Below are 226,769 nucleotides of genomic sequence, written 5' to 3'. Positions count from 1 at the left end.
ATGGTGCGGAATCCTTCGATCCAGGACGGTCACCTGCGCGCAACGAGTTATTCATCACATTACGCTTTGACGTTGACGAATGACGAGCCTGGCGGCGGCACCCGGTGGAGGCCGTACGGTCGGAAACCCGATTCCGCTCGCCCCGGCCGGAAAATTGTGTCGACGCGACTTTCCCCTGTGGGATATGCAGTCTTGGGTAGGCGCTGTCGCATGGGGACCTGAAAATTCGGGCGGGAACATGGTTCGATGTCCCGGAAGCAGGGGATCAGGACGACACACGGAGGTGGCTCGCACAGCACGGCGACGGGGGAGCTGATGGAATCGACGAGCGCGGTGACCGCCGGACCTGACGGCCCGGTCGCACCACGTTCCGGCCGTGTCTTCGGTGGCAACTATCTCGCCTTCGTCACCGGGACCGGCCTGTCCTCGCTGGGCAACGCCGCCTGGTACATCGCGCTGTCCTGGACGTTGGCCACCACCGTCAGTCCGGGGCTGGCCGGGCTGCTGTTGGCACTGGCCACCATGCCCCGGCTGGCCGTGCTGCTCTACGGAGGCGCCGTCGCCGACCGGCACAGCCGCCGAAAAGTGATCATCCTCAGCGACGGGGTCGCCGCCCTGGTCATGATCGCTGCCGCCGTCACCCTGCTCGTCGGGGGGCCCTGGTGGGTGCTGCTGCTGGCGGCCGGGGCGATGTCGGTCACCGGCGCGTTCTTCGTCCCCGCCTCGGCCGCACTGCGACCCCAACTCCTGGCCAGGGACGACCTCGTCCGCGGCAACGCCCTCTACTCCCTGGCGCTGCGCGGCGGGCAGGCAGCAGGAGGGCCGCTTGGCGCGTACGCACTCGCGCTCGGCGGAGGACTACTGGTCGCGCTCCTCAACGCCGTGTCGTACGGGTGCTCGATGATCGCCGTCGCCCTCACCCGCCCGTACGCGACGCCTCAGGAGCAGCCCGCCACCACCGGCGGCCGCCCGGGCGGTCCGGGCACGGTCGGCGTCCGGGCGGGCCTACGGTATGCCTGGCGGCACGCCCAGCTGCGCTGGCTGCTGCTGGTGCTGTTTCTCAACGAACTGAGCTGCGCCGGGGTGCTCAACGTCGGACTGGCCCTGTTCGCCCGTGCGCGCGGCCTCGACGAGAGCGGTGCCGGACTGCTCCTCACCGGATTCGCCATCGGATCGGCAGCCGGAGCACTCACCCTGATCGCGGTGCCCGCCCGCCGCAGCGCCGGGACGGTGTTCGGGATGGCACTCGTGGCCCAGGCCGCGCTGCTCGCGGCACTGGCGGCGGCGGCCTCCCTCGGCCCGGTGGTGGCGATCTTCGTCGCGCTCGGCGCCCTGCTCGGCGTGACCGCGAGCCTGGGGACGTCGCTGCTGCAGACCTGGTGTGAACCGGAGTACCGGGGCAGGGTGCTGGCGGTGCTGGCGCTGGTGGCGTTCGCCGCGATTCCCCTGGGCAACCTGCTGATCGGCGTCCTGTTCGCGCATCTCGGCCCCGCCACGGCCCTGCTGGTCCACGCGGCGATCGCGGTCACCGCCACCGCCGCGTTCCTGTCCCGCCCCACCCTACGTCGCGCCGGTCTGTAGCCGGGGTGGACGCGGCACCTCCCGGCCGGCCCCGGGCGGTGACCGCGAATCCCGGTGGCCATGTCGACCCGGCTCATGGATGATCGACATCTGGGTCGCTAGCTCAACTGGCAGAGCATCCGACTGAGTAGCGCGTCCGCCCTCCGCTGCGGCGGCCATGGGTGCGCTTCCTTCTCCTTGTTGGATCGGAAGGTTCGGGGTTCGAATCCCCGGCGACCCACTGTGCCACGGCTGCGCGCCGCCACCTACCGGAACCGAGGGAAACGGAGGAGCACGTGATCGAAAAGCTGATCATCCAGAAGACCCTGCGCGTACCGGCGGGCCCGGCTGCGGCCGGTGACGGCACGCCGGTGGCCCGGCAGCTGGACGCGGCGCTGCTCGATGTCGGGTTCGCGGCGTCGCGGGCCCTGCTGGAGCACATCGGCGCGCTGGCCCCCGCGCCCGCGATGGACCTCGCCGCCACGGTCGTCTCGGCGGTACGTGAGCTGGTCGGCGACCACGTCCAGCACAACGCCTACTTCATCGGTTTCCCGCACGACGTGCCGGACACCGTCGAGTTCTGGGTGGACCGGCTGCGCGCCGCCGTGCTCACCGGCGGGGGCACGGCGACCGACGCGCAGCTGCGCGACGCCGTCGTCTCGGGTGGGGTGAACCTGCTCGACCTGCCGGCTTACGGCATCTACCAGCACACCTACGCGCAGTTGCTCGCCGCACACGACACGCTGGTCACCGCCGCCGGTGACCGGCTGACCGTGCTGCATCTCGGTGACGCCCCCGAGGTGGAGGCGGCACGGCTGTACCTGGCCCTGGCCGGCAGCCCGACGCCGCACGGCGAGGCCGACCTCGCGATCCTCGGTGAGCTGGCGGTGGCCTGCGCCGACGGCGTGCAGCCGGCCGAGATCCCGGTACGGGAGAACCGTGCCGTGCTCAACGGGATCCGGCTCGTCCTCGGCCGGCCGCTGGTCGGCGTGGAAACGACCACCGACGTGCTGCGCCTCGCCTGCCAGGTGTCCGGCGGGGACGTCTCGCTGGCGGCACCCACCCGGTTCCGTGCCTTCCGACGCCCGGAGCGGCGGATGCTGTTGGCCGCGCTGAACGAGGTCGTCGCCGCGCACCCGGACCGGCTCGGTGACGTCGCCCGGTACGCGGAGCGCTGGAAGCGGCTCGGGGAACGGCTGCACCCCCACGAGTACGGCCAGTGGCCGCACGCGCAGGAGGTGTTCACGGTCGCCCGTGGCCAGCGGCGGGTGCACAACCTCGCCGGCCGCGCCGAGGCGGCGATCCGTGCCGGTGCCGTCGGCCCGGCCGCATCGGTGCTGTCGGCCGCACCGGGCCTGCTCCTGCGGTCTGCCGACCGGCTGCTGCGGTTGGCGTCGGCGGCGGAGCGGGCCACGGTCGTCGACGCGGTCACCGGCGCGCTCGGCTCGGCCTCGGGCCGGGTGCTGCTCTCGCTGCGGGAGCACGTCGACAACCGGCTGACCCCCGCTTCGGCCCGGATGTACGCGAGTCGTTCCCGCACCGCGTGGGTGGGCCCCGACGAGCGGCCAGCGCTGCCGGCCGCGCTGGTGGCCGAACTGTCGTCGCTGCTCGACGCCGAGATCAGCGCCCGGCTGCCGCAGTGGCACCGACCGCTGCTGGTGGATCCGCAGGTGCTCGACGTCGCCCTGCCGCTGTCCGGCAAGGCCACCGAGGGTGGTTTCGCGGTCATGCCGAGGGGCTCGCGGGCGTCGGTGTCCGGTGAGGTGCTGCGGTTCTTCACCTACTGGCGGCAGGCCAGCCGCCGCACCGACCACGACCTGTCGGTGCTGCTGCTCGACGACGACTTCCACAGCTCCGGTCAGGTGTCCTGGACGAACTACCGGCATGACGGCGTGGTGCACTCCGGCGACGTCACCGACGCGCGTAACGGGGCGACCGAGTTCATCGACGTGCCGCTGACCGCCGGCGGACGCTACGTGGTTCCGCAGGTCAACATCTACGCGGGCGAGTCGTTCGACGAGGTCGCCGAGTCGATGTTCGGATACCAGACCCGGGCGCGGGACCAGGGCGGGGCGCCGTTCGACGCCCGGACCGTGCGGGCGCGGTCGCACCTACGCGGCCACGGCCGGGTCGCGCTGCCGATGGTGTTCGCCAGGAACGAGCGTGGCTGGCAGGCGGTCTGGCTGCACCTCTACCTGCCGGGACGGCCGTCGTTCAACCGGGTGGAGGAGAACACGTTCACCACGGCCGACCGGGTGCGGGCGCTGATGGAACGGCGGTACCTCACCGTGTCGTACCTGGTCGACAGGTGGCGCGGTCGGGCCGAGGTGACGGTGTGGGACGGCCGGCTGCCGGACGGGCCGGTCACCTTCGTCGGCATCGAGGCGCCGGAGAACCTGCCGGACGGATCGGAGGCGATCACCCTGGGGCGACTCAACGAGGTGATCCCCCGGTAGGCGGCGACGGTCGTCACTGCCCGGATGGCCCGTACGGCCGTATCCCGGACGGACCCCGCGGCGCGATCGCGCCGCGGGGTCCGTGGTCGGGAGGTGACTCCGTGCCGGCGACCAGGGTCACCGAACCCAGACCAGGCTGTAGAAGGTCAACTTCGGCTTTCCGGTGAACCACTCGCTGCCGGGCCAGATGACGACGTAGCCGAGATCGGCCTCGGCGGTCTTGACGCAGGCCACGAGCGGTACGGCCACCGGATTGTCCACCCCCCGGCCCAGCCGTATCGCGCGCTGCGCGACGGTGAGCGGCGGGAACTCGTCACTCCACTCCCGCTGGGCGAGGCAGTCCGCCTCGCTCGGCAGATCGGCGGTGGTCACCCCGTCGAAGATCTGCGGCCGGAGCACCCGGGAGACCTGTGCCCCGTTCACCAGCTTCAGTCTGCGGGTGACGTGGTCGAAGGCGACGTCCGCGGTCGTGCCGGACTGACTGCGCTCCAGATCCAGGTAGGTGTGTTCACCGTTGACGGTGAAGGTCACCTTCTCGACGTCGATGCGGGCCGGGCCGTACACCTCGGTGTTCCTGGTCGGCGCACCCGCGTCCGCGACGTCGATCTTCGCCCCTGCCGCGACGTAGATGACGATGCGGTTGCGCTCCACCTCCTGCACGAAGCGGCCGTCCATGGTGATGCGCAGCTTGCGGCCGCTGTTGATCCGGAAGGTCTCGCAGGCGGCGTCGGGCTTCTCCCGGGCCGCGATCGGACACACCAGCAGCTGGGTGACGTCGGCGGGCTCCGCCCGCAGGATACGCACCGGCGTCCCGGCGTCCTGGACAGCGCCGCCGACGCCGACCCCGAAGACCCCCAACGGGGTCACGATGGACACGTCGTCGGTCTGCACCTCCACGCTGCCGTCCGAGTTGAGCACGAACTTCACCGGCAGCAACGGAGGCTGGTAGGCGACGTGCCCCATGATGCCGAGCTTCTTGTCCCGGGCCGGCTTGTCGCCGTCGGGCAGTTGCCACTCGTGGGGCATCGAACTGCCGACGACGACGCCTCCGCTGAGGCAGCAGCCGCCCAGGCAGATCAGCACGACGGCGACCACGGCCGCGATCGCGGTGCGGTTCACCACACACTCCCCGGGCGGGTGTCCTGCCCCAGGCCGTCCGGCTCGGTGACCGGCTCCGGGCCGGCTCCGATGCGCCCCGGTTCCCGGCCCCACAGCCCGCCGCCGCGGCGGCGGTGCAACTCCCTGGTCAGCCAGGCGGTGCCGTCCACGACCACCGTTTCGAGGACGTCGAGTGCGTCGTTGACGCCGGTGCTGTCGAGGGCCAACTGGGTGACCAGCCCTTCCGGTTCCCCGTCGTTGCGCATCTGCCCGAAGTCGCCCAGTTCGAGCTCGATTTTGCCGAGAGTGTCGGTGCGGACGACGAAGGTCCGCCGTTGGATGTATACCTCCGTGGCCGGCGCGGTGGACCCGGAGACACCCCCGGAGGTGAGCTGCGGCGGGGCGGTCGTGAGGGCCGCGCTTCGAATACTCTGTTCCGTGACCTCCACCTCGCGTAGACCGCCGTAGGGGATGGAACGGCGGCTCGACCCGTGAAAATCGCCGTAGGTGAGGTCGAGCTTCGAGTGGAAGTAGCGGATACCCGTCGCGGTCAGCAGGAACAGCGTCAGCAGGTAGTGCGAGTAGCGGATCGGCCCGTAGGAGATCCGGGCGCTGCTCGCCCTCGGTAGGCCGGTGGTCAGCTCCAGTGCGTGAGCCACCTCCGAGGCGGGAATCCCTCGTTCCCGGAGCATGTCCGCCTTGAAGATCAGGACGTCCTGGGCCAGCCACGTCGCCATCTCCTGGTCGGTGGGGCGGTCACGCAGGACGGCACACCACCTGTCCCACTCGGCCCGCTCGGCCTGATACCGCTCGGCCCGTTCCCGGGACACGATCCGGTAGGTCGACTCCCGCACCCGCAACAGCGGCTGGGAGTACCAGAGCAGGGCGATGCCCACGGCGGCGGCGAGGAGCGGAAGCCCCGACTCGATGCCGCCGTCGGGCAACAACCGGGCGAGCACCAGCAGCGCTGCGACGGCCAGCAGGGCCACGGCGAAACGTTCGGCCCGGCGCAGCAGCGGCCGCTCGCGGTACGTGTCCGCGTACGCGAGCAGTAGACGGCCGCTCCAGAGGTCACGGGTCTGCCGGGCATGCCAGCGGGCGAGCCACCGCAGGTGCCCGTTGCGCAGCTCCCTTTCGTCGTAGAGGAAGGCGAACTCCCGGGCGAGGGATTGCCGCAGCCCGGCGGTCATCGGACCCCAGCTCTGCTGTCCCGGTGTCTCGCTGGCGAATGCCTCCTCGACCGTGCGGGCCGCAGCGGCCATCGCTGCCGGATCGACGGTCACCCCCAGACCGAGAACACCGCGGAACCGGTCGTGGTTGAACGCGAGCAGGGTGCGGCGGTGCTGCCGCTGCCACCGCGCATAGCCGGCGAGGGGCACCCCGATCCCGGTGAGGACGAGCATGATCGCCAGCGTGGTGAACGCGCCGACCAGACCGAGTTGCACCACGACGCCGACCGTCCCGACCACTCCCAGCGCCAGCCCGGCCCACCGGAGCAGGGTCAGGCTCCGCGATGGCGGCACCTGTGCCCCGCCGAGCTCCCGGGGCTCGGCGGGGTCGGGCTCGAAGAACTTCCAGACGCGGTCCTTGCGGCCGGGGAGGTCGCTGGAGCGTATCCTCCTGACCTGGTCGGTGACCTGACGGAACACCTCGTCCTTGAGGGGGCCGGCGAGCAGGCCGTCGAGGTGCGGCTGGTGCCTCTCGGGGAGGCTCCCGTACGCCGCCGCCAGATCCTCCAGGCTGGTCCCCGGGGTCCCGGCCTCCGTCGCGCGGTCGCTGATGCCCATCGCGACGTCGATGACGGTCACCAGGCTGCCCAGCCACTTACGGCCGAGGGCGTCCTCGGCGCTCTCCTGGCTCGGGTCGCCGCCCTTGGCGACCAGCCGTCGGGCGTTGCCCAGCGCCTGCAGGTGCCGATCGTCGAGAGCGCTCAGTGTCCGGTCGCTGAGCGTGGCGACGAGGTAGTGGTAGTACACCCCGGGTCGTTGACCGTACGGGGTGCCGAGCACGTCGGCCAGCATCTGCTCGGCGGCGCGGGACATGCCACCGTCGAGCAGGCGGACCGCCACCTCGTACTTCCTCTCGGGCGGGTCGTTCGGCCCGACCTGGTACGTGTGCACGCCACCGTGGATGGTGCCGCCGGTCCCGATGATCGGCGAGTTGGCCCCGGAGCTGTGTACGTGTTGACGGGGAACCTCATTCATCTCCCTGCTCCCCCCGGTAGTCGAGGCGTACGCCGCCGTGGATGGTGCCGCCGGTGCCGATCACCGGGGACTGCGCCCCCGAGGTGTGCACCGTCCAGCGGCTCTCGTGCGGGGCGGTCGGGGTGCCGGCGTCGCCGCTGTCGAGCCGGGCGGCCAGTGCCAGCGCGAACGTCGCCGCGTGGGCCGCCGCCCTGGGCTGCCAACCCTCGGCGTCGGTCTGGTCCTTGCGACCGCCGGCCCGGTCACTGATGCCACGGATGGCGGCCGTCGGCACCGCATGGTTGACGTGGCCGGCGTGGGCCGCGCCGGCGCTCTCCATCTCCACCGCCACGGCGTCGGCGTAGTGCTCGTGCAGGCGCTGCGCCTCCGGCGTCGTGCGCCCGTTCAACACCACCTCGCCGGCGGCGACGGGTTCGAAGTGGACCCTCGGCACCGGGTCCAGCCCGCCCGCCCAGCCTCCGTCGAGGGCGAGGTGGCGGGCGACCTGCTCCAGTTCGTATGCGATCGGCCAGGCCTGCGGGTACGCCCGGAATCCGCTGTCCTCGCTGCGTCCGCCCTGGTAGGCGTACACCTTCGTGGCGACCACGACGTCGCCGAGGGTGAGCCAGTCGCGCAGTCCACCGGCCACCCCGACGAACAGCATCGCGCTCGGCCGGTAGTGGCTGATGGCACGTTCGGCGATGACCCCGGCGGCGGGGTTTCCCCGCCCGACGAGCGCCAGCGCGACCTGGCGGGACGGCCCGTCGCCGGTCCCGGCGAGGGTTCCCACGTCGAAGTGGGTGCCGGCGGGGTGCCGCTCGACACGGATGTCCCGAAGGCGTTTCCTGATCTCACTGCGCTCGACTTCGAGCGCCACCAGTACGACGATCACCAGACACTCCTCGTACGTCTCAGAACTATTCGTCCTCTGTGGACGGTGGATGGGTGCGACCCGGTACGGGCGCTGCGGTTGCGGAGGGTTCGCGAGGTGCGGGCCGAGGGGGGCGGCCACGGGAATGCTCGATCGAACTGCCGTGGCAGTGACGATTCCCCTGCTGAGCGTAAGTGTGCTCCGATGCTATAGTCAAGTTGACCAAAAGAGGGGGAGCGTCGTGCCGAACGACAAGCAGTGGACCGCCCCGTTGATCGCGATCGCCGTCGACCTGGCGGTCTTCACCGTCCTGGCGGGCCGGTTCGTTGTCCTGTTGGTCGAGCGCGGTATCGAACCGGACCTCGGCGCCCTCGCCCTACCAGGCGGTTTTCTGTCGACAGTGGACGAAGACCTGACCCGCGCCGCGATGCGGGAGTTGACCGAGGAGACCGGTCTCGACCCTGGTCAGGTCCATCTCGAACAGCTCGCCACGTACGGCACGCCGGACCGGGACCCCCGACAGCGGGTCGTCACTGTCTGCTATCTGGCATTGACGCCGACGCCCGGCGCGCCCGCTGCGGGCGGCGACGCGCGCCACGCCGACTGGTACCCGGTGGAGGAGATCCTCGCGGAGCCGGGCCAGCTCGCGTTCGACCACGCCCAGATCCTCACCGACGCCGTGGAACGCGCCCGCAGCAAGCTCGAATACACCACCGTCGCCACGTCCTTCTGCGGGGCGGAGTTCACCATGTCCGAACTCCGCCGGGTCTACGAGATCGTCTGGGGGCGCTCCCTGGACGCCCGCAACTTCCACCGCAAGGTCCTCGCCGTGCCGGACTTCGTCCGGCCGACCGGAGCACAGACCACCCGCAACGGTGGACGGCCCGCCGCGCTCTACCGCCCCGGCGAGGCATGGCTGGTGCAGATCCCCATCCTGCGCGCCCGTCACGAGGGGGCCCGTGATGTCCACTGACCCGTTGCGCGAGCTGCTCCTGGCCGAGTACGGGCAGCTCAAGGAGGAACAGCGGGCCCGCATCGGCCTGCGGGACAACCTCATCTACGTCACCCTGGCCGCGTACGCCGCCATCGTGGTGGGGGTGACCACGCTGGGCAGTCAGGGGGCGCTGCTGCTCATCCTGTCGGGAGCGGCGACGGTCCTGGGCTGGACGCACCTCGCCAACGACGAGAAGATCTCGGCGATCGGTCGCTACGTCCGCACGGCGCTCGCCCCACGCGTGGAAGACCTGCACCCCCGGGCCGCGCCCGTGTTCGGCTGGGAGGAGACGCACCGCCGCGACCACCGCCGCCGACTACGCAAGATCCTCCAGGCCTCGACCGACCTGCTGACCTTCAACGTCCCGGCGCTCGGCGGGCTCGTCTACTACTGGGTCAACGGGCCCTGGCACTGGTCACTGATCACCGGGTCCCTGCTGCTGCTCGTCGCGAGCTTCGTGCTGGGCTGGCAGCGCCTCCTGCACGTCGACCTGGCCTGAACCACACCGGACCGGCCGGCGGGCGAGGCCGGTCGTCGACCGGGACCGGTCAGGTCCGGTCCCCGGTCCAGGCCGCTTCGAGGATCGCGGTCAGGCTGGCGGTGTCGGTCGGCCCCGGATGGTTCTGGATCAGGCGGGTGACGCCGGAGGCCAGCTCCGCGAACCGGGGAAGGTCGGCGCGGGCCACCCCGATGTCCGCCAGGGTGCGCGGGATGCCGATGTCGGCGAGGAGCCGGTCGAGCCAGGTGAGGAACGTGTCGGTGGCCTCGGCCGGCGAGGCGTCGGCGACGTCGAGCCCGCACACCCCGGCGAGGGTCGCCAGCCGGTCACCGACGGCGTCCCGGGCCGCGTGCAGCGCGTACGGCAGCAGCAGTCCGACGCCCAGGCCGTGCGGCGTGTGCGTGGCCGCGCCGATGGGGTACTGCAGCGCGTGCGGGGCCGCGTTGCCCGCGTGGGAGAAGGCGAGCCCGGCGAGCACCGACCCGTAGGACATGTCGGCGCGCGCGTCGGTGTCGCCGCCGTCTGCGACGGCCCGGCGCAGGCTGCGGGCGATCCGCTCCGCAGCCAGGAGCGCGTAGTGGTCGGTGACCTGGTTACGGCCGAGGAACACCTGCTCCACCGGGTCGCGCGGCCCGTGGGGCCGGGCCCGCGCGGTGTAGCTCTCCACCGCGTGACAGAACGCGTCGATGCCGGAGTGGGCGGTGACGCTCGCCGGGCAGGTGTAGGTCAGCTCGGGGTCGACGATCGCGAAGTCCGGCACGATGTGGACGCTGGACACCCCCACCTTCAGCGCACGGTCCGGGTCGGTCAGCACCGAGACGGGGGTCAGTTCGGAGCCGGTGCCCGACGTCGTCGGGACCGCGACGAGCGGAATCGTCGGCCCCGGCACCCGCGACTCCCCGTAGAAGTCGCGCGGTGTCCCGCCGTGGCACCGGATGACGCCGACGATCTTGGCGAGGTCGATCACCGTGCCACCCCCGACGGCGAGGATCACGTCGGCGTCCACCGCGGCGGCGGCCGAGACGGCCAGGTCGACGTCGGTGAGCGGCACGTCGGGCGTCGCGTCGGGGAACACCTCGACGGCCTCGACCCTCTCCCGTACGGCGGCCACGATCCCCGCCACGCCCGGCTGCCCCAGCAGGATCCGGTCGGTCACCACGAGGACCCGTGAGCCGTTCTCGGCCACCACCCGGGGGATGTTCTGCGCGACCCCTTCGCCGACGATCAGCTGGCGTGGTCCACGGACGGTCTCAAGCATGGCGGTGCCTCTCCGGAACGGCGGCGACGGTGAGCGGGACGGTCACGGCAGGTCGATCGCCGCGTAGGTGAGGTCGAGGTACTCGCCGATGCCCTCGTGCGACCCCTCCTTGCCGATGCCTGACTGCTTCACGCCCCCGAACGGGGCCGACGGGTCCGAGATCAGGCCACGGTTGACGCCGATCATCCCGGTTTCGAGCCCCTCGGTGAACCGCAACGCCCGCTGCAGGTCACGGGTGAAGACGTAGCCGACCAGGCCGTGCTCGGTGTCGTTGGCCTTCGCGATCACCTCGTCGTCGGAGGTGAACGAGATGATCGGCGCCACCGGGCCGAAGATCTCCTCCCGCAGCATCCGCGCGTCGTCGGGCACGTCGACCAGGACCGTCGGCGGGTAGAAGTGCCCCGGCCCGTCCGGGCGCACGCCGCCCACCAGGATCCGGGCGCCCCGACCGACCGCGTCGGCGACGAGGTCGTCGAGCTTGGCCACCGAGGGTTCGTCGATCAACGCGCCGACGTCCACGCCGTCGTCGAGGCCGTTGCCCACCACCAGCGCGCCCATCCGCTCGGTGAACCGCTTCGTGAACTCCTCCCGCACCGGCTCCTCGACGTAGATCCGGTTGGCCGCGATGCAGGACTCCCCGATGTTGCGCATCTTGGCCACCATCGCGCCGTGCAGCGCGACGTCCAGGTCGGCGTCGGCGCACACGATCAGGGCCGCGTTGCCGCCCAGCTCCATCGAGGTACGTAGCACGTTGTCCGCCGCCTGGCGCAGCAGAACCCGCCCCACCTCGGTCGACCCGGTGAACGACACCTTGCGGGTCCGGGTGTCGGCCAGCAGCGCCGAGACCACCTCACCGGCACGCTTGGTGGTCACCACGTTGACCACACCGGCGGGGACGCCGACCTCCTCCATGATGCGGGCCAGCAGCAGCATGGTCAGCGGCGTCTGGGCGGCCGGTTTGGTGACCGTCGTGCAGCCCGCCGCCAACGCGGGGGCGATCTTGCGGGCGCCCATCGCCAACGGGAAGTTCCACGGCGTCACGAACACGCACGGCCCGACCGGCTTCGGCACGGTGAGGATGCGGTACCCGCCTGCGGGAGCGGTGCTGTAGCGGCCCTCGACGCGTACCGCCTCCTCGGCGAACCATCTGAAGAACTCGGCGCCGTAGGCCACCTCCGCCCGCGCCTCGGCGAGCGGCTTGCCCATTTCGAGGGTGATCAGCCGGGCGACCTCCTCGGCCCGGTCGGTCAGCGCCCGGTAGGTCGCGGTCAACAGCTCCGACCGTCTCCGGGGCGGGGTGGCCGCCCACTGCGCCGCAGCCCGGCTCGCCGCGTCCAGCGCGGCCAGCCCGTCGACGACGCCCGCGTCGGCCACCTCGGCGACGGTCGTACCGGTGGCGGGGTCCTCGACGGCGAAGGTGACGCCGCTCGCGGCGTCCCGCCAGGCGTCGCCGATCCGCAGCCGTCGGTGCTCGGGGGCCAGGACGTCCATCGGGTCACTCATTGGGTCGCCTCCTGTGATCTTCGTGGTGATGTCCGGTGTGCCGCGACGGGTCACCTGCGGGTAGCGGTGCGGGCCGGCGCCGCCCCGGCTACCGTCCGGCCGCCGAGAGCGACAGCCCGGTGCCCGCGTCGAACAGGTGCGCCCGGTCCAGGTCGACCGTCACCCGCACCTGCTCGCCAGGCGTGCCGGTGACGGTGGGCCGCGCCTTGACCTTGAGGATCTCCGCGCCCACCCGCACGTCGACCACCGTCCGGTCACCGAGCGGTTCGAGCCCGTAGAGCTCACCGGGCAACGACGCGTCCCCGCGCCGCTCCACCGACAGGTCCTCCGCGCGTAGGCCCAACAGCAGCGCCTGGCCGTCCTTCGCCGTGGCCCAGCGGGGCCGGGGCAGCGTCCAGCCGGCTGCGCCGACCAGGTGGTCCCCCTCGGCGTGGCAGGCGAGCAGGCTGATCGGCGGGCTGCCGACGAAGCCGGCGACCCACTGGTTGGCCGGCCGCTCGTACACCTCGGTCGGGGTGCCGACCTGCTGCACCGTCCCCTCTCTGAGCACCGCCACCTGGTCGGCCATGGACAGCGCCTCGACCTGGTCGTTGGTCACGTAGACGAAGGTCGCGCCGAGGCTGCGGTGGATGCGGGTGAGCTCGGTGCGCATCTCGACGCGGAGCTTGAGATCGAGGTTCGTCAACGGCTCGTCCATCAGGAACGCGCGCGGGCTGCGAACCAGCGCCCGGGCCAGGGCGACCCGCTGCATCTCACCGCCGGACAACTGCGCGGGACGACGGTGCAGCAGCCGTTCGATGTGCAGCAGGCCCGACATCCGCTCGACGGCGGCGGCGATCTCGCCCGCCGGGCGGCGACGTGCCCGCAGCGGCGAGGCGATGTTCTCGTACGCCGTGTGCCGGGGATAGAGGGCGTAGTTCTGGAACACCATGGCCAGGTCACGGACGGCCGGGGCGTCGGCGGTCGCGTCCCGGCCGTCCAGGTGCACCGACCCGGCGTCGAGCTTGTCCAGGCCGGCGATCGCCCGCAGGGTCGTCGTCTTGCCCGCCCCGGACGGCCCGAGGACGACGAAGAACGCCCCGTCCGGCACGTCCAGCGTCACCCCGTCCAACGCCCGGACCCTGCCGAAGGACTTGCGCAGTCCCTGTACCGCAACGGTTCCCATCAGGCCACCAGCTCTTCCGTGCGTACGTCGTAGACCGCCGGGGTGCCGCCGGTGTGCCGCAGCCCGACCTTCGCGTCGGCGGCGAACCGTACGGTCGGTGGCATCCGGACCCGCACGTCGCGTCCGCCGCTGTGGTCGACCACGTAGATGATCTCGTCGCCCAGCCACTCGGCCGAGACGACGCGGGCCGGCACCGACCCGTCCGTCCCCGGCGCGGTGACCTCCAGCGCCTCCGGCCGTACGCCGGCCACCAGGGGACGGTCGCGGGGCAGGCCGGGCGGTGGGGTGAGGACCAACCCGCCCGGACCGCGCAGTTCCCCGTCGGCCACCTCCACGTCGATGAGGTTCATCGGCGGGGAGCCGATGAACGCGGCGCAGAACAGGCTCGCCGGACGCTCGTACACCTCGAGCGGGGTGCCGATCTGCTCGACACGGCCCTTGTTGAGGATGGCGATGCGGTGACCGAGCGACATCGCCTCGACCTGGTCGTGGGTGACGTAGACCATGGTCGCCCCCAGCTCGCCCTGCAGGTGCTTGATCTCGGTGCGCATGTCCGCCCGCAACTCCGCGTCCAGGTTGGTGAGGGGTTCGTCCATCAGGAAGGCACGCGGCCGGCGCACCAGGGCGCGGGCGAGCGCGACCCGCTGCTGCTCCCCGCCGGAGAGCTGACGTGGCCGCCGGTCCAGCAGCGGACCGAGCCGCATCAGCCGGGCTGCCTCCTCGACCCGCTCGCGCACCTCGTGCTTGGGCAGGCCCTCGGCCCGCAGCGGGAACGCCAGGTTGTCGCGGGTGCGTAGGTGTGGGTAGAGCGCATAGAACTGGAACACCATGGCGATGTCACGTTCGGCCGGCGGCAGATCGTTGACCAGCGTGTCGCCGATGTGGATGTCGCCGCTGGTCTGCCGTTCCAGGCCGGCGATCGCCCGTAGTGTGGTCGTCTTGCCGCAGCCCGACGGGCCGAGCATCACGAACAGCTCGCCGTCGCCGATGGACAGGTCGACGTGCTCGACGGCGACCGTGCCGTCCGGGTAGCGCTTGTGCAGGGCGCTCACCTCGATGCCCGCCATCAGCGTCGCACCGCCCCGAGGGTCACCCCGGCGACGAGGTGCCGGCGTACCAGGTAGGCGAAGACGAGCACGGGCAGGGCGAACACCACCGAGGCGGCGGCCACCAGACCCCAGTCGACGGTGGTGCCGCCGATCAGGCCGGCGATGGCCGGTGGGGCGGTGCGCACCTCGTCGCTGGAGGTGAGGAAGATGGCGAACACGAACTCGTTCCACGAGAAGATGAGCGCGAACACCGCCGTCGCGGCGATGCCGGGCACCAGCAGGGGGAGGGTGAACTTCCCGAACGCCTGTAGGCGGCTGTAGCCGTCGAGCATGGCGGCGTCCTCGTACTCGGCGGGCACCTCGTCGACGAAGCCCTTCATCATCCAGATCGTGAACGGGACGTTGAACGCGGCGTAGATGAGGATCAGCCCGAGCTTGGTGTCGATGAGTCCGACCTGGCGGTACATGAGGAAGATCGGCACCACGACCACCACGGGCGGCATGAACCGGGTGGACAGGACGAAGAACAACTGGTCCTTCTTGGCCTTCAGGGTGAAGCGCGAGTACGCCCACGCCGCCGGCACCCCCAGCACGGTGGCCAGCACCGTGGACACGCCGGCGACGACAACGGAGTTGAGGAACGCCACGGACAGGGCCGAGCGGCCGCCGTCCGCGCCGACGAAGACGTCCCGGAAGTGGTCGAGGGTGACCGTGAAGCCGAAGAACTCGGCCGGCACGGCGTAGACGTCCCGGTTCTCCTTGATGGAGGTCTCGATCATCCAGAGCACCGGGAAGAGCATCACGACGGCCAGCGCGGTCAGCAGCACGACCTCCAGCACCGACCGGCCGCGGCCCCGCCGGCGCACGCGGCGTGCGGGGGACGGGCGGTCCGGAGCCGGGCCTGCGGACACGGCCTCGTCGACGGAGACGGCCATCAGCCCTCCTTGAGTTTGTTCAGGTAGCGCAGGTAGAGCTGCGTGAGGACGATGACGACGAGGACCATGAGGATCCCGTACGCCGAGGCGGTGCCGGTGTTGAAGCCCAGGAACGCCACCTTGTAGACGTGGAACGACAACGTCTCGGTGGAGACCCCGGGCCCTCCGCTGGTGAGGATGTAGACCAGGTCGAACAGCCGGAACGCCTCGATGGCCCGGAACAGCACGGCGATCAGCAGCAGCGGCCACACCAGCGGCAGCGTGATGGTGCGGAACCGGAACCACTCGGAGGCCCGGTCGATCGAGGCGGCCTCGTACAGGTACTTCGGGACGGCGGTGAGGCCGGCGAGGGCGATGAGCATGATGAACGGCGTCCACTGCCAGGTGTCGACGACGATCAGGGACACCAGCGCGGTCCGCTGCCGGGTGAGCCACTCCACCTGCCCCAGGCCGACCGAGCCGAGCATGCTGTTGACCACGCCGAACTGTGCGTCGAGCATGAACCGCCAGAACAGCCCCACCACGACCGGCGACAGCATCATCGGCACCAGGAACAGGGTGGTCAGCACGCCCCGCCCGTGGGTCCGCCGGGAGATCAGGTACGCGATGGAGAAGCCGAGCACGGTCTGCAGGGTGACCGCGCCGACCACGTAGATCAGCGTGGTCAGCGCCCGTTGGTGCACCTGCGCCGAGGTCAGGATGGCGGTGTAGTTGCCGAACCCGACGAACCGGGCGGGCCCCCCTCGGGTGGCCGAGTAGTCGGTGAACGACAGGTACAACGCCCACAGCAGCGGGAACACCGACATGCCGAGCAACAGCAGCAGCGCGGGGGAGATGAAGGCCACGGCGAGGCCGCGGTCGCCCAGCCGGCGGCGGGGCCGCCCCGGTGCAGGTGGCGTCGCGGACGCCACCTGCCCGGGACGGTCGGTCGTCAGCTCACTCACAGCCCGCCGCCGCCCTTGCGGTTGCTGGAGTCGAGCACGCCCTGCTGCTCCCGGGCGATGTCGTCGAGCGCGGCCTTCGGGCTCTTGGCGCCGTTGAGCGCCGCGTTGACGTTCGTGTTCTCGATGTCGACCAGACGCGCGTACTCGGGCACGTTCCACATGTCCCGCATCCGGGGCACCGAGTCGGCGTACACCTGGTTGAACGGCCCGGCGTTGAGGAACTCGGGCGACTGCAGGGCGTCGGTACGCGACGGCACACCACCGGCCGCGGCCCACTTCTTCTGCACGTCGGCCTGCTCGAACCACCGCATGAAGTTCAGCGCCTCGGCCTGCTGCGCCGAGGGGGAGTAGGCCGACACGTGCATCCCCATCCCGCCGAGCGGGACCAGGTTCGTCTTCTGGGTCGGCAGGGTGGCGAACCCCAGCTTGCCGAGGATCTGCTCCCGGCTGGTGCCGAGCGTCGACTGCTTCGGGTCGAGCAGGCCGCCGCTGGCGGCGATCCAGTTGAATGCGATGCACGCCTTGCCCTGGGCGACCGCCGCGTTCACCTCGTCGATGAACCAGTTGCCGGAGCCCTTGGCGGTCAGCGGCTTCATCTTGTTGACCAGGACGTCCATCGCCTCGTGACCGGCGGTGTCGTTGAGGACGCCGTCGATCTTGCGGCTCTTGGCGTCCCAGAGGTTGCCGCCGTAGACGCCGTTGACCGTGTTGTAGGTGACGGCGGCGGCGTCGGAGCCGTTGGCCTGGTGGAAGGCGAGACCGCTGACGCCCGGGTTGTCCGCCTGGCACTTCGCGGCGACGGAGATCATCTCGTCCCAGGTCTGCGGGGGCTTGTCGCCGATCAGGTCCTTGCGGTAGATCATCGTCCAGGTGTCGCCGAGCAGCGGCAGCCCGTACAGGCTGGCGTTCTCGTCGCGCTTGCCGGTCTCGGCCTGCGGGAACTGGCCGTACGCCGCCAGCAGGTACGGGTTGTAGGCGTCGACCTCGATGTTCTTCTTGACGAAGTCGGTCAGGTCGAGGATGTTGCCGTTCGTCACGGCCTCACCGATGTGCTGCGAATCCAGGATCGCGATGTCGAAGTCGGTCTTGCGCGCGGCGAACTGGGTGAACATCGCGTCGTGCCAGTTCGCGTTCGGCACGGTGTTGACCTTGATGGTCACGTTCGGCCGTTCCTTCTTGTACTCCGCATTCGCGAAGTCCTCCAGCGCCTTGGCCGGGGGCCATTCGAACCAGATGAAGCTGAGGGTCAGCGGGTCCTTGGTGAGCTCGGGGACCGTCGCCGGCGCCTTCGGGGCGCCGGCCTTCGTGCCGTCGTCCCCGTCGCCGCACGCCGCCAGGGTCGTGGCGAGCAGCAGCATGGCGGCCGTCGCCAGCCGTATCTTCCGCCGGGAGACCGATGTTCGGGCGATTCGCTTCGGGTGCCGCATCGTGGTACCTGCTTTCTGGGGTGGTGGGGACGTCGAGAGCCTCGCTATGTGCCTCGCCGAGCAGGTGCTTGGTTGTTTCCGGCGTGGTGCCGGGCCGGCGCGGGGGCCGCCCCGTGGACCGGTGTCACGGACGCGCCATGACCTGCCGGTTCGTCGTCGTTCCGGTGCGTCGTCGTGCCGTGGGCAGGCAGGACGACCCGTCGGGACCCGGTGCCGGGCCGGGCGGGACGTCGAGCATGCTCATGGGGGCTCCAGTTGATCGAGTGGAGCGATGGCAGGCGTTACGGCGACGGTGCGCAATGACGGTCGCCCGTCACGTTTCCTATACGATCGGGTGGGGGGCGTCAGCATGTCGCAGCGTCGTAACTGATGTCAACAGGTTCCCGAAGGTGCAAGAAAGGACCTCACGTCACGATGGACGACGAAGCGATGGGCGCGCGGGGCCGCACGGCCGCGCCGGGCAAGACGTCACCCGCGCGATCGCGCGGCCGGCTCGCCGACGAGGTGTACGACACGCTGCTCGGACAGCTGATGTCGCTGCGGATCGAGCCCGGCTCCCGCGTCACGATCGACGTCCTGGCGCGCGAGCTGGGGGTCTCGCAGACGCCGATCCGGGACGCGCTCAACCGGATGGAGGCCGAGGGGCTGGTCGTCCGGGTGCCGCACGCCGGTTACCGCATCCCACCCCAGATCACCCGCCAGCGGTTCGAGGACATGCTGGAGGTCCGCCTGCTGCTGGAACCGGCGGCGGCGCGCAGGTCGGCCGAGCGGGCGTCGCTTCCGCAGGTGGCCGGGCTGCGCCGGATGCTGGCGGAGATGGCGGAGCTGGAGGGGGGCGTCGGGCCGACCGCCTACGGCGCCTTCGGGCTGCGTGACGCCGCCTTCCACGACCTGGTCGCCCACAGCGCGGAGAACCAGGTCATCCGGGAGACGCTCGCCCGCCTGCACAGTCACGTGCACCTGTTCCGGCTGCACCACGACACCCAGGTCACGCACCTGGCGATGGCCGAGCACGAGGCGGTGGTGGCCGCCATCGCCGCGCGGGACCCCGACGCCGCCGCCTACGCGATGCGCCGGCACATCCTGCGCTCCGGCGAGCGCTTCCGCCGGCTGTTCGACGAGATCAGGGACGCGGACGCGATGACCGTGCGGTCTTGACGGGCGGGCGGGGCGGAGGAATGCTAGCTCAATCGGATCGGATTGGATCGCGTCCACCTCACCGCCACCACATTGCGAGGAGAAGCAGATGCCCCGAGCGCTGCTCCTGACCGGCGACGCCGCCGAGGAACTCGACACCATGTACCCCTACTACCGCGTCCAGGAGGGCGGCTGGGAGGTCGACGTCGCGTCACGCACGTTGCGTGACGTGCAACTGGTCATCCACGAGTTCGACCCGAACTCCGACGCGTACGTGGAGAAGAACGGCCGCAAGCTGCCTGTCGACGTGCCCTGGGCCGAGGTCGACGTCGAACGCTACGACGCCCTGATCATCCCCGGCGGGCGGGCCCCCGAGTGGATCCGGGTCGACGCCGACGTCAGGCGGATCACCGAACACTTCTTCGCGCGCAACCTCCCCGTCGCCCTGGTCTGCCACGGCGCGCAGGTCCCGGCGGTGTACGGCCTGCTCAAGGGCCGCAAGACGGCGTGTTTCCCGCCCATCACCGGCGACATGGAGAACGCCGGCGCGACGGTCATCGACGCGCCCGACGTGGTCGACGGCAACCTCGTCTCCTGCCGGGGCTGGCCCGACATGCCGCAGTTCGGCCGGGCCATGATGGAACTCTTCGCGAAGTCCGTCGACGCTCCCTCGGCCTGAGCGCACCCGGCCGGTGCCGATGACGACCACGCGGACGGTCACCGTCGACGGCTCGCCCGTCCACGTCCTCGACAGCGGCACCGGGCCGGCGGTGCTGATGCTGCACGGCTCCGGACCCGGCACCACCGGGTCCGGAGCCTGGGCGGCGACGGCGCAGGCGCTGGGCCCGTCGTGGCGGGTGCTGGCCCCCGACCACGCGGGGTTCGGCCGTACCCCCGTCCCGGTGGGCTCCCGGGGTGGTCTGCGCCTGTGGACCCGGCAGGCGGCGGGCCTGATGGACGCGCTCGGCGTCGGGGACTACGCCGTGGTGGGCCACTCCATGGGCGGGGCGGTGGCGTTGGCCCTGGCGGCCGAGCACCCCGGGCGGGTCACCCGGGTCGTGGCGGTCTCGACGATGGGTGCCCCCGGGGCGTCGCTGTCGGCCGACCTCGACGCGCTCTGGGCCGCCCCGGCCGGCCCGACCGGGGCGCGGGACATGTTGAGCCGGCTCTTTCTCGACCAGGCGCTGGTGACCGACGCGGCGGTCGCCGCCCGCGCGGACGCGATGCTGGCCGGGGTCGCCGCGTACGCGGGGTTGTTCCCGCCACCCCGGCAGCGGTGGGTCGACGACCTCACCCTCCCGGCGCGGACACTGGCCGCGATCCGCGCGCCCGTGCTGCTCGTGCACGGTGCCGACGACCGGGTCACCCCGCTCGGCCCGGCCACCCTGCCCCTGCTCGACCATCTGGCCGACGTCCGGCTGCACGTGTTCGGCAGGTGCGGGCACGTGCCGGCGGTCGAGCACCCGCGCGAGTTCCGGCACCTGCTGGCGGATTTCCTCCGCACCGGGCACCGTCGCTGACCGTCAGGTGCCGCGCTCGGGTCGGCACCGATTCCGCGCCCGGATCGCCCGGTGGGGTCGGCCGGTGCGCCGCGCGCTGTCCTGACCTGGCACGATCGCTCAGTGCCGTGATTGACAGTTGATCGACGTACTGCTATCAGTAAACAGAGCTTCCTATTTCTTGCGGTGCCCACCCGGGCGTACGTGGTGCCCGGGCACCGACCGGCCGGCGGCCCGCCGCCCCTTCCCCGAGGATCGCCATGGTGCGCACAAGAACAGTCGCCTACGCCGTGGGCGCCCTGCTGACCGGCATCGCGGCGGTCGGCTACGGCCTGCCGTCGGCCAGCGCCGCGACCGCCGGCCCGATCACCGGCCTGGCCGGCAAGTGCGTCGACGTGGCCGGCGCCAACCCGGCCAACGGCACCGCCGTGCAGCTCTACGACTGCAACGGCACCACCGCCCAGACCTGGACGGTGGGCAACAGCGACAACTCGATCCGCGCGCTCGGCAAGTGCCTCGACGTCACCGCCGCGTCGACCACCAACGGCGCCAAGATCCAGCTGTACGACTGCAACGGCACCGGCGCCCAGAAGTGGACCACCGCCAGCGGCGGCGCCCTGGTCAACCCCACCTCGGGCAAGTGCCTCGACGTGACCGACCGGAGCACCGCCAACGGCGCCCGCCTGCAGATCTGGACCTGCGGCGGCACCACCAACCAGCAGTGGACCCTGCCCGGCGGCGGCACCCCCACCCCGACCGCCACCACCCCGGCCGGCGTCAACCTCGACGACCCGGCGAAGAAGGACGTCGCCATGCAGCTCGTCTCGGCGGCCGAGAACTCCTCGCTCGACTGGCGCGCCCAGTTCTCCTACATCGAGGACATCGGCGACGGCCGGGGCTACACCGCCGGCATCATCGGTTTCTGCTCCGGCACCGGCGACATGCTCGAACTGGTCCAGGCGTACACGAACACCAAGCCCGGCAACGTGCTGGCCGGCTACCTGCCGGCGCTGCGCGCCGTCAACGGCACCGCCTCGCACGCCGGCCTCGACCCCAACTACCCCCGCGACTGGCGCACCGCCGCCAACGACTCCGTGTTCCGGGCCGCACAGGAATCCGAACGGGACCGGGTCTACTTCACCCCCTCGGTGCGGGACGGGAAGAACGACGGGGTCCGGGCGCTCGGCCAGTTCGCCTACTACGACGCGGCGGTCATGCACGGGTACGAGGGCATGCGCCAGATCCGCAGCCGGGCCCTGCTCCGGGCGAAACCCCCGGCGCAGGGCGGCAACGAGCGGACCTGGCTCAACGCGTTCCTCGACGAGCGGATCGTCGAGATGAAGAAGGAGGAGGCCCACTCCGACACCTCCCGCGTCGACACCGCCCAGCGGGTGTTCCTCGACAACGGCAACTTCGACCTGAACACGCCACTGGTGTTCGCCGTCTACGGCGACCAGTTCCGCATCGGCTGACCCCCACCGCCGGGGCAGCATGGCTGCCCCGGCGGGACCGCCCCGCTCAGGGTGCCCAGGGGGTCGTGACGTTCCAGGTGCTGTCCGCGGCCCACAGGGTGGGTGAGTTCCACGCCTCGCCGCCCGTGCCGTTGCTCAGCCACACCTGGGAGGCGTAGTGCCGCAGGTACCTGCCGCGGAAGTTGTACGACTCCAACGAGACCCCGCTCCCGCTCACCCCGACCCGGGCACACCAGGTGGCGTCCGCGCGCAGCAGCGCCGAACCGTCGTTCGGGGAGTTGCGTACCCGCGACTCCTGGTGGCGGAGGAACTGCCCGGGGAAGTTGACCGACTCGAACGAGTAGCACGCGGGGTCGGCCAGCCCGGCCCGGACCGTGTACGTCGCGTCGTTCCTGAGCAGCGCCGAGCTGTCCGCGTTCACGACCTCGGTGTAGGCGAGGCTGTCCCGGTGCCGCAGGAACCGGTCGGTGTACCCGGGGGTCGTCACCTGCAACGACCGGCGGCTGTTCAGCGGCAACGCCACCGGCGTCGAGCTGCCGACGGACCGTGACGCGGCGATCAGGGCCAGGTTGGCGGCCCGGACCCGGGCCTGGTCCAGCTTGACCACCTGCCGGTCGTAGGTGAGGAACCCGTTCAGCTCACCCTCCTGGTCGGTGATCTCGGTGTAGACGGACGCGCTCAGCCCCTTGCCGAGCATGAGGTTCTGGGTGCCCTGCACGAGGCCGACGTAGCGGTCGGTCAGCGCGGTGGAGTTCGGTTGCCACTCGTAGGCGAAGAAACTGCCGTTCGGGCTCCACTCGTGCCCGGGTACGCGCAGGCCGAGGCCGCCGAACTCGCCGAGCACGGCGATCCGGCTGCCCGACGGCACCGGCGAGTCCGGCCCCAGGTAGACGTGCCAGTCGTCGATGTCCCCGGTGCCCGGGTCGCCCAACGACTGGCAGCAGTTGTGGCCGCTGTGCGCGTTGACCAGCCGGGTCGGGTCCTGGGTCTTGACGGCCTGGGCGACCCGGCGGGTGTCGGCCAGCGCCCGTTCCCCCCACCCCTCGTTGTAGACGGTCCAGGTGACGAGGGCCGGCGAGCTGCGGTGCTCGTCGACGATCTCGCGGGCCTCGGCTTCGAGCTGCGCCTGCTGCGCGTCGGTGGCGTCGATGTCCTGCGCGGTCAGCGACGGGACGTCCTGCCACACCAGCAGCCCGAGCCGGTCGGCGTGGTAGAACCAGCGCTGCGGTTCGACCTTGATGTGCTTGCGCACCATGGTGAAGCCCAGGTCCTTCTGCTTCTGCAGGTCGAACGCGAGCGCGGCGTCGGTGGGCGCGGTGTAGAGCCCGTCCGGCCAGAACCCCTGGTCGAGCGTGCCGATCTGGAAGACGAACTGGCCGTTGAGCTTGGGCCGCAGGACGCCGCCGACCATGCCGGTGCTGATCTCGCGCATGCCGAAGTAGTGGGTGGTCCGGTCCACCTGGACGCCCGCGGCATTACGCAGGGTGACCCGCAGTTGGTAGAGGAACGGGGTGTCGGGCGACCAGCGACGGGCGTTCGGCACGGGCACCGTGAATTCGGTGAAACCGCCGATGGCGGAGCCGACCACGGTGGTGCCGTCGAGCGCCTCGGCCAGGACGCTGTGCCCGCTGACGTCGCCCCGGGTGAGCACCCGCACGCGCAGGGTGTTGTCGGCCAGGCGCGGTGTGAGGTCGGCCCTGCTGATCGAGGCGGCCGGCACCGGTTCCAGCCACACCGTCTGCCAGATGCCCGAGCTGGGGGTGTAGAAGATCCCGCCGGGCTGCTTGGTCTGCTTGCCGATCGGCGGCAGGCTGCCGTTCTGCCGGCTGTCCGTCGGGTCCCACACCTTCACCACGATCTCGTTCGCGCCGCCCCGCAACTGGGCGGTGACGTCGAAACTGAAGGCGTCGTAGCCGCCGGTGTGCCCACCGACCGCCACGCCGTTGACCCAGACGGTGCTCTGCCAGTCGACGGCGCCGAAGTGCAGCAGCACCCGGCGTCCGTTCCAGCTCCCGGGCACTGTCACCGTGCGGCGGTAGAACAGGTAGTTGCGGGTGTCGGCGGCGGCGCGCTGCACCCCGGACAGGGCGCTCTCCACCGGGAACGGCACGTTGATCCGCTCGGGCAGGTCGGTGCCGAACGCCGGGGCGTCGTCCGTGGCGGACTGGCGCAACTGCCACTCGCCGTTGAGGGTGAGCCAGTCCGGCCGGGTCATCTGGGGTCGCGGGTACTCCGGCAGTGGTGTGCCGTCGAGCGCCTGCGCGGTCCAGGGGGTGGTCAGCGGCGGGTTCTTGGCCGGTGCGGCGTGCGCCGGGCCGGCCGGCGCGATGAGCAGTCCGGCGACCAGGGTGAGGACGAGCAGGAGGGGTGCGGCGAGGCGGACGGGATCGGGACGTGTCATGCCGTCTCACGGTATCGGACCCTCAGGGACAAAGGGACCGCATACGGACCGGGCGCAGCCCGGCGGGCGGCCCTCCCGCCGGTACGATGCCAGGCATGGGGTGGGGGACCGCGACGAGCGTGGCGACGGTGTCGCCGGCCGCCGCTTGCCGGGTACCGACCGCATCCCGCCTGGCCCGGGTACCGCTCCGCGCCGTCGCCGACCGGCACCGGCCCGGCCGGGGCCGTCCGACCCGGTGAGCCCCGGCGGCACCGACGCGAGCCTGCTGGAACTGGCGGTGGGTCTCGTCGTCGCGGTCTCGCTCATCGCGGTGACCACGGTGGTCCTGCGTCGCCGAGGTGACCGCCGGGACCTGCCGGGCACCCAGGTCCGCGAACTGGAGGCGCGGGTCGCCGCCGCCGCGTCCCCGGGCGCGGCCACCCGCGCGTGGGACGCGGCCACCCGGATCGCCGCTGCCCGTAGTCGCGAAGCCGCCTGTCCTGACCGCGCCCCCGTCGCTCCCGACCCGCCGGGCGCCGGCACGCCTGCTGCGGACACCGCGCCACCAGCGGCGCAAGCCCCGGCCGGTACGGCGGGGGACCGGCCGGTCCCAGACCCCACCGCCCCGCCGTCCGGCTGGCCGTCGACGCCTGGCGGGACCGCCGGGCATCGGGAAGTCCACCCTCTCGGCGCGCTACGGCGACCGCCACCCCGGCACCCTGAATCTCGACGTCGACGCGCTACACCGCCTCGTCGGCGGATGGCGCGACGAGGAGTTCGACACCTGGCCCGTCGTGTGGTCCCTGGTGCGGGCGATGGTGACGGTCCGGCTGGCCGGCGGAGGTGACGTCGTCCTGCCGCAGTACCTCGCGACGGTCGACGAGATCGACGGTCTCGCGGCGCTCGCACGCGAGCAGGGGGCGAGTTTCCACGAGGTTGTCCTGGTCGACGGGCGGGAGACCGCGATCGAGCGGTTCCACCGCCGCGCGCGCGACGCCGACGACGAGTGGATCCGCCTCCATCAGCAGCTCATCGCGCGCTCCGGCGGATCGGCCGTGCTCGGCACCATGTACGACGACCTGATGCGGGTGGTCCGCCTACGCCCCGGGGCGGTGCTGGTGCCCAGCGCGGCGGGGGCGGTGCAGGCCACCTACGACCTGCTGCTGGGCGCGCTGGGCCGGCCCGGCTCCGCGCGGGTCGGGGGTCCGTGACCCCCGGCCCGCGTCGGTCGCCGCCCGCTCAGCTCGCCACGCAGGACACCGCCGGTACGCCGTTGGTGCCGCCCGACGAGCCCAGGAAACCGAAGGTCGTGTTGCCGCCGGCAGCGAGGGCGCCGTTGTAGCTGACGTTGCGGGCGGTCACCGTCGCGCCGCTGGTGGTCAGCGTCGCGTTCCACCCCTGCGACACCTGCTGCCCGTTGCCGAACGTCCAGGTCACGGTCCAGCCGCTGATCGCCGAGCCGCCGGCGGTGACCCGCACCTCGGCCTGGAAGCCGCCCTGCCACTGACCGGTCACCGTGTACGTCGCCGAGCAGGAGCGCCCGCCGGGCGGCGGGGTCGTCGGCGGGGCGGTCGTCGGCGGTGGCGTGGTGGTCGGGGGAGCGGTGGTCGGGGGCGGCGTGGTGGTCGGCGGCGTGGTGGGGGTGGTGCCGCCGACGGCGCTCATGATGGCGTCGATGATGCCCTGTTGGGTGACCGCGCCGCTGCTGCGGTTGAACAGCCCGAAACCGTACGCGCCGTTGTAGCCGTTGTCCCAGTAGGCGGTGGCCGCACCGTACTTCTTGGCGGTGGCTACCAGGGTGCGCGCGTAGTCCGCCCGGTACCGGTTGTTCGTCGAGTCGGCCGAGGTCTTGTCGACCGAGCCGTATTCACCGACGAACACCGGGTAGCCGCGCGCGACGAAGGTGTCCCGCACCTTCTTCAGTTGCCCGTCCATGTGGTCCTGTTGTCCCCAGGTCGACTTGCGTGCCGGGTTGGTGGCGGCCGGCCCCCACTGGGTGATGGTGCCGTTCTCCTCACCGGCGAAGTCCCAGGGGTCGTAGTAGTGCACGGAGATCATGATCCGCTGCTCGTTGGCCGGAACGGACGACGACCGGTACTGGTCGGTCGGCAGCACGAAGCCGTAGTTGCCGACGGTGTAGTCGATGTTGGTGTTCCAGCCGGGGATGAGCAGCCAGCGCGAGGCGTTGTTCCCGCCGGTCCGCCGGACCGTGTCCACGAAGATCTGGTTGTAGGCGTTGATGTTGGAGTAGCACGGCTGGGTGGGGTTGCCGTACTGCCCGTCGAACTCCTCGTTCATGGATTCGAGGACGAGGCGTTCGCCGTAGCTCTGGAATTTGGTCGCTACCTGCTGCCAGACCTTCTGGTACTTGTCTTTGATCGTCGTCTGGTTCGACGAGTCGCAGATGAGCCACGAACCGTTGATGGTCTTGTAGCCGTCGCCGTGCATGTTGATCAGCACGTACAGGCCGCGACCGTAGGCGTAGTCGACGATTTCCTGGATCCGGTTCAGCCAGGTGGAGCTGATCGTGTAGTTCGGGGCGGCCCCGATGTTTCCCAGATAGGAGACCGGAATGCGGATCGTCTTGAATCCCGCCGCCCGTACCCGGTCGATGAATGCCTGCGTCACGACCGGGTTACCCCAGGCCGTCTCGCTGGGGATTCCGTTGGCGTTGGCCTCCAGGGCGTTGCCCAGGTTCCAGCCCGCCCCCATGTTGGCGACGAGCTGGGTGGCGTTCAGTTGGGTCATGCTGTCGGCCGATGCGGAACTCGTCATGACGGCTGTCGATCCAGCCAGCGCCAGTACGCCGGAAAGCACGGCGAACTGAACCCTCCTCAGTGTGGATTTCATCAGCATCTCCCGTCTTCGGGTCAACCGTCGTGCGACGATCGTCGAAGCGTTTCGACATTATTTCGACTACCTGTCCGGCAGTCGATGGGCCGCCAAAGAATAGATGCACACCCATCGATCGGCAAACGGTGCGGGTGGCTGGTTGTGGGTGCGGCCGTCGGGTGGTGTCGGGTCGGGGGTGGTCGTCGGGCGACCCACGCGGCAGCGCCCCGCCGTGGGACGCCGGATCGTGGGCGACGGGCGGGTGCGCCCCCGTGCCGCCCGGTCGGTGCGCGCGTGCCTGTGGCCACCTCGACGCCCCGCCCGTGACCGATGCCGGCCGTGCGGCGGGCGTCCCGTCCGGCGGTGGCGTCACCGACACCCCTATTGATCATAGTGAATTGTTGAAAGTGTCTTCCGGTGGGAAGGAAAGTCTGGTCGCGACTTTCCGAAATGTGTAGAGTGAGCGCAGCGCCGCCCCGGCCGACATCCGGCCGCCCGGGGCACGAGCATCTCGGACAGGCTGGGGAGGGCCCGCCACCGGCGGAGCCGCTTCCCGATTGCCGCGCGCCAGCAGCGGGCTGCGGTCATCCATCAGGGCGGGCGATCGTCCCCGGTTACGGACGGCACCAGCGTCCACAAGGGAGGGTCACCCTTCCCCGGCCATCGGTGAGTCGCGTTGAGGCGAAAGGGAGGAGACAGATGTCCACGGAGGACGGCTCGTTACGGACCCGACGCGGCTTCCTGGGAATGGGGGTGGGGCTGCTCGGAGCTGCCGGCCTCGCCGCCTGCGGAGGAAGTGGACCGTCGACGCCCAAGGCACAGGCCGAGGTCCCGCAGGAACTCGTCGACGCCGCGGCGGCGTTGAAGGGCTCCTCGATGGGGATGCTGTCGCAGAAGCTGTACTCGGAGGCGGCGAACGCGGCCCTGGACAGCTCGATCCGGAAGTTCGCCGACACCACCGGCACGAAGATCGGAAACAGTCTGGTGCAGGCCGACGCCGGTGACGTCGTCGCCAAGATCGACGCCGAGGTCAAGGGTGGCGTCGCGCGTGACCTCGCGTTCATGACCGACTCGCGGTTCGTCGCCCAGTTCCAGGCGCTCGGCGACCTGGAGGACGTGACGGACGTCGTGCAGGCGCTGACCGCGAAGTACGGCGAACCCACCGCCGAGTCCAAGAACTTCTGCGTCTTCGACGGCAGGTGGTACGCCATCCCGTACCACTTCATCGGGATCGGGTCGTTCCTGCGCAAGGACTGGATGCAGGACAAGGGCATCACCCCGAAGGACAGCTACACCTGGGAGGAACTGCGGGACCTCTGCCTGGCCATCTCCGACCCCGGCAAGCGGCGGTTCGGCTGGGGCATGACCGTGAACCGCTCCGGTGACGCCAACGGCATGATCGAGGCCCTGATCAACTCCTACGGCGGGGCGATCGCCTCCAACGACGGCCGGAAGGTCACCTTCGACTCTCCCGAGACCGTCCAGGCGGTCACCTTCCTCGGCGACATCTACACCAACCCGAAGTACAAGCCGATGCTGCCGCCGGGGGTCGCCGCCTGGACCGACTCCAGCAACAACGAGAACTGGCTCGCCGGCATCCTCGGCTACACCCGCAACCAGTTCAGCGTCTACGCCGACTCCAAGACCAAAAAGAACCCGGTCTACGAACGCACCCACGTCTTCCCCGACTGCACCGGCCCGGCCACCGACACCTCCCTGCTGCTGGGACAGTCCCAGTGCTTCGTCATCTTCAAGGGTGCCAAGAACGCCGACCTCGCCAAGCTGCTGACGCAGTACCTGGTCAGCGCGCCCGCCCTCGTCGGCGTGGCGAAGGAGGCACCGGGGCTGGCCCTGCCGGCCTGGGACCGGGTCTGGGACGCCGACCCGTTCTTCACCAGCGGCGACCCGGCGTTCCCCATCATGCGCAGGATCACCCAGCAGAAACTGCCGCTGTCGACGAAGAACGGCCTGGACTTCCCGCAGCAGGCCAGCGCCGGGCAGCAGGCCGCCGTGGGCGCCTACGTGCTGACCGACATGATGCAGCAGGTCATCCAGGGCACCCCGCCCGCGCAGGCCGTGCAGGCCGCCCACGCCAAGATGGTGCAGATCTTCACCCAGCAGGGTCTGCCGCAGTGACGTCGGTCCGCCCGGCGTCGGCCCCGGCGTCAGGAGGATCCCGACGGCGCAAGCCCGCCGCCCGCCCCGCGACCCGACGACGGCTCGGCCGCGACTGGCGGCTGGCGGCGCTGTTCCTGGCCCCCACGGCCGTGCTCGTCGGCGCCCTCGTGCTCGTCCCGATCGGTTGGGCGGTCGTCACCAGCACCACCGAACGGCACGGCCAGCACAGCGTGTTCGTCGGTCTGGCCAACTACCTCGCTCTGACCGACGACGAGCAGTTCCACACCGGCGTGGTGAACTCGTTCGTCTTCACCGCGTACGCCGAGGTGTTCAAGGTGGTGCTGGGCCTGTCCGCGGCCCTGCTGCTGCACCACCGACGCCGGGGGCGGGCCGTGCTGGCCGGCCTGCTCCTGCTGCCGTGGGTGGTGCCGACGGTCGTCACCGCGTTCAGTTGGCGCTCGCTGCTCGACCCGATCTTCGGCAGCGTCAACCTGCTCCTCACCGAGTCGGGGATCGGGCCGCTGCTGGTCGACGCGCACCTGGTCGACAGTTGGCCGGCGGGCTGGCTGTCCGAGCCGTCCCTGGCCATGCCATCGGTGATCATGGTCAACGTGTGGAAGGGGGTGCCGTTCTTCACCGTCGCCTTCCTCGCCGGGTTGAAGGCCATCCCCGCCGACCTCTACGAGGCGGCGACCGTCGACGGGGCGTCGGCATGGCGGCGGTTCGTCCACGTGACGCTGCCCGGACTGCGTCACGTCATCACCGTGACGGTCACCCTGTCGTCGATCTGGACGTTCAACAACTTCGACCTCATCTGGTTGCTGACCCAGGGTGGCCCCGGCGACGCGACCGCGCCGTACGTGCTGGTCGCGTACTCCAAGGCGATCCTCCAACTCCAGTACGGCGCGGGAGCGGCAGTCACGCTCGTCATGCTGCCGGTCATCGGCGTGCTGGTGTACGTGCTGGTCCGGCTGCTGCGGCGGGACGCCGACAGCACGCCCACCCGACCCGCCGGGCCGGTACGCCGGGCGCTGCCGTGGGCCGCCGCCGTGGTGGTCACCGGTGCGCTGGCCTGGGCGTCACCCCACATCATGTGGAAGGCGGCGCTGATCCTCGGAGTGGTCCTGCTGGTCGTGGCGGCGGTCGGCCGGGTCCTCTCGGCGTTGCAGTCGTGGGGACGACGCAGGACGTCCGCCCTGGTGTCGGGCCTGGCCTCCGGCCTCGCCCTGGCCGCGCTGCTCTTCTTCGTCCTGGCCCCGCTGTACTGGATCGTCGTCACGGCCTTCAAGTCCGACGGCCAGATCGTCCTACACGAGCACGACCTGTGGCCCACACCATGGACCATGCAACAGTTCACCGACCTGTTCACCACCAAACCGTTCGGCCGCTGGTACCTCAACACGGTGCTGGTGTCCGTGGCGTCCACCGTGGTGGCGCTGGTCTGCGCCGCCCTGGCCGGCTACGCGCTGGCCCGGCTGCGGTTCCGCGGGGCACAGGGCTTCACCGTCACGGTCCTGGTCACCTACGTGATGCCCGGCGCGCTGCTGTTCATCCCGCTGTACCAACTGCTCATCGGGGCCCGGCTCACCGACTCGCTGTGGTCGCTGGTGGTGACGTACCCAACCTTCACGCTGCCGTTCGCCACCTGGCTGCTGGCGGGATACTTCGCGTCGATCCCGATCGAGTTGGAGGAGGCCGCGCTGGTCGACGGCTGCACCCGGCTCCAGGCGTTCGGGCGGGTGGTGCTGCCCCTGGCCAAGCCGGGACTGCTGGCGGTCGCCCTGTTCACCCTGACCAACGCCTGGAACGAGTTCCTCTTCGCCTTCGTGTTCATCACCAAGGACGAGTACAAGACCCTCCCCGTGGGCATGCAGTCGATGATCACCGGTGACGTCGTGCCGCAGGGGCAACTCGCCGCCGCGTCACTGCTGGTCAGCATCCCCGTGGTGATCATGTACGCCTTCGGGCAGCGGTTCCTCACCGAGGGTCTCACCGCCGGAGCGGTGAAGGGCTGACCCCGCCACCGGGGCGGTCACCGTCGACCTGGCGGACCGGTGCGGCGTCGACCGGGTCTGTCGGCATGTTGACACCGGCGTCACCCTGCCGGCCGGCACCCGCCGTGACCTCGGCCGACGCCCTGCGGGCCCGGTGCCGCGACCGCGCGGCTGCGGGCGTGGGCGTGGGACAGTTCTGGTCGTTCGGCCGGACCACCCGGCGACGACCGCTGACCGCAACGTTCATCAGAAGCTGGGGAATCAGAGCATGAGTGCCGACTCAGACTGGGGCGACTTCCTGACCGCCGACACGCCGATCGGGGACACCACCCTGACCGAGGCGGTGGCGGCGCTTCCGGAACCGTCGGCATCCATAGTGGAGAGCGAGATCAGCGGCGCGGTCGCCGACCAGGACTGGTCGAGCTGGCACGCGGACAGCGGTGACGACTGGGCCGACTCCGCGCAGGACTGGGCCGACTACGCCGTGGAGAACGCGGCGGCCGGCAACGTCGAGGTCGCCGAGAACGCCATGGCACGGGCGGCCGACCACGCGAGCATCGCCGAGGGCAACTACACGGTCTCCGACGAGTACTCCGACGCCGTCGCCGACCACATGGAGACCGCCGCCGCCGAGGTCGACTGGGCCACCAGCGGCACCGACGCCGCCACCTCCGGCTACGACGCCAGCGGCTACGACGCCAGCACGACGTATGACGCCAGCACGACGTATGACGCCAGCACGTCGTACGACACCTCGTACGACGCCGGGGGCTACGACGCGGCGTCCAGCTTCGACGCCGGCACCTCCTACGACGCAGCGGAATGAAGTGGGCTGACGCCGGTGGACCCGGCGCCGTGCCGCCGGCCGTCGCGGCCGGGCTGGAGCCCGGCCGGCTGGCGGCCGGCGTCCACCGTCGGCTCGGCGCCCCGCCCAGCGTGGCCCGCCAGCACCTGCTGCGCAGCATCCGCGACCTCGCCTTCGACCTGAAGACCGAGCAGCTCAGCCTCCTGGAGGCGGTACGCGGCTCCCGCCTGGGCGGGGTCACCCTCTCGCCGACGCAGGTGCCGGTGCTGCTGCGGGTCACCCTGGAGGCCGACGGCCCCGGCGTCCGGGTGGGCGTGCTGCTGGTCGACCGTTGGCCGGGCAGGCTGGGGCGGAACTGGGGTGTCACCTCGGTGTACGTCGGTCTCTTCGAGTCGGTGCTGAGCGCGTTCGATGCCGTGCTCGGCCGGCTCGACCCGACGGCTGCGGCCTCGTTCACCCCGTGGTGGCGGCAGACGGGCCCGGGTGACGTGGCGATGATGCAGCACGCCGCCGGCCTTGCCAACCGGGCGCAGGCGGCGCTCTCCCGGCACGCTGGCCGGCTGCTCGACGGCGAGTCGGCGCAGCGGCAGGCGGTGGTCGCCCGTACCGGCGGTGCGACCTTCACCTTCGAGACGGCCGACACCGTCGCCGAGGTCCCCGCCGAGTTGGCCGACGGCATGCTGATGGTCGGCACGCTGATCGTCAGCCGACCGGGCGGCATGCCGCCGAAGCTGGTCGGGCAGGTGCAGTCACTGGTGTTCCGGGTCGAGGAACGCCTCGCGGCGGGCGACACGGACCGGATCACCGTCGAGCCGGCGGACGTGCCGGCGGTGACCTTCCTGCACCAGCAGGCACGGCTGCGTGGCCTGCTGCCGGTACGGACCCTGCGCACCTGCACCACCTGCCGGTTGGAGAAGGTCGCCAACCCGGAGATGGAACGCATGCAGGAGCGCACCCGGCGCACCCGGGACCTGGCCAGCAGCATCAGCGGCCTCGTCACGCCCTACGTGCTCGCCGGCCGCCTGGTGCAGCTCAACAACAAGGGCCCCACGTTCGCCTGCCCCCGCTGCCAGGGGATGGACGCCGACGAGACGGTGGTGACCTACTGCCAGAAATGCGGTGACCGCCGCGCCGAGACCGCACTGCGTACCTGCCCGAAGTGCCAGTTCGACTTCCGCAGCCTGATCGGTGCGGAACCGGTCTGGCGGCCCCGGGCTGCCGCCGTACGGGCGCTCCCGGGACCGCAGCCCGACGGCCACCCGGCACCGGCGGCACGGCCCGTCACCCCCTCCGCGCCTGGTGTGCCGGGCGGGTCCGGCGCGGCCCGGCCCGTGGTCGGCGTGGCGGCTGCGCCACCGCCCGGCGGCGGTCCTTCCGTGGCCGGCGCCCCGGTTCCACCCGCCGCGGGAGCGCAGCGGCCGGGTGTGCCCCCAGCGTCACCGGCCCCGGAACGCCAGGCGGCCGGGCAACCCCGACCGGGCTACCGACCCGACCCGGAGGCGGAGCAGTGGCCCCGGCCACCGGGCTTCCCGCCCTGAGCCGGAACGTGACCCTGGCGTCCACCGTGCGCCCCGGACCCGGGGCGCACGGTGCGGCGGCGGCCGAACCCGCCGCAGCGCCGGTGACCCGGCGCGGTCAGGGTGGCGGCGGATGCGCTGTCACGGCCGGTGCCGCCGATCGGGATTCTCGGCGGGGCTGGCCGCGAGACCCACGGCGATCGCGTCCGGAAGTGGGTAGACGTGTTCGACGGGCAGGCGCGCCACCGCCGCCTGCTCGTCACCCCGGCGCAGCAGGTCCCGGATCTGCCCGACGGTGGCGGTGACGTCCTCGACCGCGACGATCCAGTCGTCGACGTACCGGTCGACCGCCTCGCCGGACAGCCCGACCTGCAACGACCGGTACGGCAACGCGGCCAGCCGCAGCGAACGCTCCGGATCCCACTGCACCCGGACCGGACTGGTCCGCAACTGCCGTGACCAGTTCTCCCGGTCGCCGTGCAGGTCACGGTCGTAGTGACTCAGGCAGGCCCGGCCCAGCGCCCACTCGAATCCCGCCCGCGTGATCTCGATGGACAGCACGCGCTCCTGGCCGGGCTTCGTGGCCCAGCCGCAGCGGTACATCATCCACAGGAACGACGGCTTGATCCACGTCATCCGCTCCCGTTTGAACGGGGCCACGAAACGACCGGCGGCCACCGCCGGCACCGCGATGTCCGGGGGGTACGCCTGGTACACGGTGACGGTCGTGGCCGAGTGGCGGGCACGGATCTGGCGTTCGGGAACGGACACCCGCCGATCCTCGACGATCAGGACCCGACCGGTCCACCCGGATTCCGCGCCGTCGACCCCATCGGGACGAGGGCCCGGGTTGCCCGCGCGGTGTTCACTGCAAGCAGGTGTCTGTCGACCCGGGAGGGTGCGTATGCGGCGATGGTGGCGGACGCTGAAACCCGCCGAGCAGGTGGTGGCGCTCGGCGCGCTGGTCACACTGGTCGTGGGTGTCATCGCGGCGGTGCCGGCGTACCTCACCGCCACCAAGGAGACACCGGCGGGGTCCGATTCTGCGGCCAACTCCACCCCACCGTCGGAACCGACGACGGGTCCACCCGGGACGCCGGAGCCGACCGACCCACCGACCCCACCGCCCACCCCCACGGCATCGACGACACCGAGCCCACCTCCCACCCGGACACCGCGTCCCACGGTCGCTCCGACCGTGACCAGGACGCCGACGGTGCGGTTCGCGATCACCAGCGCGACGGTGGTGCCGAACTGCTCGGACGTGTTCGGCACGGGGAACGAGCCGCCGGCCGGCCGCACCGCCGTGCTCTTCGTCCGCCCGGCCGGCGGGAGCTACTTCTACGAGCAGCCGCTGCACTTCCCCACCCCGCACAACTGGCGGGCCAAACGGGTCGTCGTCGGCGACGAGAGGTCGCCGGGACAGCGCTTCGAACTGCACGTCTTCCTCGTCAGCGACGCGTACGCCAGGGAACTCACGACGCACGACGGAACGCCCTACGCGGTGCCCGACGTGCCGGGCGAGCCGCTCACCTCGGCGGCGGTGACGCGCACCGACGAGATCGGCAACTGCTGACCCGGCCCGGGAGCGGACAGCGGCGACGCGGCCCCGCCGTCCGGGACGACGTCACCGTCCCCGGCTGCCGTCGTCCGGCCGGCGGCTGCGCGTCAGGAGGTAGCCGGCGTAGGCGGCCAGCGCCACGGCCGCCACCGTCGCCGACGGGCCGGCCAGCGCGCGGGCGCTCGCGCGGGAACCCATCGCGACCCCCGAGGAACGGTCGGCCAGCAACGACCAGCGGGACCGCCACGCCAGGGCCGACCCGACCGAGAGCGCCGACCCGATGGACAGCACCGATCCGGCGGAGCCGACGCTGCCGACGGAGGCGATCGACCCGACGCTGCCGATGGACAGCACCGAGCCCCGCGACCCGATCGACAGCACCGAGTCGGTGGACCACAACGACAGCCGTGACGATCCGGTAGAGGCCATGGGCGCATTGTGCCGTACCCCGGTCGCTCCCGATGGCCGATCGGACCCGTCCCGGCCGGAAGGCGGGGGACGGCGTGCCGCTAGGCGTCAGGTCGCGGCACCCACCAGTCACCCAGTGCTCCGTGGAGGACCAACAGGACGGCACCGAGCAGAACCGACGCGAGTATGCCGAGGCCGAAGCCGAGAACGCCCCGGTCCCGCGGGGCCGTCGGGTTCCGCGCGGCCACCGCCGCCGCGGACCGTGACCACGGCCGCTCCCGCGCCGTCCAGAGCAGCAGCCCGAGACCGTACGGGCAGAGGAAGATCAACCAGAACCAGTACCACCTGGTGCCCCGGACCGGCGTCGGGCCGGTGACCACGACGACGAGGGCGACGACGGCGAGCAGGACGCCGACTCCGCCGACGACGGATGCCGATGCGTCGAGGTCACCGGTGCGGTGTTCACCCCCGGCGGCCCGCAGTTCCTGCGCGATGCCGACGGCGCCGGGTCCGGAGTAGCGTTCCTGCTCGACGGCACCGGTGGTGGTCACCTGTCCGAACCGGTCGGTGTCCGTCCAGTGCACCCGGCCGTCGGACGTTCGCCACGCGAACAGCGGCCCGTGGCGGCCCGAGGCCCACAGGGTGGCAGAACCGAACCAGAGCGGGGAACGATCCACCTCCCACCGGTCACCCCACTGGTAGGCGACCACCCGGCCCGCGGCCACGTCCGCCCCGGCCCGGTCGTAGTCCTGCTGGCGCGGGGCGGTCCACCACGTCGTCGCTGCCCCGAGCAGCCACAGCAGGACCAGAGTGATCCGCACCGCACCCCACCACCGGCCGGACGCCACGTCGGGCACACCCTGACTCATGAGCGCAGTGTCCCAGCAGTGCGCCGGTCGCCGGTGTCGGGCGCGGTGCGGCCAGCGGAGTGACGACGAAGGTGGCGGTCAGGTTCTCGCGCGGCTCGAACCCGACAGGTCGTCCGGCGCGCACGAGCGCGAACGCCACCGGTGGTGCCCGGCCGGCCGGGCCGGGCACCACCGGCACCGGCTAGCCGACCGGGCGGACACCGGCGCTGCCCGGGAACGGCCCGGCCGTCGGGGTAGCCCCACTCCGGCGCCGGCCGGTCGCCGACCGGACCGCCGCCGTCGGGGTCACGGGGCGAACTCGCCGACGACGGTGTAGAGACCGGGGCTGGCCTGGGCGAGCGCGGCGGTCCGCCGGGCGTACTCGGCGGCCTCCGGGTCGGCCTGGGTGGCCCTGACGTCGTCGGCGTTGCGCCACCGGGCGACGTTGACGACACGGGTCCGGTCGAGGCTGGCGAGCAGGGTGACCGAGACGAAGCCGGGTCGCCGGGACACCACCTTCTCGGTGCCCTCGACCAGCAGGTCGATCACCTCCTGCTGTCGGGACGGGTCGACGTCGATGACGTTGACGAACGTGACGTGGTCGGACATCGTCTTCTCCTTCGTTCGCGCTCCCTACGGGCGGTGCCGCCTCGGCGGGCCGCACCCGACGCCGCACGGAGCTGCCGGGGGAGCGGACGGGACCGCCCGCTCGGTGAGGTAGACGACGTGGGTCGGTGAACTGTCAGGTGGTGCCCGGCGCGCCGGACGTGATCCGATAGTGGTGGGCGGCGCGCGGCGGTCGTTGTGCCGGCCCGGGGGAGGGAGCGGAGGTGCCGCAGGACGCCGGGCCGGGCCACCCGGGTTCGCCGGACCCGGTGACCCGCGAGCGTGCGGTGCTCCTGGGGCTCAGTTACCGCCTGCTCGGTTCGCTCGCCGACGCCGAGGATGCCGTGCAGGAGACCTACATCCGCTGGCACCGGCTCAGCGACGGGGAACGCCACGCCGTCGCCAACCCCCGAGCCTGGCTGATCAGGACCGCCGGCCGTATCGGGCTCGACATGCTCACCACGGCGCGGGCCCGCAGGGAGCAGTACGTCGGCGAGTGGCTTCCCGAACCCCTCCCGGCGACCGGGTGGAGCAGCCAGGAACCCTCGACGGTGGTCGACCCCGCCGACCGGGTGATCCTGGACGACTCGGTGTCGATGGCCCTGCTGGTGGTGTTGGAGGCGATGACCCCGGCCGAGCGGGTCGCGTTCGTGCTGCACGACGTGTTCCGGTTCACCTACCCGGAGATCGCCGGGATCGTCGGCCGTACCCCGGCCGCGTGCCGGCAACTCGCCTCGTCGGCGCGGCGTCGGGTCCGTGAGCAACGCCGTACTCCGGTGCGGCCGGCCGAGCACGCCGCGGTCGTGCGGGCGTTCCGGTCCGCCTGGCAGAGCGGCGACCTCGCCGCTCTGGTCGACGTGCTCGATCCGGCCGTCACCGCGACCACCGATGGTGGCGGCCTGGTCTCGGCTTCCGCCGTGCCGCTGCACGGGCCGCAGGCCGTCGCCGGTTTCCTGCTGGGCGTGTGGGACCGGCAGCCCGACCTGGTCGTCGACGAGGCGTCCGTCAACGGGGAGCCGGGGCTGGTCGCCACCGACCGGCTGGGCCGTGTCCTCGCCGTGCTCGCGCTCGCCGCGACCGGCGCCGGCCGGGTCGGGCACCTGTGGGTGGTCCGCAACCCCCGCAAGCTCGCCGGGTGGCGGCACGTTCCGGCCGGTCGGGGCCGCTGAGCGACGGCCCGGGCCGGCGGGGGACGGTGGCGTCGCCGGTGCAGCGCCCCGACCGTCACCCGCGCCGCGCCGACCGGGGCGTGATGGGACGGTGCCCGGTGGTGCGGCCGGCCCGGATGGGCCCGCCGTCAGGCCGGCTCGGGCACACCGCCCGGATCGCCGTCGTCGGGCATCGGCTCGACCGGGGCCTCCGGCAGCTCGCCGGGCGTGTCGGGAAGAAGCTCGCCGACGTCGTCCGGCACCGGCTCACGGGGGTCGAGGGGCGGGTACACGTCCGGGTCGAGGTCAGGATTTGTCATCGGACAATTATCCGGCACGACGGTCGGATGCGCCTGTCGGCGGCGACCGTGAGCCGGTGCCGTCGGGGTCCGGCCGGCGGTGCGGGCGGGGGCGGGGGCCCGGTGGCCCGGGGGAGCCCGGGCCACCGGGTCGGATCAGCTGGCGCCGGTGAGGGCGACCAGGGCGTTGGCGGTCTGGAAGTACGGGTTGCGGCCGAGGTCGCCCACGGTGGTGATGCCGAAGGCCTCCTTGAGCAGCTTGGCGTCGCCGTCGCTGACCCCGGCGAGGGCAGACACCGGGGCGTCGACGATCTCGGTGAGGGTCTTGTCCTGGTATGCCTTGTCGACCAGCTTGGTGAGGTCGGCGCTAGCGGGCATGCACACTCCTTGACTCTTGATCGGAAATTCCGACCATATACGTACTAACTACACGAATTAGATCATGGTTGCGCTACCCGATCCACGGTGGACCGGCGGGGGATCAGGCGTCCTCGTCGCCGCCCTCGTCCTCGTCGTCGAAGATCTCGTCGGCGATCATGCCGCCGGCGAAGCCGAGAGCCGCGCCACCGACCACACCGGCGGCGACCGCGCCCATGCCGGGCCCGTCGTGGTCGTGGTGCCCCTCCTTGTGGTGGCCGCCGGGATGCCCGTACCCCGCGTGCCCGTACGCGGGCTGCCCGTAAACAGGCTGCCCGTAGGCGGGTGCGCCGTAAGCCGGCGCGCCGTAGCCGGGCGGCGGGGGCGGCGGCGGCGGGTAGCCGGGCGTCCCGTAGGCAGGCGCGGGCGGGGCGTAGCCGTAACCGGCGTGCGGATCCTGCCGGCCGTCGACGGCCTGCCGGAGCCAGCCGTCGACCTGCGCGGTCCAGTCACCGTGCGCGTCACCGTGCGCGACGTGGTGCCGGCCGTACGAGTCGTGTCCACCGGTGAACAGCCCGCCGTGCTTGTCCAGCTCCAGCACGACGTCCACGCCGTGTTCGTCGGCGACGAAGGTCAGCTCGACCTCGGTGACGGCGTGGGCGTACTGCGGTGCCGCGTAGTACTCGATCTCCTGGTAGAACGGCAGCGTCTGGTGCAGCCCCGCGATGTGGCCCCGTTCGAGGTCGGCCGCCTTCACCGTGAAGCCGAGCCGGCCGAACGCCTCCAGGACGCGCTCCTGGGCGGGCAGCGGGTGCACGTACACCGGATCGAGGTCGCCCTTGTCGACCGCGCCCCGCACGGCCACCTCGGTACGCAGACCCATCGTCATGCCGGGCAGGTGCTGACCGTTCAGCTCGGTCACCGGCGTCTCCCACGGCACCGCCACCTGGAACGGCAGGCTGAGCTGCTGCCCCTCGCGCAGGAACAGGCCACCGGCGACCGGCACCCGGTGGAACTCCACGAACGCGTCGTACTCCTCCTCCGCGCCCTCCAGCTCCATCCGGGTGACCAGGCCGACGGTGATCTGGTCGATCTCCACGTCGTGGCTGCCGCCGGTCAGGTTCACCTGCCCGGTGAGCATCAGCCCCGGTCGGGTGCTCGGATTGGCCAGGACCGTATCGACGCTGGGGCCGCCCACGCCGAACGCGCCCAGCATCTTCGTGAACACCACGAACCTCTCCCTCGACGGCCGCCCGGCCCAGGATGTCCCGGGACCCGACGGAACTGCGCGAAACCGTTGTCCGACAACGACTCCAGCGGCATCCACAGTGGAATACCGCTGTGCCGGCACGCTAGCAACGAAACCTGGACGGTGGCTGAGTGAACCGGGACCCGTGGTCGTAGCCGTGAGTCACCGTCCGTGCGCCCGACGTCAACGTCCGACCCGATCCGGGCGCGCGACGGTCGATGTATGTACCGTGTGGACATACCGGCCGCCGGCCGACGCCGCAATCCCGCAGCATGATCGCGGTGCGGGGTGGTAGTGGAAAATATCCGACTATAGTGGCGGCGGTCACGTCACTGTGGCGGCGGGAAGGGTGGCGATGGAACGGCCGGAGTGGGCGCCAGCGGATGTCGATCTCAGCCGGCCGAGCGTGGCCCGAGCCTACGACTACTGGCTCGGTGGCTCGCACAACTTCGAGGTCGACCGGGAATTCGCCCGCCAGGCGCTGGCCGCGGTGCCCGACCTCCGCCTGGTCGCGCGGGCGAACCGGGAGTTCCTGCACCGCGCGGTGCGGTACATGCTCGACCAGGGCGTGCGGCAGTTCCTCGACATCGGGTCCGGCATTCCGACCGTCGGCAACGTGCACGAGATCGCCCAGCAGGTCGACCCGGACGCCCGGGTGGTCTATGTGGACATCGACCCGGTGGCCGTGACGCACAGCACGCACATCCTCGCCGGTCAGCCCAACGCGGTCGCCCTGCTCGAAGACCTCCGCCACCCGGAGGCCATCCTGGAGCACCCGGAGACCCGCCGGCTGCTGGATCTCGACCGGCCCGTCGGCCTGCTGCTCGTCTCGGTGGTGCACGCCGTCCCCGACGACGACGACCCGTACGGCCTGGTCAGGCGACTGTGGACGGCGCTGGCCCCCGGCAGTTGCGTGGCGATCAGCCACGTCACCACCGACAGCCGCCCGGACGAGATGGGCGAGGGCGCCCGGCTCAGCGGCCGGACCAACACGCCTGTCACCGCCCGCACCCGGGCCCAGGTGGAGGAGTTCTTCGACGGCCTCGACCTGGTGGAGCCCGGCGTGGTGTGGTCACCGCTGTGGCGTCCCGAGTCACCGGCCGAGGTCGGCGAGCACCCGGAGCGGATGAGCTTCTACGTCGGAGTCGGACGCCGCAGGTGAGCGATCGGCCCGACGCCGACGGCATCGACGACCGGCACCGGCCGGGCGTCGAGGAGTTCGTCACGGCGTGGGCCGCCGCCCTGCACCGGGCCCACTACGTGCCGATCAGCGCCGGGCAGCGGCACCGGATCGTCAGCGCGCTGGCCGACCGGCTGGTCACCGCGGTCCTCGCCGATCCGGTGCGGCCGGGCGAGGGCCAGCGGATCGGCGTCGATCTGGTGGCGGCCGGCTTCGGCTCGCCGGAGGCGCTCGGCGGGACGATCGCGGTCGTCGGCGCGCGACTGCTCACCGGGCTGGGCGTCGCCGCCGACCCGACCCGCGCCGCCCGGCTCAACGACCTGCTGGCGGATCTCGCGGCCGGCTTCGCGTCCGCCGCGCACGACCGCAGCCTGCGGGAGCAGGACGCGGTCCGGCTGGCCGCGTTGGCCGCCCGCACCCAGGCCGAGGAGGCGTTGCGGGTCAGCGAGGCCCGGTTCCGCCGCTTCGCCACCCACGACCAGCTGACCGGCCTGCCCAACCTGACCCGGTTCACCGAGGAACTGGGACGCCTCTGCTCCGTCGCCGTGCCGGTCGACCGGATCGGGGTCTGCTGCCTCGACGTCGACGACTTCGCCGCGGTCAACGACGTCCTCGGACACCAGGTGGGTGACCTCCTGCTCCGCGAGATCGCCCAGCGGCTGGCCACCCTCACCGACCCGCGGATCGAGCTGGTGGCACGGCTGGACAGCGACCGGTTCGCGATCCTGGTCCGCGACACCACCTGCGCCGAGGACGCCATCAAGATCGCCGACCGGGCCCTGGCCACGCTCGTCGCCCCGTTCCGCGTCAACGGCACCGAAGTGCCCCTGACGGCGAGCGCGGGAGTGGCCGAGGGCACCGTCGCCGATGACGGCGCCACCCTGCTGCGCGACAGTGAGATCGCGCTGCACTGGGCCAAGGCCGACGGGAAGGCCATCCTGCGCCGCTTCGACCAGGACCGTAGCGCCGCCGACGCGGCACGCTACCGGCTGTCGGCGGCCATGCCGGCGGCGCTGCACCGTGGCGAGTTCACCGCCGCCTACCAGCCCATCGCCGCGCTGCGCTCCGGGCGGCTGGCCGGCGTGGAGGCGCTGGCCCGTTGGCGGCACCCCCGGCTCGGTCTGCTGACCGCCGCCCGGTTCATCGACCTCGCCGAACACACCGGCCTCGTGGTGGCGCTCGGCCGCCACCTGCTGGAGCAGGCGTGCCGGCAGGCCAGCGAGTGGCAGCGGGTCCAACCCGGGCTGTACGTGAGCGTGAACGTGTCGGTACGCCAACTCCGCCGCAACGGCCTGGCCGGGGAGGTGGCGCAGATCCTGGACCGGACGGGCCTGCCGCCCCACCTGCTCCAACTGGAGGTCACCGAACAGGCCGTGATCGACCTGACCGGCGTGGTGGCGGAATCCCTGGCGGCGCTGATGGCCCTCGGCGTCCGGATCGTCATCGACGACTTCGGCATCGGCTATGCGAACCTGGCCAACCTCCGCTCCCTGCCGCTGCACGGTCTCAAGCTCGATGCCAGCCTGACCCGTCCGTCGGCGCAGCCGGTCCGTCGGCCGGGGGCCCGCCGTCCCGGCACGGACGACGACTTCCTGCGTACCGTCGTGTCCCTCGGGCACCGGCTGGGCCTGGTCGTGACCGCCGAGGGCATCGAGACCGCCCAGCAGGCCCACCGGCTGGCCGCGACCGGCTGCGACAACGGACAGGGTTGGCACTTCGGTCGTCCGGTGCCGCCCGACGAGATCACCGCCGGGATCGTCGCTCAGCGCGACGGTGACGCGGTGTCCCGGGACACCGCCCTGCCGGCGTTCCCGGCGGCCCAGTAGCACTGACCTGCACCGGCACGGCAGGCGGCCCGTCGACCCGCTTCGGGCGGGTGCGTCAGGATGGGGGCAGCCCGACCCGGCGATGATGTGACGCCGGTCATACCAATCGGGGACCCGATCCGGTGCGGCCGTCGTCTTACCAGGTGTGAGGACAGACATGGAAGCGGACGACGAGGGTGAACTCGTACGCCGCGTCGCCCGTGGCGACCGACAGGCGTTCGACGAGCTCTACCGCCGTACCGCCCCGTGGTTGGAGGTGCGCCTACGGCGCCGCTGCGCCGACCCGGACGTGGTGGCCGAGGTGCTCCAGGACACCTACCTGGCGGTCTGGCGGGCGGCGGGCAGCTTCGCCGGCACCCGGGCGCGCACCGGCGGCGAGGCGCAGGGCAGCGCCGTGGGCTGGCTGTGGACCATCGCCGCGCACCGGCTGGTCGACGCGTTCCGCCGCCGCGCCCGCCGGGGTCAGGTGCCGCAGGTGGAGCTGATGCCGAGCACCGCCCCCGCCGCCGAGGACGAGGTGATGGCCGCCCGGATCGGCCAGGAACTGGAGCAGGCCCTGCTCACCCTGCCGCCCGCCGTCCGGGCCGCCCTGCGGGCCACGGTCCTCGACGGGCTCTCGGCGCGCGAGGCGTCGGTGCTGCTCGGCGTACCGGAAAACACGGTGAAGTCCCGCGTCCGCCGGGCCCGGGTCGCCCTACGGGAGGCGCTGTCATGACCACCCACCCCAGTCTGACCCAGATCGACCGGTACGCCACCGGCGATCCCGGCCTCGACGAGGCAAGCGTCTGGGCGATCGAGGTGCACCTCGAAGACTGCGCCGACTGCCGGGCCCGCCTGGCGGGCAGCACCACGGCGCAGAGTCGGGCCGTGATCGACCTGGTCGCCACGGCCCTCGACCGGGAGATCGCGGCCACGCCGGCTCCCGCCGGCCGCAGCCGGTCCTGGTCGGTGGCCCGGCACCGCTGGTTCGTCGGCACCCTGTTGCCCTGGCTGGTCATGACGGTGACGGTGCTCGGCTGTGCCGCGCTGCTCGGCGCGCTGTGGGTCGGCCTGCCCTCGGTGGTGCTGCTGATCGCGCCCCTGGCGCCGCTGCCCGGCGTGGCGGCTGCCTGGCACCGCCGGGCCGATCCGGCCTGGGAACTGATCGCGGCCACGCCCGCCGCCGGCCTGACGATGCTGCTGCGGCGCACCGCTGCGGTGCTGGCGTTCGTCATCCCCGCGCTCGCGGTGGTCGGCGCCGGCACCGGGACGTCGTTGGCGCTGCTGCTGCTGCCCTGCCTGGCGTTCACCGCAGCCACCCTGCTGCTGGGTACCCTGGTCGGCGTACGCCGCGCCGCGCTCGGTCTCATCACGGCCTGGACGCTCGCGGTGATCGCCCCCAGCCTCGTCGCCGCCCGGATGCCGGTGGTGCTGTCGGCCGACAGCGCCCGCACCTGGGCCCTGGTCACGGCCGCCCTGACCGTCATGGCCCTGCTCCGGGCCGACGGGTTCCGGCGGCTCTCCCACCGCGACTGACCCCACCTGTGACCCCGCGGTACGGCCACCCGGCCGGACCGCCACCCTGCCCTGGCAATTATCGAAGGAGACAGCGACGATGCGTGCGGTGAGCGCGGTCGAAACGACCACCACCACCCATCCCTGGGCGATCCACACCGAAGGCCTCCAGGTCCGGGCCGGCCGGTACCTCGCCGTCAACGGCCTCGACCTGGCCCTGCCCACCGGCGTGCACGGGCTGCTCGGCCCCAACGGCGCGGGCAAGACCACGCTGATGCGCGCCCTGGCGACCGTCGTGCCCCCGGCCGGTGGCCGGTTGACGCTGCTGGGGCACCCCGTCGACGGCCGCTCCGAGCTGCGGGCGGTCCGCCGTGCCCTGGGCTACCTGCCGCAGCACTTCGGCTACTACCCCCGGTTCACCGTGCGGGAGTTCGTCGCCTACCTGGCCTGGCTCAAGGAGATGCCCAAGGCGGGCGTCGCCGCAGCGGTGCAGCGGGCCATCGACCGGGTCGGGCTCACCGCCAAGGCCGACGCCCGGATGAAGACCCTCTCCGGCGGCATGCTGCGCCGGGCCGGCATCGCCCAGGCCATCGTCAACGACCCACGGCTCCTGCTGCTCGACGAGCCGACCGTCGGTCTCGACCCGGAACAACGGCTCGACTTCCGGGAACTGCTGCGCGACCTCGGCACCGACACCTGCGTGCTGGTCTCCACCCACCTGGTCGAGGACGTGGTGGCGGCCTGCACCGACGTCGTCCTGGTCAACGAGGGCCGCCTGGTGTGGCAGGGCACCCCCGAGGTACTGGCCGCGCAGGGCGACGCCGGCCACGCCGGTGACAGCCCGGCCGAGCGGGGCTACTCCGCGCTGCTGCGTCAGCACCGTGCGGAGGCCACCCGATGAGCGGGCGAACCGTCGATGTGCACACCGCCGCCGCCCGGCGGCCCGAGGGGAAGCGGGGTGCCCGCGTGGGCGTCACGGGGATCGAACTGCGCCGCTCCGCCGCGCTCGGCGCCGCGCTGATCACGGTGGTGGTCGGGGTCGGGGCGCTGTACGTGGCGACCGGACGCTGGTCGACCGGCTGGATGGCCCTCGCCCTGGCCATCCGGGAGTACCTGCTCCTGCTCTGGCCGCTCGCCCTCGCGGCCGGAGCCTGGCAGGGCCGCCGGGAACACCGGGCGAAGGTCGGCGAACTGTTCGCCACCACCGCCCGGCCCCACCCCGCCCGGATGCTGCCGGTGCTCGGCACGATGGCCCTCACCCTCGCGGTCGCCTACCTGGTGGTGACCGCGGCGGGCATCGCCTGGATCGTCACCACCGCCTCGTACCTGCCGCTGCTGAACTTCGTCGTTGTCACCGCCGTCGGCGCGCTGTCACTGGTCGCCGCGGCGTGGCTCGGACTGGGCATCGGGCGGCTGCTGCCCGCCCTGGTGACCGCCCCGGCGCTGGCGGTGGGCGGCGTGCTGCTGGTCTTCTTCGCCACCATCTCGCCCCCGGAGCGGCTGGCTGCGGCGATTTCCCCGGCGCACGGCTCCGGCGGCTTCCACGACTACCAGACGATCGACAACCGGGTCAGCGGCGCACTGGCGATCTCGATGATCACGCTCGCCTTCACCGGGCTGCTGTTGTTCGTCGCCGACGGTTGGCGGGCCCGGGTGATGGCGGTGCTCCCGGTGCTGCTCGGGGTCGCGGTAGCGACGGCGCTCCTCCCCACCGACCGGGACGTGCTCACCTGGCCGGTCGACCCGGTCGCCAGGGAACTGGTGTGCACCAAGGACACCCCGACGGTGTGCGTCAGCCGGGTCCACGCCACCGTGCTCGACACGATCACCCCGCCGGCCCGGGAGGGCCTCGCGGCACTGGCGAAACTGCCGGGCGCGCCGACCGTCGTGCACGAGGACACCCACACGATCGGGTACCGCCGGGAGCAGCCGACCGTCCCGGACGGGGTCGTCACGGTCGAGGTCCGGATCGACAAGCGGGGCCGGCTCGCCCACCCCGACGTCGTGTTCCTGGAGGTCGTCAGAGGGTTGGGCGTCCCGTACGACGGCGACTGCCGCAACCGCAACGAGACCGTCGAACGGGCGGCGGCGTACTGGCTCATGGGCCGTGAGCCGCGCTCGGACGTCGGGCTGGTCCCCGGCATGATCGAGGAGGACCCGGCGATCACCACCGGGGCGAGGACCCTGTGGCAGGGCCTGCGGGCACTGCCCGAGGCGGAGGCGGTGGCCCGGGTCACGGCCGTCCGCGACGCCCTGCTGGCCTGCCGGGACCCCGAGGGGCTGCTGTCCGGGAGCACCAGGTGACCGGGATGCTGCTCTACCTGCGCTCCCGGCGCGTACCCCTGGCCCTGGCCGCGGCGGTCGGCGGCGCGGCGGTGATCTGGGCGCTGCACCTGACCTTCGCCGAGGACCGGGACGCCACCCCGCTGGTGGTCGTGCTGACCGTCCTGCTGATGGTCGCGGCGCTCGCCCCCACCCTCGCCGGCCCGGACGCGAACCTGGACCGGACGGCGTCACTGCGCTGGCCCTGGCGGCGCGGCGGGCACGTGCTCGCCGGCCTGGTGATCGTCGTCGCGGTGCTGCTGGCCACGCTGCACACCGCAGCCCGGTTCGGGCCGGCCGCGCTGGTGGCCCGCGACGCCGCCGGGCTGCTCGGCCTGACCGCGCTGTGCACGAGCGTGGTCGGCGCCGCGCGGTCATGGTTCCTGCCGGTGGGCTGGACCACCATCGCGGCCCTCTACCCGCAGGGCGGCGTCTGGGGAGCGGTCGCCACCTGGCAGGGCCAGCCGGCCGACAGCCGGGCCGCCACGGTGACGGCGGTGACGTTCGCCCTCGCCGGGCTGGTCGCCTACGCCTTCGGCGGCCCGGCCCGCACGGAGCCGTCGGAGTAGCGGCCCCGGCGGCGGGCGGGAACCGCTCCCGGGACCGACCGGGGGACGGCCGGCCGGGTGGTCGGGCGTCGCCCGGGTCAGCGCGACGACGCGGTGGCGGTGCAGGCCGGCGGGAGGTGGAACCAGCGCAGCGCCTCCACGCCGGCCGGTAGGCCGGTGGGCCCCTCGTCGACCTGGTCCCGGCGATCGGCCAGGATCGACCGCGCCTCGTGCAGGTAGCCGGTCAGGGCGTCCTCCCCGGCCTGCCGCCGGGGCGTCGGCTGTTCCCCGCCGGCCACCAGGCGGGCCAGGTCGGCCAGGCGCAACGACCGCCCCGGGCCCCGGTGGTGCTGCCACAGGCCGGTACGGGCGTCGAAGCGGTAGTCGGCCAGCAGCCGGTGCCCCTGCCGGGCGACCAGGTCGACGGCGTCGATCAGATAGTCGGCGACCCGCTCGGAGAGGAAGTAGCCGAAGGTGATCCGGGTCCAGCCGGGCTTGATCCCCTCCCACCCCCGGGCGATCTCCACCCGGAACGCGCGGGAACGTTCCTCGTCGATACCGAGCAGCCGGTGCCCGTACGGGCCCGCGCAGGAGCACCCGCCGCGCGCCTGGATGCCGAACAGGTCGTTGAGTAGCGCCACGACGAAGTTGTGGTGCAGCTGGCGGGCACCGTGGCGGATCTGCACCGACACGATGGGCAGCCGCCGCGCCCGGGTGTTGCCCAGCACCACGATCCCCGGGTTCGTCGACCAGCGGCGCAGCGCCCGCGACCACAGCCGTTCCTCCCGGTCGGCGATGACGTCGGTGCCGACGGACTGCTTGAGGGCGAACACCAGGCCCGCCCGGATCGACTCGACGATCGCCGGCGTGCCACCCTCCTCGCGGGCCACCGGATCGTCGAGGTACCGGTGCCCGAGCGGGTCGACGAACGCCACGGTGCCGCCCCCGGGGACCACCGGCACCCGGTTGCGCAGCACGTCCCGCCGCACCACCAGCACGCCCGGGGTCTGCGGGCCGCCGACGAACTTGTGCGGGGACAGGAAGACCGCGTCCTTGCCGTCCCCGACGCCCGGCGACGACTCGCCCATCCGGATCGGCACGTACGGGCCGGCGGCGGCGTAGTCCCAGCACGACAGCGCCCCGTGGGCGTGCAGCAACGCCGCGATCGCGTCGGTGTCGGACAGGATGCCGGTGACGTTGGAGGCGGCGGAGAAACTGCCGATCCGCAGCGGGCGGTCCGCGTACCGGGCCAGCCGCTCGGCCAGCTCGGCCCGGTCGATGTGCCCGTCGGCGTCCGCGCCGATGACGACCACGTCGGCGTACGTCTCCCGCCACGGCAGCTCGTTGGAGTGGTGCTCGTAGGGGCCAACGAAGACCACCGGGCGCTGCTGCGGTGCGATGCCGTCCAGCAGGCCGTGGCGGCGCGCCGGCCCGGCGGGCAGCCGCAGTTCGAGGACGCCCACCAGCTTGTCGACCGCCGCCGTGGCCCCCGCCCCACAGAAGATCACCGCGTGCTCGTCGCTGCCCCCGACGGCGTCGAGGATCGTCCGTCGGGCGTCCTCCCGCAGCCGCCCCGTCACCCGGCCGGTGGCGGAACTCTCGGTGTGGGTGTTGGCGTAGCGGGGGAGGACCCAGTCCCGGACGGTGTCCTCCACGAAGTCCAGCGCCCGACCGGAGGCGGTGTAGTCGGCGTAGGTGATCCGGCGTGGCCCGTACGGGCCTTCCAGCACCTCTCCCTCGCCGATCAGCCCGTCGCGGATCCGCGCCAGCAGCCGCTCTGTGTCCACCGTACCCATGTCGCGCTGCCTCCCCACCGCGGTGGCGACGGGGCGGGTCGACGGGTGTCGGCGAGCGTCGGTTCCCCGGTCGCCGTCCACAGTGTGCCCGACCGGGCGGCCCCACCGCTGCCCGCGTCCGCCTGGTGTCCGCGCCCGCGCGGGTGCGACGATCTCCACCGGCCCTGCCGACGATCCCGAGGAGAGCACGATGGCGACCGGTGCCGAGCTGGACGACTGCCGGCGGGTCGCCGAGGAGGCCGCCCGCCTCGGCGGCCGGGAACTGCTGCGACGCTTCGGCGACCACGGCCGCGTCGACTACAAGACCGCCCCCACCGACCTGGTCAGCGAGGCGGACCGGGCCAGCGAGACGCGCATCGTCGAGCTGCTGCGCGCCCGCCGCCCCGGCGACGGCATTCTCGCCGAGGAGGGCAGCGACCACGTCGGCGACTCCGGACTGCGCTGGGTGCTCGACCCCCTCGACGGCACCGTCAACTACGTCTCCGGGATACCGTTCTGGTGCGTCAGCGTCGCCTGCGAGCAGCAGACCCGACACGGGTGGCGGCCCGTCGTCGGGGTGGTCCACGACCCGGTCCACGACGAGACGTTCTGCGGCGTCCGGGGCGGCGGTGCGGTCCTCAACGGCACCCCGCTGACCCGGCGTGCCGGCATCCCGCTCGGCGAGGTCGTCCTCGCCGCCGGCTACGCCTACGACGTCGACCACCGCCGGGTGCAGGCGGCCGTGGTCACCGACCTGGCCGCCGACGTGCGCGGGGTACGGATGCTGGGCTCGACGGCGCTGGCGCTGGCCTGGATCGCGGCGGGCCGGTGCGACGCCTACGTCGAGGACCGCACGTTCCGTTGGGACTGGGCGGCCGGTCAGGTGATCGCCGTCGAGGCCGGCGTCGCGGTCGAGGTGAGCGGCAGCCGGGTGCTGGCCGCCCCGCCGGAGCTGATCGACGGTCTGCGTCCCCGGGTCGCGGCGCTGGGCTGACCCGCACCGGCGGCGGTGCCGGGGCGGGACGTCAACCAGCGCGTCAACCGGCGCCGAGGCAGACGAACGCCGCCGCCGTGGCTGCGGCGGTGCTGTCGCCGGAGGCGACGAAGTCCCGCTGGGCGTCGGCGAGGGCCTGCGCCGGGCGCAGCCCCGCCCGCATCCGTCGGTGCAGGTCCAGCATCAGCGCCGTGGTGGGGTCGGCGGGCACCGGCAGCACGGTGGCGACCAGGCAGCGGGTGCCCAGGCCGAGCAGCACGGCGGTGAAGCCCATCACCTCGTCGCCGGGGCGGACCCCGGTCAGCCCCGAGTCGCAGGCGGACAGCACCACACAGCCGGGCGGCCGGGCGACCCGCTCCCACTCGTAGGCGAACAGCGGGCCGTCGGCCAGCTCCAGGGTGGAGAACTGCGGATTGTCGGCGCGGAAGGTGCCGTGGGCGGCGATGTGGACCAGGCCGGCCCCGTCCAATGCCGCGGTCAACGCGTCGGCGGTGGCGTCCGCGCCGGTGAGCAGGGTCGCCCCCGGCAGCACCTGCGCGAGCCGGGCCACCTCCGCCTGACCCGCCGGCAGGCGCGGCCCGCAGGCCAGCACCGACGGCCCGGTCGGGTCTTCCCCGCCGTCCGCCCGCAGCCAGGCCGTGGCCGACGGGGCGATGGTCACGGCACGCCCGGCGCAGGTCGGCAGACCCGACCACGGCACCGCGTGCAGGGCCCCGACCGGCACGATCACCAGGGGGCGGTCGCCGAGGTGCCGGCGCAGCGGATCGAAGAGCTGCCGGTCCAGCGCGGCGGCGGCGTGCCCGGCCCCGGCCCGTGCGGTCGCCGTGTCGCCGGTGGTGACCAGCCGGCGCAGGGCGAACCGGTGCCACCGGGTCAGGTGCACCGCCTCGGCGAGCGGCCCGAGGTCGTGCAGGCTGGCCCGGCCGTCGCGGACCAGCACCGCGCGCAGCCGGTCGCCGTGGGCGACCAGCTCGACCAGCACCCGGGAGCCGAGCCGCCCGGCGAGCACGCCCACACCGGGCGGGTCCACCACACCGGTCCCCCCGGGCACCCGGCGGGCCAGGTCCCGGATGCGCTGTTCCAGCCGCGCCTGCCGACCACGCAGGGCGTGGGCCGGCCGACCCGCCAGCACCTCGTCCTCCAGCAGACTGCTGACCAGCCTGAGCTCGGTGAGCGCCGCGAACAGGTCCGGATCGTCAGGGGGCAGCGCCGGACGCATCCGCAGGGTGTTGGCCCGCCAGCGTTCGGCCCAGGCCAGGGTCCGGGCCGGGGCGCCGGCCCGCACCGCGATGTCGAGCCCCTCGGCGGCCAGTTCCCGACCGTACGTGCCGCTGTGCGCGCGTAGCTCCGTGGCGCCGAGCGACGTGCGGTGCCGGTCCAGCACCGCCAGCCCCCGTCGCAGCGCCCGGGCCGCCCCGGCGTCGTCACCGGTGAGCCGACGCGAGCGGGCCAGCGCGTACCAGCCCTGGGCGCGGCGGGAGGCGGTGCCCCGACGGCGGGCCTGCGCGGCCATGTCGAGCAGGGTCACGGCGCGGTCGACGCGACCCGAGGCGGCGGCCAGCAGGCCGGCCTCGAGGCGGGTGGTCAGCGCCGGCCCCGGCCAGCCGGTGGCGTCGAGTTCGTCGGCCGTCCGCACCATCGCGGTGAGCAGGGCCGCCGTCCGGGTGCCCCGGCGGAACTCCGCGCGCAGCTCGACGTGCCGGGCGAAGGCGGCCCAGGTGCGCCGGCCCTGACGCCGGAACCTGACCCGGGCCTGCGCGGCGGCGGCGGTCGCGGTGTCCAGGTCGTCGGCGAGCAGCGCGGCCCGGGCCTGGGCGAGCAGCGCCTCGGCGAGGTCCGAGGCCATGCCCCGGCGGTGCAGCTCCCGGACCGCTGCGGCGGCCACCTCGACCGCCTCGTCGAGCAGCGGCACCGACAGCAGCAGCTCGAACCGGTCCAGCAGCAGCGCCGGACGCGGGACGGCGAGCCGCCGGTACTCCTCGTCGACGTCGGCGAAACAGCGCAGCGCCACGGCGATCTCGCCGCGTTGCCCGGCGGCGATGCCGCTGTTCCACCTGGCGTCGGCCGCGGCGAGATCGAGCCCGAGCCGGTGGAAGACCGCCGCCGCCCGGGACAGGTCGTCGCCGGTGCCACCGGAGGAGCCCCGGTGTGCGTTGAGCAGGCCACGGTTGTTGCGGGCGCGGGCCTCCAACAGCGGATCGTTCTCGCGTTGGGCGATGTCGATGGCGATGCCGTAGTCGCGTACCGCCTCGGCGTAGCGCCCGCGGTAGTGCAGCACCACCCCCCGCTGCATCCGGGCCCGGCCGGCGTCGGCACCGGCGAGCTGGGGCAGCGCGGCGGTCACCGCCCGCAGCGCAGCCGCCGTACGGCCGGCGTTGGCCAGCACGTACCCGAGGCTCATCCGGGCCAGCGCCCGGGTCCGGGGGGTGCCGGACACCCGTACCGCCCGGCGCAGGTGGCGCAGCGCACCGGGCAGGTCGTTGAGCTCGCGCAGGGCCAGCCCGATGGCCCGCTCGGCGGTGGAGCGCTCGTCGTCGTCGGCGGTCTGGCTCGCGAGCACCCGCTGGGCGATGCTGATCGCCTCGGGTGGGAATCGCTGGACGGCGTCGAGTGCCGCCTGGGCCGCCGCGGCACCGCAAACGGTGCTGTCGGGCATGCCCTAGAGAGTCCACGACGAACAGCCGTGAGTCAACGCCGGGAATCCATCGCGGGAATGTCGTCAATGGGTGTCCTGCTCGGTTGCCCCTAATTGACAATCGGCGATGGTCCGGAATAATTGGCGGTCGGGGAATTCGCCGAGCTCACCATCGGTGGGCGCGCTTCTTTCACGAGCATGGAGGATCCGTGCCGCCGTCTGACCACCCCACCGTGCCTGGTCCGGGCGGCCAGCTGTCCCGACGGCGGATCCTGGCGCTGTCCGCGCTGGCCGTGGCGACGCCGTTCGGTGTCGTGCCGCGTCCGGCCCCCGCCTCGGCCGGCGACGCCGATGCCACCGCCTACCAGAAGGCGTTCGAGGCCGCGCTGGCCGCCGACCAGAACGTACGCCGGTACACCGTCCCCGGCCGGGAGATCCTCTACCGTCCCCGGCAACTGCTCGCCGCCGCCGCCGACGCCAACCGGGTCGCCACCTGGCTGCGCGCCCACGATTATCCGGTCACCGTAGGCGCCGGATTCGCCGGTGTCACCCGGCTGCTGTTCGACCGGGAGACCGACATCCCCGGTGTCGTGCGAAAACTGCGCGACCCCCAGCAGTGGCCCGGCCAACAGGTGCCTGCGGTGCAGCCCCACCACGTGTTGCTCGGGCTGGGCAACATCATGGGAAACCCGGGCACGCCGCCCAGCGCCGCCGCGGCGCTGCCGCCTCCCGACCCGAGCCGGCTCGGTGAGGGCGCCGGCGTCACCGTCGGCATCTGTGACACCGGGATCTGGCAGCAGGCCGGCGTCTGCCACCCGCAGTGGCTCGGCGGCGCGTACCTGCCGCAACTCGACGACGAGGATCCGCTCTACGTCAGCACCGACGTGCTGGCCACGCAGGGCGGGCACGGCACCTTCGTCGCGGGCGTGGTCCGGCAGGCCGCCCCGGGGGTACGCGTCGACCCGGAACTGGCCCTGGACCCGAACGGGGTGGGTGACGAGTCGACGGTGGTGGCTGCCCTGAGCCGGCTCGCGCCGCAGGTCACCGTGTTCAACCTCTCGCTCGGCGGCTACACCCTGGACGATCAGCCGTCGCTGCCACTGGCCAACGCGCTGGCGGCGTTGCCGGCGACGAGCGCTGTGGTCGCCGCGGCCGGCAACGCCGGGACCAGTCGTCCGCTCTGGCCCGCCGCCCTGGACCGGGTGCTGGCGGTCGCGGCGGTCACCCAGACGTCGGGCGGCCCGGTGCCGGCGGCCGACAGCTGCTACGGGCGCTGGGTGGACGCCTGCGCCGTCGGCGAGCGGCACAGCACCTACGTCGAGGGGAAGCTTCCGCTGCCCGGCAGGCCGGTACGGCAGTTCCACGGGTTCGCCATCTGGGCCGGCACCTCGTTCGCCACCGCACACGTCTCCGGGCGGCTCGCCGCCCTGATGACCGCCGGTGGCCTCAGCGCGGACGCGGCCCGCGCGAGCCTGCTCGCCGCCCCCCGCTGGCACCCCGACTACGGGGTGCTCGTCGGATGAGCCGGGTCGACGCCCCGGGCGGTGACCCGGTGACAGGTGCCAGCGCGACCGGTCTGCTGTCCGCCGCCGCCGGTGGGGACGAGTCGGCCTGGGCCGAGCTGGTCCGCCGGTACACCCCGGTCGTGTACGCGGTCATCCGCGCCTACGACCTCAGCCGCTCCGACGCGGCCGACGTCAACCAGACCGTCTGGCTGCGCCTGGTGGAGCAGCTGGATCGGGTACGCGAACCCGAGGCGCTACCGGGCTGGCTGGCCACCACGACCCGCCGCGAGTGCTACCGGCTATCCCGGCTGAGCCGCCGGTCCCACCCCGTCGACCCGTACGACCAGACCCTGGAGAACCAGCACGGGTTCTCCCGGGAACTGGCCGCGATGACGCCCGCTCCGGACGACGAGTTGCTGCGCGCGGAGCGTCGACAGGCGTTGCGGGAGGGGTTCGTGCAGCTCCCGTCGCGCTGCCAGGCGTTGCTGTCGCTGCTGACGGCCGACCCGCCGGTGAGCTACCGGGAGGTCGCCGAGCGGCTGGGCGTGCCGGTCGGCAGCATCGGGCCCACCCAGGCACGATGCCTGCGTAGGCTGCGGGAGTGCCCGGCGATCGTCGAGTTTCTCGGAGCTTCCACCATCGGCACGAAACGGGGGTGAACCGGATGGAGCCGTGGCCGCCGGCGGATGACGAGGCGCTGACGACGGAGCTGGGCGCGGCCCTGTGGGACACCGGGCCGGTCTCGGAGGCGTACCTCAGCGCGGCTCTGGCCGCGTTCACCTGGCGTACCGCCGACGCGGAGCTGGCCGTCGCCGAGCTGACGTTCGACTCGGCCGTCGACGCCGAGCTGGCCGGCATGACCCGTTCCGCGGCGTCGGCGCGGACGCTGTCCTTCCGTGCCGGGTCGGTGCTGGTGGAGATCGAGGTGAGCGACGCCGGGATCGTCGGGCAGCTCTCCCCGTCCGGTGGCGGCCGGGTCAGTGCCCGCACGGCCGCCGGCACCTACGACGAGGCGTCGGTGGACGCCGTGGGTTTCTTCTCGTTGGGCGTTCCACCGCCGGGCCCGGTGCAGTTGTGCGCGCGTACCGTCGGCTACGCGGTATCCACCGCCTGGGTCTGTCTGCGCTGACCGTCGCATCCGGTGGGTGGTGCGTGACCTGCCCGACCGTCGCATCCGGTGCCCGGTCGCGGCCTGCGACGACGGTGGGGCGCGGGCCGACCGGCCCGCGCCCCCGTCCTCAGGTGGTGGCGGCGTTACTCTCGCTGCTCACCGGCCAGCAGGTACTGCACTCCGCCGAGGTCGGCGCGCGCGGTGCCGTCGGCGTCGGGCCCGAACTGGGTCACGTTGAGCGCGGTCTCCTTGGTCAGCGTGGTGTCGGCCGAGAAGGCCAGCGAGAACTCGATGCGCTCACCGGGCTTCAACAGCAGTCCGCTGATGCTGGCCCGCCCCGGATCGACGATCTCCAACTCGGTCTTGCCGACCTGGCGGACTCCCGTGCCGGCCTTGCCGGTGGCCTGCCAGCGCTCGAACAGGGTCGGGCCGAGGTCGACGAAGACCCGGGCGCCCTGGGCCTGCTCCGCCGGCTGGGTGAAGACCAGGTCGTTCTTGGTCTCCACGGTGGTCACGTTGCCGATGGCGAACGGCCGGACGACCCGGGGCCCGCCCGAGACGACTCGGACCGAGTCGACGTTGCGCCAGGCGATGTTGTTGTTGTACTGGGTGTTGACGCTGGTGCTCGGGCCTTCGAAGGTCATCGGGTCGGTGGGCGAGACCCAGCGCGCCAGCAGGCAGAAGTGGCCCGGTCCGGGCACCCCGGTCCACGGGATCGTCACCGTGGTGACGCCCGCGAAGACGGGCACGCTGACCGCGCCGATCTGGGTCCAGTGTGTCGGCCAGGTGGCGCCGCCGCCCGGGGTCGTCCGGTAGATGCGCAGCACGCCGTTGTCGGTGCCCGAGCCGTACGGCCCGGCGTTGCGCAGCTTCACGAAGAGGTAGTTGGTGACCCCGACCCTCGGGTTCTGGCTGACGGAGCACTCCACGGCCGTCGGACAGACCTTGATGTCGGGGCTGGCCCACAGCGGGCTGTACGAGTGCGGCTGGTAGCCGGTGTCGGCGGTGACGTCCTTCATGTAGACGTCGGTACGGGCCGCGGCGGCGGCCTTGCCCTGCGGTGCCTCGCCGGGTGCCGCGGCTGCGGCGGTGACCGCCAGCAGCCCGGCCAGCGCCGCGCCCGTGAGGACGGCCAGCGTCGAGCGACGGACGCGTTTTCCTACCTTGCCCATGACAGGTTTTCTCCCATCGGCGGGGGACGCCGAGTGCGGCGTGTTGCGGTGCCGTATCGACGCGATGACGTTGTTGAAGAGCCGTAAACGTGCCGGGAAATACCGTGGCGGGGCCGGTCGTCAGATGACGCCAGGACCGGCGAATAAGACAGTCGTCGATGTCTGCCCGGCACATGATCGAAGTAAGTCGATTAGTGTGGTGTTCGCGAGGTGCACCGACACCCGGTGTCGGCGGGCATCCCCGCTCCGCCGCGCAGCCGTGCGCCGTCCCCGGAGGAACCACCGCCACCATGAGACCGAAGAGCAGCCTTTCCGCCGCCGCCGCGGCGGCCGTGACGCTGGCCGTCGCCCTGGGTGGTGTCAGCGCGCCCACCACGGCCGTGGCCGGCACGACCCCACCCGCCAGCAGCGCCGGGTCGGGCGGTGCCGTGCCGGGCAGCCCGCCGCCCAGCGGGGTCGCCTGCACCGTCAGGTACTCGGCCTACACCTGGGACACCTACCTGACGAGCAGCATCACCGTCACCAACACCGGCGTCACCACGATCACCTCCTGGCGGCTGACGTTCCCGCTGCCCACCGGGCAACGCATCACCACCGGCTGGAACGCGGTGTACTCGCCGTCGAGTGGCACCGTCACGGCCCGTGGCCACGACGACCACGTCACCATCGGGCCGGGCGGGGCGATCGCCATCGGGTACGTGGCCGACCACACCGGTGACACCGGCAGCCCGTCCTCGTTCACCCTCAACGGGACGCCCTGCGCGCTCGGCTGAGCCTGCGGTCAGGCGGGCGGGTCGACCCGCAGGTCTCAGTGAGCCGACGGGGGCCAGCGGTACCTGCGCCACGCGTGCCAGGTCGGGAATCCCGCCGGGGGAGCATCGATGGGTTCACTGCCGTCGAGTTCCCCCGGCGTGGGGACGTCGAGGCGGGTGGCCCACTCGGCGAGTTCCTCATCCGCCATGGGCCAGGTGGTGTGCGGTGCGTCGGCCTGACGTCGGTCCCGCCGTCTGCGCTGCTCGGCCGGGGTGAGGGTGAAGTAGTGCAACTCCACCCGCGCGCCGAGGTCCGCTGCGGCCTGGCGCAGGGCGGAACGTTCGTCGCGGCTCCACAGGCCGTAGTCGATTACCACGTTGGTGCCGAGTTCGAGAGCGCGCAGTCCGATCCCGATGAGCCGCCCCTCGATGACGGCCCCCGCCAGGGAAGGGTTCCCGGGCCCGTAGAGCGCCTTTACCCACTCGTCCTTCGTCAGGCGGAGGGCGTTCCGCTCGACCTCGATCCGCCGCGCCGCCGTGGTTTTCCCGGTGCAGGGGAGTCCCACGGTCAGGAACAGTGTCGGTTGCCCCATCGTCACCTCCTGGCTGGCCGCCCTAGCATCGTCCACCTGTGTGCATGCCGCTCGCGATTTCAAGCGAAGGGCCCCGCCGCTGTCAGTCGACGTACTCGTCTTCGAGGGTGGGGATGACCGGCGACAGAAGCTGGTCGGCGTGTGCGGTGACGGCGCCCCGGACCAGCCGGTGTACCCGGAAGGTCAGTTCGTGCCCGGGGTCCTCGTCGTCGTGGACGTACAGCAACCCGTAGGACCCCAGGGCCAGGTGACCGATCCTGGTGAACAGCTCGATGACGTCGGCGTCCCGGCCGCCCCGATGGTTGCGGAACCCGCCGAGATGGACGTGGTGTGCGCCGTTGACCGGGCGGAGATCCACCAGTCCGGGACCGGTGTACCCGTTGATCAGATCCTGGATCTCGTCGAGGCGTAGGGGCGGGTCGTCGTCGACCGCTTCGGCTGTCGAGCGGAGGGTGATCCATCCGTGGTACTCGAACATGGCAGGAGTGTAGGACCGGCTGGTCAGGCCGCCGCGTCATCATCGGAGGCAGCGGTGCGGCGCAGTTCGCGCAGGACGCCGTGGCGGCGCAGGGCCCAGGCGAGGCGGGGAACGCTCGGGTGCCTGACGAACAGCACGGCGGCGCGGCGGACCAGGCCGACCCGGTCGGCGTCCACCTGGTTCTCGACCACCTGCCAGACCAGTTCGCGCACCCGGGCGTCGTCCAGCACCGCGCGTACCTCACGCCGCACCCGGGGGTCCTCGGCCGCCGCGGTGACGGCGGCAGCCAGACCCGGCCGGTCGGCACGCGGGGGCACCACCGCCGCGAGGAGCGGCCGGCGTACCTCGTCGCGTTCCAGCAGCAGCAACACCGCTTCCCGGATCTCGGTGGTGTCCAGGCTGGACCGCAGCAGCCGCAGCAGGCTGCGTTCCACCTCGCGGTCGTGGTCCGGGACGGAGAGCGCGGCCAGCAGCAGCGCCACCTCGTCGAGGTCGATGACGTGGCGCACCCCGTCGCGGAACTCCGGCAGGCCCCAGGCCGCCTGCAAGGCCGTCACGAGATCGCGGTTCACGGCCCTCCGCTACCCGCAACGGGCAACGGGTGAAACCCCGGGGCGGGCCGGTTCGCCTCGTCGAAACTCAGCGCCGTCGCGACGGGCTCAGGCCGCCGCCTGCCGGGGGCAGATCATCGGGTGCAGCAGCCGGGACAGCTCGTCGACGTCGGTGACGGGTCGTGCGAAGCTCACCCTCGCCCGTCGGACCGCGCCGGGCCGACCGTACGCGACCGTCAGGCCGTACCTGTCGATCCGGACCACCCGGGGCGACTCGGTCCCGGGCAGCTGCAACCGCCGGCGCAGGTGGGCCGCGACCTGCTCGCCGTGGTGGTCGGCGAGGTCGGCCAGCAGGTCCGCCTCGGCCGCGTGCAGCGGGTCGGGCTCGGCCTGCGCGTACTCCTGCGGGTCGATCGGGCGCGTCGCGCCGGCACGTTCCCAGCGGGCCTCGGTCACCGCGAACCGGTGCAGCCGGAACCGGCTGCCCACGTCGAGCAGGTCGCCAGTCGGCCGGGTGGCGGCGAAGTCCATCGCGGCCTGTCGTGCCGCGTCGCCGTCGAGGCGTTCGGCCCAGCCGGAGACCCAGGTCCGGCCGAGCGAGGGGGCGTCGGCGGTGGGCGGCAGGTCGAGCACGTCGAGGACGGTGGCGACGTCGGTGTCCCCGGCCGGTGGGGTGAGCGCCGTGGCGAGGTCGCCGGACGTCGGCACCAGCAGCAGCACCCGGCCCTGCGGGTCGGTGGCGTGCCGGACCTGCTGCGGGCCGGTGCTGCCGGCCAGGTGGGCGAGGGCGGGCAGCCGGCCCGCGACGAGGGTACGCACGATCTCCGCCGGGCTGGGTCGCATGATCCCGATCTCCTCAATGTAGGTTAGCCTTACCTAACTAGCAGGCTAGACCATGTGATCGGAGACGTCGAACGTGAACCACCCCCGCCCCAAGGCCCGGCTCTCCCGTGCTCTCGGCATCCCGCTGACCCGCAAGTGCGTGCGCTACTTCGAGCGGCGTCCCTACCCGCCGGGCGTGCACGGCCGCAACCGGCGCAAGACCTCCGACTACCAGGTACGGCTGCTGGAGAAGCAGCGGCTGCGCCACCAGTACAACGTCAGCGAGGCCCAGCTGCGCCGGACGTTCGACGAGGCCGTCCGGGGGGTCGGGAAGACCGGCGAGTCGCTGGTCGCCCTCCTGGAACGGAGACTCGACGCGGTGGTGCTGAGGGCGGGGCTGGCCCGCAGCATCTACCAGGCACGTCAGCTGGTCGGGCACGGCCACTTCACGGTGGACGGACGCAAGGTCGACCGGCCCTCGTACCGGCTGCGGCCCGGCCAGGTGGTCGCGGTACGCGAGCGCAGCCGGGCCCTGCCGCCGTTCCAGCTCGCCGCCGCCGGCGCGCACGCCGACGACCGCCCCCGCCCGTACCTGTCGGTGGAGCTGACCGGGCTGCGCGTCACCCTGGTGCGCGAGCCCGCCCGGCACGAGGTCCCGGTGATCTGCGACGAGCAACTGGTGGTGGAGTTCTACTCCCGCTGAACGGTCAGCGGCGGCCCGGTCCACCGCGCCTGCCCCTGGTGCGGCACCGGCGGGCCGCCGCCGACCACCCCGGACCCCGGCGCGTCACCGCCCCGGGCCGGCGTGTCGTCGGCCCGGGCGGTCCACGCCGCCCACAGCCGGGCATAGCTGCCGTCCGCCCCGACCAGCTCGGCGTGCGGGCCGCGCTCGACGATCTCGCCCTGGTCCATCACGACGATCTGGTCCGCCGTCACGGCCTGGGTGAGGCGGTGGGCGACGACCAGGGCGGTGCGTCCCGCCAACGCCGCGGCGGCGGCCTGTTCGAGATCGCGCGCACCCGCGCTGCCGGCCTCGGCGGTCGCCTCGTCGAGTACCACGACCGCCGGGTCGAGCAGCACCACCCGGGCGAGCGCCAACTGCTGCGCCTGCGCCGGGGTCAGCGGATGGCCGCCCTCGCCGACCACGGTGTCCAGCCCGTCGGGAAGGGCGAGCACCCAGGACAGGGCGTCGACGCGGGCCAGGGCGGCGGTGAGCTCGTCCGGTGACGCCTGCGGCCGGGCCAGCAGCAGGTCCGCACCGAGCGGGCCGGCGAACACGTGGGTCTCCTGACTGACCAGGGCGATCGTCCGGGCGGGCAGCTCGGCGACGGGAACGCCGCCCAGGCTGGCCACACCGTGCCCGGGTCGCAGGACCCCGGCGGCGATCGACGCGACGGTGGTCTTCCCGGCACCGGTGGAGCCGACCAGCGCCACCACCCGCCCCGCCCCGACCCGCAGGGACACGTCACGCAGCACCGGCGTGGCCCCGTCGTAGCTGAAGCCGACGTCGGTCAGGACGAGGTCGTGCGTCGACGGCGCGGTGCCGCCCGCCCGACGGTCCGGGTCGGTGCCGAGCACCCCGACGAGGCGGGCCAGGCTGGCCCCCGCGTCCTGGGCCTTGTCGAAGGTGACCATCAGTTGCAGGACCGGGCCGAACAGCCGGTGTAGCAGCAACGCTGCCGCCGACACCTCGCCGAGGGTGACGGCCTCCCGGCGGACGAGCAGGAACCCCACCACCAGCACCGCGCCCAGCCCGGCCAGCTCCGCCCCGTTGATCCGGCCCACGAACCGGGTGTAGAGGGCGAACACGCTCGTCGAGATGTCCCGGGCGCGGGCCGAGACCTCCGTGATGTCGGCGAGGTGCCGGTCCTCCAACCGGTAGGCGTGCACCGTACGGATGCCCTGCACGCTCTCGACGAAGCGTTGCGAGCGCTGCGCGATGGCGACCCGCTCGGCCGCGTAGGCCGGCGCGGCCCGGGGGAGGTACCACCGCGCACCGAGCACGTAGAGCGGGACGGCGACCGCGCCGGCCAGCCCGAGCCGCCAGTCGATGCCGATCATCGTGGCGAGGCTGATCGCCGCCAGCAACAGGGCCGAGACCAGGGTGGGCAGGACCTCGGTGACGGCCCGGTCGATGGCGCCGACGTCCGCGCCGACCCGCGAGACCAGGTCGCCCCGGCCCGCCCGGTCGAGCACCGTCACGGGCAGCCGCAGCGCGACGTCCAGGGTGCGTTCGCGCAGGTCGGCGAGGATGTGCGCGCCCAACCGGCGGATCAGGTGGGCGCTCACGCCGGTGGCCGCACCACCGACGACCGCGGCGGTCACGATGAGCACGGCGACCGGGACGAGCGCCCCGGTGCCGCCACCGGCGCGGACCCGGTCGACCAGCAGGCCGAAGGCGTAGGCGGGCACGATCGCGGTGGCGGCGGCGAGCAGCCCGACGACCAGCGTGCCGACGGCGGCACCCCGGCGGGCCCGCAGCTGTGCGCCGAGCCACGCCCTGCTCTCGCGCGGGCCGGCCACGGGCAGGATCGGGGACGTCACCGCAGTACCGCCCGGCGGTAGCTGTCGTGGTGGGTGACGAGGTCGGTGTGCGTGCCCTCGGCGGCGACGACGCCGTCGGCGACGAACACGACCCGGTCGGTGGCGGCGAGCAACGTCGGACTGCCGGTGATGACGACGGTGCCGTAACCGCCGTCCGCCCCGTGCCGCAGCGTCCGGATGCCGTCGGCGACGGCCTGCTCGGTGACCGCGTCGACGGCGGTGGTCGGGTCGTGCAGGACCAGCAGCGGCGCTCCGGCGAGCAACGCGCGGGCGAGCGCGACACGTTGCCGCTGGCCGCCGGAGAGGTTCGCGCCGCGTTCGGTGACCGGCATGTGCAGACCCTCCGGGTGCAGGTGTGCCACCTCGTCGGCGGCAGCGGCGCGCAGGGCCTGGTCGAGCCGTCCGGCGTCGTCGTCGTGCTGCCCGGCGTCGTCGCGCAGGGCGATGTTCGTGGCGAGGGTGCCGGTGAACAGGTCGGTGCGGTGCGGTTCGCTGTGCAGCAGGTGGCGCGCCCGGTCCCGGTCCACGGTCTCCAGCCGTTCGCCGCCGAGCAGGACGTCACCCATGTGGCCGGCGGGCACCGCCAGCAGCCGCGCCAGGGCCTCGGCGTCCGCCGGCCGGGGCGCGACCACGCCGACGAACTCCCCGGGGCGGACGTGCAGGTGCAGGCCGGCGAGCGGGCCGTACGTCACGTCGGTCAGGCGTAGTTCGCACCCGGTGGCCGCCGGCGCGGCGGTGCCCGGCGGCAGGACCACGTCGGCCCGTAGGACGGCGGCGACCCGGTCCGCCGCCGCGCGGGCGGCGGCCGTCCAGCTGGGCACGACCGCGAGCACGCCGAACGGTTCGACGAGGAACTGTGCGGAGCCGATCACCGTGATGAACTGGCCGACGGTGATCCGGCCGGTCAGTGCGAACCAGCCCGCCATCAGCGCGACGCCCCCGGTCAGCAGGCTGCTCAGCATGGTGGACGCGCCCAGGTAGGCGTTCTGGGTCCGGGAGGCGCGCAGCGTGGCCGCCAGGCTGTGCCGGCTCACCAGGCGGTACCGCCGCGCCCCGGCGTCCTGCGCGCCGATGCCGTGTAGCGGGCGCAGCCCGGTGACCAGGTCCGTGGCGAGCGCGGTGGCCCGGCCGGCCTGGTCCTGCTGGTCCTTGACGCGTCTGGCGATCAGCGGGGCGGTGCGGGTGAGGATCGCCAGCACGGCCGGGACGGCGATCAGCACGGTCAGCCCGAGCGGCGTCGAGATCAGCAGCAGCGCGACCGCGCTGACCGTGACCGCCACCAGCGCGCTGGTGATCCGGGGGATGTGGTCGAGCAGGTAGGAGGTGTACTCGGCGTCGGTGGTGGTGACCGCGAGCAGGTCGCCGGTGTGCCGTCCGGTCCGCAGCACCCGTGGGTCCAGGATCCGCGCCGCGAGCTCGACCCGCAGCTGGTGACCCTCCGCGGCGATGGCCCGTTGCAAGCGTCGTGCGCCGAAGCGGTAGGTCACCGCCAGGACGAGATAGACCGCCGCCAGGACGGCGATCCAGACGAGCAGCGCGGTCGCCTCTCCGGTGGCGACGCCCCGGTCGACGATGACGCCGATGAGGATCGGCACCAGGGCCGCGCAGAGCTGGTAGACGCCGGCCAGTGCCGTGCCGGTCCAGAGGTGCCACCCGTTGCGGGCGACCGCCCGGCGCAGGACCGCGGCACCGGTACTGACCTTGCTCACTACGTAGAACCCCCTGGTCAACGGCTCAGGAACGTGGAGTACTTTACCGATCAAGTTTTAGGTAAGCCTGTCCTTACTATGTGAGTTGGAGTACTCCGCATGCGCCCCTCCCGGTTGCTCGCCGGAATCGTCGCGGCCACCACCGCGCTCGCCCTCGCCGCCTGCGGCGGGTCCTCCGACGTCGGGGAGACGCCCGCCGCGTCCGGCGCCGCGGCGGCGACCTTCCCGCTGACCGTCACCCACGCGCTGGGCACCACCACGATCGCGAAGAAGCCCGAGCGGGTCGCCACCGTCAACTGGGCCAACCACGAGGTGCCCCTCGCCCTCGGTGTCGTCCCGGTCGGCTACGCCAAGGCCAACTTCGGCGACGAGGACGGCGACGGACTGCTGCCCTGGGACGCCGCGCGGCTCAAGGAACTCGGCGCGTCGACCCCGGTGCTGTTCGACGAGACCGACGGCATCGACTTCGAGGCGGTGGCGAACACCAGGCCGGACGTCATCCTGGCCGCCTACTCCGGCCTGACCAAGCAGGACTACGACACCCTGAGCAAGATCGCGCCGGTGGTGGCGTACCCGCAGGCGCCCTGGGCGACGTCGTGGCGCGACAGCATCACGCTGGAGAGCAGGGCCCTCGGCCTGGCCGCCGAGGGCGACGCCCTGATCGCGAAGATCGAGCAGCAGATGAAGGACGAGGCCGCCCGCTACCCGAAGCTGGCCGGCCGCTCGGCGATGTTCCTGACCCACCTCGACCCGACGGACCTCAGCAAGATCAGCTTCTACACCACGAACGACACCCGGGCCCAGTTCTTCACCGACCTCGGCATGACCCACCCGGAGAGCATCGCGAAGGCCTCCGCGACCACCAAGGAGTTCAGCCTCACCCAGAGCGCCGAGCAGGTGCAGAACCTCAGCGACGTGGACATCATCGTGACCTACGGTGACGCCGACGGCACCACCCTGGCCACCCTCCAGAAGGACCCGCTGCTGTCCAAGATCCCCGCGATCAAGCGCGGCTCCTTCGTCTCGCTGCCCGGCAGCACCCCCGTCGCCACCGCCGCCAACCCGACCCCGCTCGGCGTCTCGTACGTCCTCAAGGACTACGTCGACCTGCTCGGCAAAGCCGCCGACAAGCTCTGATGACCGGTCCGACGACATCCGGGCCGGACGTCTCCCTGCGGCGACGTCCGGCCCGGACCCGCCTGACCTGGCTCCTGGTGGTCCTCGGCGCACTGGTCCTCACCCTGGTCGCGTCGGTGGCCTTCGGCTCCCGGATCGTCGGCTGGGCCGACATCACCGCCGCGCTCGGCGGCACCCAGGACACCCTCGACCAGGCAGCCGTGGTCAAGCGCCTGCCCCGTACGGCGCTCGCCGCCCTCGTCGGTGCGGCGCTGGCCCTGTCCGGCGCGGTGATGCAGGGCGTCACCCGCAATCCGCTCGCCGACCCGGGCATCCTCGGGGTGAACATGGGCGCGATGCTGGCCATCGCCGTCGGCATGGCCACCGTCGGCCTGTACACCGCCACCGCGTACATCTGGGTCGCCATCGCCGGTGCGGCGGTGTCCGCGTTGTTCGTCTACGCGGTCGGCTCGCTCGGCCGCGGCGGCGCCACCCCGCTCAAGATCGCCCTGGCCGGGGCGGCCACCTCCGCCGCCCTCGCGTCGCTGGTGGCCGCAGTCGTGCTGCCCCGTGGCGACATCGCCGAGAACTTCCAGTCCTGGCAGGTCGGCGGCGTCGGCGGGGCCAGCTGGGACAGCATCGGCCAGGTCCTGCCGTTCCTGCTCGCCGGGCTGGCCGTCTGCCTGCTGTGCGCCAGGGCCCTGAACTCCCTCGCGCTCGGCGACGACCTCGCCGCCGGTCTGGGCGAACGCGTCGCCCTGGTGCGCGGGATCGCCGCCGCCGGCGCGGTGGTGCTCTGCGGCGCGGCCACCGCCGTCGCCGGGCCGATCGCCTTCGTCGGCCTGATCGTCCCGCACCTGTGCCGGCTGCTGGTCGGGCTCGACCACCGCTGGCTGCTGCCGTTCGTGACCCTGGTCGGCGCGGCGCTGCTGACCGTCGCGGACGTCACCGGACGGGTGGTGAACCGCCCCGACGAGATCGAGGCCGGCATCATCACCGCCCTGATCGGCGCCCCCTTCTTCATCTACATCGTCCGCCGGCAGAAGGTACGCGAACTGTGAGCACCACGACCCTGCAGGCCGTCACCCACGGCCGGGTCCGGCGCAACCGACGACGCCGCGCGGTGCTCGCCGCCCTCGCCGTGGCGGTGGCCGCCATGGTCGTCGTTTCGCTGATGGTCGGGCGCACCTTCTACCCGGCCGGCGACGTGCTGCGGGTGATCCTCGGCGACACCGTGCCGGGTGCCTCGTTCACCGTCGGTGAACTCCGGCTGCCCCGCACGGTCCTGGCCCTGGCGACCGGGCTCTGCTTCGGCATGGGTGGCGTCACCTTCCAGACCATGTTGCGCAACCCGCTGGCCAGCCCCGACATCATCGGCATCAGCTCGGCGGCGAGCGCCGCGGCGGCCTTCGGCATCATCGTGCTCGGCCTCGGCGAGACCGGCGTCTCGGTCTTCGCCATCGTCGCCGCGCTCGGCGTCGCCGTACTCATCTACCTGCTGTCGTTCACCGACGGGGTGGCCGGCACCCGGCTCGTGCTGATCGGCATCGGCATCGCCGCCATGCTCAACAGCGCCACCGCCTACATCCTCAACCAGGCCGGCCAGTGGGACCTGCAGGCGGCGACCCGCTGGCTCAACGGCAGCCTCAACGGCTCCACCTGGGACGAGGTCGTTCCGGTGCTGGCCGCGCTGGCCCTGTTCGGCCCGGTGCTGCTGAGCCAGGCCCGGAACCTCACCATGCTGCAACTCGGTGACGACACCGCCGCGGCGCTCGGCACCCGGCTGGAACGTACCCGGCTGGTCTCGATCGTCGCGGCCGTCGGCCTGATCGCGTTCGCCACCTCGGCCACCGGGCCGATCGCGTTCGTGGCCTTCCTGGCCGGGCCGATCGCCGCCCGGCTGGTCGGGGCCGGCGGCTCGCCGTTGGTGCCGTCCGCCCTCGTCGGCGCGCTGCTGGTGCTGGTCGCCGACTTCATCGGCCAGTTCGCCTTCGACATCCGCTTCCCGGTGGGGGTGATCACCGGGGTGCTCGGTGCCCCGTACCTCATCTACCTGCTCGTCCGCACGAACCGCGCCGGAGGCTCGCTGTGACCACCGACCACGCCCTGACGACCGAGAAACTGACCGTCGGCTACGGCGACCGGGTCGTCATCGAATCACTCGACCTGCTCGTCCCGCCCGGCCGGATCACCGCGATCGTCGGCGCCAACGCGTGCGGGAAGTCGACGCTGCTGCGGTCGATGTCGCGACTGCTCGCCCCGCGCACCGGTCACGTCATGCTGGACGGCCGGCAGGTGCACCGGATGCCGGCCAAGGAACTGGCCCGCACCCTCGGCCTGCTGCCCCAGTCGCCGATCGCGCCGGAGGGCATCACCGTGGCCGACCTGGTGGGCCGGGGCCGCAACCCGCACCAGCGGCTGCTGTCCCGCTGGAGCGGGGACGACGACCGCGCGGTGGCCGCCGCCCTCGACGCCACCCACACCGCCGACCTGGCCGACCGGTCGGTCGACGAACTCTCCGGCGGCCAACGCCAGCGGGTGTGGATCGCGATGGCGCTCGCCCAGCAGACCGAGTTGCTGCTGCTCGACGAGCCGACCACCTTCCTCGACGTCAGTCACCAGGTCGAGGTGCTGGACCTGCTCACCGACCTCAACGCGACGCGCGGCACCACCATCGTGATGGTGCTGCACGACCTGAACATGGCGGCCCGCTACGCGGGCCACCTCATCGCGCTGGCCGACGGTGGCCTGCACGCGGCGGGGCCGCCCGCCGAGGTGCTGACCGAGGAGTGCGTACGGGCGGTCTTCGGCCTGGACAGCCGGGTCATCGTCGATCCGGTCTCCGGTCGGCCGCTGATGCTGCCGATCGGCCGCCACCACGTCACGGCCGGCCGCGCCTGACCTTCACCGACCCGGACCATCCGGACGCACGGTCGGACGGTTCGCCCGCACGCTCCACCGCCCGTCGGTGCGGGTGAGGCGGATCGGATGGTCGAAGCACTTGCTGACCTGGTCGCCGGTGAGGACCTCGTCGGCGGGGCCGGACGCCAGCGGGCGTCCGTCGCGCAGCAGCATGACGTGGGTCGTCCCGGGAGGAAGCTCCTCCAGATGGTGGGTGACCAGGACGGACGCGAGCTGCGGGTAGGTCTGCTGAAGTGCGTCGAGCCGCTCGATGAGCTGTTCCCGGCCGGCGACGTCGAGGCCGGTCGCGGGCTCGTCGAGCAGCAGCAGGCGGGGCCTGGGCATCAACGCGCGGGCGATGAGCGTGCGGCCCCGTTCCCCCTGCGAGAGGGTGGGCCACCGGGCCCCGTGCCGCTCACCGAGGCCGAGCAGGCCGATCAGCCGGTCGGCCCCGGCGACCTGCTCCGGTGTCGGCGCCCATCGGGGAACGCGGTCGTTGGTGTTGGTCAACCCGGTCAGCACGACGTCGTGCACGGTGAGTGGCGCACCCGGGTCGTGCCGTGGATCGACGTGGCCGACGCAGGAACGCAGCTCCCGCAGGTCGACCCGGCCGAGCCGGTGACCCAGCACCTCGACGGTGCCCCGGGTGGGGTGGGTGATCGCCCCGAGCAGGCTGAGCAGGGTGCTCTTGCCCGCCCCGTTCGCACCGAGCAGCGCCCAGTGCTCGCCGGCCCGTACCGTCAGTGAGACCTCGGCCAGGATCGGCCTGCCGTCGCGGACGACGGCCGCGTCCGTCACCCGCAGCACCGGCGGCGCGGTCACGGGGAAACCGTGGGGCGGCGGTCGGGCAGCATGCGGAAACCGTAACAACAGCTCCGAGGTCAGCCCGGTCGGATCTCCCGGGGTGGGACGGGCCCTGCCCGAACAACCAACATTGCAACAGGTACCTTGCTGTGGCAAGGTAGCGGCATGCAGGTCGACCCGATGCTCGTCGCGTTGCGGCGCGGCCTGCTCGAACCGCTCGTGCTCGCCGCCGTCGAGTCCCGGCAGCGCTACGCGGCGGAGATCCTCGCCGCGTTGCGGGAGGTGAACTTCCCCGCTCAGGAGGGCACGCTGTATCCGCTGCTGAGCAAGCTCCGGCGGGACGGGTTGGTGCACCACGAGTGGCGGGAGTCGCCGTCCGGGCCGCCCCGCAAGTACGTCCTGCTCACCGACGCCGGCAGGCAGCGGCTCGCCGCGTTCCGGGAGCACTGGAACGACCTGACCCGCATGATCGATTCGGTTGGACGATGACCATGGACGAGCCCACCGCCATCCGCCTCACCGGGCACGCCGCGGCCTATCCCGCCACCCGCGAGGCGTACGCCGCCCTGCGCGGGTATCTCGACGACGCCCGACGTGCGCTGCGCGGCGACCCGGACGCCGACGAGATCGTGCGTGACCTGGAGGCCGCCGTCGGCGACCGGCTGGATCCGGACGGCGACCCGGTGACCGGTGCCCGGATGACCGCGATCCTGGCCGAAATCGGGCCGGTGCGGCCGGCGCACCCCGTGCCGGCCGAGGTCGGGGGAGCGGTATGCGGCCGGTTCTGGTGCCGGATCAGCGAAGGCGGGTGGTTCGGCGGCGTCTGTCTCGGCCTCGCGGCGTACGGCGGATTCCATGTCGACTGGGTGCGTACCGTCGTGCTGCTGTTGACCCTGGTCACCGGTGGGCTGCTCGCCGTGGCGTACCTCGTCGGGCTGTTCGTGCTTCCCGTCGTCCCGACGGTCGCCGACTACGAACGCCGCCGGGACGCGCCCCGACCCGGCTGAGCCGGGGGCGGCGGGGCCTGCGGGCCGCGCTGGGCCCGGCCGGCCCGGAAGCGGACCCGGCCCAGGGCGGGCAGCCCTGGGCCGGATGAGTGGCGCGTCGATCAGGCGATCTTGATGTCGCTGCACCACATGTAGGTCTGGTCCGCGTGCGACGCCTTCCAGATGAAGAACAGGACGTGGCTCCCGGAACGCGACGACGGGATCGAGACGTTGAACGAGATGTTCTGTGCCGGCGCGTACCGCCCGGTCGTGGTGATCAGGTCGAGGTTGCCCCACCCGACCGTCTGGGTGGCCGGGTTGAACCCCTGCTTGGTGACGTAGACCCGGAAGAAGTCCGCACCGTGGCTGGCCTGGTCGTACATCTGGACCGTGAGGTTGCGGCTGACGGTGGTCGCCTTCCACGCCCCGGCCTTGTTCAGCGAGTTGTTCCGGGACAGGGCGTTGCTGCACAGCTGCCCGTCCGGGGTGCTGGGCTGGTACTGGCCGGCCAGGCCGTCGCGCAACGCGCTCATCCAGTTCCACATGGTGTCCGGATTGGCCTGCCACGCCTGCCAGCACATCGGGTCCTGCTGCTGCATGGCCGGGTTGGTGTGCTGGCTGCCCCAGGTCTGCCAGCACTGGTACGCCCGGGTCGCCGGGTTGATGATCGTCCCGTGCGCCTGGGCGGGGCTGGTCATGGGCAGCGTACCGACCACCATGGCGAACATCAGGACGAGCGCCTGGAGGGACCGGCGGACGGTGGACCGGGGACGTCCGCCGGATTGGTCGGACTGGTGTGAACGCACTGTTCATCCTCCATTCGTCGGTACGAGACATCGGGAGGCGAATGCTCCCGAATCCACTGTGGCACCAATAGCTACAAATATCAATGTTGATCGATATTTAGTCGGATTGGATCGAGCTGTCGGATCTGGTCGAGCTGTCCGGGATCACCGGATCGGTCGACGGGCACGACGGACCGGGGACACGGCATCACCGCAGATCGGGTGCCGGTCCGGTGGCCGGAGACGACCGCTAGGCCGCCGGGGGCGTCACAGCTTGGCGGCGGCGTCGTAGCGGCGACGCAGGTCGGCCATCTCGGTCGCGCCGAGCGACTCCTGCTGCGCCATCGTGGCGTACGCGGGCGGGAACATCTCCCGCAGCCGGTCGACGAACCTGACCTCCGCGGTCGCCTCGACGACCCGGATGCCCGGGGGATCGGTGGACATGTCCATGATCAGCGGGCCGGCCAGCTTGACCGCCACGTCCCAGGGGCGCTTCTGCTCGGCGATCCCGCACAGGTGGAAGCCGTACACCGTCTTGACGTCGGCGAACGTGGCGGCCCCGGCCGGCTCGTAGCCGTAGACGCGGACCCCGCAGATCACCGGCGGCTTCTCCGCGCCGGCACCCTGCTGGGCGTCGTGCCCGGCATGCTGGTGCTGGGCCGGGTCCGCCCGCTCCAGCGTGGTACGCATCCGGGCCGTGATCTGCGCCGGCAGGTCCGCCGGCTGCGCACTTGTGCCGCCCCGGTTGGCCAGCACGACCGTGCCGACCGACACCACCAGCAGGATCACGGCCACCCACACCAGGCGGTGCCGGTACCACGCGGAACTCTCAGCGGAACTCATCGCTTCTCACCTCGTCGCCGGTTCTGATGCTGGCGGACCGTCCGTGGCCCGGGGCGTCGAACGCGCCGTCGTCGGGGACATGTGCCAGGGGTGCGCATGGCAGGTGCGGATGCCTGCCCGGCGGAATGCCCGTCGTCAGGGCGATGGCCCGGCGCGGTGACGTGCCGGTGCCCGCCAGGATGGCGTGCGACCCGTACCGCGGTGCTCCCGTGCTGTGGCCGTGCTCAGCACGGTTGCCCCCGTGCTGCGGCGATATGGGCCATTCCAACACGTCTGGAGCCGCTCTTGCAACATTGACGGGTGTCAGTGGGGGTTCCGCCCGATCGTCTCCGCAGGTGAGAGCGCCGGAATCGATTCCCCACGCCCCGTCATCCGGTGAACGGCCGCGCCCGTCATCCGGGGCCGGCGTCGCCCGGGCCGTGGTCGCTGCCGGCATGGCGTACGCCCGTCAGTCGGCACAGGGCGGCGAAACCGTCCTCCGTACCCGGCCAGTGTCGGCGCAGCGCCCCGACACCCGCCCTGCGGACCACCGAGCGCAGCACCGCGACGACGAGGATCGCGTCGTCGGCGTACCCGAGGACCGGGACGAAGTCCGGGATCAGGTCGACCGGGACGACCAGGTACGCCAGCAGCAGGCCCAGGCGTACCCGGACGCCGCGCGGCAGGGTCCTGTCCCCGGCCAGCCGCCGCAGCAGCCGCACCAGATCGGGCAGGACCCGCAGCGCCTCGGTCAGCAACGGGCCCTGCGGTCGTACGATCAGCAGACCGACCAGCAACGCCACCCACGAGACCGCAACCGCGACCGCGCCACCGACCAGGATGTCCGCGACCATCCGCGCCGCCCCCCTTCCGCCGCACCCGCCCGCGCGGCCAGGGCATCGTCGCAGAGTCCCGGCGGGCCCACCGGTCGACGTGACGCCGGTGGCCGACCGGCCGACCCCCGGGGAGGACCACCGCGATGGACGAGGTGATCCCGACCGGCAGCGACCGGACGATCCTGATCGCCGTCCGGGGGAACTCCGGGGCGGGCAAGAGCAGCATCGCCCGGCAGATGCGGCTGCGGCACGGTCGCGGCTGCGCCCTGGTCGAGCAGGACTACCTGCGGCGGGTCGTGTTACGGGAACGGGACAGGCCGGGCGGGCTCGCGCCCACCCTGATCGGGCAGACGGTCCGGCTGGCCCTCGACCACGGCTACCACGTGATCCTCGAAGGAATCCTCCACACCGCCCGGTACCGGCGGATGCTCACCGCGCTGCGCGACGGCCACCGGGGCAGGACGGTGTTCGTCTATCTCGACGTGTCGCTGCCCGAGACCCTGCGACGACACGAGACGCGTCCGCAGGCCACCGAGTTCACCGCCGACGACATGCGGGGCTGGTATACCCCGCGTGACCTGCTCGGATACGACGACGAGATGGTCCTGCCCGAGACGACCCCGCTTCAGGAGGCGGTCCGGCGGATCGCCGCCACCGCCGGGCTGCCCCTGACCGGGGGCGACGCCGATTTCCTCCCGGTGCGGCCCTGACCACCCACCGTCCCCGTCCACGCGCTGCTCCTAGGCTGGTCGGGTGCGCGAGGACGAACTACGGGACCTGCTCCGCGGCAGCGGGTGGTTGATGCGGGCGCTGCGGGTGGTCCGAGACACCGGCCTACCCGACGCGTGGATCGGGGCAGGGGTGGTGCGGGACCTCGTCTGGGGCCGCCGCTACGGCGACGGCTTCGAACCGTCGTCGGTACGGGACGTCGACGTGGTCTTCCTCGACCCGACGGACCTAACCCGTGCCAACGACGACCGGGCCACCGCGCGACTGGTGACGGCCTGGCCGCAGCCGCCGTGGGAGGCGAAGAACCAGGCCGCCGTGCACACCTGGTACCCGGCGACGTTCGGCGGCGACCCGGTGGCCCCGCTGCGGACGATCGCCGAGGCGGTCGCCACCTGGCCCGAGTACGCCACCGCCGTCGCGGTACGCCTGCGCGCCGACGACACGATCGCCGTCTGCGCGCCGTACGGCCTGGACGACCTGCTCGACGGGGTGTGGCGGCACAACCCGACCCGGGCCGGCCGCGAGGTGTCCCGACGTCGGCTCGCCCGCCAGCGTCCGGCGGCACGCTGGCCCGGCGTACGGGTGGTCGACCCCGACCGTCGGTGAGCGGGTCGCGGAGGGTGCCTGTCCCCTCCCCGCCGTCGTGGATCCGCACCCGGCGGTGTGCCGAACCGACCCGGGGAAACGTCAGGGTGGCTGGGTACGATGCCCGGCGTGCCTCTCCCCGCGGACCTGCGTGACCTGCTGAAAGACCCGTCGTTCTGGTCGGCCTACGACCGTTGCGACGGCGATGACGGTGATGACGACGACGAGCGCTGGGAGGACCATCCCGGGTGGACGCTGACCGCCGACGTCGGCGACGGTCACACCCTCGTCCTGGAGATCGACATCGATCTCGGCATGGTCAACCTCGGGGTGTGCCCGCCCGGTGTGAACGAGCCGCTGCAGCTCGGCTGGGACGACGACGCGCACCCCTTCCCGCACGCCCTGCGCTGGGACGAACTGGACCTGATCGCCCGGGCCGTCGCCCTGCGGGACCCGGACCTGCCGCATCCCGGCCCGCTGCTGGCGCTGGCCAGCCGGTTCGTGCTGCTCGGCGAGCACGACGACCTCGACGCGGTCACCCCGTTGCTGGCCGCCGCCTTCGGAACCGGCCCCGACGCCGCCGCCTACTGGCCGACGGTCCGTTCCTGGCTGTACCGGTGCGACGGGCGCGGCAGGGGCGTCACCTGGCAGCGCGACGACGCCGGCAACTGGACCGTCGAGCAGGATGAGGAACAGGGCGGCGACTTCACGCTCTACAGCCTGCGTGGACCGGAGTCGGAGTTCCCGTTCGACGCCTGGCGTGACCTGCTCGCCGCCGCCGGGCGTACCGTCGCCGACGCCGTGCCCGCGTCGGCGCCGGACGCCCTCGGTGACCTGCCGGCCCGGGCCGTCGCCGGCCGCGACCTGAGCCTGGCCGCGCAGACCGGCCGGGTGCTCGCCGCCGCCGGCGTCGGGCATCCGGTGCTCCTGCGCGGGCTCGCCGAACCAGCGAACCCCGCCGAGGTCTGCTGGATCCTCGAAACGGTCACCGGCGCGGCGCAGGGCTCCCTCGTCGCCCGGTGGTTCGGCCCGAGTGCGCTGCGTGCGGCCCGCCGCCACCGGCTGAGCCTGCACCTGGAGGTCGGCGGACGGCCCGATCCACGCGGGTACGCCACCACGGTGACCCGCGACCTCGACCGGGCGCTGCGCGACCGGGGACTGGGCCACGCCGGGCAGACCGGCAGCAGCATGCGCCGGGACGCCTCCGGCGGCTACGTCACCCACGCCGTCAGCGTGGACATCGCGGTCTTCGACGATCTCGCCGCCGGCACCGACCTCGTCCGGGACACGCTGCTGCGCCACGATCCGACGCCGGAGACCGTGCTGCGCCACCACGGGGGCACCGATGCCGTGGTGGCGCTGTGGTGACCACGGCGGGTCGACAAACGGCCGACCCGCCGCCCGCCGGACGGCACTATGCTGCGACCAGTCCCCGTCGAGCAGGGAGATGACGTGTCGCGTCGTACCGGTAGGCCCTCGTATCTGCTGGCCGCGTCGCCACCGCCTCGCCGCCGGCTGTCCCGGCTCGCCGTCGTCGCCGCGATCGGGCTCGTCGTCGCCCTCGTCGGTGGCGGCATCGGCTATGCGGTAGGTCGACCGGACGCCACCGAGTCGACGATCGCCGACCTGCGCCGGGCCGAGGCGAAGCGGGACGCCCAGCAGATCACCGAGCTGACGGCCACCGCCCGACGCCTCCGCGACGAGATCACCCCCGTGCTCGACGCCCTGCGGGCCGAGCCGACCGCCGACCCGCAGCAGGCACGCCAGTGGCAGCAGACCCTGCTGCGGGCGGCGGAGCCGTTCGCCAATCCGCCGTCGGGCAGCACGGCGACCAACGTGGCACGCGGTGGCCTGCGCGGCGCGGTGGAACAGACGTCCCTGGCCGTCGAGTCGTACCTGCTCGCGGTCACCGGGCCACCGGCGCAGCGGGCGGCGCTGACGGCACTGGCGAAACGGCAGGCGGAGCAGGCCGCCGCCGCCTGGTCCGTCGCCGCCACCCAACTCGACCAAGTCAACGTCGACGCCGGCCACGGCCACCAGCACGTCTATCTGGACGGCGACCAGCACGACGGCGCGGAGGAGGGCACCGGCGGGTGACCGGGGCGACGCAACTGCTCGCCGAACGGTTGCTGCGGGCCGGGATCGGTGACGTCGTCACCGTCGAGCCGGTGAACGGTGGCCTCGCCGCGCTCGCCGCCGCCGACCGGGCCGCGGTGCAGCGGCTGTGTGCCCGGCTGCCCGAGCTGCTGCCGGACCGGCCGGCCTGCCTGACGCACGGCGACCTGTGGTCGCAGAACGTACTGTCCGACGGGTCGGGGCGGGCGGCGTTGATCGACCCGGCGGTGTCGTACCTGTGGGCCGAGGTGGACCTGGCGCACCTGTGGACCACGGCGGCCCCACCGGAGTCGGATCGGTTCTTCGCCGTCTACGCCGAGCTGACCGGCCTCGACGCCGACTGGCGGGACCGGATGCCGATCATCCAGCTGCGGCAGCACCTGGCGGTGCTGGCCCAGTTCGACGACGACTGGGGTGCCGCCGACACGATCCGGGCCACCCTGGCCCCGTTCCGGTCGCGGGCCTGACCGACCCGGGCCCGGCGCTCCCCGTCACGACTGCGGCACCCCGGGCGGCTGCCGGTCCGGCCAGAACGGCCATTCCTCGAACGACCGGCACCTGCCGTCGTCGGCGAAGCGCATCACCCACAGGTCGCGGTACTCCTGCGTGACCGGGTCGCCGTAGTGCACCTCGTGGCGGGACACGGCGGTGTCGCCGTCGACCGCGACGACCGTGCTGGTCATCCGAAAGACCTCGTCGGGGCCGTCGCGCTGTTCCTCCCACATCCGGGCGATGGCCGGCAGGCCCACCACGGGGGTCAGATAGGGCCCCTGCTGGTAGCTCGCGTCCTCGGTGAAGAGCGTGACCAGGGTGTCCGTACCCGGCGTGCGCCAGGCCCGCTCGTAGCCGACGAGCCAGTCGTCGACCTGCTTCCTGTCCATGTGCCCCACCCTGCCATCCGACCGGTCCCCGTGCCCGGGTTGCCCGCGCTCCGACGGGCCGGCAGCCGGGGGTGCGGCAGGTCACCCTGACGAACTGTACCGGCTGGTCGGTACAGTTCCGGCGTGGTCACGTCCTCGACCCCGGTTTCCGCTCCGGTGCTGTCCACCCGCCGCCGGTGGGCGGCACTGGCCGTGCTGGCCGCGGCGGTGCTGCTGCTCGCCGTCGACGGGACGGTGCTCTCGCTGGCGGTTCCGGCGCTGACCGCGAGCCTGACGCCGACCGCGGAACAGGTCCTCTGGATCGGTGACGTCTACTCGCTGACCCTGGCGGGGCTGCTGGTGCTGATGGGCAACCTGGCCGACCGGTTCGGGCGCAAGCGGGTCCTGCTGGTCGGTTCGGTGGCGTTCGGCGCGGCGTCGCTGCTGGCCGCGTTCGCCCCCAGCGCACCGGCGCTGATCGGGGCCCGGCTGCTGCTCGGCGTGGCCGGCGCGACGCTGATGCCGTCCACCCTGTCGCTGATCCGCAACATCTTCACCGACAGCGGGGAACGGACCCGGGCCATCGCCATCTGGTCCACCGCCTTCGGCGCCGGGTCGGCGGTCGGGCCGCTGGTGGGCGGGTTCCTGCTGGAGCACTTCTGGTGGGGCTCGGTGTTCCTCATCAACGTGCCGGTGATGGTCCTGGTGGTGGTCTCCGGCGTGCTACTGCTCCCGGAGTCCCGCGACCCGCGACCGGGCCGCTTCGACGTGCTCTCCGCGGTGCTGTCCATGGCGGCGGTCGTGCCGCTGGTGTATGCCGTCAAACACGTGGTCGGGGCTGGCGTCGACGGCGTGACGGTGTCCTGCCTGCTGGTCGGCGTGACCGCCGGGGTGTTGTTCGTGCGGCGGCAGCGGCGGCTGGAACAGCCCATGCTCGACGTCGAGCTGTTCGGCAACCCGGCGTTCCTCGGGGCGGTCGTCGCCAACGTCATCGCCATCTTCGCGCTGGTCGGCATGCTGTTCTTCTTCTCGCAGTACCTCCAGTTCGCCAGGGGGTTCGGCCCGTTGCAGGCGGGCTTGGCCGAGTTGCCCGCGACCCTGGCCTCGATCGTCGTCGTCGTGATCATCGCCGCGGTGGTTGCCCGGTTCGGCCGGGGCCGGGCCATCGCGCTCGGCCTGGGCCTGGCCGCCGCAGGGCTGGCCGGGGTGGCGGTCGCCGCGCACGCGCCGTACCTGTGGCTCGGGTTGGCGCTCGTGCCCATCGGCCTCGGCATCGGGCTGGCGATGACCCTGACCGGCGACGCCATCATCTCGGCCGCACCCCCGCGCAAGGCCGGTTCCGTCTCGGCGATCACCGAGACCGCCAACGAACTCGGCGTGGTGCTGGGCATCGCGGTGCTGGGCTCCCTGCTGTCACTGGTCTACCGGCACGCGGTGAACGTTCCGTCCGGTCTGCCGGCCGCCGACGCGGCCCGGGTCCGTGACTCGCTGGGCTCGGCGTTGCAGGTGCTGCCGCCGCAGGCCGCCGCCGGGGCGCGGGACGCGTTCATCACCGGCGTGCAGGTCACCTCGTCGCTCGCCGCGGCGCTGACCCTCGGCGCGGCGGTGCTGGCCTGGGTGCTCATCCCCTCACCGCGTCCCACGCGGCCGTAGGTACGGTGTCGCCGTGGGACGCACAGCCGGCCGGTCGCCGCAGGACACCCGACGTGCCCTGCTGGACGCCGCCGCGGACGTCGTCCGCGCCCGGGGGATCCACGCCTCGCTGGACGACATCGCCCGCTTCGCCGGCGTGTCCAAGGGCGGCCTGATCTACCACTTCGCCAGCAAGGACGACCTGATCCTGGAACTGGCCCGCGACCAGCTCGCCTCCTTCCAGGCCGGCATCGACGCCGCGCTGGACCCCACGGACACCGCACCGGGACGGCTGACCCGGGCCTACCTACGCGCGTCGGTCGCCCCCGCCGACGACGACGCCGCCGTACGCGCCTCGATGGCGCTGGTCACCCAGCTCATGACGCTGCCCGCGGTCGCCGAACTCGCCCGCGCCGACGCGGAACGGCTGGCGGCGGCCCTCGCCGCCGACGGGCTGCCCGCCGACGTGCTGGCGCTCGTGGTCGCGGCGGCGGACGGCATGGGAAGCGCGCCCCTGTGGGGGGCCCCGACGCATACCCCGGCCCACCGACGACTGCTGGAACGGCTGCTGCACCTGACCCGGCACCCGCACCTGTGGGAGACGCTCATGCCCTGAGCCGGGCGACCGGCACGGCCCGTCACGGTCGCGACGTCGGCGGCTGTCGACGTCCCGCCGCAGGCGGTATCCTCATCCACTCTCGTCGATCGGCGAGGTGGTTTCGTTCCGCTCCGCACACCCTTCGGAGGCACGATGAGGTTCCGCATCGCCCGTACGCTCGGCGCACTCGCGCTCGTGCTGGGAGCCGTCGCCGTACCGGCGACCCCGGCCGCCGCGCACGACACCGCCGACGCGATCGGGGTCTACCCGCCGATCCAGGACTCGTCCACCTGGAACAGGTTCGGCGGGTCCGGGCCGGCCAACCACCACATCGTGTTCGGCAACTGGGGCTACACCAACGACTGGGCGGTCGACATCTACCGCAACCCGGGGGCCACCGTCGTCTCCCCGTTCGGCACCAAGACCGCGGCCGGGCACCCGGTCGCGGTCACCGTGGTCACCGTCCGGCCGGGCTGCGCGACCGGCAACCTCGCCGACGGCGGCTACCGGATCGGGCTGGAGGCCCGGGACACCACGACCGGCGGGGTCGTCGGCCGGGCGGACGTGATGCACGTGAACAACAAGCCCGGCGGTGTGGTCGTCGGCGCCTCGGTCGGCCCGTGGACCAAGCTCGGCGAGACCGGCCGGTTCCGGTACTCCAGCTGCTACCAGGTCAACGGGGACAGCGGCGCGCACATCCACCTTGAGGTGATCAACCAGCACCGGTACTCCTGCTACGTCAACCGTGCCGCCGACACCGCCCTGACCGACCTGACCGTGGTCGGCCGGATCGGCGTCCACTACTCCGGCCAGCGCGCCGCCTGCTGACGAGGGTCGGCGGCACGACGACCGGTCCGTCACCGACGGTCGGCGTCGCCACCGCCCGCCGGGCCGGGTCCGTGTCGGACGCTGTCGGTTGGTCGGCAGTGTCCGGGCACGGACAGTAGCCGCCATGTGACGAGGGGTCCCGCCCATGATGGGTCACGTCGACGTGCCGTCGCGACAGGCCGGCGGACGGGACACCCCGGTCAGGAGGATGGGCATGCCGTTCGAGGTCGACTTCAACTGGGCGTCGCAGGCCGTCATCGAGACGGTGGCGGTGCCGTTCCCGTCCCTGGAGACGCCACCCGGCGTGGTCGTCGCCGATCCCGCGGTCCCGCAGTTGGCGTTCCAGCACTCCGGCCCGGTGACGGTCACGATGCTGGGCAGCGGCCGGTGGAACCGCGACAGCAGCTACCGGTTCAACGCCGGCTGCAACCAGGAACCGCACCACGCGGCGGCGATCGGGGAGGTCGGGGTGCTTCCCGTGGCCGAGGCGCAGCGGTTGGAGGACTGGTTCCTCCAGCGGTATCCGACCTCCAACCCGGTGGTGCTGAAGGACGGTGGGAAGTGGAACCTCACCCTCAAGCGCAACGGTGCGGTCTTCAACTTCCACGTCGGCGTCCACGACTGACACCTCCCGTACGGCCCGGCCGCCCCGCGCCGCCCTCCCGGGGGTTGGCCGAACGGTGGATCAGCGATCGGCCACTGTGGATCTACGATCGGTCGCAGTCCCGTCACCCCTGCGGAAGGACCCCCATGCCCCAGCCGATGCGCCGCCGGTTCACCCGACTCGCGGTGGTCGCCACCGCGGCTGCCGCCGTCAGTTTCACCGTCCAGCCGGCCCCGGCCGCCGCCGTGCCGTGGGACTGGAACGGGGCCTTCGCCACGTACGAGGAGTGCGAGCAGTGGCGCATCGACGCCAGCTACTGGGGCGAGGTCGCCAACAGCTGCGTCTACCGCACCCTGCCCGACAGCCAGTACAACGGCTGGTACTTCCGGGCCTCGATCGCGGGCTGAGAGCCCCGGTTGCCTGTTGCCCGGCCTGACGGCTCTGGTCGGCCGGTCAGGGGACGACCCGCACCTGTCCGGAGTCGGTCGCCCCGGTCGCCCGCAGCGTACAGGCGTCGGCCGGGCGGTCAGCGGCGACGGCGGTGGCGATCCGGACGAACGCCGCCACCGCCAGCGAATGCGAATGCTGCGGCCAGGCCACCGCGAAGGCCGCCTCCGGCGCGTCCTCGACCGGCCGCCAGGTCAACTGCGGCCGGGCGTTGCGCGCGGCCACCGAGGCGGGCAACAGCGCGACCATCCGTCCGAGTTCGATCTGCCGCAGCATCTGCACCATGTCCCCGAACGGCGGCCGCTGCTCCCCGTGCCGTACGTAGACGTGCGCGCCGGGGACCGCCGGCCGGTGGCCCGTCTCGACGTCGGCCAGCCGCAGCCGGGGTGACCCGGCGAGCGGGTGACCGGCCGGCAGCGCCAGCAGTTGCGGCTCCCGCAGCAGTGGCTCGACGTCCAGCCCGTCGGTGTCGAACGGCTCGACGACGATCGCCACGTCGGCCTCGCCCGCACGCAGCAGCCGGGGCTGTTCCCGCCAGCCGGTGAACACGACCTCGACCGGCACCGCCGCCGGCTCGGTGGCGTACGCCGCGAGCACGTCCTCCAGCAGCCCCGCCTCGACGTCGGCCTTCACCGCGAGCACCAGCCTGCCGTCAGTCACCCCGGCCGCCCGGCGGGCCCGCAGGGTGGCGGCGTCGAGCGCGACGAGCGCCGCCCGCGCGTCGGCCAGGAGCAGCGCGCCCACCTCGGTGAGGCGGACGCTGCGGGTGGTGCGCGCGAACAGCCGTACGCCGAGGTCCGTCTCCAGGCCGGCGACCGCCCTGGACAGCGCCGGTGCGGCGATGCCGAGCCGGCGGGCCGCCCGGGTGAAGTTGAGTTCCTCGGCGACGGCCACGAAGTAGCGCAGCGCCCTCGACTCCACGTGATTCATGCCCCCAGGTTAATGATCGCGCCCGAACCGGTCCTTCTCACCATGACGCCCACCGCGTGACGATGGGCGTCATGATCGTCGTCACGACCCCCACGGGCACCATCGGTGCCGCCGTAGCCGCCCGTCTGCACGCCACCGGCGCGCCGCTGCGCCTCGTCGCCCGCGACCCCGCCCGCCTGCCCGAGCACCTGCGCACCGACGCCGAGGTGGTCGCCGGCTCCCACGCCGACCCCGCCGTGCTCGACACCGCGCTGGCCGACGCCGGGGCGCTGTTCGTGCTCGTGCCGCCCGACTACACCGCCCCGGACGTGACCGAGCACTACCTCCGCTTCGCCCGCCCGATCGCGGCCGCCGTCCGGGCCCACGGCGTATCCCGGGTCGTCGCGGTCTCCTCACTCGGCCGCGGTTTCACCGGCCCGTCGGGGCTGCTCGCGGCGGCCTGGGCGATGGACTCGGCGCTGGAGGACAGCGGGGCCGCCTACCGCTCCCTTCAGCCACCGTTCTTCATGGAGAACCTGCTGCACCAGGTCGATCTGATCCGCGACGAGGGCAGGTTCGTGCTCCCCGCCGACCCCGACGCGCCGCTGCCCGCCGTCGCCACCGCCGACATCGCCGCCGCGGCCACGGCACTGCTCACCGACCGCACCTGGACCGGCCGGGCCGGCGTCCCCGTCCGGCAGCCCGTCGACCACACTCCCCGCGAGCTGGCACAGATCATCTCCGAGACGCTCGGCCGCCCGGTCACCTACCACCGGGCCACGTTCGAGGACCACCGTGCCCGGTACACGGCGGCCGGAGCCAGCCCGGCGGTCGTCGACGCCATGGTCGAGATGGCCCGCGCGCAGGCCGCCGGCGTCTACCCGCCCGCGCCCGGCGGGGACGGCGGGACCACCTTCCGGCAGTGGTGCGCGTCGACGCTCGCGCCCGCCGTCGCGCAGCGGCAGGCCCCGCTCACACCGTGAACGCGGGACCGGGGCGGCCGATGCCGATCCGGCCGTTGGTCGGGCGGTGCTCGAACGTCACCCCCAGTTCCTCCTCCCAGCACCGCATGATGTCCTGCTCACCCTGCCGGTCGATGTCGTCGAGCACGACGGCGAAATCCTCGGCGAGCAGCGGCGCGAAGAAGGGACCGGCGGGATACCTGGCGTGCGCGTACCCGCTCTGGTGGGCGGGCGGCCCGTCGACGAGCAGCAGGTCGACGGGGCGGCCCGCGGTCATCTCCCGCAGCCGCTCCGGCGCGTACCAGGTCGACTCCTCGCCCGGCCACGACGCCGGCACCGACGTCAGCGGGGCGTGCACCACGGTCACCACGTCGGCCAGGCCCTCGTCGGCCAGCTCCTGACCGAGCAGTTCCGCCCAGCGCCCGTCGTGCTCCACCGTCCACAGGTGCCCGCCGCGCTGCCGCAGCAGCCGGCCGAGATAGAAGGTGGAGACCCCGCCGCCCAGTTCGACGACGCACCGCCGCCGGTTCACCATGATCTCGTTGAGCACCGCGACGACCCCGCTCGGGCGCATGGCGCTCGCGCTCCACGGCAGGTACGTCAGTGACAGCGGAGCCAGCGCCTGCATGGCCAGCAGGTCGTTGCGCTGGAGTTCGTTGCGTTGCAGCGACGGACGGTGGCGCTGCTCGTACTCCGGTCGCGCGGTCACCGTGCCACCATCCCCACCAGCCAGGAGGGCAGCAGATCCTCGTCGAGCAGGTCGAGGACCACCGTCTTGGCCAGGGCGGAGGCGAAGTGCACCTGGGCCGCCCCGCTGGGCGTGCGCAGCCGCGACAGGAGCCGGGAGCGTTCCCGCCGGTAGCTGGCCGACTGCCTGCCGTGGGTGCGGAAGTCGTCGGTCCAGCGGTTCAGCTCGCAGAAGTTGCTGACCCTGGGCGCGAAGTTCTCGAACAGGACGGCCCCGTGGTCGAGCCCGACGGTGTCCGGTTCGAGGAGCTGCACGAGGGTCCAGTAGTACTGGTCGCTCGTGCCGTGCAGCCGGTCCGTGTCGACCTGGTGCGCCCGCAGCCGGTTCAGCAGCGGGAAACGCCCGCTCGGGGGGTCCGGATACGCCGCGCACAGGGCCAGGAGGTCACCGGCGGGCCCGAGGAAACCGCCGCTGTTGAGATACGGGTACGGGCCGACGGGCGGGTCCTCGTGCAACGCGAGACCGACGGGGCCCATCGGCCAGCTGTTCGGCTCGGCGCTGAACACCACCCGTTGCGGGAAACCCGCGTACGCCGTGCGGATGTACTGCTCCCCGCGCAGCAGGAGCGTGTCGTACGCGTCGGTGAACAGCACCAGCTCGTCTGGTGCCACGTGCCGGGCGAGGTAGTCGGTCAGCAGCGCCCGCTTGTCCCGGGGCCGGAACCCCTTCTGCCGTCCTTCCAGGACGACCAGTTCGAGCCCCACCGCCGCGCAGGACGGCTCCAGCAGCCGCCGCAGGAAGGGGTGGTCGAGGTCGGTGGCGATGGTGATGACCCGCATGGTCGGCGTCCAATCGTGCTGGTGGTTCGTGCCGTTGGACCGCACCGGATGCGCCCTGGTGCCCGACCTGTGGGCCGGGACGGACCGGCTGTCAAACTATCGATCCACGGCCGTCGTTGTCGACAGTCGGCATCCGTCCCCGGCCCGTCGTCGAGCCGTTCTCAAGGACGAGGCCACCGCCGGCCACGGCCGGGCGGGGCCCCGTGCCGGCGGCCCCGACCGGAAGACGAGCGGGTCTGCCCACCGGTGTCCGTGGTTTCTCAAGTCGTTTCCGAGCGGTGGCCGGAAGACTCGGGTCGCAGTCAGCACACGGACGCCGAGAGAGGCGGGGCGGATGACCGGACGGGACGAGTCGGCGCGCACGCGGGCCGGGACACCGGGCGGGACACCGGTCGCCGTGGTGGGCATCGGCTGCCGGTTCCCCGGCGCCGACGGGTTGGCGCAGTTCTGGCGTCTGCTCAGCGACGGCGCAGACGCGATCACCGACGTGCCGGCCAGCCGGTACGACATCGACGCCTACCACGACCCGCGACCGGGCACGCCGAACCGGATCGTCAGCCGCCGGGGCGGCTTCCTCGACCAGATCGACCAGTTCGACGCCGGCTACTTCGGGGTGGCGCCCCGGGAGGCGGAACGGATGGACCCCCAGCAGCGGCTGCTGCTGGAGACCGCGGCCGAGGCGCTGGCCGACGCGGGTCTGACCCGCGACCGGCTGTCCACCACCCGCACCGGCGTCTACGTCGGCGGCATGTCGTCGGCGTACGGGAACCTGCTGAACGACGCGTCGGTGCTGGACCTGCACGCGGCGACCGGCGGCGCGCGCAGCTTCCTGGCCGGCCGGGTGTCCTTCGCCTTCGACCTGCGCGGCCCCAGCATGGCGGTGGACTGCGCCTGCTCCTCCAGCCTGGCGGCGCTGCACCTGGCCTACCAGAGCGTGCGCAACGGGGAGACCCAACTGGCCCTGGCCGGCGGGGTGAACCTGGTCCTCGCCCCCGAGGAGACCATCCCGTTCTCGGCGGCCCGGATGCTCGCCGCCGACGGCCGGTGCAAGTTCGGCAGCGCCCACGGCGACGGGTTCGTCCGCAGCGAGGGGGTGGCGGTGCTGGTGCTCAAACCACTGGACCGCGCCGAGGCCGACGGCGACGCCGTCCACGCGGTGATCTGGGGGTCGGCGGTCGGCAACGACGGCCAGTCCGGCGGCTACCTGCTCACGCCCTCCCAGGCCGGCCAGGAGGAGACGCTGCGCGCGGCGTACGCCGACGCGGGCGTGTCCGCCGCACTGGTGGACTACGTCGAGGCGCACGGCACCGGGACCCCGGCCGGTGACCCGGTGGAGCTGGGTGCCCTCGGCGCGGTGGCCGGCGCGGGCCGGGACGGGCACTGCCTGGTCGGCTCGGTCAAGACGAACATCGGCCACACCGAGGCGGCCGCCGGGCTGGCCGGGGTCGTCAAGGCGGTGCTCGCGCTCCAGCACCGGGAGATCCCGCCGAGCCTGCACGCCGCCGAGCTGACCGGCGCGGTCGACTGGGCGGGGCTGCGGCTACGGCTGGTACGGGAGCGCACCCCCTGGCCGCAGACCGGCCGGCCGGGCCTGGTCGGGGTCAGCTCGTTCGGCATCTCCGGAACCAACGCCCACGTGGTGCTCGGCGAGTACACCGCACCGGCACCCACGCCCGCCGACGGGGATGCGCCCGACGGGGACGCGGCGCAGCTCCTGGTGCTCTCCGCACCCGACCGGGAGGCGCTCACCGCCCTCGCCACCGACTACGCGCGGTTCCTCGGGCCGGGCGGCGGCGGACGGGACCTGCCGTTGCGCGACGTGTGCTTCAGCGCGGCCACCCGCCGCGACCACCACGAGAACCGGCTGACCGCGGTCGGCGCGTCACCCGACGACCTGGTCGAGCGGCTGCTGGCGTACGCCGCCGGTGAGTCCCGCCCCCGGCTCGGCGTCACCGCGTCCGCACCGGTGGACGGCGACCGGCCCACGGTCGTCTTCGTCTTTCCCGGACAGGGCTCGCAGTGGGACGGCATGGGCCGGGAACTGCTGGCCCGCTCGTCGGTCTTCCGCGACACGCTCACCCGCTGCGACGAGGTGATCCGCGCCGAGGTCGGCTGGTCGCTGCTGGCCCGGCTGACCGGGGAGACCGATGCCCCGGCGTCCATCGACACCGTCCAGCCGACCCTGTGGGCGATGCAGACCGCGCTGTGCGCGGTGCTGCGCGACTGGGGCATCGAACCCGACCACGTGGTCGGGCACAGCATGGGCGAGGTGGCGGCGGCGGGCGCGGCGGGCGCGCTCAGCCTCGCCGACGCCGGCGCGGTCATCTGCCGGCGCAGCCGGCTGCTGCGCACCGTCGCCGGGCAGGGCGTCATGTACTCGGTGGAGCTGTCCGCCGCCGAGGCCCAGGCCGCCCTGGCCGGCCACGAGCACCTCGTCTCCGTGGCGGTCAGCAACAGCCCCACCTCGACCGTCCTCTCCGGCGACCCGCAGGCGCTGGCGACCATCGTCGCGGGCCTCGACGAGCGTGGCGTGTTCTGCCGGCAGGTCAGGGTCGACGTCGCCTCGCACAGCCCGCAGATGGACCAGCTCCGCGACGAACTGCTGGCCGACCTCGGTGACATCACCCCCCACGCGGGTCACGTCCCGCTGTACTCCACCGTGGACGACGCCCCCTGCGACGGCTCCGGGTGGGACGCCGCCTACTGGATCCGTAACCTGCGCGAACCGGTGCGGTTCGGGGCCGCGGTGGCACACCTCGCCGGCTCGGGCGACACGGTGTTCGTCGAGATCAGCCCGCACCCCATCCTGCTGCCGGCCATCCAGGAAACCCTGGCGGCGGCCGGGACCGACGGTGCCGCCGTCGGCTGCCTGCGTCGCGACGAGCCGGAACGGGCCAGCCTGCTCGACACCGTCGCCGCCCTGCACCGCGCCGGCTGCCCGGTCGACTGGCACCGGGTGGTCGGCGGGCCCCCGCCCCGCTACGTGCGGCTCCCGTCCTACCCGTGGCAGCGCCAGCGGTACTGGCTCGCCCCGACCCCGGCCGGACAACCGGCCCCGCACCGCGTGGACCGGGTCGTCGACCCGGCCCGCGAGCCGTACCTGCTCGACCACCGGGTGCAGGGCACCGTGGTCCTGCCGGGCACCGCGTACGTCGAGCTGCTGAACACCGCCGCCGCCGGGGTCTGCGGCGGACAGACACCCGTGCTGCGCGACATCCGCTACCTCGACGCGCTGTTCCTGCGTCCGGACCAGCCGCCGCCCGCGCTGTCCACCACGTTCACCCCGCGCGGACCCGACACCTGGGACGTGGCGGTGACCGGGGCGGACACGACGCACGTCACCGCGACGGTGACCCGCACCGCGCCGCCCGGACGGCGTCGGCTGCCGCTGGAGGCGACCCGCGCCGCCTGCCCCGACCACCTGACCGGGGTCGACTTCTACCGCCGGTTCGCCGCCCGGGGCAACGAGTGGCGGGGCGCGTTCCAGGGCATCGCGGAACTCTGGACGGGCGACGGGCAGGCCCTGGGCCGCATCGAGGTGCCCGCCGGGGTCGACCCGACCGGGTACACCTGCCACCCGGCGCTGCTGGACGCCTGCGGGCAGGTCCTCGCGTCGCTGATCCCGGCCGGGGACCTGTCGTCGGCGTTCGTCCTGGGCGGCATCGACGCGGTGACGGTCCACCCCGACCCGGGCGTCCCCGGCTGGGCGCACGCCGTCGCGGTCACCGCCTGGCGGTCCGACTCGGTCTGCGGCGACCTCGTGGTGGCCGACGCCGACGGCCGGGTGATCGTCGAGATCGAGGGACTGCGCCTGCAGTACCTGCAGCCCCCGGACTCGGTGCGCGACCCCGACGGGTGGTTCCACGAGCTGCGCTGGCAGCCGCTGCCGGCGCTGTCCGACCCGCACCGGCCGGCCGACCGCCGGCTGGTCTTCGCCGACCGGTCCGGCGTCGGTGCCGCCCTGCCCGCCGACGTCCGGGTGTTCGCGGGCGACGGGTACCAACGGCTGGCGGCCGACCGGTACGAGATCGACCCGACGGCACCGGCGCAGTACCGGCGGTTGCTCGCCGACGTCCGGGCCGGGTTCGACGGCCTCGCGCCGACCGAGGTGGTGCACCTCTGGACGCTGGACGCGCAGCCCGACGGCTCCGAACCGGCGCAGCAGGCGGCCGGGGAGGCCGAACGCCTCGGCTGCGGCAGCGTCCTGCGGCTGCTGCGGGCGCTCGCCGACGCCGGTCTGCCCGAGCCGCCCCGGCTGTCGCTGGGCACCCGGGGCGCGCACCGGGTGCGCGACGCCGACCGGACCGTGTCGATGTGGCAGGGCGCGCTCTGGGGCCTGGGCCGGGTCGTCGCCCACGAGCACCGGGAACTGCGCTGCGTGCTGGTCGACCTGGACCCGGCGGGTCCACCCGCCGAACTCGCCGCCGCGCTGGACCGGGAACTGGCAGGTGTCGGACCGGAGGACCAGGTGGCGCTGCGTGACGGCCAGCGGTACGCCGCCCGCCTGCTGCCCACGCCCACCGCCCGGCCGGACGACGCCGACGTCACCCACCAGATCCAGGTCACCTCGCCCGGCCTGCTCGACGGGGTGCGCCTGGTGCCGGTGCCGCGCCGGCCGCCGGGGCCGGGCGAGGTGGAGGTCCGCGCCGACCACCTCGCCCTGAACTACCGCGACGTGCTGATCGCCATGGACCTGTATCCGCGCCTGTCCGACCAGCCCGCGAGCGTGATCGGCGAGTGCGCCGGCACGGTCACCCGGGTCGGACCGGGCGTGGCCGGACTGCGGCCCGGCGACGAGGTGGTGGCCATCTCGCTGCGTTCACCCGCCGCCGGCCACCTCTGCGTCGACGCGCACCTGGTGCGCCGGCGGCCGGCCAGGCTCACCGCGCAGGAGGCCGCCACCGTGCCGGTGGCCATGGTCACCGCGTACCACTCGCTGGTGCACCTGGCGCAGGTGCGGCCCGGCGAACGGGTGCTGATCCACCACGCCACCGGCGGGGTGGGCCTGGCCGCGGTGCAGGTGGCCCGCTGGCGCGGCGCCGAGGTGTACGCCACCGCGGGCAGCCCGGACAAGCGCGCGCTGCTGCGGATGATGGGCGTCGCGCACGTGTCCGACTCGCGCAGCACCGGGTTCGCCGACGAGATCCGGGACGCCACCCGGGGCGAGGGCGTCGACGTGGTGCTCAACACGCAGGCGGGGGAGGGCCTGCTGCGCAGCGTGGAGTTGCTGGCCGACCGGGGGCGCTACGTCGAGCTGAGCCGGCGTGACCTGGTCGAGGGCACCCGGCTTGACCTGCGGCTGCTGGCGCGCGGGGCGTCGTTCTTCGTGGTCGACGTGGTGGACCTCGGGCTCAACGAACCGCGTCGGCTCGGCGCGATCCTTCAGGAGACCCTGGCCCTGGTACAGGCCGGTCTGCTCGAACCGCTGCCGCACCGCGTCTTTCCCGCGACCGACGTGGTCGGCGCGTTCCGGTACATGGCCCAGGCCCGGCACGTCGGCAAGGTGCTGGTGTCGGTCGGGGAGCTGACCGCGCCGCAGCCGGCCGCACCACCCGTCCCGCACCGGCCGGTCCGCATCGATCCGACAGCCGGCTACCTGGTGACCGGCGGGCTCGGCGACCTCGGCCTGGTGGTCACCGACTGGCTGGTCCGCGAGGGGGCCCGGCACATCGTGCTCACCGGGCGTACCCCGCTTTCCGGGACCGGCGGCGCGGACCGGCTGGCGGAGCTGCGCCGGCACGGGGTGCGGGTGGCGTACGAGGCGGTCGACGTGGCCGACGAGGAGGCGATGCGGACGGTGGTGGAGCGGCACGGCGAGGACGGGGTGGCGATCCGGGGCGTGGTGCACGCCGCCGGGGTGATCGAGTACCGCGCCCTGTCCGAGCTGGACGACCAGACCATGTCGGCGGTCCTGCGCCCGAAGGTCACCGGCGCGGCCGTGCTGCACCGGCTCTTCGCCGAGCAGCCGCTGGACTTCTTCGTGCTGTTCTCCTCGGGCTCGGCGGTGCTCAGCTCCCCGATGCTCGGCGCGTACGCGGCTGCGAACGCGGCCCTGGACTCGCTGGCCGACCAGCGCCGCCTCGCCGGGCTGACCGCGCTCAGCGTGAACTGGGGCTTCTGGTCGGTAGGCATGCCGGCGCGGGTCGGGCGGGAGCACGGCCGGGCGATCAACCCGGCCGGCATGGACACGTTCAGTCCCCGGGAGGGCATCGAGGCGCTGCGCCTGCTGCTGGCCCGCGACGCCACCCACGGCGTGGTGCTGCCGGCGGACTGGCGGCGGTGGGCGGACGCGCACCCGGACGCGGCGACCTCTCCACTGCTGCGCGACCTGCTCGCCGACCCCACGGCCGTCGCGGCACCCGTACCCGCCGCCGTCGCCGTACCCGCCGCCGCGTCGGCCGTCGTCCCCGGGTCGCCGCCGACCGCCCCGGCCCCGGCGCGACCGGTGGACGTCACCGACGCCACGCCTGCGCATCCCGGGCAGCCGCGTGCCGGCGAGGTGGGGACCGCGCAGGCGGGGCCCGGGGTGGCCGGCACGCTGACCGACCGGGACGCCGTGGAACGCTACCTGGCCCAGGTCCTCGCGGAGGTGCTGGGCATGCCGTCGGCTCAGGTGCACACCCGGCGTCCGCTCAAGCGGCAGGGCCTGGACTCGCTGATGGCCGTGGAGGTCCGGACCCGGGTCCAGCGCGACCTGGGGATGCTGCTGCCGATCGCGAAGATGCTCGGCGGCCACAGTGTCGCCGACCTGGCAGGTGAGGTGTTCAGCCAGTTGGGTGGGGCCGGCCGGCGCTGACCGGGCCGGGCCGGTGGGCGGTACGGCGGGGCCCCCGCTCTCGGCGCACCCGGGTCGGGACACGGGTGGTGGCGGTGACCGCGGGCGTGCCGGTCACCGCCACCGGGTCGTACGTGGGGTGTCGCCCCGTGCGCCGGTCGCCCCGGTGCGCCGTCAGCCGCGTGCCGCGTCGGCCTGCGGGATCAGCTCTGCACGCCGGGCCACCTCGGCGGCGAACTCGCCGAGCGTCATGATGGCGAGCGTCTCGATGTCGTCGTCGTCGAACGTCACGCCGAACTGGTCCTCGACCCGCAGCGCGAGCTCGGACACGGCGAGCGAGTCGAGGTCCACCCCGGACGGTCCCAGCATGGAGTCGGGGCCGGTGTCGTCGGTGTAGAAGTTCATCTCGCGGAGCGCCTGCATGGTGAACGCCAGGACCTCGTCGGCTGACATGGTTGAGCTACCTTCCTCTCGGATGGCGCGGGGCGGCGGGGTCGGCGTCGGTCGACGTCGTCATCGGCTGTCACCGACGACCCGCGGCGTCATCACGTCGGTCGACGACATATTTCCGAAATGAGTGGGCCGAAGCTACCAACGGACACTCGCGCTGGTCAATGCGCCGGACATGGCCTCCACGGGTGCTGAAGTCGTAGCGGCAGCGGAATTCGAGCAGTCCTCAGCCCGGCGTCGAGGTCGGGTACACCGCCTGCCCGCGCGGGGCCACTACAGTCCTTGCCAAAGGCGGACGTGACGCCGTGGCCGGCCGACCCGGGAGACGCGGTTGAAGATCACCAACGTTCACCTGTCCGGGCTGGGTGTCTTCCAGCCGCCCGTGACCGACGCCGGGCAGGCCGCCCGGCGCGGCGACTACAGCCCGGCCGCCTACCTGGAGAACCGGCTGACGGGTGCCTGCATCGCCGGGGACGTCTCGCCGCCGGAGATGGCCGTGCACGCGGCCCGACAGGCGTTGACCCGCGCCGCCGCCGACCCGAGCGGGATCGGCCTGGTGCTGCACGCCTCCATCTACCACCAGGGTCCGGAGATGTGGCTGCCCGCCCCGTACATCCAGCGGGAGGTCGTCGGCACGGCGGCCCCCGCGTTCGAGGTCCGGTTGGGCTGCAACGGCGTGTTCGCGGCGCTGGAGATCGCCGCCGGGCACCTGGCCGGCGCGGCGGCGGACCGGACGGTCCTGGTGACCACGGCCGAGAACCTCGGCTCACCGCTGATCGACAGGTGGAACTCGGCCCCCGGGTTCATCCTGGGCGACGCCGGCAGCGCGCTGCTGCTGGACCGCGACCACGGCTTCGCCCGGCTGTGCGCCGTGGGCAGCGTGGCGGTGCCCGAGGTGGAGCCGCTGTACCGGGGCGGCGAGCCGCTGTACCCCCCGGCGGCGGGCCAGGGCCGCACGATCGACATGCGCGAACGGGCCGAGTACTTCCGCACCAACGTGATGTCGCTGAGCGACGCCAACGAACTGCGCAACCGGGCCCGGCTCGACCTGATCGACCGCACGCTCGACGAGGCGGACCGCAAGCTGGCCGACATGACCCGGGTGATCTGCGGGAACGCGGCGGCGTACATGGTGCAGCACGACCTGGTGGAACCGCTGGGCATCACGATGGAGCGCACCACCTGGCAGTTCGGCCGCGGCGTCGGGCACACCGGCGCGAGCGACCAGCTACTCTCCCTCAACCACCTGCTGGTCACCGGGCAGCTCACCGCCGGCGACCACCTGCTGCTGTACGGCGGCGCGCCGGCCACCATGTCCTGCGCGGTCCTGGAGATCCTGGACGTCCCGGAGTGGGCCGGGGCATGACCGTGTCCCCGCGTACCTGGCTCGTCACCGGCAGCTCGACCGGGCTCGGCCGGGCGCTGGTGACCGAACTGCTCGCCCGGGGCGAGACGGTGGCGGCCACCGCCCGCGACCCGGGCACCCTGGCCGACCTGCGGCCCCCCGCGTCGGGGACCCTGTGGACGGCCCGGCTGGACGTCACCGACCCGGAGCAGGTCCGGCAGGTGGTCGACGCCGCCGCCCAGGCGCTCGGCCGCCTCGACGTGGTGGTCAGCAACGCCGGCTACGCGCTGGTCGGCGCCGCCGAGGAGGCCAGCGGCGAGCAGGTCGACAGGCAGATCCGGACGAACCTGACCGGGCCCATCCACCTGGCCCGGGCGGCGCTGCCGTACCTGCGGGCGCAGGGGGGCGGGCGGATCATCCAGATCTCCAGCATGGCCGGGCAACGGGGCTCGCCCGGCACGGCCGTCTACTGCGCCACCAAGTGGGGCGTGGAGGGCTTCTTCGAGTCGCTGGCCGCCGAGGTGAAGGGCTTCGGGATAGGCGTGACGATCGTCGAGCCCGGCACCGTGCACACCGGGTTCTTCGGGCGCAGCAAGGAGCTGACCACCGCCTCACCCGCCTACGCCGGCACCCCGGCGGCGATCCTGCGTCGCCGGGCGCAGGACGGTCGCCTGCCGTGCCGGGGCGACCTGGCGAAGATGGCCGCCGCCGTGGTCGACGTCGCCACCGGGCCGACCGCCCCGCTGCGGCTCGCGCTGGGCAGCGACGCGTACGCCACGATCCGGCGCGGACTGACCGCGCGCCTGGCCGAGCTGGAGGACCAGCGGCAGGTCGCGTTCTCCACCGACCTGGACGCCGGCGACGGGTCGACGCCGCACCGAGGACCGGAGGGGAACGACGATGCGCATCACCGTCCTGGCGCTCGGCAGTCGCGGTGACGTCTATCCGCTGACCGCGCTCGCCGCCGAGCTGGCCCGCCACGGCCACGAGGTACGCCTCGCGGCCTCACTGAACCTGGTGGACCTGCCCCGACAGTTGGGGCTCGACGTGGTGCCGGTCGGCTGGAACCAGCAGTCGATGATGCAGACCGAGCGGGGCCGGGAGTGGGTCACCAAGAGCACCCTCGACTCCTTCCTGCAGATCACGATCGAGGCGTACCGGGACTACGGCCGTCGGTTCGGCGACGAGGCGATCGAGATCACCGCCGGCAGTGAGGCCATCGTCTGCGCCGTGGTCAGCGAGCAGTGGGCCGCGACGCTGGCCGAGGCGTACGACGTCCCGCTCGTCGCGTACGACCTCACCCCGTCCCGGCCCAACGACGTGGTGCCGCATCCGCTGGTGGCCGTCGACCCGCTGCCGACCGCCGCGGCGAACCGGGCGACGTACCTGCACTACACCCGACGGGCCTGGCGGTACCGGCGCGACCTGATGTTCCAGTTCCGTCGCCAGCTCGGGCTCCCGGAGATGCCGCCGCCGCCGAAGCAGCTCCGGCGGCCGTTGGAGCTGCAGGGTTACAGCCCCACCCTGGTGCCGGGCCTGACCTGGGACGCCTACCGTCCGATCGTCGGTGACCTCCGGCTGACCCCGGCCGACCTGGACCGCGCCGGCATGTCCACACTCGACCCGGAGCTGGCCGCATGGTTGGCGGCTGGTGAACCTCCGGTCCTGGTGACGTTCGGCAGCACGCACGTGTCGGACCCGGCCGCGATGATGGCGTCGATCAGGCGGGTCTGCCGGTCGTTGGGCCTGCGGGGCCTGGTGGCCATGGGTTGGGGCCTCGCCGGGGTCGAGCCGTCCACGTCGCCGGAGCTGCGGGTGGTGCCCTACGTGGACTACGACCTGGTGCTGCCGCACTGCGCGATGGTGGTGCACCACGGCAGCGCCAGCATCACCGCCGCCGGGGTACGCGCCGGCATCCCCACGATGGTCTGCTCCTCGTACGCCGACCAGCCGTTCTGGGGCCGCCAGCTGGAACGGCTCGGCGTCGGTGTGCACGTGCGGTTCACCGACCTGTCCGAGGACGCGTTGCTCGCGGGCATGTCCCGCCTGACCACCGCTGCGCTGCGACGGCGGGCGGCGCAGCTCGGCGAGCGGATGCGCGCGGAACCGCACGGCACGCTCGTCGCCGCCGACGAGGTCGACAGGTACCTCGCCGGATGAGCGGCGCAGCGACCGCCGCCGACCGTGCCCGGGCGGTCGTCGCGGAGGTGGTCGGACTGCTCGACCTGGCACCCGTCGACCCCGCGACGGTCACCACGGACCGCCTGGTCCCCGTCGCGGGGGTGTTCTCCGGTCGCGGTACGACGCGGGGCACCACCCGCCGGTACGGGGGGCTGATCGCCGCGCAGGCGCTGACCGCCGCCGCGCACACCGTGCGCCCCGGTCGACCGGTGCACTCGCTGCACGCGTCCTTCACCCGGCCGGGCGACAGCCGCAGGCCCGTCACCTACCTGGTCGAGACCCTGCGCGACGGCCCGTCCATCTCCTCCCGACGGGTGGTCGCCCTCCAGCGGGACACCCCGATCTTCTTCCTGACCGCCTCGTTCCACGAGCCCGGCGTCGGGCCGGCGCACCTGCGGCCGGCACCCGAGGTTCCGCCGCCGGACGAGGTGCCGACCCTGGCCGAACTGCTCGCCGACGCGCCGGCCCGGTTGGCCGCCGTGCAGGACATGCTGTTCGCGTTCGACACCAGGTATCTCGGCCCGCCGCCCGGGGCGCGGACCGTCGGGGAACGGGCGGGCGAGGCGCACCGCCGGGCCTGGGTGCGGGTCGCCGGGAGGCTGCCCGACGACGGGTCGCTGCACGCCGGTGCGCTCGTGCTCATCTCGGATCTGCCCCTGCTGCTCAGCGCGATGGTGGCCGGGCACGCGACCGAGTGGGGTCCGGGTGACCTCGGCGTCAGCATCGACCACACGGTGTGGTTCCACCGACCCTGCCGGGCCGACGAGTGGCTGCTCTACGACTGCGACAGCCCGTGGGCGGGGGCCGGTCGTGGCCTGGCGACCGGCCGCCTGTACGCACGCGACGGCGACCTGGTGGCCACGGTGGCCCAGGAGGGGCTGCTGTTGACCCGGCCCGCCCGCTGAGCCGGGGAGCGACGCCGGGCCCACCGCCGCGCTCAGCCGGGGACCGCCTCGATCACGCCGTCGGTGACGCCCGTGACGGCGAAGCCGGCGTCGGCGAGGAGTTGGCCGTACTCCGCCGCGGTGCGGTCCCGGCCCTCCATCAGGACCAGCATCAGCAGATCGACGATCCGGTTACGGGGCGCCCCCCAGGTGCCCGCGCCGGCCCCGGCCCGCTGCGGCTGCGCGGGCAACAACTCCTCCAGCACCAGCAGCCGCGCCCCGGCCGGCATCGCCGTGCGCACCCGGGACAGCACCCGGGCGACGTTCCCGTCGTCCCAGTTGTGCAGGACCCGCCGCAGCACGTACCGGTCCCCGTCGGTGGGCACCTGCTCGAAGAAGCTGCCGACGACGATGTCGACCCGGTCCAGCACCCCGGCGGTGGCGAGCCGGACGCGTGCCCGGGCGGCGGCCTCGGGCAGCTCGACGAGGACCCCGCGCAGCCCGGGACGGGCCCGCAGGAGGTCGGCGAGCAGGCCGCCGTCGCCGCCGCCGAGGTCCACCACCGTCCGGGCGTCGTCGAACAGCCGAGCGGGGGGCGGTGGCGGTTCCGGGGCGGTGGACATCGCCCCGTTGAACGTCGCGGCCAGCTCGGGGTGTCCGCCCAGGTACTGGTAGAAGGATTCGCCGAAGCGGTCGGTGAAGGCCGGCCGGCCGGTGCGTACGGTGTCGAGCAGGCCGGCGAACGAGGCGAAGACCTCTTGGCCGTACAGGACTGCCGTGTCGCGTACCGAACCCGGGGCGTCGGTGCGCAGGTATTCCCCCATGCCGGACAGGACGAAGTCGTCGGGGCCGGTCTGGCGCAGGACACCGGCGTCGGCGAGCGCGGCGAGCAGCCGGCGCAATGCCACCGGGTCCACCCCGGCGGCGGTCGCCAGGTCGGCACCGCCGGTGGTGCCCGCGGCGATCCGGTCGGCCAGTCCGAGCAGCGCGAACACCGAACACGCCTGCGCCGTCCAGGTGGCACAGAGCACGTTCAGCAGCCGCTTGCGGAAGTAGTCGTCGTCACGCGCCACGGATGGCCCTCCACTGAGACTCTAGTGAATGTCCAGAGAAGTGCGGGCCAGGCCCGCAGGCGCCTCGGTATGGTCAATTCGGCCCGGTCATCCTCGCATTAACCAGGGTGCGCTGACAATTGTCGTGAATGGGAACCCGTGGGGGATCGAATGGGTGCGGTCGGGTGGTCCGCCGGGCACCCGGGGCGTACGTCCGTCGGGGCGTACCGTGGTGCCTGCTGACCTGGTGGTGCGGCTGCGCCGCACGGTGGGCGACGGGCGGGCGACCGCCCGCGCGCTGCTCGTGGAGACGGCCGCGGCGATGGCCGGCACCCCGCCGGGAGCGGTCGCGGTGGAACACACGGCGGCGGGCGCGCCGGTGCTGGGCGGCGTCGCCACCGGCTGGCACACCAGCGTCAGCCACACCCGTGGCCTGGTCGCGGTGGCGGTGTCCCGACACGGGCCGGTCGGCATCGACGTGGAGGCGCTGCGCCCGGTGCCCGCGTTGCCGCTGAGCCGGCGGTGGTTCGCCCCCGAGGACACCGACTGGCTGCGCGGGCGGCCGGTGGAGCGGCTCGGCGTCGACTTCCTGGCGCTGTGGACCGGCAAGGAGGCGGTGGCCAAGCTGTACGGCACCGGGCTGCGTGGCGGCCGGCTGCTGCGCTGGCGCACCGCGCCACCGGCACCGCCGGCGTGGCGGGCCGCCGTCGATGCCCCCGGCGTCCTGGTGACCCACCGGGAACTGCCCGGTCACGTGTTGGCGGTCGCCCGCGCGTCGGTGCGGCCCGGCCCCCCACCGCCGGCCCTCGGTCGCTGATGCGGACCGCGCTCGTCCTCGGCGGCAGCATCGCCGGACTGGTGGCCGCCCGGGTCCTGGCCGACCACGCCGACCAGGTGTGGATCGTCGAGCCCGACCAGTTGGCGGACGCCCCGGTGATCCGCCGTGGCGCGCCGCACGGCAGCCAGGCGCACACCCTGCTCGGCCGGGGCCGGACGGTCATCGAGCGGCTGCTGCCAGGCGTCGTGCGGCAGATGGTGCGCGAGGGCGGCCAACTGGTCACCAGCGGTCCCGGCGGGGCGCAGTGGTTCCTCGACGGCCGGCCCAAGGTCCCGGTACGCGGCGGCAGCGTGGTCAGCGTGTCCCGGCCGTTCCTGGAGTGGCACCTGCGTCGGCGGGTCCTCGCGTTGCCCAACGTGGCCCTGGTCGCAGGGACCGCCGTCGGGCTCACCGCCACCGCCGGCCGGGTCGACGGCGCGCTGGTCCGCGCCCGGGGCCACACCGACGCCGAGCGGCACGGGGCGGACCTCGTGGTGGACGCCACCGGGCGGTCCAGCCGGCTGGCCGACTGGCTCGGCCGGCTCGACTACCCCGCACCCGACAAGCACCGGATGGCCCTCGACCTCGGCTACGCCACCTGCCTGTTCCACCGGGAGCCCGGCCAGCGGCTGGCCGGGCAGGTGGCGGTGTACTCGGTCCACACGCCGAGCCGGGCGCGCACCGGACCCAGCTCGATGACCCCCGTCGAGGGCAACCGTTGGCTGACGCTGGTCAGCGGCTACGGCGACCGGCGGCCGGGCCGCGACCTGGACGGGTTCCTCCAGCGCTGCCGGTCGAACCCGGCCACCCCGCTGCGGTTGCTGCCCGACGCGTGCGAGCCGGCCAGCGAGGTGTACGTGCACCGCTTCCCGGACAGCGTGCGCCGCGACTTCGACCGGCTGGACCGGTTCCCGGCCGGCCTGGTGGCGATCGGCGACGCGGTCGCCTCGTTCAACCCGACCTACGGCCAGGGCATCTCGGTGGCGGCCGTGCAGGCGCTCGCGCTCGCCGAGTGGCTTGCCGAACCCGGTGCGGTGGACCGACCGGCGTACGGGTACTTCCGGCGGGTCCGGGCGGTGGTGGACGACGCCTGGGACTTCTCCGCCGCGCAGGACTGCTACCTGCCGCACGTGACGGTCGCCCGACCGTTCGGCTGGCGGCTGCGCCGTGGCCTGGCCGAGGCGGTGCAGCACGCGACCGTGACCGACGAGGTGGTGCACCGGGCGTTCCTGGAGGTCGTCAACCTGACCGCCGGCCCCGAACGGCTGCGCCGACCGGACCTCCTGTGGCGGGTCGGGGCGGCCGCGCTGCGCCGGCGGTGAAACCTGCCTGACCGAAGCGCGGCAGTCGGGACCCTTCGGGGCGACAAATCCCATTTTTAATGAAGGCCATCAATGATGTCGATGTGGCCGGATGATCACCGAAGGGGCTCCGGCCGGGGTCCGACCCGGGCCCTGTTTTTTCGCTTCACCGAGGGTTCTGACCTCGGTGTTCCCGCCATCGCTCGAAAATCGCTCGAACAATCGACGACGGTCGTCCAGAAACCGGCTAGCCTCTCAGTCGAACCACGTACCACTGCGACGCAAAAAGACGTGAATGCCGCATGTAACTGTCGCCTGTCTATGGAGACAGGTGCGGTTCCCGTTGTCGTTCGGTCCCCGCAGCGGCACGTCGAGACGCAGGCAGCTCGTTCTCTGGGGGAGAGGCCATGGACATCCGGATCCTGGGACCGCTCGTGCTGGCCCACGCCGGCCACGCCGCCACACCGACCGCCCCGAAGCCCCGCAGCGTACTGGGCCTGCTGCTGCTCAACGCGGACCAGACCGTGCCGGTCTCCGCGCTGATCCAGGATCTGTGGGGCGCGTCCCCACCGGTCAGCGCGCTGACCACCCTCCAGACGTACGTGCTCCAGATCCGCAAGTGCTTCGCCGGCCTGCTCGACGTCCCGGTCGCCGAGGTGGCCAAGCGGGTGCTGGTCACCGTTCCGGGCGGGTACGTGCTCCGGGTCGGCCCCGACGAGTTCGACCTGCGCCTGTTCGAACAGCTCGCCTCGGCCGGCCGGCGCGCCCTGGCGGCTGGCGAGAACGTCGACGCGGCGGCGCTGCTGGTGCGCGCCTGCGCGCTGTGGCGCGGCCCGGCGCTCGCCGACGTGCGCGCCGGCACCGTGGCCGAACCCCGCCTCAAGGCGCTGGAACAGACCCGGCTCACCACCGTCGAACAGTGCATCGAGGCCCGCATGCGACTCGGCCACCACCAGGACGTGCTGGCCGAACTCACCCTGCTCATCGCCGAGCACGGGCTCAACGAGAACCTGTGCGCGCAGCTGATGGTCGCGTTGCACCGCAGCGGCCAGCGACGCGAGGCGCTGGCGGTCTTCCACCGGCTGCGCACCTCCATGGTGGAGGAACTGGGGCTGGAGCCGTCGAAGCGGCTGCACCTGCTCCAACAGGCGGTCCTCGCCGACGATCCGGCGCTGGAGGTGGCGCCCCGGGACGACGGACTGACCCAGCTGCTCGACCACCTCGCCCTCCAGCGGCCCCGGACCCCGTAGCCGCCCCCGCACCTCGGGGCGGACCGCCCGGGTGGACGACCTGATCACCGGAGCCGGCGACCCGCCCGCACCGCGTCGGTGGCGGTGGACGGGGTGCGGGCCGCCAGCGCGTGCCGTCCCGGCGTCGGCACGTCGTCGCTCCGCCGCTCGCGGAGCACGGCGAGAACGCGGGCGTGCAGCCGGGTCCGGCGCAGCAGCGGGAGACCGTGGTAGATCACGTCACGCATCAGGGCGTGGGCGAACCGCACCCGCCCCGGCGCGGGTTCGACGAGCAGGCCAGCCGTCACCCCGACCTCCAGCCCGGCCAGGACCGGCTCCTCCGGGCCACCGTCGACCGCGAGCAGGAGGTCGACGTCGACCTCCACACCGCAGACCGCGGCGTGCCGCAGCACCGTCCGCGCGCCCGCCGGCAGCCGCGCCAGCCGGCGGGCCAGCAGGTGCCCGAGGCCGGCCGGCACACCGTCGGACGCCGCCGCCGGCCCCTCCGCCGCGACCAGCCCGGCCAGCTCGATGGCGAACAGCGGATTGCCCGCCGAGCGGTCCCGGACCGTACGCAGCACCGCAGGGTCGTGCACGCCGTGCCGGCGCAGCACCGCGGTGACGGCCTCCGCGTCGAGGCCGCCGAGGATGATGTCGACAGCCGGCACCCCGGCCAGCGCCGCCCGTGCCGCCAGCACGTCGTCGGGCACCTCGTCCGGCCGGTACGTCACCACGACCAGCACCGGAGCGTGGCCGAGCGCGGCGGCGAGATGCCGCAGCACCCGCAGGGTCGCCCCGTCGGCGTGGTGGACGTCCTCGACCACCAGCAGCAGCGGGCCGTGCCCGGCCACCCGGGACAGGTGGGCGGCCAGGGCCCGACGGAGGTGGAACTCGTCGTACCCGTCCCGGGTGTCCTCCGGCCCGTCGGGGCCCGGCAGCGGGTGCAGGCCCCGGTGCGCCGTCTCCCCGGGCGACTGGAACCGCCCGGTGGCGGCGACCACCTCGCGCCACGCCCACGCCGGGGGAGCACCCGCCACCGGCGGGCAGGTGCCGACCGCCGTCGCCCAGCCGGCGTCGGTGAGGACCCCGGCGAGCTGTCTTACCAGCGTCGACTTGCCCGCCCCGGCCTCCGCGCCGAGCCAGCAGACGCCGAGCCCTGACCGGGCGGCCCGGTCGGCCGCCGCCCGCAGCCGGGCCAGCTCCGCGGTACGCCCCCACACCGGGTGCGGGTCCGGTGCGGTCGCCGCCGGTGGCGGGCCGGGCACGGCGGCCACCGGCAGCGGTCCCGGAGCGCAGCGCATCGGCGGCCCGGGGACGGCCGGCTCCAGCCGGGGGCTCTGCCGTAGCAGGTCCGTCTCCAGCGTCCGCAGGGCCCGGCCGGGGTCGATGCCCAACTGCTCGGCCAGCGTCGTCCGGACGGTACGCAGCACGTCCAACGCGTCGGCCTGCCGGCCGAGGCGGTACAGGGCGACCGCGAGCAGCATCGCGGCCTGTTCCCGCAGCGGGTGCTCGCGGACGTGCGGGTCGAGGTCGCGTACCACCTCGTGCGGCCTGTCGAGTTCGAGCAGCAGCCCGGCGCGCTGCTCGACGGCGGTCGACCGGAGCCGGGCCAGCCGCTCACCCTCCCGGTCCGCCCACGGCTCCCCACCGAATTCGGCGTACGGGGTGCCGGCACCCCAGCAGGCGAGCGCCGCGTCGAGGACGGTGAGCGCCGCGACGGGCCCGAGCGCGGCGTCCGGCGTCGCTGAGCGCAGGGCCGCCTCGAACCGCCAGGCGTCCACGTCTGCGGTCGGCAGCCGCAGGGCGTACCCGGGGGCGACGGTGACCAGGACCCGGGCGGGGGTCCGCGCGCGACGGTCCGGTTCCAGGACGCGGCGCAGGTTCGACACGTACACCTGGAGGGCGGCCTGGGCCCGGGGCGGCGGGTCTCCCGCCCAGAGATCGTCGACGAGCCGGTCCACCGACACGACGTGGCCGCCGCCGGCGACGAGCCGGGCCAGCACCGCGCGTTGCCGGGGTGCGCCGAGGTCGACAGGCGTGCCGTCCCGGGCGGCCCGCACCGGGCCGAGCACGCCGATCGTCGTCACGTCCGGACCCCGCTCAGCGGGTGGAGATGCCTCCGCTGAGCGCGGCGGAGGTCAGCCCCGCCTCGTTCGAGACCACCACAACGTGCACGAAGGCCTGCGGCATGTGGGTGAAGTGCCAGGTACGCCGCCCGGTGTCCGGGGTGCCGTAGATGACCGCCCGCGCGACGCCGACCTCCGTGGTGGGGATCGGCGCACCCCAGGTGGGCTGCGGGATCGGCAACGAGGGCCCGCCCGGCGGGGTGGTCGGCAGCCCCGGACCGGTCGGGGTGTCGTCCGGCGTGGTCTGCAGCCAGCTCAGGTCGATCCGGTAGTTGTCCTCCCGCACCGAGTTGTCGGTGAAGGTGACGTCGAGCGTCCGCCTGCCCTCCTGGTAGCCGGCCGACAGCGTCAGCCCGCTCGGCGTCGCCGGGCTGATCCGGTACTGCGGGCAGGCCAGCGGGACGACCTCCGGCACCGGCTGGCTGCCGTCGGGCACGTTGTTCGCGGTGACGCAGAACGTGTGCACCCCGGCCAGCGCCGAACTCGGCACGGTGAACGAGAAGCCGACGAAACCGCCCCGTTCGACGTGCCACAGGTTCGCCGGACGGGTCACCGCCGGCGGCACGTCGGTCTGCGCCGTCACCTGCACCGGGCCGCCGTTGGGGTCGCTGGCCCAGCCACTGACCCGGACCGCCCCGCCGACGTACTCCCACGACTCCAGCCAGCCCATCGGGTACTTGTCGCTGCCCACCGGCGGGGGAGTCGGCTCGACCGGGCTGTCGTCGCAGGCCGACGGCGGGTCGGGCACGTCGCAGTTGGGGCGGGCGAGCGCGCTGCCGGCGGCGGTCACGGTCAGCCCGGCGCTGAGGGCGAGCGTCAGGCCGATGGCGAGGATTCTCTTCATACCCCCAGCACAGCAACCACCACTTGGCGTCCACCTGGCGTGCCGGGTGGTGGCCCCGTTCAGCCGTCACCAAGTGACGCCGGGTCCCATCGGTCAGGGCAGCGACCTGCCCGGGGTGCGGTCGCGCCAGGACGGAGGAAACGGTATGGGCACCATGGTGGTCACCGGATCGGTGGACGGCATCGGCCGGTGTGCCGCGGCGCGACTCGTCGCCGCCGGGCACCGCGTCGTGCTGCACGCCCGCGACGAGCAACGGGCGGCGGTGGCCAAGGCGGCCGTCCCGGACGCGGCCGGGGTGGTGGTCGGCGACCTGGCCTCGCTGGCGCAGACCACGGCGCTCGCCCGGTCGCTGGCCGCGTTCGGCCGGTTCGACGCGATCGTGCACAACGCCGGGATCGCCCGTCTCGACGCCGTCGAACGGGAGTTGACCGAGGACGGGCTGGAGTCGACGTTCCAGGTCAACGTGCTCGCGCCGTACCTGCTGACGGCGTTGCTGCCGCCGCCCGGCCGGCTGGTGTTCGTGTCGTCGGCGATGGCCGCCGACGGGCTCGCCAACCTGGGCGACCTGCGGTACGACACCCGCCGCTTCGACGGCGTCGAGGCGTACGCCACCTCGAAGCTGCTGGACCTGGCGCTCGCCGTCGCCGTCGCCCGCCGCTGGCCCGCCACCCTGAGCAACGCGCTCGACCCCGGCTGGGTGCGCACCCGGATGGGCGGTGCCGCCGCCCCGACCAGCCCCGAGGACGCCGCCCGCGCCCAGGTGCGCCTCGCCGTGGGCACCGACCCCGACGTCCTGGTCAGCGGCCGGTACGTCAGCGCCCGCGACTGGCGGCCGTCGCCGTCGCGGCTCGCCCCGCTCGGGGAGGACCTGCTGGCCTACTGCGCGCAGCTCACCGGCGTCCCCCTGCCCGACGCCCGACCGAGCTGACCCCGCGACAGCGGCGTCGCACCGGTCGGGTGCCCGCCCGACCCCGGCCCGCCCGGCAGCCGGGGCACCGGCCGGCCCGTGACCGGGGCCGCGGTCGTCCCCGGTCACGCCGACCGGCCCGGGACCGGGGCGGTGGGGGCCTCGGCCGGGCTGGGCGCGCCCAGCCCGTGGTCGCGGGCCAGGGCGATCGCCTCGGCGCGGCTGCCCAGGTGCAGCTTGACCAGGATGACCGAGACGTTGTTGCGGACGGTCTTGGCGCTCAACCCGAGCCGGTGCGCGATCAGCGGATTCGACAACCCCCGGGCGAGCAGTTCGAGGACCTCCCGTTCCCGGTCGGTGAGCTGCGGGAACGGGGCGTCGGCGCGGCCGCCCAGCAGCGCGCCGGCCCGGTCGGCGAGCGGACCCCCGAGGATCAGGTCGCCGCCGGCCACCCCCCGGATACCCCGCTCCACGTCGGCGGCCGAGGCGCCCTTGAGCAGGTAGCCCCGGGCTCCGGCGCGCAGCGCGGCGACCAGGGACGCGTCGTCGTTGAGCATGCTCACCACCAGCACCCGCACCGACGGATGGTCGCGGCGCAGCAGCCGGGTCACCTCGATCCCCGACCCCTGGCCGAGGTGCAGGTCCATCAGCACCACGTCCGGGCGCACCCGGTCGACGAGCGCCAGGGCGGTCGACGCGTCGGCGGCCTCGCCCACGCACTCGATGCCACCCAGGGTGTCGAGCAACGCGCCCATGCCCAGCCGGAAGACCGGATGGTCGTCCACCACGGCGACGCGGATCGGGGTGTCGGTCACGACTGCTCCAGGGGGACGGTCAGGCAGACGGTGGTGCCCCGGGAGCCGGCCGGCCCCACGGTGAGGGTCGCGCCCACCGCCTCGGCCCGCTCCCGCATCGCGTGCAGGCCGACGCCGTGGCCGGTGGGGCCGGCCGGCAGGCCCCGACCCTGGTCGGTGACGGTGACCCGCAGCCGGTCGGGCCGCTGGTCCAGCGAGACGGTGCACCGGTCCACCCCGGCGTGCCGGTGCACGTTGCGGATCGCCTCGGCGGTGACCCCGTAGGCGGCGGTGGCGACCGGCTCCGGCAGCGGCGTCAGGGTGGCCGGCCCGTGCAGCACGATCCGCAGGCCGGTCCGGGCGTACTGGTCCCGCAGCAGGTGCAGGGCGGGACTCAGGCCGCCGTCGGCGAGCACCGGTGGCAGCAGGCCGTGCGCCATGTCCCGGACCTCCGCCGCCCGTGCCGTCAGCTCGTCGGTCAACCGGTCCAGCAGGTCCTCGGCCCGTTCCGGGTCGCGGCGCAGCAGGTTGCGGGTGGCGGCCAACCCCAACCCGATGCCGCTGAGCGCGGGGCCGAGGCCGTCGTGCAGATCGCGGCGCAGGGAGCGGCGCTCCTCGTCGCGTACCTCGGCCAGCCGTTGCCGCGAACGGGCCAGGTCCCGGTTGGTGCCGGCCAGGTCCACGACCGCGGCGACCACCGGGGCCAGGACGGTGAGCTGCTCGCGGGCCCGGCCGTCGAGCAGCTCACCGGGCAGCGGCCAGGCGTGCAACTGGCCGACGAGCCGGTCGCCGCTGGTCAACGGCACGGTCAACGGGCAGCCGTACGGGTGCGGTGGCGGCTGCGGCGCACCCTCGGTGATGCGTACCTCGGCGAGCCGGAGCGCGGCGGCGATCGTCGCACTGATCTCGGTGGTGCTGCCGACGCTGTGCGCCACCCGGTGCAGCAGCGGCCCCGGGGCCTCGCCGTGCACCAGCCGGTCCACCCGCCGCTGCACCGCCTCGCGCATCGGTTGGAACGCCGCCGCGAGCACCCCGGTCACGACGAGTTGCGGCAGCGGCAGCCGTTGCGGCAGCAGCCGGTCGAGCAGCGCCACCGTCGCGCAGTAGGCGGCGATCACCACCGCGGTCATCAGGTACCACACCAGGGTCCGGCGTACGGCCAGCCGCAGCCCCCACAGCTGCTGGCGCAGCACCACCACCGCCACCGCGGCGGGAAAAAACGCCTGCGAGGCGAGCATCAGCAGCGCCGGCAGGGCCGCCGGGACGGCAGGTGGCAGCAGGGTGGCGAGGAAGGCGAGGGTGAGCAGCCCGCTGCCGGCCGTCGCCCAACCGAGGCCGTGACGTTGCGCGGTGGGGCCACGTCGCCACCGCCACCCCAACCCGGCGCAGGCCAGCAGACCGAGCCCGACCAGCGGGTACGGCAGAACGGGCAGCAGCGCGGCCCGGACGCCCCGCAGCCCGTCCGGCAGCGGCAGCACCCCCAGCGGCGTCGGCGCGGTGACGGCGGCAGCCATCGTCACCACCACGTAGCCGACCCCGGCGGTGACCGCGCCCCGGCCGAACCGGTCCAACGGCCGGTCCGGCAGCAGCCAGGGCATCACCACGACCAGCGCGTACAGGCCGGGCACCCAGGCCCACCGGTGCAGCGCGGTCAGCACCGGCGGCCCACCCACGGCGAGCTGCCACTGCCCGGCGCAGGCGGCGACCGCGCTGCCCAGCCCTGCCAGGCAGGTGATGACGGCGGGCATCCGGCTGCCGGTCCGCTGCCGGCTGAGGATCAGCCACGCCAGGGTGCCGTAGACGATGCCGTCCAGCAGGTCGACGAGCGAGTACAGCTGGGTGGCCGACCACGGCGGTGTCGCCACCGACCAGGCGACGACCGCGCCGAGGCTGAGCAGGACGGTGCCGGTGAGCACCGCCCACCCGGTCGATCGCGCGGTCACGGATACGTTCGGCATGGCCGGTCCACTGTCTCAGCATGACCACCACCACCGCCACGGACGGCGTCACCGGCCGCCGTCGGCGACGGGGGCCGCACCAGCACACCCACGGGCTTCCTCCGGGTCACCGCGTGCCGCCGGATCGGCGGACGCGCAGCGCAGCCTGTTCCGCGTCCCGTCCCGCCGGCCAGGGGTGGATGTCCCGCGTCGCCGGGACCGGCACATCGTCCGTCCGGTGGCACGGGATGCGCGCGGGTCCTAGGGTGACGGCTCGACCGTCCACCGAGGGGGAACCCGTGCCGTCGCACCGACCAGCCCGTTGGCGTACCGCCGCCGTCGCCCTGACCCTGGTCGTCGGGCTTCCCGCCTGCGCCGCGCCCCGCCCGCCCCGCTCGCCGACGCCTGTCGAGCAGACCCCCGAGCGGCTGCGCGACGGGCCCGACCCGTCGCCCTCGCCGGGCCCGGCGTCGGCCTGGTCGGTGTCGCTGCGGCGGATCGACCATGAGGTGGGGGAGACCGGTCAGCTCATCGTCATCCCCGACGAGCGGGAGCTGCGGGCGGTGGACCGCGGCACGGGGCAGGAGCGGTGGCGGCACCCGCTCGACGGCGGCTACCGGTACGTGATCGCCGACGGGTCCATCGTGGCCGGCGACAACGACGGCGACGGCGTGGAGGTGCTCGACGCGCTCACGGGGGCCACCCGGTGGCGGGCCGACAGCAGTCAGGACGTCGTCGTGCAGGGCACGGTCGTCCACGCCCGGGAATGCGTCGGTGCCGGCACGAAGGCGACCTGCGTGATCATCGGTCGGGAGCTGGAGAGCGGCCGCCAACTGTGGAAACTGCCCTCCGACCGGTTCGCCCGGGTCAGCGACGTGACCCTCGGCGCGCGACTGCCGTACGCGCCGGCCGCCGGCCGGTACGTCGTGGTGCGGCTGAGTACCTCCGCCCGGGCGGCCACCTACACCCCCGTCGCCCCCACCACCGGGCGGGCCGGCGCCGGGCGCCTGCCGAACCGGGCCTGGTTCGGCTTCGCCGCCGACGACCTGCTGGTCAGCACCGACCACGACCCGCCCGAGGGGGATGGGCGCTGCACGGTCAGCATCGCCAGCGTCGACGCGCGCACCGGGGCGAAGGGCTGGTCCGGCGCGGTCTACAGCGGGCGTCGGGAGGACGGCGAGTGCGCCAAGCGGCTGGCGCACCCCCGCAGCGGCAGGGAGCTGATCGGGGCCGGGACCCGGCTCGTCGCGGTCACCGCCGACGAGCGACCGCAACTGGTCGACCTGCGCACCGGTCGGACGGTCTGGCAGGGTGCCAACGCGGGCGTGCCGATCGACGGCGACGACCGGTCGGTCCTGGTGCGTGACACCGCCGACTCGGGTGCGCTGGCGTTGCTCGACCTGGCCACCGGTGCCTCCCGCTGGACCGCGCCCGACCCGGCGCTGCCCGGCACGTCGGCGAGCTGGCGGTCGGCGGTGACGGCCGGGCTGGTGGCGGTCAGCGGAGCCGAGGACGAGCGCCCAATGGTGCTCGTGTACGAGGTGGACACGGGCCGTCAGCTCGGCCGTTTTCCGGGGTGGCTCGCCGGGGCCGGCACGGACTGGGTGGCGGTCAGCCATGCCGGCACCGGCGGCCTCGCGGTCGACCTGCACACCTTCTGACCGACACCGACGGGTGGGCCGTCCGGGCGATCTCTGCCGGGCAGCCCACCCGTCACCGTGCGGGGCCGGCACCGGCCGGTTGCGCACCGCTGGTCGGCGGTGCGCAACCGCCCGGGCACCCGCACCCGACACATGTCAGTCGTCGTCCCGGTCGTCGGAGTCGTCGTCCCGGTCGTCGTCGGAGTCGTCGTGACCGGACCGGTCGTCGGCGTCCGCCTTCTCCTGCTCGGACTTGACGATGTTGCCGTTCTCCCGGTCGACGTCGATCTCGTGCTCGGTGTCCCCGTTGATGATCTCCACGCTCCAGACCGGGCGGCCCTCCTCCCGCTCCCGCTCGACCTCGGTGATCCGACCGCCACCCGCCTTGGCCAGCGCGATCTCACCGGCCCGCTGCTGGCTCACCGCGTCGTCGGTGGCCGGGGCGGTGCTGCCACCAGGCGTTGCCACGGTCGGGCTGCCACCGGGCGTCTCCGCCGTCGGCGTACCGCCTGGGGTGCCGGCCGTCGGCGTGCCGGTGGGGTCCACCGGGGCCGGAGCGGTGGTGGCGGTGGGGCCGGGGGCCCGTTCCGCGGCGGACACGCCGATCGCCGTGCCGGTGACGGCGAGGACGGCCGCGCCGCCGGCGGCGGCCAGGAGCAGGGATGTGCGCTTCATGCTGCGTACCTCCGGAGTTCTCGGTTGGTGCGCCCAGCGTGCTCCGGTGGTGGATAGCGGCGCGCTGCGCCGACCCTAAGCTCCGGTTAAGGCCGACCTGGGCGGTCCGAGCCGCAGCGTCACCACCGCGCCGCCCTGCGCACCCGACCCCAGGTCGAGCCGACCGCCACTGGCCTGCGCGGCCCGCCGTGCGATGTCCAGGCCGAGCCCGGTCGAGCCGGCCCGGCTGGCCCCCCGTTGCACCAGGGCGGCCGGTATCCCCGGCCCCGCGTCGCAGACGGTCAGCGCGGCACCGGCCTGCTCCCGGGTCAACCGGACGGTGAAGCCGGTGCCCTCCGGGGTGTGCGCGAAGACGTTGCCCAGCAGCGCGTCCACGGCCGCGGCCAACTCGTCGGCGGGCACCCCGACCGGCAGCGGCCCGGCCGCGAGGTCGAGGTCGACCGTGCGGCCGGTGTCCTCGGCCAGCACCGACCAGAAGGCGACCCGTTCCCCCACGATCGCGGCCGCGTCGGCGCTGACCGCGCCGGGATCACCGTCGGCCGGGTCGCTGCGCCAGCGCGCCTGCCGGATCAGGCCGGTCACCGCCCGCTCCAACCCGTCCACGGCCGCCGCCACCCGGGCCGCGTCGTCCGGGTCGCGCAGCGACTCCGCCTCCAGCCGCAACGCCGTCAACGGCGTCCGCAACCGGTGCGACAGGTCCGCCACCTGCTCGCGTTCCTCCCGCAGCAGCACCTGTATCCGGGCGGCCAGGTGGTTGAGCGCACCGGCGACCTCCCGTAGCTCCGGCGGGCCGGCCGGCTCGGCGCGGGCGGTCAGCTCGGCGTTGGCCAGCCGGTGCGAGACCGAGGACAGCTCGGTGATCGGCCGGACCAGGGTACGGGCCAGCCGGTCGGCCACGGCGAGGCCGAGCAGCACGAGCACGACGCCGAGCGCGGCCAGCACCAGCCAGGCACGGGCCACCCCGGCGGTGACGTCGGCGCGGGGCACCACGGTGCGGATCACGCCGGTGCCGTCGGCCCGGCCCTGCACCGCGATCACGATCTCCCGACCGCCGTCCAGCTCCGCGGTGAGGCTCTGGCCCCGGGCGGCGAGCGCCACCGCCGGGGTACGCGGCTCCTGCGCGCCGAGCACCGTGCCATCGGGCAGGTAGACGCTGACCGGCCGCCCCGACTCGGCGGTGAGCTGTTCCACGGTCAACCGGATCGTCGCCGTGTCGGCGGTGCCGACCACCGGCACCAACCCCTGCACGTCGGCAGTCGCCCGGACGGTGGCCCGGTCCTCGGCGACGGTGCGCACCAGCAGGGCCAGCGGCACCAGGAAGGCCACCAGGGTCAGGCAGCTGGTCGCCGCGACCAGCAGCGCCAGCCGCCGTCTCATCCATCGTCCCCGATCAGGAGCAGGGTTGCCACCGCTAGGCAGGCTAGCCGGTGCCACCGGCCACGGGCCGCTCTTAACCTCCGCTTATCCTGCCGCCGGGCCCGGCTTAGCGGCCGGTGGGGCATAGTCGGGGCATGGGTCGCCGTACGCTCCTCGCCACCGCCGGTTGGCTGGCCGCCGCCGTGCTCGCCACCCTGATCGGGGTGGCCGCGATCCGGCTGGTCGGGGAGAGCATCACCGGCACCCCCGGGGGGGTTCGCAGCCAGGCCGAGGTCGAGCGGGCCCTGGCGGCCCCGGAACCGACCCCGGCGACACCGTCGGCCCCGGCGGCGTCCGCGACGTCGTCCCCGTCCGCGACGCCCGGCCTGCGCCGCAGCTTCTCCACCCCCGGCGGTACGGCGGTCGCCGAGTGCGTGGGGTCCGAGGTGCGGCTGGTCTCCTGGGCCCCGGCGCAGGACTACCGGGTGAAGGACGTGGACCGGGGCCCGGACGACGACGCCGAGGTGACCTTCGCCGGCCCGGCGGGGGAGTTCGAGGTGAACGTGGGCTGCATCGGTGGCGAACCGGTGGCCCGCCCGGGCGAGCGCGACTGAGCTGCGGCTTCCGCACCGACGGGAAACCTGTCGGGTGCCCGCGCAGTCGGCCGAATTGATCACACCCTGTTGATTTTCGATTGCCCAGAGTAATCTCTCCACCCTGTACTGCCAGGGGTGGAGAGGGAACATGGTGGAGAACGGTCCCGACCCGGAAGCCATTGACGACCGTTCCAGCTTCGGCCGGCAGCTCACCGCCCTGCGGCTGCTGGCGGGTCTGACGGTTCGCGAGGTGGCGGAGCGCGCCCAGGCGGGTGGCACGCACAGCACGATCGGGGACTGGTTCGCCGGGCGTGGGCTGCCGTCGCTGGCGTCGCAGGAGCTCCTGGTACAGGTTCTGACCGCCTGCGGGGTGGACGACCCGCAGGAGCGCGCCCGCTGGCTCGCCGGGTGGCGTCGGGCCCGGGCGACAGCGGTGCGACGGTCCGGAGCGGAACCGTACCGGGGTCTGAGCCCCTACCAGGCCGAGGACGCCGGCTGGTTCTTCGGGCGTACCGCCCTGACCACCGCCCTGCTCGGGCAGTTGGCCGATCTGCCCCCGGGCCGGGCCGTGCTGCTCGCCGTCGGGGTCTCCGGGGCCGGGAAGTCGTCGCTGCTGCGGGCGGGTCTGATCCCCCGGGTCCGGGCCGCCGGGATCGGTCCCGAGCCGGACTGGGAGATCGTGCTGTGCACGCCGGGCGTCGACCCCCTCGCCGGGCTGCACGGTGTCGGGGAGACCGGCGAGGGTCGTCTCCTGATCGTCGTGGACCAGTTCGAGGAACTGTTCACCGTCTGCGTCGACGAGACCCGACGGCGAGCGTTCGTCGATCGGCTGTTCGGGCTGGCGGCCGGGCCGCGGGGCGCAGTGGTGGTGATCGGGCTACGGGCCGACTTCTACGCCGAGGCGCTGCGGTTCCCCGCCCTGTTGGCCACCGCCCGCCACCGGCAGCTGACGATCGGGCCGATGACCGAGGACGAACTTCGCGACGTGATCGTCGAGCCGGCCCGCCGGGCCCGGGCGCAGGTCGAACCGGGACTGGTCGAGGTGCTGCTGCGGGACATCCCGCCCGGCTCCGGCTCGCTGCCGCTGCTGTCCCACGCCCTGCTCGCCACCTGGTCGCGGGGCGGCGGCCGGATGACCATCGGCGACTACCGCCGGATCGGCGGGATCGCCGGTGCCGTCTCCGAGACCGCCGAGTCGGTCTTCGCCTCGCTGACCGGGCCGCAGCAGGAACTGGCCCGTCGCCTGTTCCTGCGGCTGGTGCACGTCGCCCCGGAGACCGCGGACACCCGGCGGCGGGTCACTCCGGCGGAACTGGCCGACCTCGACCACAGCGACGGCGAACTCGCCCAGGTCCTGGAGAAGTACGTCGCACAGCGGCTCATCACCACGGCCACGGACACGGTGGAGATCAGTCACGAGACCCTCGTCTCGGCGTGGCCACGACTGCGAGGTTGGCTGGACAGCAACCGCTCCGGCCTGCTGATCGCCAGGCAGCTGCACGTCACCGCCCTCGCCTGGCAGGCGGACGGACACGATCCGGGGCAGCTCTACCAGGGCAGCCGGCTCGCCGCTGCGCAGGCCTGGGCGGCGTCCGCCGACGCCGACCTCACCGCCCCCGCCGCGGAGTTCCTGGCGGCCTCCCGGCGACACTCGCGACGCCGTGCCCGGCGGGTGACCCAACTCGTCACGACGCTGACCGTGCTGACCGCGCTGACCGTCGTGTTCGCCGGGGTGGCACTCGATCAACGCGCCCACGCCGAGCGGCAACGACGCGAGGCCGTCGGGCAGCGCAACGAGGCGGTCTCACGGTTCATCGCCGGCCGGGCCGACAAGCTGCGTGACAGCGATGTCTCCCTGGCCATGCAGTTGAGCCTCGCCGCCTACCGGACAGCACCCACTGTCGAGGCCCGGTCCAGCCTCCTCGACGCCTCCACCGTTGCCCGCTCGACCCGGCTGCTCCCGTTCGCCGGGTCCGCCCAGGCGGTCGCGTACAGCCCGGACGGCCGCCTGCTGGCGGCGGGCGGCACCGACCACACCGTTCGGCTGTGGTCCACCCGTCCCGTGGACGCCATGGCGACCACCGGGGGCACCCCGCTGCCCGGGGTCGACGAGGAGATCTTCGGCGTCGCCTTCGATCCTCACGGCAGCACGCTGGCCGCCGGCGGCGCCGGTGGGACCGTGCGGTTGTGGGACGTGCGTGACCCGGGCCGTCCGGTGCTGCTCCAGTCTTTTCCGGACCCGGCCGGTGCCACCGTGTACGCCCTGTCGTTCAGCGCGGACGGCACCGTCCTCGCCGCCGGCACCGCCGACGGACGGGTGCGACGCTGGGCCGTCCCGGCAGCCGCGCAGCCGGTCGAACTGCCGGCCCTGGCCGGGTCCGGCCCCGCCGTGCAGTCCGTCGCGTTCCACCCGACGCGTCCGCTGCTCGCGGCCGCCGGAGCCGACGGGATCGTGCGGCTGTGGGAGACGTCGGCACGGGGCCGCCCGAGGGCGGTGTGCACCGTTTCGGGCGGCGGCGGGAAGATCCTCAGCGTGGCGTTCAGCCCGGACGGCCACACCCTCGCGGCCGGCAGTGCGGAGAAGACGGTCCGGCTGTTCGAGCTGACCGACGCCCGCTGTCCCCGCCCGGTCGGCACGCCACTGACCGGCCCGAACAGCTGGATCAACGCGGTCGCCTTCAGCCCGGACGGCCGCAGCCTCGCCGCCGGCAGCTCCGACAACACCGTCACGGTCTGGGAGGTCGACGGTGGCCGCAGGGTCGGCGTGCTGCCGCAACCCTCCCCGGTGACCGGGGTGAGCTTCACCCCGGACGGCGAGAGCCTCGCCACCAGCAGCACCGACGGCACGGTCCGGCTCTGGCGGACCCCTCCCGGCCCGGTGCTGACCGGGCCGCAGGACGCCGTCTTCAGCATCGCGTACAGCCCCGACGGCACGCGCCTGGCCGTGGCCAGCCGGGACGAGACCGTCTGGTTCTGGGACGTCAGCCGACCGGACGCGCCGAGACCGCTGGGGCCGCCGCTGCGGTCACCCACCACTGACGCGTTCAGCGGGACGATCGCCTTCGGACCGGGTGGCCGGCTACTGGCGGTCGGCACCCGGACCGGCCGGATCCAGGTCTGGGACCTGGCGGGACCCGGACGGCCGGCGCTGGTGCGTACCCTGGTCAGTGGCTCGGCGCTGGTGCAGTCCGTGGCCTTCAGTCCGGACGGCCGGCTCCTCGCCGCAGGTGGTGACGACCACCGGATCACGCTGTGGGACGACGCCGGCCGGCGGGTCGGCGGCACGCAGGTCGGCGCGGCGATCGTGTTGACGGTGGCCTTCAGTCCGGACGGTCGGCTCCTCGCCTCCGCCGGCTCGGACGGTGTCGTCCGGTTGTGGGCGGTGACCGGCGGCGTGGATCCGGTATCGGTCGGCGAGCCACTCACCGGCTTCCACAGCTACGCCTACAGTGTCGCCTTCAGCCCCGACGGCGGCACCCTGGCCGCTGCGAGCGCCGACAGCACCGTGCGGCTCTGGGACGTCACCACGCCGGCCGCCCCGTCGGCGGTCGGCGAACCGCTGACCGGCCCGGCCGGCTACGCGTACATGGTGGCCTTCCGTCCGGACAACCGACAGCTCGCCGTCGCCGCCACCGATGGCACCGTCTGGTTGTGGGACCTCGGCGAGCGGACCAGGCCCACCGCCACGGCCGTGCTGTCCCGCGCCACCGACGCGGTCTACGCGGTGGCGTACAGCCCCGACGGGCGGACGCTCGCCGCCGCCGGCAGCGATCACGTCACCCGGCTCGCCGACACCGACGCCGACCGCGTCTCGGGGTGGGTCTGCGCGACGTCCGGGGCCCCCATCAGCAGGGACGACTGGCGTCGCTACGTGCCAGGCGTCCGATACCAGCCGCCGTGCGTCTGACCAGCCTGTACGGGTCTGTACGGCACCGGTACGGACTTCATCCGGACCGGTCGGCCGCCCTTCCCGACACCCCGGGCGGCGGAGTCAGCTGGTGGGGCGGGACCACCGCACCGACGCCGATCCAAGGAGACCCGATGAACCTCACCTCCGCGACCAGCCGGACCTCGCCCCGGGCGGGAAGCCGGCTGCGGCGGGCCGCCACCGCCGTCGCCCTGGCCACGGGGACGGCCGCCGCGCTGCTCACCGTGACCACGGCACCGGCACAGGCGAGCTGGTACAACGCGAGCATCGGCAACACCGCGGTGACCCTGCGGGACTGCTACCACCCGACCAAGGCGGCGCAGCCGAGCCAGAGCTGCACGGCCATCAAGACCGTGCCGGCCGGCACCGCCGTGCACATCATCTGCCAGCACTCCGGCCAGACCATCTACGGCGATCCGGTCTGGAACTACATCTCCTACAGCGGCGGAGAGGGGTACGTGGCCGACTACTACACCTACACCGGCTACGCGAACTGGATCCCCGGCGTGGACGTCTGCAACTACTGATCCGTCGCTGCGGCGGGCCGGCCCCGATCCCGGCAGGGTCGGGGCCGGCCCGCCGGCTCAGCCGTCGGCCGTGCCGGTGTCCACGGTCGGGAAGGTGACCTGCACCCGTAGCCCGTCGCGACCGGTGGAGGAGGCGGTGATGATGCCCTCGTGCGCCCGGGTGATCGAGCGGGCGATCGCCAGGCCCAGCCCCGCGCCGCCGCTGTGGTCGATGCGCTTGCCGAACCGGCGTCGGAACGGCTCGAACAGGGCGGCGACCTCGTCCGGGGGGACGTCGTCGCCGGTGTTCTCGACCACCAGCGCCGGGTCGGTGCCCACCCGCACCGTGAGGGTGCCGTCGGGCCGGTTGTACTTCAGGCCGTTCTGCACCAGGTTGACGACCAGCCGTTCCAGCAGCACCTGCTCGCCGACGACCAGCCGGGGGCTCAACTGGCTGACGATCGTGACGCCGCCCTCCTCGGCCCGGCCGCGGTGCGCGTCGAGCACCGTCGCGACGATCCGGTCGAGCCGCAGCGGGACGCGGGTCAGCAGGCCACGGTCGCTCTCGCTGAGCACCAGCAGCCCCTCGATCAGGCGTTCGTTGCGTTCGTTGGTCTCCAGCAGTTGCGCGGCGAGCAGGGCGAGCTGGTCGTCGGTGAGGGTGCGGGCCAGGCCGACCTCGATCAGGGTGCGCTGGACGGCCAGCGGGGTGCGCAGCTCGTGGGACGCGTCGGCGGCGAACCGGCGTTGCGCCTCGTAGCCCACCGCGATCCGGTCCATCATCTCGTCGATGGTGCGGCCGAGGACGGCCAGCTCGTCGCGGCCGGGGCCGGGCCTGAGCCGGTGGCCCAGGTTCTGCGGCCCGACGTCGGCGATCACCGGGGCGAGGTCCCGCAGCGGACGCAGGCACCAGCGCACGGCCGGGTAGGCGGCGGCGAACAGGGCCAGCAGCACGATCGTCACGGCGATCGCCAGGGGGATGCTCGGCCGCCGGAACACCTGGACACAGACGAACGGGGCGTCGTCGCCCGGCGCCCGCAACTCGGGGGTGGCGCACCAGGACGGGCCGAACTCCCGCCACAGTGCGAGCAGCAGGTCGGCGGCCGTCGTCACGAACGGGGCGACGAGCAGGAGCGCCCCGACGACCAGGAGCATCCGCCGGGCCGGTGAGGGCAGGTTCATGCCCCGAGCCGGTAGCCGACGCGGGGCACCGTGTGGATCACCGGCGGGTCCCCGAGCTTGCGGCGCAGGGTCACCATGGTGGTCCGTACCGTGTTGGTGAACGGGTCGGTGTGTTCGTCCCACGCCTGTTCCAGCAGGTCCTCGGCGCTGACCACCCGGCCACCGGCGCGCAGCAGCACGTGCAGGACGGCGTACTCCTTGGGGGACAGCGACAGCGGCATCCCGTCGCGGCTGGCCGTGTGCCGGGTGACGTCCAGCACGATGCCGTCCTGTTCCAGCACCGGGGGCAGCGCCGGGGTGGAGCGCCGGGACAGCGCCTGCAACCGGGCGACGAGTTCGGCGAAGGCGAACGGCTTGGTCAGGTAGTCGTCCGCGCCCAGGCCGAGACCCTCGACGCGGTGCCGGATGCCGGCGGCGGCGGTCAGCAGCAGCACCCGGGTGCCGGTGGCCGAGCCGGCGATCCACCGGCACACCTCGTCGCCGCTCTGGCCGGGCATGTCCCGGTCGAGCACGGCCACGTCGTAGCGGTTGACGGCGAGCCGTTCCAGGGCGCTGTCGCCGTCGTAGACCACGTCGACGGCCATGGACAACCGGCGCAGCCCCTCGGCGACCATGTCGGCCAGCACCCGCTCGTCGTCGGCCATCAGCACCCGCACGCCGTCCCCCTCCCGTCGCCTCCCCGGTGCCGGGGACCGCCCGCAAGGCTGGCACCCGGTGCATAAAGAACCGGTAAGGGTGCCGCTGACGCCGCCCGGACGGCCGGGTGCGCAGCATCGCAGCGTTCCTGCTCCCCGTACGTACAGGCTGGTGAAACCCGTGCTCCGACTCGCCACACAGTGTGTCATGGTCGCCGTGGCGGCCACCGCGGTTGCCGTCGCTCCCGTCGCGCCCCGTCCGGCGTCGGCGATCGCCCACGGCGAGGACGCGGCCGACGGCGCGTACCGGTTCACCGCCCGGCTGACCATGACCGGCCTGCCGGTGGACGGCGGCGGCACCCGGGACAGTTGGTGTTCCGGCGCGCTGGTCGCCCCGCGGTGGGTGATCACCGCCGGCCACTGCTTCCGTACCCCGGACGGCCGGCGGGTCAGCCGGACGGTGGCCGAGCGGACGAGTGTCACGGTGGGGCGGACGGACCTCGGCGGCTGGGACGGCTACGAGGCCGACGTGGTCGCGGTCCGGCAGGCGGACGACGCGGACGTGGCCCTGGTCGAACTCGACACCGCGATCACCGGTGTGCCGCCGCTGGGGCTCGCCGACGTGCCGCCGGTGCCGGGTGAGGTGCTGCGGTTGACCGGGTACGGGCTGACCGCCGCCGACGCCGTCGCGCCGACGGACCGGCTCCAGACCGGTGAGTTCACCGTCGGTCGGGTCGGTGCCGCCCTCGTCGAGACCTCCGGCCGGCGGCCCCGGGCGGACACCAGCCCGTGTCCGCACGACTCCGGCGGCCCGTACTTCCGGGAGCGCGCCGACGGTTCGGCCGTCCTGGTGGCCGTGGTCAGCACCGGGCCGGGATGTCCCCACCCGGGCCCCGACTTCAGTGCCCGCACCGACGTGCTCGGGGAGTGGATCGCCGACACGGTCGACCCGTCGCCGGGGCCGGCCCGGTGGCTGTCGGCCGGGGTCGGCGCGGGGGTGGTGCTGCTGTCGGCGGCCCTCGTGGTGGTGCACCGTCGCCGGGCCGGGCGTGGCTGACCGGTCCGTGGCCGAGGGGACCGGCCCCGTGGCCGGTCCCCTCGGAGCTGTCCGGGACGGACGGCGTGCGCCCGTCCCGGACAGACGGCGCTCAGGAGGCGGTGCAGACCGGGGTGAGGCCGGTGGCGGCCCCGGTGCCCTGGAAACCGAACTCGGTGTACTGGCCGGCGGCGACCGAGCCGTTGTAGTTGACGTTGCTGAACTGGATGCTGCCGCTGGTGCCGGTGCGGTTGGCGTTCCACACGCCGGTGACCGCGGCGCCCGACGGCAGGGTGAGCTGGACGTTCCAGCCCTGGATCGGCGCGCTGCCGGCGGTGACCCGGACGGTGGCGACGAAACCGCCGGTCCACGAGTTCAACGACACCGTGGCCGTGCAGCCGCCCGTCGGCGGCGGCGTGGTCGGCGGGGGAGTCGTCGGCGGTGGGGTGGTGGGCGGCGGCGTGGTGGGCGGTGGGGTCGTCGGCGGCGGCGTGGTCGGCGGGGGAGTCGTCGGCGGCGGCGTGGTGGTCGGCGGGGTGGTGGTCCGGCCCTTGTTCAGCTCGTCGAGGACGGCGTAGTACGCGGCCTTCTTCTGGTAGTTGCCGTTGCCGCCGGTGAACAGCAGGCCCCGCTCGGAGGAACGCCACGACTCGCTGTCGGAGATGCCCCAGACGGTGATGCCGGTGCACTTCGCGACGTTCAGGCAGGCCCGGACGACCTTGCGGTAGTTGTCCGCCTGGCCGGTGCCGATGTCGTTGTTGCTCAGGTCGTCGTCGATGTCGACCTCGGACAGGTGCACCTCGACGCCGAGGTCGGCGAAGCGCTGGATGTTGGCCTGGAGGTCGTTGCTGATGATGCTGTTCGGGTTGTCGTTGAAGTGCGACTGGAACCCGACGCAGTCGATGTACTGGCGGTAGGTCCGCACGATGTCGTACAGCGCGTTGGCCTTGCGGTTGGGGCCACCGCCCTGGACGGTCAGCCCCTCGACGTCGTAGTCGTTGATGCAGAGCTTGGTGGAGTAGCCGCCGGCCTGCACGACCTGCTTGGCCCGGATGAACGAGTCCCGGATGACGTCGGTGTCCCCGGCGTCGAAGAAGTCGCCGTCGCCGTTGGCGTCCCGGTTCATGGTGTGCGGCCACTGGTTGCGGCGGCGGCCGGTGTTGTTGTCCTCCAGCGCCTCGTTGACCACGTCCCAGTAGGCGATCTTGCTGCCCCAGCGGTTGATGGCGTTGCCGATGAAGGTGTTCAGCGTGGCCTGGCTGGCGCCCTGGAGCGCGCCGGCCTGCGAGTGCCACACCAGGGTGTGCCCCCGGACCAGCATGCCGTTGCTCTGCGCGTGGTTGACCAGTTGATCCGCGCCGCTGGTGTTCTGCAACCCACCGCTCGACGTGGCGATCCGGTCGGGCTTCATGTCGTTCTCGGGGGTCAGCTGGCCGAATTCCTGGGCAAGGATCGGGTACAGCCGGTTCGGTGAGGACGCGGTGCCGAAGAACAGGCCGGCTTTGGCCGCCGCGGCCCGCAGCGTGGTCTCGGCGGCGGCGGCCGGGGTGCCGGACTGGACCGCCACCGCGCCGCCGACCAGCAGCAACACCGCCGCCGGTAAGGCTGTTCTGCTCACTATCCTGCGTCGCCTCAGGCTGCTGCCCACGGAACCTCCTCGCTACATGACGTCAATAATTGATGAATGTGTATGCCCATCGAAGGGTCAGTATCGATACCGCCCGACCGCACTGTCAACAACTTTCGGAAATGTTCCGGAAACCTCTGTGGGTGTGCTGAGCTGGTGGAAGTCAGATTCTCGCAGGTGGACACGCCGGGACGTGGGGGCGCCCGAAGGGCCACGCGTGGCTGCCTCCACCGTGCGCCGGGCGGACGCCGAAACATTCGAAATCCGGTCCGGCGGTGGCCGGACGGCCGGAAAAACGCTGGACAGGCCGCCGGCCGGTGGATAGGTTGCCGCTGCCCGTGACACCGCCCGAGGAGGTGAGACCCATGAACGCCGTACCCACGTGGGTGCTCCCTCTGAACGTCGCGGTCGGGCGACCGACGTAACCGTCGCCCGGGAGCGCCCGCCCACCAGGCTCTCCCGAAAGGCGCTTCCCGTGCACCAGTCGCAGTTCGTCACCACCCCGCCCACCGCCGTGGCCGGGCCCGCACCAGGGTTCCCGCCCCCTGCCGGCCGGCCACCCCACGACGCCGACGTGGTCATCGTCGGCTGCGGCCCGACCGGGGCGATGCTCGCCGCCGAGCTACGGCTGCACGACGTGCGGGTCCTCGTCCTGGAACGGGAGACCGAGCCCACCTCGATGGTGCGGATCGTCGGCCTGCACGTGCGCACCATCGAACTGATGGCGATGCGCGGACTGCTCGACCGCCTGCACGAACACGGCCGGCGACGACCCGCCGCCGGCTTCTTCGCCGCCATCGCCGCGCCCCCGCCCCCCGGTCTGGACACCGCCCACCCCTACCTGCTGGGCATCCCGCAGCCGGTCGTCGTGCGGCTGCTCGAAGAACACGCGACCGGCCTCGGGGCGCAGGTCCGCCACGGCACGCCGGTGGTGGGCCTCGACCAGGACGACACGGGGGTGGGCGTCACGCTGGCCGACGGGCACCGGCTGCGGGCCCGCCACCTCGTCGGCTGCGACGGCGGCCGCAGCACCGTGCGCAAGCTGCTCGGCGTCGGCTTCCCCGGCGAACCCGCGCGGACCGAGACGCTGATGGGGGAGATGGCGGTCGGCGTGTCGCCCGAGGAGATCGCGGCCACGCTGGCCGGGCTCGGCAAGCTCGACAGACGGTTCAGCCTGACCCCCTTCGGCGACGGCGGCTGCCGCGTCGTCGTCCCCGCCGCCGGGGTCACCGACCGGGCCGTGCCGCCCACCATCGACGAGGTCCGGCAGCGGTTACGCGCCGTCGCCGGCACCGACTTCGGGGTGCACTCCCCACGCTGGCTGTCCCGCTTCGGCGACGCCACCCGGCTCGCCGACGCCTACCGGGTGGGACGGGTGCTGCTGGCCGGCGACGCGGCGCACATCCATCCGCCCATCGGCGGGCAGGGGCTCAACCTCGGTGTGCAGGACGCGGTCAACCTCGGCTGGAAACTGGCCGCCCAGGTCCGGGGCTGGGCGCCGGCCGCCCTGCTGGACACCTACCAGGCCGAACGACGCCCGGTCGCCGCGGACGTGCTGGACAACACCCGCGCCCAGACCGAACTGCTCTCCGAAGGACCGGGCGCGCAGGCCGTACGCCGGCTGCTCACCGAACTGATGGCCATCGACGCGGTGAACCGCCACCTGACCGAGAAGATCACCGCGATCGGCGTCCGCTACGACCTCGGCCCGGGACCCGACCTGCTCGGCCGGCGGCTGCGCGACCTCGACCTGCGCCAGGGTCGCCTCTACGACCGGCTGCGCCACGGCCGGGGTCTGCTGCTGGACCGCACCGGCCGGCTCGGCGTCGCCGGCTGGGCCGACCGGGTCGACCACCTCGCCGACCCCACGGCGGCCCTGGACGCCCCGGGCGTCCTGCTGCGCCCCGACGGCCACGTCGCCTGGCTCGGCGACGACCAGACCGACCTGGACGACCACCTGACCCGCTGGTTCGGCCGACCCAGGGGCTGACCCCGGCCGGCCCGCTCGTGCCAGGAACACCCGGCACGAGCGGGCCGGGGCGGCCGACCGAGTAGGAATACTCAGGTACCCACCGCATCCGGCCTCAGGACCCGGCGCGCCGGCCCGGACAGAGTGGTCGGCATGGCCGAACTACCACACCGACCCGTCGCCCTGCGTACCGTCGAATCGCCGTTGCCGGCCGTGGTGGCGCACGGCCGGCAGGTCGGCCTGGGGGCCCTCGGCCGCGCGGTGGCCGCGCTGGGCCGGCTCGCCGCCCGGCACCCCGCCGGCTGGCGCTGGACGGCCCGACGGCACCACCCGGCCCTGGACGCGCTGGCCGCCGCGCACGCCCGGGCGGTGTGCGCGCGGGCCGCCCGGCAGGTCCCCGCCTACCGTGACTTCCTGCGTGCCCACCCGACGGGCGTGCGCCGCCGGCTCACCGACTTCCCCGAAACCGACAAGCGCAGCTACGTGCTGGCGCACGACGTCGCCGCCCGGTGCCGGCACGGCCGGCTGCCCAGCCGGGGGGTCATCGTCGACGAGTCGGCGGGCTCGGCCGGACAACCGTTCAACTGGCCGCGCGGCGAACGGGAACTGCACGCGGTGCACCGCGACATCGCCGGCTACACCGGACTGGTCTTCCCGATGCGCCGACCGTTCGTCATCAACGCCTACTCGATGGGGGCCTGGGCGACCGGGACGACCACCGGCGCGGCGATGGCCCGCATCGCGGTGGTGAAGAACACCGGCCCCGACCTCGGGAAGATCATCGACACCCTGCGGGAGTTCGGTCCCGACTTCGACTACCTGGTGACCGCCTACCCGCCGTTTCTCAAGCACCTGCGCGACCGGCTCGACGCCGAGGGCTTCCCCTGGACGCGGTACCGCGTCGCGGCCAGTTGCGGCGGGGAGGCGATGACCGAGGCGCTGCGCGACTACCTGGAGCAACGCTTCACCCTCGTCCGGTCGGCGTACGGGGCGTCGGACCTGAGCATCGGCATCGGCGCGGAGACCCGGTTCACGGTGTGGCTGCGCCGGCGGTTGCAGACCGACAGGGGGCTGCGCGACGCCCTGCTCGGCGCGGGCGAGCAACGGCTGCCGATGGTGTTCCAGTACAACCCGTTCGCCACCTACCTGGAGACCAACCAGCGACGGGAACTGCTCTGCACGGTCACCGGCGGGGACGTGCTCCAGCCCCGGCTGCGGTACAACGTCGGGGACGAGGCGCTGCTCGTGTCATACCAGCGGGCCGTCGACCTGGTCTGCGCCGACCCGGTACGCCGGGCCGAACTGCGCACCGCGCTCGCCGCCGAGCGGATGACCCTGCCGCTGCTGCTGCTCTTCGGCCGCAGCGACTCCACCATCTCCTACCTCGGCGCGAACCTCTACCCGCAGGATGTCGAGTACGGCCTCTACGTCGGCAACCCGTACGCCGCCGAGATCAGCCGGTTCTGCCTGGCCCTGGTCGAGGACGCGACGCTGGAGAGCCGACCGGTGATCCACCTCGAACTACGCCGCCCGTTGACCGCCCCGCAACGCGCCGCGCTCGCCGACGCGTGCCGCCTCGGCGTCCGCCGCCACCTGACCTCGGTCTCCCGCGACTTCGCCCAGTCCCTGGTGGAGGACGCCACCGCCGGTGACCTGCGGGTCGAGCTGCACGCTCCCGGCACCGGCCCGTTCGCCGGGCAACAGAAGATCAAGAACAGCTACCTGGTGAGGTGACCATGCGTACCCGTGACTTCTCCCGCGCCCCCGCGCAGGCCCGCGCCGGCGCGATGTTCATCGGCGGCACCCGCTACACCAACCCGCTGGTGCTGCTGCGGCTGGCCCCCTCCTGGTTCCGGATGCTGCGCGACATGCGCCGGATGAACGGCTACTGCTGGCACACCGTCTACTGGCAGTTCCCGCTGACCCTCGGCACCATCGCGTTCTTCACCGACCGCGACGCGATGCTGCGCTTCGCCCGTACCCGGCACCACCGCCGGCTGATGGTCTGGCTGACCGACGGCACCCGCAACGCCACCGCCGGCTTCATCCGGCTCTACACCGCCAGCCCCGACGGCTACTCCAACGGCACCTGGCGGGCCGAGGACCCCGAGATGGGGCACATCGAGACCTTCACCCCGCTGGGCGCGGAGACGACCGGGCCGGCGGTACGCCGATGAGCTCCGCCCGGCACCGGTTCACCCGGGTCACCGACCGGCGTGGCCTGCGGCAGTTCCTCGCCTTCGGCGACCGCCTCTACGCCGGTGAACCCCGGCACGTGCCCATCCCGCGCCAGCAGATCCGCCGCTGGTGGCGCGACGGCGTACCGCTGTACCTGCTGCGCGACGCCACCGGCACGGTCGTCGGCCGGACCACCCTGCACACCGACGCGGACTTCGACGCCAAACTGGGCCGCCGGTGCCAGCTCTTCGGGCTCACCGAGTTCACCGAGCCGGCGGCGCAGCCGCTGTTCGACGCGATCGCCGCGCACGCCGACGCCGACCGGGACCTGCTGTTCGGCCCGGTGGCGCTGCTGCCCAACCAGGCCGGCGGCGTGATCACCTCCGGGCACGCCGAGCGGGGTTTCGTCGACAGCGCCTGGAACCCGCCGTGGTACCCGACCGCCTACGAGGCGTACGGGTTCGTCCGCCGGTTCGAGGCCGACACCTGGATCTGCCCCGTGCCCGCCCCACCGGAGCCGGTCCCGGCAGAGCACGTCGACCCGGACGGCGCCCGGATCGCGCTGCACCGGGGCGACGTACGCCACCTCGACGAGCAGCTCGACCTGCTGCGCGGGATGCTCAACGCCTCCTTCGCCCAGCTCGGCTACTACACCCCGATCTCCGCCGCGCAGCTGCGACTGCAGACCGACGGGCTGGCGTACCTGCTGGACGAGTCGCTGCTGCTCTACCTGACCCGCGACGGCGAGCCGGTCGCGTTCGTGCTCTGCGTGCCCGACATCAGCGAGTTCCTGATCGCCGTCCGGGGTGACCTGCACCCGCTCAACCAGGCCCGGTTGCTGGCCACCCGCCGCCGCTACCGTCGGGAGGCGGTGCTGATCGTCAAGGGGGTGCTCCCGCAGCACCAGGGACGCGGCTACCAGCGGCTGCTCTCCGCCCACCTGCACCGCAACCTGTACACCGGCGGCTACACCACGCTGCGCAGCACCTACGTCGAACGGGACAACGCCGCCTCGGCCGCCCAGTACCGCCGCCTCGGCGGTCGCCCGCTACACGGCTACACCTTCTACGCCAGGGAGCGCTAGTGGACCACGACGCGTTCCGCGCCCTCGAACCGTGGTGCTGGCGGGCCCCGAGCGCGCACAACACCCAACCGTGGCGGCTGCGCTACGAAGCCGACGCGATCCGGATCGGCTGGGAACCCGCCCACACCCTGCCCGTCGGCGACCCCACCGGTCGGGACCTACGGCTGTCCCTCGGCGCGTTCGTGGAGACCTGCCTGATCGTCGCGGCCGACGCCGGCCTGCGGCTGGAGTACGTCGCCGACCACGACGAGCACCACAGCTGGGTGGGGCTGCTGCGCCCCGCGCCCGACCGCTACCCGACCCCGTTCCGCACCACCGACGTGTGGGAACGCCGGACCCACCGGGGCGTCCTCGTCGGGGCGGTGGACGCCGACACCCGTACCGCCCTGGACGCGGTCGCCGGCCCGGCCGGCGGCAGCGTGCGGGCCGTACCGGACGCCGGCCGGCTCGGCGTACTGCTGCGCACCGCCGACCGCCGGCAGTACGCCGACCCGGCGGTCGTCGCGGAACTGCGGCACTGGCTGCGGCTGGACCCGACCCACCCGGGTTACCACGCCGACGGGCTGACCGACAGGTGCCTCGCCCTGTCCCGCCCCGCCGCCGTCGGGCTGCGCGCGGCACTGGCCGGGTACCCGGTGCTGCGCCCGCTGGGCCTGCCGCGCCTGCTCGCCGCCGCCGGCGACCCCCTCGCCCAGGGCGGCACCGTGCTGGTGCTGCTCGCCCCGGACCATCTCGACCACCCAGGGCAGGTCACGTTCGGGCGGGTGCTGCTGCGGGCCTGGTTGACCCTGCACACGGCGGGACTGGCCGCCCACCCGTTGAGCCAGCTCATCGACGTCCCCGCCACCCGGGCGGCGCTCGGTGCGCTGCTCGACGTCGCACCGCATCGGCTGCTGCACGTCACCCGGGTCGGCCGGCCCGTCCGCCCCGCGCCCCGCTCGGCCCGTCGGGTCCGGGCCTGACCGGCGCACCCACGGCCGCCGTCGCCCCGGCCGGTGGCCGGGTGACCCGGGCCGGCTGCGTCAGGCCGGACCGGGGTGGTCCGGGGCGCGACCGCTGACCTGCACGAAGGGGAAGCCGTTGACGACCACCCGGGGATCGTCGAGGGCGGCCATCGTCGCGGTGAGGTCGGCGTCGGTCATCCCGTGGCTCAGCAGGGCGGCCCGCAGCTGCGGAATGCCGGCCCGCAGCAGCCGGCAGCCCGGGCCGCCGCCACGCCAGCGGCCCGCCGTGGTGCCCGACCGCACATCGGTCAGTCCCGCGTCGGCGAAGACGGCGGGGGCCCGTTGCGCCCACCCCGTGTCGAGGCCCCGGGCGGTCAGCGTCGCCACGTGCGCGGCCAGGTAACGGATCAGCAGGTCGGCGGTTGCCGGGTCGGGCGCGTCGACGACGAAGTCGGCGGACGGGTGGGCGAACTCGCCGATGAGCAGCGCGCCACCGGGCCGCAGCGCGGCGACCATCCGCCGCAGGGCCTCCTCCCGCCGGGGCAGGTGGCCGAGGACCAGCCGGGCGTGCACCAGGTCGAAGGTGCCAGCTGGTTGGTCGGTGACGATGTCCTCGCGACGTACGACGAGGCGGGGGTGCGCCGGGATGTGCTGCGGGGCGATGTCCGTGGCGACCACCTCGGCGGCCCGGTCGGCCAGCCAGAGCGCGATGCTGCCGGCCCCGGCGGCCACCTCCAGGCAGCGTCGGCCGGTCAGCCCGCCGAGTTCCGTGAGCGCGTCCCGGGTCGGCCCGTCCAGCAGGTCGGCCAGCGCGTCGTGGTGGGCGGTGGCCTGGTCGCTGGCGTTGTCGAACGCGTACCCCTGGGTGTTCACCTGACCATCGTGCCGCACGATCCGCAGCCGCGGCACCCCGCTCGCGTGGCACCCGGCGCGGTCCCGGCGGCGGTGCCCGGACCCCGGCTTCCACTCGACGGAAGGCATGCTCCCCGGTGGCGGCCCCGGGCGCGATGATTCACCTCTGTCGATGGTGAGCCGGCGAGGAGGTCGTCCGGATGGAGTTCGCCCGAGACCAGTGGTACGTGGCGGCCCACGGCGTCGAGGTCGGCCGGGACCTGCTCGCCCGTACCGTGCTCGGTGAACCGCTGGTGCTGTACCGCACCGGCGCGGGGGAGGCGGTGGCGCTGGCCGACAGGTGCGTGCACCGGCGCTACCCGCTGTCGCAGAGCCGGCTCGACGGCGACACCGTCGTCTGCGGCTACCACGGCTTCACCTACGACCCCACCGGTGCCTGCGTCTTCGTCCCCGGTCAGCGGCGGATTCCGCGCACCGCGCGGGTCGCGGCGTACCCGGTGGTGGAGCAGGACTCCTTCGTCTGGGTGTGGATCGGCGACCGGGAGCGGGCCGATCCGGCCATGATCCCCCGCGCGCCGTGGCTGGCCGACCCCCGGTACGCGGTGGTCCGTGGCATGGCCCCGCTGGACGCCCGCTACGGCCTGCTGGTGGACAACCTGATGGACCTGTCCCACGAGACCTACCTGCACGGCGGCTACATCGGCACCCCCGAGGTGGCGGACACCCCGATCACCACCGAGGTGGACGAGGACCGGGGCGTGGTGCACGTCAGCCGGCACATGGACGACGCCGAGTGCCCGCCGTTCTACGCCCGCTCGACAGGCATCCAGGGCCGGATCACCCGCTGGCAGGATATCGAGTACCACCCGCCGTGCCTCTACCTGCTGCACAGCCGGATCGCCCCGCAGGGCGTCTACCCGCCAGCGCAGGGGGAGGACAGCGACGCCTTCCACGCCGAGATCGTCTACGCCATCACCCCGTCGACCACGCACAGCACGTACGACTTCTGGGCGGTGGCCAGGGACTTCGCGGTCGACGACGAGTCGGTCAGCGCGTACCTGCACCAGAGCAACCACACGGTGGTGATGCAGGACGTCGCGGCGCTGAACGTGCTGGAGCGGGTGATCGCGGCCGAACCGGAGCGGTACCAGGAGCTGAGCATCAACATCGACACCGGCGGGTTGGCCGCCCGGCGGCTGCTGGCCCGGCTGGTCGCCCCGGGGACGGTGGGAGCGCCCCGGTGACGCCCGGGGCCGGCGGGGGCCGGGTCTACCGGGTGCACTGGGTGCCGGGCACCGACACCCTGCGGGGCACCTGCCACTGTGGCGCGCAGCGGCTCGCCGAGGAACCGGCCGAGTTGTGGCAGTGGCTGCTCGGGCACCCGCGGGGCCACCGCACCCCGGCGGCGGGCGTCCCGACCGGTCGGCGGGCGGTGCCGGCGTGACCGGGACGGACCTGGTGGTGGTGGCCCGGCAGCCGGTCGCGGACGGGGTGGTCGAGTTCGGCCTGACCCGCCCGGACGGCGGTGAACTGCCCGGCTGGGCGCCCGGCGCGCACGTCGACCTGGAGCTGGGCCCGGGGCTGGTGCGGCAGTACTCGCTCTGCGGCGACCCGGCCGACCGGAGCGTCCTGCGGATCGCGGTGCAGCGGGAGGCGGCGGGACGCGGCGGCTCCCGGGCGGCGCACGAGCGGCTCGCCGTCGGCGGCACGGTCCGGATGCACGGCCTGCGCAACACGTTCCCGCTGGTCGCGGCCCGCCGGTACCTGTTCGTCGCCGGTGGCGTCGGGATCACCCCGATTCTGACGATGGTCGCCGCCGCCGATGCCGCGGACGCCGACTGGCACCTGGCGTACGGCGGGCGGACCCGCGCCACGATGGCGTACGCCGCCGCGCTGCGCGACAGGTACGGCGACCGGGTCGGCCTGTACCCGCAGGACGAGACCGGGTTGCTCGACCTGGCCGGGCTGCTGGCCGGTGCCGGCGACGGCCTGGTCTACTGCTGCGGCCCGGAGGCGCTGGTGCGGGCGGTGGAGGAGCACTGCCGGGATCTGCCGCCCGGTCGGCTGCACGTGGAGCGGTTCGCCCCCCGGGACGCCACAACCGGCCCGGAGACGGCGATCGAGGTGGAACTCGCGCTGTCCGGGCGGACGGTGACCGTGCCGCCGGGGGTGCCGATCCTGCGGGCGGTGCAGGAGGCCGGGGTGCCGGTCCTGTCGTCCTGCGGGGAGGGGACCTGCGGCACCTGCGAGACGCCGGTGCTGGCCGGGGTGCCCGAGCACCGCGACAGCCTGCTGTCCGCGCAGGACCGCGCCGCCGGGGACACCATGTTGATCTGTGTCTCGCGGGCCCGTACCCCCCGGCTCGTCCTGGAACTGTGACCGGCCGGCGCGGGCGGGGAGGATGGTGGGATGCGTGGGCAACCGGGTCGGACGGTGACCAGTCGGGTGCTGGCGCTGCTCGACGCGTTCACCCCGGACGGGCCGGCCCTGACCTTGAGCGAGCTGGCCCGCCGGGCCGGGCTGCCGCTGTCCACCGTGCACCGTCGGGTGGCGGAACTGCTCGCCTGGGGCGCGTTGGAGCGGGGCGACGACGGTCGGTACCGGATCGGCCTGCGGCTGTGGGAGGTGGGTTCACTCGCGCCGCGGGGCCTGGGGTTGCGTGAGGTGGCCCTGCCGGTGATGGAGGACCTGTACGAGGTGACGCACGAGAACGTGCAGCTCGCCGTCCGGCAGGGGCTCGAACTGGTCTTCATCGAACGGATCGCCGGCCGGCAGGCGGTGCCGGTGCGCACCCGGGTGGGCGGCCGGTTCGCGCTGCACGCCACCGGGGTCGGGCTGGTGCTGCTCGCCCACGCCCCGGCCGAGGTGCAGGAACGGGTGCTGGCCGCGCCGCTGGAGCGCTACACCGCGTTGACGGTCACCGATCCGGGGCGGCTGCGCAGCTGCCTGGCCGAGGTGCGCCGGGTCGGGTACGCGGTCAGCGACCGGCAGGTCACCATGGACGCCCTGTCGGTGGCGGCGCCGGTGCGGGCCCCGGAGGGGGTGGTGGCGGCGCTGTCGCTGGTGGTCGCCCACGACCGGGCGGACCCGGTGGCGTTGGCCCCGCTGGTGCAGGCGGCGGGCCGGGTGCTGTCCCGGGCGTTGGGCAGCACGCCCCGGTGAACCGGGGGTTCAGTCGGGGAAGGCCAGCAGCCGCAGCAACCGGGCCAGCCGCGCCTGGTCCTGCGCCGGCACCACGGACAGCGAGTCGATCCCCACGGCGCGGACGGCGTCACGGGCGCGGGCGAACAGGGCCCGGCCGGCGTCGGTGGCGACGAGGACGTTGGCCCGCCGGTCGGCGGGGTCGGCGTGCCGCTCGACGAGGTGCCGCTGTTCCAGCCCGTCGACGAGGGCGACGACCTGGCTGGGGTCGAGCCGCAGGAACTCGGCGAGTTCCCGCTGGGTCGGGCGGACGTCGTCGGCGGCCAGGGCGAGCACCGAGTAGGAGCGGGCCTTCAGGCCATGGGTGGCCAGGGCGGCGTTCGCCGCGGCGAGGGCGAGCGCGTTGGCGCGGGCGAGCAGGAAGCTCAGGTCACCGGCGAGCGCGCTGTCCCGCAGCCGGTCGCTGCCGGTCGACCGGGTCCGTTCGGCGGGCATGGCGACGATGGTAGCAAGCTTCCTAAATAATTGACATTCTCAATGGTTCGTGCTCAGATCGCATCGACGAAAGGGAGTGCCCATGTCACTGGACGGCAAAGTCGCCATCGTCACCGGCTCCGGGCGCGGCCTCGGCCTGGCCTACGCCCGGGAGTTGGCGCGGCGGGGCGCCCGCGTCGTGGTCAACGACATCGACGCCGACGTCACGGCCGAGGCGGTGGCCACGATCGAGGCGTCCGGCGGCCGGGCCGTCGGGGTGACCGCGCCGGTGGGCCCGACCGAGACCGCCAAGGAACTGGTCGACACCGCCCTCGCCGCGTTCGGCCGGCTCGACGCCCTGGTCACCAACGCCGGTGTCCTGCGCGACACCGTGCTGTGGAAGATGAGCGACGACGACTTCGACACCGTCGTCACCGTGCACCTGCGCGGCACCTTCACCACCGTGCGCGAGGCGGTGCGGCACCTGCGGCAGGCCGGCGAGGGCGGCCGGATCATCTGCATCGGCTCGCCCACCGGGCAGCGGGGCACCTTCGGCCAGACCAACTACGCGGCGGCCAAGGCGGGCATCGTCGGCATGGTCCGCACCTGGGCGCTGGAGCTCAGGCGGGCCGGTATCACCGCCAACACCGTCGTCCCGGTCGCCGCGACCGCGATGACCGCCACCGTCCCCTACTTCGCCGCCGCCGTGCGCGCCGAGGCAGCCGGCGAGCCGATGCCCGCGTTCTTCCGGCACGACCTCGGCTTCGGCACCGTCGCCGACGTGGCCGGCCTGGTCGCCTTCCTCGCCTCCGACGCGGCGGCCCAGGTGACCGGCCAGGTGATCGGGGTGGGCGGTGACCGCCTCCAGATCTGGACCCACCCGGAGGCGGCGCTGACCGCCTACCGCGAGGGCGGCTGGACCTACGACGCGCTGGTGGAGGCCTGGCCGACGACGTTCGACGGGGCCACGCAGAGCGTCGGCGAACGCTTCCCCGAACTGCCCGCCCGGTTCCAGCCGGCCAACCCCTGACCCGGCCCGCGTCAGTCGACCCGCGACACCGCCCGACCCGCCGGACCGGACCCGCCCGACGGAGGCCGCCCCATGTACCAGCCCGCGATCGACCTCGACGCCGTCACCGCGATCGACATGCACGTGCACATCGAGGTCGACGACCACGGCCATGCCTCGCTGCCCGAACCGCTGGTGGCGGCCGTGTCGAAGTACTTCCGCACCGACGGGCCCCGGCCCGCCGTCGACGCGGTGGCCCGGTACTACCGCGAGCGGCGGATGGCCGCCGTCGTCTTCACCGTCGACGCGGGCACCCAACTGCGGCACCCGCCGCTGTCCAGCGCCGACATCGCCCGCGCCGCCGCCGAACACGCCGACGTGCTCATCCCCTTCGGGTCGGTCGACCCGCGCACCGGCGCGGCGGCGCTCGACCTCGCCGCCCGGCTGATCGAGCAGGAGGGGGTACGCGGGTTCAAGTTCCACCCCACCGTGCAGGGCTTCGACCCCGGCGACGCGGCGTACGCCCCGCTGTGGGCCCTGATCGAACGCGCCGGCCTCCCGGCGATCTTCCACACCGGACAGACCGGCATCGGCGCGGGCCTGCCCGGCGGCTACGGCCTGCGGCTCGGACTGTCCAACCCGATGCTGCTCGACCCGGTCGCCGCCGACTTCCCCGACCTGCAGATCGTCATGGCCCACCCGTCGGTGCCCTGGCAGGACGAGGCGCTGTCGGTGGCCACCCACAAACCCAACACCTGGATCGACCTGTCCGGCTGGAGCCCGAAGTACTTCCCGGCCGCGCTGGTGCGCCACGCCAACTCGGTCCTGCGGCACCGGGTGCTGTTCGGCACCGACTATCCGCTGCTGACCCCCGACCGGTGGCTGCGCGACGTGGCGGCCACCGACCTCAAGCCCGACGTGCTCCCGGGCATCCTCAAGGACAACGCGGCCCGGCTGCTGGGCCTCGCCGGGCAACGACGAGAGGAAGCGCCATGACCACCACCGTCACCTACGACCAGCTTGCCGACCTCGCCGGCACGGACCTGGGGCACACCGGCTACCGGACGGTCACCCAGGAGCAGGTGAACCTGTTCGCCGACGCCACCGACGACCACCAGTGGATCCACGTCGACCCGCAGCGGGCGGCGACCGGCCCGTTCGGTGCGCCGATCGCCCACGGCTTCCTCACCCTGTCGCTGGCCGTGCCGCTCTGGACCGAACTGCTGGAGGTCAAGGGCGTGACCACCAAGGTCAACTATGGGCTCGACCGGGTGCGCTTCCCCGCGCCGGTCGTGGTCGGCGCGCGGGTGCGGATGCGGGCCACCATCGTCGAGGTGGCCGAGGTCCGGGGCGGCTACCAGCTCACCGTCGACCAGACCATCGAGATCGAGGGCGGCAGCAAGCCGGCGGTGGTCGCCCGCGGGTTGTACCGCTTCCACGCCTGAGACCCCGGGCGTGCGGCCAGGTCATCACCCCACCTCCACCACCGGGAGACCGCTGATGCACCAGCACGGAATCGACGCCTGGGTCACCCGACGTCGGCTCAGGTCCCCGGACCGGGTCGCCCTGGTGCACGGTGCGGGCGCGACCGTCACCTACGCGCAGTTCGCCGACGCCGTGGACCGGGTCGCGGCGGTGCTGACGGAGCTCGGCGTCGGCACCGGCGACACCGTCGCCTACCTGGGCGAGAACAGTCCGGAGTTCCTCCAGGTGATGTTCGGGACGGTGCGGCTCGGTGCCGTGTTCGTGCCGGTCAACACCCGGCTCGCACCCCCCGAGATCGGCCACGTGCTGACCGACTGCGCGGCCCGGGTGCTGATCCACGACCCGGACTTCGCGGTGCCGGTGGCCGCCGCCCTGCCGGCCGCCCGGGCCCCACTCGTCGTCGTCACCGGCGAGGGCACCCCGGACCGGCCGGGCCTGGCGACGCTCACCCGCGACGCCGATCCGGCGCGGGCCGGGCACGCCGACCCCGGCCCCACCGACCCGGCGGCGATCGTCTACACCTCGGGCACCACCGGCCGGGCCAAGGGCGCGGTGCTCACCCACGGCAACCTGACCTGGGTGGCGCTCAACTGTGTGGTCGACTACGACGTCGTCTCCACCGACGTGGCGCTGATGATCTCGCCGCTGTTCCACGTCGCCTCGCTGGGGATGGGCGCGCTGCCCGTCATCCTCAAGGGGGCCACGATGGTCATCGAGCGGGGTTTCGAACCGGGCCGGGCGCTGGCGCAGATCGCCAGGCACCGGGTCACCATGCTCAGCGGGGTGCCGACCACCTACCAACTGCTGGCCGACCACCCCGACTGGGCCGCGACCGACCTGTCCACGTTGACGAAGCTCACCTGCGGCGGGTCCGCCGTGCCGACCCGCGTCCTCGACGCGTACGAGGCGCGTGGCCTGTCGTTCTCCCAGGGCTACGGGATGACCGAGGCGTCGCCGGGCGCGACCGCGCTGCCGCCGGCGATGACCCGGGCCAAGCAGGGCAGCGTCGGCCTGCCGCACTTCTTCACCGACGTCCGGATCACCGACCCGGGCGGGGCCGTGCTGCCCGCCGGTGCGGTGGGCCAGATCGAGGTGGCCGGGCCCAACGTCTTCCCCGGCTACCACGGCCTGCCGGAGGCGACCGCCGAGGCGTTCACCGCCGACGGCTGGTTCCGCTCCGGCGACCTGGGACGCCTCGACGACGACGGTTACCTCTACGTCTCCGGCCGACTCAAGGACATGATCATCTCGGGCGGCGAGAACATCTACCCGGCCGAGGTCGAACTGCTGCTCGGCGAGATCGACGGGGTGGTCTCGGCGGCCGTCATCGGCGTGCCGGACGACCGCTGGGGGGAGGTGCCGTGGGCGGTGCTGACCGTCCGGGCGGGGGCGTCGGTGGACACCGGCACCGTCCGGGCCCACCTCGACGGCAGGATCGCCCGCTACAAGCTGCCCAGGAACGTGGTCATCGTGGACGAGTTGCCGCGCACCGCCTCGGGGAAGGTCAGGAAGGCCGAGCTGCGGGCGCGGTTCGCCGGCTGACCGTGGGCCGGTGGGTGACCAGGGCGGCGAACTCCGCCGCGGACGCCTCGGCCAGCGCCCGGTGCGCCATGCGGTAGGTCTGCGCCGACCGGGCGGCCGGCCACTGCGCGTCCATGAACTCGGCGGGCAGCCTCGGGTCGGCCCGCAGCAGCGCCAGCCAGTCCGCCACCAGCATCGTGCGCAGGGTCAACGCGCCCGCCGTCGCCGTGGTCGCGGCCGGGTCGGCCCACCTGTCGATGAACGCCAGGTGCTCGCGCCGGATCGCCTCGATGTCCCAGGCGGCGCGGACGCTGTCGCCGATCGGGAAGCCGGCGAGTTCGCGGGCGTGGAAGGCGACCACGGGGTGCGGGGCGAGATCCTGGCGCAGCGGCTCCAGCGACCCGGCGAGGTCGACCTCGCCGGGGGCCAGCCACAGCCCGTCGCGGATCGGCGCGAAGCCCTCCCAGGTGAGCGTGGAGCGCAGCCGGTGCCGCAGCGTCCGCTGCTCCTCCGGGATCGAGAAGGTGACGAGCGTCCAGCCGCTGCCCTGCGGGTCGAACGGTCGGGGCCCACGCACCCGGTACGTCGCCTCCCGCAGCACCGCCGCCCCGTGCTCGGTCAGCGAGAACAACGTCTCCCGACCACTGCGGCCCCGGGCCAGGATGCCGCTGCGCACCAGCCGGTCGAGGGTGGCCCGGGTCGCCGGCGCGGCGACCCCGGCCCCCTCCAGGACGGTGATCAGGACACTGGCCCGGATCGGACCGGTGTCGCCGTCGACGACGTGTTCGCCGAAGAACGCGAGCACCAGTTGCTTCGGCTGCCGCCTACCCACGGTCATCCCCTCCGCCGCCTCCGTCGCCCGGCGCACTCACGGCGCGGGTCGCGGGGCCACATTCTGCCCGCGTCTGGCCCGCTGGATCTCGCCGTAGACGTGCGTGCGGAGCTCGGTGAACCGGGGCAGGGCCCGGGTGGTGATCTGGTCACGCTCGGCCGGCAGGTCGATCACCAGGTCCTCGCGTACCCGGGTCGGCGCGTGGGACAGCACCAGCACCCGCTGCCCCAGGTAGACCGACTCGTCGATGTCGTGGGTGACGAACAGGACCGAGATCCCGCGTCGAGCGTGCAGCTCCCGCACCAGGTCCTCCAGGTCGGCCCGGGTCTGCGCGTCCACCGCCGCGAACGGCTCGTCCATGATCAGGACCTCCGGCTGGTACGCGACGGCCCGCGCGATCGCCACCCGCTGCTGCATCCCGCCGGAGAGCTGCCACGGGTGGCTGCGGGCGGCGTGCGCCAGGCCCACCGCGTCGAGCGCGTCGGTGACCAGGGTGTGCCGCTGGGCGCGGGACAGCCGCTTGTGCCGCAGCGGCAGCTCGACGTTGCCGCGTACGGTCAGCCACGGGTAGAGGCTGCGGCCGTACTCCTGGAACACCACGGCCATGGCGGGGCTGGGGCCGGTCACCGGCGCGCCGTGCATCTCGACGGTGCCGCCGGTCGGGCGCAGCAGCCCGGCGAGGCACTTGAGCAGGGTGGTCTTGCCGCATCCGGACGGTCCGACGATGCAGACGAGTTCGCCGGTGTCCATCGTGAAGCTGAGGTCCCCGATCGCCTCGACGTCGCCGGTGCGGGACTCGTAGACCTTGCGCAGCTGCGCCACCCGCAGCAGGGTGCCCCGGTCAGACACGGTTGACCTCCCTGATTCCGTGGTACCAGCGCAGCACGCGCCGTTCGACGACCCCGAAGACGACGGCGAGCAGCACGCCGACCCCGCCGAGCAGCAGGATGCCGCTCCACATCTCGGCGACGAGGTAGTTGCGTTGGAAGTAGGCGATCCGGTAACCCAGCCCGGCCGACGAGGCGAACATCTCGGAGATCACCATCAGGATGAGCGCGACCGAGAGGGCCTGCCGGACCCCGGCCATGATCCGGGGGCTGGCGGCGGGGAGCACCAGGAACCACAGCCGCTCCCACCGGGTGACCCGGAACGACCGCGCGGTCTGCGTCAGCACGCTGTCGGTGCCCCGCACCCCCTCGACCGTGTTGAGCAGGATCGGCCAGACCGCGCCGGAGACGATCACCACGACCTTCATGGTGTCGGTGATGCCGAGCAGGAGCATCGCCACCGGGATCAGCACCGGCGGCGGGACGGCCCGGAGGAACTCCAGCAGCGGTTCGAGCAGTTCGCGCAGCCACGGGGTCAGGCCGATGACGGTGCCGGCGGCGACGCCGAGCACGACCGACGCGGCGACCCCGAGGCCGAGCCGGTAGAGGCTGGGCAGCACGTCCTGGACGAACGCGGGCCCGATCCAGGTGTCGACGAAGGCGTCGGCGATCGTCACCGGGTCGGGGAAGAACCGGTTCGTCGTCCCGGTCGCCGCCAAGCCCCAGAGCACCAGCAGCAGCATCGGCAGCCCGAGCGCGTGCAGCAGGCCCGCCCCGGCCCGCGCGCCGGCCCGGCGGCGGCGTGGCGCGGCGACGACCCGGCCCGGGTACGCGGTCACCGCGCCCGCTCCCCACGGACGGACTCGTGCCAGGACAGCGTCTGCCGTTCGACGAACCGGAAGACGAGGTTCACCGTCAGTCCGAGCAGGCCGGTGACCACGACGAGGGCGTACAGGCCGACCGCGTCGCCGCCGGAACGGGACAGCTCGATCATGCGGCCGAGGCCGGGGTTGCCGATCACCATCTCGGCGGTGACGGCCAGGATGAGCGCCACCGCCGCCGCCAGCCGCAGACCGGTCATCAGGTACGGCAGGGTGGTCGGCAGGACGAGGTGCGTCCACTGCTCGCGGCGGCGCAGACCGAAGCTGCGCGCGGTGTCCCGGGCGACCGCGTCGACGTCGGCGACCCCGTAGATCACCTGCACGAACACCTGCCAGAACGACGCGTAGACGATGATGACCAGGGCGGCCTGCCGCTGGATGCCGAACATCAGCACGGCGAGCGGGATGAGCGCGACCGACGGGATGGGGCGCAGGAACTCGACCATCGTGTGGGTGCTGCGGCGCAGGAACGGCACCAGGCCGACGAGGGTGCCGAGGGCCACGGCGGCGAGGGTCGCCACGGTCAGCCCGATCGCCCAGGAGGTCATGGTGCTGCCGAGGCGCCGCCAGAACGCCAGGTCGACGAGCTGTTCGGCGAGCCGCGCCAGCACGTCCGTCACGTACGGCAGGTACTGCGGGTCGATCAGGCCCAGCGTCGGGATCGCCTGCCAGCCGACGAGGAAAGCGGCCAGGCCGGTGACGCCCAGCAGCGTCCTGCGCAACGCGGGCGGCCGTCGGGTGGTGGGCACGGGCGGGTCACCTCCGAAGGTGGCGGGGTCGGCCTCGCCCCGGCGGCCCGGCTGCCGGGGCGTCGCCGGGTCGGCTACTGCTGGCGGATGAGCCGGTCGAGGTCGGGTTGCCGGTCGAGCACCCGGTACCTGCCGGCGAGTTCGGCGAGGGTCTGGAGGCTGGCCCGGTCGACGTCCCAGCCGAACGCCGGCAGCCGGACCGATTCCGCCACCGGCGGCGGCAGTTGGAGGTTGTCCTTGATGGCCTGCCGCAGGGCCGGTGCGTTGGCCGGGTCCTGCGCCCACTGGAGGGTCTTCTTCATCGCCGTGGAGAAGTCCTCGACCAGCTTGGCGTCCTTGTCGAGGCGGGCGGTGGTGGTGATGGTGGTCAGGGTGGCCAGGCCCGGCACCACCGCCTGGTAGGGCGCCACGACGACCGTGTCGCCCCGGCCCTTCAGCTGGGTGACGAAGGGTTCCGGCACCCAGGCGGCGTCGATGTTGCCCGCCGCGAGCTGGGCCGGTGCGTCCGGGAAGGCCACCTCGACGAACTTGACCTTCTTGGGGTCGCCGCCGTCCTTCTCCACCGCCGCCATGATCGTGACGTCACCGGCCGCGCCCAGGCTGTTGACCGCGACCCGCTTGCCGGCGAGGTCGGCCGGCCGGGTGACACCGGACTTCGCCGAGGCCACCACCGCGTTGATGTCGTCGCCCTGGGCGTACGAGGAGGCGTAGTTGCCGATGATGACGACGCCGAGGTTCTGCAGGTCGGCGCGGAACGGGCCGAACGGCTGGCCGATGGCGAAGTCGATGTCGCCGTTCATCAGCGCCGGGATGGCCTGCGCGCCACCCTGGGCGGGCAGCACCTCGACCTGGAGCCCGTGCTCGGCGAACAGGCCCGCCTTGATGCCGCCCCACAGCGCGGCGGTCTCGGTGATCGGCAGCGCCGCGACCCGGACCGTGCGCAGGTCGCCGGAGGTCGGCGTGGACGGGGTGGAGGCGTCGGAGTCGGTACATCCGGTGAGGGCGACCGCGGCGACGGCGATCAACCCGAGAGCCATGACCTTCTTCATTGACGAGGCCCTTCCTGGGCGGGGGTGGTGGGGTGCGTCGGAAGTCGGCGGGATGCCTCGGACCTGCGGGGAGAACCAACCGCTGCGTGGGGGCGCACGCCGCTGTGGTGGCCATGGTCAGCCACCTCGACATCGAAAGTCAAGAATTTCTGACGCCCGTCATGAATAAGTTGAACGACGCTGCGTCGCGGTGGCGTCGCTCAGACCTCGGGCAGGCCCACGTAGTTCTCGGCCAGACTCGTCGCGTACGCCCGCGAGGTGGCGGCGTACCGCAGCGTGGCGGTCTGCAACTTCGCCTCGTACGGGTCGTCGTGCGCCAGCCGGTGCAGCATCGAGGTCATCCACCAGGAGAAGTGCTGCGCCCGCCAGACCCGGCGCAACGCGGTGGCCGAGTAGTCGGCCAACAGGTCGGTGCGGCCGTGGGCGTACCAGGCGGCGAACGCCTCGCCGAGCAGCGCCACGTCGGCCAGCGCCAGGTTCATGCCCTTGGCGCCGGTGGGCGGGACGATGTGCACGGCGTCCCCGGCCAGGTACAACCGCTCCCACTGCATCGGCTCCACCACGAAACTGCGCATCGGCGTGATCGACTTCTCCAGCACCGGGCCCTCGGTGAGCGACCAGCCCGGCACCGTCTCCAACCGGACCCGCAGCTCCGCCCAGATCCGCTCGTCCGGCCACGCGGCGAGGTCCTCGTCGGGGGCGACCTGGAGATAGAGCCGGGAGACCTGCGGCGAGCGCATGCTGTAGAGGGCGAAACCCCGCTCGTGGTGGGCGTAGACGAGTTCGTCCACGGCCGGCGCGGCGGCGGCGAGCACCCCCAGCCAGGCGAACGGGTACGCCCGCTCGTAGCTGGTCAGCACCCCGTCGGGCACCGCGCCCCGGCTCACCCCGTGGAACCCGTCGCAGCCGGCCACGAAGTCGCAGCGCAGTTCCTCGTCGCGGCCGTCGCGTCGGTAGTGGACCACCGGGTCGGGGGAGTCGAGTCCGTCCAGCCGGGTCACCTCGGCGTCGAACCGGATCGTGCCGCCGGCCGCGAGGCGCGCGGCGATCAGGTCCTTGACCACCTCCTGCTGCCCGTAGACGGTGATCGCCCGCCCGGTCAGCTCGGTCATCGGCACCCGGTGCGACTCCCCGGCGAAGCGCAGCTCGATGCCCTCGTGCCGCAGCCCCTCGCGGAGCAGCCGCTCGCCGACGCCGGTGCGGCAGAGCAGGTCGACCGAGCCCTGTTCGAGCACCCCGGCGCGCAGCCGGTGCTCGACGTGCGCGCGGCTGCGGCTCTCCAGCACCACCGAGGAGATGCCCTGCCGGTGCAGCAGGTGCGACAGCATGAGGCCGGCCGGTCCGGCGCCGACGATGCCGACCTGGGTACGCATCCCGGTCCGTCCTTCCTGGACGCCGGCCCGACACCGGGGCCCGGCGGGCGGGCCACCGACAGCGTTCGCGCAGCGAACGGGTGTTCTCTTGTTGAACGTTGGCACGTGACCCGGCTCCCGTCAACGTCCCGCCCGGACGCCGCTCACCCCGCCGCCCGGTCCCCTGCGGACATTGACGGATGTCGCCGTCGGTCGTACGTTCGACCTGAGCACGATGGTCCGTATGGCGAACACCGGTCCGAGGCGAGGCGGGAGGCGCATGGCGACGCTCGTCCCGCTCGCGCAGGCCGTGGCGGAACTGGTCCACGACGGCGACGTGGTGGCTCTGGAGGGGTTCACCCACCTCATCCCGTTCGCCGCCGGTCACGAGATCATCCGCCAGCGACGGCAGGAGCTGACCCTGGTCCGGATGACCCCCGACGTCATCTACGACCAGCTCATCGGTGCCGGGTGTGCCCGCCGGCTGGTCTTCTCCTGGGGCGGCAACCCCGGCGTGGGATCGCTGCACCGGTTCCGCGACGCCGTGCAGCACTCCTGGCCGCGCCCGCTGGAGCTGGAGGAACACAGCCACGCCGGGATGGCCAACCGCTACGTGGCCGGCGCGTCCGGCCTGCCGTTCGCCGTGCTGCGCGGCTACACCGGCACCGACCTGCCCCGGCACACCGCCAACGTCAGCTCGGTCGACTGCCCGTTCACCGGCGAGACCCTCACCGCCGTGGCGGCCCTGCGCCCCGACGTGACAGTGGTGCACGCCCAACGCGCCGACCGGGCCGGCAACGTGCAGCTGTGGGGCATCACCGGCGTGCAGAAGGAGGCGGTGCTCGCCGCCCACCGGTCGCTGGTCACCGTCGAGGAGGTCGTGCCCGAGTTGACCCCGGTCCCCGGGCAGGTCGTGCTGCCCGGCTGGGCGGTCACCGCCGTGGCCGAGGTGCCCGGCGGCGCCCACCCCTCCTACGCCCAGGGCTACTCGGTCCGGGACAACGACTTCTACCGGGCCTGGGACGCCGTCAGCCGGGACCGCGACACCTTCCGCGCCTGGCTCGACCGGCACGTGCACCGGGCCGGGGCGACGGCGTGACCGCGCGACCCGCCCCCCGCCCCGGGAGGCCGGGATGAACGGCCCGACGGCCGGCTGGACCGCCGACGAGATGATGACCGTCGCCGCCGCCCGGCAGCTCCGCGACGGCGTCGCCTGCTTCGTCGGGATCGGACTGCCCAGCACCGCGGCGAACCTCGCCCGCGCCACCCACGCCCCGAACCTGGTGCTCGTCTACGAGTCCGGCTGCCTCGGCGCGAAACCGGACCGGCTGCCGCTGTCCATCGGCGACGGCGTCCTCGCCGACACCGCCGACGCGGTCGTGTCGGTGCCCGAGGTGTTCAACTACTGGCTCCAGCCCGGCCGGATCGACGTCGGCTTCCTCGGCGCGGCCCAGCTCGACCGGTACGGCAACCTCAACACCACGGTCGTCGGCGACGACTACGCGACCCCGGCCGTCCGGCTGCCCGGCGCGGGCGGGGCCCCCGAGATCGCCGCCTCCTGCCGCGAGGTCGTGGTGATCGTCAGGCAGAACCCGCGCACCTTCACCAGCCGCGTCGACTTCGTCACCTCGGTCGGCTACGGCACGGGCCCGGGGGACCGGGAACGGCTCGGCCTGCGCGGCGGCGGCCCCCGACTGGTGATCACCGACCTCGGCGTCCTGGCACCCGACCCGGTCAGCTGCGAGCTGACCCTGACCCGGTTGCACCCCGGGGTGACCCGGGAACAGGCGCGGGCCGCCACCGGCTGGGACCTCGCCGTCGCCGAGCCGCTGACCACGAACGACCCGCCCACGGCACACGAGTTGGCGGTGCTGCGCGCGTTGCGCGCGACGGCCGAGGGGAGCCGACCATGACCGAGGACACCGCAGGGCGCGGGCTGCCGCTGCCGGCGTACCGGCGCGACGACGTTGACGCCCACCCGCCGCTGTTCAGCCCCGGCTACCGGTCGACCGTGACGCGGGCCCCCCGGCAACCGCTGGCCCACCTGCCGCAGCGGCTCACCGAGATCACCGGCCCGCTGCTGGGCGAGGGACGCCTCGGCGACCTCGACCACGACCTGACCCGCCAACACGACGGGTCACCGCAGGGGCAGCGGATCATCGTGCACGGCCGGGTCCGTGACGGCGACGGCCGGCCGGTGCCGCGTACGTTGGTCGAGATCTGGCAGGCCAACGCCGCCGGCCGCTACCGCCACGCCCGCGACACCTGGCCGGCCCCGATCGACCCGCACTTCGACGGGGTGGGCCGCACGCTCACCGACGAGCAGGGGCGCTACCGGTTCGTCACCGTGCAACCGGGGGCCTACCCCTGGCGCAACCACGACAACGCCTGGCGGCCGGCGCACATCCACTTCTCCCTGTTCGGCCGGGCGTTCACCCAGCGGCTGGTGACCCAGATGTACTTCCCCGGCGACCCGCTGTTCTTCCAGGACCCGGTGCTGCACTCGGTACGCGACCCGACGGCCCGGCAACGGCTGGTCGCCCGCTACGACCACGCCGCCACCCAGCCCGAGTGGGCGCTGGCCTACGCGTTCGACATCGTGCTGCGGGGCCGGGAGGACACCCCCTTCGAGGACGGGGACGACGATGAGTGACCGGCTGGGCGTCACCCCGGCGCAGACCGTCGGGCCGTACCTGAGCATCGGCCTGCACTGGCCCGACGGCCCGTACGTCGTCCCCGAGGGCACCCCCGGCGCGTTCTGGATCCGGGGCCGGATCGTCGACGGCACCGGGGAACCCGTGGTCGACGCGCTGGTGGAGAGCTGGCAGGCCGACCCGGACGGCCGGTTCGACCACCCCGACGACCCGCGCGGGGCCCGGCCGCCGCGGCTCGCCGGGTTCCGGGGGTTCGGCCGCAGCGAGACCGACGAGCAGGGGTGCTACCGGCTGCTGACGGTCCGGCCCGGGCCGCTGCCCGACCCGGACGGCGGCACCGAGGCCCCGCACCTGACCCTGTCGGTGCTCGGCCGGGGACTGCTGCACCGCCTGGTGACCCGGCTCTACTTCCCCGACGAACCGGCGGCCAACGCCGTCGACCCGGTGCTGGGCAGCGTGCAGGCCGACCGCCGGGACACGCTGCTGGCCAGCGCCGCACCCGACGGGTTCCGCTTCGACATCCACCTCCAGGGCGACCGTGAGACCGTCTTTTTCGCCGTCTGACGGCCCGCTCACCGGCATGTCCGCTGGGCGGATCGACCAGGTGCGCGACCGGGACCACCGGCCCGGGTCGGCCGACCGGTCCGTCGACGCGACGCCGGCCGTCGCCCGGGACGCGGCACCGTGACCTCCCGGCTGCACCTCACCGTCGACGGCCCGCCCAGCGCGCCGGTGCTGCTGCTCGGCAGTTCCCTCGGCACCACCGGCGCGATGTGGGAACCCCAGGTCGCGGCGCTGGCCGAACGGTTCCGGGTGATCCGTTACGACCACCTCGGCCACGGCCGCTCGGCGACGCCGACCGGCCCGTACACCATCGAACTGCTGGGCCGGGAGGTGCTGCGGGCGCTGGACCACCTCGACGTGCCGTGGGTCCACTACGCGGGGCTGTCGCTGGGCGGCATGGTCGGCATGTGGCTCGCCGCCCACGCACCCGGGCGGGTGCGCCGACTCGCCCTGCTCTGCACGGCGGCGTGGCTCGGCCCGCCCGACCCGTGGCGGCAGCGGGCGGCCACGGTCCGCGCCGCCGGCCTGCCGGCGGTCGCCGACGCCGTGGTGGCCCGCTGGTTCACCCCGACCCTCGCCGCCGCCCGCCCGGACCTGGTGGCCGGGTACCGCGCGATGCTGACCGCGACCTCCCCGGCCGGCTACGCGGCCTGCTGCGAGGCGATCGCCGCCCTGGACCTGCGCCCCGACCTGGGCCGGATCGGCGTGCCGACGCTGGTCGTCGCGGGCGCGGACGACCCGGCGATCCCCGTCGGGCACGCCCGGGAGATCGTCGACCTGGTCCCCGGGGCGCGGCTGGTCGTCCTCGACGCGGCGGCCCACCTGGCCAACGTCGAGCGACCCGGACAGGTGGGCCGACTCCTGCGGGAGCATTTCGAACAGGCGGGTGGCTGATGGACGACCGCGAACGGCACGAGGCCGGCATGACCGTACGCCGACAGGTGCTCGGTGACGCGCACGTCGACCGCGCCGTGGCCGGCACCGACGCGTTCACCGCCGACTTCCAGGACTTCATCACCCGCTACGCCTGGGGTGAGGTGTGGACCCGGCCCGGCCTCGACCGGCGTACCCGTAGCTGCGTCACCCTCGCGGTGCTCGCCGCCCTGCGCCACGAGGAGGAGTTGGCGATGCACGTGCGGGCCGCGCTGGGCAACGGGCTGACCGAACTGGAGGTGGCGGAGGTCCTGCTCCAGGTGGGCGTCTACGCTGGCGTACCGGCGGCGAACCGGGCGTTCTCGGTGGCCCGGGAGGCGCTGCGGCGGGAGGCTGGGTGAGGTGGGCGGTCAGGCGGCACGGTCACCGGAGTTCGTGCAGTCGCTGGAGCGTGGGCTCGCGGTGATCCGGGCGTTCGACGCCGAGCATCAGCAGCTCACCCTGAGCGACGTGGCCCGCCGCACCGGGCTGACCCGGGCCGCGGCCCGCCGGTTCCTGCTCACCCTGGTCGAGCTGGGCTACGTGCACAGCGACGGCCGGCTGTTCTCGCTGCGGGCGCGGATCCTCGCCCTCGGCTACGCCTACCTGTCCGGCCTGGGCCTGCCGGAGATCGCCCAACCGCACATGGAGGCGCTGGTCGCGCAGGTGCACGAGTCCTGTTCGGTGTCGGTGCTCGACGGCGACGAGGTGGTCTACGTCGCCCGGGTGCCCACCCGACGGATCATGACGGTGGGGATCAGCGTCGGGACCCGGTTCCCCGCGTACGCCACGTCGATGGGCCGGGTGCTGCTCGCCGCGCAGCCGGCGGACCGGTTGACCGACTACCTCGCCACCGCGCGGTTGCAACCGTTGACCCGGCGTACGGTCACCGACCCGGCGAAGTTGCGTGCCGTCCTGACGAAGATCGCCGCCCAGGGGTACGCGATCGTGGACCAGGAACTGGAGGAGGGGTTGCGGTCGCTGGCCGCGCCGATCCACGGCCCGCGTGGGTCGGTGGTGGCGGCGGTGAACCTGTCCGCGCACGCCTCGCGGGGGTCGTTCGAGCTGATCCGGCGCGAGTTGCTCCCGCCGCTGCTGGCCACCGCCCGGCGGATCGAGGAGGACCTGCGCGGCGGGTGAGGCCCCGACGCCCTCACCGGACCCGGTAGAGCCGGCTCGCCGGGTCCACGACGGCGGTCAGCAGCCGGCCGGGCACGAGTCCCGGGTCGTCGGGCCGGACCGTGTCCGCCTCGAAGGGGGCGAAGCCGGGCCCGCTGATCCGCAGCCGTAGGTCGAGTTCCGGGCTCTCCCCGCCCAGGTGGTGCGCCACGGTGAGGATCTCGGCGGTGGCGTCGACCCCGCTGGCGTCGAGCCGGCGGGCGTCGCTGCGGGACCGGTCGACCACCCGCCAGCCGAAGACACCGAAGCCGACCCCGACGATGGTGGTGAACACCCCGCCGGCGACGAGCCCCCAGCGCTCCCCGGGTGACACCGGCAGGTCGCCGGTCACGTCGGCGGCGAGCAGGACCGGGCCGGGCAGGCAGATGGCCAGGAAGATCAGCCGGCAGAGCAGCGCGCCGACCGGGCCGATGCGCGTCTCCGCCTCCCGGGGTGCGCTGGTCATTCCGGCACCATAGAACACGGTGCGGCGGGCCGGTACCCGGTACCGGCCCGCCGCACCGTGCGACCCGCCCGTGCGACGGTCAGCTTCCGGTGCAGGTGGCGGTGGTTCCGGTGCCGTTTCCGGTGCCCTGGAACCCGAAGCTGGTGCTCTGTCCGGCCCCCAGCCTGCCGTTGTAGCTCTGGTTGGTGACGGTGATGGTGCCGCTGGTGCCGGTGGCGACGCCGTTCCACACCGAACTGACCGCCGCCCCGCCCGGCAGGGTCAGGGTGACCCGCCAGCCGGTGAGCGCGGCGGAGCCGGCGGTGACGCTGACGTTGGCGACGAACCCGCCGTTCCACTGGTCCTGCACGGCGTAGACGGCGGTGCAGCCGGCGCCGCCGGGCGGGGGAGTGGTGGGCGGGGGAGTGGTGGGGGGTGGGGTCGTGGGCGGGGGAGTGGTCGGGGGTGGGGTCGTGGGCGGCGGGGTGGTCGGCGGCGGGCCGTCGAGCGTCAGGTTCTTCTGCTGGACGGTCCACTGGGTACGGCACAGCCCGCAGTTCGCGCCGACGAAGTTGGTGCCGGCGGTGGTGTCGCCCTTGAGCCGCCACTTGAGGTAGAGCACCGCCACCCGGCCGAACTCGCCACCGTTGGGCTGGTCGTAGGTGCCGCCGTGGCCGACGTTGAGGTTGCCCATGAAGGCGGGCAGCCCGGCGGGCAGCTTGCCCCAGTCGTCGATGGCGTTGGGGTAGGCGATGTCGCTGGGCCCGCCGACGAAGTAGGCGATCGGCTTGGTGAGCCGCCGCAGCTGGTAGTCGTCGGCGTCGTTGAGCAGGCCGCTGCTGAAGATGCCGGTGGTGGTCACCCGGGGGTCGTTGGAGACGGCGTACGCCTCCAGGCCACCACAGGAGAAGCCGGCGACGGCGACCTTGCCGGTGTCGATCCGGTTGTAGTACTTGCTGCCCTGGCGGGAGTTCTCCGCCACCGCCCAGTCGATGGACTGGGTGAGCATCTGCGAGTTGGTGGAACCGGAGGCGTTCGGGCCGCCGTTGGCGATGGCCAGGAAGCCGTGCGAGGCGATCTCACGCAGGAAGTTGCCCTGCGAGAGGCCGTTGGCCGAGCAGCCGCCGTTGCCCCAGACGAGGATCGGCAGGCGCTCGGTCGGCAGCGTCTGGGGCCGGAAGATGGTGTGGTTGGGCAGGCTGGTCGAGGTCTCGTAGTCGGCGGGGTAGGGCCCCGAGCCGCCCACTGCGGCGTCGGCCGGCGTCGCGCCGAGGGCCATCAGCACGGCGGCTGCCGGCACGAGCGCGGCGGTCAGACCCGCGTAGAGCTTCGATCTCCTTGGCATGCACCCTCCTGCGGGTGTCGGCGGTGGCACCCCCTGCGGTGGCGGGTCTGCCGCCGGGCCCGACCAGGGTGGTCAGCGCCGGCAACGGGGCGGGTCGACGTGGACGCGTCGACCGGCCGGCCGCAGTCCCACAGGCGGTCGCGGTATGCAGTTACTATCACCGGGGTAACGAAAAGTGTCAATGTGTGGCCCGTCTGTCGGGCCGGTGCGACGCCCGTCTGTCGGGCCCGGTGCGACCGACACGCGGCCCACGGTCAGCGGAGGCGGCGTGCGACGCCGCGCGGGCCACCGGCCGGTTCGGGTCGGGTGGGGTCGTCCGGGGCGTCGAAGTGGGTGATCCACCGGGCGGCGTCCGGCCAGTGCGGCGCGGTCACCTCGATCAGCCGGGACCGGGCCAGCGCACCGAGCCGGGAGTGGACGTCGAGGAAGGTCTCCCGGGCCTGTCGGCGGGGCCAGGGCGTCGGCAGCAGGTGCGCGGGCAGATCCGGGTCGGTGTCGGCGAACCGCCGCCAGGAGTCCATCGCTGAGGTGCGCGCCACCAGCGCCGTGGCCGGGTCGACCGCACCCCGGCGGGCCGCCGCCCGCAACGGCGAGAACCGCGCGACGAAGGCCGCGTACCCGGCGGCGAGGCCGGCCAGGTCGTACGCGGCGGCCGGGCCGTGCGGTCCGGCCTCCTCGTCGAACCGGGCGTGCAGCACCGACCACCGGGCCCCCACGACGGGGTGCAGCAGCGCCGCCAGCTCCGCCCGGACCGGTGCGGCGTCGACCCCCGGCCTGATCCACACGCTGTCGTAGAGGCCCACGAACCCCAGCCCGGCCAACGCCCGGCGCACCGCGTGCCGGGCGGCCTGACCGGCGCTGGGGATCGAGTAGGAGACCAGCACCCAGTCCCCGGTCCAGGGCGGCGGCTGCGCGCCGAAGGTCAGGAAGTGCCGCATCCGGGAACGGTGCCGGGCGATCGCCGTGGGCGTGAGGTGGTAGACCGGCGGCCGGGTGTCGCCCCGGGTGGCGATCAGACCCCGTTTGACCAGCCGGGACAGCGCCGCGCGGGCGCTGGGCTCGGTGACCCCGAACTCCCGCAGCATCGCGATCACCGCCGCCGACGGCAGGTCGGCGTCCGCCGAGTCGAGGTATTCGCCGAGCAGCGTGGCCAGCAGGTGCTGCGGGCTCGACCCGAGCGGGGCCCGGGGGGTGCGGACGTCGGGGACGGGCTGTTCGGCGGTCACCCCGACAGATTGTCGCACCACCAGATGGCCGACGCCCGCCGACCGGCGCACCCGTGAGGCCGCCGGGCCGCCCGCCGGCAGGACGGTCCCGGCGGCCCACGCCGGATCGGTCAGTGGCCCATGACCAGGTCCATCACCTCGCTGCGCAGCTTGCCGAACAGGGGCGCCTGCTTGCTGACGATCTGGCCCCGGTCGCGGCGCAGCGGCAGCCCGATGTCGCGTTCGTCGGTGAGCCAAGGGAACAGCGAGCGGCTGTAGTCCTGGAACACGCAGGATGCCGATCGCGCACGCCATCACCACCCCGGCGAACATCCGAGGTCGGCGCAGCGGTGGTCGGCCCCGCGGTGTCCCCGGTCGACCGTGACATGATGACGCGATGGGCAGAGCGCAGGACGTCGACGGAACCGGGCGGCACGCAGGGGCGGACACCGGACCGGACCCGACGACGCAGGGCGACGTGGACGCCCGGCTGCGCCTCGCGCAGGACCCGGGCACCAGCCATCTGACCCTGATCGACCTGGCCGCCGACCCGTCGCCGGTGGTCCGCCGGGCGGTCGCCACCCGGGCCGACGCGCCCGCCCAGGCGTTGCGCCCGCTCACCCGTGACCGTGACCGCGAGGTGCGGGAGGCCGTGGCGCGTAATCCCGCCACCTCGATCGCCAACCTGCTGCGCCTGGTCAGGGACGCCGACCGGTGGGTCCGCTGGGCGGTCGCCGGCAACCCGGCCTGCGACGCGTCGGTACGCCGGGCGATGGCGCAGACCGCCGACAAGGAACTGCGGGGCCTGCTCGCCGAGTCGCGTGACCTGGAGCCGGAGCTGGCCGCGCGGCTGGTCGACGACGTCTCACCCGAGGTGCGGGAACGCCTCGCCGCGCACACCCACGACTCCGACGTGATGACCACGCTGCTGGCCGACCGCACGGCCCGGGTACGCAAGGGTCTGGCGCGCAACCCGCGGACCACCGCCGAGCACCGTCGCGCGCTCGCCGGGGACCCGGTGCCGGACGTCCGGGCCGTGCTGGTGTCCGCCGTCGCGCTCGACGAGGCCGACCTGCGTCCCCTGGTCGAGGACCGGTCGGCGCAGGTGCGGATGGCGGTGGCGACGTCGGAACTCGTCCCGGCGCACCTGCGGCGCGCGCTCACCGACGACCCGGACGAACTGGTCGCCGCCGCGGCCCGCGAGTTCCGTCCCGGTGCCGGGGCGTCCCCGGTGGTCCGCGCGCCACGCGTCGGCCTCCGCGCCGCCGGGCCGGGTCGGGGCCGCTCGGGCGACACCCGCCGCTGAGTCCGCCCCGCGTACGGCCGGTGTCACCGCGGGGGCTTCCCCCCGGGGGGTGCGACACTTCCCGGACGAATTGACCGGGGTGGCTCTCTTCGTTTCCTTCCGACCGGACGGTAGCATTGTGGGGTTGCACCGGGGATAGGAGGCCACCAATGGCGCGTGCGACGTCCCGGCCGGAGTCGACCCGACGCCGGCAGCGCTGGCCCGACGGGTACGACCCGGAGAACACCCGCAACTCGTTGATCACCAGCGCGTTGGGGCTGATCGAGCAACGGGGCTTCGACCGCACCTCGGTGCAGGAGATCGCCGACCAGGCGCAGCTCACCAAGGGTGCCTTCTACCACCACTTCGCCAGCAAGGACGACCTGCTGCGGCATATCCAGGAGGAGTACCTGGAGGCGCAGCTCGCCGCGATCCAGAAGATCGAGGCCGACAGCGACGACCCGACCGTACGGGTACGCGAGCTGATCCGGTTCAGCCTCACCAGCGTGGCCGAGTACCGGGCCCACGTGACGATCTTCTACCAGGAGCGGCGGTACCTCTCCGGTGACCTGTTCGCCGAGGTGACCCGCAAGCGGGGCCTGGTGGAGGCCGCGTTCGCCGGGATGATCGCCGACGGGGTCGCCCGGGGGACGTTCCGCGCGGACGTCGACCCGCGCATCGCCACCTTCGGGCTGGTCGGCATGTGTGCCTGGGCCTACCAGTGGCTCAACGTCGGCGGACCGCTCAGCGTCGACGAGGTGGCCCGCCAGTTCAGCGCGATGGTGCTGGAGGGTCTGACCGCCTGAGTCCCGCCGGCGCGCGCCGGTCCCCGCTGCTCAGTCCTTGAGGAGTTGGCGGGCCATGACGATGCGCTGGACCTGGTTGGTGCCTTCGTAGATTTGGGTGATCTTGGCGTCGCGCATCATCCGTTCGACGGGGTAGTCGCGGGTGTAGCCGTAGCCGCCGAGGAGTTGGACGGCGTCGGTGGTGATCTCCATCGCGGCGTCGGAGGCGAAACACTTCGCGGCCGCCCCGAAGTAGGTCAGGTCCGCGTCGCCACGCTCGGACTTCCCCGCCGCCGTGTAGGTCAGCTGCCGTGCCGCCTCCAGCTTCATGCCCATGTCGGCGAGCATGAACTGGATGCCCTGGAACTCGGCGACCGGTTTGCCGAACTGTTTGCGTTCGCGGATGTAGCCCTTGGCGTAGTCCAGGGCGCCCTGGGCGATGCCGACGGCTTGGGCGGCGATGGTGACCCGGGTGTGGTCGAGGGTGCGCATGGCGGTGGCGAAGCCGGTGCCGGGGTCGCCGATGATGCGGTCGGCGGGGATGCGGACGTTGTCGAGGTAGACCTCGCGGGTGGGGGAGCCTTTGATGCCGAGTTTCTTCTCGGGTGCGCCGAAGCTGACGCCGGGGTCGGACTTCTCGACGACGAAGGCGGAGATGCCGCGGGAGCGGGCCGCCGGGTCGGTGACGGCGAACACGGTGTAGAACTCGGAGACGCCGGCGTTGGTGATCCATCGTTTGACGCCGTTGAGGATCCAGTGGTCGCCGTCGCGGACTGCTGTGGTGGTCATCGATGCCGCGTCGCTGCCGGCCTCGGGCTCCGACAGGCAGTACGAGAACATCGCCTCACCCGCCGCCACCGGCGTCAGATAACGCCGTCGGAGTTCCTCGGACCCGGCCAGCAGCAGGGGCATGGTGCCGAGCTTGTTGCCGGCGGGGATGAGGGCCGACGAGGCGCAGGCGCGGGCGACCTCCTCGATGACGATCGCGGTGGCCAGGGCGTCCGCACCGGCCCCGCCGTACTCGACGGGGATGTGCGGGGCGTGGAAGTCGGCGGCGCGCAGCGCGTCGTACGACGACGTGGGGAACTGCCCCGTCTCGTCGGCCTCGGCGGCGTACGGGGCCACCTTGGCGGCACAGACCTCGCGGACCGCCTCGCGGACCGCCTCGTGCTCCTCGGGCAACCGGTACGCCTCGAACACCACAGACCCCCTCGTCGGAACCGCCGGCCAGCAAAATACCACCCGGTCGGTATGTTAGTCACCCCTTGAGTTGTCCGGGCCGGCGGTGTTAAATACCCACCAGTCGGAATGTGGGAGGCTGGATGACCCGCGCGGTCCGGGCAGGCATGGACTTCGTCTCCGCGCTCGACCGGGGCAGCCTCGGCGGCCTCGCCCGGTTGTGCGCCGCTGACGCGACCTGGTGGGTGGACACCGGCCCGGACCGGCGCGGCGGCGATCCGGATCTCGCGCCGCACGGCAGTGGACGCTTCCCGCTGCACGGCCTGATGCGGATGGACGACAAGCTGGCGCTGATGCGGTCCCTCGGCCCGCACGCGTTCCCCGCCGGCTGTCGGCAGATCCCCCGCCGGATCGTCGCCGGGGACGACACCTGCGTCATCGAGGTCGAGGGGTGCGGCGTCCACGCCAGCGGACGCGAGTACGCCAACCGCTACGGCTTCGTCGTCGACGTGGACCCGACCGGCGCGATCGTCGCCGTGCGGGAGTACCTCGACACCGCCCACGCGCAGCACGTCGTGGGCGACGACGCGCCCGTACCCCGCAGCAGCCTCGACGACCCCCCGCACCCCGACCCGCCCGACCCGGTCGGCGTGCCCCCGGCGCTGGCGACCGCGCTGGCGATGTGGCCGGCCCTCGCCCGGGGCGACCTCGACGCATTCGGCGCGTTGTTCACCGCCGACGCCACCTGGTGGACCGACTCCGGCCGCCGCCGCGACCTCGGCCGGCACCACGGCCGGGGTGACCTCGACGCCAACGGGCCGTTGCACGGCCGGGTCGCGATGAGCGGGAAACTCGCCGCGATGCGGGCCCGACTGGCCGGCGGGACCTACGCGTCCCCCGGGATCGCGGTCACCGCCGACCGGTGGATCGTCGACGACACCCTGGTCGCCGTCGAGGCCCACGGACACGCCGTCCTCGGCGACGGCGCCCGCTACCAGAACCGCTACCTCTGGATCGTCGACGTCCGACCCGGCGGCATCGCCGGGGTCCGCGAGTACTGCGACACCCTGCACGTCACCGACCTGCTGGGCGTCGCACCGGGGGCCGACCGATGACCCTGCCGTTCACCGACCTCAACCACGTGCTGACCACCACCCGGTCGGTCCGACTCCGCCTCGACTACGACCGCCCGGTGCCCCTCGACCTCGTCGGCGAGTGCCTCCAACTCGCCGTCCAGGCGCCCACCGGCGGCGGCGCCGAGGACTGGCGCTGGCTCGTCGTCGGCGACCCGGAACTCAAGGCCGAACTGGCTACGCTCTACCACGCCGCCTACCGCACCCACGTGCACGAACCACTGCACAGCGCGGCCGGCACCGGCAACGACCTGGTCCGGGGCCGCCTCGGCGGCGTCGACGCGGACGGCACGGTCAGCGCCCGCACCGCCCGTATCCTCGCCGGAGCCGAACACCTCGCGCAGCACATCGGGCGGGCCCCGTACCTGGTCATCCCGTGCGCCACCCGACCCGACCCGGCCACCGGCGGCCCCGGCACCAACTCCGCCCTCTACGGGTCGCTCTATCCGGCGATCTGGCAGTTCAACCTGGCGCTGCGGGCGCGCGGACTCGGCACCGTCATCACCACCCTGCACCTGCACCACGCCGCCGCCGTCGCCACGCTGCTCGGCATCCCCGACGGCGCGGTGCAGATCACCATGCTGCCGGTCGCGTACACCCTCGGCACCGACTTCAGGGTCGCCGCCCGCCGACCCGTGCGCAGCGTCAGCTACCTCGACCGGTGGGGAACCCCGTTGCCCTACCGGGACAAGCCCGTCGACCGACTCACCGGAGAGGACCACCGATGACCGGCGCAGTGATCACCGACATCGACGAGGTGCTGACCACCACCCGCGCGGTGCGCCACCGGCTGGACTTCGACCGGCCCGTCGGCCGCGCCGTCGTCGAGGAGTGCCTGCGCCTCGCCCAGCAGGCACCGATGGGCTCCAACCTGGAGGACTGGCGGATCGTCGCGGTCGACGACCCGACACTCAAGCGGGAACTGTCCACCCTGTACACCGAGATCTGGCACGCCACCGTCGCCCGCCCGCTGGCCGACGGCGAGGCGGCCACCACCACCCGGTTGTCACCCGGCGTCCGGGCCGACCCGCAGGCCCAGGCCCGCCAGCAGCGGGTCCTCGCCGCCGTCAAGCACCTCGTCGACCACCTGGCGCAGGTGCCCGTCCTGGTCGTGCTGTGCAGCACCAAACCGGTCCCGCAACGGCCCGTCGGCGGCACCGCCTCCGGCTACTACGGGTCGATCTTCCCGTTCGCCTGGTCGTTCCAGCTCGCCCTGCGCTCCCGGGGCCTCGGCTCGGTGCTGGCCACCGCCCTGGCCCACCGGGCCACCCGGGTACGCGAGGTGCTCGGCCTGCCCGACGACTGGCGACCGGTCACCCTCGTCCCGGTCGCCTACACCCGGGGCCTGGACTTCCGCCCCGCCGCCCGCGCCGACCTCGCCGACGTGGCGTTCTGGAACGGGCCCACCGAGCCGGCCGGATCGGCGACCCGGTGAGAGCCGCCCACGTCCGCACCCCGAGCGCCGCCGACCCGGTGGGTGCGCTGCTCGTCGGCGACCTCGCCGTCCCGCAGACGCCACCGGGCTGGGTGGAGGTCGACGTCCGGGCCGGTGCGCTGAACATGCACGACCTGTGGACGCTGCGCGGCGTCGGCACCACCGGGCACGACGGGCCCCGGGTCATCGGCAGCGACGCGGCCGGCGTCGCCGCAGGCCGCGAGGTGATCGTCTACCCGGTGCTGCCCACCGCGCCGGACGGCCGGACCGTCCCGCACGCCACCCTGCTGCCCGACGCCGGCCACGGCGTGCTCGCCGAACGGATCGTCGTCCCGGCGGCCCACCTCGTCGCCAAGCCCGCCGGACTGAGCTGGGCCGAGGCCGCCAGCCTCCCGACCGCCTGGCTCACCGCGTACCGGATGCTGTTCACCCGGGCGGCGGTCGGCCCCGGGCGGACCGTGCTGGTGCAGGGCGCGGGCGGCGGGGTGGCGACCGCCGCGATCAGCCTCGCCGTGGCCGCCGGCGCCACCGTCATGGTCACCTCCCGGTCGGCGGCCAAACGGGAACGGGCCCTCGCCCTCGGCGCGGCCGTCGCCCTGGACGTCGGCGCGCGGACCCCGGAACTCGCCGACATCGTGGTGGAGACCGTCGGCGCGGCCACCTTCGACCACTCGACCCGCTGCACCCGGGCCGGCGGCACCATCGTGGTGTGCGGCGGCACCAGCGGCTTCACCGCCGAGCTGGACCTGCCGCGGCTGTTCGCCCGGGAGATCAGCGTGCACGGCGCGACCATGGGCACCCTCGACGAGTTCGAGGCGCTGGTCGGGTTCGTCGACACCCACCGTATTCGGCCGGTCGTCGACAGCGTCGTCGACCTCGCCGACATCCGCACCCAGGCGGCCCGGATGCTGGCCGGCACCGCGTTCGGCAAGCTCTGCGTGAGCCTGACGTGACCTCCGTGGTGCTGACCCGGCGCGGGGCCGCCCTCTGGGCGCGCATCGACCGGCCCGGGTCCGGCAACGCCTGCGACAGCACCGTGCTGGCCGGTCTCGAACGGTGGCTGGCCGGCGCGGCCGACCCAGCGGTACGGGTGCTGGTGCTCACCGGCACCGGCCGCAGCTTCTGCGCCGGAGCCGACCTCGCCGAGGCCACCGCCCTGCTCGGCGACCTGCCCGCGCTGCTGGCCCATCTCGACCGGGGCCGCCGCCTCGTCCGCGCCCTCCGGGCCGCCCCGGTGCCCACCGTCGCCGCGGTCAACGGGGCGGCCTTCGGCGGCGGCCTCGAACTGCTGCTCGGCTGCGACATCGCGGTCGCCGCCGACACCGCCCGGATCGGCGACCGGCACCTCGCCGCCGGTCAGGTCCCCGGCTGGGGGTCAAGCGTCCTGCTGCCCCTCGCCGTCGGCCCCGCGCCCGCCCGCCGTCTGCTGCTCACGGGGGAGACCTGGTCCGCCGAGGAATCCGAGCGCCGGGGACTGGTCAGCGCCGCCGTCGCCGCCGACCGGCTCGTCGGGCACGTCGACGCGCTGGCCGACGCGGTCGCGGCCCGCGACCCGGCGGCGGTCCGCCGGATGCTCACGCTCGCCCGCCCGCCGGTTGCCGAGGCGGACTGGGACCGGGAGTGGGAGACCCTCACCGCGCACGTCACGGCCCAGGCGGCGGCCCGTGCCGCAGCCGCGTCCCCGCCCGACCGCCACACCCCCGGGACACCGACCCGACCCGCCACCCTGGACCGACCACCCGGAACGGAGCACCCCTGATGCGCACCATGAGACGGACCACCGTCGACACCCCTTCCGACCTGCTGGGGCTGGTCGGCACGGAGCTGGGCGTCAGCGCGCCGCAGGTGGTGACCCAGCGGCAGGTCGACCAGTTCGCCGACGTCACCGGGGACCACCAGTGGATCCACGTCGACGTCGAACGGGCCCGGTCCGGGCCGTTCGGCGGCACCGTCGTGCACGGGTTCCTCACCCTGGCCCTCGTCCCGTGCCTGCTCGCCGACATCCTGGAGGTGCGGACCTTCTCGATGGGGGTCAACTACGGGCTCGACCGGGTCCGGTTCGTCAGGCCGCTGCCGCCGGGGGTCGAGATCCAGGGCGCCGCGACGCTCGTCGCGGCCACCGCGATCACCGCGCCCGGCCCGGAGGCCACCCCCGGCGTGCAGGCCAAGGCGTCGGTGGCGGTGGAGTTCGCCGACACGTCGCAGCCCTGCTGCGTGGCGGAGATCCTGTTCCGCTACTACGCCTGAGCGGGGAGCCGCCGCCAGGCGTCGGCCGGGTCACGGCCGCCGCCGGGCCGGCGGTCACCCGGCCCGGCGGCGGTGGTCACTCGGTCGTCCGCGACGGCGCGACGAACCGGCCCCGGTAGAACGACAGCGCGGGCACGTCGGTCGGCTTGAGGTGGACCCGGTCGACGTCGATCAGGACGATCACGTGGTCGCCGCTGGTGATCACCTCGTCGCGCCGTCCGGCCAGGATCGCCGGGGTGTCGGGCAGCAGCGGGACGCCGTCGGGGCCGGGCACCCAGGACACCCCGTCGAGCCGTTGCTCCCCGGACAGCCCGGAGGTGGCGAACCGCCGGGCCACGTCCTCCTGGTCCTGGCTGAGGATGTGCACGGCGATCCGGTCGGCGTCCATCAGCACCGGGAAGCTCGACGAGAAGCTGGTGACGCAGAACAGCACCTTCGCCGGGTGCAGGGAGACCGAGGTGAACGAGTTCACGGTCAGCGCGGCGACCGCGCCCCCGGCGGTCACCGCCGTCACCGCCGTCACGCCGGTGGGAAAGTGCCCGCACACCTGGCGGAACTCGGCGGAGTCGAACAGGGGCTCGGCCATCATCGGTTCACCGCCGGGTCGCAGGAGTCGTGGTCGGGACGCAGCCCGGTGTCGAGCTGGATCAGGCACAGGGTGTGCCCACCCGGGTCCTTCACCAGGTGCAGCCGGCCGTGCGGGGTGTCGACCGGACCGACGGTCGGCTTGCCGCCCAGGGCGGTCACCCGGGCCAGCGCGTCGTCGAGCGAGGCGACGGCGAAGTAGGTGACCCACGTCGACGGGATGGGGTTCGGCCAGGCGTTGTCGAGTTCGAGGACCCCGGCGACCGGCACGTCGGCGAGCATCAGCACCGTGTAGGGCCGGGCCGTCGGCGAGTCGTCGCGCTGCTGGGTGGTGTAGCCGAACAACGTGCGGTAGTAGGCCACCGCCTCGGCCGGCTCACCGGTGTCCAGCTCGTTCCAGCACAGCGCCCCGACCGAGTTGACCGCCTGGACGCCGACACGCGACTCACCCTGGTAGAGGCCGAAGGCCGCGCCGAACGGGTCGATCACCGCCGCGCCGGTGCCCGCCGCCGGCAGGTACCGCGGCGGCGCGACCAGTTCGCCGCCGAGCGCCACCGCCTGCCGGGCGGACGCGGCGATGTCGTCGACGGCGAAGTAGGTGAGCCAGCCCCGGGGGCGGTCGCCGTGCAGGGCGGCGGCGTCGGAGATCCCGGCGACGTCCCGCCCGTCGATGCTGCACATCCGGTAGGTGGTGCCGCCGAGGCGTTCGGCGCGGACCGTCCAGCCGAGCAGCGCGGCGTAGAAGGTCTCGGCCTGCGCCGGGTCGGGTGTGCACAGCTCCACCCAGACCGCCTCGCCGGGCTGGAAGCGTGGTCTCATCCGGTTGCCCCCCTGGTGGCCGGGCCCGCGACGATCGTGCGGGCCGAGATGTCGTACGCCTGGTCGGCGGTCCCGGTGGCCAGGCTCGACTCGACGACGCCGACCACCGCGCGCAGGGTCGCCCCCGGCACGGCCAGCAGCGCGTCGACGAGCTCGTCGACCGCCCGGTCCAGCTCGTCGTCGGGGACCACCCGGGCGACCAGGCCCCAGTCGAGCAGTTGCCCGGCGGTCGCCTCCGCCACCCCGGTGAGCAGGTGGTAGGCGTGCGGCCGGGGCACCGACCGGGCGATGGTGTGGCCGACCCCGGCGGGGGCGAAGCCGTAGCGCGCCTCCGGCAGGGACAGCCGGGCGTCGGCGGCGGCGACCGGCAGGTGTACGGCGCTGAGCAGGCCGACGCCGAACCCGATGATCCGTCCCCGGACGGCGGCGACGACGGGCACCGGGAGCCGACGGATGCGCTGCACCGCGGTGTCGCTGGCGCGTAGGTCGGCGGCGACCTCCTCGCGGGTGGCCCCGGCCAGCGCGGTGAACGACGAGGTGTCCCAGCCGGCGCAGAAGTGCCGCCCGGCCATGTCGAGGCGGATGACCGCGCAGGTCGCGTCGGCGGCGGCGGTCTCCAGGGTGTCGACGAGCCGGTGCAGCGTCGGGGTGTCGAAACAGTTGCCGCGCGCCGCGTTGTCGAAGCGGACCCGGGCGAGGCGGCCGTCGTGCCCATGGGTGAGGGTGATGGTCACCGCGGTATCATACAAACCGGTCGGTATGAACACAACGGCGCTGGCCGGCGGGCCTTTGTCATGCGAATGTCATGAGCGGGATACCGGGTTGACCCGTTGACTTGATACCGGCTGGTCGGTACTTTGTGGCGAACGTCACCGCCGCCTCACGCGGAGACAGAACGGGTCCATCGCAGTGAAGGACACCCATGATGATCATGAAATCCCTGCGCTCCCGGCGCTTCCTGGCACTGGCCGCCGCGCTGACCGTCGTGGGCGCCGGCCTCACCGGGTGCGGCGGCTCCGACTCCGACAACTCCGGCGGCTCGGGCACGGGCCCGATCCGGGCGCTGCTCGCCGCCCAACCGGCGACCCTCGACCCGATCGTCGGCGCGCGTTCCGCCCAGATCGTCTGGGCGACGATGCTCGAACCTCTGATCAACACCGGTAGCGACCTCGCGCCGGCCGACACCGGCCTGCTCACGAGCTGGACCCGCACCGACGCCACCACCTGGACGTTCAAGGTCCGGCCCGACATCAGCTTCAGCAACGGCGAGAAGGCCGACGCGGCGGCGGTCGCCAACACCATCACGCTCACCCGCGACAACCCGGCCTCACAGCTCAAGTCGTACTTCGGCAACGTCACCGCGATCGAGACGCCCGACGCCACCACCGTCGTGGTCACGACCAAGACCCCGCAGTACGACATCCCCGACCTGCTCACCACCGTCTACCTGGTGCCGCCGAAGTACTACCAGGAGAAGGGCTCGGAGGGCTTCGCCGCCGCACCCGTCGGCACCGGCCCGTACGTCTGGTCGGGCGCGAACGCCGGCCGCGACATCTCGGTCAAGCGCAACCCCGACTACTGGGGCACCAAGGCGACCAACGAGGGTGTCACCTTCACCTGGGCCAACGAGGCCGCCCAGCGGCTCGCGCTGATCCAGAGCAAGAGCGTGGACGTCTCCTTCGACCTGCCGCCGGCCCAGGCCAGCGCCGCCAAGGCCGCCGGGGTCGAGGTGGTCAGCACCGAGACCGCCATGAAGATCATCGCCTTCCTCGACTCCACCAAGGCGCCGTTCGACGACCCGAAGCTGCGCGAGGCGGCGGCCCTGGCCATCGACCGCGACGCCATCGTCAAGGGCATCTTCGACGGCCAGGCGGTCGCCGACGCCGGGCTGCTCAACGTCAAACCCGGTCAGCAGCCGACGCAGAGCGTGACCGCCGACGCCGCCAAGGCCAAGGAACTCCTCGGCGGGGCCACCCCGACCGTGCAGATCACCTACCCGGCGGCCCAGTACACCAACATCGAAGAGGTGTCCCAGGCCGTCGGGGGCAGCCTGGAGAAGGCCGGCTTCAAGGTCAGCTACGTGCCGCTGGACTACGGCACGCTGGTCAAGCGGATCGTCGGCCGCCAGGTGCCCGGTCTGTCGATCTTCGCCGGGGTGCCGAACGTCGCCGTGCCCGACTACTTCGTCAGCGGTTTCATGAAGACCAAGTCGATCACCGGCAACTGCCCCGACCCGCAGATCGACACCCTGGCCCAGCAGGCGCTGGAACAGAACGACGCCCAGCAGGCCGCCCCGATCTACGAGCAGCTCAACACGATCGGCGTGGTGCAGAAGCACTGCTACGTGCCGCTGTACCGGCAGGTGTTCAACTACGCGACCGGCCCCGGCGTCTCCGGCGTGGTGTTCGGCCCGCTGAACACCGTGGACTTCACGAAGACGACCCGCTGACGATGTCCGAGGTAGTGGAGACGGGGGTGCCGGGCGACCTCGCCCGGCACCCCCGCACCCCGGAGTCGGAGCCTCCCGTGCTGGAGGTCGACGACCTCGTCGTCGAGCACCGCGACGGCGGCACCGGCGCGCTCTTCCGCGCCGTCGACCAGGTGTCGCTGCGCATCGCGGCCGGCGAGAGCGTCGCCGTCGTCGGCGAGTCCGGCTCCGGCAAGACCACCCTGGCGATGGCGGCCACCGGGCTGGGCCCGCGCGGCCGGGGCGACATCCGGCTGCTCGGCCACTCGCTGGCGGCGGTCAGCCGTGCCCAGCTGCGTCGGCTGCGCCCCGAGGTGCAGGTGGTCTTCCAGGACCCGCACGGCTCGCTCGACCCCCGCCAGTCGGTCCGCTCCGGGCTACGGGAACTGCGGGCGCTGCAACCCGAACGGACCTCCTGGATCGACGACGCCGACCTGCTCGGCCGGGTCCGGCTCGCCCCGGACCTGCTCGACCGCTACCCCCACCAGCTCTCCGGCGGCCAGGCGCAGCGGGTCTGCATCGCCCGCGCGCTGCTGATGCGCCCCCGCCTCATCGTCGCCGACGAACCGACCTCCGGCCTCGACGTCTCCGTCCAGGCCGACGTGCTGGCCCTGCTGCGCCAGATCCGGGCCACCACCGGCGCGGCGCTGCTGATGATCAGCCACGACCTGGCCGTGGTCCGGTCGCTCTGTGACGTCGTGCACGTGATGTACCGGGGCCGGGTCGTCGAGGCGGGACCCTGCGACCGGGTCTTCGGCACCCCCGAGAACGACTACACCCGCGAACTGCTCGCCGCGATGCCCGGCGCGCGCTGGAGGTCCCGCCGATGAAGGCCAGCACCGTACGCCGCGTCGGCGGGCGGCTCGCGTCGCTGTTCGCCTCGCTGCTCATCGCGCTCAGCCTGGCGTTCCTGCTCGGCCGGCTCTCCGGCGACCCGACCGCCACCATCCTCGGCCCGATGGCCCCGCCCGAACAACGCGAGGCGCTGCGCCAGCAGCTCGGCCTGGACCTGCCCGTCGTCGTGCAGTACCTCGACTACCTCAAGGGCGTGTTCACCGGCGACCTCGGCCAGTCGTTGCAGTTCTACCAGTCCAACACCTCGATGATCGCCGACCGGCTGCCGTACACCCTGCAACTGGTCGGTGCGGGCATGGCCCTCGCGCTGCTGGTCGGCGTGCCGCTCGGGGTGCTCGCGGCGACCCGGGAGGGCACCTGGTGGGACCGGGGGGCATCCACCCTCGCCCTGCTCGGCCAGTCCGTGCCGGTCTTCTGGTTCGGCATGATGCTGGTGGTGCTGTTCGCCGTCAAACTCGGCTGGCTGCCCGCCGGCCAGTCCGGCAGCCCGAGACACCTGATCCTGCCCGCGCTCACCATGTCGGTCTACCCGATGGCGCACATCGCCCGGCTCACCCGCGCCTCGATGAGCGACGCGCTGGCCGAGCCGTACATCGACTCCGCCCGCGCCCGGGGCATCAGCACCCGCCGGGTGGTGTGGCGGCACGCCTTCACCAACGCGATGATGCCGATCCTCACCATCGTGGTGCTCCAGACCGGCATCCTGCTCTCCGGCGCGGTCGCCGTCGAGTACGTGTACTCCTGGCCCGGTCTCGGCCAGCTCGCGTTGCAGGCCATCCAGTTCCGCGACTTCCCGCTGGTGCAGGCGATCGTGGTGTTCGGCGCGCTGGTGTTCGTGCTGCTGAACCTGCTCGTCGATGTCCTGCACTCGATCGTCGACCCGAGGGTGCGGTGAGCATGAGCCAACTCGAACTCGACCCGGTCACCGCCCCGGCGGTGCCCCCGCGCCGGGCCGGCCGCCGGGCGCGTACCTCGGTGTTCTGGCTGGCCCTGCCGCTGGCGGTGGCCGCCGTCGCCGTGTTCGTGCTGCCGCTGACCGGGCTGCTGCCCGCCGCCGGCCAGGACCTCGACGCGACCCGCCAGCCGCCCGCGTTCCTGGCCGGCGGCAGCTGGGCGCACCCCCTCGGCACCGACAAGCTCGGCCAGGACCTGCTCACCCAGTTCGTCTCGGCCGGCCGGCTGACCATCGTGATCGGCCTGGTCGGCGCGCTCGTCGCGATCGGCCCCGGCACCCTGCTCGGCCTGCTGGCCGGCTACTTCCGGGGCTGGGTCGACCGGGTCATCTCGATCCTCATCGACGCCCAGCTGGCCCTGCCGTTCATCCTGGTCGCCCTCGCCATCATCGCCAACCGGGGCAGCTCCCTGCCGGTGCTGTTCCTGGTGCTGGCGCTCACCGGCTGGGCGGTCTGCGCCCGGGTCACCCGGGCGGCGACCCTGGCCATCCGGGAACGCCAGTTCGTCGTCGGCCTGCGCGCGGCCGGCGCGTCCGAACCCCGGATCGTCTTCCGGCACATCCTGCCCAACCTCGCCGGCACCATCGTCGCGCTCGGCACCCTCCAGGTCGGCACCGCGATCCTGGTCGAGAGCGCGCTGAGCTTCCTCGGCCTGGGCGTGGTGCCGCCGATGAACAGCTGGGGCTCGATGCTCGCCTCCGGCCAGGACGAACTGAGCCAGGCCTGGTGGATCGCCTTCTTCCCCGGCCTCGCCATCACCGTGCTGGTGCTGCTGGTCAACCTGCTCGGCGACGCGCTGCTCACCCACCACGACCCACGGAAGAGGCGGCGATGAGCGCACTGCTGAAGCTCTCCGGGCTGTCCATCACCGCCCGGCTCGCCGACGGCGAGCTGACCCTGCTCGACGACGTCGACCTGGAGATCCGCCGGGGCCAGATCGTCGGTGTCGTCGGCGAGTCCGGCAGCGGCAAGACCACCCTCGCCCGCGCCGTCGTCGGCCTGCTCGACCGCAACGTCCGGGTCGACCGGGGCACCGTCACCGTCGGCGACGAACAGGTGGTGGCCCCCGGCGTCGACCGCACCGCGCGGGTCCGGGGCAGCGCCGTCGGCATGGTCTTCCAGGACGCGTCCCGGTCGCTGAACCCGCTGCTGAAGGTCCGCACCCAGCTCGCCGAGGTGCTGCGCCGCCACGTCCGGGACATCAGCCGGGCCGAGGTCGAGCGGCGCTCGGTGGAGGTGCTGGCCCAGATGCGCATCGACGACCCCGGCCGGGTGCTGGCCAGCTACCCGCACCAGCTCTCCGGCGGCCTGCGCCAGCGGGTCGCCATCGGGCTCGCCGTCGTCACCCGCCCCGCGCTGGTGATCGCCGACGAGTGCACCACCGCCCTGGACGTCACCACCCAGACCAAGGTCGTCGACCTGTTCCGCACCCTCGTCGACGAACTCGGCATCGGCCTGCTGTTCGTCACCCACGACCTGATGCTCGCCAGCGACCTGTGCGACCGGATCGCGGTGATGAGCGGCGGGCGGGTCGTCGAACAGGGCGACGCGCTGACCGTGCTGGACCGACCGCAGCAGGAGTACACCCGACGCCTGCTCGCCGCCATCCCCTCGTGGAGCTGAAGGAGAACCCGCGACCCATGCCCGAGCAACCAGGCATCGACGCCTACGCGGCCTACCTCCCGGCGTACGTGCTCGACGACAACCGGCTCGACCCGAGCGCCCCGGCCCGTGCCGGCGGCCCCACCCGCGGCGTCGCCGGCTACGACGAGGACGCCGTCACCATGGCCGTCGAGGCGCTGCGGCACGTCGCCGCCGGCACCCCGGCCGGGCGGCACCTGCTGCTGGCCACCACCAGCGCACCGTACGAGACGAAGACCTCCGCCGGGGTGGTCCACGAGGCGCTCGGCCTCGACCCCGGGGTCACCGCCCTCGACCTGCGCGGCCACCGGGCCGGCGCGTCCGCCCTCGACCTGGTCCTGCGGGGCGTCGCCACGGCGGCCCTGGCCGACGTGCGCACCACCCGCCCCGGGGCCCCCGACGAACTGGCCCAGGGCGACGCCGCCGCAGCGTTCGTCGGCGGCGGGCGGGCCGCCGTGCTCCTCGCCCGCGCCGGCCACACCAGCGAGCTGCTGGACCGCTGGCGGCTGCCCGGCGAACGCCACGACCGGGTCTGGGACGAACGGTTCACCGCCGAGATCCTCGTCGCCGCCGGCCTGGACGCCGCCCGCCGGGCCCTGGCGCAGGCGTCCCTGGACACCGTCGACGAGGTCGTCGTGTCGTCGTCGAACCCGCGTGCGGCGGCGGCGCTGCGCAAGACGCTCGGCGGCACCGGAGGGGACGCGACCGTCGAACGGGCCACCGGCTTCACCGGCGTCGCCCACCCCGGCCTGCTGCTCGCCGCCGCTCTCGACGAGGCGGAACCCGGGCAGACCATCCTGCTGCTGTCGGCCACCGAGGGCGGCGACGCGTTCGTGCTGCGGGTCGGTGACGGCGTCCGCGCCGCCCGGGGCGGGCCGTCGGTCCGCGCCCAGCTCGCCGCCCGGCAGCGCCTCGGCTACGGCCGCTACCTGCGCTGGCGCGGGCTGCTCGACGTGCAGGGTCCGGCCCGACCGGCCGCCCCCGCCCCGGCCGCCCCGCCCATGCACCGCCGGGCCGGCTGGAAGTACCGGCTGGAGGGCAGCCGGTGCGCCGCCTGCGGCCGGGTCACCACACCCCCCGGGCGGGTCTGCGCCTCCTGCGGCACCGCCGGGTCCGGCAGCGCCCCGGTGTCGCTGCGCGACCGCACCGCCCGGGTGGTCTCGGTGACCCGCGACCACCTGACCACCATGCCAGAACCCGAGGTCGCGATCGTCGTCGCCGACGTGGACGGCGGTGGCCGGCTCAGCGCGTACGCCACCGACGTGGCACCCGCCGACGTGGCGGTGGGGATGGCGATGACCCCCGTGTTCCGGCGGCTCTGGACCACCGACTCGATCCACAACTACTTCTGGAAGCTCCGCCCGGCACCCGCCGACGCCGCGCCAGGGAAGGACACCGCCGATGGCCAGTAGGCGCACCACCCACGACGTCGCGATCGTCGCGATGGGCTGCACCCCGTTCCGGGACCACTGGAACTCCTCCGCCGACGACCTGCTCGTCGACGCCGTGCAGGAGTGCGTCGGGTCGCTGCCCGACGTCACCCTCGACGACGTCGACGCGTTCTGGGTCGGCACCCAGGGCTCGGGCATGTCCGGGCAGACCCTCGCCCGGCCGCTGCGGCTGACCGGCAAGCCGGTGACCCGGGTCGAGAACTACTGCGCCACCGGCTCGGAGGCGTTCCGCAACGCCGCCTTCGCCGTCGCCTCCGGCGCGTACGACATGGTCATGGCGACCGGGGTGGAGAAGCTGAAGGATTCCTCCTACTCCGGGCTGTCGGCGGTGTTCCCACCCGCCGACGGCACCGACGTCGACTGGACCGCGCCGGCCGGGTTCTCCCTGCTCGCCCCCGCCTACCAGGCGGCGTACGGGATCGACGAGCGGGAGATGCGCGCCGCGATGACCCGGGTCGCGGTGAAGAACCACGCCAACGGGGCCCGCAACGACCGCGCCCAGTTCCGTCGGGCGGTCACCGCCGAGACGGTGGAACGGTCCCCGCGGATCGCCGGGCAGCTCGGCGTCATGGACTGCTCCGGCGTCTCCGACGGCGCGGCGGCGGCGATCCTGGTCCGCGCCGAGGACGCCCACCGGTACACCGACAGGCCGGTCTACCTGCGCGGGATGAGCTTCGTCGCCGGCTCCGGGGCCGGCCTGGCCGCCGACGGCTACGACTTCACCACCTTCCGCGAGGTGGTCACCGCCGCCGGTGAGGCGTACGAGCAGGCCGGGGTGACCGACCCGGCGGCGCAGATCTCGCTGGCCGAGGTGCACGACTGTTTCACCCCGACGGAGGTGGTGCTGATGGAGGACCTGGGTTTCTCCGCCCGCGGCAAGGCATGGCGGGACATCCTCGACGGCCGCTACGACCTCGACGGGGCGTTGCCGGTCAACACCGACGGCGGGCTCAAGTCGTTCGGCCATCCGATCGGCGCGACCGGGCTGCGGATGATGTTCGAGTGTTTCACCCAGCTGCGCGGGGAGGCCGGGCCCCGGCAGGTGCCCGACGCCCGGCTGGCGGTCGCCCAGAACCTCGGCGGGCAGCCCGGTTCCTGCGTCGCGTTCGTGGCGGTCCTGGGGAACGAGCGATGAGCGCCCGGGTCACCCTCGACGGCCGGGTCGTCGTCGTCACCGGCGCGGGCAACGGCATCGGCCGGGCCCACGCGTTGACCCTCGCCGCACGCGGCGCGTCGGTGGTCGTCAACGACCTCGGCGGGACGGTCGACGGCTCCGGTTCCTCGGGCGCGGCCGAGCGGGTCGTCGCCGAGATCCGCGCGGCCGGTGGCACCGCCGTCGCCTCGACCGACTCGGTGGCCACCGCCGCCGGGGGCGCGGACCTGGTCGGCCGGGCGATCGACACGTACGGCCGGCTCGACGCGGTCATCCACAACGCCGGCATCCTGCGGGACCGGACGCTGGCCAAGATGTCCGACGAGGACGTCAGCGCGGTGCTCGACGTGCACCTGGCCGGGGCGTTCCACGTGCTACGGCCCGCCTGGCCGCACCTGGTCGCCCAGGGCTACGGCCGGATCGTGCTGACCAGCTCGTCGTCCGGCCTGTTCGGCAACTTCGGTCAGGCCAACTACGGCGCGGCCAAGGCCGGCCTGATCGGGCTGATGAACGTGCTCGCGCTGGAGGGGGCCCGCCGGGGCATCCTGGTCAACGCGATCGCGCCGACGGCGGCGACCCGGATGACCGAGAACCTGCTCGGCGAGCTGACCGACCGGTTCGACCCGCAGCACGTGGCGGCGGTGGCGACCTTCCTCGCCTCGGAGCAGTGCCAGCTCAACCGGCACATCCTCACCGTCGGCGGCGGCCGGGTCGGGCGGATCTTCCTGGGCGTCACCCCCGGCTGGTACGGCGGGCCCACCCCGGCCTCGCCCGACGACGTGCTCGGCGCGGTGGACGAGATCTGCCGGCTCGACGACTTCATCGTGCCGGACAGCGGCGCGGACGAGGTCACCCTCATCCAACGGGTCCTCGGCGGGCCGTCCGGCCCGTCGGCCTGATTCCGGCGCGAACCAACAGGAAGGCAGGCACCATGCCGGTCAGCGAAGTGCACCACGTGGCCATGACCGTCTCGGACGTCGACCGCGCCGCGGACTTCTACGAACGGGCCCTGGGCTACCGCCGGACGCTGCGCACCGACGTCGGCGGGCCGGGGATCGAGGTGTCGCTGGGCCTGCCCGCCGGCACCACCGGCCGGGTCCAGTACCTCCAGGGCCCCAGCCGGGTCGGCCAGCTCGAACTCATCGAGTGGAACGGCGTGAAGACCCGCACCGCCACCGCCGGTCACCTGGAGCTGGGCACCTTCCTGCTCAGCTTCGAGGTGCCCCTGGACGAGTTGGACGACCTGCACCGGCGGCTGACCGAGCTGGGCGCGCAGTGCCTGTCCGCGCCGAACCGGGTGCTGCTCGACAACTACGGCTACATCACCGCGTTCGCCGCCCGGGACCTCGACGGCAACCTGCTGGAGTTCGTGTCGCTGCCGTCCCGGGAGGAGATCCTGGCCCGGCGGCGGGGGAGCGGCGACTGATGGGCGGCAGCAACTTCACCGAGACGCTGCGCCGGCAGGCGTTGCGCCGCGCCGACGCCGAGGCCCTGGTCGACGGGGCGGCCCGCTGGACGTACGCGGAACTCGACGCCGACGTGGACCGGCACGCCGCGGCCCTGCGCGACGCCGGCATCGCCGACGGCGACCTGGTCGGGGTGCTCGGGCGCAACACCGCCACCTACGTCGTCGAGCTGCTGGCGCTGAGCCGGCTCGGCGCGGTCTCGGTGCCGCTGAACTGGCGGCTGCACGCCAACGAGCAGGCGTACGTCATCGACCAGGCGGGCGTCACCGGCCTGCTCTACGACGACGACTTCGCCGCCGACGCCGCCCGGCTGGCGGCCACGACCGGGCTGCGCACGCTGGTCGCCAACGGCGACACGGTCGTCGGCGACGCGCGACGGCTGGCCGACCTGCTCGCCGGGCAGCCGCCGGGCGTGCGGGTCGCCGACGCCGACAAGGGCCCCGCCGACGTGCACCGGCTGCTCTACACCTCGGGCACCACGGCCCGCCCCAAGGGGGTGGTGCACACCTGCGGGAACCTCACCGCGAACCACTTCGCGCAGGTCCTCGAACTGGAGTTGACCGCCGCCGACCGGATCCTCGTTTCCGCGCCGCTGTTCCACGTCAGCGGGCTGGAGGCGCCGGGCCTGGCGACGTTCGTGGCCGGCGCGACGATGGTGCTCACCCCGACGTTCAAGCCGGCCGACATCGCCCGGATCGCCGCGCAGGAGCGGATCACCGGCATGGTGCTGGCCGCCCAGATCCTGTTCGGCCTGCTCGACCTGGACGACCCGCCGGATCTCGGAACGCTGCGCTACCTGCTGTTCGCCGGGGTCGCGCCGAGCGTGCGGCAGGAGGTGAAGCGCCGGCTGCCGCACGTGCGGCTGATCGACACGTTCGGCATGACCGAGCTGTGCAACGGCGTGTGCTACCTCGACGCGGCCCACGAGCAGAGCAAGCTCGGCGCGCTCGGCGCACCCTTCCCCGGGGTGCAGATCCGCATCGTCGACGAGCACTTCCGGCCGGTCGGCCCGGACGTCGAGGGGGAGATCGTCGTCCGGGGGGAGAAGGTCTCGCCCGGCTACTGGAACGACGACGAGGCCAACCGGCGCAGCCGGCGCGACGGCTGGTTCCGCACCGGCGACGTGGGTCGGATCGACGCCGACGGCTACCTGTGGTTCGTCGACCGCCGGGCCGACCTGATCAAGTCCGGTGGGGAGAACATCGCCAGCGCCGAGATCGAACGGGTCCTGGCCCAGCACCCCGACGTCGCCGAGGTCGCCGTGATCGGGGTGCCCGACCCGCAGTGGGACGAGGTGCCGAAGGCGTTCGTCATCCTCCGCGACGGCGCGACCGGCACCGCCGAGGACCTGCGTGCGCACTGCCGGGCCGAACTGGCCCGCTTCAAGGTCCCCCGGTACGTGCAGCTGGTGACGTCGTTGCCGCGCAACGACTCCGGCAAGGTGCTGAAGAAGGCGCTGCGCGAGGCGGCGGAGTGAGCACCGCGAACCTGGCCGCGATGCTGGCCGGCAACGCCCGCCGGTTCGCCGACGCCGACGCGCTGGTCTTCGAGGGGCGTCGGTGGACCCACCGGCAGCTTGACGACGACGTCAACGCGCTGGCCGCCGGCCTGACCGCCGAGGGGGTACGCCCCGAGGGCCGGGTGGCGGTGGTCGCGGACAACGTCCCCGAGTTCCTGCTGCTCTGCCTGGCGCTGGCGAAACTCGGCGCGGTCGTCGTACCGCTGAACTACCGGTTGACGGCGGGGGAGTTGGCCCGGCTGCTGGCGCACGCCCGGGTCGAGGCGGTGGCCACGGTGCCGGAGTTCGCCGCGCTCACCGCCGCCGCCCTGGCTGACCTGCCGGCGGTGCGCCGGTTCGCGCTGGAACCGGTCGACGACGGCTGGACCGACGTGCGGGCGCTGGTCGCGGCGCACCGGGGGGCGCGGGTCGCCGACGCCGACCTCGACGACGCGGCCCTGCAACGGATCGTCTACACCTCCGGCACCACCAGTCTGCCCAAGGGGGTGCTGCTCACCCACGGCAACGTGAACCGGAACATGCACGCCCAGATCGTCGAGCTGGGGTTGCGGCCGACCGACCGGATCCTCAACGCCGCGCCGCTCTACCACGTCGGCGGCACCGACCTGCCGGGCTTCGGCATCTGGCACGTCGGGGGCACCATGGTGCTGCACCGCCGGTTCGTGCCGGCGGCGGTGCTGCGGGCGATCGAGACGGAACGGATCACCGGCATGGTGGTGGCGGCGACCATGCTGGACCTGGTCCGCCGCGAGCCCACCGCCGCGACCACCGACCTGTCGTCGGTGCGTTGGCTGATCTTCTCGCAGGTCACCTCGGCGCTGTTCGGGGTGGCCCGGGGACTGTTCCCGAACGCCCGGCTGATCGAGGGGTACGGCCTGACCGAGACGTGCAGCGGGCTGACCTACCTGGACGCCGCGCACCAGGAGTCCAAGCAGGGGTCGGTGGGGCTGCCGGTGCCGTGGGTCCAGGTCCGGGTGGTCGACCCGGACGGCGTGGACGTGCCGGTCGGCGCGCACGGTGAGGTGGTCGCGCGCGGGCCGAAGGTGAGCCCCGGCTACCTCGACGATCCGGCGGCGACCGCCGCCGCGTTCCGGGACGGCTGGTTCCACACCGGCGACATCGGCTGCTTCGACGCCGACGGTTACCTCTACATCCGCGACCGGCTCAAGGACATGATCCGCAGCGGCGGGGAGAACATGTCCAGCGCCGAGATCGAGAACGTGCTGGCCGACCACCCGCTGGTGCTGGCCGCATCGGTGGTGGCGGCCCCGCACCCGGTGTGGCAGGAGGTGCCGGCCGCGTTCGTGGTCGCCCGGCCGGGGTTGACGCCCGAGGCGCTGATCGCGCACGCCCGGCAGCGGCTCGGCCGGTTCAAGGTGCCCAAGGAGGTCTACCTGGTGCCGGAGTTCCCCACCAACCCGTCGGGCAAGGTGCTCAAGCGGTCCCTGCGGGAGCTGCGCTCGACGCTGCGCCCCGACTGGACGTACGACGACCCCCGGCGCGACTGAGGCCGCGCCGGGCCGGCCGCCCCGGCGTCAGCGGCCGGTGGCGTGCCGCAGCAGGGCGAGGGTGTGCACGAGAGCGAACCGCCGGGTGCCCCGGCCCAGCTCGTCCCACGGCTTCTTCCAGGTCATCCGCTGGGCGAGATCCCACGCGGTGCCGCCGTCGCGGGCCAGTTCCCGGACCGTCCCGACCTCGTCGCGGTGGAGGGCCGCGAGGGCACCCGCCCGGGCGGCGACGTCGCGGTAGGGGAACTGGTGTGCGGGGCAGGCGATGGCGGCCCCGAGGTCGCGGATGCGGGCCAGCGTGTCGAACAGGTCGGCGGCCGGGTCGTCGTCGGGGCGGCTGACGATGGCGAGTTGGGTGGGCCCTTCGGCCATCATCGTGTCGCCGGTGAACACCAGGCCCCGGTCGTCGACGTAGACGGTGTGGCCGTAGGTGTGCCCGGGGGCGGGCAGGGCGCGGATGCCCACGTCGCCGAAGCGGAACTCGGTGTCGTCGACCACGGCCACGTCGAGCTGCAGGTCCTCGCGGTGCACGGCGACGGCGACCGCGTCGGCGTACATGGCGGCGACGACGTCGGGTGGCGCGCCGGTCAGGTCGAGCGCGGTGCGTACCTGCTGGAGGAAGGTGCCGCGCCGCCGGTGCATGGTGGCGAAGTCGTCGGCCGCGCCCATCACCACCCGCGCGCCGGAGGCGGCGCGTACCCGGTCGGCGAAGCCGACGTGGTCGGGGTGGTTGTGGGTGAGCAGGACCGCCGGGATCGTCTCGACCCGGTGGCCGATGGCGGCCAGCGACCGCTGGAACGACGTCCAGCAGCTCGGGTGGTCGTAGCCGGCGTCGACGAGGACCGGGCCGTCTCCGGTCTCGATCAGGAAGACGGTGATGGACCGCAGGGCGCTGCCGTGCAGGGGGACCGGGATGGCCCAGACACCGGCGACGACCTGCGCGGGGACCGGCACCTGACGGGCCCGCCAGCTGGCGGCGTGGGCGTCGCTCACGGGTATGGACATCGTCGGGAGGCTCCCTTACTGTGGGACATCAACATACCGGATGGTCGGAATCTAGCTCAAGGAGTTCGATGAGCGACGAGCGGACCGGGTTCCGGCTGTGGGCAGCCGCGGAACCGGAGCTGTGCGCGATCGTGACCGCCGACGACCGGCGGATCTCCTACGGTGACCTGTTCGCCGAGGTGAACCGGATCTCGCACGGGTTGCGTAGCCACGCGGGCCTGCGGCCCGGCGACACCGTCGCGGCGGTGCTGACCAACAGCCCCGGCCTGGTCGCGCTCTATCTCGCGGCGATGCAGTCCGGGCTCTACCTGGTGACCCTCAACTACCACCTCACCGCGCCCGAGATCGGCTACATCCTGGCCGACAGCGCCGCGAAGGTGGTGGTCGGCTCCGAGCGGGTGCAGGACGTGGTGGTGGACGCCGCCGCGGACGTGCCCGACATCCAGGTCTTCGTCGACGGCACGCCCCGCACCGACCGGGCCCGGCCGCTGTCGGCGCTCACCGCCGACATGCCCGCCACCAGCCCGGCGCAGACCCCGGCCGGCTCACTGATGATGTACACCTCCGGCACCACCGGCCGGCCCAAGGGGGTCAAGCGCCCACTCAGCGGCGTCGACGCGGACACCGGCGCGCTGACCTACGTCTGGCTGTTCCGCGAGTTCGGCATGGAACGCGACGCGTTCGCGTCCTGGCTGGTGTCGGCCCCGATGTACCACTCCGCCAACATCACCCCGGCGATGGGCGCGCTGCACGCCGGCGGCACCATGGTGCTGATGGACGGCTGGACGCCGGAGGGCTTCCTGCGCCGGGTCCAGCAGTGCCGGGTCACCGGCACCAGCATGGTGCCGACCCACTTCTACCGGCTGCTGCAACTGCCCGAGGCGGTGCGCGAGCGCTACGACGTCTCGTCGCTGCGCTACGTGCTGCACGGCGCGGCGCCCTGCCCGCGCGAGGTCAAGCAGCGCATCCTCGACTGGTTCGGCCCGGTGGTCTACGAGTACTACGGCTCGACCGAGGTCGGCACCACCATCGCACGCCCGCACGAGTGGCTCGCCCACCCCGGCACGGTGGGCCGGCCGGCCTCGATCTCCACCCTGCGCATCCTCGACGAGCTGGGCAACGAGGTGCCCGTCGGGCAGACCGGCATCGTCTACATGCGCCAGGGCGACGACCGGGTCGAGTACCACAACGACCCCGGCAAGACCGACGGCGCGCGTCGCGACGGCCTGCTGACCGTCTGGGACGTCGGGCACGTCGACGCCGACGGGTTCCTCTACATCACCGGCCGCGCCGCCGAGTTGATCCTGGTCGGCGGGGTCAACGTCTACCCTGCCGAGATCGAGGCGGCGCTGATCGGCCACGACTGGGTTGCCGACGTCGGGGTCGTCGGGGTGCCCGACCCGGAGTTCGGTGAGGTGCCCCAGGCGCACGTCGTGCTCACCGGCACCGCGCCCGACCCGGACACGGCCGTCGCGCAGTTGCGCCGGTACCTCACCGGGCGGTTGGCCAAGCCGAAGCGCCCGCAGTCCTACGTGGTGCGCGACGCGCTGCCCCGCGACCCGAACGGCAAGCTCTACAAGGCCCGGCTCGTGCCCGCCGAGGAGGCCAGCGCATGACCGGCGACACCGACGACCCACAGGGGGGTGGGCATGGACTTCGCTGACAGCGACACCGACCTGGCGTTCCGGCGCGAGGTCGGCGGATGGCTCGACGGGGCGCTGGCCGACGTGCCCGACCAGGAGGAGCTGACCCAGGACGAGCGGGAGCACTGGTCCCGGGTGTGGCAGGATCGGCTCTGCGCCGGCAACTGGGCCGGACTGTCCTGGCCGGTCGCGCACGGCGGCCGGGGGATGGACGCGTTGGCCCAGGCCGTCTTCAACGAGGAGGCCGCGGTACGCGGCGCGCCGTACCCGCTCAACGGGGTGGGCATGATGCTGGCCGGGCCGACGATCATCGCGCACGGCACCGACGCCCAGCAGGCCCGGCACCTGCCCGGCATCCTGCGCGGCGACGAGTACTGGTGCCAGGGCTTCAGCGAGCCCGGCTCCGGGTCGGACCTGGCCAGCCTGACCACGGCGGCGACCCGGGTCGACGGGGGCTGGCGGATCAACGGGGCCAAGATCTGGACGTCGAATGCGCACAACGCCTCGCGCTGCCTGCTGCTGGCCCGTACCGATCCGGCCGCGCCGAAGCACCAGGGGATCACCTACTTCCTCGCCCCGATGGACGGGTTCACCGTCCGGTCGCTGGTGATGATCAACGGGGACACCGAGTTCAACGAGATGTTCCTCGACGACGTGTTCGTCGCCGACGACGACGTGCTCGGCGGGGTCGGCAACGGCTGGACCGTCGCGCTCACCACGCTCGCGTTCGAGCGCGGCAGCATGGCGCTGAACCTGTGGGTCTGGGCCCGGCAGGCGGTCGACCGGCTGATCGACGTCGCGGTCGAGCGGGGCGTCGCCGACGACAGCGCGTTCGTCGACGCGGTGGGCGCGTTGCAGTGCGACGCCGAGGCGGTCCGGATCGGGTCGATGCGGATGCTCGGCGAGAGCCGGGCCGGCGGGGTGCCGGGCCCGGAGACCTCGGCGCTCAAGAGCCTGTGGGCCCGGGTGGTGCAGAACGCCAACCGGCTCGCCGTGCAGCTCGACGAGGCCGGCGGGGTGCTGGTCGACGGCGCCGGCGCCGCCGCCCGGATGCGCCGCTACCTGCGGGCCCGCGCCCACACCATCGAGGGCGGCACGGAGGAAGTCCAGAAGTCGATTCTCGCGGAGCGGGTGTTGCGCCTGCCCCGCTCCCGCTGAGCGAGGTGGTCCGGTGCGCGCGACATTCACCCAGGAACAGCAGGACATCGGCCGGACCGTGGGCGCGCTCGCGGACGCCGACCGGGGCACGGCCCGCGCGGCGTGGTCGGGCGGCTGGCGGGCCCCGGCGGGGGACGGGCCGCTGCTGCGTGACTTCGGGTTGCTCGGGGTGCCCGAGTCGGCCGGTGGCATCGGGTCGGGCCTGATCGACCTGCTGGTCGCGGTCGAGGCGCTCGGCGGGCGGCTGGTGCCCAGCCGGTTCCCGGCGCACGCGGCGGCCGTGCAGCTGCTCTGCGGCGACGGGCGGCGCGGGCCGCTGCCCGAGGAGGTGCTCGACGGCCGCCGGGTGCTCACCACGGCGGTCGACGTGCCGGGCAACTCCGGCTGGGCCGACACGGCGTCGGTGGACCCGCTGGTACGCACCCTGGTGCCGTACGCGGCGCAGGCCGACGGCGTCGTCGCGCTCGGCCCGGCCGGGGTCTGGTTCGCCGACCCGGTCCGGATCACCGCGCGGCAGTCGCTGGACCCGTCGGTGCCGCTGGCGGACCTGACGCTGGCCGCGCCCGAGCGGCCCCAGCCGTCCGGTGCCGGGCCGCTGCGGGCGGCGCTGGTGGTGGCGGCCGAGCTGTGCGGGGTGGCGCAGGGGGCGATCGACCTGGCCGCCGAGCAGGCCCGCACCCGCCGCCAGTTCGGCCGGGTGATCGGGTCGTTCCAGGGGGTAGCGTTCCCGCTGGCCGAGGCGGCCACCGCCCGCAAGGCGGCCTGGGACCTGACCCTGTACGCGGCGTGGGCGGTCGACACCGGACGCCCGGACGCCGGGGTCCAGGTGCACGCGGCGAAGGCGGCGGCCGGACAGGCGGCGGTGTTCGCCGCCGAGCGGTGCATCCAGGTGCACGGCGGGATGGGCATCACGATGGAGGCGGACCCGCACCTGTTCCTGCGTCGCGCGTTCGTGCTCGACGCCCGCTGCGGGCGGGGGTCGTGGCACCGGCGGCGGGCCGGCGAGCTGCGCATCCGGGCACGTCGGGCCACGCGGGGCTGACCTGCGGAAGTCTTGCCGGGTGCCAACCCGGAGCAGTAACATACCGGCTGGTCGGAATAAATGAGGAGAAGGCCGTGAAGTTCGGAATCATGAACCTGTTCCCGGTGGCCGACGGCGCATCGGACCATCAGGTGCTCCGAGAAACCCTCGAAGAGATCCAGCTGGCCGACGAGCTGGGCTTCGACTCGGTCTGGCTCGCCGAGCACCACTTCTCGAAGTACGGCATCCTCGGCAGCCCGGTGAACTTCGGCATGGCCGTCGCCGAGCGGACCCGCCGGATCACCATCGGCACCGCCGTCCTGGTCCTCCCGCTGCACCACCCGCTGCGCCTGGCCGAGGACATCGCCGCCCTCGACGTGCTCAGCGGCGGCCGGGTCTCGATCGGCGTCGGCCGCGGCTACCAGCCCGCCGAGTTCGCCGGCTTCGGCGTGCCGCTGGAGGAGTCGAAGCAGCGCTACCAGGAAACCCTGGAGATCCTGCGGCTCGCGCTGTCGCAGGAGAACTTCTCCTACCACGGCGAGATCTTCCACTACGACAACGTCACCACCTACCCCCGGCCGTTCACCCCCGGCGGGCCGCCCATCCTGCAGGGCACGGTCTCCCCGGAGAGCTTCCGGGAACGCGGCGCGGTCGGCGAGTCGATCATCACCTCACCGAACTTCACGCCGTTGGGAATCATGCAGAAGAACTTCGACCTCTACCGGCAGAGCATGCGGGACAACGGCTTCGACCTGTCCACCTACGACCTGCCGTTCATGCAGCAGGTCTGGTGCGGCGACGGCGACGAGGGACTGCGCGCGGCAGCCCAGGCGGCCATGAACTACTACAAGTCTGTCGGCAAGGTCATCCCCGGCTCGGAGGACGCCATCGCCCAGGAACGCGCCTACTACGCGGCCGTCGCCAAGAACATCGAACTGCTCACCCTGGAGCAGACCCTGACCCACGGCGGCAACTTCGGCTCGGCCGAGCGCGTCATCGAGACCATCGAGATGCTGCGCGACCAGCTCGGCATCAACCACTACATCGGCTGGCTGCGGATCCCGTCGCTGGACCGGGCCGCCGCGCTGCGCTCCATGGAGGAGTTCGCCGACAAGGTCATCCCGCACTTCCGGGCCCAGGACCGCGCCGCCGGGCGGGTGCCCACCGCCGAGGCGGTCCTCGGGTGAAGATCAGCTGCTTCCTGAGCGCCCAGTTCGATCCGTCGGCGTCCGCCGCCGAGGGCATCGACGGCGTACTGGCCCAGGCGGCCGCCGCCGAGGCGGCCGGCTTCCACGCCGTCTACCTCGGCCACCACTACCTGGCCCGGTCGGCGTTCGTCCAACCCGTCCCGCTGGCCGGCTACCTCGCCCACGCCACCTCGCGGGTCCGGATCGGGTTCGGCGTCCTGCTGGCCCCGCTGCTGAACCCGGTCGCCCTCGCCGAGGACCTGGCCTCCCTCGACGTGCTGTGCGGGGGCCGGCTGACCGTCGGCATCGGCGCCGGCTACCGCAAGCGTGAGACCACCGCGTTCGGCGTCGCCTGGGAGGACCGGCTGCGCCGGCTGCGGGAGTACGTGCCGATCCTGCGCGCCCTGTGGAACGGCGAGACGGTCGACGTCGCCGGCAGCTGGGGCGAGGCTCCCGGCGCGTCCCTGGCACTGCGCCCGGCCCAGCCCGGCGGCCCGCCGCTGTGGATCGGCGCGTTCGCCGAGCCGGCCGTCCGCCGCGCCGCCCGGCTGGACGCCCCCTGGCTGATCGGACCCAAGGGCGACGACGCCGAGCTGGCCAGGCTACTCGGGATCTACCGGGCCGACCTGGGCGAGCGTGGCTTCTCCCTCGACCGGGAGTACCCGATGAGCCGTGAGGCGTACCTCGGCGACAGCTACCCGGCGGCGGTCGCGGCCGTCCGCCCGCACCTGCAACGCCAGTACGCCGGCTACCGGTCCTGGGACGACGCGCAGTCCCTCGATCTCGACCGCTATCTGGCCGAGGACTGCCTGGTCGGCTCGGCCGACGAGATCGTGGCCAAGCTGCTCCGCTGGGAGACCGAACTGGGCATCACCGAGGTGTCGCTGCGCCACCAGTTCGTCGGCGCGGGCCAGGACGAGGCGATGGAACAGCTCGCCCGCTTCGGCGCGGAGGTCATTCCGAGGGTCGCCGCGACCGCACCCGGGGTGACCCGGTGAGCGCCGGCAGCCTGGTCGGCATTCTGGAGGGCCGGTGCGCCGACCGGGGCGACCTGCCCGGCCTGTACGGCGAGGACGGCCGGTCCTGGACGTTCGACCAGATCGACCTGCTCGCCGGGGGCGTCGCCGCCGCGCTGCGGGCCGAGGGCGTCGGCCCCGGTGACCGGGTCGCCTGTTACCTGACCAACGGCCCCGAGATCGTCTTCCTGCTCTTCGGGGCCTGGAAGATCGGCGCGGTGCCGGTCACCGTCAGCAGCCTCTACAACGCCGCCGAACTGGCCGAGTCGGTGGCCAAGACCGCGCCCCGGCTGCTGCTGGTCGACGACCGCCGGCCCGACGTGGTCGCCGCGTTCCTCGCCGCCCGGTCCGACCCCGACGGGAACGGCGTAGCTGACGCCACCGCCGTCCCGGTCCGGTCCGTCACGGCGGCGTTGACCGACGTGCCCGAACTGCCGTGGCGGCAGGAGACCCGGGTCACCGGCGTCGACGTGGGGCCGGAGGCCGAGGCGTGCATCCTGTTCACCGGTGGCACGACCGGGCGGCCGAAGGCGGTCAGCGTCACCCACGGCGGGACGCGGGAGTCGCTGATCCGGCTGGCCCGGGTCACCACCGGCACCGAGGCCGAGGGCAGCGCCGCCCGCGACGCCCGCCCCAACCTGATCGCCCTGCCGCTGTTCCACAGCGGCGGCCAGCACGCGCTGCTGTTCGCGTACTTCGTCGGCCGGCCGGCGGTGGTCTGGGAACGGTTCGGCGTCGACCGGCTCGCCGACCTGATGCCCCGCTTCGGCTTCGACAACCTGTTCCTGCTGCCCACCATGGTCTACGACATCGTGCACGCCGAACGGGACCTGCCGTTCGCCGGGGTCAGGTCGGTGCTGGTGGCCGGGCAGGCGATCTCCTGGCCGGTGCGGCGGGCCTTCGAGGAGCGCTACCGGGTGCCGATCCTGGTCAACTACGGCTCGACCGAGGCCGGGCACATCGCCGGCTGGACCGGCCGGGACATGAGGGCCGGCCGGTGGAAGCCCGGCTCGGCCGGCCGGGTCTACCCGGGCGTCGAGCTGGAGATCCGCGACGACGCCGGGGCCGCGCTGCCGACCGGCGCGCAGGGCGAGGTGGTGGTCCGCTCCGCCCTGACCCGGGGGTACGTCGACGACGCCGCCGCCTCGGCCGAGCTGGTCCGCGACGGCTGGGTGCACACCGGCGACATGGGCTACGTCGACCCCGACGGGGTGCTCTTCCTGGTGGGCCGCAAGCGGGACATGATCAAGTGCGGTGGTTTCCAGGTCTGGCCCGAGGAGATCGAGGACGAACTGCGGACCCATCCGCTGGTGCGCGACGTCCGGGTGCTCGGCCGGCCGGACGACCGGCTGGGCGAGATCCCGGTGGCGCTGGTGGTCCGCGCCGCCGACGACACGGTCGACGACACCGACCTCGCCGCGCGGCTCGTCGCGTACGCCCGGGAACGGCTGGCCCACTTCAAGGCCCCCCGGCGGATCGAGTTCGTGCCGGCGCTGGAACGCAGCGCCACCGGCAAGCTCAGCCGGGTGGCGGCCCCATCGCAGGGAGGCGGAGGACGATGAGGTTCGGCATCATGGCGTCGCACCAGTACCCGCCCGGCGACGACCTCGGTAGGCACCTCGACGACCTGTTCGGCACCGTCGAGCTGGCCGCCGAACTGGGCTACGACTCGGTCTGGACGATCAACCACTTCCAGTCCAACCTGGCCACCCCGCAGCCGATCTCGATGCTGGCGAGCCTGATCCCGCGTTCGGGGGACATGCTGCTCGGCACCGGCATCCTGCTGCTGCCGATGTTCCACCCGGTGCACGTCGCCGAGGAGTTCGCCACCCTGGACCACCTCTCCGGCGGGCGGGTGATCCTCGGCGTCGGTGCCGGCTACCGGGAGAACGAGTTCGCCGCCTTCGGCGTCGACCCGGAGAGCCGGTTCCGCCGCTTCGACGAGAGCCTGCGGCTGATCCGGGCGCTGTGGACCGGGAAGCCGGTCACCCACGACGGGGAGTTCTACCCGCAGGTCGACGCCACCATCGGCATCCCGCCGCTGACCCCGGGCGGGCCACCGATCTGGGTCGGCGCGGGTGGCAAGAAGGCGGTCCGTCGGGCCGCCCGGCTCGGCGACGCCTGGTACGCGCCGGGCAACTCGCCGAGCCGCCGGTTCCTGCCCGAGCACCTGGCCGTCTACAACGAGGCGTTGGCCGAGTACGGGCGGGACCCGGCGACGGTGCAGCGTCCCGTGGGCGTGGAGCTGTACTGCGCGCCGAGCACCGAACAGGCCGTCGCGGAGGCGCTGCCGCACGCCCGGGTCGAGTACTCGACGTACGCCGAGTATCCGGCGCTGCGCTGGCAGCGGGACCGGTTCGACGAGCTGGTCCGTAACACGCTGCTGCTGGGTTCACCCGAGTTCCTCGTCGAGCGGATCTCCGCCCTGCGGGACCTCGGGTTCGACCATCTCATCTTCCGGCCCGGGTGGCTGGGCATGCCCACCGAGAAGCTCCGCGCCTCGCTGCGGCTGTTCGCCGCCGAGGTGATCCCCGCCTTCCGTACCACCACCTGACCTAAGGAATTCGCCGTGAAGAAGACCGAAGCCGAACTGCTGGAGAACCAGTGGGACGTCGAGAACATGGAGGTCGACCCCGAGGTCCTCGCCAAGTACGTCCGCTACCACGTCGACGAGGAACGGGCCGTCGCCACCATCACCTTCGACCGTCCGGAGCGGCTCAACGCCATCCCGGTGGCCGCCTTCGAACGGGTCGGTGACCTGGTGAAGGAGGCGGAGACCGACGACCGGGTCAAGGTCATCGTGTTCACCGGGGAGGGGGAGCACTTCGGCACCGGTGCCGACGCCGCCGAACTCGGGCACTACATCGGCTACAAGACCGGCACCGACAAGGCGTCCCGGCGTCGTCCGGCGCAGCGGCAGCGCATCCTGCCCGACCGCAACGTGCTCAGCTCCGGCTTCACCCGGCCGATCATCGAATCGCTCAAGGCGACCATCTGCCAGGTGCAGGGCTACTGCTACGGCGGGCACTTCCAGATCGCGCTGTCGGCCGACATCGTCATCGCCTCCCCGGACGCCCGGTTCACCCACCCGGCGTTCCGCTACCTGGGGCCCGCGCCGCAGGACATGTACCACTGGATCGAGAAGGTCGGCCTGACCACGATGAAGGACGTCATGCTCACCATGCGGGCGATCGGCGCGGAGGAGGGTGAACGCAAGGGCCTGGTCACCAAGGTCGTCCCGCGTGACGAACTCCAGAAGTGGGTCGACGACTACGCCGACGCGATCGCGGTGATGCCGCTGGACTCGCTGATGATGGGCAAGTCGATGATGCAGGTGGTGATGGAGGCGCGCGGCAAGGGCCTCGGGGCGATGACCGGCTGGGTCGGGCACGGCTGGGCCACCAACGTCAGCTTCGCCGACGGCGACTGGAACTTCCTCAAGGAACGCCGGGAGAAGGGCATCGGGCAGGCGCTGGCCGACCGGGACCGGCTGGTCGCCCCGTACTTCCGGCTCAGCGACAGCCGGTCGCGGGAAGAGTAGGCGACGGCGTGAGGTTCGGCATCCTGCTCGACCACCAGTACGCCCCCGGCGACGACCTGGGCCGGCGCATCGGGGAGACCGTCGAGTACGTCCAGCACGTCCGTGACCTGGGCTACGACTCGGTCTTCGGCATCCACCACTACCTGTCGTCGCTGCGCACCCCGCAGCCGCTGCCGCTGCTGAGCCGGCTCATCGACCACTCCGGGACGATGCAGCTCGGCACCGGCATCCTCATCCTGCCGCTGGGCCACCCGGTGCACTGGGCCGAGGAGATCGCCACCATCGACCAGATGTCCGGCGGCCGGTTCGTCCTGGGCATCGGCTCGGGCTACCGCGACGTCGAGTTCACGTCGTTCGGCATCGAACGGCGGACCCGGGTGTCCCGGATGAACGAGGCGCTCGCGGTGATGCAGCAGCTGTGGACCGGGGAGCCGGTGCACCACGAGGGCAAGCACTTCACCCTGGACGGGGTGCGGTGCAGCGTACTGCCGGTGCAGCGCCCGCACCCGCCGGTGTGGGTGGGTGCCAACGGCCCGACCGGCATCGCCCGGATCGCCCGGCAGGGGCTGCCCTGGCTGGCCCCGTCCAACGTGCGCCGTAACTGGGCCGTGGGCAACCTGGCCGACTACCGCGAGCAGCGGCGGGCCGCCGGCTTCGACGAACGGGAGGCGGTCTTCCCGATCCACCGGGACCTGTGCGTGGCCGACTCCGCCGACGCCGCGTTCGCCGTCGCCGGGGAACAGGTGAAACGCTCCTACGGCGAGTACGTCCAGTACGGCATGGACTTCTTCGAGTCGCAGTGGGACGCGATCAAGGAGAAGGCGCTCTTCTTCGGCTCGCCCGACGACATCGCCGCCAAGATTCAGGATTTCGCCGACGCCGGCTTCAACCATTTCGTCTTCCGCGCCCAGTGGCTCGGCCTGCCGATCGAACGGTCCATCGAGATCGTCGAGCGGTTCGCCCGCGAGGTGATGCCGAGGTTCCGGCCATGAGGATCGGTCACGTGATCGTCCCCGCCGACGACCTGGACGCCCAACTCGCCTTCTACACCGCGCTCGGGCTGACGGTGCGGTTCCGCGACGGCGACCGCTACGCCGCCGTCACCGACGGCACGGTCACCATCGGCCTCGCCGACGCCGGCCAGCAACCCGTCGCCGGCCGCACCGTGCTCAGCATCCAGGTCGACGACCTCGACGCCTGCCTCGCCCAACTGGCCGCCGTAGGCGTCACCGCCACCACCCCGACCACCGGCCCGCACGAACGCCGGGCCCTGATCACCGACCCCACCGGCAACCCCCTGACCCTCTACCAACCCCACCCCTGACCCCCCACCCCCCACCCCACCCCCACCCCACCCCACCCCACCCCCTCACCCACCCCCACCCCACCCCGGTGATCAAGAGAAAAGCGTCAGGAGTGATCTCCACGATGACGCAAACCTCTTGATCATCTGACGCAAACCTCTTGATCACCGAAGCGAGCCGGGACAGCACCTCCACCTCACGCAGCGGCGGGGGTAGGACACGGAGAGCGGGCAAGGGGCCGGCAGGGCACGGGGGCGGGAGGGGGCGGGGCGGCTGGTACGGAGGGCAGGGGAGGGCACGGGCGGTCGGAGAGGTACGAGAAGGAGATCGATGTGAGTGTGAGTGACGAACTGCGGGGCCTCACCGTCGGTGTGCTCGGCGGGACGGGGCCGCAGGGGCGGGGGTTGGCGCGGCGGTTCGGGGCGGCCGGGCTGGACGTCGTACTCGGGTCGCGGGACGCCGAGCGGGCCGCGCGGACGGCGGCCGGGTTGCCCGGCCGGGTCCGGGGCGGGTCGAACGCCGATGCCGCCGGGCAGGCCGACATCGTGGTGGTCGCGGTGCCCTGGGAGGGGCACGCCGAACTGCTCGCCACGCTCGCCCCGGCGCTGGCCGGGAAGATCGTCGTGGACTGCGTGAACCCGTTGGGCTTCGACAAGCAGGGTGCCTACGCGCTGCCCGTCGCGGAGGGCTCCGCCGCCCAGCAGGCCGCCGCGATCCTCACCGGGTCGCGGGTCGTCGCCGCGTTCCACCACGTCTCGGCCGTGCATCTGGAGGACCCGGACCTCGACCGGGTGGACACCGACGTGCTGGTGCTCGGCGACGACCGCGAGGCCACCGACCTGGTCCGGGACCTCGCCGCCGCCATTCCCGGTGTACGGGGCGTCTACGGCGGCCGGCTGCGCAACGCCCACCAGGTCGAGGCGTTCACCGCCAACCTGATCTCGGTCAACCGGCGCTACCGGGCCCACGCGGGCCTGCGCGTCACCGACGTCTGACCCCGCCCCCCGGCCGAAGACCCGCCGCCCCCGGCCGAAGACCCGTCCCCGGCCGAAGCCGCGCTGTCACCGGCAGCAGACCCCGCCCCGGCACGAAGGAGCATCCATGGATCTCGCCCGTACCACCGCCATCGTCACCGGCGCCGCATCCGGGCTGGGCGCGGCGACCGCCGCCGCGCTGGCCGCCGCCGGTGCCACCGTGCACGGCTTCGACCTCGGGCCGGCCATCGCGGCGGCCGGCGACACCCCGTCCGGGGTACGGCTGGTCGACGTCGACGTGTGCGATCCGGTGTCGGTGCGGGCGGCCGTCGACCGGGCGGCCGACGGCGACGTGCCCCTGCGGACGGTGGTGAACTGCGCCGGGATCGCCCCGTCACAGCGCATCCTCGGCCGACGCGGCGTGCACGACCTTGACCTGTACGCCCGCGTGGTGCGGGTCAACCTGGTCGGCACGTTCACCGTGCTGACCCTGGCCGCCGAGCGGATCGCGCAGACCACCCCGGACGGGCACGGCCAGCGGGGCGTGATCGTCAACACCGCCTCGGTCGCCGCGTTCGAGGGGCAGGTCGGTCAGGCGGCGTATGCGTCGTCCAAGGGCGGCGTCGTCGGCCTCACCCTGCCCGCCGCCCGGGACCTCGCCCCGCACGGCATCCGGGTCATGACGATCGCGCCCGGCATCATGCTGACCCCGATGATGCAGACCGTGTCGGCGCAGTACCGGGCCGGGCTCGCCGCCGGGGTGCCGTTCCCGGCCCGTCTCGGCGACCCCGGCGAGTACGCCGCGCTCGTGCTCGCCGTCGTCGGCAACGACTACCTCAACGGCGAGGTGGTCCGGCTCGACGGGGCGCTGCGGATGACGCCCCGCTGACCGTACGGGGGTCAGTAGGCGTAGGTGACCGAGATGGTGGCGTTGGGGCAGCCACCGGCCAGGCTGGTCAGGGCGCTCTTCTCGGCGCTGTCGACGGTGAGCCGCCACCGGGTCTTGGTGGCCACCCACTCGTTGACGTACCGGCACCGGGCGGCGGCGTACGGCGGCAGCCAGGTGGCCGGGTCCTGGTCGCTCTTGGCCTGGTTGACGTTGTCGGTGACGGCGGCCAGCGGGCGGCTGTCGCCGAGGTCGTTGGCGTACGCCTGGCGGCGGCTGGTGGTCCAGGTACGCGCGCCGGAGTCCCATGCCTCGGCCAACGGCACCATGTGGTCGATGTCGAGGTCACCGGTGGCGGTCCAGTAGGCGTTGTCGTAGTAGGAGTACCAGCGTCCCCCGCTCAGCGTGCAGGTGCCGGTGACGGTGGGCGCGCTGACCGCCTCGGCGAGCAACACCTCGTTGCGGGTGTTGCAGCCGTCGCCGTCGGCGTCGATCCAGTGCGGGAAGAGGTCACGGCTGTATCCGGTACGGATCTCGGTGGCGACGGGAAGGTCGGCGACGGCGGTGGTCAGCGGGGCGGAGTAGCCGGCGGCCTCGGCGGGGTGGGCGAGGCCGAGCGTGGCGGCGAGGACCGCGGCGGGGATGGTCGCGGCGGCGCGCAGGTGTCGGTTCATGGGTGCTCCGTCCGGTCAGATGCGGGCTCCGTTGCCCCATGTATAGACGGAAGTCGAAGGAACGGTCCAGTGGGCCCGGTGTGAACGGTGGCCGAACTCGCCGGTCAGCGGCGGGTCGGCAGCCGAGCCAGCTTGTCCGGGTTGACCACCAGCAGCAGCCGTTCGATGCCCCGTACCGAGGTGTCCAGGGTGATCAGGGTGACCGGCCGGTCGGCGGCGACCAGCACCCCCGGGCCGCCGTTGACCTGGACCAGGCCGACCGTCGTGCCCCGCCAGTACTTGCGCCGCACGTTGTCCAGGAAGTTCGTCACCCGGGCCGGCCCGCACACGTCCCGGCGGGCCGCGTGCACCCGGCCACCGCCGTCGGAGCGGGCCACCACGTCGGCGGTGAGCAGCCGCTCCAGGGTGGCCAGGTCGCCGTCGCGGGCCGCGCCGAGCAACGCCTGCGCCAACCGCCGACGGTGCTGCGGCGCGGCGGGCGCGGGGCCTTCGACGGCGAGGTGCCGCCGGGCCCGGGTGGCCAGCTGCCGCGCGTTCGGCTCCGACGTGCCGAGCACCTCGGCGATCTCCCGGTACGGGTAGTCGAACGCCTCACGCAGCACGTACGCGGCCCGCTCGGCGGGGGTCAGCCGCTCCAGCAGCAGCAGGACCGCGACGTCCAGGGCCGCCGCCCGTTCCGCGCCCAGGGTCGGATCGGCGTCGGTGGCGACCGGTTCGGGCAGCCACGGCCCCACGTACGTCTCCCGGGTGGCGCGGGCGGAGGTGGCCGCGTTCACCGCCAGCCGGGTGGTCGTGGTGGTGAGGAAGGCCGCCGGGTTGCGTACCCCGCTGCGGTCGGCGCGCTGCCAGCGCAGCCACACCTCCTGCACCACGTCCTCGGCCTCGACGACGCTGCCCAGCATCCGGTAGGCCAGCCCGAACAGTCTCGGCCGTACGTCGAGGAACGCGGTCAGGTCGGCCGGCGCGACGGCCGCCGGCGCGTCGGCGGCGGCCCCGGACCCGGTCGTCATGCACCCACGGTAGGGGGTGCGGCGCGGGGGCGCGGCGGCACCCGCCGGCCCCCCGCGCCGGGTCAGCGTCCGCGCCACTGCGCCAGCCGGGTGCCGCCGGTGCGGGCGTCGCCGAGCGGAACCAGCGCCTGCTCGGCCAGCAGCGCCCCGAAGTAGCGCCCCTGCGGGTCGCTGACCACCGGGCGGGGGTCACCGGCGGCGGTCAGCGTCGCCCGGCCCAGCTCGTCCAGGCGGAACCGTTCGGGTCCGGCCAGCTCCACGATCCCGTCGGCAGGCGTGTCGAGGGCGATCTCGGCCAGCACCGTCACCACGTCGTCGGCGGCGACCGGCTGGATCAGCGCCGACGGCAGCCGTACCTCCCCGTCCACCACTGACGACTCGACGATGGCCGGCACGAACTCGAAGAACTGGGTGGCGCGCAGCACCGTCCAGGGGACGCCCGCGGCGGCGATCAGCGCCTCCTGGGCCACCTTGGCCCGCATGTACCCGCTGTCGGGGATGCGGTCGACGCCGACGATCGACAGCGCCACGTGGTGCCGTACGCCGGCCTTCGCCGCTGCCTCCAGCAGGGTCCGGGTGGACGTCCCGAAGAACGCCAGCACGGCGTCCGCCTCGAACGACGGGGAGTTCGACACGTCCACCACGACGTCCGCGCCGTCGAGCGCCTCGGCCACGCCCGCGCCGGTGAGCGCGTCGACCCCGGTCCGTGGCGAGGCGGCCACCGCCTCGTGGCCCTGCTGCCCGAGCAGCGCCACCAGCCTGCTGCCGATGAGTCCGCTGCCCCCGATGACGACGATCTTCATGGTCGATCCACTCCCTGTCCGTCCCTGGCGGTCGCGCCGCCCCGTACCTCTACGACCGACGGGACCGGTGATCCGTGACAGGCGTCGTGGCGGGCCGGGAGCGGGGCGGCGGCCCGGTGGGGTGGCCGGGTCACGGTCCGCCGGTGGCCGCGGCAGCGGGTAGCGTTCCCGCGGTGGGTGCGCCGGCACCCGGGTGAGGAGACACCATGGCGGGCACGACGACGGTGGAGGTTCCGACCAGCGACGGCGCGGCGGAGGCGTACCTGGCCCGGCCGGACGGGGACGGGCCGTTCCCGGCGGTGCTGTTCTTCATGGACGCCTTCGGGCTGCGTCCCCGGCTCGCCGAGATGGCCGAGCGGATCGCCGCGCGGGGTTACCTGGTGCTGGTGCCGAACCTGTTCCACCGCACCGGCCCGATGCCGCGCGTCGACCTCGCCGACCTGGCCGACCCGCAGCGGCGCGGCGAGTTGTTCGGCCGGATCGTGCCGCTGATCATGGCGCTCACCCCGGAGTTGGTGGCCCGGGACGCCGGGGCCTATCTGGACTTCCTCGCCGCCCGTGACGACGTCGCGGACGGGCCGGCGGCGATCGTCGGGTACTGCATGGGTGGCACCAACGCGCTGCGCGCGATCGAGGCGCACCCGGACCGGATCGCGGCGCTGGCCAGCTTCCACGCCGGACGGGTCGTCACCGACGAGCCGGACAGCCCGCACCGGGGCGTCGGCGCGGTCACCGGTGAGCTGTACTTCGCCCACGCCGACCGGGACGACTCGATGACCGCCGACCAGATCGCGACGTTGGAGGCGGCGCTCGACGCCGCCGGGGTCGCCTACCGCTCCGAGGTGTACGTCGGTGCCCCGCACGGCTTCACGATGGCCGACACCGCGATGTACGACGAGGGGGCCGCCGAGCGGCACTGGACGGCGTTGTTCGACCTGCTGGACCGGACCTTCCGGGGGTCGGCGCGGCGGTCGGATGACGGTCCCCATGCGAGCGTATGACAGTCGCGTGACATTCGGCCCGCAGCGTCCCGCCGTGGTTTCACCGCCCGCCCGCCGGGGGCAGAGTCCAGGTCGACAGCGACTCGTGGAGGGACGACACACGTGGAAGTACAGGGCTTCTTTACCGCCATCATCATCGGTCTGATCATCGGTGCCCTGGGTCGCCTCGTGGTGCCCGGGAAGCAGAAGATCTCGATCCTGCTCACCCTGGCCATCGGCGTGGTGGCGGCGATCCTCGGTACCCTGCTCGCCGGCGCGTTCGGGGTGGACGACACCCCGGGCATCGACTGGATCGAGCTGTTCCTCCAGGTGGCCTTCGCGGCCGTCGGCGTGGCTGTTCTCGCCGGCACGTACGGCCGACGTCGGCACTGACCCGCACCCCCTCGCGTCGGCCCGCCCTCTCCCCGGGGCGGGCCGACGCGGCCGTTGCGCCGGGTGGCGGTCCAGGTACCCCCGGGGGTATGTTGGCGGCAGGAGGTGCACCGTGAAACTGCGACCGGAGATGACCGGCGACGCGCTGACCCGGCTCAAGCGGGCCCGGGGTCAGCTCAACGCCGTGATCGAGATGATGGAGAACGGCGAGGACTGCCGGGAGGCGTTGACCCAGCTGGCGGCGGTCTCCAAGGCCATCGACCGGGCCGGCTTCAAGATCATCGCCTCCGGGATGCGGCACTGCGACGCGGCGCGCGGGCGCGGCGAGACCCCCGAGATGACCGAGGCCGAGCTGGAGAAGCTCTTCCTGGCGCTGGCCTGACCCGCGAACGGCGTCCCGCCCGGCCCGCCTGAGCGCGCTCCGGGCGGGTACTCCGTACCTCGGAACACGAACACCCGTCTGTCCGTTACATACCCCCTGGGGTATAAGCAGAAAGAGAGGTTTGTCATGACTGTTGACGTGACGGTGCTCAGCACGTCCTCCCTCGGCGACCGCAGCTACCTGGCCACCGACGGCCGGGTCGCGGTCGTGGTCGACCCGCAACGCGACGTCGACCGCGTCCTGCGCCTGGCCGGCCAGCACGACGTCCGGATCACCCACGTGGTGGAGACCCACCTGCACAACGACTACGTCTCCGGCGGCCGGGAACTCGCCCGGCTCACCGGCGCCGAATACCTGGTGGCCGCCGCCGACCAGGTCGACTTCCCCCGCACCCCGGTCGACGACGGCGACGAGGTGCCCGTGTCGGACACCCTGCGACTGCGGGTGGTCGCCACCCCCGGCCACACCTTCCACCACCTGTCCTACGTCCTGGACGCCGCCACCGACGGCGGCTGGCAGGCGGTCGGGGTCTTCACCGGCGGCTCCCTGCTCTTCGGCACCACCGGCCGCACCGACCTGCTCGGCCAGCAGCACGCCCACGAACTCGCCCACCACCAGTACGCCTCCGCCCGGCGGCTGGCCGACCTGCTGCCCGACGGCACCCAGGTCTGGCCCACCCACGGCTTCGGCAGCTTCTGCTCCGCCACCCAGTCCGACGCCCCCGACTCCACCATCGGCCGGGAGCGGCAGGTAAACCCGGTGCTCCGGCTCGCCGCCGCCGACTTCGTCACCGACATCCTCGCCGGCCTGGACGCCTACCCCGCGTACTACGCGCACATGGGGGCCACCAACGCCGCCGGCCCTGCGCCGATCGACCTCACCCCGGTCACCCGCGCCGACGCCGGTCAACTGCGTGAGCGGATCGCCGCCGGGCAGTGGGTGGTCGACCTGCGGCACCGCAAGGCGTACGCCGCCGCGCACCTCGCCGGCACGGTCAGCCTCGGCCTCGACGGGCCGATGTCCACCTGGCTCGGCTGGCTGATCGACTGGGGCGCCCCGCTCACCCTGCTCGCCGAGACCCCGGAACAGATCGCCGAGGCCCAGCGGGAACTGGCCCGCATCGGCATCGACCGGCCCGCCGCCCAGGCCACCGGCGGCCCCGAACGGTGGGCCGCCGACCCCGGCCAGCTCCGCGAGCAGCCCACCGCCGACTTCGCGGCCCTGGCCGCCGCCCGCGCCGGGAACCCGCCCGCCGGACTGCCCGCCCCGCAGGTCGTCCTCGACGTGCGGATGACCAACGAGTGGACGGCCGGGCACCTCACCGACGCCGTGCACGTCCCCCTGCCCGACCTGCGGGCCCGGCTCGCCGAGATCCCCACCGGGGTGATCTGGGTGCACTGCGGCTCCGGCTACCGGGCCAGCGCCGCCGCGTCCCTGCTGGCCAACGCCGGCCGGACGGTGGTCGTCGTCGACGACCGGTTCGACCGGGCCGCGCCCGCCGGCCTCACCCTCACCACCCCCGCCTGACATCCCCACCCGCCACGGCGGACCCGAAACGAGGAGAGATGGACCGTACCGACCCCACCCGCACGGCCACCGTCGACGCCGAGACCCTGCGTGCCCTGGTCGACGCCGGCCGGGCACCCCGGCTGCTGGACGTCCGCACCCCGGCCGAGTTCGCGACCGCACACATCCCCGGCGCCTACAACGTCCCGCTCGACCTGCTCCGCGAACACCGCGAGGAGCTGCGGCGACACCTCGACGAGGAGGTGGTGCTGATCTGCCGCTCCGGCGCACGGGCCGGCCAGGCCGGCCGGGCGCTCGCCACCGCCGGCCTGCCCCACCTGCGGGTCCTCGACGGCGGCATGCTCGCCTGGGAGAAGACGTCGGCACCCGTCCGGCGGGGCACCCCCCGCTGGGACCTGGAACGGCAGGTACGCCTCGTCGCCGGGTCGATCGTGCTGGTCAGCGTCCTCGGCTCGGTGCTGGTGCCGGGACTGAAGTGGGTCGCCGCGCTGATCGGCGGCGGGCTCACCGTTGCCGCCCTCACCGACACCTGCGCCATGGGCATGCTGCTGGGCCGGCTGCCCTACAACCGGGGCGTCGGATGCGACCTGGACGGTGTCGTCGCCCAGCTACGCGGTGACACCGGACGGCAGGGGTGAGCGCCACCCTGCCGTTGACCGTCGGGCTGGCCGTGCTGATCGGGGTCAGCCTCGGCCTGCTCGGCGGTGGCGGTTCCATCCTGGCCGTGCCGCTGCTGGTCTACGTCGCCGACCTGCCGGTACGGGAGGCGATCGCCACCTCGCTGCTCGTCGTCGGCGTCACCAGCCTCGTCGGGGTGCTGCCGCACGCCCGGGCACACCGGGTCCGCTGGCGTACCGGGTTGGTGTTCGGCCTCGCCGGCATGGCCGGGGCGTACGTCGGTGGGCGGCTGGCCGGCCACCTCCCGCCGACGCTCCTGCTCACCGGATTCGCGGTGCTGATGCTGGCCACCGCCGTCGCCATGATCCGCGGCCGACGGGTCGCCGGGGGGACCGGGCCGCACGGGCTGCCTCTGGCCCGGGTGCTCGCCGACGGGGCGGTGGTCGGGCTGGCCACCGGACTCGTCGGGGCCGGCGGCGGGTTCCTGGTGGTGCCCGCGCTGGCGCTGCTGGGCGGCCTGCCGGTGCCGGTCGCCATCGGCACCTCGCTGGTGGTGATCGCGATGAAGTCGTTCGCGGGTCTCGCCGGCTACCTCTGGACCGTCGACATCCACTGGCCGCTGGCGCTCGCCGTCACGGCCGCCGCCGTGCTCGGCAGCCTGCTCGGCGGGCGGCTCACCGGCCGGGTGCCGGCCGAGGTCCTGGGTCGGTCGTTCGGCTGGTTCGTGCTGGTGATGGGTGGTTTCGTGCTGGTCCGGCAACTACCCGGCGAGGTTCGGGCCGACCCGGCGCTGTGGACCGGCCTGGCCGGCCTCGCGGCCGGCGCGGCGCTCGCCGCGCTGGCCTGTGCCCGACGTGCCCCGTCCGGGGCCGGTCGGGCAGCGCCCCGCCCCGCCGACTGACCACCCGGCCGGGCCTGCGGCGCGGTCACCGGGGGCGGCGACGCAGGTTGGCCAGCTTCTCCATGCCCTGCCGGGCCTGGACGGTACGCAGCAGTTTGCTGGTCTCCTTGCGGAAGTGGCTGCACTGCTTGCCGAACTCGCCCACCGACTGGTCCTTGCTCGCCTGGAGCAGCCGTTCGGCGTACTCCAGCCAGCTGTGGCCCTCCCACGGGCACGGCTCGGCGATCGGATCGGCCGCGGAGGTCAGCTCGGCGGCCAGCAGGATCGCGCGGGCCATCAGGAACATGGTGACCGGGGTGACCCGACCGGCCAGGTGGACCTGCTGGAACACCCGGCACCCGTCGAAGAAGTGGAACGCCTTCACCGCCTTCTCGGGGTCCCGCCGCAGCTCCGCCATCCGCAGGTAGACCGCACCGAGACCGCGCAGGAGCTGCACCTCGGTGAAGTTCTCCCGGAGGAGGTCGGCGATCGTCGAGTGGGACTCGTCGGTGACCTCCCGGTCGGCCGGCGGACGCACCCGGGGCGTGGGGTCGAAGACCCGGCTGAGCTGGTCGGCGAACTCGCTGCCCTCGGCGATCCGCCACACCCCCCGGTCGGCCAGGCTGGTGACCACGGCGTCGCCGCTGCGCCGCCGGTTGAGCATCCGCGCGACACCCTCGGTGTAGCCGCCGTTGCTCATGATCTCGGTGGCGACGTTCTCGACGTCGCTCCAGGCGATCTCCCGGTTCAGTTCCAGGTCGACCCGGGTCCGCAGGATCACCAACTGCTCCAGCAGCGGACCCTCCCGCTCCTCGGCGGCGAGCAGGTCGCCCGCCTCCAGCAGCAGCGGACGCGGGTCGGGATCGTTACGCGGCCAGCCGAAGTGGGCGTACCCGACGATGGCCTCGACCATGGCCAGCCCGTACCGCAACCGTCCCCGACCGTCCGACGCGGTCACGATCAGCCGCCGGTACGTCTCGATCGCCTGCCGGTACTCCCAGATGTAGCGGTGGAACTCCGCCCGGACCTCCAGCACCCCCGGATGGTCCGGCCAGCGCTGCTCGGCGGCCCGGATCAGCTCCCAGACCGTGCTGTTGTCGACGTCGTTACGCCGGTGCACCCCCTGCTCGTCAGGCTGCTGCTCGCCCACCCCCAGCCAGCGCCGGTACTGCCGCTCCAGTCCCACCTCCATCTGGAGCAGCTCGATCGAGTGGCTGAACCGGCGCAGGTGCCCGTCGAGCTTGTCCCGGCGGAGCCGGTAGACCCGGCGGATGTCGACCAGATCCTCCGGCCGCAGCCGCTTCCTGCGCTCCAGGCGCTCCACGCCCTCCGGGGTGGCCGCGGCCAGCAGGTTACCCTCGCTGCTCCACCGGGCCCGGTGGCACCACAGGTCGAGCACCGCGTGGTGCCAGGTGGTGTGCTCCTGTTCGGCCAGCCAGTTCTGCACCTCCTTGATCCGGCGCAGCAGTTTCTGGTCGCGGGGTCGGGTCCGGGGGGCGTCACCGCCGCGCGGGGACGCGTCGATCTCGGCCCGCCAGCCGCCCAGCTCCCGCTGGATACGCAGCTCCCGCAGCAGCGACCGGGCGCTCGGCCGGTCCTCGTGGGCCCGCTTCGCGCACTCCAGCGCGACCTCGGCCTCGGTCGTCGCCTCGGCGAACCTGTTGTTGCGACGCAGGCAGTGCGCGACGAACAGGTGCACCTCCGCCTCGATCCCGGGGAACAGCGGGAACTCGCCGTCGGTCAGCACCAGGGCCATCGTCCGTCGGGCGGCCTCCAGCTGGCTGACCACGTCCGGGTCGCTGCGGTGCACGGCGTGCAGCAGCCGCCACACGTACATCCGGGTGTCGCCGGGCCAGCGGGCCGGCGAACCCCAGGCCGTCGTCAGCTCCTCGACCACCCGCCGGCCCGTCGCCTCCTGGTCGGCGAAGGTGGGCTGTTCGGCGACGAGCAGCGTCGCCACGCCGCACAGCCGCATGCTCCACAGTCCCCGGTCGCTGTCCGACCCGGACAGGGCCAACCCCTCGCTGACCGCCGCCGTCGCCTCGGTCAGCGTCGCCACCCGTTCCGCCAGGGTGCGCTCCCCCCGGGCGCGACCGCACAGCAGCCGGTGGCGCATCTGCAACACCGCGAACCGGTCCCGCAGGGTGACCGGCTCGGGCATCAGCCCGAACAGCTCGAACGCGGTGCCCAGCGCGGCCCGCGCGGCCGGCACCCGGCCCGAGGTGAGCTGGAGGTCGACGGTGTTCAGCAGCCAGGAGATCGCCACGGTGATCAGATCCGGGCGGTTGCCGCCGGCCACCCGGGCGCAGTCGGCCAGCACCGGCGCGGCCTGCTCCCGGGCCGGCAGCAGGCTCGTCCCCGCCCGCAACCGGCGGCCACCGATGAACAGCGCGGTGTCGATCGACTTCAGCAGCCGGTGCGACAGCGCGTCCCGGTCGGCCTGCCCGATCGCCTCCGCCACCGCGTCGGCGGCGGCCACGAACGCCTCGCGCACCTGCTGGCTCTGCCCGGTGGCCCGCATCGCCTGGTTGAGCCGGGCGGCACCGGCGACCACCGGGTAGCCGCTGGCCCGGACCGGCCGGGCGGCGGGGACGTCCACCTCGACCGGCGGCGCGACGGCGTCGGTCGGGGTGGTGACCGGCCCGTCGGTTGCCGCGACGGCCGTGGCCTCCAGCAGCACCGGGCTGAACGCCGCGTCGCCAGAGTGCGCGGCGGCGAGCTTGGTCAGCGTCTCCCGCAGCCGGGGGTATCCGGCCACCACCGCCTCGTCGAGGCAGCCGATCGCCCGGTCGACGCCCTTCAGGACGTGCCGGTCGGAGTTGTCCGGGTGGCGTTGCCGTTGCCGCAGCATCGCCATGACCAGTGCGAACATCGCCTCGGCCACCGGCTCGTCGAGCTGGTCGGGGGTGAGTTCGGCACCATCGACGAGTGCCCGCCCGTAGACGTTGTCGCCGCCGCTGCCGCGCAGGGTGGCGGTCAACGCGTTGCTCAGCGCGTGCCGGGCCGACCGGCCCAGGTCGTGCCAGAGGACGCCGTCGTGCTCCTGCTGGGTGAGGATGCGCGCCTCGACCAGGTGGTGGGTGGCCTGCGGGGTGAGCCCGCAGCCCATCGTTTCGAGCAGTTCGGCGGACATCCACAGCCCGTCGGTGATCGCCCAGGCGGTCAGCACGGCCAGCGCACCGGGCCGGCCCCGCTTGCCGTCGACGCCGGTCCACAGCGCGAAGCAGTCCACGTCGCGCAGGCCGGCACCGACCGTGGCGGCCGAACGGCGCAGCAGCGCGTCGATGAGGTGTTCGACGCCCGGCTGCTCGATGCGCTTGTTCAGCACGTCGTTGGCGAGTTCGTCGATGCCGTTGTGCAGCACCCCGGGCAGCCGGACCAGCTTGTCGTCCAGCTCCGTCCAGAGCCGGCCCTCGGCGAGCCCGGCGATGGTCAGGCCGCCGCCGTACAGCGGGTCGGCGAGCACCTGGTCGACCAGTGCGGTGGCCTCGTCCTCACTGAGTTCCCGCAGCTGGATCACCGGCAGGTAGCGCAACCGGTTGTCGCCGCTGACGTGGACCTCCGCCCGGGTGGCGATGATGACCAGCGCCCGGTCGAACACGGACAGCTCCAGCAGCCGGTCGAGCTGCGCCCGGACCGCCCCCGGCCGGGTGCCCAACCGGGAACCCTCGACGAACAGGATCAGCCGTCGGCGGTGCAGCTGCCGCTGCAACTCCTCGACCAGGGTCGTCCGGACCGCCTCGGCGTAGTCCATGCCGTAGTCGGTGACGTCGTCGATGGTGACGTCGAGTTCCCGGGCGAGCGCCCCGAGCACCGGCTCGGGCGCGCTGCTGTTGGGGATGTCCAGCCGCAGCAGTGCCACCTCGTCGAGCTGCCCGGCCTCCTCGGCGAAGCGGGCCAGCACCTCGTCGACGAAGTACCGCTTGCCGGCGTGCCGGGGCCCGACGACCGGCAGCACCGCCCCCTGTGGCAGGCGCAGGCTGGCCCCGCCCCGGACCAGTTCCGGGACCCGGCCGGCGAACGGCAGCTGCCGGTCCGGCCAGGCGCTCTCGAAGCCGGCCCGCTCGCCGTGGTCGGTGGGGGAGCCGGCGGGCCGGCGGGGGAACGGCACCGCACGCCGCTGCGGCGGACGCCACGCGGGGTTACGCACCCAGCCCCGGTCGAACTCGACCGGGCTGCGGGCCGGCGGCGGAAAGCCTTCGCCGGCCAGGAGTTCCCCGGCCTCCCGCAGCACCTCCGTCGGGCTCAGCCACTCGGGCGCGTCCGCCCGGCCGCGCCCGAAGACCTCCAGCAGGGCCCGGGTGAACGGGGTGTGCAGCTCGTCCGGGCCGGCGTCGAGCGCCGGCCCACTGCGGACGGCCGCCATCAGCTGCCAGCCACGGTCCTCGTCGAGGTGCAGCGCCTCCGACGGCAGGACCAGGCTGGCGTTGCCCGCGTGGCAGCAGTCGAGGATCAGCAGGCACCGCTGGGCGTCGGTGCCCCTGGCCGCCGCCACGAAACTCTCCACCGGGAACTCCTTGCCGGAGGTGTCCGCAGCCTCGTGGGGAAGGAGCCGTAGCGACCGGCCCGCCAGGACGGCGTGACCGGCGAAGTAGACCACCAGCACGCCGTCGCGGCCGACGAGCCGGGCCCCGTCCTCGACGTACCCGGCCAGGTCGTCGGCCGTGGGGTCGGGCACCACGGCGATCCGCCGCTTCGGCAGCCCCCAGACGGCGGGATCGGCGAACGCCTCGGCCAGGGCCGTGAGGTTGTCCCCGGCGGCCGGGACGGTCAGCCCCAGATGGGCGTAGGAGCTGACCCCCAGCAGGACGGCACGGGACTGGGCCGGATCGAACCGTGGTTGGTGCGCAGCGGTCACCGCAGGCCCTGCTTGAGCACCGCGACGACGTCCTCGGCCGAGCCGCTGGCCTCGATCTTCACCTCCCGGGTGCCGTCCGGGCTGTCGGTGAGGGTCACCGTGACGGTGGTGTCGCCGCCGCGCCGGGCGCCGCGCCGGGCCTGGTACCAGTCGTACACCGCCTGGATCACCACGGGCAGCAGCACGTCCTGGCCGATGAACTCCAGCACCTCGGCGGCCCCGAGGGTGCCCGGCTCGGGTGCGCGGTGGATCAGCCGGACCCGGGCGTCGCGCAGCTCCGGGTCGGCCACCAACTCGTCGCGAAGGTCGTGCACCGGCGACTCGTCGGAGTCCGAGACCGAGAAGATCAGACGCATGCCGTCATCATGGCCCATGCCGTCACGCGGTGTCAGCCGCGGGACGCTCTCCTGTCGTCCTGTCGACACAGTCCCGCCGACCGTCCATGTCGGACCACCGCCACGACCGAGTCCGGTGTGAATTGCGCGGCCGGTGGACCGTCCGATGTGGGGGAGGCGTCGGTGGTGACGGAGTGCCGGCTCAGGAGCCGGCGGGCACGGTGTCGTCGGTGGGTGGGAACGCCAGCGCCACGGTCAGGTCGAGCACCGTGCCGGGCTCGTTGAGCCGGTCGCCGTACAGCTCGCGCAGCCGGCCCATCCGGTACCGGACCGTCTGCGGGTGCACGAACAGGTCGGCGGCGACGTCGTCGCGCCGGCCCTGGTGCAGCAGCCAGGACCGCATCGTCTCGGCCAGCCGCGCGGCGGTCGCCGCCGGGAGCGTGGCCAGCGGCGCGAGCACCTGGGCGCGCAGGTCGGCCAGCGCCTCCGGGTCGGTGTGCAGCACCAGCCGGGCCAGGTGCTGCTCGGTGTCCCACGCGGCGGCGTCCGCCGGTGACGGCAGGCCGAGGGCGAGCGCCTTCAGCACCCGCTGGTACGACCGGGCCACCGCGACCCAGGGCCGGGCCGGGCCGAGCACCGCGCGGTGCCCGTGCAGCGCCGTGGCGAGCTGCCGCCGCCGTCCACCGTGCATGTCCGGTACGAGCAGCAGCGCCCCCTCCTCGGCCCACTGCGCCCCGGGCAGTTCCTCACCGCTCTCCAGGGTGTGCGTCGGGAGCACCGCGAGCACCCCGCGCAGGCTGCTGCGGGGCAGCACCACCACGGTCAGGGTCTGCGGCGGGGGCCACTCGGCCCGTTCGGCGCTGCGCCGCAGCACCTCCTCCGGCTCGCCGGTCAGCAGTTGCTGGGTGAGCCGGTCCAGGTCGCGCCGCCGGGCCCGGCCGACGTTGGCCAGCTCGTCGGAGTGGCCGGCGACGCTGGCGGCGGAGAGTTCGTCGATGTAGGCGAACATCAGCTCGGCGAACTCGGCGACCGTCTCGGCGGACAGCCCGCTGCGTACGGTGGTGGTGGAGACCTCGCGCCAGGCCACCCGGGCCCCCACCCGGTACGCGGCCAGCAGCGCGTCCATGCTGCGCCCCGCCCGCGCCTCCCCGGCGCCCAGCGCGTACGCGGCCTCCAGCGCCCGGTTCAGCGGGGTGCTCGGGTCGGCCGCGGTGCCGGCCCGCTCGATGAGCTGGAGGAACGTGCCCAACGCGATGCGTACCGCATTCTCGATCTTCTCGCGCATCTGGCCGGTGAGGGTGCCGGAGTAGGCGGGGACCTCGGCGGTGATGGTGGTCACGGTGTGCGCGGCGACCATCGGCAACCGGCCGCGTAACCGGGCGGCCACCGGCGCGTCGAGTTCCAGCCGTCCGCCGGGGTGGCCGGCCGCCTCCGTTTCCGACATGTTGTTCCCTTCGAACAAGTTATCGCGTCCGATTCACCTTCCCTGGTCAAGATGTTATGCGGAAGTGCGAGGACCCTGGGTTCATGACCACCACCGTCCCGCACCGCCCGGCGAAGACCACCGTCCGGGACCGGCTCCTGCGGTTGGCCGAGACGGTCACCACCCCGCTGCTGCCGGAGGACTACCTCGACCTGGTCGCGCCGCTGCGCGCCGGGGCCGCCCTGCGCGGGCGGATCGTCGCCGTCGAGCCCGAGACCCCCGACGCGGCGACCCTCACCATCCGGCCCGGCCGCGACTGGCGCGGCCACACCCCCGGCCAGTACGTCCGCCTCGGCGTCGACGTCGACGGGGTACGCCAGTGGCGGGCCTACTCGCTGACCTCCGCCCCCGACCGCCCCGACCGCCTGATCAGCGTCACCGTCAAGGCCATCCCCGACGGCCGGGTCAGCAACCACCTGGTCCGGCGGACCCCGGTCGGCACCGTCGTCCAGCTCGACCAGGCACTCGGTGACTTCGTCCTGCCCGACCCGGTTCCCGCCCGGGTGCTGTTCCTCACCGCCGGCAGCGGCATCACCCCGGTGATGGGCATGCTCCGCGCCGGTGTGCACACCCGCGCCGACGTGGTCGTGGTGCACTCCGCGCCGACCCCCGACGACGTCGTGTTCGGCCCGCAGCTGCGGGCGCTGGCCGGGCAGGGCGGCATCCGCCTGGTCGAGCGGCACACCGACCGGCACGGCCTGCTCGGCGTCGACGAGCTGGCCACCCTGGTCCCCGATTACCTCGACCGGGAGACCTGGGCGTGCGGTCCGGTCGGGATGCTCGACGCGGTGCAGGAGCACTGGGCGGCGGCCGGCGTCGCCGACCGGCTGCACACCGAACGGTTCCGGCCGACGGTGATCGCGCCCGGCGAGGGCGGCACCGTCACCTTCACCCGCACCGGCCTCACCCTCGCCGCGGGCGGCGGCACCCCGATCCTCGACGCCGGTGAGGCCGCCGGCGCGCTGATGCCGTCCGGCTGTCGGATGGGGATCTGCTACGGCTGCGTCCTGCCGCTGCGCCAGGGGGCGGTGCGGGACCTGCGGACCGGGGAACTCACCACCGCCGTCCCCGGTGACGGCGTGCTCATCCAGACCTGCGTGTCGGCGGCGGCCGGCTCCTGCGACATCGATCTCTGACCGGAGGCCGGACGTGACCGTCATCCAGCACAAGCCCGTCAACCCGATCGCCCACCTGAGCGCCGAGGACATCGAGACGCTCGGCAAGGAACTCGACGCCATCCGGGACCGGGTGCTCGCCGAGCGCGGCGCGAGCGACGCGGCCTACATCCGCAAGGTGATCAAGACGCAGCGGACCCTGGAGATGGGCAGCCGCGCGGTGCTGCTCTTCTCGCTCTTCCCGCCGGCCTGGGTGGTCGGCACCGCCGGCCTGACGGTGGCCAAGATCCTGGAGAACATGGAGATCGGCCACAACATCCTGCACGGCCAGTACGACTTCATGCGCGATCCGAAGATCCACTCCACCACCTGGGAGTGGGACCACGTCTCCCCGGCCGACCAGTGGAAGCACTCGCACAACCAGCTGCACCACACGTACACCAACGTGCTGGGCAAGGACAACGACCTCGGGTACGGCATCATGCGCGTCGACGAGGACCAGAAGTGGTACCCGATGCACCTCGGCCAGCCGCTGTGGAACTTCGTCAACGCCTGTTTCTTCGAGTACGGCATCGCCGCGTACGACCTGGAGCTGGGTCGTAACCTGCGCAAGGGCCGGCACAAGACCCCCGAGTTCCGGGCCCGGCTGCGCGCGGTCGGCCGCAAGATCCGCCGCCAGGTGCTCAAGGACTACGTCATCCACCCGCTGCTGTCCGGTCCGTCCTTCCTGACCACCCTGGCCGCCACCTTCACCGCGAACCTGCTCCGCAACCTCTGGAGCCACTCGGTGATCATGTGCGGCCACTTCCCCAACGGGGTCGAGACGTTCTCCAAGACCTCGATCGAGGGGGAGACCCGGGGCGAGTGGTACCTGCGGCAGATGCTCGGCTCGGCCAACATCAGCGGCAGCCGGCTGATGCACATCATGACCGGCAACCTGTCCTTCCAGATCGAGCACCACCTCTTCCCCGACCTGCCCAGCAAGCGCTACCAGGAGATCGCCCCGCAGGTGCGGGCACTGTTCGACAGGTACGGGCTGACCTACACCACGGGCCCGCTGCCCAAGCAGGTCGCCTCCGCCTGGTGGAAGGTCATCCGGCTCTCCCTGCCCAACCGGGAGACCGCCCCGCCGGCCACCGACGAACCCCCGGCCCGGGTGCTCGCCACCTCCGGGGTCTGACCCCGCAGGCGGCCCGCTGGGTGGCCCGTCAGCAGCCGGTCCAGCGCACCGGGGTGAGCCGGTCACCGACGGTCCAGCCGACCACCGTGCCGTTGTCCGCGATCGCGCCCGCCCGGACGAAGCGGATGGTGTTGCCCGCCCCGGGCAGCGGCGTCACCCGGTCACCGTGCCCCACCGCCGACTCGCCGAGCACCACACCGCTTGCCGTCACGCCGTAGATCCGCCACCCCACCGCCGGATGGACCGGTGTCGCCGCCCCGGTGCGCAGGTTCCACCGCTGGGGGGTCCCGTCCCCCTCCTCCGGGGTGTCGTCCACCCCACCGGCGGCCCAGTCACCCCGACCCACGGACGCCCAGGCGCGGGGTTTGCCGGGCACGCTGAGCCAGCGGATGCTGCCGTCGGGGCGACGTACCCAGCCCGCGTAGCTCGGCGGGCCGTCCGGTCCGACCGAGGTGCCCACGACGCTGCCGTCGTCCAGGACCGCGTTGGCGACCGCGTCGGTCAGCGGCGCGACCGTCTCGACCGTGCCCGGCCGGTCCGCCGGCCACCGCAGCGGGACCTGGGTCTCGGTGGCGTCCACCGAGCCGCGTCCCACGATGTCGCCGCGGGCGTTGATCCCCTCGGCCCAGACGTTCGAGACGGTCCCCGGGACGGGTAGTTCGCTGAGCTGGCCGTCCTGGTAACGCCAGGGGCGGTACGTCGCGGACATGGCCCCGTTGCCGATCACCACGCCGGCCGGGTTGATCCCGGTGACCTCTCCGGCCAGCGGGGTGTCCACGGCGGTGACCCGGTTGCCCTGCCAGATCAGCAGGAGTTGCTCCCACACCCCGTCGGTGATCCGGGTGCCGATGCCGGCGACGAACCGGCCGGTCGGGTCCACCGCCTGGGCCTCGCCGTGCGTCAGCCCCGCCGGCAGTGGCAACGGACGCAACGCGCAGTACCCGATGCTGTCCCGGCGTGGCCCGGCCGCGGCCGACCCGGGCAGGGCCAGCGCCGCGGTGAGCAGGCCGACCGCGGCCCCGGCGAACACTCGTTGACCGATCATGGCGGATCCCTTCGGACGTGGTGGTGGTCCCGGCACCCGCCCGGCCCCGCCACGTCGGTCGCGGCGGGGCGCGACCGGTGCGGGTTGGTCCGGCGTACCGGCCCGTCCCGCTGTGTCGACCGGGCGGACCGGACGCCTGTGTTTGTCTGTATTACGGTCGAAACCGAGGTCAGGTTGCGCGGTGTCCGATACGCGACCGGCCCGCCGGTCCGTCCCGCGTCGGACCCTGCCCGGCGTCCCGGCGGTGCGGGACCGCGGGGGTGAAGCAGCGGAGGAAATGCGATGGCCTACCTGTTCCTGCTGATCGCGATCGGTGCCGAGGTGGCCGGCACCAGCCTGCTCAAGGCGACGCAGGGGTTCACCCGGCTCTGGCCCACGGTCGGGCTGGCCGTGGCCTACCTGCTGGCCTTCGGGATGCTCGCGCTGGCGGTCCGGGACATCCCGGTCGGGGTGGCGTACGCGATGTGGTCCGGGCTCGGCACCGCCGCGATCGTCGCCGTCGGCGCGGCCTTCCTCGGTGAGCCGCTGAGCCTGACGAAGGTGATCGGGGTGGGACTGATCATCGGGGGAGTGATCGTGCTCAACCTGGGTGGGGCGCACTGAGCCGGCCGCCCCCGGTGCGGGGTCGGCCGGCTGTGGCACGTGGGCTAGCGGCGGCCCGCGGAGTGCCGGTGCACCACCTGCCGTCCCCGCACGAACGCCAGCACGATCACCACCAGCAGCGCGACGAGGCCGATGATGGCCAGCCAACGGACCGCCTCCAGCAGCAGCCCGAGCAGGATGAGCGCGCCGCCGACGACACCGACGACCCAGAGCATGGCCCGCATGTCCACCTCCCGTGACTCGCTGACCGGGCAGCCTTCCCGTTCCGGGCCGCCGTATGCCCCGCAGCCACCGGGAGCGGGGTCAGCGCGGGTCGGGCCGCCGGTGGGCGACGTAGACGGTGTTGGCGGACTTCCCGCCGGTCAGCGGGTTGGCGAACGGGACGACGTGCGCCTGCCAGGTGGTGAACACCTCGGCCAGGACCCGGCCGAACGCGTCGTCCGGCGGGTCGTCCGACCAGAGCGCGAACACCCCCTCCGGCAGCAGCAGGTCGGCCAGCCGGCGCAGCCCGTCGGCGGTGTAGAAGGCGGCGTGGCTGGGGTGCAGCACGTTGCGCGGGGAGTGGTCGACGTCGAGCAGCACCGCGTGGAACCGGCGGCCCGGCTGGTCCGGGTCGAAACCGCTGCCGTCGGCGACCGCGGCGAAGAAGTCGGCCCGGACGAACCGGGTCCGTGGGTCCGGGGCGAGACCGGCGGCGAAGGGCAGCAACTGCCGGCGGTGCCAGTCGATGACGTCCTCGATCGTCTCCACCACCAGCACCGTGCGTACCCGGGTGTCCTCCAGCGCGGTACGGGCGGTGTAGCCGAGGCCGAGACCACCGACCACCACGTCGAGCGGCCCGTCGCCCAACGGGGCCAGCCCCAGCCGGGCCAGTTCGATCTCGGCGACCGGGAAGAGACTGGACATCAGATACTCGTCGTCGAGCTTCACCTCGTAGACGTCGACGTCGAGCGCGGGTTCCCGCCGCCGGCGCAGGCTGATCGCGCCGATCGGGGTCTCCCGCCAGGCCAGTTCCTCGAATCGCACGCCCACCCGGTCGTCCCTCCACCGTCGTCGTGCCGGGATGCTACCGGGTGACCGGTTCGGCGCGGCACCGGCGCGCGGCGACGCGGCCGGGCGGACGCCGCCGGTCACCACGCAGGGTCCACGGGACATCGACGCAGCGCATATCCTGTCCGCCGAGGACTCGCGGAAGGGACGCCATGCCGTCGCGGCAGGACCAGCTCCACTCCTACCAGTTCACCGTGCAGCGGGCCGTCGCCGCCCTGGTCATGCGGGAGACCGACCCGGCGCGGTCACCGTTTCGCCGGCTGGCCGGTGCTGGGCTGGCCAGCGTCCTGGTGGCGGCGATCGGGCTGGGTGGCTGCGCGCTCTACGGCCTGTTCGTGGGGGGCGGGTCGAGCTGGCGCGACGCCGGTGCGGTGATCGTCGAGAAGGAGTCCGGGGCCCGGTTCGTCTACCGTGACGGCCGGCTGCACCCGGTGCTCAACTACGCCTCCGCGCTGCTGATCGTCGGCGCGGACCGGTCCCGTACGGTGCTGGTGTCCCGCCGCTCCATCGAGGGGGTGCCGCGCGGGCTGCCGTTGGGCATCGCCGACGCCCCGGACTCGCTGCCGGCGGCCGGGCGGCTGTCCACCGCGCCGTGGACGGTCTGCTCGCGGGCGTCGGCCGAGGCGGCGCGGGCCGTGCCCCGCTCGGCGCTGCTGATCGGCCGGGAGCCGACCGGCGGGCGGCGGCTCACCGAGGAGGCGGTGCTGGTCCGGCACCCCGACGGCGGGCTGCACCTGATCTGGCACCAGCGTCGGCACCTGCTGCGCGACACCGCCCGGGTGCTCGCCGCGCTGGCGACCACCAGGGAACGCGCGGTTCCCGCCGCCCCGGCGCTGCTCAACGCCCTGCCGGCGGGCGTCGACCTGGCCCCGCCGTCGCTGGCCGGGCTCGGCGAGCCCTCGTCCGGGGTCACCGACGCCACGGTCGGGGACGTCTACCTGGTCCGCAACTCCGGCGGCGGTCGGCAGTACGCGGTCGCCGGGCGCGCGGGCCTGGCCGGGATCACCGAACTCCAGGCGGCCCTGCTGATGGCCCGCACCGGCCAGGACGAGCCGGCCCCGATCAGCCTGGGCCGGTTCGCCGCGTCGCCCAAGCTGCCCGATCTGGTGCCGACCGGGCCGACCGCGCCGCCACCGGCCCCGCCCCGCCTGGCCGGGGTCGACGGCGGCGTGCTCTGTGCCCGGATCGGCGACGACGGCACGGTCGGTGAGGTGCGGGTCGACGCGACCGTGCCGGATCTCACCGCCGCCCGCAGCACCGACACCCCGGGCGGGGTGCGCGCCGACCAGGTGCTGGTCGAGCCGGGACGCGGTGCGCTCGTGGAGTCGGTGGCCGCGCCGGGCGCCGACGGCGGGGCGGTGTCGGTGGTCACCGACCTGGGCCGCCGCTACGTGCTCGCCGACGAGGGGGTGCTCGGCATGCTCGGCTACCGGGGGGTCACCCCGGTCCGGCTCCCGGCCGGCCTGGTCAGCCTCGTTCCCGCCGGCAGCACCCTCGACCCGGCCGCCGCCCGGGCGGCGGCTGCCCCGTCCTGACCACCCGGCCCGGCCCGCGCCCGGGGCGGTGCGCGGGGGTCAGCCGGTGGGGCGGCGCAGCAGGCTGACGGCGAAGTCCGCGTCGTCGCGCCAGGGGCGCAGGTCCCAGGTGGCGAAGCGCTGTTCGAGCCGCAGGCCGGCGGCGGCCAGGTCGCTGTCGAAGTGGTCGAGCCGGTAGCCCCGGTCGAGGCCGAACCCGACCAGCACCGCCCCGTCCGGGCGCAGGTGGGCGGCGATCCGGGTCAGCACGGCGGGTTCGGTGCCGGCAGCGACGAAGGCCATCACGTTGCCGGCCACCACGGCGGCGTCGAACGGCTCGGCCTCGCCGTCGGCGGCGAGATCCAGCGTGGCGAGGTCGGCGACCAGCCAGCGGGGCCCGGGATGGTCGGTGCGGGCCGCCTCGACCAGGGCGGGATCGGCGTCGACCCCGACCACCTGGTGCCCCCGCGCGGCGAGCGCGGCACCGACACGTCCGGTGCCGCAGCCGGCGTCGAGGATGCGGGAGCCGGGGGCCACCACCGCGTCGACCAGGCGGGCCTCCCCGGCCAGGTCGGCCCCCTCGGCGGCGAGCCGGCGGAACCGGTCGATGTACCACTGGGAGTGTTCGGGGCCGGTCTCGGTCGCCCACCGGGTCGGGTTGGTCATGCCGCCACGGTAACCGGCCGGCCCGGCGTGCCGGGGCGGCACGGCACCGCCCACCGTGCCGGGGGAGGCGGGCCGGTCACGGCGGGGCTCAGGGCAGCTGGGCCACCGTGACGAACTCGTTGTAGGTGAAGACCTTGCCCATCGACCGGGGGAACGGGAAGGAGTACTGCTTGACCACCGTCATGCCGAGATCCCGGGCGGCCTGCGCGGCCTCGTCGAACCCGACGAACCGGACATGGGTCGCGTCGCTGGCGTAACCCCGCTCCTGCGGGGTGATGAAGACCGCCGTGCCGCCGGAACGCAGGAACGGCAGGTAGCTGGAGATGACCTCCAGGGCCGCGTCGGCGGGCAGGTGCTCCAGCAGGTGGGCGGCGAGCAGCGCGTCGAAGGCGCCCGGCCGGGCGTGCGGGGACTGGTGGAACTCCTCGATCGTGTACGCCTCCAGTCCGGCGGCCCGTGCGTGCGCCACCGAGGTGGGGTTGTGGTCCACCCCGACCGCGCCCTCGCCCAGGTTGGCCAGGTTGCGGCCGAGGCCGCAGCCGACGTCGAGGGTGCGGCCCAGGTCGAGCCGCTGGAGGTTCCACCGGTACGGCGCCTGCACGTCGAGCACCTGCTTCCAGCGTGCGCCACCGAGGCGTTGCAACCGCTGGGTGTAGTCCTCACCCTCGGTGCCCGCCGCGGTGTCCTGCTCTGCTCGACTCATCGCCGGCCTCTCTGCCCGTCGCGGAAACGTCGCCACCCGGCGCGCGTGCGGAGGGCACGCCGCCGGCCGTCGGGTGTCCGCGCCGACGCGGACACCCGACAGATGCTACGGACCCGGGCGGCCATCGTCAGCCCCCACGGGTGGCGGGTCGGCCCTGGTGACGCAGGGTGTCGCCGGGTCGACCCTGGGTGCGGGACGGGTGCCCCGCCGGCGTGACCCCGGCCCCGGGTCGGCAGGTCGGCCTGGGAGACCACGCCGGGCACCCGTCGGGTGTCGTCGACCACCGGCGCCGCCGTGACGTGCCGGGCGGTGAGCAGGTCCACCACCGTCCGGTAGCCGGTGCCCTCGTCCACCGTGCGCGCGTCGACCGCCGTCACGTCCTGACGGGCCGGAGGTCCCGGGTGGTCGGCCGACCCTAGGATGGCGTGGGCCGGCGGCTGCGGCAACCCGCCTGACCTGGCGTTAAGGCGCCGTCCAAGATGGAAAATAGCCGGTTTGCAAGCTCTTTCGCCGCAAAATCACTTGTCGTTGGACACTTAAGCTGAAACTCCTTTTCGCGCTAGGGGGATGATCGGCCGATTTTCGCCGTCCGATCTTCAGGGCCTGGTGGGCCCTTCGGTCCGACTCCGATCGATGATCTTTCCTCGGCCGGATGTCGCCCTATTCTGCTTCCATTGTGAAGTCCTGGGGGGGATCATGATCACAATCGGCTGTTCCTGCGCGGCCGCCCACAGTGGAGTCGAGCCGATCCGCTGACATGGCGCAACCGACGATCATCCAACAGTTCGCCGAGGTTTCGGCCACCCGTACCGACCACCCGGCGATCCTCGGCGAGACCCACGAGGTCAGCTACGCCGCCCTGGCCGCCACCGTCGGCGGGCACGCGGTCGCGCTCACCGCGGCCGGCGTCCGCCCCGGCGACCGGGTCGCCCTGCTCACCGGGCACGGCGTCGGCACCATCGCGGCCGTCCTCGGCACCCTCGCCGCCGGTGGCGTGTACGTGCCGCTGGACCCCGGCTTCCCGGTCGACCGGCTCCGGCACATGCTCGCCGCCGCCGACGTGCGCGTCGTGGCCTGCGTCCCCGACCACCGCGACCTCGCCGACGCCCTGTGCGCCGCCCGCCCCGGCACCGCCGTGCTGGTCCTCGACCCGACCGCCACCGCCGTGCTGCACCCCGTGCCGGTCGATCCCGACAGCCCGGCCTACGTGCTGTTCACCTCCGGGTCCACCGGCACCCCGAAAGCCGTCGCGCAGACCCACCGCAACCTGCGGCACGTCGTCGACAACCAGATCCGCACCCTGGCCATCGGCCCGACCGACCGGCTCAGCCTGCTCGCCTCGTTCAGCTTCGACGCGGCCATCCCCGACCTCTACCCGGCGCTGCTCACCGGGGCCGCCGTCGTCCCGGTCGACCTGCGCCGGCACGGCCTGGCGTACGCCGTCGGGCAACTCGCCCGGCACCGGGTCACCGTCTACCACTCCACCCCGACGGTCTACCGGTTCCTCCTCGACACCCTCGGTGAGCGACGGCTGGACAGCATCCGGGTGGTGCTGCTCGGCGGCGAGCAGGCCACCCACGTCGACGCCGCCCGGGGTCGCGACCGGTTCGCCCCGGGATGCGTGCTGGTCAACGGCTACGGCGCCACCGAGATGACGTTCGCCGCCCGGTACGCGCTGCCGCTGGCCGACGCCGACCCGGGCCGCACCGGCCCGCTGCCGATCGGCACGGCGCTACCCGGCTACACGCTGCGGCTGGCCGACTCCGGCGAGATCGTGGTGCGCAGCCCGCACCTCGCCCCCGGCTACCTCGGCCAACACAGCGACCGGTTCGGCGTCGACCCCGACGGGACGCCCAGCTACGCCACCGGCGACCTCGGCGCGTGGCTGCCCGGCGGGGAACTGGTCTGCCTCGGCCGACTCGACCGCCAGGTCAAGGTCCGTGGGTTCCGGGTGGAGCTGACCGAGGTCGAGGCCGTCCTCGCCGCGCAGCCAGGCGTCGCCGCCGTCCGCGCCATCGCCCGCGACGGGACGTTGCTCGCGTACGCCGTGCCGGCCGGCGGTGACCTCGACCCGGCGGCGCTGCGCACCGCGTTGGCCCGACGGCTGCCCGACTACGCGCTGCCCCGCGCCGTACTGGTCCTCGACGCGTTCCCGCTCACCGTCACCGGCAAGATCGACGAGCGGGCGCTGCCGGACCCGCCCCGGACGGTCCCCGCCGGGCAGGAACCGGCCACCGACACCGAGCGGGCCGTGCACGACATCTGGTGCGCGGTGCTCGGCCGCGACGCCGTCGGCCGGCAGGAGAGCTTCTTCGACGCCGGAGGACAGTCCCTGCTGCTCGGCCAGGTGCAGCAGCGCATCGCCGACCGGTTCGGCGCGACGCTGCCCATGGTGCGGCTGTTCGCCCACCCGACGATCGCCGCCCAGGCCCGGCTGCTCGACCCGGGTGTCGACGGGCCGCCGGCCGGGGCGGCGCGCACCGGCCCGACCCCCGCGCCGAGCCTGCCCACCCCGACCGCGCCGTCGGTCGCCGCCCGCGAGTACACCGGCGACGAGATCGTGGTGGTGGGGCTCGCCGGCCGGTTCCCCGGCGCACCCGACGCGGCCACCTTCTGGTGGAACGTCTGCGCCGGGGTCGACTCGGTGCACGACCACTCCGACGCCGAGCTGACCGCCCTCGGCATCGGGCCGCGACTACGCGCCGACCCCCGGCACGTGCGGGCCACCGGCCGGCTCGACGGGGTCACCGACTTCGACGCCGAGTTCTTCGCCATGGGCGACGAGGAGGCCGCCCGGACCGACCCCCAGCACCGGCTCTTCCTGGAAACCGCGTGGGAGGCGCTGGAGGACGCCGGGCACGACCCGACCCGCTTCCCCGGACTGGTCGGCGTCTACGCGGCCACCTCCGCCAACCGCTACTTCCTGTTCCACTTGATGGACAACCCGGCGGTGGTCGGCGACGTCGACCCGGACGACTGGGAGGCCCGGCTGATCGGCCGGCAGTCCACCGACCACCTGCCCGGCCAGGTGGCGTACCGGCTCGGGTTGACCGGGCCGGCGGTGGCCGTGCAGAGCGCCTGCTCCAGTTCCCTGGTAGCGGTGTGTACCGCCGCCCAGAGCCTCGCCGACTACCAGTGCGACATCGCCCTCGCCGGCGGGGTCAACGTCACCTGGCCCCGCTACCGGGCCACCCCCGGCGGGCTGGCCTCCCCGGACGGCCGCTGCCGCGCCTTCGACGAGGCCGCCGAGGGCTCCGGCTTCGGGTCCGGCGTCGGCGTGGTGGCGCTGCGCCGGCTCGCCGACGCCCAGGCCGACGGAGACCGGATCTACGCCGTCCTGCCCGGCTGGGCGGTCACCAACGACGGCCCCGACCGGGCCGGCTTCGCGGTCCCCGGACCCGCCGGCCAGGCCGCCGCCGTCGCGAACGCCCTGGCCGCCGCCGAGGTCGCCCCCGGCGAGGTTCGTTTCATCGAGGCCCACGGCAGCGGTACGCCGCTGGGCGACGCCATCGAGGTCGCCGCCCTGCACGAGGTGTACGGCGGCGCCGCCCCCGCCGAGTCCTGCGCGCTCGGCGCGGTGAAGACCAACATCGGTCACCTCGACGCCGGGGCCGGCATCGCCGGGCTGATCAAGACGGTGCTCGCCGTCCAGCACGGGGTGATCCCGCCGAACCTGCACTTCACCCGCCCGCACCCGGAGATCGACCTGGCCGGCGGCCCGTTCTACGTACCGACCAAGGCGCGGGACTGGCCGGACGCGCCGCGCCGGGTGGCCGGGGTCAGCGCGTTCGGGCTCGGCGGCACCAACGCGCACGTGGTCGTGGAGCAGCCGCCACCTGCCGTACCGGTCGAGCCGTCGCCGCCGCGGGCCTGGCTGCTGCCGGTGTCGGCGCGTACCCCGCAGGCGTTGCACGCGGCGTTGACCCGGCTGCGGCACCACCTGGCCGGCGTCGGGCCGGCCCTGCCCGAGGTGGCCGCGACCCTGGCGCTGGGCCGGCGGTCCTTCGCCCGGCGGGCCGCCGTGGTCGCCGCCGACCTGGCCGAGGCGGTCGCCGGACTCGATGAACTGCTCGCCACCGACGCCACCGTGGCCGGTGCGCCGGGGGCGCTGCGTGACCTGGCCGCCGGCTGGGTGGCCGGCCGCGACGTCGACTGGGCCGCACTGCACCCGCAGGGCGTCGTCCGACGCACCGGACTGCCCGGCTACCCCTTCCAGCGCCGGCGGCACTGGATCGACCCACCGCAGAGAGGCGCACGGTGAACTGGTTCGTCTCGCCCGGAAGCCGACCCCAGGCACCGGTGCAGTTGTTCTGTCTGCCGTACGCCGGGGGTGGAGCCAGCGCGTTCCGCCGCTGGCAGCCGGAGGCCGGCCCGGACGTGGAGGTGCTGCCGGTGCAGCTACCCGGTCGGGAGAACCGGATCGGCGACGACCCGGACTTCACCGTCGCGGAGCTGGCCGCCGCCATCGCCGACCGGGCCGACCGCCCGTACGCGATCTACGGACACTCGATGGGCGGGCGGCTCGGCTTCGAGGTGGTGCGGGAGCTGCGCCGGGCCGGCCGTCAGCTGCCGGTGCGGCTGTACGTCGGCGGTGCCCGCGCCCCGCACGTCACCGCCGCGAGCTCCTTCGACGGGCTGTCCCGGGTGGACGACGACGAGCTGCTGCGCCGGCTCGCCGACGGTGGTGGCCTGCCCGACGGCCTGCTGGACCACCCGGAACTGGTGGAGCTGCTGCTGCCGTTGCTGCGCGCCGACTTCGGCCGGGTCGACAGCTACCGGTACGTCCCCGAGGCGCCGCTGCCGGTGCCGGTGGTGGTGTTCGCCGGGCGGCACGACCTGGCGGTCAGCCGGGAACAGAGCGCCGCCTGGGCGGAGCACACCACCGCCGGCTTCACCCTGCACGAACTCGACGGCGGCCACTTCTTCCTGCACGACCGGCTGCCCGAGCTGCTGCGGTTGATCCGCGCCGACCTGCCAGCCGCCGTCGGGCCGGTGCCGGCCGGGGTCGGCGGTCACCGGGTGCCGCTGGGCGACACCGGTTGGTCGGTGTGGCGCGACGCGATCCTGCGCGGCACCGGCTTCCCCGCCGACGGGCTGACCCGCTTCGCCGCGCCGCAGTTGGCCGCCGCCGCCGACGACCTGCTCGACGGCGACACCCCACCGGACCGGTTCGACAAGGAGTTCACCGAGGCCGTCCGCGCCGCCGCGCACCGGTGCAGCGAACTGGCCGCCGACCCGCTGCTGCGGGAGGCGGTCACCTGGCAGAACCGGGGCGCGCTGGTCGCCCTGGACGGACTGGCCCGCAGCGGCGGCGACGCGGCCCGCAACGTGCGCCGCCGCGACCGCGAACGGGCGCTGCTCAAGTACTGGCAGCGCTACGCCGGCAAGAACGAGACCGTCGGCTTCTTCGGGCCGAGCTGCTGGGTGACCGTCGACCCGCAGCAGCCGGAGGTGGCCCGGATCGACCACGGCACGGCGCTGGTCCGCCGCCGGTGGGTCTGGTTCGAGTCGTGGGCGCTGACGGCCTACGCCGACCGGATCGGTGCCGACGAGGCGGTTCGCCGCTGGTGGCCGCCGCGGCTCTGCGCCCAGCTCAGCGTCCGGGGACGCCAGGTGTTGCGGCCCGGCCGGCCACCGGTCCCGCTGTCCCCGGTGGAGGCCGCGCTGCTCGCCGCCGTCGACGGCCACCGGCCCGCGTACGACCTGGTCGCCGACCCGGCGGTCGGGCTGCGCCGGCCCGAGGACGGCTACGCCCTGCTGGACCGGCTGGTGGCCCGGGAACTGCTCACCTGGGACGCCGCCCTGCCGGTCAGCCCCGACGCCGAGCCGGTGCTCTCCGCCCGGATCGCCGCGATCGGCGACGAACCGGCCCGGCTGGCCGCACAGGCCGGCTGGGACGAGCTGCGGGCGGCCCGTGACGCCGTCGCCGCGGCGGCCGGCGACCCCGAGCGGCTGCGGGTCGCCCTCGACGAGCTGGACGGGACCTTCACCGCGCTGACCGGGGCCGCCGCCCGCCGCCGGGAGGGCCAGATGTACGCCGGCCGGACCATCTGTTACGAGGACACCAGCCGGGACCTCGACGCGGTCTTCGGCGCACCCCTGCTGGCCGACCTCGCCGCCCCGCTCGACGTGCTGCTGCGTGCCGCGCGCTGGCTGGTGCAGGCGCTGGCGCAGGCGTACGACGCGGTGTTCCGGTCGCTCTACGAGGAGCTGCGCGCCGAGGCCGGCGACGGCCCGGTCGCCCTGTCCGACCTGTGGTTCCTGGTGCAGGGCCTGTTCTGGGGCGAGGGGGAGCGGCCGGTCGACGCGGTGGCCGCCGAGTTCGCGGCCCGCTGGGCCGGACTGTTCGGGTTGGACACCCGGCCCGCCGACGCCGGGGTGGTCCGGCTGCGGGTCGCCGACCTCGCCGACCGGGTCGACGCGACCTTCCCCGCCACCCGACCGACCTGGTCCAACGCCCTGCTGCACAGCCCCGACCTGCAGATCTGCGCCCCCGACGTGGACGCCCTGCGGCGCGGGGACTACACCGTCGTGCTGGGTGAACTGCACGCCGGCTGGTCGTCGTTCGACTGCTCGGTGTTCACCCCCGCGCATCCGGACGTCGAACGGCTGCGCGCCGCGCTCGCCGAGGATCTCGGCGCACGACGGGTCCGGCTGCTCTTCCCGACCGACTGGCCGCGCCGGACCAGTCGCACCGCCGAGGCGCTGACCGGGCCGACGGACCGGCACCTGGCGTTCCTGCCCGCGCCCGGCGGCGACCCGGCCCGGCTGCTGCCCACCGTGGATCTCACCGTCACCGACGAGCGGGGTGAACTGGTCGCGACCGCCGGCGACGGACAGCGGTGGCCGTTGGTGGAGATCTTCGCCGAACTGCTCAGCGCGCACGCCGTCGACGGGTTCAAGCTGGTCGCCGCCGCCCCCCGTACGCCCCGGATCGTGCTGGACAACCTGGTGGTGGCCCGTGAGACGTGGCGGACCACCGTCGGGCAGTGCGGGTTCGCCGACGCGCGTGGGGAACGCGACCGCTACCTGGCCGTCCGGGCCTGGCGGCGGCGGCTGGGCCTGCCGGAGCAGGTCTACGTCAAGCTCGGCACCGAGACCAAGCCCTGCTTCGTCGACCTGAGCAGCCCCGCCTTCGCCAACGTGCTCTGCGCCATGGTCCGGGCCGCCCGGGTCGACGGCGGCGACGCGGTCTCCCTGGTGGTCAGCGAGATGCTGCCCACCCCCGACCAGGCGTGGGTGCCCGACGCCGCCGGCCGGCGCTACTTCAGCGAGCTGCGGTTGCAGATCGTCGACGCCCCCGCCGGGGAGGCCACCCGATGAGCCACCTGATACCCCTGGGCGGCACCGGCTGGTCGGTGTGGCGGGACGTGGTGCTGCGCAGCGCCGGTTTCCCGGCCACCGGGCTGGACCGGTTCGCCGCCCCCGGCGCGGCGGCCGCCGCCGACGGTGTGCTCGCCGGGGAGGTCCCACCGGAGGTCTTCGGCAAGATCCTCGGCGCGGCCTTCCTGGAGTCCTCGGCCGCCGCCGGGGAGATCGCCGCCGACCCGCTGCTGCGGGAGGCGGTCACCTGGCAGAACCCGGACATGCTGGCGGCGCTGGACGGGCTGCTGCGGACCGATCCGGCGGTGCGCAACGTCCGCCGCCGCAAGCGCGAGTCGAGCCTGCTGCGCTACTGGCAGCGGTACTGCGGCAAGGCCGAGACGATCGGCTTCTTCGGCCCGGTCTGCTGGGGCGTGTTCGACCCCGCCCACCCGGGCGTGCAGCTGCGGCCCGGCCCGGCCCTGGTCACCCGCCGGCAGGTGTTCTTCGAGGCGTGGGCGTTGACCGAGTACGCCGACCGGCTCGCCGACGACCTCGCCGTCCGCCGGTGGTGGGCGCCGATGCGGCAACCGCACCTGACCGTCGAGGACCGACAGTTGCGCCGGCCGCTGCACCCGCCGATCGCGTTGACCGCCACCGAGGCCCGGCTGCTGGCCGACTGCGACGGCCGGACCCCCGCCGTCGAACTGGTCCGGCGGCTGCACGCCGACGGGCTGGTACACCGCGTCGACGACGGTTACCTGCTGTTGGACCGCTGGGTCGAGCGGGGCCACCTCTCCTGGGGGGCCAACCTGCCGGTCAGTCCGGACGCCGAACGGGTGCTCGCCGACCGGATCGCCGCGATCGGCGACGACCCGGCCCGCGCCGGGGCCGCCGCCGGGTTCGACCGGCTGCGGGCGGCCCGCGACGAGGTCGCCGCCGCCGCCGGTGACCCGGACCGGCTCGCCGCCGCGCTGGCCGGCCTCAACACCGAGTTCACCGCTGTCACCGGGCGGCCCGCCACCCGCCACCGTGGCCAGATGTACGCCGGGCGCACCGTCTGCTACGAGGACTCCGCCCGGGACCTGGAGTTCCGCCTCGGCGCGCCGGTCCTCGACGCGCTGGCCGCCCCGCTGGCGGTGGTGTTGCAGGCCGCCCGCTGGCTGACCGCCGAGATCGGCGTCGGGGTCGGCACCCTGCTGGCCGAGCTGTACGACGAGTTGGCCGTCGACGGGCCGGTCCGGCTCGCCGACATCTGGTCGCTGGCCCAGGGCACGCTGATCTCCCCGCACGGTCCGATCGCCACCGCGGGGGCCGAGCTCACCGAGCGGTGGGCCCGGCTGTTCGGCCTGCGGGACCTGCCGACCGACTGCGTCGAGCTGCGGCTGTCCGCCGCCGACCTGGCCGGGCAGGTGGCCGAGGTCTTCCCCGCCGACCGGCCCGGCTGGCCGTCGGCCCGGCTGCACAACCCCGACGTGCAGCTCGCCGCCGCCTCCCCGCAGGCGTTCGAGCGGGGGGAGTTCCTGCTGGTCCTCGGCGAGCTGCATCCGGCCGCGATCGCGTTCGACAGCGCGGTGCTCAGCATGTTCCACCCCGACCCGGCGGCCCTGCGGGCGGACTTCGACACCGACCTCGGCCCGACCCGGCTGCGGGTGCTGTGGCCGGAGAGCTTCCCCCGGCGGGCCACCCGCACCACCTACGGCCTGCCCGGACCCACCGACCGTGAGCTGGGCATCGACACCGCGCAGGGGGCCGACGTCGACAGGCTGGTGGCGTCCACCGCCGTCACCGTCTGCCACGACGGCGACGAGCTGGTCGCGGTCTTCCCCGACGGCGTCCGCTGGCCGCTGGTGGAGGTCTTCGCCCAGGTCCTCGGAGCGCTGCTGCTGGACGCGTTCAAGCTGCTCGACCCGGCCCCGCACATGCCCCGGATCGTCATCGACCGGCTGGTGGTGGCCCGACGCACCTGGCGGACCACGGTGGGGGCCAGCGGCCTCGCCGGGCACCCCGACGAGACGGCCCGCTACCTCGCGGTGCGCCGCTTCCGGGCCGCCGCCGACCTGCCCGAGCGGGTGTTCGTCAAGGTCGGCACCGAGGTCAAGCCCTGCTACGTCGACCTGACCGGCCCGCTGTACGCCCAGTCGCTGTGCGCCATGGTCGACACCGCCGCCCGGACCGGCCCGGACGTCCCGCTGGTCGTCACCGAGCTGCTGCCCACCCCGGCCGACTCCTGGGTGCCCGACGCGGCGGGCCGGGGGTACGTCAGCGAGCTGCGCCTGCTGATCACCGACCCGGCCACCTACCCGGGCGTCGAACCCGCCAGCCACCGGGGAGCCGACCCCGCCACCGTACGGGGAGTGCAGTGACCGACATCCTGACCGTCAGCGCCGTCGCCGGGGAGACACTGCCCTGGCCGGACGGCACGCTTGCCGACCTGATCGTCGAGCGGGCGGCCCGCTGCCCGGACGCGGTGGCGGTGCGCCAGTGGGACGACCGGCTCACCTACCGGGAGCTGGTCGGCCGGGCGGCCGGCCTGGCCGCCGCGCTGCGGGCCCGGGGGGTGGGCCGGCAGACCCGGGTGGGGATCTGCGCCCACCGCCGCCCCGACCTGGTGGTCGACGTCCTCGGTGTGCTGCTCGCCGGGGGCTGCTACGTGCCGCTGGAGCCCGGTGGCCCCCGGCGGCGGCTGCGGGAGATCGCCGCCGACGCCGGGGTGACGCTGGTCGTCGGCGACGCGGCGGCGGTCGAGTTCGCCGACACCCCCGGGATCGAGGTGGTCACCGCCACCGGCCCGGCCCCGCTGGCACCCTGCCCGGCGCGGGCCGGCGACCCGGCGTACGTGCTGTTCACCTCGGGCTCCACCGGCCGGCCCAAGGGGGTGCTGACCACCCACCGTAACGTGGTGGAGTTCGTCACCGGCTGCGCCGCGCTCAGCGCCGCCGACGCCGGGGTGCGCAGCCTCGGCATCGCCTCGCTCGGCTTCGACGCGGCGAGCATCGACCTGTTCGTCCCGTTGCTGCTCGGCGGCAGCGTGCAGCTACTCGGCGCGGACGACCGCGCCGACCCGGACCGGCTGGCCCGGTTCATCGCCGCCCACGACGTCAACTGGGGTTTCATCACCCCGACCGTGCTGTCCATGCTGGACCCGGCCCGGGTGCCCGGCTGGCGTACGGTGCTCTGCGGCGGCGAGGCCGTCCCCGCCGACCTGGCCGCCCGCTGGGCGTCGGGCCGACGGCTACTCAACGGCTACGGCCCCACCGAGACCACCGTGCTGGCGGTCAGCGGCGAGCTGACCGGCGTCGACACCGACCCGGTGCCGATCGGGCTGCCCCTGCCCAACCACCGGGCCTACGTGGTGGACGACGCGTTGCGGGCGGTGCCGCCGGGGCAGACCGGTGAACTGCTGATCGGCGGGCCGGGGCTGGCCGACGGCTACCTCAACCGGCCCGGCCTGACCGCCGACCGGTTCGTCCCCGACCCGTTCTCCGGGCTGCCCGGCGAGCGGCTCTACCGCACCGGCGACCTGGTCCGGCAGGCCGACGACGGGCGGATCGTCTACCTTGGCCGGACCGACCGGCAGGTCAAGATCCGGGGCCAGCGGATCGAACTGGGCGAGGTGGAGGCCGTGCTGGCCGCCGTGCCCGGCGTCGAGCGGGTGGCCGTGGAGGCGGTGCCCGGCCCGGCCGGGACGGAACTGGTCGCCTTCCTCACCCCGGCCACCGCGCCCGACAACGACGCCGTCCGGGCGTACGCCGGGGGGCGGTTGACCGCCGCGATGCTGCCGGCGCGGCTGCTGCGCCGCGACGACCTGCCGGTCAGCGCCACCACCGGCAAGCTGGACCGGCCGGCACTGCGGGCGCTTGCCGACGCCGCCCTGACCGCCGCCCCCGCCGCCGGGCCGACCGACGAGCCGGCCGACCCGGTCGAGCGGGCCGTGCGGCGGGCCTGGACCCGGCTGCTCGGCGCGGCACCCGGCCCGGACACCGACTTCCTCGCCGCCGGTGGCAACTCCATCGCCGCGATGCGGCTGGTCGCGGCGCTGCGCGCCGAGCTGGGCCGGTACGTCGACACCCGGGACGTGCTGACCGGGCGCACCCCGGCCGCGCTGGCCGCCCGGCTGCGGGCCGCCGCGCCCGCCGACGCCGACGGGCTGACCACCGGCAACCCCCCCACGTTGTCCCCGCCGCAGCGCCGGCTGTGGTTCGTCGACCAGCTCGCCCCCTCCAGCGCCCCCTACAACATCGCCGTCGCGCACCGGCTGCGCGGCCCGCTGGACACCGGGGCGCTCGGCGCGGCGCTGCGCGCCGTGGCCACCCGGCACGACGTGCTGCGCTGGCGCATCCCGCAGACCGCCGGGGTGCCCTACGCGGTGTGCGAGGAACCGACCGACGTGGCGGTGCCGGTGGTCGACCTGACCGGCCGCGCCGATGCCGAGGCCGAACTGGCCGGGATGCTCGCCGCCGGTGCCGCGCACGCCTTCGACCTGGCCACCGGCCCGCCCTGGCAGGTGACCGTCTACCGGCTCGGCCCCGCCGAGCACGTGCTGGCGATGACCATGCACCACGCGGTCTTCGACGGCTGGTCCGAGGCCGTCCTCTACGCCGACCTGGCCACCGGGTACGCGCACGCCGTCGCCGGGACGCCGCCGGCCCTGCCGCCGCTGTCCGCCTCGTACGCCGACTACGCGGTGTGGCGCGACGCGCGGGACCGCCGGCAGGGCCCCGCCGACCTCACCTGGTGGGCGGAGCACCTGCGGGGCGTGCCGACCGTGCTGGACCTGCCCCGCGACCGTCCCCGCCCGGCCGTGCAGACGTACGCGGGCGCGGAGGCGGCGGTGACCCTGACCGCCACCGCCGACCGGGCCGTGCGGGACCTGGCCGGGCGGCGCGGCAGCACCGTCGCGGCGGTGCTACTGGCCGGTTTCGCCGAGCTGCTGCGCCGGCTCACCGGCGGCGACGACCACCTGGTCGGGGCGATCGTCGCCGACCGCCGGCTGGCCGCCTTCGACGACGTGGTCGGCTTCTTCATCGACACCGTCCCGGTGCGGCTGCGCACCGGCCCCGACGGCACGACCGGCGGTGGGGTCGGGTTCGCCGAACTGGTCGACCGGTGCGCCGCCGAACTGCACGAGGCGACCGCCCACCCGGGTGCGCCGCTGGAGAAACTCGTCGAGACCCTCGGCGTGGGTCGGGACACCTCCCGGGCGCCCCTGGTGCAGGTGCTGTTCAACGTGCTCAACTTCACCGCTCCCCGGCTGACGCTGAGCGGGCTCACCGCCGAGATGCTGCCGGTGCCCAAGCCCGGCTCCCCGTTCGACATCACCGTCTACGTGGTGCAGCGCGACGGCCGGTGCGGGGTGGACGTGGTCTACAACCCGGACCTGTTCGACGCCGACCGGATCGACGCGCTCCTGGCCGACCTCGCCGACCTGGTCGGCGCGCTCGCCGCCGACCCCGACACCCCTGCCGACACGGTGGCCGAGGCGCTGCCCCGGCCGACCGTCCGGGTGGCGGCGCTGGGCGCGATGACCGTGGCCGCCGCCGCACCGGCCCCGGCCGTGCCGGTGCCGACCGGGCCGGACGAGCTGACCGAGACCGAGGAGCTGATCGCCGGCATCTGGCGGCAGGTGCTGGAACGCGACCGGGTCGGGGTCGCCGACAACTTCTTCGACATCGGCGGGCACTCGCTGGCGCTGGCGGCGGTGCACGCCCGGCTCACCGCCGCCACCGGCCGGTCGATCACGATGCTCGACCTATTCCGGCACCCCACCGTCCGGGCGCTCGCCGCCAGCCTCGACGGGGCCGCCGACCGACCCGAGCTGGCCCGCGCCGCGTTGCGCGCCGCCGCCCGGCGCGGCCGGACCCGTCGGCCCCCGCCACCCCGCCGACCGCACCAACCGTGACGACGCCTCCCTCCCCACCGCCCGCGGGCGGCACCTTGCGACAAAGGACAACCCCGATGCAGAACGAGATCGCCACCGTGCCGCCCACCGACGACGGCATCGAACCCATCGCCATCGTCGGGCTCGCCGCCCGGCTGCCCGGTGCCGCCGACGTCGACGCGTTCTGGCGCAACCTGGTCGACGGCGTCGAGTCGGTCACCGAGCTGAGCCGCGAGGAACAGCTCGCCCGGGGCGCGAGCGCCGACGAGGTCGACGACCCGGGCTGGGTGAACCGGGCGCCGCTGATCGACGGGTACGACACCTTCGACGCCGGGCTGTTCGGGATGACCAGCCGTGAGGCGGAGATGACCGACCCGCAGCACCGGCTGTTCCTGGAGAGCTGCTACACCGCGTTGCAGGACGCCGGTTACGACCCGGCCCGCTACGACGGTGCGGTGGGCGTGTACGCCGGCACCGGCGGCAACACCTACCTGCACCGGTACGTGCTGCGCAACAAGCGCGTCGGCGGCAACCCGCACGGCGCGGTCTCGCTGGCCACTGGCAACTCGCCCAACTACGTGGCGACCAACGTGTCGTACCGGCTGGACCTGCGCGGGCCGAGCCTGACCGTGCACACCGCCTGCTCGACCTCGCTGGTCGCCTTCCACCTGGCCTGCGAGGCGCTGCGCAACCACGAGTGCGACATGGCGCTGGCCGGCGGGGTCAACGTGGAGCTGCCGCACGTCGGCTACCTGGGCATGGACGGCTTCACCTCGCCCGACGGCCGGTGCCGGCCGTTCGACGCCGGGGCCAACGGCACGGTCTGGGGCAGCGGCGTCGGGGTGACCCTGCTCAAGCGGCTCTCCGACGCGGTCGCCGACGGCGACACGATCCGCGCGGTGGTGCTGGGCAACGCGATCAACAACGACGGCGCGGGGAAGGTCGGCTTCACCGCCCCCAGCGTCGACGGGCAGGTCGAGGCGATCGCCCAGGCGGTCGGGATGGCCGGGATCGACCCGCGCACCATCAGCTACGTCGAGGCGCACGGCACCGGCACCGCACTCGGCGACCCGATCGAGGTGGCCGCCCTGTCGGCGGTGTTCACCCGGGACACCGACGAGCGGGGCTGGTGCGGCATCGGCTCGGTGAAGTCCAACATCGGGCACCTGAGCCAGCCGTCCGGCATCGTCAGCGTGATCAAGACGGTGCTGGCGATGGAGCACGGGCTGATCCCCCCGACGATCAACTACGAGACCCCCAACCCGGGCATCGACTTCGCCGACACCCCGTTCTACGTCGCGAACACCCTGACCAAGTGGGACACCGACGGCGGGCCGCGCCGGGCCGGGGTCAGCTCGTTCGGCATCGGCGGCACCAACGCCCACGTGGTGCTCGAGGAGTCGCCGGCCGCGCACCGCGCGGACCGGCGGGTCCGCCCGGCGCACCTGCTGACGGTGTCGGCGAAGACCGCGTCGGCGCTGGACAGCGCCGTCACCCGGCTCGCCGACCACCTGGCCGCGGCCACCGACGGCGGGCCGGAACTGCTCGCCGACGTGGCGCACACGCTGCGGGTGGGCCGCCAGGAGTACCCGCACCGGGTGGCCGTGGTCGCCACCGACCTGGCCGAGGCGGTGACCGCGCTGCGCACCCCGCGCCGCCGTCAGTCCGGGGTGGTCGACGCCGCCGCGCCGCGCACCGCGTTCCTCTTCTCCGGCCAGGGCGCCCAGTACGCCGGGATGGGCGCGCAGCTCTACGCCGAGGAGCCGGCCTTCGCCGCCACCGTCGACGAGTGCGCCGCGCTGCTCCGGCCCGAGCTGGGCCTGGACCTGCGGGACCTGATCCTCGGCCGGGACCCGCAGGCGGCGGAGAAGCTCACCGAGACCCGCTACACCCAGCCGGCGCTGTTCGTCGTCGAGTACGCCCTGGCGCTGCACTGGCAGCGGGCCGGGGTACGCCCGGCGGCGATGATCGGCCACTCGATCGGCGAGTACGTCGCCGCCACCGTCGCCGGGGTGCTGACCCTGCCCGACGCGCTGCGGGTGGTCGCCGCCCGGGGCCGGCTGATGCAGTCGCTGCCGGCGGGGGCGATGCTGGCCGTGTCGCTCGACGAGACGCAGGTCGCCGCCCGGCTGCCCGAGGGGTTGTCGATCGCCACCGTCAACGGGCCCGGCACCTGCGTGGTGGCCGGCAGGAGCGAGGCCGTCGCGGCGTTCGCCGACAGCCTCAGCGGCAAGAAGAGCAAGCCGCTGCGCACCTCGCACGCGTTCCACTCGCCGATGATGGACCCGATCCTGGCCGAGTTCACCGCGCTGATGGCGACGGTGCCGCTGCACGCGCCGGCCATCCCGTTCCTGTCCAACGTGACGGGCACCTGGATCACCGCCGAACAGGCCACCGACCCGGCGTACTGGGCGGCGCACCTGCGCCAGCCGGTGCGGTTCGGTGACTGCGTGGCGACCCTGCTCGGGGCGGGCACCTGGGCGCTGCTGGAGTGTGGTCCGGGCCGGCAACTGGCCAACCTGGCCCGGATGCAGGTCGCCAAGGGCTCCCCGGAGCAGCGGGCGTTGACCCCGCTGGGCAGCCTGCCCGGCCCGGGCGAGCCCACCGGCGACCTGGCCACCCTGCTCACCAGCGCCGCCGCCCTGTGGTGCGCCGGGACCGGGGTGCGGCTCGACGCCGACCCGGCCGCCCGGCGGGTGCCGCTGCCCACGTACCCGTTCGAGCGTCGGCGCTACTGGGTCGACCCGGACCCGGTGGCGGCGACGCCCGACGCCCCGGCCGACGCCGGTCCGCAGCCGTTGGAGCGGTGGTTCGCGGTGCCGGTGTGGCGGCAGGCCGCCGCCGACCCGGCGACCGTGCCCGGCGGTCGCTGCCTGGTGTTCGCCGCCGGTCCGCGCGCCGAGGCGCTCCTCGACGCGCTGCGGGCCGCCGGTGACGACCCGGTCGTGGTACGCCCCGGCGCGGCGTTCACGGCGACCGACGACGGGTACCGGCTGCGCCCCGGCCACCGGGAGGACCACGACGCGCTGGTCGCGGCGTTGAATGCGGGCGGGGTGCCGGCCCGGCTGGTGCACGCCTTCGCCCTGGACGGCACGCCGGCCGGCCTCGACGCGACCGCCGCCTGGGACGCCCAGCAGCGCGGCTTCTTCGACGCCCTGCACCTGGTGCAGGCGCTCGCCGGTGCGGGGGCGACCGCCGGGGAGCGGCCACTCACCCTCGACCTGGTCACCGCGGGCGTCGGCGACGTCACCGGTGCCGACCTGGTCCGCCCCGAGCACGCCACCCTCGCCGGCCTGGCCCGGGTGCTGCCGGCCGAACTGCCCGGCCTGGCCGTCCGGCTGGTCGACGCCGACCCGGCCGGCGACGGGGTCGACGCGCTCGCCGCCGAGCTGCGCCGCCCGGTCGACCCGCAGCGGGCGGAGGTGACGCTGCGCGGCACCCGCCGCTGGGTGACCGGCTACGAGCAGGTCACCGTCGCCGCCGAGACCGGGTCGGGGGCGCTGCGCGACGGCGGCCGGTACCTGGTCACCGGCGGCCTGGGCGGCGTCGGCGTCACCCTCGCCGAGGACTTCGCCCGGCGGGCCGGGGCGAAGCTGGTGCTGCTGGCCCGTTCCGGTTTGCCGCCACGTGAGCGGTGGGACGACCACCTGGCGGTGCACGGCGGCGCGGACCGGGCCGGCCGGGCCATCGCGGCGATCCGCCGGATGGAGGCGGCCGGCGCGACGGTGCTGGTGCTCGCCGCCGACGTCACCGACCCGGCCGACCTGCGCCGGGTCCGGGTCACCGTGGAGGCCGAGTTCGGCGGGCTGGACGGCATCGTGCACGCCGCCGGCCTGCCCGGCGGCGGGATGGCCGAGGTGAAGGAGCGGGCCGAGGCCGAACGGGTGCTCGCCCCGAAGCTCACCGGCACCCTCGCCCTGGCCGAGGTCTTCGGTGACCTGCCGCTGGACTTCGTGGCGCTGTGCTCGTCGATCACGTCGGTGATCGGCGGCTTCGGTCAGGTCGACTACTGCGCGGCGAACGCCTTCCTCGACGCCTTCGCCCGCTCCGGCGCGGGTTTCCGGGCCCCGGTGCTGGCGCAGAACTGGGGTGGCTGGGCGGAGGTCGGCATGGCGGTGGAGACCGCCGCGCCGGCCGCGTTCCGGGCCGCCGGCCGGGACACCGTCACCACGCCGGTGGAGCACCCGGTGCTCACCACGAAGGTGGTCGGACCGGAGTCGACGGTGCTGCACGGGCTGGTCTCCGCCGACACCCACTGGCTGCTCGACGAGCACCGCATCGGCGGGGTGCCGGTGGTGCCCGGCACCGCCCACCTGGAGTCGGTGCGGGCTGCGGTGGCCGCCGGGCTGCCCGCCCCCGCCCCACAGGCCGCGGTGGAGCTGCGCGACGTGGTGTTCCTGGAGCCGTTCGCGGTGCCGCAGGGCACCGTCGCCCAGTACCGGGTCGAGCTGACCCCGGCCGAGGACGGCGTCGACTTCGCCGTCCGCAGCCTGGCCGCCGGCCAGCTCCGCACCCACGTGCGCGGCTCGGCCGGGTGGACCGTGGAGGCCGCCCCGCCGGCCCGGGTGCCGGTGGTCGACGGCCGGCGGGTCGACGACGACGCCTCGTTCGGCCGGGGCCGCACCAGCATGCTGACCTTCGGCCCGCGCTGGGCGTCGCTGGCCGAGCACCGGCTCGGTGACGGCGAGGAACTCGCCCGCATCGAGGCCCCGGAGCCGGTCCGGGCCGACCTGCCCGCGTGGGGCCTGCACCCGGCGCTGTTGGACGTGGCCACCGCGTTCGGCCGGGGCCAGGGCGACGGCACCTACCTGCCGCTGTCGTACGGGCGGATCGTGGTGCGCGGGCCGCTGCCGGCGGTGTTCCACAGCCACCTGCGGCACCGGGCCAGCGCCACCGACGAGGTGGTCGCCGCCGACCTGTCGCTGACCGACCCGCAGGGGCGGGAACTCGTCGCGATCGGCGACTTCGTGCTGCGCCGGGTCGACCAGGGCGCGGTCACCGGCGGGTTGACAGGTGCCGCCGACGCGGCCCCGGCCGACCCGGCAGCCGGGGCGGCCACCGAGGACATCCGCCCGGTCGACGGCGCGGAGGCGTTCCGGCGCAGCCTCACCGCCGGCCTGGGCCCGCAGGTGGTGATCGCCACCCGGACGGTGGCGGACATCCGGCGGCGGGCCGCCCGGGTCACCACCGACTCCCTGGAGCAGGACCCGGAGCCGTCGACCGCCGCCGCGACGGCGACCGGCGGCGGCTCGGCGGCCCCGCGTACCGAGCTGGAGGTCACCATCGCCGGGGTGTGGCGGGACGGGCTGGGGGTGGCCGAGGTGGGGGTGGACGACGACTTCTTCGCCCTCGGCGGCAACTCGCTGGTCGCGGTCCAGCTGATCGCGGCGATGCGCAAGGCGACCGGGGTCCGGCTGCCGATGCGCAGCCTCTTCGAGACCCCGACCGTGGCCGGCCTGGCCGAGCGCATCACCCAGCTGCGGGCCGCCGCCGCCGACGAACCGGCCGCGCCGGCCACCATCCCCGCCATCCCGCGGCTACCCCGCGCCTGACGTCGAGAAAACAGGAGACCACGCAATGAGCGACACGATCGCCACGCTGCCGGTCGTCGTCGAGAACGACGGCACCGCCCTGACCGAGCTGATCGACCGCCGCCGGGCCGAGCTGCGCGCCACCCTCGTCGCGCACGGCGGGCTGCTGTTCCGCGGCTTCGACGTGGGCGGGGTGGACGGCTTCGACGCGGTGGTACGGGCGTTCTCCGGCGAACCGCTGACCTACACCGAGCGGTCCTCGCCCCGGCACGCCATCAAGGGGAAGGTCTACACCTCGACCGACTACCCGCCGGACGAGGAGATCTTCCTGCACAACGAGAACTCGTACCAGGCGCGCTGGCCGCTGACGCTGTTCTTCTACTGCCTCACCGCGCCGCAGACCCTCGGCGCGACCCCGCTGGCCGACGTGCGCCGGGTGTACGCCGAGATCGACCCGGCGGTCCGCGAGGAGTTCGTCAGGCGGCGCTGGCTGCTGGTGCGCAACTTCCACGCCGACTTCGGCACCCGCTGGCAGGACGTCTTCGGCACCGACGACCGCGCGCAGGTGCAGGCGTACGCCACGGCGAACCGGATCGAGCTGGAGTGGGTGGGCAAGGACGGGCTGCGGACCCGGGCGGTGCGCGACGTGGTGCACCACCGGCCCGGCTCGGACACCCCGCGCTGGTTCAACCACGCCACCTTCTTCCACCTGAGCACCCTGCCGAAGGACTACCAGGAGGGGCTGCTGGCGATGTTCGGCCCCGAGGGGCTGCCGGCGAACACCTACTACGGCGACGGCGGCGAGATTCCCGCCGACGTGCTGGACCACCTGCGGGCCGCGTACCGGGCGGCCAGCGTCCGCTTCGACTACCGGCGCGACGACGTGCTGGTGGTCGACAACATGACCGCCGCGCACGGGCGCGAGCCGTTCACCGGCCCCCGCAAGATCGCCGTCGCGATGGCCGAACCGCACACCCCCGACACCGCTGGAGCGAACTGATGGCCGACACCCGATTCCTGGTCGTGCGCAACGACGAGGAGCAGTACTCGATCTGGGCGGCCGACCGCGACCTGCCCGCCGGCTGGCTCGACGCGGGCTTCACCGGCAGCCGCGAGGAGTGCCTGGCCCACGTCGACGAGGTCTGGACCGACATGCGCCCGCGTTCGGTACGGGAGCAGACGGCATGACCCGCGAGTGGACCTTCCCCGCCTCGTTCGCCCAGGAACGGGTCTGGATCGCCAACCAGCTCGACCCGGCCTCGCCGGTCTACAACGTGTCGGTGCCGTGCCGGCTGCCCGCCGACCTGGACGCCGAGGCGGCGACCGAGGTGTTCGGTC

General features: G+C 73.6%; 205 protein-coding genes and 1 tRNA gene (2 of these 206 cut by a window edge). 129 read left to right on the top strand and 77 right to left on the bottom strand.

Going from position 1 to position 226,769, the window contains the following annotated elements:
• Nucleotides 1–2, bottom strand: partial view of an extracellular solute-binding protein gene (locus ACWCHM_RS15420; RefSeq protein WP_421488679.1) — a 2-nt sliver only. The gene continues 1,207 nt to the left of window position 1, outside the view; only 2 of the gene's 1,209 nt are visible here; the start codon is cut by the window's left edge — 2 of its three bases fall inside, at nt 1–2; the stop codon falls past the left edge of the window.
• A 313-nt stretch (nt 3–315) separates the two neighbouring features.
• Here ACWCHM_RS15420 and ACWCHM_RS15415 point away from each other — a divergent pair, with 313 nt between their 5' ends.
• From ACWCHM_RS15415 to ACWCHM_RS15405, 3 genes are all read left to right on the top strand, one after another.
• The gene (locus ACWCHM_RS15415; RefSeq protein ID WP_421488678.1) at nt 316–1,581 is read left to right on the top strand and encodes an MFS transporter; all 1,266 of its coding nucleotides are present in this window, start codon (nt 316–318) and stop codon (nt 1,579–1,581) included.
• Between the two features lie 92 nt (nt 1,582–1,673).
• A tRNA-OTHER gene (locus ACWCHM_RS15410) sits at nt 1,674–1,801 on the top strand.
• A gap of 55 nt (nt 1,802–1,856) precedes the next feature.
• Entirely contained in the window at nt 1,857–4,016 is a 2,160-nt protein-coding gene (locus ACWCHM_RS15405; RefSeq protein ID WP_454222863.1) for a hypothetical protein, read from the top strand.
• A gap of 117 nt (nt 4,017–4,133) precedes the next feature.
• Here the strand turns inward: ACWCHM_RS15405 and ACWCHM_RS15400 are convergent, their stop codons facing one another.
• The 3 genes from ACWCHM_RS15400 to ACWCHM_RS15390 are packed head-to-tail and all read right to left on the bottom strand — an operon-like array spanning nt 4,134 to nt 8,189.
• Nucleotides 4,134–5,135, bottom strand: a complete 1,002-nt coding sequence (locus ACWCHM_RS15400) for a hypothetical protein (protein WP_454222862.1) — start codon at nt 5,133–5,135, stop codon at nt 4,134–4,136.
• A complete protein-coding gene (locus ACWCHM_RS15395) occupies nt 5,132–7,318 on the bottom strand; it encodes a hypothetical protein (RefSeq protein WP_454222861.1) in 2,187 nt (728 codons plus the stop codon). Before ACWCHM_RS15395 ends, ACWCHM_RS15400 begins: the two co-directional genes overlap by 4 nt.
• Nucleotides 7,311–8,189: a 5'-methylthioadenosine/S-adenosylhomocysteine nucleosidase family protein gene (locus tag ACWCHM_RS15390; protein ID WP_454222860.1), complete on the bottom strand. Its 879-nt coding sequence runs from the start codon at nt 8,187–8,189 to the stop codon at nt 7,311–7,313. Before ACWCHM_RS15390 ends, ACWCHM_RS15395 begins: the two co-directional genes overlap by 8 nt.
• A 220-nt stretch (nt 8,190–8,409) precedes the next feature.
• Here ACWCHM_RS15390 and ACWCHM_RS15385 point away from each other — a divergent pair, with 220 nt between their 5' ends.
• Both ACWCHM_RS15385 and ACWCHM_RS15380 read left to right on the top strand, forming a co-directional pair.
• Nucleotides 8,410–9,141, top strand: coding sequence for an NUDIX hydrolase (locus tag ACWCHM_RS15385; RefSeq protein ID WP_281898507.1), 732 nt, complete (start codon nt 8,410–8,412; stop codon nt 9,139–9,141).
• Complete coding sequence (locus ACWCHM_RS15380) at nt 9,131–9,661, top strand: hypothetical protein (RefSeq protein ID WP_204960901.1); 531 nt, start codon at nt 9,131–9,133, stop codon at nt 9,659–9,661. The genes ACWCHM_RS15385 and ACWCHM_RS15380 overlap by 11 nt, the downstream gene beginning before the upstream one ends.
• A gap of 49 nt (nt 9,662–9,710) precedes the next feature.
• Here the strand turns inward: ACWCHM_RS15380 and ACWCHM_RS15375 are convergent, their stop codons facing one another.
• The 7 genes from ACWCHM_RS15375 to ACWCHM_RS15345 all read right to left on the bottom strand — a co-directional run bounded on the left by ACWCHM_RS15375 (nt 9,711) and on the right by ACWCHM_RS15345 (nt 17,942).
• The gene (locus ACWCHM_RS15375) at nt 9,711–10,919 is read right to left on the bottom strand and encodes an iron-containing alcohol dehydrogenase (protein WP_281898506.1); all 1,209 of its coding nucleotides are present in this window, start codon (nt 10,917–10,919) and stop codon (nt 9,711–9,713) included.
• A gap of 42 nt (nt 10,920–10,961) precedes the next feature.
• On the bottom strand, nt 10,962–12,422 hold the full coding sequence (locus ACWCHM_RS15370) for an NAD-dependent succinate-semialdehyde dehydrogenase (protein ID WP_454222858.1): 1,461 nt from the start codon (nt 12,420–12,422) through the stop codon (nt 10,962–10,964).
• 88 nt (nt 12,423–12,510) lie between these two features.
• Nucleotides 12,511–13,587, bottom strand: a complete 1,077-nt coding sequence (locus ACWCHM_RS15365) for an ABC transporter ATP-binding protein (protein WP_454222856.1) — start codon at nt 13,585–13,587, stop codon at nt 12,511–12,513.
• Nucleotides 13,587–14,654: an ABC transporter ATP-binding protein gene (locus tag ACWCHM_RS15360; RefSeq protein ID WP_204960905.1), complete on the bottom strand. Its 1,068-nt coding sequence runs from the start codon at nt 14,652–14,654 to the stop codon at nt 13,587–13,589. Before ACWCHM_RS15360 ends, ACWCHM_RS15365 begins: the two co-directional genes overlap by 1 nt.
• On the bottom strand, nt 14,654–15,571 hold the full coding sequence (locus ACWCHM_RS15355) for a carbohydrate ABC transporter permease (RefSeq protein WP_454222855.1): 918 nt from the start codon (nt 15,569–15,571) through the stop codon (nt 14,654–14,656). The genes ACWCHM_RS15360 and ACWCHM_RS15355 overlap by 1 nt, the downstream gene beginning before the upstream one ends.
• Nucleotides 15,571–16,515, bottom strand: a complete 945-nt coding sequence (locus ACWCHM_RS15350; protein ID WP_281898498.1) for a carbohydrate ABC transporter permease — start codon at nt 16,513–16,515, stop codon at nt 15,571–15,573. The genes ACWCHM_RS15355 and ACWCHM_RS15350 overlap by 1 nt, the downstream gene beginning before the upstream one ends.
• A complete protein-coding gene (locus ACWCHM_RS15345) occupies nt 16,512–17,942 on the bottom strand; it encodes an extracellular solute-binding protein (RefSeq protein ID WP_204960908.1) in 1,431 nt (476 codons plus the stop codon). Before ACWCHM_RS15345 ends, ACWCHM_RS15350 begins: the two co-directional genes overlap by 4 nt.
• A gap of 414 nt (nt 17,943–18,356) precedes the next feature.
• Here ACWCHM_RS15345 and ACWCHM_RS15340 point away from each other — a divergent pair, with 414 nt between their 5' ends.
• The 4 genes from ACWCHM_RS15340 (at nt 18,357) to ACWCHM_RS15325 (ending at nt 22,050) form a co-directional block, all read left to right on the top strand.
• The gene (locus ACWCHM_RS15340) at nt 18,357–19,100 is read left to right on the top strand and encodes a GntR family transcriptional regulator (protein ID WP_454222854.1); all 744 of its coding nucleotides are present in this window, start codon (nt 18,357–18,359) and stop codon (nt 19,098–19,100) included.
• 88 nt (nt 19,101–19,188) lie between these two features.
• On the top strand, nt 19,189–19,758 hold the full coding sequence (locus ACWCHM_RS15335; RefSeq protein ID WP_281898493.1) for a DJ-1/PfpI family protein: 570 nt from the start codon (nt 19,189–19,191) through the stop codon (nt 19,756–19,758).
• A gap of 19 nt (nt 19,759–19,777) precedes the next feature.
• On the top strand, nt 19,778–20,599 hold the full coding sequence (locus tag ACWCHM_RS15330; protein ID WP_421488674.1) for an alpha/beta fold hydrolase: 822 nt from the start codon (nt 19,778–19,780) through the stop codon (nt 20,597–20,599).
• 239 nt (nt 20,600–20,838) lie between these two features.
• Nucleotides 20,839–22,050, top strand: coding sequence for a chitosanase (locus tag ACWCHM_RS15325; protein ID WP_454222853.1), 1,212 nt, complete (start codon nt 20,839–20,841; stop codon nt 22,048–22,050).
• A gap of 46 nt (nt 22,051–22,096) precedes the next feature.
• Here the strand turns inward: ACWCHM_RS15325 and ACWCHM_RS15320 are convergent, their stop codons facing one another.
• The gene (locus tag ACWCHM_RS15320; protein ID WP_204960913.1) at nt 22,097–24,451 is read right to left on the bottom strand and encodes an AbfB domain-containing protein; all 2,355 of its coding nucleotides are present in this window, start codon (nt 24,449–24,451) and stop codon (nt 22,097–22,099) included.
• A 338-nt stretch (nt 24,452–24,789) separates the two neighbouring features.
• On the opposite strand from ACWCHM_RS15320, the gene ACWCHM_RS15315 reads away from it, so the two are divergent.
• Nucleotides 24,790–25,641, top strand: a complete 852-nt coding sequence (locus ACWCHM_RS15315; protein WP_454222852.1) for an AAA family ATPase — start codon at nt 24,790–24,792, stop codon at nt 25,639–25,641.
• Between the two features lie 28 nt (nt 25,642–25,669).
• Here ACWCHM_RS15315 and ACWCHM_RS15310 read toward each other — a convergent pair whose 3' ends face one another.
• Complete coding sequence (locus tag ACWCHM_RS15310; RefSeq protein ID WP_421488670.1) at nt 25,670–27,205, bottom strand: cellulase family glycosylhydrolase; 1,536 nt, start codon at nt 27,203–27,205, stop codon at nt 25,670–25,672.
• Between the two features lie 756 nt (nt 27,206–27,961).
• On the opposite strand from ACWCHM_RS15310, the gene ACWCHM_RS15305 reads away from it, so the two are divergent.
• From ACWCHM_RS15305 to ACWCHM_RS15290, 4 genes are all read left to right on the top strand, one after another.
• Entirely contained in the window at nt 27,962–29,398 is a 1,437-nt protein-coding gene (locus ACWCHM_RS15305; protein ID WP_281898480.1) for an extracellular solute-binding protein, read from the top strand.
• Nucleotides 29,395–31,395 (top strand): ABC transporter permease, encoded by a 2,001-nt coding sequence (locus ACWCHM_RS15300; RefSeq protein WP_454222850.1) that lies wholly within the window; start codon nt 29,395–29,397, stop codon nt 31,393–31,395. The genes ACWCHM_RS15305 and ACWCHM_RS15300 overlap by 4 nt, the downstream gene beginning before the upstream one ends.
• A 247-nt stretch (nt 31,396–31,642) precedes the next feature.
• On the top strand, nt 31,643–32,200 hold the full coding sequence (locus ACWCHM_RS15295) for a hypothetical protein (protein ID WP_454222849.1): 558 nt from the start codon (nt 31,643–31,645) through the stop codon (nt 32,198–32,200).
• Entirely contained in the window at nt 32,197–33,717 is a 1,521-nt protein-coding gene (locus ACWCHM_RS15290; protein ID WP_454222848.1) for a hypothetical protein, read from the top strand. The genes ACWCHM_RS15295 and ACWCHM_RS15290 overlap by 4 nt, the downstream gene beginning before the upstream one ends.
• Before the next feature lie 120 nt (nt 33,718–33,837).
• Here ACWCHM_RS15290 and ACWCHM_RS15285 read toward each other — a convergent pair whose 3' ends face one another.
• Complete coding sequence (locus ACWCHM_RS15285) at nt 33,838–34,467, bottom strand: DUF4291 domain-containing protein (RefSeq protein WP_454222847.1); 630 nt, start codon at nt 34,465–34,467, stop codon at nt 33,838–33,840.
• Between the two features lie 133 nt (nt 34,468–34,600).
• On the opposite strand from ACWCHM_RS15285, the gene ACWCHM_RS15280 reads away from it, so the two are divergent.
• Nucleotides 34,601–35,272 (top strand): hypothetical protein, encoded by a 672-nt coding sequence (locus ACWCHM_RS15280; RefSeq protein WP_454222846.1) that lies wholly within the window; start codon nt 34,601–34,603, stop codon nt 35,270–35,272.
• 51 nt (nt 35,273–35,323) lie between these two features.
• On the opposite strand, the gene ACWCHM_RS15275 is transcribed toward ACWCHM_RS15280, so the two are convergent.
• From ACWCHM_RS15275 to ACWCHM_RS15265, 3 genes are all read right to left on the bottom strand, one after another.
• Nucleotides 35,324–35,686: a hypothetical protein gene (locus ACWCHM_RS15275; RefSeq protein ID WP_450003861.1), complete on the bottom strand. Its 363-nt coding sequence runs from the start codon at nt 35,684–35,686 to the stop codon at nt 35,324–35,326.
• An 80-nt stretch (nt 35,687–35,766) separates the two neighbouring features.
• Nucleotides 35,767–36,534, bottom strand: a complete 768-nt coding sequence (locus tag ACWCHM_RS15270; protein WP_454222845.1) for a hypothetical protein — start codon at nt 36,532–36,534, stop codon at nt 35,767–35,769.
• Nucleotides 36,535–36,819: 285 nt separating this feature from the next.
• Nucleotides 36,820–37,122 carry an antibiotic biosynthesis monooxygenase family protein gene (locus tag ACWCHM_RS15265; protein WP_454222843.1) on the bottom strand — a complete coding sequence of 101 codons (303 nt, stop codon included), beginning with the start codon at nt 37,120–37,122 and terminating at the stop codon, nt 36,820–36,822.
• A 221-nt stretch (nt 37,123–37,343) separates the two neighbouring features.
• Here ACWCHM_RS15265 and sigJ point away from each other — a divergent pair, with 221 nt between their 5' ends.
• Nucleotides 37,344–38,288 (top strand): RNA polymerase sigma factor SigJ, encoded by a 945-nt coding sequence (gene sigJ, locus ACWCHM_RS15260; RefSeq protein WP_454222841.1) that lies wholly within the window; start codon nt 37,344–37,346, stop codon nt 38,286–38,288.
• A 128-nt stretch (nt 38,289–38,416) separates the two neighbouring features.
• Here the strand turns inward: sigJ and ACWCHM_RS15255 are convergent, their stop codons facing one another.
• The 3 genes from ACWCHM_RS15255 to ACWCHM_RS15245 form a co-directional block, all read right to left on the bottom strand.
• Nucleotides 38,417–38,587: a hypothetical protein gene (locus ACWCHM_RS15255; RefSeq protein WP_168222526.1), complete on the bottom strand. Its 171-nt coding sequence runs from the start codon at nt 38,585–38,587 to the stop codon at nt 38,417–38,419.
• 135 nt (nt 38,588–38,722) lie between these two features.
• Nucleotides 38,723–38,944 (bottom strand): hypothetical protein, encoded by a 222-nt coding sequence (locus ACWCHM_RS15250; protein WP_204960926.1) that lies wholly within the window; start codon nt 38,942–38,944, stop codon nt 38,723–38,725.
• A 103-nt stretch (nt 38,945–39,047) separates the two neighbouring features.
• Nucleotides 39,048–40,154 carry a sporulation protein gene (locus tag ACWCHM_RS15245; RefSeq protein ID WP_454222840.1) on the bottom strand — a complete coding sequence of 369 codons (1,107 nt, stop codon included), beginning with the start codon at nt 40,152–40,154 and terminating at the stop codon, nt 39,048–39,050.
• Nucleotides 40,155–40,527: 373 nt separating this feature from the next.
• Between ACWCHM_RS15245 and ACWCHM_RS15240 the strand changes: the two genes are divergently transcribed.
• The 7 genes from ACWCHM_RS15240 to ACWCHM_RS15210 all read left to right on the top strand — a co-directional run bounded on the left by ACWCHM_RS15240 (nt 40,528) and on the right by ACWCHM_RS15210 (nt 47,563).
• Nucleotides 40,528–41,334, top strand: coding sequence for an SAM-dependent methyltransferase (locus tag ACWCHM_RS15240; protein WP_454222839.1), 807 nt, complete (start codon nt 40,528–40,530; stop codon nt 41,332–41,334).
• Nucleotides 41,331–43,178 (top strand): putative bifunctional diguanylate cyclase/phosphodiesterase, encoded by a 1,848-nt coding sequence (locus ACWCHM_RS15235; protein WP_454222837.1) that lies wholly within the window; start codon nt 41,331–41,333, stop codon nt 43,176–43,178. The genes ACWCHM_RS15240 and ACWCHM_RS15235 overlap by 4 nt, the downstream gene beginning before the upstream one ends.
• A gap of 157 nt (nt 43,179–43,335) precedes the next feature.
• A complete protein-coding gene (locus ACWCHM_RS15230) occupies nt 43,336–43,893 on the top strand; it encodes an RNA polymerase sigma factor (RefSeq protein WP_204960929.1) in 558 nt (185 codons plus the stop codon).
• Complete coding sequence (locus ACWCHM_RS15225; RefSeq protein WP_281898461.1) at nt 43,890–44,693, top strand: cupin domain-containing protein; 804 nt, start codon at nt 43,890–43,892, stop codon at nt 44,691–44,693. Before ACWCHM_RS15230 ends, ACWCHM_RS15225 begins: the two co-directional genes overlap by 4 nt.
• 79 nt (nt 44,694–44,772) lie before the next feature.
• A complete protein-coding gene (locus tag ACWCHM_RS15220) occupies nt 44,773–45,573 on the top strand; it encodes an ABC transporter ATP-binding protein (RefSeq protein ID WP_454222835.1) in 801 nt (266 codons plus the stop codon).
• Nucleotides 45,570–46,976, top strand: a complete 1,407-nt coding sequence (locus ACWCHM_RS15215; protein WP_454222834.1) for a hypothetical protein — start codon at nt 45,570–45,572, stop codon at nt 46,974–46,976. Before ACWCHM_RS15220 ends, ACWCHM_RS15215 begins: the two co-directional genes overlap by 4 nt.
• Nucleotides 46,977–46,981: 5 nt before the next feature.
• Nucleotides 46,982–47,563 carry a hypothetical protein gene (locus ACWCHM_RS15210; protein WP_454223085.1) on the top strand — a complete coding sequence of 194 codons (582 nt, stop codon included), beginning with the start codon at nt 46,982–46,984 and terminating at the stop codon, nt 47,561–47,563.
• Between the two features lie 77 nt (nt 47,564–47,640).
• On the opposite strand, the gene ACWCHM_RS15205 is transcribed toward ACWCHM_RS15210, so the two are convergent.
• The gene (locus ACWCHM_RS15205; RefSeq protein ID WP_454222833.1) at nt 47,641–49,338 is read right to left on the bottom strand and encodes an aminotransferase class V-fold PLP-dependent enzyme; all 1,698 of its coding nucleotides are present in this window, start codon (nt 49,336–49,338) and stop codon (nt 47,641–47,643) included.
• A gap of 190 nt (nt 49,339–49,528) precedes the next feature.
• Between ACWCHM_RS15205 and ACWCHM_RS15200 the strand changes: the two genes are divergently transcribed.
• Entirely contained in the window at nt 49,529–50,311 is a 783-nt protein-coding gene (locus tag ACWCHM_RS15200; protein ID WP_281898458.1) for an inositol monophosphatase family protein, read from the top strand.
• A 43-nt stretch (nt 50,312–50,354) separates the two neighbouring features.
• Here ACWCHM_RS15200 and ACWCHM_RS15195 read toward each other — a convergent pair whose 3' ends face one another.
• A complete protein-coding gene (locus ACWCHM_RS15195; RefSeq protein ID WP_454222831.1) occupies nt 50,355–52,967 on the bottom strand; it encodes a CHAT domain-containing protein in 2,613 nt (870 codons plus the stop codon).
• A 188-nt stretch (nt 52,968–53,155) separates the two neighbouring features.
• On the opposite strand from ACWCHM_RS15195, the gene ACWCHM_RS15190 reads away from it, so the two are divergent.
• The 3 genes from ACWCHM_RS15190 to ACWCHM_RS15180 are packed head-to-tail and all read left to right on the top strand — an operon-like array spanning nt 53,156 to nt 55,580.
• Nucleotides 53,156–54,469 (top strand): S8 family serine peptidase, encoded by a 1,314-nt coding sequence (locus tag ACWCHM_RS15190; RefSeq protein WP_454222829.1) that lies wholly within the window; start codon nt 53,156–53,158, stop codon nt 54,467–54,469.
• Nucleotides 54,466–55,110: an RNA polymerase sigma factor gene (locus ACWCHM_RS15185; RefSeq protein WP_281898455.1), complete on the top strand. Its 645-nt coding sequence runs from the start codon at nt 54,466–54,468 to the stop codon at nt 55,108–55,110. The genes ACWCHM_RS15190 and ACWCHM_RS15185 overlap by 4 nt, the downstream gene beginning before the upstream one ends.
• A 5-nt stretch (nt 55,111–55,115) precedes the next feature.
• Nucleotides 55,116–55,580: a hypothetical protein gene (locus ACWCHM_RS15180; protein WP_204960936.1), complete on the top strand. Its 465-nt coding sequence runs from the start codon at nt 55,116–55,118 to the stop codon at nt 55,578–55,580.
• 125 nt (nt 55,581–55,705) lie between these two features.
• Here the strand turns inward: ACWCHM_RS15180 and ACWCHM_RS15175 are convergent, their stop codons facing one another.
• A complete protein-coding gene (locus tag ACWCHM_RS15175) occupies nt 55,706–56,734 on the bottom strand; it encodes a hypothetical protein (RefSeq protein ID WP_454222827.1) in 1,029 nt (342 codons plus the stop codon).
• 290 nt (nt 56,735–57,024) lie between these two features.
• On the opposite strand from ACWCHM_RS15175, the gene ACWCHM_RS15170 reads away from it, so the two are divergent.
• Entirely contained in the window at nt 57,025–57,507 is a 483-nt protein-coding gene (locus ACWCHM_RS15170; protein ID WP_454222826.1) for a cellulose binding domain-containing protein, read from the top strand.
• Between the two features lie 35 nt (nt 57,508–57,542).
• On the opposite strand, the gene ACWCHM_RS15165 is transcribed toward ACWCHM_RS15170, so the two are convergent.
• The 4 genes from ACWCHM_RS15165 to ACWCHM_RS15150 all read right to left on the bottom strand — a co-directional run bounded on the left by ACWCHM_RS15165 (nt 57,543) and on the right by ACWCHM_RS15150 (nt 59,951).
• Complete coding sequence (locus ACWCHM_RS15165; protein WP_204960939.1) at nt 57,543–58,079, bottom strand: AAA family ATPase; 537 nt, start codon at nt 58,077–58,079, stop codon at nt 57,543–57,545.
• Nucleotides 58,080–58,161: 82 nt separating this feature from the next.
• Nucleotides 58,162–58,557, bottom strand: coding sequence for an Imm7 family immunity protein (locus tag ACWCHM_RS15160; RefSeq protein WP_454222825.1), 396 nt, complete (start codon nt 58,555–58,557; stop codon nt 58,162–58,164).
• 23 nt (nt 58,558–58,580) lie between these two features.
• On the bottom strand, nt 58,581–59,129 hold the full coding sequence (locus ACWCHM_RS15155; RefSeq protein ID WP_204960941.1) for a hypothetical protein: 549 nt from the start codon (nt 59,127–59,129) through the stop codon (nt 58,581–58,583).
• 87 nt (nt 59,130–59,216) lie between these two features.
• The gene (locus tag ACWCHM_RS15150) at nt 59,217–59,951 is read right to left on the bottom strand and encodes a DUF2470 domain-containing protein (RefSeq protein WP_281898451.1); all 735 of its coding nucleotides are present in this window, start codon (nt 59,949–59,951) and stop codon (nt 59,217–59,219) included.
• 73 nt (nt 59,952–60,024) lie between these two features.
• On the opposite strand from ACWCHM_RS15150, the gene rpsD reads away from it, so the two are divergent.
• Nucleotides 60,025–60,633: a 30S ribosomal protein S4 gene (gene rpsD / locus ACWCHM_RS15145; protein WP_454222824.1), complete on the top strand. Its 609-nt coding sequence runs from the start codon at nt 60,025–60,027 to the stop codon at nt 60,631–60,633.
• On the opposite strand, the gene ACWCHM_RS15140 is transcribed toward rpsD, so the two are convergent.
• Both ACWCHM_RS15140 and ACWCHM_RS15135 read right to left on the bottom strand, forming a co-directional pair.
• The gene (locus ACWCHM_RS15140; RefSeq protein WP_454222822.1) at nt 60,621–62,474 is read right to left on the bottom strand and encodes an ABC transporter ATP-binding protein; all 1,854 of its coding nucleotides are present in this window, start codon (nt 62,472–62,474) and stop codon (nt 60,621–60,623) included. The genes rpsD and ACWCHM_RS15140 overlap by 13 nt on opposite strands.
• Nucleotides 62,471–64,183, bottom strand: coding sequence for an ABC transporter transmembrane domain-containing protein (locus ACWCHM_RS15135; protein ID WP_421488655.1), 1,713 nt, complete (start codon nt 64,181–64,183; stop codon nt 62,471–62,473). Before ACWCHM_RS15135 ends, ACWCHM_RS15140 begins: the two co-directional genes overlap by 4 nt.
• Nucleotides 64,184–64,282: 99 nt before the next feature.
• Here ACWCHM_RS15135 and ACWCHM_RS15130 point away from each other — a divergent pair, with 99 nt between their 5' ends.
• From ACWCHM_RS15130 to ACWCHM_RS15115, 4 genes are read left to right on the top strand one after another with little or no spacing between them, the layout of a single operon-like run.
• Entirely contained in the window at nt 64,283–65,320 is a 1,038-nt protein-coding gene (locus tag ACWCHM_RS15130) for an iron-siderophore ABC transporter substrate-binding protein (RefSeq protein WP_204960946.1), read from the top strand.
• Nucleotides 65,320–66,360 (top strand): FecCD family ABC transporter permease, encoded by a 1,041-nt coding sequence (locus ACWCHM_RS15125; RefSeq protein ID WP_454222821.1) that lies wholly within the window; start codon nt 65,320–65,322, stop codon nt 66,358–66,360. Before ACWCHM_RS15130 ends, ACWCHM_RS15125 begins: the two co-directional genes overlap by 1 nt.
• A complete protein-coding gene (locus ACWCHM_RS15120; protein ID WP_454222820.1) occupies nt 66,357–67,391 on the top strand; it encodes a FecCD family ABC transporter permease in 1,035 nt (344 codons plus the stop codon). Before ACWCHM_RS15125 ends, ACWCHM_RS15120 begins: the two co-directional genes overlap by 4 nt.
• Nucleotides 67,388–68,200, top strand: a complete 813-nt coding sequence (locus ACWCHM_RS15115) for an ABC transporter ATP-binding protein (RefSeq protein ID WP_454222819.1) — start codon at nt 67,388–67,390, stop codon at nt 68,198–68,200. Before ACWCHM_RS15120 ends, ACWCHM_RS15115 begins: the two co-directional genes overlap by 4 nt.
• 3 nt (nt 68,201–68,203) lie before the next feature.
• On the opposite strand, the gene ACWCHM_RS15110 is transcribed toward ACWCHM_RS15115, so the two are convergent.
• A complete protein-coding gene (locus ACWCHM_RS15110; RefSeq protein ID WP_454222818.1) occupies nt 68,204–69,022 on the bottom strand; it encodes an ABC transporter ATP-binding protein in 819 nt (272 codons plus the stop codon).
• 147 nt (nt 69,023–69,169) lie between these two features.
• Here ACWCHM_RS15110 and ACWCHM_RS15105 point away from each other — a divergent pair, with 147 nt between their 5' ends.
• Nucleotides 69,170–69,493, top strand: coding sequence for a PadR family transcriptional regulator (locus ACWCHM_RS15105; RefSeq protein WP_204960950.1), 324 nt, complete (start codon nt 69,170–69,172; stop codon nt 69,491–69,493).
• On the top strand, nt 69,490–70,011 hold the full coding sequence (locus ACWCHM_RS15100; RefSeq protein WP_454222817.1) for a PspC domain-containing protein: 522 nt from the start codon (nt 69,490–69,492) through the stop codon (nt 70,009–70,011). Before ACWCHM_RS15105 ends, ACWCHM_RS15100 begins: the two co-directional genes overlap by 4 nt.
• Nucleotides 70,012–70,112: 101 nt before the next feature.
• Here the strand turns inward: ACWCHM_RS15100 and ACWCHM_RS15095 are convergent, their stop codons facing one another.
• From ACWCHM_RS15095 to ACWCHM_RS15085, 3 genes are all read right to left on the bottom strand, one after another.
• On the bottom strand, nt 70,113–70,796 hold the full coding sequence (locus ACWCHM_RS15095) for a lytic polysaccharide monooxygenase auxiliary activity family 9 protein (protein WP_204960952.1): 684 nt from the start codon (nt 70,794–70,796) through the stop codon (nt 70,113–70,115).
• Between the two features lie 246 nt (nt 70,797–71,042).
• Nucleotides 71,043–71,618, bottom strand: a complete 576-nt coding sequence (locus ACWCHM_RS15090) for a hypothetical protein (RefSeq protein ID WP_421488651.1) — start codon at nt 71,616–71,618, stop codon at nt 71,043–71,045.
• Between the two features lie 392 nt (nt 71,619–72,010).
• The gene (locus ACWCHM_RS15085) at nt 72,011–72,451 is read right to left on the bottom strand and encodes a YkvA family protein (protein WP_204960954.1); all 441 of its coding nucleotides are present in this window, start codon (nt 72,449–72,451) and stop codon (nt 72,011–72,013) included.
• Between the two features lie 125 nt (nt 72,452–72,576).
• On the opposite strand from ACWCHM_RS15085, the gene ACWCHM_RS15080 reads away from it, so the two are divergent.
• From ACWCHM_RS15080 to ACWCHM_RS15060, 5 genes are all read left to right on the top strand, one after another.
• Nucleotides 72,577–73,143 carry a kinase gene (locus ACWCHM_RS15080; RefSeq protein WP_204960955.1) on the top strand — a complete coding sequence of 189 codons (567 nt, stop codon included), beginning with the start codon at nt 72,577–72,579 and terminating at the stop codon, nt 73,141–73,143.
• Between the two features lie 43 nt (nt 73,144–73,186).
• Nucleotides 73,187–73,768, top strand: coding sequence for a nucleotidyltransferase family protein (locus tag ACWCHM_RS15075; RefSeq protein WP_454222816.1), 582 nt, complete (start codon nt 73,187–73,189; stop codon nt 73,766–73,768).
• A gap of 108 nt (nt 73,769–73,876) precedes the next feature.
• Complete coding sequence (locus tag ACWCHM_RS15070) at nt 73,877–75,115, top strand: hypothetical protein (RefSeq protein WP_454222815.1); 1,239 nt, start codon at nt 73,877–73,879, stop codon at nt 75,113–75,115.
• 84 nt (nt 75,116–75,199) lie between these two features.
• A complete protein-coding gene (locus ACWCHM_RS15065) occupies nt 75,200–75,844 on the top strand; it encodes a hypothetical protein (RefSeq protein ID WP_281898433.1) in 645 nt (214 codons plus the stop codon).
• Complete coding sequence (locus ACWCHM_RS15060) at nt 75,841–76,329, top strand: fructosamine kinase family protein (RefSeq protein WP_454222814.1); 489 nt, start codon at nt 75,841–75,843, stop codon at nt 76,327–76,329. The genes ACWCHM_RS15065 and ACWCHM_RS15060 overlap by 4 nt, the downstream gene beginning before the upstream one ends.
• A 24-nt stretch (nt 76,330–76,353) precedes the next feature.
• On the opposite strand, the gene ACWCHM_RS15055 is transcribed toward ACWCHM_RS15060, so the two are convergent.
• Nucleotides 76,354–76,743 carry a YybH family protein gene (locus ACWCHM_RS15055; protein ID WP_421481527.1) on the bottom strand — a complete coding sequence of 130 codons (390 nt, stop codon included), beginning with the start codon at nt 76,741–76,743 and terminating at the stop codon, nt 76,354–76,356.
• 123 nt (nt 76,744–76,866) lie between these two features.
• Between ACWCHM_RS15055 and ACWCHM_RS15050 the strand changes: the two genes are divergently transcribed.
• From ACWCHM_RS15050 to ACWCHM_RS15030, 5 genes are all read left to right on the top strand, one after another.
• Entirely contained in the window at nt 76,867–78,375 is a 1,509-nt protein-coding gene (locus ACWCHM_RS15050) for an MFS transporter (RefSeq protein ID WP_454222813.1), read from the top strand.
• A 13-nt stretch (nt 78,376–78,388) separates the two neighbouring features.
• The gene (locus ACWCHM_RS15045; RefSeq protein ID WP_281898427.1) at nt 78,389–78,970 is read left to right on the top strand and encodes a TetR/AcrR family transcriptional regulator; all 582 of its coding nucleotides are present in this window, start codon (nt 78,389–78,391) and stop codon (nt 78,968–78,970) included.
• Nucleotides 78,971–79,105: 135 nt separating this feature from the next.
• Nucleotides 79,106–79,780: a hypothetical protein gene (locus tag ACWCHM_RS15040; RefSeq protein ID WP_281898426.1), complete on the top strand. Its 675-nt coding sequence runs from the start codon at nt 79,106–79,108 to the stop codon at nt 79,778–79,780.
• Nucleotides 79,781–79,994: 214 nt separating this feature from the next.
• The gene (locus ACWCHM_RS15035; protein ID WP_454222811.1) at nt 79,995–80,405 is read left to right on the top strand and encodes a hypothetical protein; all 411 of its coding nucleotides are present in this window, start codon (nt 79,995–79,997) and stop codon (nt 80,403–80,405) included.
• Between the two features lie 125 nt (nt 80,406–80,530).
• A complete protein-coding gene (locus ACWCHM_RS15030; protein ID WP_204960964.1) occupies nt 80,531–80,791 on the top strand; it encodes a hypothetical protein in 261 nt (86 codons plus the stop codon).
• 46 nt (nt 80,792–80,837) lie between these two features.
• On the opposite strand, the gene ACWCHM_RS15025 is transcribed toward ACWCHM_RS15030, so the two are convergent.
• Nucleotides 80,838–81,761, bottom strand: a complete 924-nt coding sequence (locus ACWCHM_RS15025; protein ID WP_281898422.1) for a LysR family transcriptional regulator — start codon at nt 81,759–81,761, stop codon at nt 80,838–80,840.
• 71 nt (nt 81,762–81,832) lie between these two features.
• On the opposite strand from ACWCHM_RS15025, the gene ACWCHM_RS15020 reads away from it, so the two are divergent.
• A complete protein-coding gene (locus ACWCHM_RS15020) occupies nt 81,833–82,723 on the top strand; it encodes an NAD(P)H-binding protein (RefSeq protein ID WP_454222810.1) in 891 nt (296 codons plus the stop codon).
• Here ACWCHM_RS15020 and ACWCHM_RS15015 read toward each other — a convergent pair.
• The gene (locus tag ACWCHM_RS15015; RefSeq protein WP_281898419.1) at nt 82,713–83,411 is read right to left on the bottom strand and encodes a class I SAM-dependent methyltransferase; all 699 of its coding nucleotides are present in this window, start codon (nt 83,409–83,411) and stop codon (nt 82,713–82,715) included. The two genes, ACWCHM_RS15020 and ACWCHM_RS15015, sit on opposite strands and share 11 nt — an antisense overlap.
• Nucleotides 83,408–84,229, bottom strand: a complete 822-nt coding sequence (locus ACWCHM_RS15010) for a glycosyltransferase domain-containing protein (RefSeq protein WP_204960967.1) — start codon at nt 84,227–84,229, stop codon at nt 83,408–83,410. Before ACWCHM_RS15010 ends, ACWCHM_RS15015 begins: the two co-directional genes overlap by 4 nt.
• A 334-nt stretch (nt 84,230–84,563) precedes the next feature.
• Between ACWCHM_RS15010 and ACWCHM_RS15005 the strand changes: the two genes are divergently transcribed.
• Nucleotides 84,564–91,025, top strand: coding sequence for a type I polyketide synthase (locus ACWCHM_RS15005; protein ID WP_454222809.1), 6,462 nt, complete (start codon nt 84,564–84,566; stop codon nt 91,023–91,025).
• A gap of 153 nt (nt 91,026–91,178) precedes the next feature.
• Here ACWCHM_RS15005 and ACWCHM_RS15000 read toward each other — a convergent pair whose 3' ends face one another.
• A complete protein-coding gene (locus tag ACWCHM_RS15000) occupies nt 91,179–91,457 on the bottom strand; it encodes an acyl carrier protein (protein ID WP_145920544.1) in 279 nt (92 codons plus the stop codon).
• A gap of 328 nt (nt 91,458–91,785) precedes the next feature.
• Here ACWCHM_RS15000 and ACWCHM_RS14995 point away from each other — a divergent pair, with 328 nt between their 5' ends.
• From ACWCHM_RS14995 to ACWCHM_RS14980, 4 genes are read left to right on the top strand one after another with little or no spacing between them, the layout of a single operon-like run.
• Complete coding sequence (locus ACWCHM_RS14995) at nt 91,786–92,820, top strand: ketoacyl-ACP synthase III family protein (RefSeq protein ID WP_204960969.1); 1,035 nt, start codon at nt 91,786–91,788, stop codon at nt 92,818–92,820.
• Nucleotides 92,817–93,737, top strand: coding sequence for an SDR family oxidoreductase (locus ACWCHM_RS14990; RefSeq protein ID WP_204960970.1), 921 nt, complete (start codon nt 92,817–92,819; stop codon nt 93,735–93,737). The genes ACWCHM_RS14995 and ACWCHM_RS14990 overlap by 4 nt, the downstream gene beginning before the upstream one ends.
• The gene (locus ACWCHM_RS14985) at nt 93,700–94,959 is read left to right on the top strand and encodes a glycosyltransferase (protein ID WP_204960971.1); all 1,260 of its coding nucleotides are present in this window, start codon (nt 93,700–93,702) and stop codon (nt 94,957–94,959) included. Before ACWCHM_RS14990 ends, ACWCHM_RS14985 begins: the two co-directional genes overlap by 38 nt.
• On the top strand, nt 94,956–95,885 hold the full coding sequence (locus ACWCHM_RS14980; protein ID WP_454222808.1) for an acyl-CoA thioesterase: 930 nt from the start codon (nt 94,956–94,958) through the stop codon (nt 95,883–95,885). Before ACWCHM_RS14985 ends, ACWCHM_RS14980 begins: the two co-directional genes overlap by 4 nt.
• 32 nt (nt 95,886–95,917) lie before the next feature.
• Here the strand turns inward: ACWCHM_RS14980 and ACWCHM_RS14975 are convergent, their stop codons facing one another.
• On the bottom strand, nt 95,918–96,937 hold the full coding sequence (locus ACWCHM_RS14975; RefSeq protein ID WP_454222807.1) for a methyltransferase: 1,020 nt from the start codon (nt 96,935–96,937) through the stop codon (nt 95,918–95,920).
• A gap of 124 nt (nt 96,938–97,061) precedes the next feature.
• Here ACWCHM_RS14975 and ACWCHM_RS14970 point away from each other — a divergent pair, with 124 nt between their 5' ends.
• The 3 genes from ACWCHM_RS14970 to ACWCHM_RS14960 all read left to right on the top strand — a co-directional run bounded on the left by ACWCHM_RS14970 (nt 97,062) and on the right by ACWCHM_RS14960 (nt 100,284).
• Nucleotides 97,062–97,733 (top strand): 4'-phosphopantetheinyl transferase family protein, encoded by a 672-nt coding sequence (locus ACWCHM_RS14970; RefSeq protein WP_454222806.1) that lies wholly within the window; start codon nt 97,062–97,064, stop codon nt 97,731–97,733.
• Nucleotides 97,733–99,055 (top strand): FAD-dependent oxidoreductase, encoded by a 1,323-nt coding sequence (locus ACWCHM_RS14965; protein WP_454222805.1) that lies wholly within the window; start codon nt 97,733–97,735, stop codon nt 99,053–99,055. Before ACWCHM_RS14970 ends, ACWCHM_RS14965 begins: the two co-directional genes overlap by 1 nt.
• Before the next feature lie 386 nt (nt 99,056–99,441).
• Entirely contained in the window at nt 99,442–100,284 is an 843-nt protein-coding gene (locus tag ACWCHM_RS14960; RefSeq protein WP_204960976.1) for an AfsR/SARP family transcriptional regulator, read from the top strand.
• 44 nt (nt 100,285–100,328) lie between these two features.
• On the opposite strand, the gene ACWCHM_RS14955 is transcribed toward ACWCHM_RS14960, so the two are convergent.
• Both ACWCHM_RS14955 and ACWCHM_RS14950 read right to left on the bottom strand, forming a co-directional pair.
• Nucleotides 100,329–102,350, bottom strand: a complete 2,022-nt coding sequence (locus ACWCHM_RS14955; protein ID WP_454222804.1) for a BTAD domain-containing putative transcriptional regulator — start codon at nt 102,348–102,350, stop codon at nt 100,329–100,331.
• Between the two features lie 13 nt (nt 102,351–102,363).
• Entirely contained in the window at nt 102,364–103,233 is an 870-nt protein-coding gene (locus ACWCHM_RS14950) for a hypothetical protein (RefSeq protein WP_454222803.1), read from the bottom strand.
• A gap of 145 nt (nt 103,234–103,378) precedes the next feature.
• Here ACWCHM_RS14950 and ACWCHM_RS14945 point away from each other — a divergent pair, with 145 nt between their 5' ends.
• A complete protein-coding gene (locus ACWCHM_RS14945; protein ID WP_454222802.1) occupies nt 103,379–104,161 on the top strand; it encodes an SDR family NAD(P)-dependent oxidoreductase in 783 nt (260 codons plus the stop codon).
• Between the two features lie 104 nt (nt 104,162–104,265).
• Here the strand turns inward: ACWCHM_RS14945 and ACWCHM_RS14940 are convergent, their stop codons facing one another.
• Both ACWCHM_RS14940 and ACWCHM_RS14935 read right to left on the bottom strand, forming a co-directional pair.
• Entirely contained in the window at nt 104,266–104,955 is a 690-nt protein-coding gene (locus tag ACWCHM_RS14940; RefSeq protein ID WP_454222801.1) for a response regulator, read from the bottom strand.
• Nucleotides 104,952–106,877 (bottom strand): sensor histidine kinase, encoded by a 1,926-nt coding sequence (locus tag ACWCHM_RS14935; protein WP_454222800.1) that lies wholly within the window; start codon nt 106,875–106,877, stop codon nt 104,952–104,954. Before ACWCHM_RS14935 ends, ACWCHM_RS14940 begins: the two co-directional genes overlap by 4 nt.
• Nucleotides 106,878–107,137: 260 nt before the next feature.
• On the opposite strand from ACWCHM_RS14935, the gene ACWCHM_RS14930 reads away from it, so the two are divergent.
• Nucleotides 107,138–108,532 (top strand): outer membrane protein assembly factor BamB family protein, encoded by a 1,395-nt coding sequence (locus ACWCHM_RS14930; RefSeq protein ID WP_454222799.1) that lies wholly within the window; start codon nt 107,138–107,140, stop codon nt 108,530–108,532.
• Nucleotides 108,533–108,667: 135 nt separating this feature from the next.
• On the opposite strand, the gene ACWCHM_RS14925 is transcribed toward ACWCHM_RS14930, so the two are convergent.
• On the bottom strand, nt 108,668–109,186 hold the full coding sequence (locus ACWCHM_RS14925) for a PepSY domain-containing protein (protein ID WP_454222798.1): 519 nt from the start codon (nt 109,184–109,186) through the stop codon (nt 108,668–108,670).
• A 75-nt stretch (nt 109,187–109,261) separates the two neighbouring features.
• Nucleotides 109,262–110,563 (bottom strand): ATP-binding protein, encoded by a 1,302-nt coding sequence (locus ACWCHM_RS14920; protein WP_454222797.1) that lies wholly within the window; start codon nt 110,561–110,563, stop codon nt 109,262–109,264.
• A 134-nt stretch (nt 110,564–110,697) separates the two neighbouring features.
• Here ACWCHM_RS14920 and ACWCHM_RS14915 point away from each other — a divergent pair, with 134 nt between their 5' ends.
• The 3 genes from ACWCHM_RS14915 to ACWCHM_RS14905 all read left to right on the top strand — a co-directional run bounded on the left by ACWCHM_RS14915 (nt 110,698) and on the right by ACWCHM_RS14905 (nt 115,593).
• Complete coding sequence (locus tag ACWCHM_RS14915) at nt 110,698–111,156, top strand: septum formation initiator (protein WP_454222796.1); 459 nt, start codon at nt 110,698–110,700, stop codon at nt 111,154–111,156.
• 130 nt (nt 111,157–111,286) lie between these two features.
• Complete coding sequence (locus ACWCHM_RS14910; RefSeq protein WP_454222795.1) at nt 111,287–115,045, top strand: nSTAND1 domain-containing NTPase; 3,759 nt, start codon at nt 111,287–111,289, stop codon at nt 115,043–115,045.
• A 134-nt stretch (nt 115,046–115,179) separates the two neighbouring features.
• A complete protein-coding gene (locus tag ACWCHM_RS14905; RefSeq protein ID WP_204960986.1) occupies nt 115,180–115,593 on the top strand; it encodes an SH3 domain-containing protein in 414 nt (137 codons plus the stop codon).
• A gap of 57 nt (nt 115,594–115,650) precedes the next feature.
• On the opposite strand, the gene ACWCHM_RS14900 is transcribed toward ACWCHM_RS14905, so the two are convergent.
• Both ACWCHM_RS14900 and ACWCHM_RS14895 read right to left on the bottom strand, forming a co-directional pair.
• Nucleotides 115,651–116,754 carry a sensor histidine kinase gene (locus tag ACWCHM_RS14900; protein ID WP_204960987.1) on the bottom strand — a complete coding sequence of 368 codons (1,104 nt, stop codon included), beginning with the start codon at nt 116,752–116,754 and terminating at the stop codon, nt 115,651–115,653.
• A complete protein-coding gene (locus tag ACWCHM_RS14895) occupies nt 116,751–117,410 on the bottom strand; it encodes a response regulator transcription factor (protein ID WP_454222794.1) in 660 nt (219 codons plus the stop codon). Before ACWCHM_RS14895 ends, ACWCHM_RS14900 begins: the two co-directional genes overlap by 4 nt.
• A gap of 187 nt (nt 117,411–117,597) precedes the next feature.
• Between ACWCHM_RS14895 and ACWCHM_RS14890 the strand changes: the two genes are divergently transcribed.
• Complete coding sequence (locus ACWCHM_RS14890; protein WP_454222792.1) at nt 117,598–118,446, top strand: S1 family peptidase; 849 nt, start codon at nt 117,598–117,600, stop codon at nt 118,444–118,446.
• A 91-nt stretch (nt 118,447–118,537) separates the two neighbouring features.
• Here the strand turns inward: ACWCHM_RS14890 and ACWCHM_RS14885 are convergent, their stop codons facing one another.
• Nucleotides 118,538–120,043 carry an endo-1,4-beta-xylanase gene (locus ACWCHM_RS14885; protein WP_281898362.1) on the bottom strand — a complete coding sequence of 502 codons (1,506 nt, stop codon included), beginning with the start codon at nt 120,041–120,043 and terminating at the stop codon, nt 118,538–118,540.
• Between the two features lie 523 nt (nt 120,044–120,566).
• Between ACWCHM_RS14885 and ACWCHM_RS14880 the strand changes: the two genes are divergently transcribed.
• The 5 genes from ACWCHM_RS14880 (at nt 120,567) to ACWCHM_RS14860 (ending at nt 126,245) form a co-directional block, all read left to right on the top strand.
• A complete protein-coding gene (locus ACWCHM_RS14880) occupies nt 120,567–122,042 on the top strand; it encodes an FAD-dependent monooxygenase (RefSeq protein ID WP_421490413.1) in 1,476 nt (491 codons plus the stop codon).
• 132 nt (nt 122,043–122,174) lie between these two features.
• Nucleotides 122,175–123,755 carry a phenylacetate--CoA ligase family protein gene (locus ACWCHM_RS14875; RefSeq protein ID WP_454222791.1) on the top strand — a complete coding sequence of 527 codons (1,581 nt, stop codon included), beginning with the start codon at nt 122,175–122,177 and terminating at the stop codon, nt 123,753–123,755.
• Between the two features lie 2 nt (nt 123,756–123,757).
• Nucleotides 123,758–124,198 (top strand): DUF4188 domain-containing protein, encoded by a 441-nt coding sequence (locus ACWCHM_RS14870; RefSeq protein WP_204961001.1) that lies wholly within the window; start codon nt 123,758–123,760, stop codon nt 124,196–124,198.
• Nucleotides 124,195–125,283, top strand: a complete 1,089-nt coding sequence (locus ACWCHM_RS14865) for a GNAT family N-acetyltransferase (protein WP_454222790.1) — start codon at nt 124,195–124,197, stop codon at nt 125,281–125,283. Before ACWCHM_RS14870 ends, ACWCHM_RS14865 begins: the two co-directional genes overlap by 4 nt.
• Entirely contained in the window at nt 125,283–126,245 is a 963-nt protein-coding gene (locus ACWCHM_RS14860) for a nitroreductase family protein (RefSeq protein ID WP_281898357.1), read from the top strand. The genes ACWCHM_RS14865 and ACWCHM_RS14860 overlap by 1 nt, the downstream gene beginning before the upstream one ends.
• A gap of 60 nt (nt 126,246–126,305) precedes the next feature.
• Here the strand turns inward: ACWCHM_RS14860 and ACWCHM_RS14855 are convergent, their stop codons facing one another.
• Nucleotides 126,306–127,100: a class I SAM-dependent methyltransferase gene (locus ACWCHM_RS14855; RefSeq protein WP_204961004.1), complete on the bottom strand. Its 795-nt coding sequence runs from the start codon at nt 127,098–127,100 to the stop codon at nt 126,306–126,308.
• A gap of 179 nt (nt 127,101–127,279) precedes the next feature.
• Between ACWCHM_RS14855 and ACWCHM_RS14850 the strand changes: the two genes are divergently transcribed.
• The 4 genes from ACWCHM_RS14850 to ACWCHM_RS14835 are packed head-to-tail and all read left to right on the top strand — an operon-like array spanning nt 127,280 to nt 130,241.
• Nucleotides 127,280–128,323: an aromatic ring-hydroxylating dioxygenase subunit alpha gene (locus tag ACWCHM_RS14850; protein WP_281898353.1), complete on the top strand. Its 1,044-nt coding sequence runs from the start codon at nt 127,280–127,282 to the stop codon at nt 128,321–128,323.
• The gene (locus ACWCHM_RS14845) at nt 128,320–128,523 is read left to right on the top strand and encodes a hypothetical protein (RefSeq protein WP_204961006.1); all 204 of its coding nucleotides are present in this window, start codon (nt 128,320–128,322) and stop codon (nt 128,521–128,523) included. The genes ACWCHM_RS14850 and ACWCHM_RS14845 overlap by 4 nt, the downstream gene beginning before the upstream one ends.
• The gene (locus tag ACWCHM_RS14840) at nt 128,520–129,458 is read left to right on the top strand and encodes a PDR/VanB family oxidoreductase (protein ID WP_421488623.1); all 939 of its coding nucleotides are present in this window, start codon (nt 128,520–128,522) and stop codon (nt 129,456–129,458) included. The genes ACWCHM_RS14845 and ACWCHM_RS14840 overlap by 4 nt, the downstream gene beginning before the upstream one ends.
• A gap of 30 nt (nt 129,459–129,488) precedes the next feature.
• The gene (locus tag ACWCHM_RS14835; protein WP_204961008.1) at nt 129,489–130,241 is read left to right on the top strand and encodes an IclR family transcriptional regulator; all 753 of its coding nucleotides are present in this window, start codon (nt 129,489–129,491) and stop codon (nt 130,239–130,241) included.
• A gap of 9 nt (nt 130,242–130,250) precedes the next feature.
• Here the strand turns inward: ACWCHM_RS14835 and ACWCHM_RS14830 are convergent, their stop codons facing one another.
• The gene (locus ACWCHM_RS14830; RefSeq protein WP_204961009.1) at nt 130,251–130,715 is read right to left on the bottom strand and encodes a MarR family winged helix-turn-helix transcriptional regulator; all 465 of its coding nucleotides are present in this window, start codon (nt 130,713–130,715) and stop codon (nt 130,251–130,253) included.
• Between the two features lie 82 nt (nt 130,716–130,797).
• On the opposite strand from ACWCHM_RS14830, the gene ACWCHM_RS14825 reads away from it, so the two are divergent.
• The 4 genes from ACWCHM_RS14825 to ACWCHM_RS14810 all read left to right on the top strand — a co-directional run bounded on the left by ACWCHM_RS14825 (nt 130,798) and on the right by ACWCHM_RS14810 (nt 134,730).
• On the top strand, nt 130,798–131,724 hold the full coding sequence (locus ACWCHM_RS14825; protein ID WP_454222789.1) for an SDR family NAD(P)-dependent oxidoreductase: 927 nt from the start codon (nt 130,798–130,800) through the stop codon (nt 131,722–131,724).
• Between the two features lie 72 nt (nt 131,725–131,796).
• Entirely contained in the window at nt 131,797–132,699 is a 903-nt protein-coding gene (locus tag ACWCHM_RS14820; protein ID WP_454222788.1) for an amidohydrolase family protein, read from the top strand.
• Nucleotides 132,696–133,148 carry a MaoC family dehydratase gene (locus ACWCHM_RS14815; protein WP_454222787.1) on the top strand — a complete coding sequence of 151 codons (453 nt, stop codon included), beginning with the start codon at nt 132,696–132,698 and terminating at the stop codon, nt 133,146–133,148. The genes ACWCHM_RS14820 and ACWCHM_RS14815 overlap by 4 nt, the downstream gene beginning before the upstream one ends.
• Nucleotides 133,149–133,203: 55 nt before the next feature.
• On the top strand, nt 133,204–134,730 hold the full coding sequence (locus tag ACWCHM_RS14810; RefSeq protein WP_454222785.1) for an acyl-CoA synthetase: 1,527 nt from the start codon (nt 133,204–133,206) through the stop codon (nt 134,728–134,730).
• On the opposite strand, the gene ACWCHM_RS14805 is transcribed toward ACWCHM_RS14810, so the two are convergent.
• The 6 genes from ACWCHM_RS14805 to ACWCHM_RS14780 form a co-directional block, all read right to left on the bottom strand.
• The gene (locus tag ACWCHM_RS14805) at nt 134,693–135,547 is read right to left on the bottom strand and encodes a PaaX family transcriptional regulator (protein ID WP_454222784.1); all 855 of its coding nucleotides are present in this window, start codon (nt 135,545–135,547) and stop codon (nt 134,693–134,695) included. The genes ACWCHM_RS14810 and ACWCHM_RS14805 overlap by 38 nt on opposite strands.
• Nucleotides 135,548–135,577: 30 nt before the next feature.
• Nucleotides 135,578–136,390 (bottom strand): ABC transporter ATP-binding protein, encoded by an 813-nt coding sequence (locus tag ACWCHM_RS14800; protein WP_421488620.1) that lies wholly within the window; start codon nt 136,388–136,390, stop codon nt 135,578–135,580.
• Nucleotides 136,383–137,207, bottom strand: a complete 825-nt coding sequence (locus tag ACWCHM_RS14795; protein ID WP_454222782.1) for an ABC transporter permease — start codon at nt 137,205–137,207, stop codon at nt 136,383–136,385. Before ACWCHM_RS14795 ends, ACWCHM_RS14800 begins: the two co-directional genes overlap by 8 nt.
• Nucleotides 137,204–137,998 carry an ABC transporter permease gene (locus tag ACWCHM_RS14790; RefSeq protein WP_454222781.1) on the bottom strand — a complete coding sequence of 265 codons (795 nt, stop codon included), beginning with the start codon at nt 137,996–137,998 and terminating at the stop codon, nt 137,204–137,206. The genes ACWCHM_RS14795 and ACWCHM_RS14790 overlap by 4 nt, the downstream gene beginning before the upstream one ends.
• A 74-nt stretch (nt 137,999–138,072) precedes the next feature.
• A complete protein-coding gene (locus ACWCHM_RS14785) occupies nt 138,073–139,035 on the bottom strand; it encodes an ABC transporter substrate-binding protein (RefSeq protein WP_454222779.1) in 963 nt (320 codons plus the stop codon).
• Nucleotides 139,036–139,247: 212 nt separating this feature from the next.
• On the bottom strand, nt 139,248–140,420 hold the full coding sequence (locus tag ACWCHM_RS14780; RefSeq protein ID WP_454222778.1) for a 4-hydroxybenzoate 3-monooxygenase: 1,173 nt from the start codon (nt 140,418–140,420) through the stop codon (nt 139,248–139,250).
• A gap of 259 nt (nt 140,421–140,679) precedes the next feature.
• Here ACWCHM_RS14780 and ACWCHM_RS14775 point away from each other — a divergent pair, with 259 nt between their 5' ends.
• The 7 genes from ACWCHM_RS14775 to ACWCHM_RS14745 all read left to right on the top strand — a co-directional run bounded on the left by ACWCHM_RS14775 (nt 140,680) and on the right by ACWCHM_RS14745 (nt 145,669).
• Nucleotides 140,680–141,498 carry a CoA transferase subunit A gene (locus ACWCHM_RS14775; protein WP_454222777.1) on the top strand — a complete coding sequence of 273 codons (819 nt, stop codon included), beginning with the start codon at nt 140,680–140,682 and terminating at the stop codon, nt 141,496–141,498.
• Between the two features lie 34 nt (nt 141,499–141,532).
• Complete coding sequence (locus ACWCHM_RS14770) at nt 141,533–142,312, top strand: CoA-transferase subunit beta (protein ID WP_454222776.1); 780 nt, start codon at nt 141,533–141,535, stop codon at nt 142,310–142,312.
• The gene (pcaH, locus tag ACWCHM_RS14765; protein WP_454222774.1) at nt 142,309–143,052 is read left to right on the top strand and encodes a protocatechuate 3,4-dioxygenase subunit beta; all 744 of its coding nucleotides are present in this window, start codon (nt 142,309–142,311) and stop codon (nt 143,050–143,052) included. The genes ACWCHM_RS14770 and pcaH overlap by 4 nt, the downstream gene beginning before the upstream one ends.
• Nucleotides 143,045–143,617 (top strand): protocatechuate 3,4-dioxygenase subunit alpha, encoded by a 573-nt coding sequence (pcaG, locus tag ACWCHM_RS14760; RefSeq protein ID WP_454222772.1) that lies wholly within the window; start codon nt 143,045–143,047, stop codon nt 143,615–143,617. Before pcaH ends, pcaG begins: the two co-directional genes overlap by 8 nt.
• Nucleotides 143,618–143,737: 120 nt before the next feature.
• A complete protein-coding gene (gene pcaD, locus ACWCHM_RS14755; RefSeq protein ID WP_307821429.1) occupies nt 143,738–144,511 on the top strand; it encodes a 3-oxoadipate enol-lactonase in 774 nt (257 codons plus the stop codon).
• On the top strand, nt 144,511–144,891 hold the full coding sequence (pcaC, locus tag ACWCHM_RS14750) for a 4-carboxymuconolactone decarboxylase (protein ID WP_204961021.1): 381 nt from the start codon (nt 144,511–144,513) through the stop codon (nt 144,889–144,891). The genes pcaD and pcaC overlap by 1 nt, the downstream gene beginning before the upstream one ends.
• Before the next feature lies 1 nt (nt 144,892).
• Complete coding sequence (locus ACWCHM_RS14745) at nt 144,893–145,669, top strand: IclR family transcriptional regulator (RefSeq protein ID WP_454222771.1); 777 nt, start codon at nt 144,893–144,895, stop codon at nt 145,667–145,669.
• A 13-nt stretch (nt 145,670–145,682) separates the two neighbouring features.
• Here the strand turns inward: ACWCHM_RS14745 and ACWCHM_RS14740 are convergent, their stop codons facing one another.
• From ACWCHM_RS14740 to ACWCHM_RS14725, 4 genes are all read right to left on the bottom strand, one after another.
• Complete coding sequence (locus ACWCHM_RS14740) at nt 145,683–146,153, bottom strand: hypothetical protein (protein ID WP_454222770.1); 471 nt, start codon at nt 146,151–146,153, stop codon at nt 145,683–145,685.
• Nucleotides 146,154–146,232: 79 nt separating this feature from the next.
• The gene (locus tag ACWCHM_RS14735) at nt 146,233–147,477 is read right to left on the bottom strand and encodes a cellulose binding domain-containing protein (RefSeq protein WP_204961024.1); all 1,245 of its coding nucleotides are present in this window, start codon (nt 147,475–147,477) and stop codon (nt 146,233–146,235) included.
• A gap of 254 nt (nt 147,478–147,731) precedes the next feature.
• Complete coding sequence (locus ACWCHM_RS14730) at nt 147,732–148,703, bottom strand: PaaX family transcriptional regulator (RefSeq protein ID WP_454222769.1); 972 nt, start codon at nt 148,701–148,703, stop codon at nt 147,732–147,734.
• Between the two features lie 110 nt (nt 148,704–148,813).
• Nucleotides 148,814–148,972, bottom strand: a complete 159-nt coding sequence (locus tag ACWCHM_RS14725) for a hypothetical protein (RefSeq protein ID WP_454222767.1) — start codon at nt 148,970–148,972, stop codon at nt 148,814–148,816.
• 107 nt (nt 148,973–149,079) lie between these two features.
• On the opposite strand from ACWCHM_RS14725, the gene ACWCHM_RS14720 reads away from it, so the two are divergent.
• Entirely contained in the window at nt 149,080–149,988 is a 909-nt protein-coding gene (locus ACWCHM_RS14720; RefSeq protein WP_454222766.1) for a hypothetical protein, read from the top strand.
• A 149-nt stretch (nt 149,989–150,137) separates the two neighbouring features.
• Complete coding sequence (locus tag ACWCHM_RS14715) at nt 150,138–150,773, top strand: TetR/AcrR family transcriptional regulator (protein WP_204961028.1); 636 nt, start codon at nt 150,138–150,140, stop codon at nt 150,771–150,773.
• Between the two features lie 30 nt (nt 150,774–150,803).
• Here ACWCHM_RS14715 and ACWCHM_RS14710 read toward each other — a convergent pair whose 3' ends face one another.
• The gene (locus tag ACWCHM_RS14710; RefSeq protein WP_454222764.1) at nt 150,804–151,952 is read right to left on the bottom strand and encodes an acyl-CoA dehydrogenase family protein; all 1,149 of its coding nucleotides are present in this window, start codon (nt 151,950–151,952) and stop codon (nt 150,804–150,806) included.
• 122 nt (nt 151,953–152,074) lie between these two features.
• Here ACWCHM_RS14710 and ACWCHM_RS14705 point away from each other — a divergent pair, with 122 nt between their 5' ends.
• Genes ACWCHM_RS14705 through ACWCHM_RS14680 form a run of 6 tightly spaced genes read left to right on the top strand, consistent with a single transcriptional unit; the run spans nt 152,075 to nt 156,746 of the window.
• Entirely contained in the window at nt 152,075–153,046 is a 972-nt protein-coding gene (locus tag ACWCHM_RS14705; protein ID WP_454222762.1) for a nuclear transport factor 2 family protein, read from the top strand.
• On the top strand, nt 153,043–153,792 hold the full coding sequence (locus ACWCHM_RS14700) for a nitroreductase family protein (protein WP_454222761.1): 750 nt from the start codon (nt 153,043–153,045) through the stop codon (nt 153,790–153,792). The genes ACWCHM_RS14705 and ACWCHM_RS14700 overlap by 4 nt, the downstream gene beginning before the upstream one ends.
• Nucleotides 153,789–154,499, top strand: a complete 711-nt coding sequence (locus ACWCHM_RS14695) for a nitroreductase family protein (protein ID WP_454222760.1) — start codon at nt 153,789–153,791, stop codon at nt 154,497–154,499. Before ACWCHM_RS14700 ends, ACWCHM_RS14695 begins: the two co-directional genes overlap by 4 nt.
• Entirely contained in the window at nt 154,496–155,452 is a 957-nt protein-coding gene (locus ACWCHM_RS14690) for a zinc-binding dehydrogenase (RefSeq protein ID WP_454222758.1), read from the top strand. Before ACWCHM_RS14695 ends, ACWCHM_RS14690 begins: the two co-directional genes overlap by 4 nt.
• A complete protein-coding gene (locus ACWCHM_RS14685) occupies nt 155,449–156,258 on the top strand; it encodes an enoyl-CoA hydratase/isomerase family protein (RefSeq protein WP_454222757.1) in 810 nt (269 codons plus the stop codon). Before ACWCHM_RS14690 ends, ACWCHM_RS14685 begins: the two co-directional genes overlap by 4 nt.
• The gene (locus ACWCHM_RS14680; protein WP_454222756.1) at nt 156,258–156,746 is read left to right on the top strand and encodes a MaoC family dehydratase; all 489 of its coding nucleotides are present in this window, start codon (nt 156,258–156,260) and stop codon (nt 156,744–156,746) included. Before ACWCHM_RS14685 ends, ACWCHM_RS14680 begins: the two co-directional genes overlap by 1 nt.
• 76 nt (nt 156,747–156,822) lie before the next feature.
• Here the strand turns inward: ACWCHM_RS14680 and ACWCHM_RS14675 are convergent, their stop codons facing one another.
• From ACWCHM_RS14675 to ACWCHM_RS14665, 3 genes are read right to left on the bottom strand one after another with little or no spacing between them, the layout of a single operon-like run.
• Nucleotides 156,823–157,335, bottom strand: coding sequence for a flavin reductase family protein (locus tag ACWCHM_RS14675; protein WP_204961035.1), 513 nt, complete (start codon nt 157,333–157,335; stop codon nt 156,823–156,825).
• Nucleotides 157,332–158,150 carry a VOC family protein gene (locus ACWCHM_RS14670; RefSeq protein WP_144081591.1) on the bottom strand — a complete coding sequence of 273 codons (819 nt, stop codon included), beginning with the start codon at nt 158,148–158,150 and terminating at the stop codon, nt 157,332–157,334. Before ACWCHM_RS14670 ends, ACWCHM_RS14675 begins: the two co-directional genes overlap by 4 nt.
• Nucleotides 158,147–158,884: an enoyl-CoA hydratase/isomerase family protein gene (locus tag ACWCHM_RS14665; protein WP_454222754.1), complete on the bottom strand. Its 738-nt coding sequence runs from the start codon at nt 158,882–158,884 to the stop codon at nt 158,147–158,149. Before ACWCHM_RS14665 ends, ACWCHM_RS14670 begins: the two co-directional genes overlap by 4 nt.
• 191 nt (nt 158,885–159,075) lie before the next feature.
• On the opposite strand from ACWCHM_RS14665, the gene ACWCHM_RS14660 reads away from it, so the two are divergent.
• From ACWCHM_RS14660 to ACWCHM_RS14610, 11 genes are read left to right on the top strand one after another with little or no spacing between them, the layout of a single operon-like run.
• A complete protein-coding gene (locus ACWCHM_RS14660; protein WP_204961037.1) occupies nt 159,076–160,599 on the top strand; it encodes an ABC transporter substrate-binding protein in 1,524 nt (507 codons plus the stop codon).
• A gap of 2 nt (nt 160,600–160,601) precedes the next feature.
• Nucleotides 160,602–161,447: an ABC transporter ATP-binding protein gene (locus tag ACWCHM_RS14655; protein WP_454222753.1), complete on the top strand. Its 846-nt coding sequence runs from the start codon at nt 160,602–160,604 to the stop codon at nt 161,445–161,447.
• On the top strand, nt 161,444–162,367 hold the full coding sequence (locus tag ACWCHM_RS14650) for an ABC transporter permease (protein ID WP_454222752.1): 924 nt from the start codon (nt 161,444–161,446) through the stop codon (nt 162,365–162,367). The genes ACWCHM_RS14655 and ACWCHM_RS14650 overlap by 4 nt, the downstream gene beginning before the upstream one ends.
• Before the next feature lie 2 nt (nt 162,368–162,369).
• On the top strand, nt 162,370–163,260 hold the full coding sequence (locus ACWCHM_RS14645) for an ABC transporter permease (protein WP_204961040.1): 891 nt from the start codon (nt 162,370–162,372) through the stop codon (nt 163,258–163,260).
• Entirely contained in the window at nt 163,257–164,048 is a 792-nt protein-coding gene (locus ACWCHM_RS14640; protein WP_204961041.1) for an ABC transporter ATP-binding protein, read from the top strand. The genes ACWCHM_RS14645 and ACWCHM_RS14640 overlap by 4 nt, the downstream gene beginning before the upstream one ends.
• A 17-nt stretch (nt 164,049–164,065) precedes the next feature.
• Nucleotides 164,066–165,478: a zinc ribbon domain-containing protein gene (locus ACWCHM_RS14635; protein ID WP_454222751.1), complete on the top strand. Its 1,413-nt coding sequence runs from the start codon at nt 164,066–164,068 to the stop codon at nt 165,476–165,478.
• On the top strand, nt 165,468–166,652 hold the full coding sequence (locus tag ACWCHM_RS14630) for an acetyl-CoA acetyltransferase (protein ID WP_454222750.1): 1,185 nt from the start codon (nt 165,468–165,470) through the stop codon (nt 166,650–166,652). The genes ACWCHM_RS14635 and ACWCHM_RS14630 overlap by 11 nt, the downstream gene beginning before the upstream one ends.
• Complete coding sequence (locus tag ACWCHM_RS14625) at nt 166,649–167,569, top strand: SDR family NAD(P)-dependent oxidoreductase (RefSeq protein ID WP_454222749.1); 921 nt, start codon at nt 166,649–166,651, stop codon at nt 167,567–167,569. Before ACWCHM_RS14630 ends, ACWCHM_RS14625 begins: the two co-directional genes overlap by 4 nt.
• A 32-nt stretch (nt 167,570–167,601) precedes the next feature.
• Nucleotides 167,602–168,096 (top strand): VOC family protein, encoded by a 495-nt coding sequence (locus ACWCHM_RS14620; RefSeq protein ID WP_067309619.1) that lies wholly within the window; start codon nt 167,602–167,604, stop codon nt 168,094–168,096.
• Entirely contained in the window at nt 168,096–169,613 is a 1,518-nt protein-coding gene (locus ACWCHM_RS14615) for a class I adenylate-forming enzyme family protein (protein ID WP_454222747.1), read from the top strand. The genes ACWCHM_RS14620 and ACWCHM_RS14615 overlap by 1 nt, the downstream gene beginning before the upstream one ends.
• Nucleotides 169,610–171,163 carry a class I adenylate-forming enzyme family protein gene (locus ACWCHM_RS14610; protein WP_454222746.1) on the top strand — a complete coding sequence of 518 codons (1,554 nt, stop codon included), beginning with the start codon at nt 169,610–169,612 and terminating at the stop codon, nt 171,161–171,163. The genes ACWCHM_RS14615 and ACWCHM_RS14610 overlap by 4 nt, the downstream gene beginning before the upstream one ends.
• A gap of 27 nt (nt 171,164–171,190) precedes the next feature.
• Here ACWCHM_RS14610 and ACWCHM_RS14605 read toward each other — a convergent pair whose 3' ends face one another.
• Nucleotides 171,191–172,168 (bottom strand): MBL fold metallo-hydrolase, encoded by a 978-nt coding sequence (locus ACWCHM_RS14605; RefSeq protein WP_204961048.1) that lies wholly within the window; start codon nt 172,166–172,168, stop codon nt 171,191–171,193.
• 68 nt (nt 172,169–172,236) lie between these two features.
• Here ACWCHM_RS14605 and ACWCHM_RS14600 point away from each other — a divergent pair, with 68 nt between their 5' ends.
• From ACWCHM_RS14600 to ACWCHM_RS14545, 12 genes are all read left to right on the top strand, one after another.
• Nucleotides 172,237–173,784 (top strand): AMP-binding protein, encoded by a 1,548-nt coding sequence (locus tag ACWCHM_RS14600; protein WP_204961049.1) that lies wholly within the window; start codon nt 172,237–172,239, stop codon nt 173,782–173,784.
• Between the two features lie 33 nt (nt 173,785–173,817).
• A complete protein-coding gene (locus ACWCHM_RS14595; RefSeq protein WP_204961050.1) occupies nt 173,818–174,969 on the top strand; it encodes an acyl-CoA dehydrogenase family protein in 1,152 nt (383 codons plus the stop codon).
• A gap of 13 nt (nt 174,970–174,982) precedes the next feature.
• Nucleotides 174,983–176,011 carry an acyl-CoA dehydrogenase gene (locus ACWCHM_RS14590; RefSeq protein WP_204961051.1) on the top strand — a complete coding sequence of 343 codons (1,029 nt, stop codon included), beginning with the start codon at nt 174,983–174,985 and terminating at the stop codon, nt 176,009–176,011.
• Nucleotides 176,012–176,085: 74 nt separating this feature from the next.
• Nucleotides 176,086–177,177: an LLM class flavin-dependent oxidoreductase gene (locus ACWCHM_RS14585; protein WP_204961052.1), complete on the top strand. Its 1,092-nt coding sequence runs from the start codon at nt 176,086–176,088 to the stop codon at nt 177,175–177,177.
• Nucleotides 177,174–178,175 (top strand): LLM class flavin-dependent oxidoreductase, encoded by a 1,002-nt coding sequence (locus ACWCHM_RS14580; RefSeq protein ID WP_454222745.1) that lies wholly within the window; start codon nt 177,174–177,176, stop codon nt 178,173–178,175. Before ACWCHM_RS14585 ends, ACWCHM_RS14580 begins: the two co-directional genes overlap by 4 nt.
• Nucleotides 178,172–179,755 (top strand): class I adenylate-forming enzyme family protein, encoded by a 1,584-nt coding sequence (locus ACWCHM_RS14575; protein WP_454222744.1) that lies wholly within the window; start codon nt 178,172–178,174, stop codon nt 179,753–179,755. The genes ACWCHM_RS14580 and ACWCHM_RS14575 overlap by 4 nt, the downstream gene beginning before the upstream one ends.
• Complete coding sequence (locus ACWCHM_RS14570; protein ID WP_204961055.1) at nt 179,752–180,747, top strand: LLM class flavin-dependent oxidoreductase; 996 nt, start codon at nt 179,752–179,754, stop codon at nt 180,745–180,747. The genes ACWCHM_RS14575 and ACWCHM_RS14570 overlap by 4 nt, the downstream gene beginning before the upstream one ends.
• Before the next feature lie 15 nt (nt 180,748–180,762).
• Nucleotides 180,763–181,734 carry an enoyl-CoA hydratase/isomerase family protein gene (locus tag ACWCHM_RS14565; protein WP_204961056.1) on the top strand — a complete coding sequence of 324 codons (972 nt, stop codon included), beginning with the start codon at nt 180,763–180,765 and terminating at the stop codon, nt 181,732–181,734.
• An 8-nt stretch (nt 181,735–181,742) separates the two neighbouring features.
• The gene (locus tag ACWCHM_RS14560; RefSeq protein ID WP_454222742.1) at nt 181,743–182,726 is read left to right on the top strand and encodes an LLM class flavin-dependent oxidoreductase; all 984 of its coding nucleotides are present in this window, start codon (nt 181,743–181,745) and stop codon (nt 182,724–182,726) included.
• Nucleotides 182,723–183,058 carry a VOC family protein gene (locus tag ACWCHM_RS14555; protein ID WP_204961058.1) on the top strand — a complete coding sequence of 112 codons (336 nt, stop codon included), beginning with the start codon at nt 182,723–182,725 and terminating at the stop codon, nt 183,056–183,058. Before ACWCHM_RS14560 ends, ACWCHM_RS14555 begins: the two co-directional genes overlap by 4 nt.
• A gap of 306 nt (nt 183,059–183,364) precedes the next feature.
• The gene (gene npdG / locus ACWCHM_RS14550) at nt 183,365–184,033 is read left to right on the top strand and encodes an NADPH-dependent F420 reductase (RefSeq protein ID WP_204961152.1); all 669 of its coding nucleotides are present in this window, start codon (nt 183,365–183,367) and stop codon (nt 184,031–184,033) included.
• 106 nt (nt 184,034–184,139) lie between these two features.
• The gene (locus ACWCHM_RS14545; RefSeq protein ID WP_281898263.1) at nt 184,140–184,901 is read left to right on the top strand and encodes an SDR family NAD(P)-dependent oxidoreductase; all 762 of its coding nucleotides are present in this window, start codon (nt 184,140–184,142) and stop codon (nt 184,899–184,901) included.
• Nucleotides 184,902–184,912: 11 nt separating this feature from the next.
• Here the strand turns inward: ACWCHM_RS14545 and ACWCHM_RS14540 are convergent, their stop codons facing one another.
• The 3 genes from ACWCHM_RS14540 to ACWCHM_RS14530 form a co-directional block, all read right to left on the bottom strand.
• Nucleotides 184,913–185,572, bottom strand: a complete 660-nt coding sequence (locus ACWCHM_RS14540; protein WP_204961060.1) for an HNH endonuclease family protein — start codon at nt 185,570–185,572, stop codon at nt 184,913–184,915.
• A gap of 104 nt (nt 185,573–185,676) precedes the next feature.
• Nucleotides 185,677–186,582: an RNA polymerase sigma-70 factor gene (locus tag ACWCHM_RS14535; protein ID WP_454222741.1), complete on the bottom strand. Its 906-nt coding sequence runs from the start codon at nt 186,580–186,582 to the stop codon at nt 185,677–185,679.
• A gap of 62 nt (nt 186,583–186,644) precedes the next feature.
• A complete protein-coding gene (locus ACWCHM_RS14530; protein ID WP_454222740.1) occupies nt 186,645–187,385 on the bottom strand; it encodes an SDR family oxidoreductase in 741 nt (246 codons plus the stop codon).
• A gap of 206 nt (nt 187,386–187,591) precedes the next feature.
• Here ACWCHM_RS14530 and ACWCHM_RS14525 point away from each other — a divergent pair, with 206 nt between their 5' ends.
• From ACWCHM_RS14525 to ACWCHM_RS14500, 6 genes are all read left to right on the top strand, one after another.
• The gene (locus ACWCHM_RS14525; RefSeq protein WP_204961063.1) at nt 187,592–188,386 is read left to right on the top strand and encodes a dienelactone hydrolase family protein; all 795 of its coding nucleotides are present in this window, start codon (nt 187,592–187,594) and stop codon (nt 188,384–188,386) included.
• 102 nt (nt 188,387–188,488) lie between these two features.
• On the top strand, nt 188,489–188,758 hold the full coding sequence (locus ACWCHM_RS14520; protein WP_204961064.1) for a GlsB/YeaQ/YmgE family stress response membrane protein: 270 nt from the start codon (nt 188,489–188,491) through the stop codon (nt 188,756–188,758).
• 112 nt (nt 188,759–188,870) lie between these two features.
• Entirely contained in the window at nt 188,871–189,140 is a 270-nt protein-coding gene (locus tag ACWCHM_RS14515; protein ID WP_204926517.1) for a metal-sensitive transcriptional regulator, read from the top strand.
• 126 nt (nt 189,141–189,266) lie between these two features.
• Nucleotides 189,267–190,667: a rhodanese-like domain-containing protein gene (locus tag ACWCHM_RS14510; RefSeq protein WP_454222739.1), complete on the top strand. Its 1,401-nt coding sequence runs from the start codon at nt 189,267–189,269 to the stop codon at nt 190,665–190,667.
• A 38-nt stretch (nt 190,668–190,705) separates the two neighbouring features.
• Nucleotides 190,706–191,305: a rhodanese-like domain-containing protein gene (locus tag ACWCHM_RS14505; RefSeq protein ID WP_454222738.1), complete on the top strand. Its 600-nt coding sequence runs from the start codon at nt 190,706–190,708 to the stop codon at nt 191,303–191,305.
• Nucleotides 191,302–192,186, top strand: coding sequence for a sulfite exporter TauE/SafE family protein (locus ACWCHM_RS14500; protein WP_454222737.1), 885 nt, complete (start codon nt 191,302–191,304; stop codon nt 192,184–192,186). The genes ACWCHM_RS14505 and ACWCHM_RS14500 overlap by 4 nt, the downstream gene beginning before the upstream one ends.
• 25 nt (nt 192,187–192,211) lie before the next feature.
• Here ACWCHM_RS14500 and ACWCHM_RS14495 read toward each other — a convergent pair whose 3' ends face one another.
• The 3 genes from ACWCHM_RS14495 to ACWCHM_RS14485 form a co-directional block, all read right to left on the bottom strand.
• Nucleotides 192,212–197,023, bottom strand: a complete 4,812-nt coding sequence (locus tag ACWCHM_RS14495; protein ID WP_454222736.1) for a hypothetical protein — start codon at nt 197,021–197,023, stop codon at nt 192,212–192,214.
• Nucleotides 197,020–197,379 carry an effector-associated constant component EACC1 gene (locus ACWCHM_RS14490; RefSeq protein ID WP_204961069.1) on the bottom strand — a complete coding sequence of 120 codons (360 nt, stop codon included), beginning with the start codon at nt 197,377–197,379 and terminating at the stop codon, nt 197,020–197,022. The genes ACWCHM_RS14495 and ACWCHM_RS14490 overlap by 4 nt, the downstream gene beginning before the upstream one ends.
• 181 nt (nt 197,380–197,560) lie before the next feature.
• A complete protein-coding gene (locus ACWCHM_RS14485) occupies nt 197,561–198,802 on the bottom strand; it encodes a PucR family transcriptional regulator (RefSeq protein ID WP_204961070.1) in 1,242 nt (413 codons plus the stop codon).
• Nucleotides 198,803–198,885: 83 nt separating this feature from the next.
• Between ACWCHM_RS14485 and ACWCHM_RS14480 the strand changes: the two genes are divergently transcribed.
• Entirely contained in the window at nt 198,886–199,977 is a 1,092-nt protein-coding gene (locus ACWCHM_RS14480) for a ferredoxin reductase (RefSeq protein WP_454222735.1), read from the top strand.
• Between the two features lie 13 nt (nt 199,978–199,990).
• Nucleotides 199,991–201,136, top strand: coding sequence for a fatty acid desaturase family protein (locus ACWCHM_RS14475; RefSeq protein WP_204961072.1), 1,146 nt, complete (start codon nt 199,991–199,993; stop codon nt 201,134–201,136).
• A 28-nt stretch (nt 201,137–201,164) separates the two neighbouring features.
• Here ACWCHM_RS14475 and ACWCHM_RS14470 read toward each other — a convergent pair whose 3' ends face one another.
• The gene (locus ACWCHM_RS14470; RefSeq protein ID WP_454222734.1) at nt 201,165–202,181 is read right to left on the bottom strand and encodes a hypothetical protein; all 1,017 of its coding nucleotides are present in this window, start codon (nt 202,179–202,181) and stop codon (nt 201,165–201,167) included.
• 282 nt (nt 202,182–202,463) lie between these two features.
• On the opposite strand from ACWCHM_RS14470, the gene ACWCHM_RS14465 reads away from it, so the two are divergent.
• A complete protein-coding gene (locus ACWCHM_RS14465; RefSeq protein WP_454222733.1) occupies nt 202,464–202,784 on the top strand; it encodes a DMT family transporter in 321 nt (106 codons plus the stop codon).
• Nucleotides 202,785–202,828: 44 nt separating this feature from the next.
• Here the strand turns inward: ACWCHM_RS14465 and ACWCHM_RS14460 are convergent, their stop codons facing one another.
• Together ACWCHM_RS14460 and ACWCHM_RS14455 are read right to left on the bottom strand one after the other, a co-directional pair.
• Complete coding sequence (locus ACWCHM_RS14460) at nt 202,829–203,008, bottom strand: hypothetical protein (RefSeq protein WP_204961075.1); 180 nt, start codon at nt 203,006–203,008, stop codon at nt 202,829–202,831.
• A gap of 79 nt (nt 203,009–203,087) precedes the next feature.
• Entirely contained in the window at nt 203,088–203,816 is a 729-nt protein-coding gene (locus ACWCHM_RS14455) for a polyamine aminopropyltransferase (protein WP_421488588.1), read from the bottom strand.
• 170 nt (nt 203,817–203,986) lie between these two features.
• On the opposite strand from ACWCHM_RS14455, the gene eccB reads away from it, so the two are divergent.
• Nucleotides 203,987–205,369, top strand: a complete 1,383-nt coding sequence (eccB, locus tag ACWCHM_RS14450) for a type VII secretion protein EccB (protein WP_281898236.1) — start codon at nt 203,987–203,989, stop codon at nt 205,367–205,369.
• A 39-nt stretch (nt 205,370–205,408) separates the two neighbouring features.
• On the opposite strand, the gene ACWCHM_RS14445 is transcribed toward eccB, so the two are convergent.
• From ACWCHM_RS14445 to ACWCHM_RS14435, 3 genes are all read right to left on the bottom strand, one after another.
• Nucleotides 205,409–206,014 carry a class I SAM-dependent methyltransferase gene (locus ACWCHM_RS14445; RefSeq protein ID WP_204961078.1) on the bottom strand — a complete coding sequence of 202 codons (606 nt, stop codon included), beginning with the start codon at nt 206,012–206,014 and terminating at the stop codon, nt 205,409–205,411.
• Nucleotides 206,015–206,102: 88 nt separating this feature from the next.
• Complete coding sequence (locus ACWCHM_RS14440; RefSeq protein ID WP_204961079.1) at nt 206,103–206,717, bottom strand: methyltransferase domain-containing protein; 615 nt, start codon at nt 206,715–206,717, stop codon at nt 206,103–206,105.
• Nucleotides 206,714–207,070, bottom strand: a complete 357-nt coding sequence (locus ACWCHM_RS14435; protein ID WP_421490411.1) for a CBS domain-containing protein — start codon at nt 207,068–207,070, stop codon at nt 206,714–206,716. The genes ACWCHM_RS14440 and ACWCHM_RS14435 overlap by 4 nt, the downstream gene beginning before the upstream one ends.
• A gap of 404 nt (nt 207,071–207,474) precedes the next feature.
• On the opposite strand from ACWCHM_RS14435, the gene ACWCHM_RS14430 reads away from it, so the two are divergent.
• The 8 genes in view from ACWCHM_RS14430 to ACWCHM_RS14395 are tightly spaced (at most 56 nt apart) and all read left to right on the top strand, a layout consistent with a single transcriptional unit that may run on beyond the window.
• Nucleotides 207,475–210,978 (top strand): AMP-binding protein, encoded by a 3,504-nt coding sequence (locus ACWCHM_RS14430; RefSeq protein ID WP_454222732.1) that lies wholly within the window; start codon nt 207,475–207,477, stop codon nt 210,976–210,978.
• Nucleotides 210,975–214,040, top strand: coding sequence for a thioesterase domain-containing protein (locus ACWCHM_RS14425; RefSeq protein ID WP_454222730.1), 3,066 nt, complete (start codon nt 210,975–210,977; stop codon nt 214,038–214,040). The genes ACWCHM_RS14430 and ACWCHM_RS14425 overlap by 4 nt, the downstream gene beginning before the upstream one ends.
• The gene (locus ACWCHM_RS14420) at nt 214,037–216,385 is read left to right on the top strand and encodes a lantibiotic dehydratase (protein WP_454222729.1); all 2,349 of its coding nucleotides are present in this window, start codon (nt 214,037–214,039) and stop codon (nt 216,383–216,385) included. The genes ACWCHM_RS14425 and ACWCHM_RS14420 overlap by 4 nt, the downstream gene beginning before the upstream one ends.
• Entirely contained in the window at nt 216,382–219,921 is a 3,540-nt protein-coding gene (locus tag ACWCHM_RS14415; RefSeq protein WP_454222728.1) for an amino acid adenylation domain-containing protein, read from the top strand. The genes ACWCHM_RS14420 and ACWCHM_RS14415 overlap by 4 nt, the downstream gene beginning before the upstream one ends.
• A 56-nt stretch (nt 219,922–219,977) precedes the next feature.
• Nucleotides 219,978–225,452, top strand: a complete 5,475-nt coding sequence (locus ACWCHM_RS14410) for a type I polyketide synthase (protein WP_454222727.1) — start codon at nt 219,978–219,980, stop codon at nt 225,450–225,452.
• Nucleotides 225,453–225,477: 25 nt separating this feature from the next.
• Nucleotides 225,478–226,431 carry a TauD/TfdA family dioxygenase gene (locus ACWCHM_RS14405; RefSeq protein ID WP_281898224.1) on the top strand — a complete coding sequence of 318 codons (954 nt, stop codon included), beginning with the start codon at nt 225,478–225,480 and terminating at the stop codon, nt 226,429–226,431.
• Nucleotides 226,431–226,619 (top strand): MbtH family protein, encoded by a 189-nt coding sequence (locus ACWCHM_RS14400; protein ID WP_204961086.1) that lies wholly within the window; start codon nt 226,431–226,433, stop codon nt 226,617–226,619. Before ACWCHM_RS14405 ends, ACWCHM_RS14400 begins: the two co-directional genes overlap by 1 nt.
• Nucleotides 226,616–226,769, top strand: the 5' portion of a protein-coding gene (locus tag ACWCHM_RS14395; protein WP_454222726.1) for a non-ribosomal peptide synthetase. 2,984 nt of this gene lie beyond the right edge of the window; only the first 154 of its 3,138 coding nucleotides appear in the window; it begins with the start codon at nt 226,616–226,618; the stop codon falls past the right edge of the window. The genes ACWCHM_RS14400 and ACWCHM_RS14395 overlap by 4 nt, the downstream gene beginning before the upstream one ends.

The sequence above is a fragment of the Micromonospora sp. SCSIO 07396 genome (genome assembly GCF_053667945.1).
The sequence above is the reverse complement of the archived record's forward strand: the minus strand, read 5'-3'. Positions and strand labels throughout refer to the sequence as shown.

Bases quoted from the DNA above. Each gene is read 5' to 3' on its own strand.
- ACWCHM_RS14805 (WP_454222784.1), bottom strand. From the start codon at position 135,547: ATGACCGTGGGTAGGCGGCAGCCGAAGCAACTGGTGCTCGCGTTCTTC.
- ACWCHM_RS15215 (WP_454222834.1), top strand. From the start codon at position 45,570: ATGAGCGGGCGAACCGTCGATGTGCACACCGCCGCCGCCCGGCGGCCC.
- pcaC (WP_204961021.1), top strand. From the start codon at position 144,511: ATGGACGACCGCGAACGGCACGAGGCCGGCATGACCGTACGCCGACAG.
- ACWCHM_RS15360 (WP_204960905.1), bottom strand. From the start codon at position 14,654: ATGGCGGGCATCGAGGTGAGCGCCCTGCACAAGCGCTACCCGGACGGC.
- ACWCHM_RS14595 (WP_204961050.1), top strand. From the start codon at position 173,818: ATGGACTTCGCTGACAGCGACACCGACCTGGCGTTCCGGCGCGAGGTC.
- ACWCHM_RS15125 (WP_454222821.1), top strand. From the start codon at position 65,320: ATGACCGGTCCGACGACATCCGGGCCGGACGTCTCCCTGCGGCGACGT.
- ACWCHM_RS14440 (WP_204961079.1), bottom strand. From the start codon at position 206,717: ATGAGTCGAGCAGAGCAGGACACCGCGGCGGGCACCGAGGGTGAGGAC.
- ACWCHM_RS14605 (WP_204961048.1), bottom strand. From the start codon at position 172,168: ATGTCCATACCCGTGAGCGACGCCCACGCCGCCAGCTGGCGGGCCCGT.
- ACWCHM_RS15055 (WP_421481527.1), bottom strand. From the start codon at position 76,743: ATGGACAGGAAGCAGGTCGACGACTGGCTCGTCGGCTACGAGCGGGCC.
- ACWCHM_RS14850 (WP_281898353.1), top strand. From the start codon at position 127,280: ATGGAGTTCGCCCGAGACCAGTGGTACGTGGCGGCCCACGGCGTCGAG.
- ACWCHM_RS15180 (WP_204960936.1), top strand. From the start codon at position 55,116: ATGGAGCCGTGGCCGCCGGCGGATGACGAGGCGCTGACGACGGAGCTG.
- ACWCHM_RS14570 (WP_204961055.1), top strand. From the start codon at position 179,752: ATGAGGTTCGGCATCATGGCGTCGCACCAGTACCCGCCCGGCGACGAC.
- ACWCHM_RS15255 (WP_168222526.1), bottom strand. From the start codon at position 38,587: ATGACAAATCCTGACCTCGACCCGGACGTGTACCCGCCCCTCGACCCC.
- ACWCHM_RS15000 (WP_145920544.1), bottom strand. From the start codon at position 91,457: ATGTCAGCCGACGAGGTCCTGGCGTTCACCATGCAGGCGCTCCGCGAG.
- ACWCHM_RS14695 (WP_454222760.1), top strand. From the start codon at position 153,789: ATGACCGGCGCAGTGATCACCGACATCGACGAGGTGCTGACCACCACC.
- ACWCHM_RS14510 (WP_454222739.1), top strand. From the start codon at position 189,267: ATGACTGTTGACGTGACGGTGCTCAGCACGTCCTCCCTCGGCGACCGC.
- ACWCHM_RS14490 (WP_204961069.1), bottom strand. From the start codon at position 197,379: ATGCGTCTGATCTTCTCGGTCTCGGACTCCGACGAGTCGCCGGTGCAC.
- ACWCHM_RS15080 (WP_204960955.1), top strand. From the start codon at position 72,577: ATGGACGAGGTGATCCCGACCGGCAGCGACCGGACGATCCTGATCGCC.
- ACWCHM_RS15040 (WP_281898426.1), top strand. From the start codon at position 79,106: ATGAGGTTCCGCATCGCCCGTACGCTCGGCGCACTCGCGCTCGTGCTG.
- ACWCHM_RS14400 (WP_204961086.1), top strand. From the start codon at position 226,431: ATGGCCGACACCCGATTCCTGGTCGTGCGCAACGACGAGGAGCAGTAC.
- ACWCHM_RS14655 (WP_454222753.1), top strand. From the start codon at position 160,602: ATGTCCGAGGTAGTGGAGACGGGGGTGCCGGGCGACCTCGCCCGGCAC.
- ACWCHM_RS14465 (WP_454222733.1), top strand. From the start codon at position 202,464: ATGGCCTACCTGTTCCTGCTGATCGCGATCGGTGCCGAGGTGGCCGGC.
- ACWCHM_RS14680 (WP_454222756.1), top strand. From the start codon at position 156,258: ATGCGCACCATGAGACGGACCACCGTCGACACCCCTTCCGACCTGCTG.
- ACWCHM_RS14965 (WP_454222805.1), top strand. From the start codon at position 97,733: ATGCGGACCGCGCTCGTCCTCGGCGGCAGCATCGCCGGACTGGTGGCC.
- ACWCHM_RS15090 (WP_421488651.1), bottom strand. From the start codon at position 71,618: ATGAGTTCCGCTGAGAGTTCCGCGTGGTACCGGCACCGCCTGGTGTGG.
- ACWCHM_RS14645 (WP_204961040.1), top strand. From the start codon at position 162,370: ATGAGCCAACTCGAACTCGACCCGGTCACCGCCCCGGCGGTGCCCCCG.
- ACWCHM_RS14625 (WP_454222749.1), top strand. From the start codon at position 166,649: ATGAGCGCCCGGGTCACCCTCGACGGCCGGGTCGTCGTCGTCACCGGC.
- ACWCHM_RS14635 (WP_454222751.1), top strand. From the start codon at position 164,066: ATGCCCGAGCAACCAGGCATCGACGCCTACGCGGCCTACCTCCCGGCG.
- ACWCHM_RS15025 (WP_281898422.1), bottom strand. From the start codon at position 81,761: ATGAATCACGTGGAGTCGAGGGCGCTGCGCTACTTCGTGGCCGTCGCC.
- ACWCHM_RS15265 (WP_454222843.1), bottom strand. From the start codon at position 37,122: ATGTCCGACCACGTCACGTTCGTCAACGTCATCGACGTCGACCCGTCC.
- ACWCHM_RS14740 (WP_454222770.1), bottom strand. From the start codon at position 146,153: ATGACCAGCGCACCCCGGGAGGCGGAGACGCGCATCGGCCCGGTCGGC.
- ACWCHM_RS15310 (WP_421488670.1), bottom strand. From the start codon at position 27,205: ATGACGAGTTCCGCATCGGCCGACAGCATGACCCAACTGAACGCCACC.
- ACWCHM_RS15010 (WP_204960967.1), bottom strand. From the start codon at position 84,229: ATGCGGGTCATCACCATCGCCACCGACCTCGACCACCCCTTCCTGCGG.
- ACWCHM_RS14700 (WP_454222761.1), top strand. From the start codon at position 153,043: ATGACCCTGCCGTTCACCGACCTCAACCACGTGCTGACCACCACCCGG.
- ACWCHM_RS14770 (WP_454222776.1), top strand. From the start codon at position 141,533: ATGAACGGCCCGACGGCCGGCTGGACCGCCGACGAGATGATGACCGTC.
- ACWCHM_RS15370 (WP_454222858.1), bottom strand. From the start codon at position 12,422: ATGAGTGACCCGATGGACGTCCTGGCCCCCGAGCACCGACGGCTGCGG.
- ACWCHM_RS14875 (WP_454222791.1), top strand. From the start codon at position 122,175: ATGGCCGAACTACCACACCGACCCGTCGCCCTGCGTACCGTCGAATCG.
- ACWCHM_RS14470 (WP_454222734.1), bottom strand. From the start codon at position 202,181: ATGATCGGTCAACGAGTGTTCGCCGGGGCCGCGGTCGGCCTGCTCACC.
- ACWCHM_RS15240 (WP_454222839.1), top strand. From the start codon at position 40,528: ATGGAACGGCCGGAGTGGGCGCCAGCGGATGTCGATCTCAGCCGGCCG.
- ACWCHM_RS14815 (WP_454222787.1), top strand. From the start codon at position 132,696: ATGACCACCACCGTCACCTACGACCAGCTTGCCGACCTCGCCGGCACG.
- ACWCHM_RS15380 (WP_204960901.1), top strand. From the start codon at position 9,131: ATGTCCACTGACCCGTTGCGCGAGCTGCTCCTGGCCGAGTACGGGCAG.
- ACWCHM_RS15225 (WP_281898461.1), top strand. From the start codon at position 43,890: ATGACCACCCACCCCAGTCTGACCCAGATCGACCGGTACGCCACCGGC.
- ACWCHM_RS15165 (WP_204960939.1), bottom strand. From the start codon at position 58,079: ATGGGGCAACCGACACTGTTCCTGACCGTGGGACTCCCCTGCACCGGG.
- ACWCHM_RS15365 (WP_454222856.1), bottom strand. From the start codon at position 13,587: ATGGGAACCGTTGCGGTACAGGGACTGCGCAAGTCCTTCGGCAGGGTC.
- ACWCHM_RS15305 (WP_281898480.1), top strand. From the start codon at position 27,962: ATGTCCACGGAGGACGGCTCGTTACGGACCCGACGCGGCTTCCTGGGA.
- eccB (WP_281898236.1), top strand. From the start codon at position 203,987: ATGCCGTCGCGGCAGGACCAGCTCCACTCCTACCAGTTCACCGTGCAG.
- ACWCHM_RS15105 (WP_204960950.1), top strand. From the start codon at position 69,170: ATGCAGGTCGACCCGATGCTCGTCGCGTTGCGGCGCGGCCTGCTCGAA.
- ACWCHM_RS14530 (WP_454222740.1), bottom strand. From the start codon at position 187,385: ATGAAGATCGTCGTCATCGGGGGCAGCGGACTCATCGGCAGCAGGCTG.
- ACWCHM_RS14670 (WP_144081591.1), bottom strand. From the start codon at position 158,150: ATGAGACCACGCTTCCAGCCCGGCGAGGCGGTCTGGGTGGAGCTGTGC.
- ACWCHM_RS15330 (WP_421488674.1), top strand. From the start codon at position 19,778: ATGACGACCACGCGGACGGTCACCGTCGACGGCTCGCCCGTCCACGTC.
- ACWCHM_RS14835 (WP_204961008.1), top strand. From the start codon at position 129,489: ATGCGTGGGCAACCGGGTCGGACGGTGACCAGTCGGGTGCTGGCGCTG.
- ACWCHM_RS15395 (WP_454222861.1), bottom strand. From the start codon at position 7,318: ATGAATGAGGTTCCCCGTCAACACGTACACAGCTCCGGGGCCAACTCG.
- ACWCHM_RS14945 (WP_454222802.1), top strand. From the start codon at position 103,379: ATGGGCACCATGGTGGTCACCGGATCGGTGGACGGCATCGGCCGGTGT.
- ACWCHM_RS14915 (WP_454222796.1), top strand. From the start codon at position 110,698: ATGGGTCGCCGTACGCTCCTCGCCACCGCCGGTTGGCTGGCCGCCGCC.
- ACWCHM_RS14615 (WP_454222747.1), top strand. From the start codon at position 168,096: ATGGGCGGCAGCAACTTCACCGAGACGCTGCGCCGGCAGGCGTTGCGC.
- ACWCHM_RS15200 (WP_281898458.1), top strand. From the start codon at position 49,529: ATGGCGACCGGTGCCGAGCTGGACGACTGCCGGCGGGTCGCCGAGGAG.
- ACWCHM_RS14410 (WP_454222727.1), top strand. From the start codon at position 219,978: ATGCAGAACGAGATCGCCACCGTGCCGCCCACCGACGACGGCATCGAA.
- ACWCHM_RS15160 (WP_454222825.1), bottom strand. From the start codon at position 58,557: ATGTTCGAGTACCACGGATGGATCACCCTCCGCTCGACAGCCGAAGCG.
- ACWCHM_RS15375 (WP_281898506.1), bottom strand. From the start codon at position 10,919: ATGCTTGAGACCGTCCGTGGACCACGCCAGCTGATCGTCGGCGAAGGG.
- ACWCHM_RS14985 (WP_204960971.1), top strand. From the start codon at position 93,700: ATGCGCATCACCGTCCTGGCGCTCGGCAGTCGCGGTGACGTCTATCCG.
- ACWCHM_RS14545 (WP_281898263.1), top strand. From the start codon at position 184,140: ATGGATCTCGCCCGTACCACCGCCATCGTCACCGGCGCCGCATCCGGG.
- ACWCHM_RS15415 (WP_421488678.1), top strand. From the start codon at position 316: ATGGAATCGACGAGCGCGGTGACCGCCGGACCTGACGGCCCGGTCGCA.
- ACWCHM_RS14775 (WP_454222777.1), top strand. From the start codon at position 140,680: ATGGCGACGCTCGTCCCGCTCGCGCAGGCCGTGGCGGAACTGGTCCAC.
- ACWCHM_RS14540 (WP_204961060.1), bottom strand. From the start codon at position 185,572: ATGAACCGACACCTGCGCGCCGCCGCGACCATCCCCGCCGCGGTCCTC.
- ACWCHM_RS14910 (WP_454222795.1), top strand. From the start codon at position 111,287: ATGGTGGAGAACGGTCCCGACCCGGAAGCCATTGACGACCGTTCCAGC.
- ACWCHM_RS14480 (WP_454222735.1), top strand. From the start codon at position 198,886: ATGACCACCACCGTCCCGCACCGCCCGGCGAAGACCACCGTCCGGGAC.
- pcaG (WP_454222772.1), top strand. From the start codon at position 143,045: ATGAGTGACCGGCTGGGCGTCACCCCGGCGCAGACCGTCGGGCCGTAC.
- ACWCHM_RS14405 (WP_281898224.1), top strand. From the start codon at position 225,478: ATGAGCGACACGATCGCCACGCTGCCGGTCGTCGTCGAGAACGACGGC.
- ACWCHM_RS15185 (WP_281898455.1), top strand. From the start codon at position 54,466: ATGAGCCGGGTCGACGCCCCGGGCGGTGACCCGGTGACAGGTGCCAGC.
- ACWCHM_RS15295 (WP_454222849.1), top strand. From the start codon at position 31,643: ATGAGTGCCGACTCAGACTGGGGCGACTTCCTGACCGCCGACACGCCG.
- ACWCHM_RS15325 (WP_454222853.1), top strand. From the start codon at position 20,839: ATGGTGCGCACAAGAACAGTCGCCTACGCCGTGGGCGCCCTGCTGACC.
- ACWCHM_RS14905 (WP_204960986.1), top strand. From the start codon at position 115,180: ATGAACCTCACCTCCGCGACCAGCCGGACCTCGCCCCGGGCGGGAAGC.
- ACWCHM_RS14980 (WP_454222808.1), top strand. From the start codon at position 94,956: ATGAGCGGCGCAGCGACCGCCGCCGACCGTGCCCGGGCGGTCGTCGCG.
- ACWCHM_RS15220 (WP_454222835.1), top strand. From the start codon at position 44,773: ATGCGTGCGGTGAGCGCGGTCGAAACGACCACCACCACCCATCCCTGG.
- ACWCHM_RS14675 (WP_204961035.1), bottom strand. From the start codon at position 157,335: ATGATGGCCGAGCCCCTGTTCGACTCCGCCGAGTTCCGCCAGGTGTGC.
- ACWCHM_RS14630 (WP_454222750.1), top strand. From the start codon at position 165,468: ATGGCCAGTAGGCGCACCACCCACGACGTCGCGATCGTCGCGATGGGC.
- ACWCHM_RS15275 (WP_450003861.1), bottom strand. From the start codon at position 35,686: ATGGCCTCTACCGGATCGTCACGGCTGTCGTTGTGGTCCACCGACTCG.
- ACWCHM_RS15020 (WP_454222810.1), top strand. From the start codon at position 81,833: ATGATCGTCGTCACGACCCCCACGGGCACCATCGGTGCCGCCGTAGCC.
- ACWCHM_RS15340 (WP_454222854.1), top strand. From the start codon at position 18,357: ATGGACGACGAAGCGATGGGCGCGCGGGGCCGCACGGCCGCGCCGGGC.
- ACWCHM_RS15170 (WP_454222826.1), top strand. From the start codon at position 57,025: ATGAGACCGAAGAGCAGCCTTTCCGCCGCCGCCGCGGCGGCCGTGACG.
- ACWCHM_RS15085 (WP_204960954.1), bottom strand. From the start codon at position 72,451: ATGGTCGCGGACATCCTGGTCGGTGGCGCGGTCGCGGTTGCGGTCTCG.
- ACWCHM_RS15355 (WP_454222855.1), bottom strand. From the start codon at position 15,571: ATGGCCGTCTCCGTCGACGAGGCCGTGTCCGCAGGCCCGGCTCCGGAC.
- ACWCHM_RS14900 (WP_204960987.1), bottom strand. From the start codon at position 116,754: ATGAACCTGCCCTCACCGGCCCGGCGGATGCTCCTGGTCGTCGGGGCG.
- ACWCHM_RS14830 (WP_204961009.1), bottom strand. From the start codon at position 130,715: ATGCCCGCCGAACGGACCCGGTCGACCGGCAGCGACCGGCTGCGGGAC.
- ACWCHM_RS15290 (WP_454222848.1), top strand. From the start codon at position 32,197: ATGAAGTGGGCTGACGCCGGTGGACCCGGCGCCGTGCCGCCGGCCGTC.
- ACWCHM_RS15230 (WP_204960929.1), top strand. From the start codon at position 43,336: ATGGAAGCGGACGACGAGGGTGAACTCGTACGCCGCGTCGCCCGTGGC.
- ACWCHM_RS15205 (WP_454222833.1), bottom strand. From the start codon at position 49,338: ATGGGTACGGTGGACACAGAGCGGCTGCTGGCGCGGATCCGCGACGGG.
- ACWCHM_RS14890 (WP_454222792.1), top strand. From the start codon at position 117,598: ATGGTCGCCGTGGCGGCCACCGCGGTTGCCGTCGCTCCCGTCGCGCCC.
- ACWCHM_RS15345 (WP_204960908.1), bottom strand. From the start codon at position 17,942: ATGCGGCACCCGAAGCGAATCGCCCGAACATCGGTCTCCCGGCGGAAG.
- ACWCHM_RS15335 (WP_281898493.1), top strand. From the start codon at position 19,189: ATGCCCCGAGCGCTGCTCCTGACCGGCGACGCCGCCGAGGAACTCGAC.
- ACWCHM_RS15100 (WP_454222817.1), top strand. From the start codon at position 69,490: ATGACCATGGACGAGCCCACCGCCATCCGCCTCACCGGGCACGCCGCG.
- ACWCHM_RS14445 (WP_204961078.1), bottom strand. From the start codon at position 206,014: ATGACCAACCCGACCCGGTGGGCGACCGAGACCGGCCCCGAACACTCC.
- ACWCHM_RS14660 (WP_204961037.1), top strand. From the start codon at position 159,076: ATGATCATGAAATCCCTGCGCTCCCGGCGCTTCCTGGCACTGGCCGCC.
- pcaH (WP_454222774.1), top strand. From the start codon at position 142,309: ATGACCGAGGACACCGCAGGGCGCGGGCTGCCGCTGCCGGCGTACCGG.
- ACWCHM_RS14705 (WP_454222762.1), top strand. From the start codon at position 152,075: ATGACCCGCGCGGTCCGGGCAGGCATGGACTTCGTCTCCGCGCTCGAC.
- ACWCHM_RS15320 (WP_204960913.1), bottom strand. From the start codon at position 24,451: ATGACACGTCCCGATCCCGTCCGCCTCGCCGCACCCCTCCTGCTCGTC.
- ACWCHM_RS15035 (WP_454222811.1), top strand. From the start codon at position 79,995: ATGCCGTTCGAGGTCGACTTCAACTGGGCGTCGCAGGCCGTCATCGAG.
- ACWCHM_RS14865 (WP_454222790.1), top strand. From the start codon at position 124,195: ATGAGCTCCGCCCGGCACCGGTTCACCCGGGTCACCGACCGGCGTGGC.
- ACWCHM_RS14505 (WP_454222738.1), top strand. From the start codon at position 190,706: ATGGACCGTACCGACCCCACCCGCACGGCCACCGTCGACGCCGAGACC.
- ACWCHM_RS14430 (WP_454222732.1), top strand. From the start codon at position 207,475: ATGGCGCAACCGACGATCATCCAACAGTTCGCCGAGGTTTCGGCCACC.
- ACWCHM_RS15280 (WP_454222846.1), top strand. From the start codon at position 34,601: ATGCGGCGATGGTGGCGGACGCTGAAACCCGCCGAGCAGGTGGTGGCG.
- ACWCHM_RS14960 (WP_204960976.1), top strand. From the start codon at position 99,442: ATGGACATCCGGATCCTGGGACCGCTCGTGCTGGCCCACGCCGGCCAC.
- ACWCHM_RS14925 (WP_454222798.1), bottom strand. From the start codon at position 109,186: ATGAAGCGCACATCCCTGCTCCTGGCCGCCGCCGGCGGCGCGGCCGTC.
- ACWCHM_RS14600 (WP_204961049.1), top strand. From the start codon at position 172,237: ATGAGCGACGAGCGGACCGGGTTCCGGCTGTGGGCAGCCGCGGAACCG.
- ACWCHM_RS14460 (WP_204961075.1), bottom strand. From the start codon at position 203,008: ATGCGGGCCATGCTCTGGGTCGTCGGTGTCGTCGGCGGCGCGCTCATC.
- ACWCHM_RS14420 (WP_454222729.1), top strand. From the start codon at position 214,037: ATGAGCCACCTGATACCCCTGGGCGGCACCGGCTGGTCGGTGTGGCGG.
- ACWCHM_RS14780 (WP_454222778.1), bottom strand. From the start codon at position 140,420: ATGCGTACCCAGGTCGGCATCGTCGGCGCCGGACCGGCCGGCCTCATG.
- ACWCHM_RS15175 (WP_454222827.1), bottom strand. From the start codon at position 56,734: ATGGGCAAGGTAGGAAAACGCGTCCGTCGCTCGACGCTGGCCGTCCTC.
- ACWCHM_RS15030 (WP_204960964.1), top strand. From the start codon at position 80,531: ATGCCCCAGCCGATGCGCCGCCGGTTCACCCGACTCGCGGTGGTCGCC.
- ACWCHM_RS14825 (WP_454222789.1), top strand. From the start codon at position 130,798: ATGTCACTGGACGGCAAAGTCGCCATCGTCACCGGCTCCGGGCGCGGC.
- ACWCHM_RS14640 (WP_204961041.1), top strand. From the start codon at position 163,257: ATGAGCGCACTGCTGAAGCTCTCCGGGCTGTCCATCACCGCCCGGCTC.
- ACWCHM_RS14650 (WP_454222752.1), top strand. From the start codon at position 161,444: ATGAAGGCCAGCACCGTACGCCGCGTCGGCGGGCGGCTCGCGTCGCTG.
- ACWCHM_RS14870 (WP_204961001.1), top strand. From the start codon at position 123,758: ATGCGTACCCGTGACTTCTCCCGCGCCCCCGCGCAGGCCCGCGCCGGC.
- ACWCHM_RS14950 (WP_454222803.1), bottom strand. From the start codon at position 103,233: ATGAAGAGAATCCTCGCCATCGGCCTGACGCTCGCCCTCAGCGCCGGG.
- ACWCHM_RS14820 (WP_454222788.1), top strand. From the start codon at position 131,797: ATGTACCAGCCCGCGATCGACCTCGACGCCGTCACCGCGATCGACATG.
- ACWCHM_RS15150 (WP_281898451.1), bottom strand. From the start codon at position 59,951: ATGCGACCCAGCCCGGCGGAGATCGTGCGTACCCTCGTCGCGGGCCGG.
- ACWCHM_RS14990 (WP_204960970.1), top strand. From the start codon at position 92,817: ATGACCGTGTCCCCGCGTACCTGGCTCGTCACCGGCAGCTCGACCGGG.
- ACWCHM_RS14735 (WP_204961024.1), bottom strand. From the start codon at position 147,477: ATGCCAAGGAGATCGAAGCTCTACGCGGGTCTGACCGCCGCGCTCGTG.
- ACWCHM_RS15005 (WP_454222809.1), top strand. From the start codon at position 84,564: ATGACCGGACGGGACGAGTCGGCGCGCACGCGGGCCGGGACACCGGGC.
- ACWCHM_RS14810 (WP_454222785.1), top strand. From the start codon at position 133,204: ATGCACCAGCACGGAATCGACGCCTGGGTCACCCGACGTCGGCTCAGG.
- ACWCHM_RS14620 (WP_067309619.1), top strand. From the start codon at position 167,602: ATGCCGGTCAGCGAAGTGCACCACGTGGCCATGACCGTCTCGGACGTC.
- ACWCHM_RS14720 (WP_454222766.1), top strand. From the start codon at position 149,080: ATGGGCAGAGCGCAGGACGTCGACGGAACCGGGCGGCACGCAGGGGCG.
- ACWCHM_RS14920 (WP_454222797.1), bottom strand. From the start codon at position 110,563: ATGAGACGGCGGCTGGCGCTGCTGGTCGCGGCGACCAGCTGCCTGACC.
- ACWCHM_RS14715 (WP_204961028.1), top strand. From the start codon at position 150,138: ATGGCGCGTGCGACGTCCCGGCCGGAGTCGACCCGACGCCGGCAGCGC.
- ACWCHM_RS15195 (WP_454222831.1), bottom strand. From the start codon at position 52,967: ATGCCCGACAGCACCGTTTGCGGTGCCGCGGCGGCCCAGGCGGCACTC.
- ACWCHM_RS15130 (WP_204960946.1), top strand. From the start codon at position 64,283: ATGCGCCCCTCCCGGTTGCTCGCCGGAATCGTCGCGGCCACCACCGCG.
- ACWCHM_RS14535 (WP_454222741.1), bottom strand. From the start codon at position 186,582: ATGACGACCGGGTCCGGGGCCGCCGCCGACGCGCCGGCGGCCGTCGCG.
- ACWCHM_RS15250 (WP_204960926.1), bottom strand. From the start codon at position 38,944: ATGCCCGCTAGCGCCGACCTCACCAAGCTGGTCGACAAGGCATACCAG.
- ACWCHM_RS14785 (WP_454222779.1), bottom strand. From the start codon at position 139,035: ATGGCTCTCGGGTTGATCGCCGTCGCCGCGGTCGCCCTCACCGGATGT.
- ACWCHM_RS14485 (WP_204961070.1), bottom strand. From the start codon at position 198,802: ATGTCGGAAACGGAGGCGGCCGGCCACCCCGGCGGACGGCTGGAACTC.
- ACWCHM_RS14555 (WP_204961058.1), top strand. From the start codon at position 182,723: ATGAGGATCGGTCACGTGATCGTCCCCGCCGACGACCTGGACGCCCAA.
- ACWCHM_RS15270 (WP_454222845.1), bottom strand. From the start codon at position 36,534: ATGAGTCAGGGTGTGCCCGACGTGGCGTCCGGCCGGTGGTGGGGTGCG.
- ACWCHM_RS14525 (WP_204961063.1), top strand. From the start codon at position 187,592: ATGGCGGGCACGACGACGGTGGAGGTTCCGACCAGCGACGGCGCGGCG.
- ACWCHM_RS15210 (WP_454223085.1), top strand. From the start codon at position 46,982: ATGCTGCTCTACCTGCGCTCCCGGCGCGTACCCCTGGCCCTGGCCGCG.